Genomic DNA, 162019 nt, shown 5'->3' with positions numbered 1-162019 from the left:
GTGGAGGCGACGACGACGAAGGTGCGGAACGTGATCGCGACCTTGGAGCGGTTGTTCGAATCGGATGAGATTCCGCCCGCCGAGGATGTCGATCTCAACGAGTTGCGGATCGCGTCGACCTTGAACGGTCGAGTGGTGGTGCGTGGTGATTTCGACGCTCTCACCGGGGGAATGTTGCTGTCGGCGTTGTCGAATCTGACGATGCCGACCCCAGCACCGGATGGGACGCCGGATGCCCGGTCGGCGGCGAAACGCACCGCGGACGGGTTCACCGAACTGATCCGCCGCTATCTCGATTGCGCCAAGACCGGCACCGATGGTGGTCAGCGTCCGCATGTGAACGTGCACATCAATGCTCGGGATTTGGCTGAGCATCGGGATTGTGCCGCACAGTCTTCGGATTCGGGTGATGACGACTCTCTGGACCTGGCCAATCTTGATGTCGGGCACATGCCCTGGCTCGGACCACTGTCCGTGTCACAGACCAGACTCCTCGGCTGCGACTGCTTCCTCTCCACCGTCCTGCTCGACGATCACGGCGCACCGCTCGATGCGAAACCCGGAAAACGATTGGTCACCCCCGAACAGCGAGTGGCGTTGATCGCCCGAGACAGGGGCTGCGCGTTCCCGGGGTGTTCATGTGTGCCTGCCTGGACGGATGCGCACCATATCCGGCACTGGGCGAACGGCGGCCCGACGGTGATGAACAACCTGGTGCTGCTGTGCCGTTCACATCACCGACTGATGCACCGCAAATCCGGGTTCGTCGGCAAATGGGAAATCCGAATCGGCGCCGACAACAAACCCTGGTTCGTCCCGCCGCCCTCGATCGACCCCGGACAGCAACCCAGGCCGGCGAACACCACCTTCAAAACCTGAGGGGTCAAACCTCTTTGGCGACAACAGAACACGGCCAGGCTCCGCATCGGACATCAAAACCCGATACGGAGCCCACAGGCCGTGGCGCGTCCACAACTCACGACGATTTGGCCGGGCGCAAGACCGATCTACCCAACAACTCACAAACCTGCAGGGCCAGAGCAAGATCCAACTTGTCTCGGCCGGCAGCAACTGGATCGCCGAGCGCCTTGTTGATGCGATACTTCACCGTATTCCGGTGCAGATTCATGTGATTGGCAGTGTGCAGATGACTTTCACCATGTGCAAAGTACACACTCAACGTCGTCCGCAAGGATGCAGCAGAGGGCGTATCTTCCGCCAACGGGCCAAGCACCTCCCAGACCCATGACTTCGTCGAATCGATGTTCTCGGACAGAAGTGAAACCACAGCGACGCCGCGGTCTCCGAAGCTCACCACAGGTCGCTGCGGTGTATCCGGGACGGCGGCAACCGAATAGGCGGCGGTTGCCTGTTCGTGGGACCGTTTGAAACCGTCGACCCCTGACCCCGGCAGTCCGATTGCCACCCGCGCCCCGCCGTCCAACGGCACTGCCGCCGCGAGAACCTCCGGATCCGGCGCAGGCACCCGGCGACCGAACGGCAGCCACGCCCACACCGTGCGCCGATCGATGGCGGTGATGATCGGCGGCTTGTCCGCTCCCGCCGCTGCGCCGAGATCACGTACGAGTCGGTCCAGCGTATTGATGCCCATGACGTCGGCATCCCACGTCGACCAGACCACCAGGGCGACGTGGTTCTGACCCAGGCGGTACCCGGTCTCCGCTTCGAAAGCAGCGGTATCTGCGTTGGTGCCGGACAGGAGGGCGTGGATTGCGGCCGAATGGAGGTTTCCCTGCGCTGCCATCCATCGACTGCGTTCCCGCTCGTACGCGTCGAAGACGTAGAGCGTGATCCAGTCGATGTAGCTGTAGACCACGTCCGAAGTGTGTTTCAGGACAGCCAAAGTGAGTCGCGCCGGAATATCCAGTGTGCTGATCTCGTCGTGACAGATCCGCATCAGATCGCCTTGGCCCATGTGATAGGCCCGGACAAGGGAGTTGGACGGGACATCCCGCTGCGCCAGACGCAGCGCGTATTCCACTGCAGCAGTGGTGGGTTGGAGATGATCGATCGGAATGTCGTTGGCCAATACGTGGATGATCGTCGTGATGTTTCCCTGCACGCTGGCCTCGAGCATTTCGAGCAATTTGGCGTCTGCATCCAATTGGTCGATTTCGTGAGCCATCATGAAGGCCATCTCACGCGCGATGTCGGCGCTGCGCTCGTCGAGTCGTCGTGCCAACTCGGCAACCACCGCAAGCACTTCCGGCTCCGCGGCTGTAGGCACTCGGGCGAGGCGCCGCATCGCACCGGCGCCTCGCTCCTTGTGCGATGGACTACTCACAGAACTTCCGCACCCTTTCGTCGCAGGTACTTCAGAGCCGATTCGGCTGCGTTGTACCCGCACATTCCATGTGCTCCGGCACCCGGCGGGGTCGAGGCCGAGCACAGGTAAGTGCCCGCGATCCCCGTGCTGTACGGATCGACTGCGACGCGCGGACGCAAGACAACCTGCAGTTCGGTGTTGGCACCTCCGATGATGTCGCCGCCTACCTGATTCGGATTGTCCTCTGCCAGGTCAGCTGTACCACTGCTCGATGTCGCGACGATCCGCTCCCGGAATCCTGGCGCAAACCTCTCGATCTGACGGATGATCGCCTCCGTAGCGTCGCCGGCGTAACCGTGAGGCACGTGCGCATAGGCATACAGCGGATGAAAGTTCCCGGCAGATCGGGTGGGATCAGCCAGGTATTGCTGACCTAGGAGCACGAACGGCCGGTCCGGCATACGGCCTGAATTCGTCTCACGCTCAGCGGCCACGATTTCGTCGAAACCACCTGCCAGATGGACAGTTCCGGCCCGAGCACAGTCCGGATTGGTCCACGGCACATGACCTTCGATCGCAATATCGACCTTGAATGCTCCGGGAGCCTGCTTGAACTTTCGATAGGCCCTCGCCACTCGACCAGGGAGTCGATCGCCCAGAATTTCGAGCGCACCCCCCGGATTGACATCCAGCAGAACAACATCGGCGTCCGGAATCTCGGAGGCCGTACGAACCCGAACGCCGGTGTCGATCTTGCCGCCGTGATCGAGGAGCATCGCAGCCATCGCGTCGGTGATCGACCGCGAACCTCCCTCGGCAACCGGCCAACCGTAGCGGTGACCAGCAGCAGTGATCATCAATCCCACCGCCGAGGTGGCCGGACGGTTGAGTGGATAGAAGGCGTGTGCGGCAACCCCGCCGAACAGCGCCTTCCCCTTGTCCGTCTTCCACAGTTTGGCGGTCACCGTTGCCGGAAGCAGCGCTCGCGGACCGAAAGCTGCGAGCCGCAGCGGATGGTGCGGAACATTGACGATCGGGCGCATCAGGTCGGACGCCAGCGCATCGAACCCGGTCGACAAGTCAGCGAACATGCGTTGCCATCGAGGCCCGTCAGCGCCGAGTCCCGCAGCCGTCTGCTCCAGAGAGCGGTACAGAACCCCGGCGTCCCCGTTGTCGAGCGGATGCGCGCAGTCCACCTCTGCCCATCTCCAGATCAGCCCGTATCGCTCGAGGTCCAGCTTGGACAGGTACGGCGAGCCGATACCCATCGGGTGAAACGCCGAGCAGTGATCATGGATCAACCCCGGCACGTCGATCGGACCGGAGCGGGTGCCTCCGCCGATCTGGTCGGCAGCCTCGAGCACCTGCACGTCCACACCGCTACGTGCGAGGTGTACCGCGGCAGCGAGCCCATTGGGCCCGCTGCCGACGACTACGGCCTTTGTCACTTACTCACCTCTTGCTCGCTACCGCTGACCCTCGTACGCATCTTCGGTTCGGAGACAACCTGCGGATCCGTTGCCGCGCGGTCGGCCCGTACGTCCAGTGTCCACTGAACGTCGAACGGAATGGGCCCGTTCGGCAACCACGGCTGTTCGGCGACTGCGTCGGCGACCTTGAAAGTACCTCGTTCGATGACACCGAGAGCGGCATCGATCACCTGGTACTCCTGCGTTCCCTTGTGGATGGGCTGCGATTCGATCCAGGTCACCAGGAACTCACCGGGTGCGAAATTGCAGCGACGCTGAATGGCTGCGATCAACGTCGCGTCGTGCAGGTGCCCGTCACCGAAGTTGAAGGCGACGATGGAGTTGCACATGAACTCTGCTTCCCGCAGTGAGTACGTGTTGATGTCGTCGCCGAGGTGCCTGATCATCAGAGAGAACAGCGCACGCCCCTGGCTGTGCATGGAACGCCAGCCCAACAGCTGATGCAGAACGACATCGGACACATCTTCGGGGTACATCGTCATCAACTGATTGCGCGTATCCGGCGACGGACGCTTGATGAACTGGTCGATCTTGGCTTCAGCGCCCGGCGCGAATGCCCACGTCGCGGATGCCCAGTTGCCGGCGTACTGACGCATCGACGGCAGGAAGGACACCAGATCCGGTCGAAGGTTTCCGAGAATGGGGAAGAAGGCAAGGGCTGCAACAATTCCCGCGGTGATCCACGGTGAGGACATGGCGCCGAGTCCGTAGCCGTCCCATGCCGGGAATCCCAGGAACAGGAAGACCGAGGCATAGGCGAACAGAAGATTCCATTCGAGTGGGACGGCAAGCGGGAAGGTCGACGCGATGAACAGATGGAATCCGACCATGAGGATCACGGCGAGGATCGTGAGGGTCTTGTTCGTCGAGAACAGCAGTATCAACGGGGTGACGATTTCGACCATCGTTCCGGCCACGTGTGCGACGCCGCCGCCCAGGTGTGAAGGCCGCAGATCCTCCGGGAAATTCCGGTAGTGGGCGCGCTTGATCTTCTTCGACGGGATCCACGGGGTATTGCTGAGCATCGGAGGAACCACCAGCGAGAAATGGCGACCGAACTTCGAGACACCGGCACCGATCCACACCATGACGATCAGCAGTTTGAGCGCCAGGATCATGTCGACGAACGGCAGGAATGTGAAGAAGAAGATCGCCGGCAGGTACTGCTCACTACGGGCAGCGATGAAGGGCACCTTGTCCCGCAACCCGAGAATCACCATGAGTACCAGGAAGGAGTACAAGACCGTCGGGCGCACCAGTCCGGCATTGTCAGCGATTGCCGAATCGATTCCTGTGGTGTGAACACCGGGGAGAACAGCGGCAACAAGGAGATTGGCGACTGCGGCGGCATAGATGAAGACGTCGAACACCGTGCGGGTGTCACCCGAGGTGAGCGGCACTTTGCCCGGCCACGGTGGCAGACGAATCGTGCCGGGGCGGAGCCAGTAGAGAACTCCACCGGTCATCGGCTTGAAGTGGCCGGCGAGCGGTCCCCAGGATCCTGCCAAGCCCAGCATCTCGAGCATCATCGTCCAGATGATGAGTTTCTGGTAGACGATCGGCTGGTTCCACCACGATCCGATGTCGAACCACGAGAGGCCGGAAGTCAAAGTGGCAACGGCTGTTCCAGCTGCCAGGTAGAGGAACAACAGTTTCATGATGTAGACGGTGTGGACCATCTTCGGCGTACCGAAGCCGTAATCCACCCAGTGCGTGGACATGTCACGCAGACGCTCGAGAAACGGCTTGTCCATGAACGTTGCCGGATCGACGGGAGGGAAGTTTCCTTCTTTGAATCCCATGATGTGCTCCTGAAATACGGAATGTGGGCATGACGGATCGACTCGACGGACGTCGTCGAGCTGTGCTGGTATTGCGGGGAAGTGACTAGTAAGCGGGAGTTGCGCTCAAAGCTCGTCTCATTCCAGGTTTGTCGATCTTGCCCACCGGGTTTCGGGGAAGCGCATCGACGACGTAGATCGCCACTGGCACCTTTACTCGGGTGAGCAAGGCCGTGACATGTTCGAGCAGTTCGTCTTCGGTGACGGGTGCATCGGGGTAGGCAACGACATAGGCAACTGGCACCTCTCCGTAGACCTGGTGCGGAGCGCCGATGACGGCTGCCTCGAGCACGGAAGGATGTGTAGCGAGCGAATTTTCGATCTCCTTGGGGTAGATGTTCTCTCCCCCACGGATGATCATGTCCTTGATGCGATCGACCAGGGTCAGGTAGCCGTCCTCGTCGAGGACTCCGACGTCACCGGTATGCAACCAACCATCCTTGACGGTCTTCGCAGTCTCCTCCGGCTTCCCCAGATAGCCACGCATCACGTTGCCACCCTTGATGACCACCTCTCCGGCAGTCCCGGCGGGCGCAAAGGTTCCGTCCTCGGCAAGAATGGCAATCTGCTGGCCGGGCAACGCCGGGCCGACCGTACCGAGTTTGCGCACGCCGTCCACAGGATTGCAGGCCGACGCACAGGTCCCCTCGGTGAGTCCGTAACCTTCCACGATCACGAAACCGAAACGCTGCTCAGCGCGTTCGAGGAGTTCCTTGCTGATCGGCGCCGCACCGCACACGGCAAACCTCAAGGACGACGTGTCGATCGAGGAGTCTTCCGGCTGTGAGGTCAGCATCGCGTAGATTGCCGGCACCGCCGAGAAATACGTGGGGCGAAGCCGCGCGACGTCGTCGAAGAATCTCGAAACCGAGAACTTCCCGGTGACACTCACCTGTCCGCCGACAAGTAAGGGCGTCAAGACGCTGACGCAGATCGCGTTGACATGGAACAGCGGCAGAATCAGCAGGCAGTGATCCGCGCCGGTAACACCGATGTTCTTGCCCATCGACGAAGCCATGAACTGCAGGTTGGCATGAGTCAGCATCACTCCCTTGGGCCGTCCGGTGGAGCCGCTGGTGTAGATGAGCAACGCCAGATCGTCTGCTGCAACATCGATTCCGGGTCGGGGATCGGTCGGCGGCACTGTCGCCAGATCCTCGACGGCCAACACTGCGCGGCCGCCCGAGGGTGCGTCGGCAGTGGCGGTGATGACCAACTCGGCCCCGGAGTCCGCGATCTGGTAGTCCGCTTCGTTCGCGGTGAACATCGGATTGATGGGTGTAGCGGCAGCACCGATGCGCCAGGCAGCCATGATCGCGATCAGCAACTCGACGCGATTGGGCAGCATGATCGCCACCACGTCACCGAGGCCGATTCCGAGTCCGGCCAATTGCGCGGCAACAGCTTCCGTGCGATCTGCGAACTCTTCATACGTGAGTTCGACGTGGTCGTCCCGCAAGCACGGCTTCTGCCCGTACTTCTCTGCAAGATCCCAAGCCAGATATCCGATGTTCGCCACGAGAGTCAGCACCTTTCATTCGTGTGTGACTCAAAACACTATCGGCGTCCTGCGGCCGAAGAAACGGTCCCAGGGGATCAACTTGTCCAGGTTCTTTGTTCCCTGAGCACAACAGCGCCTGAGCACAACACCGCCCGTGCGGTGCACATCAGCTCGACGGCTGATGCAACACCTCGTGGGCGCGTCTGGTCACCACCTCGGAGATCCGGCGCAAGACAGGTGACGACAGTTTCCACTGCTGCCAGTACAGCGGAACGTCGTCCACGAAGTCCGGATCGAATCCGATCAGCACGCCGGAACGATCGTCGTCGCCGCGCTGCAGGTCCGGTATCAATCCCCAGCCGTATCCCCGCCTGACGGCGTCCGCGAAGTCTGCCGATGAAGGAACAAGATGACGGGGCGGATCGGCGGGGTGGCCGACCTTTTGATCGAGGTACCGATCCTGCAGCAGATCCTTGCGATTGAACACCACCAGCGGCGCCTCCGAAAGGGATTCGGCCGTGACACCGTCTGCGAACCAACGACGGCAGAACTCTGCACTCGCCATCGGCCGATACCGCATGATGCCCAACCGACTGGAGGTACACCCTTGAATCGGTGACGCAACAGACGTGACGGCAGCCATGACCGAACCGTCGCGCAGCAGTTCGGTGGTGTGGTCTTGATCGTCGAGATGAAAATCGAAACTGACTTCTTGCGTGAACTCCGCGAGGGCCCCGAGAACCCAGGTGGACAGCGAATCGGCATTGACCGCGATCGAGACACGCGCAAACATCCCTGAACCATTTTCAAGGCCGAGCTCTCGCACGGTGTCACGCGACAAAGCGTCTATCTGACGTGCAAGACGCAGGACTTCTCTCCCTGAATCGGTGACCTGGACGGGTTTGGTGCGCTGCACCAGGATCCGGCCAACCGAGGTCTCGAGACCTTTGATTCGTTGGCTGACCGCCGAAGGCGTGATGTGTAGTTTCCGCGCCGCCGCCTCGAAGGTTCCCTCGTCGACCGCGGCGTGCAATGCCCTCAGTTGCTCGAAATCCAACATAATCTGAAGCTACTCTGATGTGTCTTTAGAATCATTAGCTGGACTGAATGATATCTGCGCGGCAGGCTCGACAACATGCTCAGCACCAACGACCCTGCGTCGGCCCTCGTCGGTTTCGGGGTCGGACTGTCTTTGATCGTCGCAATCGGCGCCCAGAATGCGTTTGTTCTTCGTCAAGGCCTGACGCGATCGCACGTACTCCCGATCGTCGCAGTGTGCGCGTTGTCAGACGCAATTCTGATCCTCGCGGGCGTCAGCGGAATCGGGACCCTCCTCGAACACGCACCGTCGATGATCACGTTCGTTCGTATCGCCGGCGCCGTTTTCCTCCTCAGCTATTCGCTCTTCGCCGCCAAGCGGGCACTTCACCCCCAGACGTTGGCACCGGATCGACATGGCAACGGGTCGAGGCTTGCCGCCGTCACGATGGCATTGGCTCTCACCTGGCTCAATCCACACGTGTACCTCGACACCGTGGTGCTCATGGGTTCTATCGCCAACGGTCGCGGCGAGATCGGACGTTGGTGGTTTGCCGCCGGTGCCATCACGGCAAGTGTGGTCTGGTTCGGCGCCCTCGGTTACGGCGCACGTCTGCTGACGCCGCTTTTTGCGAAACCCAACGCCTGGCGGGTTCTCGATGCTCTGATCGCCGTGATGATGGCGGTTCTCGGAATCAGCCTGCTTGTCGAATTGTGACCAGGCTGCACAACCTCGATCCGACCCTGCGGGTAGCGGGATGGGTTACCGTCCAAGATGAGGAAGCTCAATTCACCTGTCGCGAGTTGTGACCATCAGGTAGGGCTGATCACGATGACCGAGGACGATGGCGGCACCGAACCGCGTGACTCCAACCGCGGACTGGGTTTGCTGTGTCTACTCGCTGCGGTCGCCGGCGTCGGGGTCGGATTTGTCGGCGGCGCGTTCCGTTGGTGTCTGATCAGGGCCGACGAACTTCGTCAGGCGATCGTGAACTGGGCGCATCACGTTCCGTACGTCGGGTGGCTCGTGCCGGTCCTCCTGGTGGCCCTGTGCACCGTACTTGCCGTACTGATCGTCAGACGAGTGCCCCTCGCAAAGGGAAGCGGCATCCAGCACGTCGAGGCGGTGTCCCGCGGTGAAGCGAAACCGCCGGGAATCAATCTCGTGCCCGCCAGATTCATCGGCGGCCTCTTGGCGATCGGCTCCGGTCTGGTTCTCGGTCGTGAAGGCCCCACCGTACACATGGGTGCGGCGATCGGAGCAGAAGCGGGACGGCGAGCCCGCCTCACCGAACCCGACGTCGCCATGCTGCAAACATCCGCGGCCGGAGCAGGACTCGCTGTCGCATTCAACGCGCCGATCGCGGGAGCACTGTTCGTCTGCGAGGAGGTGACGCACTCGTTCCGGCTGCGCACCGTGCTGCCAACGCTTTTCGGTGTTTCAGTGGCGGTGGGCTGTGCACGGATCGTCATCGGTGATCAACCCGATTTCGAGGTCGGCACCGTGCCGACACCTCAACTTGCACTCTTGCCACTGTTCGTCGTCTTCGGAATCCTCACGGGGCTACTGGGTATTGCGTACAACCGCCTGATTCTAGGACTACTCGACATCGTGGCACGACTCGACAAGATCCCGCCGACTGTCATCGGCGCAACGATCGGCGCCGTCATCGGCCTGACGCTGTTCCTCGACCCGTTGGCCAGTGGGGGCGGCGACGTTCTTGCACAGATGATCGTCGGCGGAAGGACGTTCGTACTGCCGATCCTGCTGCTGTACTTGGTGGTTCGGTTCTTCACTGGCCCGCTCTCGTATGCCGCTGGAACTCCCGGCGGACTGTTCGCTCCCTTACTCGCTCTCGGCGCGCTCTGGGGGTCGATCTTCACCGGACTGTCGAGCTTCGTGCCCGGAGTGGACGCCGGGCTCACGGTCACCATGGCCACCGTCGGTATGGCTGCCTTCTTCGGCGCCGTAGTACGCGCACCGTTCACCGGCATCGTGATCGTGGTCGAAATGACCGCGGTGACGTCGACGCTGGTCCCGATGCTCGCTGCCACTGCGGCAGCGGTATTCGTCACCACTTCGGCAGGGTCGGCACCTATCTACGACAGTCTGCGCGAACGGATGTTGGAGCCGCAACGCCCGCATACGGATTGATCCCCGCACACGGGTCATTGCAGCACGGGCGCGCTACGTGAATTTCAGAATTTGCAGATGACTTCCTCGGAGAACCTGCGTACCGCATCTTTCTTCGCTTCCAGGTCGCAGTCGAACCCGAGGTCGTACATGGCCCAAGGAATGACGATCGATTCCGTCACTCCGCTATCGGCCAGTTCCAAGGAGCCGTCGAGACCGAAGCGATCGGCGCAGACGGCCTGAATTTCGAACGGGGACTCGGCGCGCCCGTACTCGACCCGCAGGACGCCGATCCTCGCGATGAGAGCTTGCAGATCAGCGAAAGAGACTGTAGCCGAGGTCCAACCGTCACCCACTCGCGCTGCACGGCGCAATGCGGCCGCGGAATGTCCTCCGATGTAGATGGGGACGGGATCGATCGGCGCCGGGCTCATCTGCAGCCTGTCGAAGTCGAAGAACTTGCCGTGATGTTCGACCATACCGCCGCCTAGAACCAGTCGCAGTACCTCGAGCATCTCGTCGACTCGCGGGCCTCGATCCTTCGGGGAAGCGCCGCACCACTCGAATTCCTCTGGCGCCCAGCCCACACCGACCCCGAGACCGAAGCGGCCTCCTGTCAGATTCGCGACCGACCCCACCTGGCTTGCCAGCAGCAGAGGATTGCGTGAGCTGAGCTCGAGCACCTGCGGATAAAAGCGAATCTTCGACGTTCCGGGTCCCATGAAGGCCGCGGCAATCATGGGGTCTACAAATGGTGTCTTCGCGTCCCACATACGCACACCGTCAGCGGTATACGGATACCCGGTAGCGCCCCGCTCGGGAAAGAACAGTGAGTCGGGCATCGTGATCGAAGAAAAGCCGCATTCTTCGGCCACTTTCGCAAGTGCAACGAGTTGAGAGAGGGGAATCATCGCCACGGCGAGGCTGAACTTCATCGGAAGATCCCTCTGTTCAGTTGACCGGAGCGACTGAAGTGCCTCGATGAGCTCGACGACGGTTCGCACCGATCGGCCTGGGAGACAGTGGATCCTGAACAGTCACTTCTTGCGACGCTCAGTCATACGACAACTCCCCCGCAGTGCGGTCGAAGCATCAGCCACCCTCGGTTGGACAAGGACGTGTTCGAGGTTACAAAGCTCCCGCTACTTCGGCTCGGAAGCTTCCCGCCAGGCGGACACATACGAAGAACTTCGAGGTCCTGGTGACACCTGGCACCCCACTCCCCCTGATTTCGCACCGTGCAACCTGCGAATCGGCCTACTGATGCAAGGGAGTTCCGACGTAGTTCTCGGCGATCAGCGTTCGTCCCGCCACCGAACGCGTGACCATGTCCAACTCGGCCAACTGTCGGCGATGCCCGAAACCGCTGTCGTCTGGCAAGCGATGGAGCATCGACGACATCCACCACGAGAAGTGCTGCGTCCGCCACACACGCGGCAACACCGTTTCGGTGTACCCGTCCAGCATCTTTCGGTCGGACGAGGTGAAGAAACCGTCCATTGCCTTCGCCAGTGCGTAGACGTCGGCGATCGCGAGGTTCATTCCCTTCGCGCCGGTCGGCGGCACGGTGTGCGCCGCATCCCCGGCAAGAAACAGGTTGCCGTGCTGCATCGGCTCACACACGAAGCTGCGGAACTGGAGGATCGACTTCTGAAAGATCCTGCCGTCCTTGATCTCCGCCCCCTCACCGTCGACGCGCATGTGCAGCTCGTCCCAGATTCGATCGTCGGACCAGTTGTCCACGGAGTCGTCCGGATCGACCTGAAGGTAATGACGCTGTACCTCGGGCGTCCGTGTGCTGATCAGTGCAAACCCGCGCTCATGGTTGGCATAAATCAGTTCTTCGGACGACGGCGGCGCCTCGGCCAGGATGCCGAACCACGCGAAGGGATACTGGCGGAAATGATCCGTTCGGATCGACGGTTCGGGAATCAGCTTTCGCGTTCCGGTGCGTGAACCGTCGCAACCGGCCACCAGGGCGCACTCGAGCTTCTGATCATTTCCGTCCGAGTCGACAAAAGTGATACTCGGGCGATCCGATTCGTGATCGTGTACTTGCGCGCCGGACACTCCGAATCGAATGTCCCCGCCGTCAGCGAGACGCCGCGCGATCAGATCCTTGAGCACCTCGTGTTGCGGATACACCGTGACTGCTCGCCCGTCGGTCAGTTCGTCGAACGCGATTCGGTGCCCTCGTCCACCGAATCGCAACTCGATTCCGTGATGTTCGAGGCCCTCCCGCTTCAGTCGATCACCGAGTCCGGTCTCGACCATGAGATCAACCGTGTTCTGTTCGAGCACGCCGGCACGAATGGTGCCTTCTACCTCTTCGCGGGTGCGGCATTCCAGGACAACCGAATCGATTCCCTTCAGATGCAACAGATGCGAGAGCATCAACCCGGCGGGACCACCACCGACGATTCCGACCTGGGTGCGTGAAGAAGACATACAGAGAGCTCCTGAGGTGAGTGACGATTGAGACCACCCTCGACCACGATCACTCCTCTGAACAGCTGCAATTTCACTCAGTGAAAGACCGAAACGAGCTATCGAAACCCACCGCCACCAAGCCCGCGTGATATTCCACGGGCGGCCGCGACCAACGCGGGCAGTAAAGGAGCCGGATCCTGCTCCACCGGAACAACTGTCGAGACCGCTGCCACGACACTGCCCCCGGCTTCGCGGACAGGAGCGGCGACGGCAAGGGTTCCGACGTTCAGATACTCGCGACAGACCACGAATCCGGCGCGCCTGATCTCGTCGAGAGTTGCTCGCAAAATCCGCTCGGAAGTAATGGTTTTGGGAGTGAACGACTCGAGGCCGGCGCGAAGGACGTCGTCGAGAAGCTCGGTTCCGCCGTGCGCGAGGAGAATCAATCCACCGCTGGACGCGTGCAACGGCAATCTTCCGCCAGCACGGCCGACCACGGTGACGGCGCTACGCGAGGACAAGCGCTCGAGGTACAGAGCCTCGGTGCCCTCACGAACGACCAACTGCACGTTCTCTCGGGTGACCTCGTACAGGTCCTCGAGGAACGGCAACGCCACCTGCCGTAGGCCGTGAGCGCCGGGAGCAAGAGCGCCGATCTCCCACAACCGGACTCCGACCTGGTACTTGCCGTCACTCCGACGCTCGAGTGCGCCCTCAGCCACCAACTGCCCACACAGTCGGTGGACGGTGGGCAGAGGCAAACCGCTGCGACGACTGATCTCCGACTGCGTCAACCGCGGCGATTTCGCGTCGAAGGCACCGAGCACGATAAATGCCCGGCCGATCAACGAACGCTCGCCTGATGCCATTCACACAGTGTGACTGACATCAGGCGAAACGTGTTCAGGCGGTGCGAAGCTACGCGGAGTGCGCCAATTCCGGTTCGCGTTCGGTCACCGGCGGCGTGGCCTCGATCTTCATCGGCTCCTGCGCGTAGTGGAAGTGCGGACGACGGTGACCGATGAACGAACCGAACCACGACATCACAGCGACATACCGGTTGCGGAAGCCCACCAGATACATCACGTGCACGGCCAGCCACATGAACCAGGCGATCGTGCCCTTGAACTCGACCTTGCGGACGCGACACACAGCGCTGAATCGGCTGATGATCGACATGCTGCCCTTGTCGAAGTATTTGAAAGGCGTTCCGGCCTTGACCTTTCCGTTCACAGTCTTCGCTGCATGACGGCCACCCTGCATTGCAACGGGCGACTGACCCGGCAGACCGTTCAGCGAAGTCATGTCGCCGATGGCAAAGACGTTGGCGAACCCGCCGACGGTCAAGTCCGGATTGATGAGCAGACGACCTGCACGGTCACTCTCACAACCGGTCGCCTCGCCGAGCACTGCTGCGAAGTCGTTGGCGCGAACACCGGCCGACCAGATGACGGTCTCGGCGTCGATGCGCTTCTCTTCCTTGGTCTTTGCCGAAGAGACGGTGACACCGTGCTCGTCGATGGCGGTGACCATGGTGTTGAGAACAACCTCGACACCCGACTTCTCGAGCGAGGCCTGTGTGTACTCACTGAGCTTGCCGCCGAAGGCCGGAAGCGCAACGCCCGCGCCCTCGACCATGGTGACCGTGACCTCGTCGGCGCTGATGTTGTTGATGGACTTGGCGAAGTAGCGACGCGCCAGTTCCTTGATCTGTCCGGCGAGCTCGACGCCGGTCGCGCCTGCACCGACGACAACGAAGCTGAGCAGGTTGCGGCGAACCAGCGCGTCGTTGGTGGTGTGAGCCTCTTCGAAGCAACGCAGGATCTGCTTACGCAGGACCTCGGCATCCTCGACGGTCTTGAGCTTGTAGGTGACCTTTTCGAACTCGTCATGACCGAAGTACGCCTGGGTGGCACCGGTGGCTGCGATGAGCGAGCGGTATCCGAGAGTGTGGCGGGTGCCCGAAGCCTCGTAGACGACGGTGTTCTCTTCGGCGTTGACCTCGACGACGCGACCGAGACGCACGTCGGCGTTGGGGTACTTCTGCAGGATCGTGCGGATGGGCGGAGCAACTTCGCCTGCCGACAGAACGCCCGTCGCCACCTGGTAGAGCAGCGGCTGGAAGAGGTGCTCGGTGGTGGCGGAGATGAGGACGAACGGCGTCTTGGACTTCGCGAGGGTCTTGGCCGCGGCGAGGGCTCCGAATCCCGAACCGACGATGACTACCTGAGTCTGCTCGTGTCCAGTCGCGTCGATGTCAGCGCGACCCGCAGCTGTTCTATCCACAACAAATCTCCTCAACCAAATTGAAAGTATGACTATTACGGTATGGACTGATCATGGGTCGGGTCCAGCTAGCTGGAGTATTCGCAAGACTGTTATCTCGATTGCTCATAAGTAAGCTGTCCTCATGGACTTCCGCCAACTCAAGTACTTCCTCGTCGTGAGCGAGGAACTGAGCTTCAGTCGCGCTGCCGAGCGCTGCTTCATCTCGCAGTCGGCGATCAGCCATCAGGTCGCCCGACTGGAGAAGGAGCTTGGCGCGACACTCTTCGAACGCTCGACCCGAGCCGTTCGCCTTGCCCCGGCAGGATCGCGACTCGTGCCCATCGCGCAGCAAGTCCTCAGCCTCGAAACGATGGCCTACTCCGTCGCACGGGACCCACGAGCCCGGATCCGGATCACCGGAAACATGAGCTTCGCCGCTCAGACGCTGGACGCCATCGCACACGTGCGCGAACTTCATCCGGACCTGGACGTCGAGTTCGTCATCAAGAGTTTTGCCCACCGCATGGACGCCGTGGCCTCCGGTGACGCCGACATCGCGCTGATTCGCGGCGGCGTCGACCGCCCCGGACTCGAACCCTTGGACCTCGGCGTCGAAGATCTCCTGGTCGTCATGTCGAGCCGGCACCCCCTGGCCGGCCAGCAAAGCGTCGACCTCAATGATCTGGCCGCATACCCCCTGCTCCTGCCGCCGCGCCAAAGCCAGGTGCTCATTCACAAGGTGGTCGAGGACGCGTTCCGCGAGATAGATCGACGCGTCCAACTGGGCCCTGCAATTCCGAGCGATCACACAGCCACGCTGGACGTGATCACCAACCCGCGCGCCTGGACCCTGCTGTATTCGATCACCGCAGGCGAATCTCCACGCGCCGGCATCAGCTTCATGCGAGAATCGCACGGCCGCTTGCGAATTCCCGTCTCGGGAGTGACCCGCAGCGGCGCCACCCACTCGACCGAGTTCGCCGATCTGATCCAAGCGCTCAAGGACGCCATGAATCCGTCTTTCACTGAGTGAAAGTGCGATGGCGATCGACTCCCCTCACGGAGCAACGTGGTCCACAACCATGTGATGCGGCGCGCGGTTGCATCCCTTTACCGAGGAGCGGCCATGACGCGTCTACTGAGCGAACCTGTGTGGGAATCGAAGATCTTCGACGGCGAATGGGTTCTCGGTAGCGCCGACGATCGTATTGTCGTCGAGCCGGCCACCGGCAAGCAGTTGACGACGGTCGGCATGGCAACACCAGACGACGTGGCAGCCGCTGCAACAAAAGCTACTGCCGCTCAGAAGGATTGGGCAGCAAGGCCGTACACCGAACGAGCCGCCGTTCTACGCCGCGCCGGTCAACTGTTCGAGCGGTACGCCGACGAAATCGGCGAATGGGTAATCCGCGAGGCCGGCAGCATTCCCGCCAAAGCCGGACTGGAAACCCACACCGCTGCCGAAGAGTGCTACAACGCAGCAGCTTTGGCCGCACACCCCGTCGGCGAGGTGCTGCGCTCGGAGCAACCGCGGCTGAGCTTCTCTCGTCGCGTCCCCGTCGGCACCGTCGGCGTCATCGCACCGTTCAACTTCCCGATCATTCTGTCGATCCGTGCAGTCGCTCCCGCACTGGCACTGGGCAATTCGGTGATCCTCAAGCCTGATCCGCGCACGGCGATCTGTGGCGGTGTGGTTCTTGCCCGCATCTTCGAAGAAGCCGGTTTGCCTGCCGGAGTGTTCGGCATGCTGCCGGGTGGCGCTGACGCCGGTGAGGCAATCGTGGTTCATCCGAGCGTTCGCGTCATCGCATTCACCGGGTCGACCCGGGCAGGACGCGCTGTCGGTGAACTGGCGGGCCGCCATCTCAAACGAGCACACCTCGAACTCGGAGGAAACAACGCACTGATCGTCATGGACGACGTCGACCTCGAAAAGGCTGCATCTGTAGGCGCTTTCGGCTCGTTCATGCACCAGGGGCAGATCTGCATGACCACCGGCCGCCAGCTCGTCCACGAAAGCATCGCCGCCGATTACACCGCACTCCTTGCCGAACGCGCCGACAAGCTTCCGGTAGGCGACCCGTTCACCGGTCAGGTCGCACTCGGACCCATCATCGACGCCAAACAACGCGACCACATCCACTCCCTGGTCACCGGAAGCATCGCGGCCGGAGCAAAACTGGCGGCCGGCGGCACCTACGAGGATCTCTTCTACCGGCCCACCGTGCTGGCCGACACCCCACTCACCGCGCCGGCATTCGCCGACGAAGTCTTCGGGCCAGTCGCACCGGTCACCTCCTTCGCCACCGTCGAACAAGCCGTCGCCATAGCCAACGATTCCGAGTACGGGTTGTCGCTGGGCATTCTGACCTCCGACGCCATGCGCGGGCCCGAGCTCGCCCAACAAATCCCCACCGGCCTCGTACACATCAACGATCAGACGGTCGGCGACGAAGCAGTCATCCCGTTCGGCGGCATGGCGTCTTCGGGTAACGGTGGCCGCGTCGGCGGTATCGGCGCAAACCTCGACGCCTTCACCGAAACGCAGTGGGTGACTGCGCAGAGCGCGCTCCCGGTCTACCCCTTCTAGTCCGAAACACGCCGAGTTGGTCCTGAATACACCGAGCTGGCCCCAGGGGCTCACTGACCAGCATTGACGGGATCGATCTCGCGGACTTACCATCCAGAGAAAATTACTTCGCCACATTAAGCATTTTCTCTTGTAATTCCCGAGAAGGACCCACTTGACGAATTCAGTGACGACCGACAGCGCTGCGCAGCCAACGGTCCACGACACCCCGGATGTATCCGTCGTAACATCGCCGCGCCGCGAGGCCGTCATCATCGGGGCGCTCAGCCTGGCCGCGATGATCGTCTCGATGATGCAGACGCTGCCCGTCCCGATTCTGGGACGCATTCAGTCCGATCTGGGCGCATCGTCGGCCGGCATCAGTTGGGTGACGACGGCGACGTTGCTGTCGGCCGCCGTTTTCACTCCCCTGTTGGGCCGCTATGGCGATCAACACGGCAAGAAGCGCACACTGGTCGGCGTTCTGGTCGTCATGGTCATCGGTTCGATCGTCGCCGCACTGGCACACAATCTGCCACTTCTCATCCTCGGACGCGTCCTCCAGGGGACCGCCACCGCCATCTTCCCGCTGGCTCTGTCGGTCCTGCGCGAAGAGGTCCGCCCACACAAGCTTCCCGGCGCGATGGCATTGGTCAGCGGAACTCTCGCATTCGGCAGCGGGCTCGCCCTCGTAGCCACCGGACTTCTCACATCGGCTCCGGATGCCGACTACCGCAACGCCTTCTGGATGGCCACCGGGTTCGCGTTGCTTGCCCTCGTCGCCGTCATCACGCTGGTTCCGGCAACCAAGCACAAGAGCGGCGGGCGCGTCGACGTCATCGGCGCGCTGAGCCTGGGCGCTGCACTCCTTCTGCTCCTGTTGTCGATTTCGCAAGGCCACCAATGGGGTTGGCTCTCACCCTTGACCATCGGTGTTTTCCTGGGCTCGATCGTGATGTTCGCAGTCTGGGTCTGGATCGAGAAGATCGTCGACGAACCACTGGTCGACATGCGAATGTTCGTCCACCGGCCCGTGATGATGGCGAATCTGGCGGGGGTCATGCTGGGCTTCGGAATGTTCGCCAACTTCCTGGGCATCTCCTATCTCGTGCAGCTTCCCCACGCCCTCACGGGATACGGATTCGACGCCAGCATTCTGCGTGCGTCGGTGGAATTCCTGCTGCCGGGTGCGATTGCCTCGCTGATCGCAGCACCGATCGGTGGGCGGCTCATCAGAGTGCGTGGGCCACGCTTCGTCCTGGGACTCACCGCCATCTGTGGTGCGGTGCCGTTCGCCTGGCTCGCGTACGACCACACGCACACCGCGTCGGTCATCGGTGCCGGCATCGTGATCGGCGCCGCCGTGAGCCTGGGCTACGCGGCCATGCCCGCGATCATCATGTCGAGCGTTCCGCGACACCAGAGTGGAATAGCCAACGGCATCAACTCGATCTCCCGTTCCACCGGCAGCGCCATGGGCAGTGCAGTGGTGACTACGATTCTCGCCTCGATGACCATCGCGAACCTGCCAGAGGGCGTATCCGCTCTGCCCAGCGAATCCGCCTTCACCGTCACCTTCGTCACTGCCGCCGTAGCTTTCGCTCTGGTCGGCCTGGTGGGTTGGTCAGGCCTCCCCAAGAGTGCGTCGACGTCTGTCAACGGCAGCGCGTGAACAGGCCTGCTCCGAACAGCTCCGCATTCACGAGATGCCCATGCGTGTGAGCATTGTGCGAGGATCGGCGGGAGGTAGCAGGTCTCGAAGCTGAGCGGCTCGGCGGTCGGTGAACTGCCGACACGCGTCGTCGTCGGAGAACACCCAGAAGTCCCCACGCGCTATTGCTTCGGTCATGTGCTCGGCGGCATCGAGCGGGTCGAGTCCGGATTCGACGTTCGCCTGTTGCATTGCATCGAAGACAGCGTTTGCCGTGACGTTCGTAGTCGGCGCGTCACGCTGGGCCGCACGAAAGATCTCACTCCGGATCGAGTGTGGAACAACAGCACTGACCTGAATCGGAGAGTCGACCAACGACAGATCTTGGTGCAAGCTCTCGGTCATCGCCAGCACCGCGAACTTACTGACGATGTACGGTCCTTGCACCGCGGCGCTGTTGATCCCGCCGACAGAAGACAGATTGGCCACACACGCCGGCTTACCCACCTTCAACATCAATGGCACGAAAGCACGAAGGCAATAGAAGACGCCGTCGACGTTGATCTCCATCAACCGTCTCCACCGCGCACCACTGACTTCCCACAGCAACCCGGCCGTCTCCACTCCGGCATTGTTGACCAGCAACTCGACGCTGCCGTGACGATCGAACACATTGTCCGCCATCCTCTTCACGGCATCGGCATCCGCTACGTCCACTCCATGAACGTCAGCTCTCCCACCGGCCGTGCGAATGTCCTCGGCGACGAGCGACGCACGCGCCTCGTCGATGTCGGCAACGACCACCGTCATTCCCAGCCGCGCAAGGTGACGGGCGAACCCTGCACCGATACCGGCCCCCGCACCGGTCACGACGGCCGTGCCGGTACCGAACCGGCGTTCAGCGTGGGACATCTCCACTCCTCGGGTTGTGTCGCCGAAACTATTGCTCGACAAAGACTTCAGATTCCTTCGGGCAGAATGTTGGGATTGCACCACGTCGGTGGCTCACGTCTGGGCATCAGCCCTTGCCCGTCGAGCGCCTTCACGACCAGATCCTGATACCAGGGAAAATGAAGACTGAACGCTACAAGGCCGGTCCGCTCGGCCGCGGGAAGAGAACACATGGCCAGTACCGTCTCGGCAAGATACTCGACGGGCTCGGTTTCGTATCCATCCGGAATGAGTGCGTCGGCGCCGGGAGTCGAGATCGCAGTGGAAGGTCCCACCGAGTTGACCGCGATATTGTCGTCCAGCACCTCCGCGGCGAGGCCCTGTGTGAACCTGTGCAGTGCTGCCTTCATCGACGCGTAAATCACGTCACCCGACGTCTTGTTGTAGTCGCGGAAGGGCCTGATCGGATTCAGTCCCGTCGAGGAACCGATGTTCACGATCCAGCCTGCGCCGCGCTCTCGCATGTAGGGGATGGCTGCCTTCGACAGGGCGAACGGCGCGCGAATGTAGTGGTCGAGGGTCCGATCGAACGTCGCCAGCGACATCTTCTCGATCGGCGCGTAGTCGGCAAACCCGGCATTGTTCACGAGGATGTCGATACCTCCGGTCCGCGAGACGACCTTCTCGATCAATCCGTCGCGAGCCTCGGAATCCTCGAGATCGGCCGGAATGGCAAGTGCACGACCGTGTTGCGACTCGATCATCTCGACGGTCTCGGACAACGTACCGCCGATGACGACATTACTGTCGGCACGGACTGCCGCGGTAGGCCGAGTCGACCGTGCGGTGACGACCACGGTTGCCCCCTCTGCCGCCAGTCGCCTGGCGATCGCCCTGCCGATGCCTCGACTGCTCCCGGTCACCAGCGCGGTCTTCCCTACCAGCGAGTGATTCAACTGCTCCTCCAAGGCTCTTCCACTTCACGACATCGAACACATGACGTATGTGTTCGACCTGAGTTCGACTGCATTTCACGCAATCGTTGTCCGCCATGTTGCATCATCCGATTCTGTTGCACAGCAACGATTCCCGCCTGACGGGAGGTGTCGAAATGCCGGGCACATGACCAAATTCGCTATCTCCCGCTGTGTGAGATCGAAAGCATCACAACGGGTTAGGGGAAAGTAATCTTCACCAATGGCAGATGAAACGCTCTACGTGATCGATCGGATAGTCACGAAACCGGGATGCGGTCGACAGTTCGTCGACGCGCTACTCGACCAGTATTTGCCGAGTGCACAGCGTCGCGGCATGACACTCGCCGACGTACTCGTCAGCCCTCCGTTGTGGTGCGATCAAGACCCGAACACCTTGACCGTCACCTGGACGGTCGACGGCACGGCCGGCTGGTGGTCGATGACGCGCCAGGGCCGCAGAGACTCCACCCTCAGGCAGTGGTGGGATGCAATGGCTCCGCTCATAATCGAACGGAGTCGCTCCATGGCCGCCGCAGCAAAGGACATCGAAGGACTGAGCAATGTATAACGTGACAAGAGTCGTGCACGCCGCCAACGGGGCGGGCGCCGACGAGTGGACCGCTGCAGTGAAGAACATTGCCGCAGTTGCCGAATCGTCGAACGCGCTGCGTCGTCTCGTCTGTACGACACTTCCCGGCGTCATCAACGGCGGAGATCTGATCGTCCATCTTCAGTTCGAAGACGAGATGGCTTGGCAGACAGCCCGAGATGCGGTCGACGACAGCCTGCGCTGCGCCGCCGTCGACCACTTCCACGGTGCCGAGTACTCGTCCGGGACCACGGGACGTTCCGGCGCCGAAGCCGCCGGTCAGGTGTACCGAGCGCTGTTCATCCGGGTATCCCCCAGCACACCCCAGGACGTACTCGAGGAATTCGAACGGGATCTGCTCAGGATGCCTACCCATATCTCGTCGATCTGCGCCTGGCGTCTCAGCCGAGTCGACGCAGCGATCGGGCACACACCATGGACTCATGTCTGGGAGCAGGAGTTCACCGACCTCGGCTCACTGCAGACCCAGTACCTCGATCATCCGATTCACTGGGCAGTGGTGGACCGGTGGTTCGACCCCGAATGTCCCGAGGCCGTGGTCCACGACAGAATCTGTCACACGTTCGGCAATCTCACCGAGAGACTCCTGACAGTGAAGTGATCTGCCTACTCGCTACCGAGCGCCTCGCGCGTCATCGCCCAAAGCTTCTGTCGCGCAGGCTCGGTCAGCGACAAAGACGGGATAGTGAGGAAGCCGTGGAACAATCCTTCGAAGCGATGATGGCGCACCGAAACGCCAGCCGTCGCGAGCATCTGCGCATACGCGTCACCTGACGAACACGGCGGATCGAGTTCGGCTGTCACGACGACAGCAGACGGAAGACCGGCGAGCGTCTCCGCACGCGTAGGAATCACACGGGCGTCGTCGCGACCTTCAGGCGCGTACTGCTGCCAGTACCATTCCATCGCTGCGGTGGTGTTGTAGTGACCCGTGCCGTAGAGCCGATACGACTCGGTTTCGAAGTCGTCGTCGATCACGGGGTAGATGAGAACCTGAAGGGCGATTTCCGGACCACCCCGATCCCGAGCGGCAATAGCCACGGTCGCCGCGAGGTTCCCTCCCGCACTGTCGCCCACAAGTGCGATTTTACCTGCGTCGGAACCGTATTCGGCAGCATGCTCGCTGGCCCACGCCGCCGCGGCGTAGACGTCGTCGTGGGCTGCCGGTGCCGGATGCTCCGGCGCCAACCGATAGTCGACGGCAACCACTACTGCGCCGACTCCCTGCGCCATCGATCGACAGAATTCGTCGTGACTGTCCAGATCGCAGAACACGAAACCGCCCCCGTGAGCGAAGACCACGAGAGGAACGTCGTTCGAGGTTCCATGCGGACGAAAGACGCGAATTGCCAGATCTCCACCGGGACCGTCGATTACGTGATTCTCGACTGAAAGCATGTCGGGAAGACCCGTCAGCGGCGCACGTCGGTTCCGAATCAGAGTTCGTAGCTCCGACGGCGGGACACTGGTGACATCCGGGAATCCAGCGTTGAGGGTTGCGAGCATCGTGGTGACTTCCGCTTGAATCGTCATATCGTCTCCTGGTCTCTCAGCCCGGCGGGTGGCGCTACGTCTGCGCCGGCATCCGCGTTTGTCCACTTGGCGTGTGATCACGTCAACGTAGATCGCCCACCACCAAGCAAGGAACCCGCTCTCCCGATCAGTGGTCCGTTTCCGCCGACGAGCACCGGAGGCGTCCGATCCACAGGGTGGCCTTCTTCACAAAGCAGAAAAAACATGTCATCATTCCTAATCGAAATAGCCTTGTCCAGGGCAGTTGTCCAACTTGACTACGGGATAGCAGAGGGAACACATGTCGCTCCAGCTCGAGGTCGATCCCGCAACGCCGAACGCCTTCCTCGACCGAGTCTCTCTGCTACTGGATGCGTTCGGCGGTCGAGATCGTCTCACCCTCGCCGAGATTGTCCGACGAACCGGGCTTCCAAGGTCTTCAGCCCACCGCATACTCGACCATCTGGTCCAACTTCGGTGGCTGCACCGCAGCGGCCGCGATTACACGCTCGGGTTGCGGCTCGTGGAACTCGGCTCGTTGGCCGTGTACCAGGACAGACTTCACTCAGCTGCGCATCCGCACCTGTACGAATTGCACCGGCGTACCGGACTGATCGTCGAGATGACGATTCTCGACGGCTCAAATGTGGTGTGCCGCGCCCACATGGCAGGTCGTTTCGCCAGCATGATTCCGAATCGGATCGGTTTCAGCACGCGCGCAGACGGAACTCTCGTCGGCAGGGTCCTCCACACCTTCAACAACGAGCGAGGAGAGGCGGCCGACGAGGTCCGAAAAACCGGCGTGGGATACGGCCGTGACACGCCGATCGACGGATTCGGCACGATCGCCACTCCGATCGGCCCGATCGGCGTCGCGACCTCCGCGCTGTCGATCTGCGGACCGCTCCGACAAATGCCGCTCGACGAGCGAAACTCGCCTCTCACCGGGCTTCTTCGGGAAACAGCCGCTTCCCTGTGGCGAAATGCGGGCGTCCGGACCACCGAAAGCATGCGAGCTCAGTAGACACGAAGACTAGGCACGAAGACTAGGCACGAAGACTAAGCACGAAGACTGGGCACGAAAACCTCGACAGCACAATTCTATTGGCGTGGGGCAGAATCTGGGGAGTTGTACCTCCGCACGCTCAGATCAACTTCCAACTACCGGCATTGACGGGCTGCGGCAAGCCGAGAGCGTTGGCGTCGCCTTGCGCGAATCGAGCGGCGGCCTCATCGATGTCATCGAGCAACTGAGCGGCGAGGTCGATCTCCATCTGAAAATGGCGGCCTATCCATCGCAGACTCATCTCGGTAAATGCCCAGGCGGGTTCATTCTCCGAGTTATCGGCGTGTTCGATTGCCTTGAGCTTCTTTGCCTCGAGGTTGTCGATGTGATCGAGCACTATCGACTTGAGCTGATCGGGGTCGTTGAGGTGGCCGACCCACAGTCTCAACATCACTCCATGTTTGAGAACGGGGGTTTCGATCTCCGATCGGCGTGACCATGATCTGAGAGCCTCGATACCGGATTCGGTTATCGTGAACACTCGTCGACGACGCCCACCCGACTCCGAAACCTCCCGCGAACTGACGAATCCCAGCGTTTCCAGCTTTTTGAGCTCGGTATAGACCTGGCTCACCGACGGGCTCCAGTAATAGAACCCGATGCTCCAGTCGGCCCAGCTTTTCAGATCGCTGCCACTGAGTTCTTCTCCGAATGTGAGCATTCCCAGCACTGCCCAACTTGTCGCGGGCAATGCCGGGTAACACGCAGTTGCGGGATCAGGCACCGGCCCAGACTAACAAGACGTCGACCACCTGACACCGACTTGCCCACCGAGTGGTCTGTTCACGAATTCGTGCAATCAGAAAAGGTTCAATCGCAGTTCGGAGACACCGCGGATAAAGGCCGTGCCACCCCACGTCACTCCACCGTCGACGAGCTCGGTCTTCGGCGCTTTGTCGATCAACGCATTCAGGATGGTCTTGATCTCCAGCCGGGCCAACCACGCACCGAGGCAAGCGTGCGCACCGTGACCGAACGTGATGTGGTCCCGGACATTTGACCTCGACCAGTCCAATCTGTCCGCGTTCGGACCGAATCGAGTTTCATCGCGGTTTGCCGACGCCAGCCACGTCACAATGTGATTTCCGGCCGGAATCACCGCATCTCCCACCGCGTAATCCTCGGGAGCAATGCGAATCATCAACTGCGCCGTCGGCTCATAGCGCAGGACTTCTTCTACCGCGTGATCGAGCAGTGCCCTGTCGTCGACGAGTCGTTCCCACTGATCACGATGGCCCATAAGTGCATTCATGGTGAGACCGACCTGATTGACTGTGGTGTCCAGTCCGGCGATGACCAAAGTCTGCACGGTAGCGGCAACTTGATCCGGCCCGATTATCTCGCCTTCGTCGCCGGCGGAGATGAAGTCCGACAGGATGTCGTCGCCAAGATTGTTGCGCTTCCAAGCGATAACGTCCTGAAGGTGTGCCGAGAAATCACGCTGAGCGGAAATGTAGTCGCTGGTCTGCTCGGCAGTCAGAAACGGATCGAGTAGGTTGAGTCCCTTACGGGTCCACTCGAACATCGTATCGGTGTCGGCAGGTACGGGGATACCGAAAATTTCGCAGACAAGGCGAATCGGTAGCGGATGAGCAACTTCCGTCACCAGCTCGATCTCGGAGCCCCGTCCATGATCGGCAAGCAACTCGTCGACGATTTCCTTCGCCCGCGCGTCGTAACGCTTGATTGCCCTGGGCGTGAACGGGCGCGCCAGTAGCTTGCGCAATGCCAGATGGTCCGGCGGATCCAGCTTCGACAACGATGGGCGCAACAAGTAGGCGTCGCTGCCACCGGCCGCCTTGATCCGCATATTGCGCGGTGCCTCGAGTGCATACTGTTCCGACGAACTCAGCGACTTGTCCGCCAGTGCGCGTTTCACGTCGTCGTAGGCGAAAAGCATGTATACGCCATTCGAATGCTGTTGTACCGGAGCAACTTCTCGCGCAATCGCGTACCGCGCGTACGGATCGGACAGGAAGCCTGGCTCCGTTGGATCGACCAATCCCGTTCTGAGCCAATCCGTTGTGTCATGAACCGCACGCTCCGAACCCACCGGCGAAGTCATAGCCAACCTCTCGTCCTCGACAAAATCACTCACACAAGATCTGGCAGATCATTGACGCCCTCGTAAAAATCCACAGCCGAATACCACTGGTGACGAGCGTCAGCGCTGCGCTGAACTGAACTGAACTGCGCAGAGCTTCACAGTCGGACTACGAGGCAACCAACAAACCGCCCGCTGTATGGGAAATGAAGTCGCGCTCCGGACGTCGGGTTGCCACATTCTCACTGAGCGGGCGGGAAGGTGCGCTCCTTGCTGCTCGAGGACAGAATTCCCAGACGTCTTCGCCGTGAATCAGTAAGGCGGCGAGATCAATTCCGGGCAATCGTCCCGAGAAGTGATGCGAACCGGTGTCGAAGCAGATTGGAAATTGCGCATGACCGAATATGTGAACCGCGCTGTGCGAGTCGTTCGAGCTCCCCGCGGCTTGCCTGTCGTAGAAGATTTTCGGATCGACGAGGTTCCGATCCGGCCGCCCGCGGACGGCGAAGTTCTGTTCCGCGCCCACTATCTTTCGATCGATCCGGCGATACGAAGACGCCTACCGTCCACCAGCTCTGCCCCCGGGCCGTTGGGAGCTGTTGCCGGTATCGGCGACGTCGTCTTGGCTGGAGTGGTGCCTGCGCACTCCGGTTTGGACGGCATCGCAGTCGGCGAAGTGATTTCTTCGCGGCATCCTGACTTTGCGGCAGGTGATTTGGTTCGAGGCGGCACGCACTGGCAGGTTTATCACACAATCAAAGGCGCTGCCCTGGACCGCATACCGAGGGAGAATCGAGCTTCCCTAGGAGATGAACTCGGAATTCTAGGACAGCCAGGATTTGTCGCACACTGCGGAATGCGGTTGGTCGCCGACGTCCGAGAGCGAGACACAGTCGTGGTTTCGGCGGCCGGCGGAGCAGTCGGCATGGTTGCAGGCCAAATCGCGAAGCTGGCGGGCGCCCGGGTGATCGGAATCGCCGGGGGTGAGAAGACCGAATACGTTGTGGAGGAATTGGGGTTCGACGCCTGCATAGATAGGAAGACGGCGAACATCGGCGAGCAGTTGGACGAATTGTGTCCGAAGGGCGTCGACGTCTATTTCGACAACGTCGGAGGCTCGATCACGCGAGCGGTTTTCGATCGCATGGCCGATTTCGGAAGGGTCGTCGTGTGCGGAATGATCAGCGAATACAACCAGGATGAAAGCGAAGTCGGGCCTCCCCTACGCCCTGTACTACGCAAACGTCTACGCATCGAAGGGTTCATCTGCTACGACCACTACGACCGGTACCCGGAGTACCGGGCGTGGGCGTCCGCTCGAATCGCCGAAGGTGGACTGCGCTACCGCAACGATGTCACCGAGGGCATCGAAAATGCCCCAGCGGCCTTGATCGGGCAGCTTTCGGGGCACAACCGGGGGAAGCAGTTGGTGATGATTTGACAAAGGGAGACCACACGTCGTTGTGTGGTCTCCCTTTTCGATTCGTTCAGCCGATCAGGCGTCAGCCTCTGGGCCGAGCATCTACCTTGTCGTCATCGTCGTCGCGCTCGCCGGTTGCGAGCTGGACGCCGGATTTCTCGATGCTGCCGTCAGCACCTGACTTCCCGAGGTCGATCGGTGCATCACCGGTCGCAACCTCTTCGGCCTCAGGCTCTTCCGGTAGCGGCTTCTTGAGACTCAGGATGATCGAGCCTGCCAACACCACGATGATCACCGCGAGGCTGACCAGTGAGGGAATCTCGGGGATCGACGTGCTGATCACCTTGTGGCTGGCCTGCATGATCAGCTTCACGCCGATGAAGGCGAGGATGATCGACAGACCCTTGGACAGGTAGTGGAACTTCTCGAGCAGGCCCGAGAGCAGGAAGTACAGGGCACGCAGACCCAAGATCGCAAACGCGTTGCTGGAGTACACGATGAATGGATCGTCACTCACTGCCAGCACTGCCGGGACACTGTCGACTGCGAACACGAGGTCGGCAGCTTCGATGGCGACGACGACGGCGAACAGTGGTGTTGCGACGCGCTTTCCGGCTTCCTTGACGAAGAACTTGGTTCCTGCGTATTCCTCACGGACCGGCATGATCTTGCGCAGCAAGCGAACTGCCAGCGAGGTTCCCGGATCGAAGTTCTCGTCGTCGTCCTTGAGCAGCTTGTAGGCGCTGTAGAGCAGGATGGCGGCGAAGACGAACAGCACGGCCGTGAACTTGCTGACCACGGCAACGCCGGCGGCGAGGAAGATACCGCGGAAGATCAGGGCGCCGATGACACCGAAGAACAACACGCGGTGCTGGTATTCACGGGGCACCTTGAAGTAACCGAAGATCAGGGCGAACACGAACAGGTTGTCGACGGAGAGGCTCTTCTCCAACAGCCAGGCCGTGGTGAATTCGACGCCCGAGTTCACCCCCAAGGTCAGGGTGACGACCACCGCGAATACGAGAGACAAACCGACCCAGAGTGCACTCCACCAGGCCGCTTCCTTGAAGCCGATGACGTGCGCGCCGCGGTGGGCGAGCAGGTCGATGAGCAACATGACGACGATGACTGCGGCGAACGCGGCCCACGCCCACATGGGAACGTTCATCGCTGACCACCTACCCGAATGGCACTGATGACTGCGGTCACGGGGAGCTCCTTCACTGGGTTCGGACGGCCGTCTCGCCGTCTTCTCCAGTGTTCCTTGCCGACTTCTATCCATCCCGGTCGAAATATCGACGACTTTCACACCTGAAGTTGCCGAAACCATGCAATCTGAGGGTGTTGCGTCCGAAACCGCCGCTGGACGGCATCTTGTTCTAGCCTGGCAAGCATGAGCACCTCGTTGTACTACTCCGCCGTCCGCACCACACCGCTGACCGACGACGAGAAGGCCGAAGTCGACCGACTCATCGCCGTCCACAACGACGAATTTCCGTTCGACTACGAGGTCCTGGACCTCTATCCGTCGGATATCCCCGACACTCTGCTCAACGGTTCGACAAAGATCTCGAGCGACCCGACCGAGGTAATCCCTTCGCTCGTCTACTGGTTCAACGCTCTGACCGAACTCCGGCGAGCGGTGCCCGACGCAGACTGGGACGTTTCACTCGACGACACCCCCGCCGATTGGGATGACAGCTCCGGCTATTCGCTCCCCGGGCTCGACGACATGCAGTAGCGAGTCACGGGTTCGCCAGGAGGGCGGCTCCGTAGCTCTCCAGCGCGATGAGCGCCAACTCTGTTGGCAGCCGACGCTGGTCCACGCTGCGGTCTAACAGCTTTTCGGCCTGATCGAGTCGATACCGCACGGTGTTCTTGTGCAGACCGAGCGCCACGGCGGTAGCGGCTGCAGTGCAATTGTTCTCGTAATAGACCCGAACGGTGTCACGGATACGCGTCGTGACACCGTCCGCGCCGGCGAGGCCTTTCAATTCCCGGGCCACCAACGCACGCAGTTCGTCCAGATCTTCGGTGAGCAGACAGGGAACCTGAACATCTTCGTAGACGGTGACCCCCGGCGAACCCGTCGAACGGACCGCGATGCGCTGCGCGGCGAGAGCCTCGCGGTGACTGCGCGCGAATCCTTCCATTCCGTAACCGCTGGCCCCCACCGCGACACGGAGATCCGAATTCCGAGCACGATCGAGCGCCGCCCACTCATGGTCGTCGAAATGCGCGACCCACGACCACACCTCGCGCGCCCCCGAAGGCAGCGTCAGCACGCGCTCGGCATTCGACTCGTCCACAAAGGAACGCGCATACGAGTCCAATCGGGCCAATACGTCGGCGGCCGGATCGGTGTCGTCCGTCCAGAGAACAAACGCAGTGTGGTGGCGCCGCATCGGGTAGTCGAGAATCTGCGACACCTCATCGGAGTGAAGTGCTTCGCCTGCGACAATCGCGTGCACCGTCTCGGACCGACGCGCAAAAGCGCCGCGCGCCAAGCTCTCACGCTCCTTCGCATACGTTGCCACCAACAATTCGGTGGTCACTTCCAGCCATCTCATCGCCGAACCCCACACTCGGACCAGAAGTGCGCGCTTGAGTTCCGGACCGATCGGGAGTGCTTCTATCGACTCGTCGACGAAGCCCAGCATCGCGAGGCGTCCGGCACCGTAGATCTTGAGCAGGACTCGAAGATCCATACCGCGCCTGGCAACGGTGAGTGCAAGCGCAACCGACTCCGGCGGCGGCGTGACCTCCTGGGAACCGCCCGCGATCGCGGCCACGATGACTCGAAGCTGCGCCGCAGTGCTCGCATCCACATCGCGTCGTAGCTCCCGATCACCCGCCACTTCAGGATTGGCCACCGCAATGGCGTCGTCGATGCGTTGAACGAAACCGTCGATCACCTCCGGCTGGAGATAGATGGGCGCGAGATTTGCAATCCAGCCGTCCAACTCCGATGTGTCCATGGCGCCTCCCCGACTTGTCACCCTGATTGTGACTTAGTCACAAATCTATCGTCTCACTTCGGCCAAGAAGCCCTAGCAACCCGGTTTCGACTGGTCCACAATCACATCCCTGCAGATTCATCTCACTGCAACCAACCCCTATCTTTGGAGACGCTGGAGTAAATGAACAAACCTTTCGACGGTCAGGTAGTGGTCATCACCGGCGGCGCCCGGGGCATCGGATACGCCACCGCGAAGCGGCTGATCAGCCTGGGTGCGACGGTCGCGATCGGCGACATCGACGAAGCCACTCTCGCGCGAGCAGCCAAGGATTTGGGCATCCGCACGTTCGGGCGCCTCGACGTCACCGACCCCGCCTCGTTCTTCGACTTCCTCGACACCGTCGAAGGTGAACTCGGCCCGATCGACGTGCTGGTCAACAATGCGGGCATCATGCCGGTCGGACGGATCGTCGACGAGGACGACTCCGTGACCAGACGCATCATCGAGATCGACGTCCTCGGCGTGATCACGGGAACCAAGCTCGCATTGCGACGGATGCTTCCGCGCGGACGTGGACACGTCATCAACATCGCTTCGCTTGCAGGCGAACTCCCGTGCCCCGGTTTGTCGACGTACTGCGGCGCCAAGCATGCGGTGTTGGGCTTCACCGATTCTGTCCGCAAGGAAGTTCGTGGCACCGGAGTTCACATCTCGTCCGTGCTGCCGACGCTCACCAACACCCAACTCACCTCGGGCACTTCGGGAATGAAGGGATTCCGAGAGGTTCAGCCGGAGGAAATCGCCGAAGCCGTCGTCGGCTTGATCACCAAACCGCTTCCACGCGTACGTATTACGCGGGTGTCCGGGCTACTCGTGCAGGCACAGGGCTTCTTCCCCCGGCGGCCGTACGAGGCATTGAGCCGACTGTTCGGCGTCGAGACGCAGTTTCTCGGCGACGTCGACACCGCGGCACGTGCTGCCTACGAAGAACGCGCCCGCGCAAGCTGATCAGGTCAGCTCGGTGGCCGGCCAGTCGAGCAGCTTCGCACCCAGTACGGCAGCGTGGAGCGCGAAGCTGTCGTTGGGATCGTTGACGTTCTGACCGGTGAGTTCACGGATGCGGTCCAACCGGTACGTCACGGCGCGGACGGACAAATGCAGGTCTCGGGCGGTCTTAGCCGTATTGCCGCCGGCGGAAAAGTACGCGAGCAGTGTGTCGATCATCGGTCCAGCGCCACCACGCGCCTCGAGCAGCGGTGTGAGAAGGGTATGGATCAGGTCGGTGACCGCCGGTCTGTCGTTGACCAGAACCCGGTAGACCAGCAGGTCACGAGCATCGATGATCGGTGCGGTCAACGACAGGCGCTGCGCCAGGTCCAGTGCGTCCAGCGCCTCCCGGTACGACGCCACCACGCCCGAAGCGGTGGTTCGAGGGCGCCCGACAGCGATCTGCCACGTGCCGTCCAAAGGACGCCGCTGCAACTGCACTCGCCCGTCGTCATCGGTCCCCGGCCCGAGAGCCGACCGAATCCCTGCCAGCACGTGGTCGACGGCATCGCGATCCGGCGCCGCGAAAACGACCACCAGTTTGCCGCTCTTGCTGGCGACCAACGCATCGGCGTCACCCTTGCTACCCAGAACGGCACGTTCGACGGCGCGCACCAAAGGGTTGTCGTCGGTGAACTCACGGGCGGCGGTCACTACCGCCACGGCATGCGGACCACTGAGGTGGAGACCGAATCCTGAAGCGCGATCCAACAATCCGACGACGTCAGCGCCGCCGGTCAACAAGTCGTCGACGAACTCGCGGCGTGCCGATACCTGCGAGCGGACCAGAGAACGTCTGGCCAACTGAAACCCTTCGGCCAGTTCGGCGACGGCATCGTCGACGGCACGCAGCATCACTTCGCCGGCCGCGACGACGGCATTCGGATCCGATTGTGCCGCAATAACAGCAGGCAGTTCACGCCACAGACGCCAGGCCGAGGAGAGATACAGATCGAGCAGGGCTCGCAAGGCGACACCCTGCTGCGCTGCTTCTTCCCCGCGAGCGCGGAAGCGGTGCAGCTGGCGACGCTGCAGCGGTTTCCCTTCACAGACAGCGTCGCTGAGCACGTCGAGGAAATCACCCAGCAGTTCGACGGGCAGGCCACCAGCGTCATCGGCCCCCGCCGCGGCAACCCGGCGTATGGCGTCGTCAGGTACCCCGGTTCGGCTCACCCTCGCATTCTCTCACTGCCGGCAGCATTGCCTGGCGTCACGAAAGGCGCATCGAACCCGTGTCGATGTACCGCTGATGGAACGAGAATGCCTCGCCCAGGATGTGCGGCGTCTGCCCCGCACCCGGTTGAGCGTCGGCGCGAGCGATGTAATCGTGGAGCAGTGGCCGGAATTCCGGGTGAGCACACTTGTCGACGATCAGGCGCGCGCGTCGCCGCGGCGACAGACCTCGCAGATCCGCCAACCCCTGCTCGGTCACCAACACCTGAGTGTCGTGCTCGGTGTGGTCGACGTGCGGAACCATCGGCACGATCGCCGAGATCTCACCGCCGCGGGCCGTCGACGGGCTCAGGAACATGGACACGTAGCCGTTGCGGGCGAAGTCCCCCGAGCCGCCGATTCCGTTCATGATCTTCGTCCCCATGACGTGCGTCGAGTTCACGTTGCCGTAGATGTCGGCCTCGAGCATGCCGTTCATGGCGATGATTCCGAGCCTGCGCACCACCTCCGGGTGGTTGCTGATCTCCTGCGGACGGAGCGTGATGTGGTGGCGGTAGAAGTCGATGTTCGCGGTCAGTTCTTCGATGCCCTCTTCGGTGAGCGCCAAAGCCGTCGACGACGCATGCGCGACGGTTCCGTCCTTGATCAGCTTCAGCATCCCGTCCTGGATGACCTCGGAGTAGCAGGTCAGGCCGCGATACGGCCCCCGATCGAGCCCTCCGAGCACCGCGTTGGCGACATTGCCGATGCCCGCCTGCAGCGGAAGCAACGTATCGGCCGGCATCCGTCCGGCGCGCACCTCGAAGTCGAAGAATTCCAGGACGTGGCCGGCGATCGCCTCACTGACGGCATCGGGTGCAGTGAGAGGGCTCGCGCTGTCACGGCAGTTGGTCTCGACAACGGCCACAACCTTCGTGGGATCCACTCGGAACGTGGTCTGGCCGATCCGGTCCTCGACACGAATGATCTCGAGCGGCTTGCGATGCGGCGGCAGCGCGGTGCCGTAATAAACGTCGTGAATACCTTCCATCGCCTCGGGCACCCACGAGTTGACTTCGAGGATGACCCTGTCGGCGACGTCCAGCCAGGTCTTGTTGTTGCCAATCGACGCGGAGGGAATCAGTTCCCCCGATTCGGTGATACCGGCGACCTCGACCACCGCGACGTCTACGTTGCCGTAGTAGCCCTCCCACACCTGCTGAGCCACGTGGGAGAGATGGATGTCCACGTAGTCCATACGACCGTCGTTGATCCGGCGACGTGCGGTGGCCTCGGACTGATACGGCATGCGCAGCGCGATTCCGTCGACCTCCGCGAGCAGCCTTTCGGTCTCGGTGGACACAGAAGCGCCGGTCAGGAGATTGATCGTGAAGTTCGATCCGTTGCCGCGGGTCCGGTGAATGCGCTCGGCCAGGGCCGGAATGACAACCTTGGGTGTACCGGCGCTTGCGAAACCGCTGATCGCGACGGTGTCGCCCGGGTTGATGAACTTCACGGCGTCGGACGCGGACATCACCTTCGACGCAAACGCTGTGGCGCGAATGCGGTTGGAGGTGGCGTTGTGCCCGGTCTCACCGAAGGTTGAACTCACGGCACCAGGATAAACAGGGCACGTCGAAGCGATTTACGGGGATAACCCAGACAGAATCGCTCCGACGTGCTATGAGCACCGATCAGTTGACGACGCCGTACACGCCTTCGCCGACCAGGCTCGCAATTCGATATTTCTGGATCTTGCCCGACCCTGTCAGTGGGAACGCCTCCGCGCTGAACCACTCCTTGGGCGCCTTGTGGCGCGCCAGTCGCTCGGTGCAGAACTCGACCAGTTCAGCGGCGGTCGGTTGGTCGGACTCGTCCTTCCAGCGGATGACGGCGACAACTCGCTCACCCCACACCTCGTCGGGCACACCCACGACCGCCACGTCGAGAATCTTCGGATGTGTGAAGATCACGGACTCGACCTCACGCGGATAGATGTTCTCACCGCCGCGGATGATCATGTCCTTGAGGCGGCCGGTAACCCGGACGTATCCACGTTCGTCCATCGTCCCCAAATCGCCGGTATGCAACCAACCGTCCTTGTCCACGGTGTCGGCCGAAGCCTCCGGATTACGGAAGTACTCGGTCATGACGAGGTACCCGCGCGCGCAGATCTCGCCTTGTTCGCCGAGCGGCACGCTGTCCCCGGTCACGACGTCGGAGATCTTCACCTCGACCTGCGGCAACGCGAGTCCGACCGTCTCCGACTTGTCCTCGGGGGTGTCGGCCGGGCTGGTCTGTGTGATGACGGGGCTGGCCTCGGTTTGTCCGTAGACGATGCTGAACCCCGCCCCGAAGGCCGACTCCACCGTGCTGACGAGTTCGGGCGGGACCGACGACCCGCCGGATACGACTACCGAACAGGCCGAGAAGTCGCGGCTCGCGAAGCTGGCGTCGTTGATCATCGCGATCAGCATCGTCGGCACTCCACTGACCACGTCAGCGTGAAAGCGTTCCGCCGCATCGAGAACCGCAGTCGGATCGAAGTACTGGATCAGGCCGATCGACATTCTTCGCTGCGCGGCGCCGAGAACCAGGATGCCGCACCCGGCGGTGTGGAACAGCGGCATGGCCGACACAACCGAACCCCGCTCAGGGAATCGGCCTCTCCGACTCACGAAATCGGCATTGTTGACCAATCCTCGGTGATGCAACAGAGCACCTTTGGGAACCCCGGTGGTTCCCGACGTGTACTGGATCTGCGCATTGTCGTCAGGCGAGACTTCGGGCAGAGCGCCCCGCTCGCCCGCCCAACCTCGAACCTGGCGATCCCACTCCTCGAAGTTGACTGCGAGAACTTCTTCTCCCGAAATCGAAATCGCCTCGGATGCAACCGCTGCCATATCGCCACCGCGGAACTTTCCGGTGTGGAAGAGCCCCCGAGACTGGGACTGCGACAAGACGTACGCCAGCTCCTCCGCACCCAACGCCGGATTGGCGGTCACCAGAACCATCCCGGCGAGCGCGGCGCCGTATTGCAGAATCATCCATTCCGGAACGTTCGGAGCCCAGACAGTGATCCGATCTCCACAGTCGAACCGAGACAAGAGATAGTGCGCACACCCCTCTGCTTCGTCGAGAAGCTCCGCGAAGGTCCACGTGCGATCGGTTTCAGCCGCCCCGGAAAGCGAATGCGATTGCGTCGGAACCACTTCTCTGATTGCAATCAGATTCGGCGAGTCCGCGGCGCACTCTCGCAGCAGCCCACCCACCGTTTGCTCCTCTATCGGGTCAGACACGTCAGCGGGGAAGTACGACGTTTCGAGAACACTGCTCATCTCACATCCACTTTCTATCGAGGAGGGGTGTCGGACGCGGGGAGCGGCCCGCCTCCGTCTGGAATCTTGCGTCCGGAATCGCGGTACTGAACCGCGGCATGGAATCCGTCGCGCTCGGCAAAATCCTTGAACCAGCGCCCCTCCGGGGAGTGACGCGTAATTCCGTCGAACAGGGTTGCCAGTACCTGGGTGCCTTGCAATCCCATGTTGTCGTACGCCTGGTTGATCATCATCTTCTGCATGGCCAACTGATTGAGCGGAACACCGGCGATGCGATCCGCCAACGCTTCCACCGCCGAGTCCAATTCGTCGGCCGGCACCGCTTCGAGCGCCAATCCCCAGTCAGCCGCAGTGACACCGTCAATGGTGTCTCCCGTCAACAGCATTCGCTTGGCACGCTGGGCTCCGAGCCGGTACACCCACATCGCCGTCGTCGGGCAACCCCACACACGCGCAGGCGGGTATCCGATGCGAGCGTCGTCGGCCATGATCAGCATGTCGCAGGACAGCGCAATGTCACTTCCACCGGCAATCGCATATCCCTGAACCTTGCAGATCGTCGGCTTGAGCGATCGCCAGAGCGTGAAGAAGTCGTCGGTGTTCTGCTTCATCCCGCGAAAGTCCTTGATGGGGTCCCAGACCGGGCCCTGGTTCCACTTTCCGTCAAGGTCACCTTCGGCAAACTTCTTGAGGTCGTACCCGGCACAAAATGCCTTGCCCGCACCTTGCAAGACGATCACACGGACCTCGTCGTCGTCATTGGCTGCTGCCACCGCGTTTCGAATGTCAGACGGCATCCGGTCGTCGATCGCGTTGAGCCGATCGGGGCGGTTGAGCGTGATATACGCTTTTCCGCCGGACGTCTCGTACTTCAGGGTCGCAAAATCCGTCATCATCGGTCCTGTCGACAGAGCGCGCCTCGCTCGGAACGAGTTACGCTAGTTCTGGGTGAGGAGCAGGCGTACGACGCCTGCCCATTGACTGATCGAACGACGCGCAGACGCGTCGCTCTTCTGCACTGCCCGGGACAGCGCCAAACCACGGAGCATCAGCACCGTCAGATCTGCAATCTGCGAATAGTTCTCGGAAGCAACAATTTCGGGACCGAAAGCATCGTGGACAACTCGCCGCAGATCCCGCCCGGCGATTCGCTCCGATTCCCGGAGCACCTCGGCCAACACCGGATCCGTCCGCGCTGCGGACCACAGTTCGAGTTCCGCTTGAAATGGCGGCTGAGTCAACGCCGAATACAGAGCGGAGATCGAGTTCTCGATCGTGTCAACCGACGAATCCTGCCGAGACATGGCAGCTCTTACCGCCACCTCGTTCCGTACGACGATGTTCGACACCAACGCCGCAGTGAGCTCCTGCATGTTCGGAAAGTGGTGCAGCAGAGCGCCCCGACTGACTCCGGCAGCGGTTTGCACCGACTGCGCCGTCAGAGATGAATAACCGTCCGCTATCAGTAAATCCGTTGCCGCATCGAGAATCCGGTGGCGCGTCGCTTCGCGCTGCGCATCGCGCAGGGTCACGGTCTCACCTCCAACTTCTCGAGTGGCATGGATCACAGTTTCACAGTCCATTCAGACTGTCAATGGCCGAAAGCCTCCGGCGTACTCTCGATGCACCGGCCCTTCGGACTGATCGGAGCAACACGTGACGACCTCACCGCCGACCGTCTCGCTGACGCTCGACCAACTTGCTTCACGCGCTGCTTCCCTGATCACCCACGACGGTCGGAGAATCCTCGGCATCACGGGCGCACCGGGAGCCGGAAAGTCGACGGTGTCACAGGCAATTGTGCGGAAATTAGGTTCTCGTTGCTCCATCGTCGAGATGGACGGTTTTCATCTTGCCAATCGGGAACTCGACCGACTCGGCAGGCATGAACGCAAAGGCGCACCGGACACCTTCGACGTCGACGGCTACGCGGCTCTACTACGCCGACTCCGAGCCTCGAACTCGACGGTCTATGCTCCGGTCTTCGATCGCGAGTTCGACGAATCAATAGGCAGCACAACGGCTGTCGATCCATGTACACCGCTGATAGTCACCGAGGGGAACTATCTCCTCCTACCCAGTGGTGGATGGCAGGAAGTGCGAGCAGCACTCGACGAGGTCTGGTATCTCGACGTTCCGGAGGAAACTCGGACGAAGCGCTTGGTGAAACGCCACAGCCGCTTCGGAAAGAGTTCCGAAGCGGCTGCAGAGTGGGTGAAACGGGTAGATCAGCCGAACGCCGAGTTGATCAGCGCAGTCAGGCCACGCGCGGATCTGATCGTCAGAATCGAACGGTCCGAGCCTCAGTGATGTCAGCTGAAAACCTAAGAACCGCCGCCGGTTCCGAGAAAAGTGGCCAGCCCGGCAACTCCGGCGATTCCGCCGAATATCGCCGCCAATGCACCGGCGACGGTGATAACGCTGTCGAGCGCTTTGAGATCGGTGTCGGATGAACCCATGGCAGTCTCCTGGAGTCAGAATTGAAAGTGGGGTTGAATGTGCGCCGAAGTGCGCAATGTTGCACACGTCACTTTACCGGCATTCGCGACCCGAATCAACGAAAATTCTCTCTAAACATGTTGCACTGCAACATATTTAAACAGCAGCTTGCAGGTCCACCGAGGCACGACGACGGCCACCGTCCCGCAGCGCGGGCAGGTGGCCGTCGTTGGATATTGCCGAGGAGTCAGACGCTCGTCACATGCATGACGTGCTTGGCCCTCGTGTACTCCGCCAGTGCGAGCTCCGACAGATCCTTGCCGTAACCCGACCCGGCGAAGCCACCGTGAGGCATCTCAGCGGCGAGCATTCCGTGGGCTCCCACCCAGACGCAGCCGAAGTCCAGTTCGGCCGTCATCCTCATCGCGGTGCCGTGGTCGGACGTCCACACGCTCGACGCGAGAGCGTACTTGGTCCCGTTCGCAAGTTCGATCGCTTCAGCCTCGGTGGAGAACGACTGTACGGTGACAACCGGCCCGAATATCTCTTCCTGGACCAGCTCATCTTCCTGCTGCACCCCGGAAATAACAGTCGGTAGATAGAAAAACCCTGGTCCAGCTGGCTTTCCCCCGCCAATACATACGTTCGTATTTGCCGAGCGTCTCTCTACCAACTCCGCCACTCGATCACGGTGAGCGCGGCTGACCAGGGGGCCGAGACAATCGCCCGATTCCGGTCCGCCCAACCTCAAGTCCGCGGCCGCAGCCGTCAACTTCTCGGTGAACTCCTCCGCAACCTCCTCTTGAACGAGAATCCTCGTCGCAGCGGTGCAATCTTGACCGCTGTTGTAAAAGGCTCCGGCAACAATCCCCGCGACTGCGCCGTCGAGGTCCGCGTCGGCGAAAACAACGGCGGGTGCCTTGCCTCCGAGTTCGAGATGCAACAGCTTGACGTCTTCCGATGCGGCCTTTGCGACCGAAATCCCCGCTCTCGTCGATCCCGTCAGCGCAATCATCCGAGGAACCGGATGAGCGACGAGCGCGGCTCCGGTATCGCGATCGCCGCACACTACGTTCAACACCCCGGGCGGATAGATCTGCGCTGCAAGCACTCCCAGCATCACCGCGGTCTCCGGCGTCTCCTCGGCCGGCTTGAGCACGAGGGTGTTTCCCGTCGCGAGTGCCGGCGCGATCTTCCAGACCGCCATCATCAACGGGTAGTTCCAAGGAGCGATCGCACCGATCACGCCAATGGGTTCACGTCTGACATAAGACGTAGCACCCTCCGTGCACTCCATTGCGGCAACGCCCGGCAGAGAGCGGGCAATACCCGCGAAGTACCGCAGAAAGTCAACACACTGCGGGATCTCGTCGTCTCGCACCTGCCTGAGAGGCTTGCCGGTACTGCGGCATTCGACCTCGAGGAAATATTTCGCGTTTGCTTCCAGCGCGTCCGCGAGGGCCAGCAGCAACTCCTGACGGCGCGCAGGGGTGGACCGGCGCCAGGACCGCGCAGCCTTCTCGGACGAACGGCAGGCTCGGTCGACGTCATCGGCGGAACCGACGGCAGCACGGGCGTATACATTGTCGGTCACCGGATCGACCAGCACGGAAAGTCTACCTGCCGGGCTCTCGCACGTTCCGTTGATCACGTGACCAAACGCTGCGACAGTCATCGAAGTTTCCACCGTCATGAGCGCGATCCGGGGAGCGCGACGAAGAACTTCTTCGACGGCTCAACCGTCTCCCAGGTACCGCGAAACGACTGCGGCACGAAAAATGCTTCCCCAGCGGAGAATTCGCGACGGTTTCCATCGAGGTCGATCAGCGCCACCCGGCCGCTGATCATGATACAGACCTCGTCGTACGGATACGGGTCGCACAAGAGCGTGCCGGGCTCGCCTTCCCAACCACCGCCGAAGTATTCCCCGTTCGGATCTCCGAATGACCTCCATTCGGATTCCGACCAGTTCGGGCTCGCGTCGTCACCCCACTCCGGGATGAACCGCGTCCCCTGCCCTGGCCCGAACATTCGAATGCCGTTGACACTCATGTCATTTTTCCTTCGTGTTGGAGCTGGAAATTCGTGCAGCAAACAGATTCAGTACGTTTGCAGTTATTCGTTCGGTGAACGGATCGTGATGGATCAGCCCGTTCACCCATTCGGTGGAACCTGCGTTGAACACGGAGCCGAGACCTCGCTTGTGACAGGCGACCATTCCCGATCCGTATTCGAGATCACGAAGGTGATCTGGAGGCTCACTGCCATAGAAGCATTCGATGATTCCCTGCACTTCGGCGAAAGGCGCACCGATCGGAACTTTCCCGTTCCATTTGTCCCGCGAACCCGAAACTGCCGGCGCCATCGCGATGATCTCCAGATCCTCGGGAGCGCCGTCGACGCCGGTCGCATACGGCTGGCCCTTCCGGAACGTGAAATCCACGCCGTCCATCTCGAATCCGGCAACACAGATCGGGGCGATCCCGAAGTTGTCTCCGTAGTACAGGTCGGTTCCGTTCAACGCCCAATGATCCGGCCGGTATACCGTGAAACCGCCCGAAGACCTGGGAGTTGTTGCACCGTAACGATTGTAGACACCGGCCATGCCGGTCAATCCCATCGTCCACGCCCCCGGTCGGGCAACCTCGGGCGAATCCCACGCCGTCGTCACCCGGGTCGGGTCGACTTCTCGCATCGGATCGTCGAACGGATTCTTGTAACAGACTTGTGCGTCGTTTTCGAGGCGTACCTGCCACAGGAAGTTCCCGCCGAATCGCGCCAGACCACCACCCTCTTCGACGAAATCATCTATGCGGTCACGCATCTCCCAGGACCAGTACTCGTCGTGACCGACGACAACTGCGCATGAATATCCATGCAGCGCTGACGGATCGTTATGCAGATCGTGTTGTGTCACGTGGTGGACGCGGAACCCCTGCTCTTCCGCCCAGACCGTGAACGGCCTCTCGTAAGTGGCCCAGAAGGCGTCCGCATGGTGACGCGAGTAGCCGTTCACCCACGCCCATTCGTACGGCGGGTGACGGGGAATCCATCCGATTCCCGGTGTGTCGGTGTGGATGTTGCGTGCTGCACCCTCGGGTTTGCGCAACATCCCCCGCGCGACGGGACGCTGCGTCGAGGAAATCGGTGTCGGCACATCGCCGGAGCCGTCCGGAACACCTCGGTAGTGGTTTGCCCCACCCCAGTCGTTGTAGGCCAACATCGTGCTGGTGGTGTGAATGAGTACGAAGTCGGCATGCTCGGGTTCGCGCGCCTTGACGACGAAGAAGCCCTCCCGCTCAATAGTCACCCCTTCGTGGAGCATCCGGACCAGAACCAAGTACATGCCGGACGTCCATTTCGGATCTATCTCGACGGCAAGGGATTCCGCCCAGTCGCAGCCCACTGCGTACGCGCCGGCAGGCGTCTGCTGCTGCTTGCCCGGCAGACCGAAGTATTGCGCGACCTGTTGCGGCCGGGCGCCGTCTCGAACAATTTCGAGGTCGTATTCTTCTGCGGTGGTATGCACTCGGATCGAGACGGTGTCACCACCGAAGTACGAGAACCTGTCCGCATAGACCCATATCTCTGGAGCGCCCGGAACAATTCCGGGACGTTCGACCAACCCTCCGGGGACCGACCATGCGTATTCGCTCATGCCGACAACTCCTCGACCGAGTGTTCACGTACGCGCATCCCGCGGACCACGCCGAATGCGAAAGCCAACAGCAATGGCACTGCCAACAAGAAGTTTTGCGCGGTGGTCAACCCGGTCAGGTCACTCATGTTCATCAAGAGGTACCCGAGCGCGACGATCAACGCCACTGCAGCGAGCGAGGGTGCAATCAACCTCTGCCACAGACCTTCACCGCGAGAATCCTGCGAGAAGAACCTGAGCACGGCGACGGAAGTGAGAACCTGCAACACCAGCACACCGATGATCGTTGGTGTATTCGTCCACACGACTACTTGGGTGTACGGGTCTGCGGGCGTCAGCGCAAAGCCGGCGATTGCCGCGAATACCAGTGCGCCTTGTGTGATTCCGGCGACGCTCGGCGTTCCAGTGGTCGGCGAAACCCGTGCAAGCCCGGCAGGAAAGACTCTCGCGCGCCCCATGGTGAGCAGATAGCGACTGCAAGCATTGTGGAGGGCAAGGCAACCCGCGAAGAAGCTCGTGACGATCAACAGATGCATCACGTCGGTCATCATGGAGCCGGCAAATTCATTGTTGAGATCGAAGATCAGCTCGGACGGGTCACCGCCGAGTAGGTCGCCCATCCGACTCGGGCCGACGGCCTGCACGATCACCCAAGCACAGAATGCGTAGACCACAGCCAGAACAGTGACTGCTGTGTAGGTCGCACGCGACACTGTGCGTTTGGAATCGACAAACTTCCTCGCTGTAGATCGCCGTCTGCTCGAAACCGACGAAGGAGGTGAAGGTCAACACGAAGACGCTCGCCAGTCCGGCTGTCATGAAGGTCGACGGCGAAAAACTGTCGAGCGACAGTCCTTCGTGGCCGCCTTTCAACAGAACCGCCACACAGAAGACTGCGAGGACGCCGAGCTCGAGCGCCATCAAAACGGCCAGCACCTTCGCGCCGATATCGACCCTGCGATATCCCACCACCACGACCAGAACGGCGACCGCCAATGCGCAGGTGTAGACGGAAACGGTTACTCCCAGGAACAACTCGATCGTCGACGAGAGAAAGATGCCGCAAGCCACGACGAATCCGATCTGGCCACCGAGATAGCCGATGTAAGCCAGCACAGAGGCGCCTGCGCCGACTGTTTTTCCGAGCCCTTCGGTGATGTAGGCGTAGAACGCGCCCGCGCCGCGGATATGCCTGCTCATCGCCGTGAAGCCGACGGCGAACAGTAGATAGACGATCCCGGGAACGACGTACCCCACCGGAAGCGCAGAGCCGGAAACCATCAGGCCCAGTGGCGCGAATCCCACCAGGATCGTCAGTGGCGCCGCTGCGGCGATGACGAAGAAGACCAGATGACGGCTGTTGATAGTTCCGGCGCGCAGGCCCGAGGATGACGTGAGAGAACCGGATTCAGAATGCGTTCCTGCACCGGGAGGGTCGGTTTTTTCGGTCATGGGGAGGCTCCGCGAGTTAAGGCAAGTATGCGCCTGCCTGGTCAGGTTTCCCGAGGTTCGCCCGAATTTCTCTCGACGTTCGCCCGGTGTTCCTAAGAGAGTGCCGAATCGTTTCACCAGTGTCAATACCTGCGCTGAAACGATTCGACGTTTTGTTTTGAGGTGCCCCTCACCGGTGCACGCAACATGCCGAAACGATTGATCGATAGGCTGGAGACAAACCGACCAACGAGTAGAAACGATCCGCAGTGGCTACCCCTGTTTCGCCGACGCTTCGTGATGTCGCCAACGCCGCCGGCGTCGCGGTGTCCACGGTCTCCTATGCACTCAACGGCAAGGGCCGGGTCGACGCGGCCACTCGCGCTCGGGTTCAAGAGGTTGCCGACCGCCTTGGATACCGTGCCAATCGGTCGGCCCAGAATCTCAGGTCGGGTCGGACTGCCACCCTCGGACTGATGCTCCCCGCTCCCGACCAACTGTCATCGGCCGAGTACCTCAATTTCGACTGGTACGGGCGCGTGGCGACCGCCGCGACCCAGGCCGCATTCCACGCCGATCACTCACTCCTCCTACTACCGTCGATGAAAGATCCGAACGGACTGCGGCGCATCGAGATGGACGGCGTACTGGTCGTCGACCCGATGGTCGACGACCCACGCGTCGAGGTTCTGCAGAAGATCGGAATCCCCTCTGTCGCAGTGGGTCCTGGACACTCCGGGCAGTTCGGATACTCCGCTTCACCGGACCTCGCCTCCACCACGAAAACCCTTCTGAACCACCTCGCCGAACGTGGCGCAAGGGACATTTTCGTCCTCACCGCCGGAGATCATTCGGAGTGGACCCGCGCAACGACTTTCGCTTACTTCGAATGGTGCCGCGCCCGGGGAGTGGCACCACGCACCAGCGAGGATTTGACGTCGTTTGCGGGCGCCAGCACCGTCGGAGGCCTCATCGGCGCCGCGTATGCGGCCACCCGCGAGGCCCTCGACTCCCCGACTGCGCCTGACGCGATCCTGTCGTTGATTCTCGGTTGCGCCCCGGCAGCGGCGCGAGCGGCCCTCGATCTCGGGCTGTCGATTCCGGGTGACGTCTTGATTGCACAGGACAGCGACGAACCTGCCCTGCTGGTTTCCCAGCCCCCGATCACTGCCTTCGACTTCTTCCCCCAAGAACAGGCGGCAGCGGCCGTGCATGCACTGTTGGCCCTGGTCAACGGTGACGAACCCCCAGTTCAGAGCTATACGCGTAGCGAACTCCGCGTGCGCGCGAGCACGGCCCATTCGCTCACACCATAAATTCACCTGGCACCGATAGACTGATTTCCGAATTATCGTCCGTCGCCTGCCGAGAGGAATCAGGTCATCGCGCACCGCTCCCGCGACCGCTTGGCCGGGTATCTCGCCGTAGTGCTCGTCTGTGCACTCGCCCTCCTCACATCTGTCAGCAGTGCGACCGGCCTCGACCGCGATGTCGCTCCGGTCCGCATCGCCTACGCCGCGGCCGCAGACACTTTCGGCGATCTGTATCTTCCAGAAGGATCGGACGGCGACCTGCCGGTCGTCGTACTCATCCACGGCGGCGGATGGGCCCAGAAGAGCAATCTCGAGTACGCGGGCGCGTGGGCAAAAACCTTGACCCCGTACGGAATTGCGGTCTGGAACATCGAATACAGGCGCGTCGGCGGTCAGGGTGGTTGGCCGACCACGCTCTCCGATACCGTTACGGCCACCAACGCCCTGGCCGGCATCGTTCAGGAAAAGGCCTCCGGGCGACTGGATTTGAGCCGTGTACACATCGCCGGCTACTCCGCGGGTGGACAACTTGCCGCCTGGGTCGCATCGCGATCCCGACAGGGCGCAGACGCCCCGGAACCAAACCTCTCGGTGCCGGTTCGCTCGACGACGATCATGGCCGGCGTCTTCGACATGACGCTCGCCGCAACCGCGGGCAAAGATCGATTTGTTCGAAATCTTCTGGGCGGCATGCCTACCGATCATCCCGATCGCTACCGCATCGCATCACCGATCGAGCACCTCCCCACCGGCCTCCCCGTCACGGTGATCCACGGACTCGGAGACAAGGTCGTGTCGGTCGAACAGAGTCGGCGCTATGCCCGTGCCGCCCGAGCAGCAGGCGACGTGGTCGATCTGATCGAACTTCCCGGCGTCGGCCACGGCGAGTTCGGCAACCCGACGACCGACGCCTGGGCTATCACCAAGCAAGCAATAATCGGCCACATAAACGCCTCTTGAGCAGGTAATACGGACCACCGTGGTCTCAGCCGCTCGAAATAGAATTAGCTGAAACTCCAATGATGACGTACGGTGGGGTTATCAGAGGGCAGCCGTCAGTCAGGCAGCCGGTCGCTTCGCCCGGAACAACAGTTCCAGTATCCGTTCCAGGGGCAGACTTCCAGTTCGGTGCAAATCCGCGCCTTTGATCACTACGCACTTTCATCAGTCCCGCAGATTGTTGACCAGGCCGAAGGCTCCGACGAAGTCCGCCGCCAATCGCGTACCGACTGCACCAGTATCAACATGCGCTACACACCGCACGAGCCCAAAGACCCTGCGGTTCAAAGGAATACCTTGATCAACACCATGATTCACCCCGACGACACGAACAACCAGACGAACAGCAACTCGACGAACGGTCTACGGATCCCGACTTCTTCGGGCCGGATCCGCGAGCGCGGTATCGAAATCGTCTGCACCCTCTACCGTTGCAGCACCGACGAAGCCGCCGAGCTGTTGCTCCGACATTCTCAAACCAACAACCTCAAGGTCACCAGCCTGATCAAAGCGCTTGTCGCCCTGATCGACGAAGACACGTCCGGCACTGGTTACGGAAGCAGTAACACGCTGGCGTCTCACTTCTGGCTGCGTGAGATCAGAAATCTCAGCCAGGCCCACCGACGCAGCGATCATTTTCATCGCCATCTCGTCGGCGCGTAACCGGCGCTGAACGACAACTGACCTGAAACGACAGCTGGGGCAGTACACGGAAATCGTGTACTGCCCCAGCTTCGTGTGTTCAGTTGTCGGGCGGAGCCGATTCTCGGCGGTCAGGCGGTAGCCGATTCTCGGCAGTCAGGCGGAAGCCGATTCCTTGTTCAGGTCGTGCGGAGCACCGTCGGTATCGGTCGCTTCGTCCACGTGCTGCGGAGCGAAGAGCAGGCAGACGATGCTCAGGACGCACATGCCGATCAGCAGTGCGATGACCGGCCAGATGCTGCCGGTTGCCTTGTACATCAGCGTCGACACCAGCGGTGACAACCCACCGAAGATCGCGCCTGCACCCTGGTACGCCAACGAGATGCTCGTGTAGCGGGCCTGCGGCTTGAACATCTGTGACAGGACGGCGGCGATCGGGCCGTACGTGGCCGCCAGCACCAGTCGCATGACAGCGAAGGTCAGGAAGATCAGGAACACGGATCCGGACTTCAGCACCAGGAACTGCGGCGCTGCGAGAATCGCGACTGCCGCAAGGCCCCAGATGACGACGCGGACGCGTCCCACCTTGTCGCCGAGCCACGCCACGCCGAGAGTCGCGATCAACTCGACCACTGCAGCGACACTGAGCGCGTTGAGAATCAACGTCTCCGACAATCCGACATCGGGGTCGGTTGCGTATGCCGTGATGAAGGTCGTCACGAGGTAGTAGCCGCCGACTGCGACGGGCAGAATGCCGATGCCCAGGATGATCGGGCGCCAGTTGGTCACCAGCGCGTACTTGAGCGGGAGCATTTCCGGCACGTCCGCGGACTTCACCTCGGACTCGAAAACCGGGGACTCTTCGACCTTCAGGCGAACGACCAAGCCGACGAGAATCAGCAGCGCCGAGCAGAGGAACGGCAGACGCCAAGCCCACTCGCGCAGAGCGTCGTCGCCGAAGGTGGAGAGAATGCTGAAGAAACCTGTGGCCAGGAGCGCGCCGGCCGGGTTGCCCAGCTGAGCGAAACCGCCGTAGAAGGTCTTCTTGTCCTCGGGTGCATGCTCGACGGCCATCAGGACCGCGCCGCCCCATTCGCCGCCGACGGCAAAGCCCTGGACGAAGCGGAGCAGTACCAGCAGTAACGGCGCCCAGAACCCGATCGACGCGTAAGTGGGCAACATGCCGATGAGGAACGTGCCTGCACCCATCAGCGTCAAAGTCACAACCAAGGCGGTGCGTCGGCCCATCTTGTCACCGACATGGCCGAACACGATTCCGCCGAGCGGGCGAGCGAAGAAACCGACGGCATATGTCGCGAACGCCGCCGCAACGCCGGTCAGGCGGTCGGTTCCAGGTGGGAAGAAGATGTCACCGAACACCAGGGCGGCTGCCGTGGCATACACGTAGAAGTCGTACCACTCGATAGTTGTACCGACGAAGGCTGCAAATCCCGCCTTGCGGGCCTTCACGATCTGTTGCTCTCGGTTCATTACTTTTCCTCGGTGGTCGAAGTGCTCGACAATAGGTGGTTATGACCTGAATGTGCGAGTTCGCCGTCGATCCAGGTCTCTCGGACCTCGATCTGCGCAATCGCGTCGGCCGGAACCTCGAGGGGATCCGCGCCCAGAATGACGAAGTCGGCCCGCTTGCCGACCGAGATGCTGCCCAGCTCTGCTTCGCGGCCCAGCGCACGCGCACCGTTGAGGGTATGAGCCTGCAATGCCTGGTCGGCGGTGATGCGGAGTGCATCGGAGCCGAGCTGATGGCCCTGACGCGTCACACGAGTAACGGCTGCCTGAATTGCTTCGAGCGGCTTCGGCTCTGCGACGGGGGCGTCGGAGCTGATGGTCACGGGAACTTCGGCAGCGATGAACTCGCCTAGCGGGTTGAACCGCTCGCCCGGAGTGCCGATCGCAGCGGTGACGCCCTCGCCCCAGTTGTAGTAGTGCTGTGGCTGGTTCACCGGGTAGACGCCGGCCAGGTTCATCCTTGCGATCTGCTCGGCCGTCGGGAGTCCGCAATGCTCGATGCGGTGACGAGCGTCGGCGTCGGGGTGAGCCTTCTGCGCAGCTTCGATGGCATCGAGCACCATGTCGATGGCGGTCGGTGACTGAGCGTGCGTGGCGGTCTGCAGACCCACCGAATGTGCCTTGGCAATCAGCTCCGAGTAGTCCGCCGGCTCGTGGTAGAGCTGCCCGGTGCGGCACGGGTCGCCCACGTAGCCGTCGGGGAAGTATGCGGTCCAGCCTCCGAGTGTGCCGTCGGCGTAGAACTTGATGCCGCCGAACGCGAGCCGCGAATTGCCGAAGGCGCCGTGCATTCCCGTGTCGATGACGTGATCGAGGAGGTGGCTGAGCATGTACATGCTGACGCGGGTCTTGAGCTGATCCTGCTCGGCCAGACGCAGGTACATGTCGAATTCACGCCGGGTCACCTGGCAGTCACCGATGGTGGTGACGCCACCGGCCAGGAACTTGTCCTGAGCGACCGACAGCTGGCGAAGGTGCTCTTCCGGCTCGTCCTCGAGATGGAAGTTGGGGCCGTGATGGCCGACCTTCACTCCGTTGACGCCGGTGAGAATGTTGCACGCGGCGTCGGAGAGCTCACCGGTGAGTTCGCCGTCTTCATCTCGGAAGAACTCGCCACCGGCCGGATTCTCGGTGCTCGCGTCGATACCGTGCTTGTCGAAAGTGAAGGAGTTGACGACGCCGCCGTGACCGCTCGCGTTCATGAGGTAGACCTCGCGATCGGTGGCCACCTGATCGAGCTCTTCCTTGAGCGGGTGACGCCCTTCGATCAGGTTGCGGTGCTCGTAGCCGTATCCGCGAATCGGGACGCCCGCAGGTGCTGTGAGCGCCGCTTCCTGAAGTAGCGCAATGATTCCGGGGATGGAATGTGCCTTCTCCGGGCCACAGTCCACCCAGCTGAGCATCTGCCCGTACATCAACGGGTGTGCATGTGGATCGACGAAGCCGGGGACGACGGTGGCGCCGTCGAGTTCGACCACCGCGGTTGTGCGAGTGCTCAGCCGACGCGCCTCGGTGCGGCATTCCTCGAGCGTTCCCACCGCTGCAAAGCGGTTTCCGAACACCAGGAACGCTTCGGCTCCCACCGTGCTGTCGTCAACGGTGTGGATCTTGGCGCCGGTGAAGATCGTGCCGGTGGCGTCGAGAGGCGAGGCTTCGTGCGTGTGCAACTTGCGCATGGTGGTCCTTCGTCGAGATGGTGGTGCAGGTCACTGCGTGTTGAGCGAAAACTACGCCCTGACCTGGAGCTATGCAATGCATCAAAGTTTCAGACCAGGCGGTATACAACTTTTTTGTATGAGTTCTTGAGCATTTCTGCACTTATCCACATCATCCATGGCCACATGCGACTGTTCTAATAGGAAGCTCATACAGAAAAATCTCTGGAAAAGTTGGGGCAACCATGACGGTCGATCTCGATTCCAAGCTCATTGCCGCACTTCAGCGCAACGGGCGAGCGACGTACCGCGAACTGTCCGTGGCGGTCGACGCCCCACGAGCGGCGGTGTCCACCAGAGTGCAGGCGCTACTCGACTCGGGAACGGTGTCCGTAGTGGCCGTCGCGCACCCCGAACTTCTCGGGCTGAAGGCGCTTGCACACGTCTCGATCGCAGTGTCCGGACCGATGACCCCGGTGCTGGACGCGTTGATCGCATCCGAGGCCGCCGTCTACATCTCGGCAGTCAGCGGGCAGTACAACGTGATTGCGGAACTTCGGGTGCCCAGTCACGACGATCTGTACCGTGCCATCGCCGAACTCCGCTCACAACGTGGCGTTCGATCCGTGAGCACGCTGGTCTACGTCGACGTCATCAAGGGAATCTTCATGCCCGAGACCGCTTTACAAGCCGATATCCGACTCGACTCGACAGATGTCGCGTTGATCGAACTGCTCGAGCGCAACGGGCGAATGCCCTTTCTCGAGCTGGCCGAACACACCGGACTGTCGCCGAGCGCCGTGCGCAACCGGGTCAATCATCTGATCGCGAGCACGGCACTGCGCGTCGGCGCTGTCGTCAAGCGGCGAGGTGGTGGCCGAACGCTGGCGATGGGCATCGGCGTCAATCTGGGCTCACGGGACGACAACGCGGTATCGGAGATCGAGTCGCTGCCCGGAATCGAATTCCTCGCCCGGACCCTCGGACGATACGACGTGATCGCGACGGTTGCCGCCAACTCCTCGAGCGACCTGCATGCGCTGTCCGAACGAATCCGCGGGATCGACGGTGTCAGCGGCTTGGAATCTTGGGCACATCTCGAGGTATTCAAGGAGCACTACGCCCGCAGCCTGGACGTACGCGGGTAATTTCCGAGTCATTGACCCACTTGGTCGGGCACGCTAACCTCGATCAAGTCATTGACCCACTTATCCGAGGTGACATACATGGCCGATTCCGGACGCAAGGTAGACATCGTCGCCGCGGCGATCGAGGAGGCGATCTCGACCGGTCGATGGCCCGTCGGATCGAAACTCCCGCCGGAGACCGCATTGGTCGAAGAATTGGGAGTCGCCCGAAACACCATGCGCGAAGCGGTACGGGCGCTTGCCCACGCCGGAGTTCTGTCCGTACGCCACGGTGGCGGCGTGTACGTCATGGCGGCGTCGCCGGTCGAAGGATTACTCGGGCGCAGGCTCGCCAGAGGTGACGTTCTCGACGTACTGAGCCTGCGACGCGGACTCGAGGTCGAAGCCGCGCGACTTGCAGCGCAGCGCCACACCCCCGAAGATCTCGCGCGGATACATGCAGCCTGGAATGCCCACCCCGGTCACGTCGGCGGCTTCACTGTCGAAGCCGGCATGGCCTTGCACCTTTCGATCGTCGAGGCGTCCCACAATTCCGCACTGATCGACGTCTACCGGGGAGTCCTTGCTGCCGTGACGGATTCGCTGTCCGCCGTCAGTGTCGGTCCAGGTTTCCACGTCGACGAGCACCGACCCTTGATCGCTGCCATCGAGGAACGCAACCCCGGCGAAGCAGCGCGTGCGGCAGGCGCAGCGCTCGATACGGTCATCGACGCAGTCGAAAGGAGCTTGTCGTGAATCGGGGAAACTGGAACGGTGCGGCATATTCCCCTCTTGCCGAACAACTCTCACCTGCATCGACAGAGGCGCTGCGCTCGATCGGGCACGTGAGCACGGCGTACGACGTCTGCGCTGGAACGGGGAACTTTACGCTCCCGGCGGCCCAGTCCGGGATCGCGGTCCACGCACTCGACCTCTCCGCCAGCCAGCTGGAGGTCGCGCGCGAACGCTGGATTCCTCGCCCCGGAACTACCGAACCCACTTTCACGATCGGCGATGCACAGTCTCTGCCGTGGTCGGATTCGAGCGCCGACGCCTGTGTCAGCATCTTCGGGATCATCTTCTGTCCCAACCCTGCGATCGCCCTCGCAGAGATGATGCGGGTGACCCGCCCGGGTGGAAGCATTTGTGTCGCAACGTGGTCGGAGAACGGGTGGGCAGCAGCACTCCGAAGGGAGGCCGCCTCTGCGTGGAATGGCATCACACCACTACCGACGACATGGTCGAGCCCGAGCGAATTCGAGAAGGCAGCAGCTGGATTGGAGTCGGTGAGCTCGGCCTCGCACCTGCTCGAGTGGCAACTACCAGCCGGTTCGGATCCCGTCGAGGAACTGTGCGACCAGGCGCCGGCGTTGAAGAACTTTCGCGAGGCGGTTCGAGGCGCAGGGAATTGGGCTTCGATGTCAGCGCACCTCCGCTCGACGCTCGCACCCTGTCTCAGGTCGAGCGCGGCCGGCCCCGTCGCCACCAGCGAATACGTCCTCCACACGGGCACTGTCCCGAACTCTGACACCGCGCTCTTCCGAACGCGCGGGTAACCCTCTTTGCCGGATACGGTCTCTTCACCGTCCACCGAACCGAAGAGGCCCGCTTGATGTCTGAATCGAACTCCCTACCTGAATTGAAGCAAGCATCGCAGCAAGCATCGAAACAAACCTTGTCCATGTCCGTCCTCATGACGCCGGACATGTCAAACTTCTCGGGCAACGTGCACGGCGGAACGATTCTGAAGTTTCTCGACCAGGTTGCCTATGCGTGCGCGAGTCGATATGCCCAGACCTACGTCGTGACTCTGTCGGTGGATCGTGTGGTGTTCCGCGAACCGGTGCATGTCGGCGAACTCGTCACGTTCAGCGCTTCCGTCAATTACACCGGGCGCACCTCGATGGAAATCGGAATTCGAGTCGAAACCGAAGACATTCTTCTCGGAAAATCTCGACACACCAATAGTTGCTATTTCACGATGGTGGCGATGGGAAGCGACGGGAAACCGGCTGAGGTACCCCAACTCCGACCGACCGGAACAATCGCCAGGCAGCGTTTCGAGGCCGGGCGTCGGCGTCGTGAACTGCGCAGAGAGAACGAGCTTCGTGAACAGTCCATCCGGGCCGCAGTTCGGGACTTAACGCCCGAACACGATGACTGAATCCAGTCATATTTAAGTTATAACCTTATGCATTAAGCTGATCGAGTGACTTCGAAGGCACGGGAAAAGTATGACGTTGTGATTGTCGGCGCGAGCATCGCGGGATGCGCGGCCGCAATCATGTACGCCCAGCAAGGTCTGCGGATAGCGCTTCTCGACGCTCGCTCCGACATCCGGGCGCACAAAGTCCTGTGCACTCACCACCTGCAACCGTGCGGTGCCCCGATCTTGCAACGACTCGGCGCCACGGAAAAACTGCTCGCCCTGGGAATGGTGGAAACCGTTCCGACATTCTGGACCCCGTGGGGAAGAATCACCCCTGATGCCGCAGAGAACTCACCGCCACCTGGGTTCAACGTCCGAAGGGAAACTCTCGACCCCCTACTGCGCCAACTCGCGAACGACTACCCGAACGTCGACCTTCTTCTCGGGCATCGCGTTTCCGGACTACTGACCGAGAACGGCACTACTGCAGGCGTCTACGGCACCGAACAGGGTTCGGTCTTCACTGTCGAAGCACGATTGACCGTCGGAGCGGACGGCAAGGATTCGACCGTCGCACGATCCGCTCGTTGCGACTCCGTGACTGCATCCAACGGGCGTTTCAGCTATTTCGCCCAACTCTCCGGACTTGAACGACCCGGCGGAGAAACGTCATTGTCGTGGTTCATGGATCCCGACGTCGCCTATCTGCTCCCCAACGACGGCGGAATCAGCGTGCTGGTGGTCTTCCCTGCCCTCGACAAGCTCGGCTCGTTCGCTGACGGCCTGTCTACTGCTTTCCTCGAGTACGCCAACGCATTACCCGGCGCTCCGCTTGTTCGGCGAGAGCACATCGTCGGGAAGATCGTTGGTACCAAACACTTCTCCACAACCCTCACCGAACCCGTAGGTAACGGGTTCGCACTCATCGGCGACGCTGCGGCAACCAACGACCCGTTGTGGGGTATCGGATGCTCGTGGGCACTCGAGACCGCTCAGATGCTGGTCGATGCGACCGCGCACATGCTGACGGAGACGCCGGCAGACACACTCGACTCACATCGGAACGTGAACGCTGCATTGACCGAATACCGTAGCGCCAGAGCGAGTATGACGAATCACATCGACTACATGAGTGGTTACGCCGGTGGGCGAAAGTTCACCGCGATCGAACGTCTGCTCATCTCCGCGGCCACCCACGACCACGACGAAGCCCGAAGGTTCTACTTGTTCGGTTCCCGGTTGATACCGGCCGAACAGTATCTCTCGACTCGCTCGGTCGCGCGGGCAGCACAAAAACATCTCAGGCACCGTCTGCGTCGTAGATCTGTGGCCGGGACGTAATCTGACAAGCGTTTTTTCGGCGCCGGCAACGGGGAACCCTCCGATCGCAACCGAGCCGGAGGAGCGACCATGCGTGCACACATCGCCATTCCGAGTGAATCGACTTGTCACAGGTACGTAGTCGCCGTCGCCAGCTCCACCTTCGCCGAATCGGTCATCTGGTGCGACGGCCCCGCGTTCGACGCAGTACTCGTTCTGGGCAGCGAGATTCCGCAGCACAGTGGCCACCGAGCCGTACTCGCCTGGAATCACTACTTCGGGTGGGCGCTCGGCGTGGAAACCACACCGGATGCGTCGTTCGCCGTTGTCGAATGCCTCGGTATCGGGAGAATGCCGGATCCTGAACTGTGCGCCGACCGCGCTGTCGAGTTGATTGCCCAGGCGGGTAGTTAAGGAACTCGTCGCGCGGCGCACAATCCGGCGGGCATAAGATCGAGCGCGAGTTTCGCACGCCCGACGAAAGAGAGCCCGACATGGACCCGCTGAACAGGCCTGCCGGTCAGCTGGCTCTCGAGAACGAACCGGACGGCAGGGCGACTTTGCGGGCGCGTCAGACGCCGCGCAGTGAGCGTCGCAAGATCGGGAAATGCCTGCGCAAGCGAGTGGCGCGATCGTCGCTCGGCGACTGGACGCCCCCATCCGATCGACGTGACCCGGTCGATCAGGTCAACACGGCACACGAGGGAAGACTCGACTGGTTGGTTCCGATCCGTGTGGGGCGAATGGTCGCTTCGCCATACGGATTCCTGCGCGGTACCGCCGGATTGATGGCAGAGGACATGGCGCAGCTGCCGTCCACCGGCATCACTCCCGTCATCTGTGGAGATGCGCACGTCGGAAACTTCGGGTTCTACGGATCTCCGGAACGCGAACTTGTCATAGACCTCAACGATTTCGACGAAGCACATCCCGGCCCCTGGGAATGGGATCTACGAAGGCTGGCTGCGAGCATCTGGGTGGCCGGTCGACAGAACGGTCTCACCGAAGCTCAATGCGAAACAGCAACAACCTCGTGTGTGTCCGCGTATCGCCTCCACTTGGCGAAGCTCTCCGAGCGTCCGCTGTTCGATCGCTCCTTCGACCGGGTCGATCTCGACGGACTCACCGACCACGTCACCGATCCTGGGTTGCTGGCCGAGATCAGGCGCGCCGCGGAGCGCGCCCGGCGGCGTACGAGTGACCATGCGGTGCCGCGGTTCACCGTCGAGGATCACGGACGGCGCCAGTTGGTCGAGAACCCGCCGCTCACAACACGACTCACGCCGCAGGACACCGACTTCCTCCTGGAGGGTCTGGACGAGTATCTCGAAACCCTTGCACCACACTGGCGCCGAGTCGTCTCGGGATACAACGTCATCGACGTCGCGCACCGGGTTGTCGGAGTCGGGAGTGTCGCTCTGCGCGCCTATGTGGCCCTGTGCGAAGGGAGCATCCCGGACGACGTCATCTTCTTGCAGCTCAAGCAGGCTCGCCGATCCGTCGTTGCACCCTTCGTGCACGGTGACTCGGCCTGGCACGACCACCAAGGACGACGCGTCGCGGAATACCAGCAGGCTCTCCAGACAGTCAGCGATCCACTGCTCGGGTGGTGCACCGTGGACGACCGCCAGTACTACGTCCGTCAGTTCCGGAACATGAAAGGTTCTGTGGACCTGAACAATATCGATGCAGCAGCCTTGACCGACTATGTCGCGATCTGCGGTCGCCTACTGGCCAAGGGACACGCACGAACCAGTGGCGCGTCACTGATTTCCGGTTACCTGGGAACCTCGGACACGGTCGACACCGCCCTCACCCGGTTTGCTCGGCTCTACGCCGATCAGACCGAACGTGACCACGACGCTCTGTGCCGGGCGGTGTCGGCCGGCACGATCGCCGCGGAGCCGGGAATCTGATCCCTCACGCCGCGACAATCCTGCCCTGCTCGAACTTCACTCCACCCCAGATTCCGGTCTGACCAGTGGCAGAGGCGAATTCACGACACGAAGCCACAATCGGGCACCTGTTGCACACGTCGGTCGCGTAGTCGTATCCCTCGGACGGAAAGGGAAACCACCGGTCCGGCTCGGGGTCTCCTCGGCATTCCGCCTGCCACCACGTCCGGTCGTCCGAGATCGGCAAAAGCTCAGCCAAATTGGAGATTTCGTCAGCGCACATCACTGGCTCCCTTCGACTGGCACGTCCGACTCAATTCGCGCCAGATCTTCTGCTGCACTTTCTCGATGCGCCGAGGTGCCTTCGGCTCCCACAGCAGCCGCATACCGGCCTCGGCCGGAGTGCGATCCGCCTTGCGCTGATTGCAGGAACTGCAGCACGCCACCAGATTTCCCCACGTGTTGGGCCCGTTACGGCTCCGCGGCTGGACATGGTCGATGGTCGTTGCCCGGGCGGCGCAGTACGCACATTGACGACCGTCCCGGTCGAAGACACCGGCAAAAGTGGCCCGACTGGAATCGGTGACCGTCACCCGGTGAGCAACGTACACGTACTCGGCGAGCAGGATCGTCCTCGGCAGTGGGATTTCGACGTGCTTGGAGCGCACCGGAAATATCGGGGTCACGTCTTCGGTGGACTGCGCGGAGCCGGTGGCGATCAGGACGACCGCACGATCGGCGCTCACTTCACCGAGGTACTCGTACGTGGCGTTGAGTACCCGGACGGGGCGGTTCATCCAACTGTGAGCAAGTGCGCGGTTCGGGTTCCGCATGAGAGTTCTCAGTTCGTGTCGAGGAGTGAAACTCCTGGACACGAAGACGGGTCAGGAGCAAATGCAAGAAATGGGGAACGGCATATATCCAGCGCCGCTCTGTTCCCCGAATGCGGGATGGGAAATACCGCGGGGTGAGTGCCCGCGCAGGTGCAACGCTTGCTTCCAGTCGCGCATGCCTGTCCCCTTCCACTTCTTGTTCTCGTCACCGGCTATTGCCGACGCTCATCATCACACGGAAGGCATCCTCAGCGATATCGATTTATCAGGCCGGAAGAGCCGTCCTGGAAATACCGCGGTTTGACGCCGGAACACGCGGCTTGATCGAATGAGCCATGACTTCGTCGTACATCGACCTACGCTCGGACACCGTCACCAAGCCCGATGCGGAGATGCGGAAGGCGATGGCCGACGCCGAGGTCGGTGACGACGTCCTCGATCACGACCCGACCATGGCGGCGCTCGAGGAAGAGGTGGCGCACACTCTGGGTTTACCGGCGGCACTGTGGGTGCCGAGCGGATCGATGGGCAACCTAATTGCGCTGATGCTGCACCTTCACCGCGGCGATCAGTTCCTGGCACCGGAACACTCTCACGTCTTGGGCTCCGAATTGGGCACCGCTGCCTGGCTCGCCCAGGGAATGCCGATGGCGTTGCCGCACGACGGCGGACCCGGACGTCCCACCCCCGAGACTGTTGTGAAGGCGGCGGGCTCCCCCGGCCCGTACTTCGCGTTGAACACCACGCTGCTCTGTCTCGAGAACACTCATAACTTCGCCGGCGGTGCCGTCATGAATCCGACCGAATGGACGAAGCTGGTCGACGCAGCGCGATCACGCGGCTTGAAGATTCACCTCGACGGCGCCCGTCTCTGGAATGCCGCTGCTGCACTCGATGTTTCGCCCACCGAATTGACTTCCGGCGCCGATACCGTTCAGGTGTGCCTGAGTAAGGGACTCGGTGCGCCGGTCGGCTCGATACTCGCCGCATCACCCGAATTGATCACCGAAGCCCGAAGGATCCGCAAGATGCTCGGCGGCGGCGTTCGTCAGGGCGGAGTGCTGGCCGCAGCCGGCATCGTCGCGTTGCGCTCACAAGCTCGCCTCTCCGACGATCACGACAACGCGCAGCGCCTCGCGTCGGGGCTTCGTGAACGCGGTTGGGCCGTCGACGAACCTGCCACCAACATCGTTCTGGCCGCGACAGCTGATCCATCGGTCACCGTTGCTCAGCTCGCCGGTGTCGATGTCGGCGCGGTCACCGTTGCCGGGAAGGTTCGGTTCGTGACGCATCGCGACGTGAGCACTGCCGACATCGACGCGGTTCTGTCCAGAGTAACCTTCTGAACTACGCCACCAGGGGTTGAACCTCCTGCGCGACAAAGCGAATGAACTCGCGGACATCCGGCTCGTCAACAGTCGGTTGGAGTACCACGGTGGTTGCACCTGCTGCAACCCATCGCCGTGCTGCTGCCGCGACTTCGGCCGCGTTGCCCACGGCAATCGCATCCTCCGGCGACTCGCTACCGGACGCTGCGGCCTCGGCAAGGGCGCGCTCACGACCGCCGGAACCGAAAGCACAGATGACGTAGACGACGACCTCGTGATCCGACGCCCCGATGTGAGCGATCGCCCGACGCACGCCGTCCGGGGTCGTCCCACCCGAGAGCACGGTGCCCTGCGCCAACTCGCCACTGAGCGCCAAAGTCTTTGGCCCCGTGGCGCCGACGAGCAACTGCGGCACCGTCTCCGGTGGCCACGCCAGCGTGACGTCCGTGAGATTCACGTATCGACCGGACACCGTCACCGACTCACCGCCCAGTAGCCGCTCGACTGCTCCGAACTGCTCCCGCAGGAGGGTCAACGGCGATTCGGCTTTGGCCCCGATCTGCCGCATCCAACTCTGAACGCCGTGACCGAAGCCAACCCGTAGTCGATCCGGATGAACTCTGGCCAGCGCTGAAATCTCCATCGCCGTGATCGCGGTGTTGCGCATCGGGGTCGGCAGCACACCGATCGCCACACCCACGCGATCGGTCTCAGCCAATACAGTTGCAGCAGTGGCTATTCCTCCGCCGAAGAAGCAGTCTTCCCACAACCAGACCTCGTCGATACCGACTTCGTCTGCATACCTGGCATGTCGAACCAGATCTTCCGGAGATTGCTCCGGGCGCACGACGACGGCAATCCGTGCGGCGCTCATGCCGTCACCAGAAACGCGGCGATCTCGTCGGCGGTTCGACGGCCCTGTTCGCGGCCGAGTTCGGCTGCGGGGCGCCTGGTTGTCGGTGAAAGCGAGTTCGTTCCGATCGCTTCGACGACGGCGTCGTCGGCGAAGACAGGCAGCACGGGCAAGGGCGTCATCACGTCGATTTCCTCTCGTAGACTGCCGCCCAGAAGATTCGGGGCGGGGTCGGCTGCGGGTGAAAGAACCACGACCACATCGCAGTCGGCAGCCAGATGAACATTCGAGCCACTCGCCATTCCGCCGTCCATGTACCGCTCGCCCTCGATCACGACTACCGGCCACACCCCTGGTACGGCGCAACTTGCTCCGACTGCGTCGATCAGTTCTACGCCGTCAGCGTTGCCGAACACCCTCAACTCACCGGTCTGTGCGTTGATCGCCGGGATGCGCAACTCCCGGTCGGGCCACAACCGATTGGGCAGCCTCGCCTCGATGACCGCGCGACGCACGGCAGGTTCGACGGTATCGGCTCTCATCGCTGCTTCGCCGAGCAAACGGAGCTGCTCGGCCCGGTCCTGCGATCCTGCGATCGCGTCGACGAACATCTGACCGAGTACCTCGACATCGACCTTCGGGTCGAGCTCCCCGGTGGCCTCCGCTGTTTGTGCGTCGAAAAGCTCTTGCAGTGTCACGCCGCTCGCTATCTGAGCGCTCACCGTGGAACCTGCGGAAGTGCCGATCAACACGTCCGCCGTCAGCAGCGCAGCGGCAGTGTCCGGTGATTTGTCCTGAAGGCCCAACAGAAAACCTGTTTCCCAGGCGATTCCCGCAACGCCGCCACCGGCAAGTACCAACCCCAATTTCACGCCGTCCACCTCTCGTCGATCGTGATCCGTGCCCGAAGTCGACGTTAGACCTACTCTGAAGTGATGTTCATGCGCAGCGCAAAGACATTTGTTCCCGACGCACTCCGTGGGTTGATCGCATCCACCGACGACATCGCGTGGAATCCCGACCCTGGGTACCTCACACGCGCAAGGCCACTTCCCCGTGGACGGGTCGCGCTCGTCTCCGGCGGCGGTTCAGGCCACGAACCCATGCACGCCGGATTCATCGGCGAAGGAATGCTCACAGCCGTCTGCCCCGGATTGGTCTTCAGCTCACCCAATGCACTTCAGATCCACGAGGGATCCAAGGCTGCCGACGCCGGCGGCGGCGTCCTTCACATCGTGAAGAACTACACCGGCGACGTGATGAACTTCGGTATCGCCCGAGAGTTGCTACGCGAGGACAAGATCGATACGGACGTCGTCCTGGTCGACGACGACGTCGCGACCGAACGCGCAGACGGCAGCGGTCCGGGACGACGCGGTACTGCGGCAACCATCGTGGTGGAGAAGGTCTGCGGCGCATCCGCCGCCCGCGGCGACGACCTGGCCGAGGTGACCCGGATCGGACAACACGTCGCGCACTCCGCTCGGAGCATGGCCGTCGCCCTTCGCCCATGCACTTTGCCGGGGGCTGACGAGCCGTCGTTCGACTTGCCGGCGGGTCAGATGGAACTCGGTATCGGCATCCACGGCGAACGCGGCACAGAACGCGTGGACGCCCTGCCCGCACCGGAATTGGTGCGGCGGCTGACGGACCCGATCATCAAGTCCCTGAGTCTCGCCGAAGGCGACCGCGTCATCGCCGTCGTCAACGGTCTCGGCGCCACCCACCCGCTGGAGTTGCAACTTCTGTTCGCCGAACTCGGAGATTATCTGGACGAACAGGGAATTCACATCGAGCGGACACTGATCGGAACCTTCGTCACTGCATTGAACATGGCAGGCGCGTCCATCACCCTTGTTCGCACAGACAAAGAAATCCTCGAATTATGGGACGCACCAACAAAAGCGCCCGCCTGGCCGAATGCTATAGCGCGTGAGTACACCGGCATGGGCACGCGCGAATCTTTCGGTCCCACATTCACACCCGACACCTCACGCACCGCCGAAAGCAGCTTCGTCGGAAGCTGGATTGCGGACTGGGCCGAGAAGGTACTGGATCAGGAACCGGCACTGACCGATCTCGACCGACGAGCGGGCGACGGCGATTTCGGGACCAACATGGTGGCCGCACTGGATCAACTCGACATCTCGGCGATCCGTGACACGTACTCCACCGCAACGATATTCGATGCAGTCTCACAGGCGTACCTTGGCCACGCCGGTGGCACCTCCGGCGCATTGTTCGGCATCTGGTTCCGGCATTTCTTCCGCGTGGCCGCAGACTCGGCGGACTCCGAACTCGACCTCGGCGCGATCGCGGCTGCAGCGCGAGCGGGACTCGACAACATCACCTCGCTCGGCGGCGCACGCGTCGGCGACAAGACGATGGTCGACGCGATAGTTCCGGCGGTCGAGTCGTTGGAGCAATCCGTGAGCTCGGAAGCCGATCGAGATGCTGCGCTGGCGAGCGCAGCGGAAGCCGCAGCGGCCGGGGCGGAGTCGACCGAAACCATGCTCGCGAACCGCGGACGTGCAAGTTATGTGGGCGAAGCCGCTCGCGGAGTAGTCGATCCGGGAGCGCTACTCATAGCGTGGTTCTTCGCCAGTGCAGTGGGTCACTAGCGAGCACTTCGGGGCTGTGACTAATCTGGCAGCCACAGCACATCGTTTGTGACGGCCCGTGGGCAAAAGCACCGGTCTCACACACCACACAGGAGCAGCCCATGCTGAGCACCATGCAAGACGCCCCCCTCTCCATTGCTCAACTTCTCCGCCACGGTGCCTCCGTTCACGGCGCCTCCGAGGTTGTCACGTGGACCGAGTCCGGCCCGCGCCGTGTGTCCTACGCTGACGTCGGCAAGCGCTGTGCTCAGCTCGCGCACGCCCTGCGCGGGCTCGGCGTCGAGGGCGACGAGCGAGTCGCCACGTTCATGTGGAACAACTCCGAGCACCTCGAGGCGTACCTGGCGATCCCCTCGATGGGCGCTGTGCTCCACACCCTGAACATTCGTCTGTTCCCCGAGCAGTTGATCCATGTCGCCAATCACGCCGAGGACCGCGTGATCATCGTCGACCCGTCCCTGATTCCGCTTCTCTCTCCGCAGCTTCCGTCGCTGACCACCGTCAAACACATCGTCGTCACCGGCTCCTCCACTGCAGGACTCGAAGCTCCCGAGGGAGTGCAGGTTCACACCTACGAGGGCTTGATCGCCGATCAGCCCACCGAGTTCGACTGGCCCGAGGTCGACGAACTGAGCGCTGCCGCAATGTGTTACACGTCCGGCACCACGGGTGACCCCAAGGGCGTCGTCTACTCCCACCGTTCGATCTACCTGCACTCCATGCAGGTCTGCATGAGCGACGGCCCCAACCTCGCGCAGGGCGATCGTGCACTCGCCGTGGTGCCTCAGTTCCACGCCATGTCGTGGGGACTTCCCTACGCCGCATTCATGATCGGTGCTTCGCTGATCATGCCCGACCGCTTCCTCCAGCCTGCCCCGTTGGCTGCGATCATCGCCAGCGAGAAGCCGACGTTCGCCGCAGCCGTCCCCACCATCTGGCAGGGCCTGCACCTCTACCTCGAGCAGAACCCGCAGGACATCTCCTCGATGCGCGAGGTTCTGATCGGTGGGTCCGCGGTACCGCCGGCCCTCATGCACGCATTCGAAGCCGACCACAACGTCTCCGTCCTGCACGCCTGGGGCATGACCGAAACCTCCCCACTCGGATCCGTCGCCCGCCCGCCGGCCGGTGTCACCGGCGACGCGATGTGGAAGTACCGCTACTCTCAGGGCCGCTTCCCGGCATCCGTCGAGGCACGTCTCATCGACGATGACGGCAAAGTTGTTGCACACGACGGCGTTTCCGTCGGCGAGCTCGAAGTGCGCGGCCCCTGGATCACCGGGTCGTACTACGGCGTCGATGCGGAAGACAAGTTCAACGACGGCTGGCTCAAGACCGGTGACGTCGGATCCATCACGGCCGACGGCTTCCTGAGCCTGTCCGACCGCTCCAAGGACATCATCAAGTCCGGCGGCGAATGGATCTCCTCGGTCGACCTCGAGAACGCCGTCATGGGTCACCCTGACGTCACCGAAGCTGCCGTCATCGGCGTGCCGGACGAGAAGTGGGACGAGCGCCCGTTGGTTGCGGTTGTTCTTCGCGCTGGTTCCGAAACCACCATGTCCGAACTGCAACAGTACCTTTCGGACAAGGTTGCCAAGTGGCAGCTGCCCGAGAACTGGGCCGTGGTCCAGGAAGTCCCGAAGACGAGCGTCGGCAAGTTCGACAAGAAACGCCTTCGCGCCGACTACCACGAGGGCGGACTCGAAGTTACGCGACTCTGACACCGAGTGAATGCCGAAGTATGAATACTGAAGGTGGGCAACAGGTTTTCACCTGTTGCCCACCTTCGTTCACGAGCGATGCACTTTACGGCCGATAGCCGACCGTGTGAAAAGCGATATCGACGTACTTCTCCGCCAATTGCGACGGTGACATCGGACCGCCGGTCTGGAACCAACGCGGCAGTGACTGCGCCATACCGAGTATTGCCCGGACGGTCTCTTCGGTATCGGTGACCGCGAAATCTCCCGATGCCACACCGTCGTCGACGATCCTGCGCATCAGCAACTCGAGCCGCTTACGACTGGCGGCGTATCGACTTCGGCTTTCCGGTGAGACATGCCGAATCTCGGTGTCCAACGCAGCATGCCGCGACCGGTGGGTCATATAGAGAACTATCGCCTCCACCACCAAGGCGAAGCGTCGTACCGGATTTTCGCCGGCCTCCGCTTCTGCCGCTTCGGTTCTGGTATTCAGCTCACTCATCGAGACCTCGAACAAAGCGACGAGAATTGCCTCTTTGTTCGCGTGGTGATAGTAGAGCGCGGGAACGGTTACCCCGACATGATTGGCAATCTGGCGCACCGTCGTGCCGTGGTAACCATTCTCGTCGAACAGCTCGAGCGAAGCCATCAGGATGTCGGTCATCACCAGCGGCGGGAAGGACCTCCAGTCCACTGCCACCGAGCTCACCGACTCCACCTCGCCAGTCATGTGATAGCCGAAATTACCGCGGTGCCATACGGATTGCACCGTCGAGGCGGATCGTCTCACCATTGAGCATGGGGTTGGAAACGATGTGCGCAGCAAGCGCGCCGTACTCGCTGGGATCACCCAGGCGAGAGGGGTGAGGCACCTGCTGACCCAACGACGCCTGGGCTGCTTCGGGCAGTCCGGCCAGCAACGGGGTCTTGAACAAGCCTGGTGCAATGGTGTTGACGCGGATCAGCAGCGACGCGAGGTCACGGGCGATGGGAAGCGTCATACCGACGACGCCGCCCTTCGACGCGGAGTACGCAGCCTGCCCGATCTGGCCGTCATACGCTGCGACCGAAGCGGTGTTGATGATGACGCCGCGTTCACCGTCGATCGGCTCGGTCTTCGAAATACGTTCCGCAGCAAGACGAAGGACGTTGAAGGTGCCGATCAGATTGACGTCGATGACCTTCTTGAACGCGTCGAGCGGGAAAGCGCCCTTCTTGCTGACCGTCTTGACTGCGTTGCCGATTCCGGCGCAGTTGACTGCCACGCGCAGGGGTCCGAGGGACTCGGCCACGTCGAGTGCCGCGGTGACCGCAGCCTCGTCGGTGACGTCTGCAGCCGCGAAGCGGACCCGGTCGCCAAGTTCCTTGGCGATGGCTTCACCGTTGGACGACGGAAGGTCGATAATGACGACGCTGGCACCGTCGGCAAGAAGGGCTTTGGTCGTAGCCAGGCCGAGGCCGGATGCTCCACCGGTGACGACGGCGACGCTGTCGTTGACGATCATGAGAGTTCCTTTCGAAAGGTTATGTGTTTCAGATGCGTTCGATGATTGTGGCGTTGGCCATGCCGGCGCCCTCGCACATGGTCTGCAATCCGTAGCGTCCGCCGGTGGCCTCGAGGTGGTTGACCATCGTGGTCAGCAGACGAGTACCCGAGGACCCCAGGGCATGGCCGAGTGCAATCGCGCCGCCCCACGGGTTGAGCTTTGCCGGGTCGGCGCCGAACTCGTGAGCCCAGGCGAGTGGAACGGGAGCGAAGGCTTCGTTGACCTCGTAGGTGTCGATGTCGTCGATGCTCAGACCCGCGCGAGCGAGCACCTTGTGGGTGGCTGGGATGGGTGCGGTGAGCATGAAGATCGGGTCATCGCCCGCAACGGAGAAGGAATGGAAACGAGCTCGCGGCGTCAGCCCTAGCTTCGACGCCATTTCTTCGCTCATGATCAGTGCTGCGGACGCGCCGTCGGTGAGCGGCGACGAGTTACCGGGAGTGATCGACCACTGCGCCTCGGGGAAGCGCTGCGCGTACTTCTCCGAGTAGAACGACGGCTTCAAACCGGCGAGTCCCTCGGCGGTAGTAGACGCGCGAACCGTCTCGTCGACGATATGCGAGACGGTCTCACCGGCGGCGTTGGTCACCGAGATCGGCAGAATCTCCTTGTCGAAGAGCCCCTTCGCCGCTGCCTCTGCTGCCCGCTGGTGGGACTGCGCGGAGAATGCGTCGAGAGCGTCGCGGTCAAGCTTCCACTTGGCGGCGATCAATTCTGCAGAGATTCCCTGGTTGACCAGGCCTTCGGGGTAGCGAGCCGCGACGCCCGGACCGGAAGCGTCCTTCCCCATCGTCGTGGTACCCATCGGGACACGACTCATGGATTCGACGCCTGCCGCGATCACGATGTCGTAGGCCCCGGCGATCACGCCCTGCGCCGCAAAGTGCGCAGCTTGCTGACTTGATCCGCACTGGCGATCAATCGTGGTGGCGGGTACCGACTCGGGGAACCCTGCCGACAGGACCGCGCTGCGGGTGATGTTGAGCGCCTGCTCACCGGCCTGGCCGACGCAACCGCCGATCACGTCGTCCACCAGGGCGGGGTCGAGGCCGTTTCGCGAGGTGATGGAACGCAGAACGTGGGCCATCAGTTCGACAGGGTGCGTCCCGGACAGTGCTCCGCCCGGCTTTCCCTTGCCGGACGCGATCCGGACTACATCGACGATCACTGCCTTGGTCATCTTCGTTCCCTTCGAGGACGTGCATTGCTGGGGCGGTCCGGCACCCGTGTTTCGTGGCGCCGGGTACCGGACCGAGATCGAGGGAGCACCCTGACTTAGCGCTCGCTAAAGAACTACCACCGACTTGATCCTCTCGTCAAGAGGGGGCCTCCGAACTCGAAACAAATGCGGCCGACTAAAAGCTGGGCGATCAGTGACCTCGCCTGGCCCACGCCATTCATTAGTACTTTCGAATGATAGGTTTTCAATCTTCGCCCGAAATGTCCGGAATCGGATAACCTTCCGCCACAAGCAATCCAAGCCACAGGGGATTCGGGGCGTGGCACCAATCGATGACAACCGCAGGGGGACCGACTGGGAGGTTTGGCGTGGACCTGCGATACGTTGCCTTCACGCGTGCCGACTCGCATTTCTACGACCGAATCAGAACGGTCACCCAACCAGATACATCAACTGACCAGCACTTTATCCCCGCGAAGTCGGTGGATTGGTCGCTCTGGCGGCGCGGTCCCCAAAGTGGACCGTGGAACTACTTCCAACCGCCCGACGGTCTGCTGCCAGAACAAGGATGGAAGATTCACTGCTCCGCTACCCGAGCCAACGCGCAGGAGCTGCTCGATACCGTTTCCGTGTATTGCGGTCACAATCATGTGCCGTTCAAATTTCTTCGGACGGCAGCAGACCTCATGTTGTCCAACAGCAAGCAGGCCAATCGAACTTCCAGCGGAAAATTCATCACGATCTATCCGGCGGATGGTGTTGCCACACAACGTGTCATCACCGAACTGGACAAACTTGTCACCGGTGCCGACGGGCCGTACATCCTCAGCGATGTGCGATGGAACCGGGGACCGCTCTACTTACGGTACGGCGCGTATCTGCCCATGCAGACCTACGATTCATTCGGCGATCGCGTCCCGGCAATTCGGCGTCCTGACGGATCGCTCGAACCCGATGTGCGCGGCACTTCCTTCAGAACTCCGGACTGGGTACAAATCCCGGACTTCGTTCGCGCGCAGCAAGACAAGCTGAAATCACATGACGAATTCCCCTATTCGATCAATGAAGCCCTGCACTTCAGCAACAGCGGGGGGATCTACTCCGCATTCGACGACGCCGGCATCGATCTGGTCATCAAAGAAGGCCGTCCCTTTACCGCCCCGGACGCAAACGGCCGGTACGCAATCGACCGCATCCGTTACGAGTACGACAAGTTGACTCACCTTGCCGACAACCCGTACACACCTTCTGCCATCAGCTTGTTCGAGCGCGAGGGACACCACTTCCTTGTCACCGAGCGCGCTGCCGGCACTCCACTGAATCAGGAAGTTGCGCTCCGCCACCCACTGATACGCGCCGACCAGACACTCAGTTCCCGAACGGAATACAGAACCTGGGCACTCGACATTGCACAACAGTTGACTACCGCAGTCGAGAGCTTCCACAACGCCGGAATCGTTCATGCCGATCTTCACCCTGGCAACGTCATGTGCTCACCGTCCGGTATTCGGATCATCGACTTCGAGATGGCCCACAACATCGACGAGCATCCGCCCCGGTCCACCGGAGCCCCCGGATACACAGCACCTCGACAGTTGACAGGAATCGCGGCGGATCGATACTCGTTGGGATGCATCGAGCTGGGACTCTTTGTCCCACTTACTAGATTGTTCCCTCTCGATTGCAACAAGATTCCCGAACTCATCGACTATGCGGTGTCTCGCTTCGATCTTCCTCGTGCCTTCGGTGCCTCGCTCTATTCGATGCTCGACGTACAGGCGCCGGAACCGGAGAATCGCCCGCATCGTTGGGACACGTCGCCCGGGGAAAACCTGCAACGGGCGGCCGCTCTATTGCGCTGCGGCATCCTCGCCTCGCTTGATCTCTCCCGCCCTGATCGACTCTTTCCCGGCGACATCGCCCAGTTCGAGGTGAACGGCTACGGCATTGCGCACGGCTCGTGCGGAAACCTGCTCGCCGATGATCTTCCCACCGACACCTTGGAGTCAGTCCTGGAATGGACTGAACATCAGGTTGATTCGGATACGCAACCACAGTTCGGTTTCTTCGACGGGCTCGCGGGTGCGGTGCACACCTTTCGGCATCACGGGCGACATTCGACAGCCGACAGGTGGGTCGAGACTTTGCGTCGAGCCCCACTCGACGACATCGACTCCAGCCTTTTCAGCGGCCTTTCCGGAATCGGTTGCCTCCTACTCGAGGAATCGGTTTCACGACCGACTGTGTCACCCACTCTCGCTGTCGTGACCGAGACTCTGCGCGAACGAATTTCAGCTGCTCGCTTGCATGTCCGCGACGCCGGCGGAACACCTTGGGCAGTGGCCGGCCGAGGTGGGCTGATGCGGGGACCGAGCGGACAAGCACTGTTCTGGACTCGCCACTACGAACTGAGTGGTGATCCTCGATCGCTGGAACACGCACGCCAGCTCGTCGACATCGATCTGTCTGTGATGTCGATGTGCCCTGACGGGTCGATGCAGCTGAGAGAGGAGCGCCGGACGATGCCGTATCTCGGATCCGGGTCTGTCGGTGTGGGCCTGGTACTTCTACAACTTCTGCGCCATGTCGACGAACCGCGTTACGCAGCTGCGGTGCGTGCGATATCCCGCGCCGCCACAGTCGAATTCACTGCCCAAGCCGGACTACTCAACGGGCGAGCCGGGCTGATTCTGTTCCTCAGCGAACTCTCCAAGACTCCATACGCCGGCGCCGATTGTGAACAGACGCTTGCACAGCAGTTTCAGCTTCTGGGCTTGCACAGCCTCAATCACGCAGGAGGCCTGCACTTTCCAGGTGAACAGAACCTGAGACTCTCGACAGACTGGGCAACCGGATCTGCAGGAATACTGGCGTTGCTCCGATATACCGGATCGGCAACTGCCCGACAGTCGTTTCCACTGATGTGCGCGTCGAACTGCCACATCGCCTAATTGTTCGGAAGTTATCACCCACGGCAGATTGGAGCACAGAAGTACCAGGCGAAAAACCTGGAATTAAATCAACACCGCAAGCAAACTCGATCGATCAAATCCATCGGCAAGAACGCCGATCAACAAAGGAAATGACAATGGACGCTATTCTCTCCCTTCAAGATCTGTCAGTCGCCGCCGGCAACGTCGGAGATGCCGGCCAACTCGAGCAGAACGCGGCAATCAGTTCCCTCAGTTTCTTCTGCCTCTGACCTCAGGCCGATACCTCGGAGCAAGTCCGGGGTATCGGCTTTCGGAATCCGTGCGGATCATCAGACGAACAATATTGTTTCATCATGAGACGCATCCGCACTTCACCGAGCTGTATTCGCCGATGATGTGTGCGACCTGGCGGCAATGCCGAGGGTAGATCGCATGGTCACTGGCGACGATATTCCTACTGATCCTGACAGCCGCACTTTCGGGCTGGTTCGTGCAGCGTTGGGGCGAGAGTTGGGACTTCGGGGACATCTGCTCGCGCTGGTACGACGGGGGGTGGCGGTTGCCGCGCCGCCACCGCCTTGACCTTCACGACGCTTTTCGTACTCCTACTTCCCTTCGCCTCAGGAATGCTGGTCGGCGTCACCACATTCGCCCGAGACTTCGAGCGGAGGGTCTGGTGGTTTGAGTTTCAATAGCTGTCAACGACAAGATGAGGGAATCGGTACCATCCGCCCCCGATGTCTTCCAGCCGGAGCTGATTGAAGGTCTTGTCGGACACACCATCGGGTGCGTACACCCAGCCGGGATTGTCCAAGATGTCCAATCCATCTCGTGCGTCATAGAAATAGACGTGGCCTTCACTGCTGACGTTGGCATAGGAGATATCGAATCTGCCGATTCGTAGATCACGATGATACCCATCGGAATAGGGATCGTCAGGTTCTTGAAGTAGTTGCTGTGCAACGGTTTCGAAGTCTGCCCGATACTGATCGAAATGTGGCTGCCCCGCGGCCGCGATCCCGAGTGCGATCACCACGAGAACCGGAACAGCGACATCGGACCACAACCATCGGCGTCGCTGCCACCAGCACACTCCGAGCAGCACGATTGCAACACTCGCCGTGAGGACCCAGAGAACGACCGCACCGGCGATCGAGAGTGCACTATCCGCAGGTTCGGGCCAGGCGAGATGGCATTTCGCTGCGACATACATCGCCGACGCCGACGCTGCGATAAGTGCGTTTACCAAAACAACCCCACGAAGAGCACCGGACCTTCTCGTTGCCTGCGAGTTCGACACTGCCTGATCCATTCGATGAGAATAGCGAGCTGTTTGTCGCGGACTAGCAGTAACCACTTCCCCGATCTCACGATCGATTGTTTCTCGGCACGGAGAAAGTGTCCACGGTGCTATCTTTGCTGACTATGGGAGGCAGGGCTGCGAGGATGGTCGATTTGAACTACCGATGTCAGGAGAGCTCGGCGACTCCCAAAGTCGACAGGTCAATTTTGAGCACGGCTGGATTCGGTGGATCGCAGCAACCAATACCATCGTCACCCCATGATGACGTGACTGTTGCGGGCGAGTCGTGAAGATTCGATTATTACGAGCAAGCCAAGCGTCTTTAGCAATATCGCTGATCGCACTAACCTTGGTCTATTTGTTGGACGCATCTTCTTTGCGCCTCCAACATCAGCCCAGCTGGCGCATTGATCACTATGGAATCCCATCACGATTCAATTATCTCCTTCCCGGCCGGGCGGAGAGGGTAGCGGCAGGAATTACAGACTTCTGGGGATGGTTCCCTCCAGGCATAAGCTGTACATTCACTGATGCAGTGACCAAAGAGAGCGAAACGGTGGCACCGGCCGCGGACAGGTCGTACATCGTCGTCGTTCTTGTGGCGCTGATCATGATCTCGGCTGTCGGCGTATTGTTCGGCCGCCGGAAGCGCTGAAGATTGGTTTTGGCTCGGGACTGCAGATGCGCACTCGACACCAGACCGATGAGTAATAAATCGGTGTCCGTCGTGTCCGGCGCTTCCACCACTCGTCGATCTTCGCGAATCCACCAGCCTTGTTCGAGGGCATTTCTTGCGGGTCCTGGTGGTCTTCGTTCCCATCACGCTGGCGATGACACTCCTGGGCCTGGTGCTCGGCTGGACCCATGCGCTTGCCGGGGACAGGCGGCAACATGATCGACGCCGATTACACAATGTGCTGGGGCTCAGACAATTCCGACGTGATGCTGTTGCGCTCCGGGTTGATGGTGGCGCTCGCACTCGTCGGCGCACGTGGACTACGTCGGCGACCCGCCTATAACCGACTGTCCGAAATGTCGAAATCGATTTGATAGCAGCAATTTTCGATCCACATTCTCTTGTGTTCGAAACTTTGTTCGATTATACTTTCGGCATGGACAGTCGGGATGCGTGGCAGCTGGATGGCGAGGGCCTCAAGGGGGAGGTTCTGGATCTGGTGCGTGTCCGGCACGAGTTGCAGTCGCGGTTGGTGTTGCTGATCGTGGAGATGTTTTCCCGTGAGGTTCTCGGCGGGAAGGGTTTTCGGGCGATCGCGCAGTGGTTGCATGGTTCGACGAATTTGGAGATCGGTGAGTGCAGTCTGCTGGTCGGGTTGGCGCGGTTGTTGATGCTCGAACCTGTTGTCGCGGATGCGTTTCATCGCGGTGACGTGGATGCGTTGAAGGCGCGGCAGGTGGCGTCGTTTTGTCAGCATCCGCCGAAGAACATGACCCTGGCGGATGTGGACAAGGCTCGCGGGATTTTGTTGTCGTTGGCGTCGAAGAACATTGCGGATTGCGATGCGGTGCGGGCGGCGATTCGGCGGATCGAGAAGCAGTACGGAAAACGCGAGGACGGCGTCCCGGTCGGCGAGGATTCCGAACGTAACGAGTTCTACGCCTCGAAAGGCTTGTACGGGCGGGTCACTGTGAAGGGGGATCTGGATGCGATCAACGGGGCCCGGTTGATCACGTTGTTGTCGAGCCTGTCTGCGCCGACGCCGGAGAAGGACGGCGTGAAGGACACCCGTACGCCGGCATTACGACGGGCGGACGGGTTCTGCGAATTGTTGCGGCGGTACGAGCGGGCGGGGTTGGGTCCGATCGAGGGCGGGGTGAAACCGCACATCACGGTGACTGCGTCGGCGAAAGACATGACGGACCTGCAAGCGTTGAAAGACCTCTTGCCGTCGACTCAGGAACTGGGTTTCGCGTGGACGGATTGGATGGGCCCCATCAGTATCGATACCGCGCGGATGTTGGCGTGCGACTGCACCGTGACGCGAATTTTGTTGGATGAGAACGGTGTTCCGCTCGACTGCGGCAAGGAAGCGAGAACAGCGACGGTTCCACAAAGGCGAGCACTGGCCGTCCGGGATGGCGGGTGCGCGTTTCCGGGGTGCGGGACTCCGTCGGGGTGGTGCGATGCCCATCATATTGTTCACTGGAACGATGGTGGCCCAACAGATCTCGACAACCTGGTTCTGTTGTGCGGTCATCACCACCGGACGATGCACCACACCGAGTGGCGTGTCGAGATCGGCCCGGATCGGAAGACGGTGTTCTATCCACCCATGTCGATCGATCCGTATCAACAGCCGATCGGCGGGAACAGCCCACCCACAGCAGCCTGAACCGCGACAATCGAATACATCAGCACCGGGGACGAACCATGCCCCGGTGCTGGTGCACGTTTCTGGTCAGATCCCAACCCCTCAAATCCCAGCCCCTCAGATCCCGGCCCTTCGCACGAGAGCGTCAGTGGCAGAAGGGGATACAACGTCAATCGCTCGTAACAGCCCCGCGTACCGCGGATACAGCTCGACGGGACGCGTATTGATCGCCCTCAAGATCCACGATGCAGCTTGATCGGCCGTCAGCGCCGGCTGGCTCACGTAATCCGCCGTCGGCGCGATCATCGGTGTTCGTATGAGTGGGAATTGCACTGTGGTGACATCGACACCGGTGCCGTGACATTCCGCGCCGAGGCTTCGGCCGAATGCACTGAGAGCAGACTTCGACGCGTGATAGGCGCTGAACCTGGGCATCACGCCCGCAGTGACTCCCCAGGTTCCGACGTTGATGATGTGTCCGGACTTCGCCTCGAGCATTGCGGGCAGTAGCCGCAACGTCAGTCTTGTCGGCCCGAAGTAGTTGAGTGCCATGGTGCGCTCGTAGTCGTGGAATCGGTCGACCGAATCCAACGCGGTACGACGGATCGAGCGACCCGCATTGTTGACGAGAATGTCGACCGACCCGAATCGATCCGCGATCGTCTCCGCGAGTTCGTCAACGGCTTCACCGCGGGAGAGGTCCGCAGGCACGATGTGTGCCCATCCTCCCCTGCGGTGAATCTCGTCCCGTACGTGTTCGAGGTTTTCCTCACCGCGCGCGACCAGGATCATCTCGGCTCCCTGACGAGCCAAAAGATGAGCTGTCGCCTCACCGATCCCCGACGAGGCTCCCGTCAGGACGATGGTCTTGTCGGAAAGCGTGACGCCGCGAGACGGAACAAGGGAGCGCAGACGCGTCGGCGGTCTCAATGCAAGATTGCTGAGAATCGATCTGATCACGTCGGCCTCGGTTCGATCTTCGCGTGCGATTCGGTGCGAACCCGTCCCTGAACAGCCCACTTCGGACGCACCGCGGAAATTACTCAAAAGTAAGTTATGGCGCCGTTTCGGCCGTGTCAAGAATTCGTCGGGATTCAGGAGTATCTGCCACTAGCTTTTCCTGATACCTCGGGTTACATTAAATCCAGACCGAGTGCCAGCGATCACACAACCGGCCCTCGATTCCACCGAACACCGCGAGAAATACCAGCGGTGACCGAAACGAAGAGGAGACGCCATGACGCTCACATCGCCGCTCGACAAGCGCGGAGAAGCATCCGACGACTCGTACAACGAGACGCTTCGACTCCTGTCCGAGGGCTCGGTGCACAAGCACTTCGACCCGTACCTCGACATCGACTGGGACTCCCCCGAGTTTGCCGTCGTCCCGAACGATCGCCGCTGGATCCTCCCGGCCGAGACAGATCCGCTGGGTGCTCACCCGTGGTACCAGTCGCAGTCCGAGGCCAGGCAGATCGAAATCGGCATGTGGCGCCAGGCCAATGTCGCGAAGGTCGGTCTCCAGTTCGAGAACATTCTGATCCGCGGCATGATGCAGTACGTCTTCTCGCTGCCCAACGATTCGGCCGAGGCGCGTTACTGCACGCACGAGTCGGTCGAAGAGTGCAACCACACGATGATGTTCCAGGAGATGGTCAACCGCATCGGTGCCGACGCTCCCGGCATGAGCCGTCCGATGAAGATGCTTGCACCCTTCATCCCCCTCGCTGCGGGTCCGTTCCCCGAACTGTTCTTCGTCGGTGTCCTCGCAGGTGAAGAGCCCATCGACCACATTCAGAAGAGCATCCTGCGCGCCGGCGGCCAGATCCACCCGATCATGCAGTCGGTCATGGCCATCCACGTAGCCGAGGAAGCGCGTCATATCTCGTTCGCGCACAAGCTTCTGAGCCGCCGCATCCCGCTGATGTCACGCCCGAACCGGTTTGTCCTCTCGCTGCTGTTCCCGATCGTCATGCGCATTCTCTGTGACGCCATCGTCATCCCGCCGAAGTCCTTCTGGAAGCAGTTCGACATCCCGAAGTCCGTGAAGAAGGACCTGTTCTGGGATCTGCCCGAGTCGCGCCAGACCCTGCGCAACTACTTCGGTGACGTCCGCATGCTGGCCACCGACACCGGCCTGATGAACCGTGCCTCGCGCCTGGTCTGGAAGGCCTGCAAGATGGACGGCCGCGCATCACGCTTCCGTAGCGAACCTCACCGCAGCTCGCACAACGCCGCCGCGTAGCTCCCGGACAGTCGAGATCGGACTCATAGCGCCATGCCACACGTAGTCACGCAGTCCTGTTGCAGCGACGCCTCGTGCGTCTACGCCTGCCCGGTCAACTGCATCCATCCGACGCCGGACGAGCCGGACTTCCTCACCGCCGAGATGCTGCACATCGATCCGCAGGCCTGCGTCGACTGTGGCGCATGCGTCTCGGCCTGCCCGGTCGACGCCATCGTCCCCGAGTCGAAGCTGACCGACCCGCAGCGAGTCTTCCTGTCCATCAATTCGGACTTCTACAAGGAAGAGCGGCCCAGGCCGCTTCTCGCCAAGGTCATCCCGGCAGCCCACGTCGACAAGGGCCGACCGCCGTTGCGCGTTGCCATCGTCGGTTCCGGACCGTCGGCGATGTACGCCGCGGACGAGTTACTGACTCAGCCTGACGTGCAGGTCAACGTCTTCGATCGCCTTCCTGTGCCTTACGGCTTGGTTCGCGCCGGCGTTGCTCCGGACCATCAGAAGACCAAGCAGGTCACTCGCTTGTTCGACAAGATCGCCGCACAAAAGGGTTTCGAGTTCTACCTCAACGTCGAGATCGGCAAGCACATCTCGCACAGCGAACTGCTCGAAAATCACCATGCGGTGCTCTACGCAGTCGGCGCTTCGTCCGACCGTGGTCTCGGCATTCCGGGCGCTGATCTGCCTGGCACGGCCTCGGCCACCGACTTCGTAGCCTGGTACAACGGCCACCCCGATCACGCCGACGACGTCTTCGACCTCTCACATCGCCGCGCGGTCATCATCGGAAACGGAAATGTCGCGCTCGACGTCGCTCGCATTCTGACGGCCGATCCCGAGAAGTTGGCCGGTACCGACATCTCCGCTCACGCACTCGCCGCTCTGCGGAAGAGTCGCGTCGAAGAAGTTGTCATCGTGGGTCGACGCGGAATCGCGCAGTCCGCGTTCACGGTCCCCGAGTTCACCGGCCTGATGGCACTGCCGGACATCGAACTCTCTGTCGGACCCGACGACATGGTTCTCGACTCGGCCACCGAAGAACTGGCAAAACGCGGCGAACTCCCGCATGCCGTCGAGCAGAAGTTGCGTCTCCTCGAAGCCCTGAAGAACCGCGATCACGTCGACGTCGGCAACAAGCGCATCACGTTGCGCTACCTGCTCACGCCGACCTCGATCACCGGCGACGATCAGGTCAGCGGAATCGAGTTCGCTCGCAACGCTCTTGTCGACGCCAACGGAACCGTGCAGATCGAAGCAACCGGCGATACCGAGACCATCGATACCGGCTTGGTCCTCACCTCGATCGGCTACCGCGGAGTGCCCATCCCCGGCGTCCCGTTCGACGAGCGTGCGTCGGTCATTCCGAACGAGAACGGCCGAGTCCTCGAAGCTCCGAACGGTGATCCCGCCACCGGGGTCTACGCGACCGGTTGGATCAAACGCGGACCGAGTGGGTTCATCGGCACCAACAAGTCCTGCGCGCAGGAAACGATCAGGATGCTCGTCGACGACTTCAACGACGGACGCCTGACCAACCCGGTCGCGGACGACTCCGCAGTCGATCGTCTGGTCCGGGCGCGACAGTCCGACGTCGTCGACCGCGAGGGCTGGCATGCCATCGACAAGGCGGAACTGGAACGCGGCGCTGCGCACGATCGTGCCCGCGAAAAGGTTCTGGATCAGGTCGAGATCACCTCCATCCTCGACGCTGCGGCCCGGGTGAAACCGACGCGTCGATTCGGTCGACCTGTACGCGTTCGCTGATCCGCTACAGGTAAACAGCTACTTTCACGCACACGGCCCCGCCTGCAGACTCGTCTGCCCGGCGGGGCCGTCTGCGTTCCGGCAACGTCCCACTCAGCGAAAATTTTTGCCCGTCAGCAGCCGAAATCGTGTAATACTGCAACCTGTTCCAGTAAGCGGCACAGCGGGCCCACGATCCCCCGGATCAGGCTCGCCAACCAGATGAGGATTGCATGAGCGAGACTGCAACGCCGGCGCCGAACGGGAGTGTGACGCCTGCAGTAGAGGGTTGGTTCACCACCGGCGACGAACCTGCTCTGATCGGCACGAAGTGCCAATCCTGCGGCACCATTTCCTTCCCTCGTGAGGCGACGTTCTGCAAGAACCCGAGCTGCTTCAGCGAGGAGTTCGACGACGTGGAACTCTCCCGCCGCGGCACTGTCTGGTCGTACACCGACGCGCAGTACCAGCCCCCGCCGCCGTACATCCCGCGCTCGGATCCGTACGAGCCTTTTGCTCTCGCAGCAGTCGAGCTGTCCGAGGGGATCGTCATCCTCGGCCAGGTGGCCGACGGATTCGGCGTCGACGATCTCAAGGTCGGCAATACCGTCGAATTGGTTGTCGAGCCGCTGTACACCGACGAAACCGGAGTACGTACGACGTGGCGCTGGAAGCCTGTCGCCGCAGCTGATCAGGAGTCGCAGTCATGAGCAAGGACGTCGCAGTACTCGGTGTCGGTATGCACCCCTGGGGCAAGTGGGGGCAGTCGTTCGTGAAATACGGCGTTGCCGCCGCTCGCGCCGCGCTCGCCGATTCGGGTGTGAATTGGCAGGACGTCGACTTCATCGTCGGCGGCGAGACCGTCCGCAACGGTTACGGCGGATACGTCGCCGGAGCCACGTTCGCTCAGGCCCTCGGCTGGAACGGCGCTCGCGTCGCCACGTCGTATGCAGCGTGCGCGACGGGAGCCCAGGCACTCGACACCGCTCGCGCACGAATTCTGGCCGGCCTCAGCGAAGTTGCCCTGGTCGTCGGCGCCGACACCACCCCCAAGGGCTTCCTCGCTCCCGTCGCCGGTGAGCGTTGGGACGACCCGGACTGGCTGCGCTTCCGCCTCATGGGTATGACCAACCCGGCGTACTTCGCGCTCAACGCGCGTCGTCGCATCGACCTCTACGGCGCCACCGCGGAGGATTTCGCCAACGTGAAGGTCAAGAACGCCAGGCACGGGCTGAGCAATCCGAATGCGCGCTACCGCAAGGAAGTCACCGTCGAGAACGTGTTGGCCTCCCCCGTGGTGTCCAATCCCCTTCACCTGCTCGACATCTGCGCGACGTCCGACGGCGGCGCCGCAATCTTGCTGACGTCGATGGAATACGCCCGCAAGATGGGCATCGCGGAACCTGTTCGCATCAAGGCTATTTCGACGGTCACGCCGACGTTCCCCCAGACGATCATGGACATGCCGAACTTCTCCACCGATTCCAGCTCCGCCGTTCCCGCTCCGGAGCGCACGTTCAAGGAATCCATCGGCTACGCCGCATACGAGGAAGCCGGGATCTCTCCCGAGGACGTCGACGTCGCCGAAGTCTACGACCTCGCTACCTCCGTGGAACTGGACTGGATCGAAGACCTTGCCCTCTGCAAGCGGGGCGAGGCCGAGCACCTCCTGCGTGCGGGTGACACCAGTATCGGAGGCCGCATCCCGGTCAATCCGTCCGGTGGTCTCGCGTGCTTCGGCGAAGCCGTTCCCGCACAGGCACTTGCGCAGGTGTGCGAGCTCACTTGGCAGCTTCGTGGACAGGCCGAAGGCCGTCAGGTCGAAGGCGCCCGCATCGGTATCACCGCCAACCAAGGTCTGTTCGGACACGGCTCCTCGGTAATCGTTTCCGCCTGACCCTGTTCTACTTTCGTGGCGGTCGCACACTCACCCGTGAGCGGCCGCCACGATCACGTCTGCCACTGCCCCTGGCTGTGAGACCAGCGAGGCATGGGAGGTCGGGAGTTCGCTGGTGTTCGCGCCCATCCGGTTTGCCATGAACCGCTGCGCCGATGCTGGGATCACGCGATCCTCACCGGCAACCAGATACCAGCTCGGTGTGTTCGCCCACGACGGTGGCCCGCCGAGCTCGAGGTTCGCCCACAAAGCCGCAGACTTCTGATGCGCCAACATCGTTGCCGCTGTCTCGTCGGAAACATCCTGAGCGAAGACGGAATGGAAATACTCGTCCGTGACGTAGCCGTCGACGTTCTTCCCGCCGATCGCGTGAGGATCGTCGACGATCTTCAATCCCAGAGCCGGAGGAAGCAATTGGCTGCCAGGAAACCTGATGGGATCGATCGTGATCTGCACCGGCTCACCCTGAACCGGAGCAAACGCCGCGATGTACACCAACGACTGCACCTTCGGGTCGTGAACATTGGTGATCACCGCGCCGCCGTACGAGTGTCCGACGAGCACGACAGGTCCGTCGATGTCCGCAACCGTCTTCTCGATCACGGACGCGTCGTAAGCGGGCCCGCGTAGAGGATTGTCCGGCGCCACGACGCGATAGCCACGCGAGCGTAGGTCGGCGGCAACGCCGTCCCAACTGGTCGCGTCGGCAAAAGCGCCGTGGACGAGAACGACGGTTGGCTTGGGGCTCGCCACCGCAGCGCCGGAGCCGAAGATCACTCCGGCCGCGACTGTCATGAGTAACGCCAGAACTGCGGTGAATACACGTGAGATCTTCATGCGTTTCCTTCACTCTCGTCGAAAAGCGAGAAACTGCGGTAGGCCGGGACACGCCCGTTTCGATCCTAGAAATACCTGCTGCGACGGACGTGACTGTCCGTGCAGACTTTTGAGCTCACACTGCACAACTTCTGGTTGAGCGTCCGCATCGCGGGGTATCAGGGCTGCATGGCTTTGCTCCTGGATACTTCCGTGTTGGAGCCTGACCAACGCGCGGACGCCTTTGTCGACGCGATGGGTCGTGCCTCGGTCCCGTGTGCAATCCACTTGGAGAACCCGGAACGGGTGAGCGCGAGAATGAACGTGTGGAACCTCGGTGCAGCATCACTGTTCCGCTCCGAGTCGACCGGTATGCGGTTGACCCGAACACCACGTCACGTCCGGTCCGCGTCGATGCCCGTCCTTGCGATTGCCCTGCAGGAGATCGGGATCGGCCATCTAGATCAGCACGACGAACAACGCAGAGTGCCCGTCGGTGAGCTGTTGATGACGGACCTGACGTCGACCTACGATTTCTCCTGGCCGGGAACGGGCGCTTCCCAGTGCCTCTACGTTCCGATGGATCGGCTGGGACTGCCGATCGACACCGTGCGGGACGCAGCTACCCGGCCTCATCACAGCAATCTGTACCCCGTGATGATCGCGCACGTTCGTGAATTGTTCCGCAGCGCCGCTCTGTTGGAGACCGATCCTGCCGCCGAACAATTGGGCGAGGCCTCGATCGAACTCGCACGTGCTTTGGTCGCTTCGATCGCACATGCGAATCCTGACGCATCCGCTCCGAGATCGTCCCTTGCCATGACTTCGATCCGTCGATACATCCGTGAACACCTTCACGATCCGACACTGAACCCCGCACGAATTGCTCACGCCCACAACATCTCACTGCGACAGCTGTACAAGATCTGCTCGGACAACGGCTTTCGGATCGAACAGTGGATCATCACCCAGCGCCTGCAGAAGGCTCGGGACGAACTGGCTCGACCCGCTACCGTCGATCTGCCGATCGCGACCGTTGCGCACCGGGCGGGGTTTGTCGACGCCGGACACTTCAGCCGACGCTTTCGACAGGCCTACGGGCTGAGCCCGACTCGTTGGCGTCAGCTCCGCGATTGAAGCAGCGCCACAACGTCCGACTGACCACGACTTTCGGCATTGTCCAACGCGGTCTTCCCCGATGCATCGCGGATCGAGGGATCTGCCCCCGCGTCGAGAAGCTGAGTGATCACGTCGATATAGCGCGCCGAACCATCGCCGTACACAACGGCTTCGAGTAGCGCCGTCCACCCGGGATCGTTGATGTGATTGACCGGAACCCCGGCAGCGATCAGCATCCGGACGGTCTCGACATGCGCGTGTTCACTCGCCGGAATCAGCGCCGTACCGCCGTAACGGTTCACGCTGTCGACGTCCGCGCCGTGGGCGAGCGTGAGCGCCAGAATCTCGTTCAAACCTTCGGCTCCGGAATACAGGAAGGCCGAATCCTGCATGGAGTCCTTCGCGTTCACGTCAGCGCCGGCAAAAATCAACGTAGAAGCCGCAGCGACGGCGTTGTTCTTGGTGGCCTCGACGAGTGGAGTCCGTTCGCCCTCGCCGCGCGCTTCGATGTTCGCGCCGGCAGTCAGGGCAGCGGTAACAGCTGCGGGATCATTGCGGTCCACAGCATCGAAGAGCGCGCGTTCGGATTCCGGCGTCGATGGTGGATTTACACCCGTAGGCGGTACAGCTGCCGTTGTTGGTGCTGACGCCGCGGTTGTCGGCGTCAGCGGGGTGTCGGACGAACTGCAGCCAGCCAACGCTCCGGTCACCGATGCCGCGAAGATTGCGCAGGCGAGGACAGACTTGCGCGGCCGCGCCATCACAACGAATCACTTTCTTGGACAAGTGTTTCGAGCGTCATCCTGACGGCGTCCAGGTGTTCGGCCATCGCCCTGGAGGCGTGGTCGTAACTCCCGGATGCAATTCCTTCGACTATTCGTTCGTGTTCCTCGTTCGACTTTTCCTGGCGACCTGCAACAAGATTGAGTGTCTCGGATTGCCTTGTCAGCGCTTCACGGATATCGACGATTACCGACTCGAAGACCCGATTCCTACTGGCTTTTGCAATCAGTCCGTGAAATTGGGCGTCGAGTGCAACCCATACGAGCGGATCGTCCTCGTCACGCATCTGCTGTACCAGTCCGCGGAGGGCTGCCAGTTCCTCCGCTGTGTGCCGTTGGGCAGCCCACCCTGCGGCCGGAATTTCAACATGCGGCCGCGCTTCGACCAACTCGTTGGCCGCGTAGCTGCCGAAGTCGAGGTCTCGCGCTATCGAATCGCTGACGACGAAGGTGCCGAGCCCGGATTTCGTCTCGGTGAGCCCGAGGGCATGGCACGAGCGCAGGGCTTCACGGATGACCGATCGACTGACCCCGTGTCTTTCGGCCAGGGACGCCTCGGACGGGAGACGCTCTCCGACTGCCAGTTCGCCGGAGGTTATTGCGGCACGGAGGTCGGCGAGAACCGCCTCGGCAGCACTCACCCGCGAGGCGACGGGTCGCCTGGTGGCCCAGCTGTCTGACAGGTTCATGCCGTCATTGTTGCGACTGCCGAAGACCCGCGTCAAACATCGCACTTGATGAAGGGTTGACGTGCCGGAGTGAGCGAGGTAACAATTACACCTGTCAGACAGCCTGATAGCCCGATAGCTGGGCGGGACTACTACTCGACCGTCAGCGCTGCGATCCCGAAATACACCCACCGCGCAGAGTGATGCTTGCGCGAAGAGACACGAGGAATTGATCAAGTGCTCGAAACGCGAACAGAACACGATCTGCTCGGCGATCGCGAGGTTCCAGCCGATTCGTACTGGGGTATCCACACCTTGCGCGCAATGGAGAACTTCCCGATCACTGGTCGAACAATCGCCACGAACCCGCATCTGATCCGCGGCATCGCTTACGTCAAGTGGGCCGCAGCCAGCGCAAACGAAAAGCTGGGCATCCTCGACCGCCCGCGCGCGGAGGCCATCTCACAGGCATGCAAGGAGATCGTGGACGGGCGGTGGCACGAACAGTTCGTGGTGGACGTCATCCAGGGTGGCGCCGGCACGTCGACGAACATGAATGCGAACGAGGTCATCGCCAATCGCGCGTTGGAAATCCTCGGCCACCAGCGCGGCGACTACGAACGGCTTCACCCCAATGAACACGTGAACCTGAGCCAATCGACCAACGACGTCTACCCCACGGCCGTGAATATCTCGACGATCTTCGCGATCGATGACCTGCTGGATGCACTTCTTACACTCCAGAACGCATTTACGACCAAATCTCTTCAGTTCGCCGACACAGTGAAGATGGGACGCACCCAACTGCAGGACGCCGTGCCGATGACTCTGGGTCAGGAGTTCGGGACCTACGCGGTCATGATCGAGGAGGATCGGGCGCGTCTGGCTGAGGCCGCTCTTCTCGTTCACGAGATCAACCTCGGCGCGACTGCTATCGGCACTGGCCTCAACGCACCCGCCGGCTACGCCGAGGTGGCCTGTTCCGACCTGGGCGCACTGACCGGACTGCCGCTGGTGTTGGCAACGGATCTGGTCGAAGCGACCCAAGACGTGGGCCAGTTCGTCCACCTCTCCGGCGTCCTCAAGCGGGTCGCTGTGAAGTTGTCCAAGGTGTGCAACGATCTCCGACTGCTCTCTTCGGGCCCGCGAGCCGGATTGAACGAGATCAATCTTCCACCGGTGCAGGCAGGTTCGTCGATCATGCCGGGCAAGGTCAATCCTGTCATTCCCGAAGTCCTCAATCAGGTCGCGTACGAAGTCATCGGCAACGACGTGACGATCACGATGGCTGCGGAATCCGGTCAGCTCCAACTCAACGCTTTCGAGCCGATCATCGTGCACTCACTGTCCGAAGGAATGCGACACCTCGGTGCGGCTTGCCGCATTTTGGCGGACCGGTGCGTACTCGGCATCACGGCTAACACCGAACTGCTGCGCGCCCGAGTCGAAGACTCCATCGGCCTCGTCACCGCGCTCAACCCCTACATCGGATATACCGCGTCCACTCGGATCGCCCAGGAGGCGTTGATTTCCGGGCGTCGCGTCGCCGATCTCGTAATCGAAGCCGGCCTGCTCGACCGAGAGGAACTCGATCGGTTGCTCAGCCCCGAACATCTCGCCAATCTCCGCGTTTCGGGCGAGAAGCCTCATGCCACCGCTGTTGCGGAGGAGGTTTGATGACCGTCGAACGGGAAGAGACAGGCCGCGCCGAAGTTGCCACTGAGGAGGATCTTGGGTATCAGAAAGCGCTCGGCCCCAGACAAATTCAGATGATCGCGATCGGTGGTGCGATCGGAACCGGCCTTTTCATGGGTGCGGGAGGGCGACTACAACAGGCGGGCCCGGCCTTGGTTCTCGTGTACGCGCTGTGCGGATTCTTCGCGTTCCTGATCCTGAGGGCACTCGGCGAACTGGTGATGCACCGACCGACCTCCGGATCCTTCGTTTCCTACGCACGCGAATTCTTCGGCGAAAAGATGGCTTTCGCTGCGGGTTGGTTGTACTGGATGAACTGGGCAATGACTGCCGTGGTCGACGTCACGGCTGTGGCGTTGTACATGAACTTCTTCAAAAAGTACTGGGCGCCACTGGGACACATCGATCAGTGGATGTTCGCTCTGATCGCGGTGTTGCTGGTTCTCGGACTGAATCTCGTGTCCGTGAAAGTCTTCGGAGAGTTGGAGTTCTGGTTCGCGTTGATCAAGGTCGTGGCCTTGACCGCATTCCTCGGGTTCGGTGTCTATTTCGTACTCTTCGGCACGCCCATCGAAGGGCATTCCTCCGGATTCAGCCTGATCGCCGACAACGGTGGGCTGTTCCCCAACGGAATACTGCCGGCAGTCGTGGTGATTCAGGGCGTCGTGTTCGCTTACGCTTCAATTGAACTCGTGGGGACCACGGCTGGAGAGACCGAAAATCCCCGGAAGGTGATACCCAAGGCGATCAACACAGTGATCATTCGGATCCTCGTCTTCTACGTGGGGTCGGTCCTGCTGCTCTCGCTGTTGCTCCCGTACACCGAATACCACGCCGGTGAAAGTCCATTCGTCACATTCTTCGGTTCGATCAACATCCAAGGCGCAGATGCGATCATGAATCTGGTCGTTCTCACGGCGGCGTTGTCTTCCCTCAATGCCGGATTGTATTCGACCGGACGAATACTCCATTCGATGGCGACGGCCGGTTCGGCGCCTGCCTTCGCTGCCAGAATGAACAAAGCCGGAGTGCCGTACGGGGGAATCGCACTCACCGGCGTGGTCATCCTGTTCGGCGTCGGGCTCAATGCTGTTGTCCCAGCGCAAGCCTTCGAAATAGTCCTCAATCTTGCGGCACTGGGCATCATCAGTGCATGGGCGGTAATTGTGCTGTGCCAGTTGAGGCTCTGGCAACTTGCGAAACAAGGCAAAGTCACTCGCCCTGCCTTCCGCATATTCGGCGCACCGTACACCGGGATCGCGACACTGGTCTTTCTTGCGGTCGTTATCGTGTTGATGGCATTCGACAACCCTGTTGGAACGTGGACCGTCGGATCCATCGCGATCATCGCACCGCTCTTGATGATTGGTTGGTACGCCGCCAGGAATCGTATTCGCGAGTTGGCCATCCACCACCCCGCAGCTTGACGTGAAAGGACCACAGTGTCGAAAGTCGCAGTTGTCACTACCGGTGGCACCATCGCCAGCATCCGGGATGCGCATGGAATCAGCCGGCCCGCAATCACCGGTGCAGATCTGGTCGGCAACGAGCAGAACGACATCGAGCTTCGAGTCGTCGACGTGATGTCGAAGGACAGCTCGAGCATGACCTTCGCGGACATGGATCGTGTTCGCGACGCCGTAGCCGATCAATTGAAAGATCCCGGACTCGACTCGGTGGTCGTGCTTCACGGCACCGACACGATGGAGGAAACTGCGTTCTTGTTGGACCTGCACCACGACGACCAACGCCCGGTGGTCTTCACCGGCGCGCAGCGCACTTTCGACCATCCCGAATCCGACGCTCGTTCGAATCTCGCCGCGGCGATCTCAGCCGGACTGGACATCTCGTCACACGGGCGTGGTGTCCTCATCGCCTTCGGCGGTTCGGTCCATCCAGCCGCAGGTACGCGAAAGTCCGATACAACGGCACTCGATGCCTTCCGCCGCGTGCACATCGATCCGCTCCTGCTGCGCACGCCAGAACCATTGCCGTGGCATCCGATTTCGGATACCCGCGTCGACATCATCGCCGTGTATCCCGGGGCAGACCGCGTACAGATCGACGCCTGCGTGCACGCCGGGGCGCAGGGACTTGTTCTCGACGGACTCGGTTCGGGAAATGCCAATCCGACGATAGTCGAGGCCGTACGAGACTGCGTAGGCGCTCACATTCCGGTAGCCGTGACAACTCGGGTGCCCTCGGGGCCAATCTCCCCGGTTTACGGTGGCGGTGGTGGCGGGCACGACTTGATCGCCGCAGGCGCTGTATTTTCCACCGATCTTCGAGCCGGGCAGGCACGTGTACTTCTGGCAGCCTTGTTGTCAGATCCGGATCTCGTGGGCCTGGAAAAGGTATTCGACCGCTATTCGAGGTTTGCTCGCACCCCGCCGTTCGGGCGGTAGAACTGGCGACACCATTCATTGTTCGAAATTCACTCCACTAAATCAGGGACTTTGGTCCGAATTTTCGACTTGGACGCTTATTTGGTGTCCGAATTGGGTAGTTTCACATCATCTAACTCGTTCAAAATTTCGATCCAGCGGTCACGTCCAGTGCAGCCAGTCGAACAGGAGTCGGATGAGCAGCCCATTTCGTGATGCCGCTGCAGTAACGCTCGACGCGTCTCACCGCGTCGGGCAAGCGCACGTGCCAGGCGCCGCACTCAACGGTCGTTTTCACCCGCCAACTGCCGTGAAAGGACTGGTCGCGCGTCCGCGCCTGCACCGCAAACTCACCGCATCCACTGCCACCAAAGGCTCAGGCCCCGGGCCTGTCGGGTTGCTCTCGGCTCCGGCCGGTGCGGGGAAGACCCTACTTCTGGCCGATTGGGCTCGCGAATATTCTCGAGCCTCCCCTGATGTTGCGCTGGCCTGGCTGACGTTGGCCGAGCGCGACAACAACGTGTCGATACTGTGTGAATCCCTCGCCGAGGCGATCGCGACCTCCGTCGATGCGGCCGGCCAGAGGCTCCCCGTGCAGACCGGATCCAGGCCGCCCGTCGAGCAGTGGCTCGCGCACTTTGCGGAAACCCTCGAAACGCACGAGCGCCGAACAACGTTGATCCTCGACGACGTTCACACCCTCCACGATCCGATGTCGATCGGTCTCCTCGATCGGATACTCACACAGACCCCGGGCAACCTGTCGATTATCGTTGCCGCCCGCTACGAACCACCGCTCACGTGGCATCGTCTGGCTCTCGACGGCCGACTCACCCGCTTTGCATCCACCGATCTCGCTTTCGATCGCTCCGAGATCACCGCGATATTCGGCGAGTACGACATCACGCTGCGCGACGACGAACTCGCAATCGTCGAGAACTTCACCAAGGGGTGGGGCGCCGTCGTTCGCCTGACCGCCGCGTTTCTGGCCGGCCGCAGTGACATCGGCGATGCACTGGACGAGTTCACGCACACACCCCGCCCGATCGCCGACTTTCTCGTCGACGAGGTACTGACGTCCTTGCCCGAACATGTCACCTCGTTCATGTTGCGAACATCGGTAGTCGATTCTTTCTCCGCCCAACTGGCGGAAACTCTGACGGACTCGAACGCTCGATCCGAGATCGACTCGCTGATTCAGTTCAACTTCCCCGTGACCCGTACCGATTCCGCCGACCACACAACGTGGTTCAGCTATCACCCTCTCTTGCGCGAGCACCTTCGGGCAGAGTTCCGTCGCGTCGATCACATCGAGAGAAACCGCGTACACCTGCGAGCAGCAAGCTGGTTCGAAAGCAATCACTTCGAACTCGAGGCGCTCGAACTCGAGGTGTCGATCGGAGACCCACACCGCATTCTCGCGTTTCTCGAACGCTGCGGGCTGGGCCTCGTACTCGACGGGCACTGCGGGGACGTCGTGCGAGTCCTGGAATCGGTGTCGACGCAGGTTTCGGAATCCCCGATCACCCGACTGGTGCTGGCGGCGGCCGCCCTCCACTCCGGTGACGTGACCTCGGCGACCACGTGCCTCGATCTTCTCGAGGCAACTCATCCACCGATTGCAGAAGATCCATTGTTCCTGGCGATGAGCCTGGAAATCTCCTGCGTTACGGCGACTTCCGACAACGAGCCGCTGGCGGCACGTCTGGAGCGGCGTCAGAAAAGCACCCACTCCGACATCGAAGCCTACGCACACATGGAATTGGCGACGGCACACTTACTGCGACGTGAGTTCGACAGGGCGACTGTCGAATACACTCAAGCCGTCGCACTCGGGACAATACGGGGCAGGGCGCGATTCGTCTTGAAGTCGCTGACCGGACTGGGCTACGTAGCTTCTCTCAGCGGAGACATCGGGGCGATGAGGGCTCACTCCGTCTACGCACTCGACTACGCGGTCGAACATCGCATCACGACGACTGCGGAGTACGAGTTGTCCGCGTCGGTGGCCGCCTTTGCCACATATCTCTGCGCTTCGAGCGAACTGCCGTACCGCATCCCGACAATCGGAAACTACCGGAGCACAGACGTTCTCGGCGCCAGCGCGCCGGTGTTCGGGTGGCACTCCGTCGTAACCTTCGGCCTTCACAGTCTCGACGGCTCGACCGACCGACGCTCGACCGCCGCCGATGTTCGCGACGCGATGCTCAGCGCGATCGAATTACGTACCTTTGCGTTCGCGACCTTGGCTCTTCTACCACCCGTCGTCCACGCATGCCTTTCCGTCGGCGAAGTGGAATGGGCAGCGAGACTCGTGCGTGACGCAGCCGATCAATTCGGAGAAACGTCGGAGATACATCTCGCACGGGGTGCCGTCGCCTTCTCATCCAACAAGTTCGCGGAAGCACTCGTCGAAGTTTCCGAAGCTCTCGGGTCCTCCGAAATCCCGTTGCTCGCACATCACGTCTACGCCTGGACACTCGAAGCCGGGATCCACGCTGCAACAGGTCACGAGCGCAAGTCGTTTCGCTCCCTCCACAAAGCGCTGCGCGCCGCGGAAGCCGGTAGCCTGCTACGCCCCTTCCTCGACTACGGCGCATCCCTGCGACCGGTGTTCGACGAGTTCAGTGGACATTTCGGCGATCAGGAAGCATTTGCCGAACAGGTACGTAGCCGCATTCGCCCACAAGAATTGGTGAGTGCACCGATCCTCACGCCAGGCGAATACACCGTGCTCCGTGAACTGGCTTCCGGAGACACCACCGAGTCCATTGCCGACACGCTGTTCCTTTCCGTCAACACCATCAAGACGCATCTTCGCGGGATCTATCGCAAGTTGGAAGTGAGCAACCGACGCGACGCGCTCAAGGCTGCGCGACGCGGCGGACTCATCTGAGCAAGACTGCTTCCATGCCCCCGAAGCTGTATTCCGATACGCGCGATCGATTGACCGTGTGGGCGCGACGTACACCCAGTCGACGGTTGGCGACTGATGCAACCATCGGGGTCTTCGAAGTCGGGCTCGTGGACAGCGCCATGACTTTGGCGGCCCAGGCCTTTACGTCATTGCTCCCGGTCATGATTGCAGCGTCGACCTTGGAGAAGCTGAAGCCGTTGGCTGATGCCGCCAAAGACGACCTCGGCGTCCAACTCCCCGACACCGTATTGACCAGTACCTCTACCGCGGCAGCGTTCGGGATTGTCGGCTTGCTCATGCTGCTGATCAGTTCCACGTCCTACGCTCGCGCTCTCGGCCGGATGTACGGACGGATCTGGAGCGTGCCGACGGCGACACTCCGTCAGGCGTGGCGGTGGTTCGCGGTAGTGTGCGTCGTGGCCGCGTCGGTGGTCGGTGCGGCCCTGTGCCGTGAACTGAATGGTGTTCCGGGAGTGGGCAGAGTCCTGGAATTCACAGCGGTCTACGTCGTGTGGGCACTCGTGTGGACAGCCGTGCCCATGCTGCTGACGGCCAATCGCATGACCACTCGAATGTGCGTCGGGTCAGGATTGCTCACCGCGACGGGCCTGACCGGACTGCACGTGGCCGGCACTCTTTTCCTCCCCCGAATGACAAAGACGTCGCAGGACGAGTTCGGTCTTCTGGGCGTGATGTTCACCGTCATCGGCTGGCTGTTCATCTTCTCGGCCATCGTGGTTGTCGCGTCGTCGATCGTCGGATCAGTGGCCAAAGATTCCGGTCCCCTGGGAATCTGGCTACGGACATCACGCTGAGGTGTTGTCTCGACCTGCAAGCGCTTTCGAGACGGTCGGATAGACGTCGACCTTCAGCGCGCCCTGGTCGGCACCGGACAGAACGTCGCGGAACTGCCCGATGTCGCGTGCCACTCGGAAGCTCACATTTCTGCGTGCCAACGAATCTCGAAGCTGAGCCAACATCTGCGCAGCGCTGACGTCGATGAACGGTGACGTCTCGGCGTCGAGAACGACCATGGTGGTGCCGGCGGTCACCAGACCGGTGATCTGATCACGCACGTGATCGGCATTGGCGAAGAACATCCCCGCTTCGACCCTGACCACTACGACGCCGTCGAGTGTCTTCAGATCAGGATGCCCACTGATGTCGACCCAGCGCGTGCCGTCCTTGGCCAGAGCGGCCACGTGCGGTTTGGAGACCCGATACAGGAGCAGCAACATCGAGACGGCGATTCCGATGATCAGACCGGGCAACGTGTCGAAGAGGAGAACCCCGAACATCGCCGCGATCGCCGCGGCGAAATCGGCCCGGGCAGCGTGCCCGTAGATACTGCCCAACCTCTTCGTCCACACCCGGTACAGCGCTGCGAGGGAGGAGAAATCGACCAGTTCGATCACTGCTGCGATGACCACAGCCGAGAGCGTCGCCTCTGGCAACTTCTCGAACAGGCCGGTGAGAAACAGCAGTGTCACCAGCGTCAGCGCCGCGACCACCAGTCCGCTGACCTGAGATTTGGCGCCCGCTCCTCCGTTGACGGCGGTCTTCGACAGGCTGCCGTTGACCACCATTCCCGAGCAGAGACCCGATCCGAGATTGGCCGCACCCAGTCCTGCCAGTTCACGATTGGCGTCGATGGTGTAGCCGGCTTTGGCCGCGTATGTCTTTGCAGCGCCAAGACCTTCGGCGAAACCGATGAGCAGAACGCCGACCGCAGGTCCGACCAGGTCGAGGTAGTCCTCGGCTCCCACACCACTCGGCAGACCCATCGACGGCAGGCCCGAGTCGATGTGTCCGACAATGTCGATGCCACGATCGTCGAGGCCGAACAACGCTACTGCGGTAATGCCCAGCAGCACGACGAGGAGCGAACCCGGTACGAGCGGAAGCCATCGCTTGACGCCCAGGACCATTGCCAGGCTGAGCAATCCGATGATCACGGTCGGTAGGTCGACCTCACCCAGTTCCTTCACCACTGTCCACGTCTGGACGAAGAAGTTTCCCTCCCCCTTGTCCACGCCCAGGAGTTTGGGTACTTGACCGATGATGATCGTGAGCGCCAGACCGACGATGAATCCCTTGAGAACCGGCTCGGAGATGAAGGACGCGATGAATCCGAGGCGCATGAATCCTGCGAGCAGTCCGACGAGCCCGGTCACGATCGCCAATGCCGCCGATAGCGCGATGAATCGGCCGTCGTTTCCTGAAGCCAATGGCGCGATCATCGCCGCGGACAACGCTGCCGTCGCCGACATCGGCCCGACGATCAGATGGCGCGAACTGCCGGCTGCTGCATACAGAATCAATGACGGAACCGCAGCATAAAGCCCGACCACCGGCGGAACTCCGGCGATGGTGGCGTACGCGAGCGCTTCCGGAACAAGGACAGCCCACACCGTAAGGCCCGCAATGATGTCGGGGCGAAGCCAAGCGCGTTGATAGTCGGACAACGATCCGAAGACCCACCAGGTCCGCGTGTGCGGAGCACTCATAGTCCTTGCACCCCTTTACTGATCTGTATCGCCGCGATCAGGACGAGGAGCCCGACGTTCAGCAAGTGCGTGTTGGTGGCTATCCAGGTGCGGATCTTCAGCAGCGGTTCGGTTGCCTCGTCCTTCTTGATCAGCAGGAGGGCAACAGGTACCGCGACCGAGGTCACGGACACCAACGAGAAGATCACGGCCGAGACGATCTGCGACGTCGGTGCCACGGTGCTGAGACGAAGGTTCATCGCTGCTGCGATGGCACACGACATGTCGATGGGGTTGAGAACGAACAGCGCGAAACCGAGCACACCGGATCGCATTGGTTGGAAGTGCTCAACCGATTGCAGCATCTTCGGCAGCTGAGGGGCCGCAGCCACAACGTCGCCAGGGGCAACTGCAGCCGCCATCGCCTGAACCCCGCGACGACTGCGTGAGTAGACGAACCAGGCACCCGCCAGCAGAGTTGCCCCGAGAACGAGATGGATGATGGGCACCCACAGCGGAGGGTGTGTGCGCTGATGAACCTGGAGTGCGGTCAAGATGACGTACGAACCGGCCAGCGCGACAACTATTCCGAGATACCACCCGATCAGGTACGCAATGCTGTTGATACGCGCTCGTTCGGAAAACAGTACGGCCACAACGGCGACAACCGCCAGCGGGCTCATGATGATCCCGAGCGCCAGCGGGATCTGTTGCAGTAGCAGCGATCCCATAACTACCTCCAGTTGTCAGAGACCGCCGATGCCCTTGCCGATGAGAACAACACCGATAACCAGGATCAACACACTCATCACCGTGGCGTTGTTTTCCTGCAACCACACCTTCAGCTTGGCCAGCGGACCACGCAGTCGCTCCGCGGCAACGAGGTAGCCGATCACGGGCACGCACACTGTGCAGGCCGCGATGATCGTGAAAACCAGAATGGCGACAACAACTTCTCCGGAGCCCAATGACGCGGATCCGATCGAGATTCCGGCCGCGATACACATCATCAGATTCTTCGGATTGATCGCAGCCAGAGCGAAGCCCAAACCGAGGCCTTTGACAGCGGTCATGTCATCGATGGCGTGCATCCACTTCGGGGTTTCGTGCTCGCCTCCGCGTCCGCGCCATTGCTTGACTCCGAACGCAAGAAGCAATACACCCAACGCCAGCTTGATCCACGACACTGTCGCTGACGGATCACCTTCGGAGTCACCGAGCTTGCTGGATAGAAGCACGAAGATCACGGTGGCGACGACGATTCCCAGTATCCAGCCCAGCGCGAACCCGACGCTCGTGCTGCCGGCACGCTTGGACAACAACATCAAGATTGCCGCGATGATCGGGATCGGCGATACCGCAACGCCGACCGCGAGGGGTAACAGATCCCCGATGACAGATCCCATGCCGACCTCTTCTCTCTCCCGGTCGACACTAGGGGTGGCGACTCTACGGAGCCTCACACAAAAGGGATGAACGGACCCGCGACGACATTCACCCGTAGGGGATGACGCCCCGAGCGCGTACGGGAGTAAGACTGGATCCCACGGATGCGGAGTCCTGGATCGGGCAGCGACGCCGATTGCACTTGACGACATGCGATTTCGAGGCTCGGAGCGCTGCCTTCTCGAACCTCATGGCCCTACGAAATGGAGCGGATACTGATGAATGCTCCCACTCGGTATCAATTCCTCATCGACGGCGAAGTGTCGGACCGCGTCAAGGCCGCATTTCCTGAACTCAGTGTCGCCAGTGCCGCCGGCGGGTTCACCAGTTTGTACGGACCCGTCGCGGACCACACGGCTATGCGGAGCATCATGGCCCGTCTCGATTCCCTCGGCCTGACCGTCGCCGAAATGCGTCGACTCCCAGACTGATCCGAGCCACACCCTGTCGAAATGTCCCACGCACGAGCGATGGTCCCGACCGAGTCGACTCGGTCGGGACCAACTGCTCTCGGGTTGTTCGGTGCCTAGACTCTGTCCCTGTCCCAGGTCGCGACCGCCCAGATCACAACGACATCGAGCGCGATGACCAGGATCGACCACAGTGGGTAATACGGCATCCACAAGAAGTTGGCGATGATCGAGAGCGACGCAATGACGATTGCCGCCGCCCTGGCCCACACTGCACCGGTGAAGAGGCCGAGGGCCACCACGATCCCGATGATGCCCAAGATGATGTGGATCCAACCCCACGTCGTGATGTCGAACTTGTACGTGTAGTTGATACCCACGACAAACAGATTGTTGTCGGCAACGGCCGCGATGCCCTGAAGCAGAGCGACAATGCCTGCGGTGAGCAGCAGGATTGCTGCTGCAAACGTCGTACCTACCGCGAAACCCTGCCGGACAGGGTGATTCGCGGGTTCCCGCGGTGGAGCAGTCATCAGCGTTCCTTTCGACAGAATGCACTTCCCTTACTCAGTCTCGAGGGGCTGGAAGGCGAAAACATCACCCGTCGCGGATGAACCGCAGGTCACCGACCCGTACCCGTTTGCCGGGATCGCAAACCAGGCCTGACACCCTTTTCCTCGACTGAACACAGGCTGTGGCGTACTTGTGGGGGTGTTCACTCAGCTGAACCTGTGCCCACTCAGCAGTAGTCGCACTCGTCATCGCTCTCCGACACGTCTTCGACGTTCAGCCGGGTGGGTGGACGCGGATGCATGACCGCTTCACGGTTACGGCCCCCTTCGGGGCGCTCGGACACCTGGCACTGAGGTTGGCTGTCGGCCCGTATCTGCGGCGCCTTCTCGAGCAACGCGCCGCGCACATCAAGGGCCGCGCAGAAGTCGGCACGCCTTTCATCGAGTGAACACCCGCTCTGACGCACCGCAGGGGGTGCTCACTCGACAAAACCTGTGTTCACTCAGCAGCAGTCGCACTCGTCACCGCTCTCGGGCGCAGCCACAACCGGGCAGCACGGATCACCCTTCCACGCGTTGATGCCTTCCTTCACCGCGATGACGGCGATGACCAGTGCAGCAATCGGATCCGCCCACGACCAGCCGAGCAGCGAGTTGAGCAGCAAACCGACCAACAAGACAGCAGAGAGGTAAGTGCAGAGCAGCGTCTGCTTCGAATCCGCGACCGCCGACAGCGAACCCAACTCCCGACCGGCTCGGCGTTGCGCATAGGACAGGGCCGGCATGATCGCCAAACTCACCGCAGCCAAGAGTATTCCGACGCTCGTGTGCCGAGCTTCACCCAGACCGAACAGCGACCGAATCGCGTCGAACGAGACGTACGCAGCGAGCCCGAAGAACGAGAATGCGATCACTCGCAGTGCCGTCTTCTCACGGCTCGTCGGATCCGGCGCCGAGAACTGCCAGGCAACAGCTGCCGCCGAGGACACTTCGATCACCGAATCAAGGCCGAAACCGAACAGTGCTGCGGACGACACCCGTGTGCCCTCCGCCAGCGCGATGATCGCTTCGACGACGTTGTAGCTGATCGTGATCGCCACGAAGATGCGAATTCTTCTCGACAAGAGCGCACGCCGGTCAGTCGAGAGCCCGACACCGTCAACGGGCGCAACCATCAGCAGCACCCCTCTGATTCGCTGTCCGGGCAGTACGACGGATCCACCGCGAGTACGACCCCGAGCAGGTCGTCGAGGGCCCGACCGATATGTACATCGGCGAGTTCGTATCTGGTCCGGCGCCCTTCCGGGACGGCCACCACCAAGCCGCAACCGCGCAGGCACGCCAGATGGTTGGACAGCTTCTGCCTGGTCACAGCCAGCGTTTCAGCGAGGTCGGACGGATACCGCGGTGCGGTCTTCAGTTCGAGCAGTATCCGTGTCCGAGTCTCGTCGGACAGTGCATGCCCGAACCTCGCAAGCACCGCCACGTTGGTCACCACATCTACGCCCTCGATATCCATACGTGCGACAGTACATCGAAAACTGGATTCAGAAAACGATGAACTCCGATGGTTCAAGATCCCACCATCGGGTAACGCAAGCGTGAAGCCACCCAATCAGGCGAACACCGGGAGCCCACATCCGATGAACCGTACAAAAGTCGACGACCACGTAGCGATGGCCGAACTACCGACAACCGGAAGCATCTTCCAGGCCTCGTGGCCGGTGCGTACGGGTGACATCCACACCGACAAACAACTGCGCCTCGACGCGATCGCGCGCTACCTCCAAGACGCGGGCTTCGACAATCTCGTCGACCGCGGCGCCATGGATACACACCCGCTGTGGATGGTACGAAGAACGGTGATCGATGTACTCGAGCCGGTCGTCTGGCCGGATCGAGTTCACCTGCAGCGCTGGTGTTCAGGCCTGTCGAACAAGTGGTGTTCGATGCGAGTTCGCATCAGATCCGATGGCGGCGGGTTGATCGAAACCGAGGCGTTCTGGATCAACATCGACCCGAAGACGGGAATGCCGGCATCCATCAGTGAGAAGTTCACCGCCGCCCTGGCATCTACGGCCGTGGACCAGCATCTTCACTGGCGTCGGTGGATCGACCCGACCCCGGACACGACGCCGTCAGCGGATACGCCGTTCCCGTTGCGCTCGAGCGATTTCGACCCCTTCGATCACGTGAACAACGCAATCTACTGGCAGCCCGTGGAAGATGCGCTGCCCGACAGATTACGAAGCGGGCCCTTTCGCGCGATCCTCGAGTACACCCAGCCGATCAAGAGAGGTGAGCAGGTGAGCGTGCGAACCGGCACGAACACGCTGCACATCGACGCAGGCGACGAGGCACGTGCGTCGGCGCGGTGGTTCGCCTTGTCTCCGAAGAGCAACGATCAGGGGTGAAGTTTTCCGAATCCCACGACGGCAGAGTCGGATTGCCAGTCCAGATCATGAACCCGCACCTTGCCGAACTCGTTGCCGCCAACCGTGATCGCAGAGTTGCCGTCCACTGCCACAACGATGTTGGTGTGCTGACCGACCCATCTCGAACTGTCGTAGATCACCACATCACCCACATTCGGGGTGTACCCGCTGCCGTTCTCGGCGTACGCGCCGATCCCTTGGTAATACTCCTGCAAGGTGTACACACCCGGGATGCGCCAACTTCCGGAGTTCGGGTTGGACAACGGTCGACCCGCTTCCCTCATGATCCAGCTGACAAAGTCGGCGCACCACTCTTCGTCGATGCCGTCGGAATAGAAGGTGCCCGGACGGTCCTGCTCATGCTCGGATTGCAGTAGCTCGAGCACCCGACCTTGATCAGACGTGAGCGCACTCGCGTCCACCGCCGGGAACTCAGCCGTGTCCCAGGGCAGGTACCGCGATGGTGCGATCGCGACGACCACCACCCCAACCACGATCACGACGCCGAGCACCCCGGCAATCCAGAGCACGATGCGGCGTCGGCGGTTCGATTCGGCAGGACTCACCCTTACGAGTGTGCCAGCCTGCCGCGGACCGAATCGCCAACCACCCCGATGACCTGGCAATTCTCACCAAATTCACACGAATGTGCCACCAAACTATTGCGGTGGCACCAAAGTGGTGCCATAGTGATGCCATGGACTTGACACCGTACGTAGACAACCTTCGCCACGAACTCGCGGTGGCGGCCGAAGCAGGCGGAGAAGACGCAAAGGCACTCGCCGATCGTTTGACCGCACCGCTGGAATCAGCAGTGCGACTCACCCTTCTCGACGCATTGTCTGCGGCAGCCGCCGAGATCACGCGTGACCTCGCCCCGGGTTCGGTGGACCTGCGCCTGCGGGGACGCGAACCCGAATTCGTGGTGGCACCAGCCATCAGTGAACCGGTTCCAGCCCCCGTCGAAGAGGACCCGACTCCGGCACCGCGCCCCGTCACGGAGTCCGACGACGCCTCGATGACTCGAATCAACCTGCGGCTGGGGCAAGACCTCAAAGACCGGATCGAGGCGGCGGCCCGGGAAGCCGGTATCTCCGTCAACGCGTGGCTGGTTCGCTCGGCTGCAACGGCTCTGGAAGGCGGCGCGAACAGAAGCACTCCGAGACAGCGCACGTCCCAAGGTTCCGAAAGCTTCAGCGGCTGGGTGCACTGACACCGGCTTCATCTTTCGCACCACCCTCTTTCATCAACCGAGACAACCTCATCGGGAGTATCACCATGCCTACATTCAGCACACCTGACCCCATCACCTTGAACTTCGACGTGGCAGTCGCACACATCCGGATCACGGCGAGCAGCCGCAACGACACTGTCGTGGAAGTGTTGCCCAGCAACTCGTCTCGCGAGGTCGACGTTCGAGTCGCCGAACAAACACGCGTCGAATTCGCAGGTGGCCGGCTGCAGATCAAGACTCCGAAACAGCGCGGCCTCGGCATCTTCGGGAAGACAGGATCTGTGGACATCTCCGTTCAGCTTCCCTCCGGCTCGGAACTCGAAGGCACTGCTGCAGTTGCCAACCTCCGTAGCGAAGGCACTCTCGGACGAACACGGGTGAAGGTTTCCGCGGGCGATTGCACACTGGAAACCACCGGGCCGCTCAACATCAGCACCGGGGCCGGCGCGATCATCGTCGAGCACGTGGCCGGTGACATCGACACGAGCACCGGGTCCGGAAGCATCCGCATCGGCCGCGTCGACGGCAACGCGGAGGTCAAGAACTCCAACGGCGACATCAACATCGGCACGATCACCGGCGCACTGAAGGCGAAGACCGCCAACGGCAGTGTCGCCGTCGAGCACGCCGAATCCGACGCGAGCGCCGCAACCGCCAACGGCGACATCCGTTTCGAGACCATCGAGAGTGGAGTCGTATCCGCCAAGACGGCCGCCGGGCGAATCCATATCGGCGTTCGATCCGGAACCGCCGCACGATTCGACGCTCATACGTCCTTCGGCCGCGTCGACAACCAGATGAATGCCACGCACGGTCCGGCTTCCACTGAACGCCGGGTAGACGTCCGGGCACACACCAGCTACGGCGACATCGTCATTCGACGTTCGGAGCCCCGAGAAGAATCCAACAAGAAGATCTAGCGAAAGGAACGCTGATGTCCCGTAAACCAGCCATCACCGCGACGGGCCTGAAGAAGGCCTACGACGACAAGACGGTACTGGACGGAATCGACATCTCCGTCGACCGCGGAACCGTCTTTGCGCTCCTCGGCCCCAACGGCGCCGGCAAGACCACCATGGTGGAAATTCTCTCGACCCTCGTTCCGGCAGACGGCGGCAACATCCGCATCGCCGGGTACAACCCTTCCGACGATCCCGACGCGGTGCGTTCGCGCATCGGCGTCACCGGGCAGTTCTCAGCGGTCGACGACTATCTGTCCGGTGAGGAAAACCTTCTCCTCATGGCCGACCTGCACCATCTCGGCAAGGACGAACGTCGAACGCGCACTGACGAACTCCTGGAGAAGTTCGATCTGATCGACTCCGCGGACAAGCTGGCGTCGACCTACTCGGGCGGCATGCGTCGACGGCTCGACCTGGCAATGACGTTGATCGGGGGGCCGGAGATCATCTTCCTGGACGAACCCACCACCGGTCTCGACCCCCGGAGTCGACGCACCATGTGGCAGATCATCCGGGAGTTGGTCGAGGGCGGTGTCACCATCTTCCTCACGACGCAATACCTCGAGGAAGCCGATCAGCTGGCCGACCACATCGCCGTCCTCGATCAGGGACGGATCGTCGCCCAAGGTACGGCAGCGGAACTCAAACGGCACATCCCCGGCGGCCACATTCGTCTTCACTTCTTCGACCGAGATCAGCTCGATTCTGCTGCAGCTGTTTTCGACGAATCATCACGTGACGATGCCGCCTACGTCCTCCAGGTCCCCAGCGACGGGGGTGTCCGCTCGCTGCGCTCTCTTCTCGACCAACTCGACGCTCACTCGATCGACGTCAAGGAACTCTCCGTGCACACACCCGACCTGGACGACGTGTTCCTGACTCTGACCGCCACCGAAAGGACCGACGCGCGATGACCACCATGACGCTTGCCTATCAGGACTCGAAAACCATGCTGCGTCGCAGCATTCGACACATCCTTCGATATCCGTCGATGACGGTGATGCTCGTCGGAATGCCAGTCGTTTTCCTACTGCTGTTCGTCTACGTGCTCGGCGGAACGCTCGGGAACGGCCTCGGCCCCGGCGGTGGCGGCCGAGCCGAGTATGTCAATTACGTTGCACCGGCGATTATTCTGATGACCGTGGCATCAGCGGCACAAGGTACTGCCATCTCCGTCGCAACCGATATGACCGCCGGGATCATTGCACGATTCCGAACGATGGCGATCACGCGCACGTCCGTCCTGACCGGTCACGTTCTCGGCAGCCTCCTTCAGACGATCGTGAGCCTCGTTGTCGTCATCGCCGTAGCGATAGCCGTCGGCTTCCGGCCCACTGCAGGCTTCGTGGAGTGGGCCGCGACGTTTGCACTCCTCGTCCTGGTCTCCATCGCCATGATCTGGTTGTCGGTCGCCTTCGGCCTCGTCAGCAAGAGTGTCGAGACGGCCAGCAACCTTCCAATGGTGTTGATCCTCTTGCCGTTCCTGGGAAGCGGCTTTGTCCCCACCGACTCGATGCCGACCGTGTTGCGATGGTTTGCCGAGTATCAGCCGTTCACTCCGATCATCGAGACTCTTCGAGGACTTCTTCTCGGCGAAGCCATCGGAAACAACGCGATACTCGCGATCGGATGGTGCGTCGCAATCACCTTCCTCTCCTACCTCTGGGCACGGAGTTTGTTCAACCGACGCCCGGTGCGCTGACCTCGAAACACACGATCTTCGAGAACGGGTACGGTGTCGCTGTCGTCGAGTTCCGAGGCGATGGCGACGTCGTGTGGAAACCCCATGGCGATCAACTCACGTCCTGAGGCACAGTCCCGCAGGCGGTCCTCGTACGAATCCGCCACCGCCGCCCACGCATCCGCCGCCATCCGAGCCTCGGGCGATACGTGGCCGTCCCAACCAGCAGCGGTCAGCGCCGTGACAACCGCACCGGCACCCCACAGATCCTCCACCGCCGGGCGCAACTCTCCACCGGGCCACTTCTCCCCGGATGCGACTATCGCAACCCGCGATCCCGGACCATGTTCGTGCACAATCCAATCCGCGACGGCATAAGCGTTCCTCAAGGAAGCGCCGACACACACCGCAACCTCGGACGCCAACGCAAACGCGATAGTCGACCCGTTCGGAGACGGCAGCACCAGCCGACTTGGCGCCTCGGTCTCGCGAATCGTCTTGGGAGACAGACTGATCTGACCCTCTCTGGCCACACTTCGCCGTACAGCCAGAACCGCATCGGCATCACGCGCGTAGTCGACCGCACTCTCGTCATTCCAGGAAAAGGGAAGTACGTCGATTCCCGCGTCGGCGGCAACGCTCAGCGTCGTCGTGAACGAGAGAACGTCTACCACCACTGCCACATCGACGCCGGCAGCAATCGCTTCGGCGCCGCGCAACCCCCAGTCGAATCGAAGTCCGTAATCGAGTTGGCGATGCTCCGGATTCATCGCACCAGCATCTCAGAAACGAATCAGCTTGTCCGGCACGCGCAAGTCATCGTGCTCGTACAGTGCTCGCACGGCAACGGGATCGTCGGCGGCGCACACCGCGGCGACATCGTCCAACAGTAGGTCGTAGTCGGCGCCTGTCTTTCCGTCGTAGGCGTCCGTCATACGACCCCACTCGTCCCACGGCAGAGTTTCGACCTTGTTCATCGCGGCAAGATCCTTCACTGCGTTGCCGCGGATCTCGGCAGGCCCCCAGTTCTCGGTGCCGTACACCCCGAACTGGGACCCGTCGATCACGCCGCGTCGATACGCCAGCCACGCCTCACCACCACTGAGGAATTCTCCCGGCTGCAGGTTATGGGCGTGAGGAAGGACGTTTTGTCCGAGGATCTCCGAATCGATGCGGATCCACCGCTTGCCGGCGTCGTCCCAGTACTCGGTGATCCAGTGGTCCACGCCCTGTCCCGGTTGAAAGTAGGTGGCAAAACCACAGCGGACGCGAGCGGCAATTCCGCGATAGCGCAGAAACGCACAACTCAAAACAGCAAAGTGCCGACAGGTTCCGACGAGCCGCTTGTCGGGTTCTCGGGCGGAGGTCACCGGTGCCGGATCGAGCGCAAGCAGGCGTTGAAGCAGAACGCTTGCCGGCCGGATCTGGTTTTCGTCGAATCGGTCGGTGGGCAGATTCAGCGACCGTGCATCGGTGGGTTGGACCACCAGGTACGGCACTACCCGGCATATTTGCATGGGGTCGGTGGGGAGCGACTCGAGGGCGAGCATGTCCACCCCGTCGATGCGGGTGAACGGTCCTGCTGATGTGTAGTCGAGAACCGCCGTCATGGGCGGAGGTTAACAAACACTGCCGACACAGCAACTCCACTATGGTTAGGGTCCCATAACCATGAAACCCGAGGTTGCCGTGAACCCTATGTTGAGCCGCCGTGCCATGCTGTCCGTCACCTTCGCAACAGCAGCCGGTTTCGCCCTTGCTGCCTGCGGCGACAGTGCGAAAGACGAATCCACTCCCGGCACCGAAGGTGCTCACGCCGAGGTCAACGCCTTCCCGGTGACGATCGACCACAAGTTCGGCTCCACCACCATCGAGCAGGCACCCAGCCGCATCGCAGCGGTCGGTATCGGCGACGCGGACGTTTTGCTTTCCCTCGGGCTGACGCCCGTCCTGGTCCCGGTGTGGAAGGGATCGACCGACGACGGAATCGGCGTCTGGGCCGACTCCGCAGTCCAGGGCGCCGAGCCGACGCCATTGGCCAACGCCACCACCGATTTCGACATCGAAACGATCGTGGCTGCAGCGCCTGACCTGATCATCGCCGTCAACAACGCGATCGACGAGGATCTGTACAAGCAGCTCAGCGCCATCGCGCCGACGGTGCTGCACGCCGCCGATCAGACGGATTGGGTTCTGCCCTGGCAGGAAGTCACGACCCGCATCGGTACGGCTGTGGGCGTTCCCGCGCAGGCAAAGAAGGAGGTCCAGGAAGTCGAAGACCTCATCGTTCGCACCCGCGCGGAGAACCCCCAGTTCGAAGGCAAGACAGCAGCTCTCGTCATTCGCTGGAGCGACGGAAATCTGCGAGCGTTCAGCCCCGAGGCAGCGCGGGCTCAGCTGCTCACGCAATTGGGATTCACGGCGCCTGCCGCACTGAAGGATCGGTTCGCGGGCAAGCTGAACTACGAGATCTCCGCCGAGAACTACGACCTCCTCGAGTGCGACTACCTGCTCTTCGACAACTACGAGAAGGCTCGCGCCGAGATGGAGTCGCAGCCGGCGTTCACCAATCTGAACGTGGTCGAGACCGGAGGCCTGATCAGCTTGGACCCCATCGTCAGTGACGCGGTGTCCATGCCGAACCCACTCACCATTCCGTTTGTGCTGGAAGATTTCGTCGCAAAGATCAATCAGACGATCGCTGGTCGATAACTTTCGTTCGGCCTGACCACACCCACAACACCACAGCCGACACGGCCACGCAGAGCGCAACGATCACCCATGGTGACGCCGGCGCTGCGTGGCCGTTGTCGACGAGGTCGTACACGAATCCGACTCCCACGGTTCCCAGGAGCGCGAGCAGACCGCCGATCGTGTTGAGCATGCCGAAGTGCGCTCCGAGGTTGCTTTCACGACCGAGGATCGCGATGGTGTCTCGCATCGGCGGCACCATCAACATCTGTCCCAGGTGCAGCAGCCCGATCCACACCGCCAGACCGACTATCTGCGTCGACGCCGAAGCTGCGGAGTCGACGCCGGTGACCAGCGGAACCAGGAACGACACCGAAATGAGCACAAGCCCGAAGGTGATCGCGCGCCGATGCCCGATGCGGTGGGCAACCGCGACCGTCGGTCCCTGCCCGACGATCACCAACACCGCCGCGCCCACGTAGAACCATCCCAGCGCCGACTGCGAACCGATTCCGCGCTCGAGCTGTTCCGGAAGCATCAGGTACAGCTGGCTGTACGCAACCAGCTGAAAACTGCAGAGCGTCGCGAAGAGCAGAAAGTTGTTGTTGGTCAGGACACTTCGCCAGACGTCGCGCAGCGTATAGGTCGACACCGGGCCGTCGTGGGCATCGCCCGGTCGGGGGAACCAGATGAAGAACCCGACCCACATGATCGCAAAGAGCAACGCGGCGCTCGACGCCGTCCACGAGAACGGAAACATCAGGAGAGCAGCTCCCAGCGCCGGACCGATCACGGTTCCCAGGCGGCTGCACATCTGTTCCACTGCAAACAAATCGGTACGACGCATAACTCCGGCGGACTCGAGTTCGCGTCCGTACTCCGCGTTGGCCGACTCCACTGCGGGCGCGAAGAGCGCGGCAGCAAAGCCGACCAGGAGCACGCCGACGATCACGGCGCTCATGCTTTCTGCCAGACCGAGCATCAGAAAACCGACCACACGAACGGCTATGCCCAGCAGGATGATCGGACGCTTGCCGAACCTGTCGGCGAGGCTTCCACCGATGAAGAACATGCCCTGCTGACTGAACATCCGCAATCCGAGGACGAGGCCGACAATCCAGGCCGCAAATCCGAGGTCCTCCGAAAGGTGCACCGCCAGAAAGGGGACAACCAGATAGAACCCGATGTTGAACAGCACCATCGAGAGGAGGAGCAGCTTCACCACCGGCGGCAGGACACGAACCTTCGCGAAGGTCTTGTTACCGGGGAAACGCTCACTGAGTACCACGATCAGAAGACTATTGCCCGCACGGCGTTCTGTGGAAATCTGCCATTTTACAATTGGTTAACTGTCCGTTTAGGTAGCGATGGTAATCATCTTCCGGGGGTTCGAGCACACGACAACGAGAGCCGGGATTTGATGAATGGATTGACGCGCCGCCAGATGGTCAAGGCGATGGCGGTAGCCGCGGGCACAGTCACCGCGAGCGCATTTACATTGGGTGCCAATACCTCCGTCGCGGGGGCGAGCCCCGCGCAGGAGATCAAAGTGCTCTCCCTCAACACCTGGCACGGCGGAACCAAGATCAACGGTGGCCTGCAGCTGATCGCCGACATGATCATCTCGACACAGGCGTCGATAGTTCTCCTGTCGGAAGCCGGCACTGCGACAACTGCATTGGCCGACATGCTGACCAAATCAGCAACCACCTTCTACGGAGCAGCGTCCTCCGACGTGGGGATTCTCTCCAAGTTTCCGATCGAGGAAACAGCCGACCTGAACTCGATGATCAAGGCAGTCGTGACGGTCGACGGTAAACAAATCGCTGCTTACTCGGCACATCTGGCCTACACGTCCTACGCGACGTATCTACCGCGCGGATACGGCGCGGGTGTTCCCAAGCCCGGAGAGTTCTCCGAGTTCGGTTGGAACAAGATGCCGTCCGGTCCGGTCACGGACCCCGAGACGGTTCAGCGTGTGAACATCAATTCGGGACGACCCAAGGCAATTTCGACGTTCGTCGACGATGCGGCACAAGAACGGGCCAAGGGCAGATCCGTCATCCTCGGTGGCGATTTCAACGAACCGTCGGCCCTGGATTGGACCGACAGCACGCGAAATCTGTTCGACCACAACGGTGTAGTCGTTCCTTGGGAATCCACCCGCCTGCTCGACCAAGCCGGATTCGTCGACGCTTACCGCAGTAAGTACCCGAACCCGGCCACACACCCGGGCTTCACCTGGCCGTCCGACAATCCCGACGTCGACACCTCACAGCTCACCTGGGCACCCGAGGCAGACGAACGCGATCGGATCGACTACATCTTCGCCGACCGCGCTTCCGACCTGAAGCTGGGATCCGTCGGGATCATCGGCCCGCGAAAGACGATCGTGCACAACAAAAGAGTGGAGGAGAACTCCCAGGACAACTTCATCGCTTCACCGACGCCGTGGCCGACCGATCACAAGGCCGTTCTTGCGACGTATCGTTTTGCCAGCTTCGGCGGCGGATCATCGACCGGTTCGTGGAGCGGTTCCTGACAGGGCATCTCGTAGCCACTCGATCATCATCGGCGTCAACTCGGGCAGCTTGGTCACTGCGCAGTGCCCCGCATCCGGGATGACGTGTACCTGAGTGTTCGGGCGCTCCTCGAAGAGAGTGGTGTCCGAGAGCGGGATGTGAACGTCGTCGGCCCCGTTGACCACAAGCATCGGGGTCCGGCCGTCGTCGGCGGTCATCAAGACACTGCGATCGAAAGCACGCAGACCCTGTACCAGCGCCTCTTTGGTTGCCGGTGCATCGAAACCCAGTGCGTTTCCGACGATGTCACCCATGCCGTAGACCAGGCGCTCCGCGTTCGCGGTCTCGAACGCGCCCTTGACCGGGGCGCCGATGTTGATCACCGCATCGACGGCGCCGGTCAACCCCGACCGCACGGCGAAGTTGCCACCGAAGGAGACTCCCAGGTGTGCCACCTGGCCATTGCCGAGGGCGCGAGCCGTCGCCACCAGTCCGTCGATCACCTCGTCACCGAAAGCGTCGAGAGGAACCGGTGATTCACCAGTTCCCGGCTGGTCGAAGGCAACAACAGTCACTCCGGCGTTCTTCGCGAACGCACTGACCAACGGATGCATGTCCATCTTCCAGCCGTCGACGCCGCCGCTGAGCAACAGGACGGGTGCATCCTCGTACCTCCCGTCCACGGAGAGAATGTGCACCGGTAGCTCGATCTCGCCGGATCGGTAGGGCAGGGACAGGATTCGACGCTCGAACTCGAGCCCGAATCCCGGTGCTGCCTTGACGTATTCGTCCACCTGATTCTGCAGGGCCCGGCGCCGCGAATCGTTGGCCAGGACGGGGAACTTGGCGATTCCGTAGATCATCGCCGCGAGTGAATGATTGCCGGCCGCGGAGTACTTTGCTGCCAACGCCGACCACTCGTACGACCAACCACCCGGCGCGTCGGCCCAGGTCGAGTGGATGGACGCGCGCAGTTCCTCGAGATCCGAGACGGGGAGCCCGAAGCTCAGAAACTGTCCTGTGCGCTCTTCGAAGAGGCCTCGGTGATCGACAGGAAATTCGTATGACATGGGAAAACACCCCTCAATTCATCTCTAATGCAACGATCAGTTGCATTAGCTCAGTGAACCACGTGCCTCCAGCTAACACAACACCTTGTTGCGATAAGGTTGGCTCATGACTTCGACACCACAACGGCCCGGAGGGCGTAGTGCCAGGGTGCGCGAGGCCGTCCTGGCAGCCACGGCGGCCGAATTGTCCGAACGCGGATTCGCGGCGATGACTATCGAGGACATAGCCGCCCGCTCCGGAGTCCACAAGACCACGATCTACCGGCGGTGGAGCACGCTGTCCCAGTTGGTGGCCGACGCGGCGATCGAGGTATCGGCAACCACCGTCCCCATCCCGGATACCGGTTCCATCGAATCCGACCTGCGCGAGATGGCCAGATCGATAGTCGCACTGGTGACCAGCGAGTCGGGCGGCGCGTTGGTGGCTGCACTGTTCTCCGACGCGGTCCGCACGCCCGAGGTCGCGAGACTCAAGCGCGAGTTCTATTCCGCACGTTACGAACTGGCAGACATCGTCGTCCGCCGAGCAGTCGAGCGCGGGGAGATCTCCGAGAAGGTCTCGGCCGCTGATCTTCTGGCGGCCGTCGCCGCACCCATCTACTATCGCCTGCTGGTCGCCGATCTACCCGTCGACCAGTCGGTTGCCGATCGTGCTGCTGCCGGCGCGCTCGCTGCGGCCCGCGCCGGGGCATTCGATCAGGCCGAATGAGCCAGTGAATTCAGCGCTTCCACGATTGCCTCGTTGAATCCGCTGCCGCCATGCCCGGCGCCGTCGAGTACCACCAACTCACTACCCGGCCAACGCCGGTGGATCGCCCAGGCAGTGTCGAGTGGCCCGGAAATGTCATACCGTCCGTGCACGAGAATCGCGGGAATCTCAGCGAGACGGTCCATTCCGTCCAATATCTGATTCGGCGCCAGGAAGCAGTCGTTACCCCAGTAATGCGTAACCAGCCTGGTCATCACCCGGCGGAAGTCCGGATTCTGGTATCGAACACTCGGAGTCCACCCCGGCATCAGCGACACGTGCACGTCTTCCCAACGGCACCACTGCAACGCGGCATTCTCGCGCACAACAGGATCCGGATCGGCAAGCAGTCGCGCGTACGCCGCGGGGAGGTTTCCGTCACGCTCGTCCACCGGCAACGGCGCCACGAACTCTTCCCATTCACGCGGAAATACCCGGCCCATGGCACGGGTGATCCACTCGATTTCGACCCTCGTCCCGCCGGTGATCGCGCCCAGGGCCATCGCTTGCACCCGCGCGGGAAACGCCTGCGCGTACACCAGACCCAAACTCACGCCCCAGGAAAGTCCCGTCACGATCCATCGCTCGATACCGAGATGCTCACGAAGACGCTCGATGTCTTCCACAATGTGCGCCGTGGTGTTCACGGTCAGATCGACGTCCGGACTGCTCGCTAGCGGAAGACTGCGCCCACAGCCTCGCTGATCGAACAGAACTGCGCGAAAGACTTCGGGATCGAAGAAACGCCTGGCGCCGACAGTGCATCCCGAACCAGGACCGCCGTGGAGGTAGAGAACCGGAATGCCCGCCGGATTGCCGACTGTCTCCCAGTACAGACTCTGACCGTCCGCCACTTCCAACAGCCCCGACTCGTACGGCTCGACGGGCGGGTACAGGACAGCAGTCATAGGCGGTGATTCTTCCATCAAGCTACCTACTCGAGTAGGCAGCACGCGGCCGAGCAATGGCCTAGCGTGGACAGGACACCACTGCGACGGGAGTACACCAGATGCGTGATGGGTTCAGGTTGCCGGGATACGGCGGCGCCGCAGTCTTCCTTCGCAGTCATGCGGTTCCCGCCACTGTCTTCGAATCCGACGTACCCACACTCGTTTTCGACGTCGGGCTGCTCAGCCCCGACCGCTTCAATCAGTATCTCAGCCGACATACGGACGACGGATTCGTCGAACGGCTGGCGGCGTTCTTCTTTCACGCGGCCGCAGACTTCCATCCCGAGAAATCGCTTCCGGCGTTCACCGACGAACGACTCGGGCTGATGATCTCGGTCTGTTCCAGCACCGATCGAGAGGTGGAACTCGACTTCTCACTCGCCGAGGATCCCGAATCGGAGGACACCGAACGCGACGAGATGACCTTCGAGACAAGCCGAGTCGTCCTCGCGACCTCGGCGCAGACGGTTTCTCGACTGACCGGTGGAGTAACCACCCACTTCGACGGGGAGTTGTAGAGACATGGGTTTTCTCTTCGAGGTTCTCGATTTTCCCGAAGGCAGTCGGATGACCGATCTGTGGAACAACACATGGGCTGAGCCGGCAATGGGCGAGGAGATTGCCTCCGGCCACTTCATTCATCTGGGCGACGATCAACACGTCGACGTGGAGACCGATTTTCTCAGTAGCCACCTACCGTTCAACGTGGCAGGCTTCGGTGGAGTCTTTCCCGACGGCAAACCTTGGATGTTCGTCATGCAGAAGGCGCCGGCGGACCTCGCGACCAAGCTTCGCGGCGAGGACGATCCGCACTCACTTCTGCGCGGATCACTCGACCGCGCCATGTCTTTCAACCCTGATGCACTGGTGGCCGAGGAATTGTCCTGGAGGCACGCCGATCTGGTGAAGGTGTACGACGAAGAGGGAATCCCTGCGGTATCCGTCGCGGGCTGGTCGGTTGCGGATCTCCTGCGTGGCCTCTTGGCGCAGTGTTGCAACGTCGAACTTGCCGCCGTCGTCGCCGGATACCCAGAGTGCGCCTATCCCGAATCGGCGCATGCGTGCGAAGCGGACGTGTTCTCAGACGTGTTCGCCGGTTGGGTCAGCGGACTGCGGTGATGTGACGGAGGAGACTCCACCCTCCCGACATTTCGGAGTAGACTCATTTATGAGCGTGATCCGAAATGGAACGAGGTGAGCGGGATGACGAAGCCGGACCAAGAGCTGGGCCGTCGCGAACGCAACAAACTCGAGAAGCAGACACGCATCTTCGACGCCGCTGCCGAACTGTTCGCGGAAAAGGGCTACAGCGCAGTCACAACTCAAGAAATTGCCGACCGCGCCGATGTAGCCGGCGGCACTCTCTTTCGTTACGCCGCAAGCAAAGCCGAGTTGCTGCTCATGGTGTACAACGCGGAATACCGCAAGCAGATCGAATTGGGAGAAGAGCGTGAAGCCAAGTCGACCGGCACAGAAGATCGTGTGCTCGAGCTGGTTTCACCCCTGCTGATCGCAAGTCGCCGAAACGACGAGAACACCGGCATCTACCAACGCGAGGTGTTGTTCGGTGAGCCCAGCGAGTGTTTCCGGGCCGAAGGCCTGGAACTCTCGCAGCGCCTGCAAACGCGGATTGCGCAAATCTTGCACGAGGCACACCCCAACCACACCACCCGAACCACCACTGCAGCGCGAACGATTTCCAACGTGCTGCACTTCGAAATAGCCCGCGCGGCATTGGACCGGATCACGGCTGACGAACTCACGAACATCGTTGCCGCACAGGTCCGATTGACGCTTGCCGGACTACCCACCGAATAGGATTGAGGATCGAAAATGACTGAACTGAAGCAGATCACCGTTCTGGGTACCGGAGTTCTCGGCTCACAGATCGCCTATCAGACCGCCTATCACGGCTTCGACGTCGTCGCGTACGACATCAACGCCGAGGTCATCGAAAAGGCCAAGGCTCGGTTCGACTCGTTGGCCGCGGCCTACAAGGCCGAGAACGTCGAGGGTGCCAAGGAAGGCAAGGCTGACGAAGCGCTGCAACGTATTACGTACTCGTACGATCTAGGCGAAGCCGTCGCCAAGGCCGACCTGCTCATCGAGGCAATTCCCGAGGACATCGCCATCAAGCGCGACACCTACGAGAAGCTTGCCACGGTTGCTCCTGAGCACACGGTGTTCGCTACCAACTCCTCGACGCTGCTGCCGAGCGATCTCAAGGAGTTCACCGGCCGCCCCGAGAAGTTCCTCGCACTGCACTTCGCAAATCACGTGTGGGTCAACAACACTGCCGAGGTCATGGGCACCGAGTCCACCGACCCCGCCGTGTACCGCGAGGTCGTCGAGTTCGCGAAGAACATCGGCATGGTGCCGATCGAACTCAAGAAGGAGAAGGCGGGCTACGTACTCAACTCGCTCCTGGTCCCGCTCCTCAACGCGGCCTCCGACCTGCTGATCGACGGCATCGCCGATCCCGACATGGTCGACAAGACGTGGCGTATCGGCACCGGAGCCCCGTTCGGCCCCTTCCAGATCATGGACGTCGTCGGGTTGACCACCGTCTACAACATCTCCTCCCAGGGCGGCGAGAAGCAGCGCGAATTCGCCGACTACATCAAGAAGAACTACATCGATGAAGGCAAGCTCGGCGTCGCTGTCGGCGAGGGCTTCTACAACTACAAGGGCTGACCGACTTACCGGCTCACCGCGCGGTGGTTACGACGTGAATTCACGTGGTAGCCACCGCGCGGACGTCTGTTGTCAGTAAGTCCGAAACCACCCTGAGCGATTGTGACGCAAGCTTCTTCACGTGCGAACCCATCATCAGGAGAGATCCCCACATGCGTCGTTCCGCCATCTCGGCACTCACAACACTGGCACTGCTCGGCGCCGGAACATTGGTCAGCACTCCCGCTGTCGCCGCTCCCCTCGCGTGTGGCGGAATCTCCACCGGTTCGTTCTCAGGCTCCGCCGGCGGATCGGAGTACCTGTGCGCCAAGGAAGGTGATCTCCTGGACGTGCGCATCGGCGACGTTCACGCGACACAGCCGTCACTCGGCTACGACGAGGTGTACTACAAGCTCGGGCGATACACGCTCGGAAAAGACACGATCAACAAGAAGTTCGACGACTGGTGTGAGGCGAACGGCCAGATCCAGGCCGCGACCGCTACTGCGGCGTCGACGCTGAAGGACCCGTCGTCCTTCACCTGCCAGATTCCAGTGGGTCAGGAAACCGCCGAGAGCATCGCGCCCATGAAGACCGTGGTCGTCGGACCCCGCGGCGATCTCTACCTGACCGACGGTCACCACACCCTCACGTCCTTCATCGAGACGGCCGACGGAGGCCCCGACCTGCACGTGCGACTGCGGGTTCTCGGCAACCTCAGTGGCCTGAGTGAAGGCGCCTTCTGGACCGAGATGGAAAAGAACAAGTGGGTCTGGTCGCGTGACGTCGACGGAAACCAGGTACCGGTCCAGGCTCTGCCGAAGAGCGTCGGCCTGGCCAACTTCGCCGACGACAAGTACCGCAGCTTGATGTACTTCTCCCGCGACATCGGATTCGCCGCAGGCACGATTCCGTTCCAGGAGTTCTACTGGGGCGCCTGGGTCCGCGACACCGCGCCCGTCGACCTCACCAACTGGAATCGCGATGATCTCTCCAGCTACCTGGGCACCGTGAAGTCGGTGACCAAAGCACAGACAGCGTTGACGGGCGATGCCGTCGTCGACAGCGGATTCACTGCCACCGATCTTGGCGTCCTGTCGGCCTGGAACGACGGCAAAGCCGAGTCCAAGGGCGAGTTCGCAAAGCTGTCCAAGCCGTACACAGACGACAAGCCGGGCAAGATCGCCTACGCACTTGCCTACAAAGCAACCCTCTGACCTGCTCAGATCCAAGTCACACCAAGTAGACTTGACTAAGGTAAGCCTCTACTCAGTAGTCTGAACCCATTCGGGTGCCGCTTCATCGAAGCAGCGACGCCCTGCCCTGACGGAATACATGCCGTCGTATCTGCCCGGTCGAACAATCTCCGGGCAACCAGGACAGGGAGAAGGTTGCTGCAGTGAGCACGTCCATCGTCGGTTTGTACGACCCCGCAGATGACAAGAGCAGTTGCGGGGTCGGGTTCATCACGCGCAAGGACGGCGTGCAGACCCACGATGTCCTGATCAAGGGGCGAGAAGCACTCTGCTCGGTACCGCACCGCGGCGGTATGTCTTCCGAGGGCGTCGGCGACGGCGGCGGTGTCTCGGTTGACCTCTCCCTCCGGTTCTTCCGCAAGGTCACCGGGCGCTCAGATCTCCGCGCCGGCCGCTTCTGCGTCGGCAACTTCTTCCTTCCGGACAACGATGCTCAGCATGCTCGTGCAGCCGCTCTGGTGGAACGCGAACTTCTGGACCGAGGCTTCACCACCCTCGCTGTGCGCAACGTGCCGGTCGACGACTCGGCGATTCGGCCGGCAGCCATCGCGCATCAGCTTCCGATCAGGCAGTGGATTTTCGAGGTCCCCACTCCGCGTCCCGAGCCTGCGGTTGTCGATCGCCTCGTGCACGAAGCTCTGCTCGCCATCGAAGCCATCGCGTACAACACCCCTGCACTACGCGGGTTGTACCCACTCTCGCTCAGCGCGCGAACTCAGGTTCTCAAGGGTCGCTTGAACTCCGACGAAGTGATCCCGTACTTCCGCGACCTGGTCGACCCCGATCACGCCGTGCACACGATGTACTTCCATACGCGGTTCTCGACCAACACGGACCCGCATCCCACGATGGCGCAGCCGTTCCGGTTCATGGCTCACAACGGAGAACTGAACACGGACAAGAAGAATCGGCTCTCCGAAGCTGCTGTCGCCAGTGCAAAACGACGTGCGATCGTCCGTCCGCCCGGCCAGTCCGACAGTTGCCGACTCGATCAGACCCTGGAAGCACGCGTCATCGAGGACAGTGTCGACCTGGTGACGGCTGTGGTCTCGATGATGCCGCCTGCCTGGGAAAACGACACCACCCTCTCCCCCGCAGTGCGTGCGATGTTCGAGTACTTCTCGCTGTACGAGGAGAAGAACGACGGACCGGCAGCGCTGGTGTTCGGCGACGGCACCATCATCGGTGCGCGCCTGGATCGCCTCGGTCTGCGTCCACTACGCACGATCGAGACACACGACTACGTGTGCGCATTCTCCGAAGCCGGACAGATCGCGTTCGCACCCGAGACGGTGATTCACCGTGGCCGCGTCGAGGCCGGCGGAATGTTGTACTTCGATCATCGCGATCGCCATACCTACACTGCCCGCGAAGCTCTGGAAAAGATTGCCGCTCAGCGCGACTACCAGTCGTTGCTGGAGCAATCGCGAATCCTGATCGAAGACATTCCCGCCGTGCCAGCGGAGAAAGTCAGCTCCCCGACCCGTTACAACGGCACCTTCGAGGTTCATCAGCGCTACATGGCGTACTCCCTGGATCAGGAAAGTTTCAAATTCCTGATGGATCCGATGCTCACGCACGGAGCCGAAAAGGTCTCCGCCATGGGTTACGGCAACGCCATCAACGCATTCAGCGACCGCGAAGGCGGTGTGGCACGTTACTTTTCGCAGCGATTCGCCCAGGTAACCAACCCTCCCCTCGACAGCATCCGTGAAGCGGACGGTATGACCCTCCGGGTCGCATTGGGTGCGAAGATGTCCCCCGGACAGGGCAAGCAGATCGTCATCGCCTCGCCGATCCTCGGGCACCTGGACATGCTCAAGATCCGCGAACAGAACCACACTCCGCACCGCCGCTTCGAAATGCTCTACCCCGCCGAGGGTGACGCGCAGGCAATGGTCGACGCGATGACCGCGCTCGGCGACGCTGTTGTAACCTTCGCGGCCGAACAGGGCGGAATCGCAGTCCTGACCGACCGCCACGTATCTCACGAGCGCGCAACACTTCCCGCGATCATGGTCGTCGGAGCATTGAACCAACGCCTCATCGACGCGGGCCTGCGATTGCGCGTCTCTCTCATCGTGGAGAGCGGCCAGATCGAGTCCTCCCACCACGTTGCGGCCGCACTCGGTTTCGGCGCTTCCGCCGTCTACCCGCTGTCCGTTCAGTTGCGAGCCGAGGAGAAGTTCGCCGCTGACCCGGATGCCGCGTTCCGACGCTTCGCGAAGGCCGCCGAGAAGTCCCTGATGAAGACGATGGGACGCGTCGGTCTGTGCACCGTCGAAAGCTACATCGGCGGAGAATTTTTCGAGCCCAACTTCCTCGATACGTCCGACCCTGTTCTGCGCCAGTGGTTCCCCAACATGAAGTCACCGGTGGGTGGCGTCGGTTTCGAGACCGTCGCGGTGACCTCGAAGCAGTGGCACGAGCGTGCGAGCGCAGTCGGGGGCGAGAAGGATCTGCCACTGCTCGGCCTGTTCAAGGAGCGTGCAGACGGCGCAGGGCATTCGTTCGGTACCACCGCGGTCCGTAAGTACGTCGAACTCACCGAAGAGAAGATCGCGTTCGACAGTCCCTCCGGAACAGAACAATTCGAGGCTCTACGTCTACTGCCGCTCGGACGGCTCGACGACGCCTTCCGCCTCGACGCCGGGGCATACCGGGCGACGAGCTTCGACCGGTTGACCACCGAGCAGATCGACGACTACGACATCACCGCCGGGTACCGGGACTTTTCCACTGTCATGGCTGCGGAACGATCGCGTCGTCCCGCCGCGTTGCGCGATGTCATCTCCGTGCCCGGTGATGTCACATTTGCGGTGACGACAGCCGAGTTCACCGACCAGATCAGCCGATTCTCGGTGCGCGGCAATAAGACGATCGTGATTCGTGGAATCCGGTGTGAATCTGCCGCGGACGGCCAGTACACACTTAGCCTGGACGGTCCACTGGCCGACGACACCGCTCGGGTGGTAGCACTCGGCGATGCTCTTTCCGTCGCCTTTGCCGACGACGTCACCATCGAGGCCACCGACCCGGATCTGGTGCTGAATGCAACCGGTATTGCGGCAGAGTTCCTTTCCAAGCTGAGGGTCGCACCGGCAGGTGTACCTCTCTCCGAGGTACAGAGTGCAAGCGACATCACCCCGAAGTTGGCGTCGGGTGCCATGAGCCATGGCGCACTGAACGCTCCGGCGCACGAAGCCGTCGCGCACGGCACGAACATGGTCGGTGCGATGTCCAACAGCGGCGAAGGCGGCGAACACCTTTCGCGCTACAACACGATTCGTGCATCGCGCATCAAGCAGTTTGCATCCGGACGCTTCGGAATCTGGGCGGGCTACCTCGCCGATCCGATGCTCGAAGAGATCGAGATCAAACTCGGCCAAGGCGCAAAACCCGGTGAGGGCGGGCAGCTTCCGGCCGCCAAGGTCACCGTCGACATCGCTGCCGCCCGCGGCGGAACGCCCGGCGTCGAACTGGTTTCGCCGCCGCCTCACCACGACACGTACTCCATCGAGGACCTCGCTCAGCTCATCCACGACTGCAAGGCAGCTCGCATTCGGGTGATCGTGAAGTTGGTGTCCTCGGAAGGAATCGGCACCATCGCCGTCGGTGTCGCCAAGGCCGGCGCCGACGTCATCAACGTCGCCGGAAATACCGGTGGCACCGGCGCAGCTTCGGTGACCAGCCTCAAATACGCGGGTCGTGCGGCCGAGGTCGGTATCGCGGAGGTCCATCAAGCTCTGTGTGCCAACGGCCTTCGCCAGAAAGTCGTTCTGCGATGCTCGGGCGCGCATCAGACCGGCAGCGACATCATCACTTCCGCCCTACTCGGCGCAGACAGCTTCGAGTTCGGTACGTCGGCGCTGATGATGATGGGCTGCGTCATGGCCAAGAACTGCAACATCAAGTGCCCCGCCGGTCTGACCACCAACCCGGAACTGTTCGACGGCGATCCCCGCGCGATGGCGCAGTACCTTCTCAACATCGCTCACGAAACTCGGGAACTGCTCGCGAATCTGGGAATGCGGTCCCTTCAGGAAGCGCGGGGTCGAACGGATCTCCTGCATCTGCTCGATCACCCGTCTATTGTCGGCAATCTGAAGCTGGACGCGATGTTCGAGTCCGCCCCGGACATCACCATCGACAATCCTGTGTACCTCGAACGTGAGTACGCGCTCGACGAGAAGATCATGGACGAGGTTCGTACGGTGTTCTTCAACCGTGGCGAGGCCTCGGTCGCCGTGTCCGGACCTGAATTCGCCGAAGGTGCACTGCACCTGGGTAACCGGAACAAGAGCGTCGGTGGTCAGTTGGCGATCGACCTCGAACGCGAACTCAACTACGGAGCGGCCGGCCTTCTCGCTCCGGGAGTACTGACCGACGAGCGTGGGCGACGCTACCTGGCGCCGGGCAGCGTGCGCGTCCTGACGACCGGATCTGCGGGCCTGTCGTTCGGCGCATTCTGCAACGACGGCATGCACCTGGAACACACCGGGACATGTAACGACGGCGTAGGAAAGAGCATGAGCGGCGGCGTGATTGCCGTGCGCAGCCCAGGCGGCGGCTCCAGTGACGCCGGTGGAAACGTGTTGATCGGCAACTTCGCGCTCTTCGGCGCCACCGGTGGACGAGTGTTCGTCGAAGGTGAAGCAGGCGATCGCTTCGCAGTTCGCAACTCCGGCGCCAGTGCTGTCGTCGAAGGTGTCGGAGACTTCGCCGGCGAGTACATGACTAACGGTGCTGTCGTGAATCTCGGCGAGTTCGGCAAGGGTGTCGGCAACGGCATGAGTGGTGGGTTCTTCTACCAGTACGACCCTCGTGGCGAATTGGCACTGCGAGCAAGTACCGATTCCGTACTGCTGGGTTCGATCACCGCTGCGACCGATCCTCTGGCCGCCGTCCACAACCACGCGGTACAACTCCTGCTCGAACTGCATGTGGAGGCAACGGGATCCGCGCTCGGCACCCGACTGCTCGAGAACTGGGAAGTCGAACAGCACTCGTTCGTCTACGCCATGCCCAAGGCATTGATGCTTTACCAGGACAGCGATGCAATCCTGGCTGCGAAGTCGCACAAAGAGCTTCTCGAAGAATTGGCGTCCGCCATCGCAGCACGTCAGGTCCGCACGTTCAAACTCGCAGTGCGCGATGGGCGCCCCGCACTGAACGGAGCAGTCCCCGCCTATGGCGAGACCGATACCGCGACGATGTATGCGCTGCTCAGTGCGTACACCGTGCTTCACTTCGCGCAACAACTCGCCACCGCCCGCACGCCGGGTGCGTCCGGACCCGACGATCCAGCAGTGCAGAAAGCGGCCCGAAACCTGGTGCTGACCGAGGACTTCGCCCTCGTCCAGCACTTGGTCAAGTACTCGAAAGAGATTCTGGCCGACTACGACGACGAACAGTTGGCTGCGCTGATTGCAGCCAAGCGGGTCGACGACTACAAGCAGGCGCTGAGCCTACGCAACGTGTTGGCCATGGACAGCCCGGCGACGTACGGGTGGATTCTGTTTCAAGACAACAAGAATCGGGACAAGCTCGGATCACTGCCGAACTTCGACGAACTGTTCGCTTCGCGCACGATCCCCGACCTGGTGTCCTGACCTCCTCCCCGAAAGTAGGTGAGCTTCAAATCATGGAAATCCCGTACATCCCCGAATACGCACCGTTCACCGGCGACCAGCGCGCGTGGCTTTCCGGATTCCTGGCCGGTCTACACTCGCGAACTGTCATGTCCGGTCAAACCGGTACTGCAACAGCGACAGTGGAGAGAGCTGCCGGCGCAGCCGTGCACATCCTTTACGGAAGTCAGACCGGCAACGCGGAGTCCTTGGCTGAAGACGTAGCCGCAGCTGCTCGTGCCCACGGTCTCGAACCACTTGTCGCGAGTCTGGACACCGTGGATATCAATGCACTTTCCGCCATGCGCCGGGTGCTCGTCATCACCTCCACCTACGGCGAGGGCGAGATGCCCGACAACGCGCAGCTGTTCTGGGATGCAGTCGAATCCGAGAGTGCGCCCCGGCTGGAGGGTCTCTACTTCGGAGTACTCGCACTCGGTGACACCAGCTACGACGGGTACTGCCAGTCGGGAAAGAACATCGACGCCCGCTTCGAAGCGCTCGGCGGGACCCGGGTTGTCGACCGCACCGATTGCGACGTCGACTACGAGGATCCGGCGGCCGAGTGGATCGTTCGGGCCGTCGCTGCGGTGGCCGGTGTCGACGGTGATGCGGGGGCCGCTGCCTCGCCGGTTGCGCCCGCTCAGACGAAGACCAAGTCCCAGTGGACTCGCAAGAACCCCTATCCTGCAACCGTCCTCGCCAACCGGCTGTTGTCCGGCGAGGACTCAGCCAAGGAAGTCCGCCACTTCACCTTTGCGCTCGGCGAGGACGGTCTGGACTACGAGGCCGGAGATGGATTGGGCATCCGCCCGATCAACGACCCCGCCCTCGTCGAGGCGATCATCCATCAGCTCGGTGTCAGCGGCGATTACGTGGTTACCGCGAAAGACGGCTCGTCCGCACCGTTGGACCAGGTGTTGACCAGCGACTACGAGATCTCCATTCCCTCGCGCGATTTGATCGAAGACATCGCCCGACGCAGCGGCGACGCCGAACTGCAGCATATTCTCGACACGGAAGATCGGGAAGCGCTCGATGCGTGGCTGTGGGGCAAGGACGTTCTCGATCTCCTCCAGTTGGACAACAGCATTCGCCTGAATCCCGAGGATCTGCTTACACTTCTTCGCCCGCTGCAACATCGGGTCTATTCGATCTCCTCCAGCCCGCTGGCCCACGACGGCACCGTCCATCTGACGGTAGCGAGTGTGCGCTACCGCTCGGGCGAGCGGGACCGCGGCGGCGTCTGCTCGACGTACCTGGCGGACCGCGTCGGCGAGGGAGATCGGGTCGGAGTTTTTGTCTCCAAGAACAATTCGTTCCGCCTACCTGCCGATGACACTACTCCCGTCGTGATGATCGGACCCGGCACCGGTATCGCACCCTTCCGCGCTTTCCTGCACGAGCGTCGCGCGCGCAACGCGTCGGGGCAGAATTGGCTCTTCTTCGGCGATCAGCATCAGTCGAGCGACTTCATCTACGAGGACGAGTTGAACGGGCTGACCCGTGACGGTGTCCTGACTCGCCTCGATCTGGCCTTCTCGCGCGATCAGTCCGAGAAGATCTACGTCCAGACTCGTATGCGCGAGCAGGGCCGAGACTTGTTCGACTGGCTCGAAAACGGTGCGCACGTGTACGTCTGCGGCGACGCCACTCGGATGGCAAAGGACGTCGACGACGCATTGCACGAGGTCGTCGCCGAGCACGGCGGATTGGATGCGGACGCCGCCGAGGATTACGTCAACAACCTCAAACGATCGAAGCGGTATCTAAGGGATGTCTACTGAGATGTGCCCGCACCGTGGCGAATGTCGTTGCGCAGCTTTGGCACGCATGTCGGACCTGGACGCACTGCTTGCGCGTCCGGGGTTCCGTGGTGGACTGATCGACACCGCACCTGACGTAGTCGGCGAAATGTTGCCGCTCTTGGACGACACCGTAGCAATCACCGTCGCAGGCCCGGTGGCTGTCAACGACTCGGGCAAGTACTCCGTTCCGACAGTTCCCGGAGATCCGTTGGTCTGCACGCCCGGGCTCGTCTCTCTGCGTTTGAACGTTGCCTCCCTCGGCTCGGTGGTGACCACGGAAGCAGAGCAGCACATACCGCCGACGCTCCGCATTTTCGACATCCACGGATCAAGTTCACACACCACGTATTTGACCCCGGCCTCGGATCGTCTCGCCTTCGAAGCGATGCGAACTGCGCCGAGCACTGCGAGGGAAACAAGCCCTCCCATCCAGACGTCGAATACGCCCGCATTCTGGGCCGAAGCCGATCAGCTGACACAGCTCGACTTCATCCTCGCGGACGGCGGCAGCGAACGTCGTAGCGGCCTGGTCGCTCTGGGCGCCCTCGGTTACCGGCGAGTCGATCCTCACCTCGTGGCTGCCGGGATGGAGCACCTGTCCTACCACCAACTTCCCGTCACGACCGTCGTCGCCGGGAACGGATGCCTGCAGATCCACCGTGGTGACCTCGACGCCGCAGCCATGTTCGGGGGGACGCTGACTTTGGCGTCCGACACCTGCCGGACGATGATCGACCTGAATGGTGTCTCGGAGTGCTGGCTGACTCGCACCCACGGCGTTCACGGCCTGACCAGCTCTATCGAGATGTACGACTTCCGCCGCAAATGCGTGGCAGTCTTCACCCAAACGGGTCCAACCGAACCCGCAGTCATGGGCGTGTGGGAAGACGTCATGAGTTCCATCTCGGCCGCATCCTGACACCGACAGATGCTGTGCGAGTGTAAGAAATCGGCGTACGGCGATAACCACATGGAGCCATCGACCCCTAACCTTAGGTCTCGGTCATTTGTCGTGCCTGCACCCTGGCGCTGATTCAAGGAGTTATCCATGCCCCGCCCTCTCGTCGAACCGTCGCTGGTCCCGGCCTTGCGCCCGGCGCTGCCTGCATTGGCTGCCGGGGTCGTCGCGGCCGCAGCGTCGGGGGTCGCGATGCTCGGGGCGCTCTGGTGCGTCGTGCAACTCATCGGTGAACCGTCGATGAGCTGGGCCGGGTGGGCATGTGCGCTATGGCTCGTGGGCGTCGCGCTCGCTGCCACATCGTCGTGGCTCTCGCACCACGCGGAATCGCTTTTCGAGGCAAGGGTTCGCCGCCAACTCGCAGCCCACCTCGTTCGCCTACCGGCAAGCACGCTGTCCCGCTACAGCGGAGACGCGCTGAGGAGGCTCGTTTCGGACGACATCTCGGCGCTGCACCATATGACTGCGCACCTACCGGCCGAGTTCGCCACACTCATCGTGGTCCCCGCGGTCATGATCGCGGCGTTGGTTGCCTCAGCCGGCCCCGTGGCGCTTCTCGCTCTGGTCCCCGGCATCGTGGCAGCTCTGTTCTACCTGGTCGTGATCCCCCGAATGGCCGCTCGGCACAGCGCCGAAAGTGCAGATGTCATGGGCGACATCGTGACTGCCGTGGACGACTATGCCCGCGGCATCCGCGTCTGCCGGATCTACGGCGCGCAGACCGGCGCTGCCGCCGACTATGCAGAATCGACAGCACGGTTCACCCGGGGAATGCAGGAGCGCGTTCGACTCGTGGCTACCCCTGCGGCCGTCGCCGTTGCCCTCATGCAGGCGACGGCGACGTTCGCGATCGCCTATGCCGTCGGATTCCACTGGGATGCAACGACGTTGGCCGCCACCATTCTCTTCAGCCTCGCAATCGTGACACCGGCCCTGCGGCTCGGGCACGGCCTCGACTACGTCGCTGCTGGACGCTCTGCTGCGGGCCGGCTCGCCGCTGCCCTGGACGAACCCACCCTCCCTGCCGGTGAAGCGCCAACCGTTCCGGCCTCGAGTCCCTCCGATCGACTGGAGATCGTCAACCTGACTGTCACGATCGCGGACCGCAGAGTCGTCGACGACGTCACGCATGCATTCCGCCCAGCCACGATCACTGCGATCACGGGACCGAGTGGAGCAGGCAAGTCGACGCTCCTGAAAGCATTGGCCGGCTTCGAGATCCCGGAACTGGGTACCGTCCGCTACGCAGGTCGTAGCATCACCGCGATCGACGAGAACCTGCGGCCACAGTCCGTTCTGCTCACACCCCAGGGCGCAGACGTGTTACCTGCCACGGTGCGCGAGAACATCGCGCTGGCCGCCCCCGATGCAACGGACGCGGAATACACCGCCGCACTACGCCGGGCACAGATCGACGTCAGCCTCGACGCCCACGCCACTTCACTCTCCGGAGGAGAACGTCAGCGCGTCGGGATCGCTCGGGTGTTCCTCTCGCCCGCAGCAGTACTGCTACTCGACGAGCCGACCAGTGCACTCGACGATCGGACAGCGGCAGAACTGCTGAAAGAATTGCGGCACCTCGCGCACTTCGAAGGAAAGACGGTCGTGATCGTCACCCACGACCCCGCTCTTGCAGACGATGCCGACGATCGACTCGACCTCGGCGGTCGAAACGTGAATGACGCCGCCTCGCACAATGCAGCCCTGACTGGAGCCGAATAATGAACAGCGCCAATGCAGCCCGACGACGCTTGATCACCATCGGACTCGGTTGGGTGTCCGTCGCTGTCCTCGAAGCGATCGCGTACACCACCCTCGCGCTCTCGATCGCTGATCACCGGTCGCCGGTCCTCGTCCTGGCCACGGCCACCATCGCTCTCTTCGTGACCGTCCTGGTCTCACGGGGCGGTTACTTCACCGGGGCTCGACTCGTCGGCGATCTCTACGACGCTCTCGGCGACGCCTTCGCCCGTGCGAAACTGTCCTGGTTCACCGACGACAACCGGGCACTGCTCGCCACCGTCGCCGGGCGCGGAATCCCGTCGCTGATGAGTGTTCCCGCGCACCAACTTCAGACCTTCCTGGTTGCACCGCTGATCCCGCTGCTCCTGCTTCCTGGGATCGCGGTCGTCGCGGGGCCAGCCGTCATGCTGCTCGTCGGTGGACTGCTCGCCGTGTCGCTCGTCGCTCAGACGCTGGCCCAACGTGCGCTCAGCCGAGCGGACGAGCGCCGACACGAAGCCGAGCTCGCAGCAACTCAGTCGACGCTCGAGCTCACCGACCACCTCGAATTACTGCTCACAGCAGCCGGTCCCACACGTTCCGTCGAACGAATCGAGCGAAGCTGGCGGAATCAGGAAGCCGCGCTTGCACGGACAAATCTCGCCGCGGCACCAGCGACATTCATCTCGGCGATCGCCACCATTGTGCCGCTGGCAGGTGCAGTGATTTTCCTCGCCGCCACCGGATTCGACGATCCCGCAGCCGCTCTCGCCCTCGTCGTCCTCACCGCTCGCGCCGCTGCGCCGCTCGACGAACTCGCCCTGGCCGGAATCGGAGTCAACGAACTGCGCGCAACGGTTCGCGACTACCGCGCCGCGACTTCGGCTCCCGCACTGGCCGAGCCCGCACCCCGGGACGCCGCGCGCCCTGTTGGAACTGACATCGAGGTCGCCGGGGTAGACCACGCTCCGGTTCTGCGCGGCATCACCGCGAAGATCCCCGCGGGTGAGCGAGTTCTCGTCGCAGGACGCTCGGGTACGGGGAAAAGCACACTTCTCGGGCTGCTCATGCGCTTCGACGATCCTGACCAAGGCAGCGTCACTCTGGGCGGAGTTTCATTGCGCGACTTGCCCTACGACGCTCTGGCGGCACATATCGGCTACGTGCCGCAGGACCCACTCGTGTTCTCGGGCACCCTCGGGGAGAACATCGGACTGGGGAGACCGGGCGCTACCGAAACCGAGATCGAGGACGCCGCAAGGCGCGCTGCCCTCGGCGCCGTTCTCGACCGCTCGACGCTCGGCATTCATCAGGACATCGGACACCAGGGTGCCGCTCTCTCCGGCGGCGAACGTCAGCGGGTGGCGATCGCTCGCGCCTTCCTCAAAGACGCTCCCGTCCTGGTTCTCGACGAAGCCACCTCGGCCCTCGACGAGGCCACCGAGCGCCGTATCGCCGGCGCCGTGCGGGAATTGGCGGCCACCGTCTTCGTCGTCACCCACCGCGACCCCGCCATCTGGGAGCCCACCCGCACGATCACCCTCTGACATCGCTTGTCTTACACGCGGGGATACATTGCCGGTCCCGTCGCACCCAGGTGATGACCGCAGTCGGCGATTTTACCTCAGCCGCTCGATGATGGTGACGTTCGCGGTCCCGCCACCCTCACACATGGTTTGGAGTCCGTACCGTCCATCAATGCGGTCCAACTCGTGCAACATCGTGGCGAACAACTTGGTGCCAGTGGCCCCAAGAGGGTGGCCCAATGCGATTCCACCACCGTTGGGATTGACCCGGGAGGGATCTGCACCCGTCTCGATCAACCAGCTCAGAACTACCGAAGCGAATGCCTCGTTCATTTCTACGGTATCCATCTGGCCGATCGCCATGCCGGATTTCGCCAGTGCATACTTCGTCGCGGGTATCGGCGCCGAGAGTTGCAGCATCGGATCGTCGCCGCGCACGCTCATATGATGAATGCGCGCACGTGGCTTCAATCCATGAACCTCGAGCGCCTTCTCGGAGACAATCAGGGCCGCTGATGCGCCGTCACAGATCTGCGAAGCCACAGCAGCCGTCAGCAACGAGCCATCCCTCAATGCGGGCAGTGCAGCCATCTGCTCCATGGATGTCTCTCGTGGGCATTCGTCAACGACGCATTGGCCCAATGACACTGTCTCACGCTCGAATCGGCCGTCTGTGATGGCAGCACGGGCACGCTGATGCGATTGCAGTGCCCACTCCTCCATGTCTTCACGGCTGATACCCCATTTCTTGGCAATCAGGTCGGCGCCGACGAACTGTGAGATTTCGGCCTCACCGAATCGTGCTGCCCACCCCCGGGACTTACTGAAGGGTGTGTCGAATCCGTACTCGTTGCCGGCACGCATCGCCGCCGAGATAGGAATCGCGGACATGTTCTGCACACCGCCGACAAGCACCACATCTTGGGTCCCGCTCATGACCGCTTGCGCTGCGAAGTGGACGGCTTGCTGTGAAGATCCGCATTGTCTGTCGACTGTCGTTCCTGGGATGTCCAAGGGTAGGCCTGCTGAAAGCCAGGCGGTGCGGGCAATGTTGCCCGATTGCGGCCCGATAGCGTCGACACAACCGAAGATCACATCGTCGACGGCCATCGGGTCCAGTCGAGTGCGGTCGAGAATCGATGTGATCACGTGGGCCCCCATGTCCGCTGGGTGCTCTCCTGCGAGCGAGCCGTGCCGTTTACCCACCGGAGTGCGGAGCGCATCGACGACATAAGCCTGAGGTGCAACCATACGAACTCCTTCGAAATCGAGCTTTGTCGGGCTTTCGATGTCGCACACACTCTAGCGATCAAGCATTTGTTTGGTAGATGAAACGTGATTTCGAGATCCGCAGCCACCACCACAGGATTGGTCTCCGCACTTCTATCCAACGAAATCCACTGCTGTCGCAATCATTCGACAGTTAGAGGCTCGACCCCCAAACGCGGCTTGGCTGCCCACGCCGCAGACCCCTCACGCCAGCGTGAAACCGCGAAAGATGCGAGAACAGCTGCGGGAGTGCATCTTCGAGCGGAACGAGCGCATCATCCATATCCATTGCCTTCCCTGAGAAATCGTTCAGCCCGCCTTGCGAACAACACCAGCTTTGTCGAGCTACACCGCAAGCCGGCTGGCCGATGGCTGGAAAGTTAGTACTTTCGGTGGAGCCCAGCACGATTGGGCTATTCACCGCCCAATACAGGCTTCGTATACCGATACGCGTTGCAGGACAACGATTCTACAAACGGTCACGCACTCAGCGATTCATGAACCGCCGCTGGCTCGAAAACTGGATCCCCTTGCGGTAATTGCGCTCCGGGTAGAGCATGGGCACCACACCGTCTTCGATTACCGGAGGTTGCCGTGACGAATCTCGTACGCCGACTATCTGCCTGCGTATCCATAGTGGCCGTATCGGTTCTCGCGCCCGCAGCCGTTGCCTCCGCTGCGGTCACCGTTCCGTTCCAAATCAACCCGGCGCCGTTCGGGAACCCAAACGGCAGCTTCGACGCACCCCCTGTCCACTGTGTGGCGGTAGTCGGCGAACAACCTGGCACGGTGACGATCACCGGCGCCAAAGACGAGCGGTGGGGTTGCATGCTTTCGACGGAAGTGCGCTGGATGAACCTCTCGACAGGAGCCTCCGGCACCGGTCGGCTTTCTGGCGACAACCAAGGAACCCCGGGAGAGGCAACCCTGCAGACTGGAGCCGGGCAAGTTGCCGTCGCCATATTGCCTGCCGCCGGACCTGTCACCCCGGGTTTCGCAACCTTCTTCGTCCCATAGGCAACCCTCAAACCCGGGACACCTGCTGTACGAACGACCTGTCGCCACACAATCGTGTGGCGACGGGTGAGGGCTTTCCGTTCTCCAGTTGTACGCCTACAGCTTCGCGCTGATGAGCGGCACGATATGTTCAGCCGCCCACATCGTTCCGATCGGGCCACCGCTCGTGATTGCCCACAGAACGTCGCCACCGTCGGCGGTGCGAGGAGGCAGAGCGACCCAACGACCGGAGGACACCGCTCCCAGCGCTTGGAAGAGCTTCCCGCCGGTCAGCTTGTCGAAATCCTCCTCGCTGCCGGCGGCACTGCGGCCGATCAGCAGGAAGTCCGCATCGATGTTCTCGAGAAGTTCCTCGCCGACAGTGCTTTGGGTGACGAACTCCTGTGCACGCGGGTTCTCGGCAAAACCGAGCTCGCCCAAGAAAGTTGCCGGAGCCGAATCGGGCGCTGAAAGGTACTGCAGCCCATTGCCGGTTCCGTAGAAGATCGCCCAGGTTGCGGTCAGGCCAGTGAGTTCAGGGTTCTCCTGACGCACCTTCGCAAAATACCGATCATGGTCCGCCACGATCTTTTCGGCTGCCTTCGAGAGGTCGAGTGTCTCGCCGAGTACGCGGATCGATTCCTTCCACGGCACGAGCATCCGCGACTTCGTGTCGGGGCTCGTCACCACCGGTGCGATGGAGGACAAACGTTCGTAGTAATCGCCCATCGACAAACCACCCAGGCCGTCGGCCCAGCCGACGGCGACGATGAGGTCAGGTTCGCTCGCGGCGATCGCTTCGACGGGAAGTGTGCCGCCCATCGCGAACTCGAAGGTGTCGAGATCCTCTGCGCCGTAAGGCAGCAAGTACGACTGGGAAGCCGATTCCTTCACCATCGACGAGGAGAGGACGGGTTTGACGCCGAGCGCGAGGAGCATTTCCGTGTCGACGGCATTGGGCACGATTGCGGCGATCCGCTCCGGTCGCTTCTCGAGAATACTTGTACCGTATGGCGATTCCAGGGTCAGCGGGTAAGTAGTCGTTCCTTCCGCAGCGGGAAGGGCGTTCCCCTCCGAACCGGGAGTGGACGCCGTTTTCGAGTTTTCGGCCGAGGCCGAGCACCCGGACACAAGGAGCGCTGCGGCGAGCGCGGCCCCGATCAGTCCGATGATCCGTGATCGTCTGGTGCGCAGGACTGTCATTTCTGCCTTTCGGTGTTATCGAGCGCTTCGGTCTTACCGAGCGATGGAGCCGGGTCAGGAATCTGTGCGCACTGTGTCGCTGCGTTTCCAGTAGCCGGTGAAATCGATGTCGGTCTTCGCAATCCCCCGATCACGAATCAAATGACGCCGAAGCGAGCGAATCGTCGCCTGTTCGCCTGCAAGCCAAGCGAATACGCGTCCGTCAGGCCATTCGGCAGCACTGACCGCGTCGAGCAACAAAGAAGTAGTGCCGGGCTCCGCCCCTTCGCGTGGCAACCACGTGACACTCACCCCGGGCAACTCGCGCACCGATTGAATGTGAGCCGAGTCCGCAATTTCGACGAACACATGCCCCCTGGCATCGGCAGGCAGTTCCTCGAGCAGACGTGCGATCGCAGGTAGCGCCGTCTCATCACCGACGACGAGCAGATACTCGCAATCTTCCGGGAGTCCCTGCGATACAGAGGGACCCGCGATGTGCATTCGGTCGCCCGGGCCGGCGTCGCGCGCCCAGGTGGTAGCAACTCCAACGCCGTGAACGACGAAATCGACGTCGAGTTCCCTTGTTCGCGGATCGTAACGGCGCACGGTGTACGCGCGGGCAAGTGGACGGCGTCCCGCTGCGAAAGTCACAGTGCCGTCGACTATCACCGGCAAGACCGGATCGGTTTCGCCAGGATAGGCGAACAACAATCGGAGGTCGTCGTCGAAGCCGGTGCTGACGAAGGCGGGCTCGGCAAAGCCGTCGGCGTTTGTGAAGGTCTCGAGCTGCGCTCCGGTGAGCGTCACTCTCCGCATGCCCGGCGTCACGTCTGTCACCTGACGTACCCCGAGTTCACGCAAGGTGACTGAGTACGCCGTTGTCGGACGGGTGTTTCGGGGCACGGAAAGACTCCTCGGAAGCGCACAGATGGGGGGTTCGACCCACGCTCGATCACGGCGGGAGGGCCATTGAATAAAGCTAGCCTGCCCTAATCGGTTACGGTTATCCGTGCGTGCCGACTTCTTACACTCATCGGTGGCTGCGTGAGAAAGCATCTGAATCGGGAGGGCATACGTGGGACCACGGTTGGTGTTCTCCGCGGGCGAAGTCCCCGAGATCCCCGCGTCCCGACTCTCCTTGATCGCGAATGCACGTGAGCCACTGCTCTTCTGGGTACACACCGGACACGCGGAACTACAGATCGGCGACCGCACCCGCAGCGTGACCGCTGGGGCGGCAACCTGGGTGCCCGCGGGAATCGCCTACAGCATCCGAGTCGACCCGGGAGCGGTCGCGTTTCCCATTCCGATGCCCGCTGCCGACCTGCCGCCCACGTTGAACCGGATCATCGATTTCGAGATCCCGGCAGCCTGGCAGGACTGGCTCGTCCACCAGTTCGCGCACAACTTGGGATTTCTGCGCGGTGGGGCGACTGTGGGGGCCGGACTACTCGAGCTTGTCGCGGGGGCCCATTCCAACGACGCCGACGCTTCGGTGTCGTACGCCCCACCGAATTTGCCACGCTCGGCCGAGACCCTCGAGATCGCTCGCACGCTTCTACGGACGCCAGCCGACGACACGGAGCTTTCCCAGTTCGCCCGGCAACTCAAGATCGGCGTCCGCACCCTGCAGCGCCGATTCACGGAGGAGACGGGGTTGCCTTTCGCGCGTTGGCGCACCTCGGCCCGGATCGCGGCAGCAATCGCATACCTGAACTCCGGCCGCGAAATCGGATGGACGGGTGGGCAGGTCGGATTCGCGACGCCCGCGGGATTCACCCGTGCCTTCCGTGAACACACCGGTGTGACACCCAGTGACTACACACGTGCAAACCAAGGCTCAGCGCCGATCCATGAGAACGAGACCTTGGCACAGAGCGTCGCACTCTTGTCCGAGGAAGGCGCCCACTCAGGCTCGGCGCCGATACCGCCGACGATTCCCGCAAGCGGAACGTGGGTCAGGGTCAACAACTTTCACGTCATCGTCTGGATCTACCGAGGCTCCGCCCGGGTCACTTTCGGCGACCGAACCTGGAATCTGAGGCGGGGCGACGCGATGTGGCTTCCCGCGGGAGTACGCAACAGCGTCGAGATCGCGGAGGGTTCGCTTCTACTTCCGCTCGGATCCCAGCCTGGCGACTCTCCCGTCACTGCACCGCCGCCACGAGTGCTGCACTTCGCGCGCGAAGCGGAGGCGTATCTGTTGCACACGGTCGTTGCGAATTACACCCTTCTGCGCCCCGAAATCCATGACCCAGCGAGGATCTCGAGGCTGATCCGAAACAGCGCGGCGACGCGGACACCCGGCGGCCGAACCGATCCTGTCGAAACGATCCTTACCGCACTCCGCGCGGACCCCACCGATTCGCGCACGCTGCCGGAGTGGAGCGCTCGACTCGGCGTCGACGAGGGCCTGCTCCACAAACGCTTCGTAGCGGCCACCGGCCAGAGCTTCCCGCGCTGGCGCGGTCAGTTGCGGATGACCCTCGCCCGCGCTTATCTCGAGGAGGGCTTCTCGGCCGGAGAGACCGCCCGTCGACTCGGCTACGCGCACGCGTCCGGATTCACCAAGGTCTTCATCGGTGCCCACGGCATGTCGCCCCGGGACTACCAGCGCCGCGGATGGCGGGGAACGGTCGAAGGACTCATCGACTCGTGACCTTCCGACGGATGAGTCCTTCGATCCGTCGTGTCGCCCGCCGAAACGGTCTCGAACTGGCACTACTTCCTTGACTAAATTTTCAGTCAAGGTTTACGCTCCATGCAAGCAGGACGCGGACCGGGCGCGCACGCACACAGCACAAGGAGTCACCGCAATGCAAAGACGTCGGTTCATTCAGGCAGCCGCCGCTGCGCTCAGTGGCCTCTTTTTGGCAGGTTGCGGCGATTCCGACTCAGCCTCGCGCGGGAGCGATGGCAGCAACGATCTTCGCGAGTGGGTGATGCCGGAAGAGGGGGATCCGCACAAGCGCACCTGGATGGCGTTCGGTGCCAGCGAAGCGATCTGGGGAGCAGCCCTCCTGCCCGAGGTCCAGCGCAACCTCGCGACGATCGCGCAGACCATCGCGCAGTTCGAGCCCGTCTCGATGCTTGTTCGTTCCGAGGAACTGGACTTGGCTCGCTCCCTCGTCGGCCCATCGGTCGAACTGATCGCCGCGCCTCTCGACGACCTCTGGATGCGCGACACCGGCCCTGTATTCGTGAAAGGCAACGGGACCAAAGCGGGTATCGATTTCAACTTCAACGGTTGGGGCGAGAAGCAGGATTTTGATCAGGACGGCCAGGTCGCAGCTTTCGTTGCCGCCCGCGCGGGAGTCGAATCATTGCCTACCGACCTGATCCTCGAAGGCGGCGGCATCGAGGTCGACGGCGAAGGCACAGCCATCATCACCGAAAGCTGTGTACTCAACAACAACCGCAACCCGGGATGGTCGAAGTCGGACGTCGAAGCCGAACTCGGCCCCCTGCTCGGTCTCGACAAGATCATCTGGCTACCGGGAATCGCCGGCAAGGACATCACGGACGGCCACACGGACTTCTACGCCCGTTTCGCACGCCCAGGTGTCGTGGTCGCAGGCCTCGACACAGACCCGGAGTCGTTCGACCACGACGTGACCGCACGTCACCTCGAGATTCTCCAGAACGCGACCGACGCACGGGGACGGAAGCTGGAAGTGGTGGTCCTCGAGGCGCCGGTCGCGATCAGGCCCGACTTCGAATCGGACGATTTCGCAGCCGGATATATCAACTTCTACGTATGCAATGGGGCGGTCATCGCACCCGAGTTCGGTGACCCCGAGGCCGACCAGGCCGCCAGAAGTGAATTGGAGCGCCTCTTCCCCGACCGCCGTGTCGTGCAGATCAACATCGACGCCATCGCCGCGGGTGGTGGCGGCATTCACTGCACCACCCAGCAGGAACCCGCGGACTAGAAACCTGTCCCGACCACCCTCGTAGAATTCGGACTCGTGTCGAACCGCCAAACGCAAATCTTGGAAGCAGCAGTCCGCGTCATTGCCCAACACGGCGTACGCGGGCTGAGGGTGGAGACGCTCGCTGCCGAGGCCGGAGTGTCGACGGCACTCATCTACTACCACTTCCAGAACCGTGCAGGTGTGCTGCGCCGGGCCCTCGATCACATCAACGATCGCGCCGCGCTGTACACCGAAAGCGCCTTCACGGAGACAGACCCTCGTGCGCAGCTCGAGCAGATGCTCCTGCTGGAGTTTCAGAATGCCCCGAAGATTCGAGAGAACAGCATCGCCTGGGGTGAACTCCGAGCAAGCGCAGTCTTCGCCGACGAACTGCGCGAACCGCTACGCACCACGACGCAAGAGTGGGCAGACGACGTCGAATCTTTGATCCGCCAAGCGCAGGACGCCGGACTCGCTGACCCGAAGGCAAGCCCGGCCGACGCCGCCGAGCGACTCACCGCCCTGGTCGAGGGTTTGAGTGAGCGCTGGCTGAGCGGCTCGATCCCCATCGAACGAGCCAGAGAACTGCTCACCGGCGCGATCAGTGTGGAGATCGATCCGAGCTAGCCTCTACCGCTCGCCGACGCCCTTCGATTCCGGAGACAGAGCCGGGAACCAGATGTCGGTCAGAACTTCGGCGGCCTGAATCCGCGTCACATCGATTGTCCCCTGCACGGCCCAGCGTGTGAAGAATCGCTCCAACTGACTCACGAGCAGTTCGACGCGCAACCGTGCCTCGTCGTGCTGTTCCTCCGGCCAACGGCCCAGGTACTTGGGCATGGCATTCGGTAGTTGGGTCATACCGTCTCGCGCTGTCTCGCGGAACTCCGGTTCGAGTGCCACGGCCTCGTCCCAGGCCGGCAGCAGGCGTTTGTTCTCGTCGAACCAGTCGAAGGCACGCTCCAGCCAAGCCGTGAATTCCACGCGAGAGTTCGTGTCGAGAACCCGATCGAGATCGATGTAGAAAGCGAACGCACTCGCCGCCATCCCGGCCGCGCCGATCGTCTTGAGCATCTCCACCTTGCTGGCGAAATGCACGTAGAACGTGGCTCGACTGCATCCGACGACCGAGGCGATGTCGTCGACCGTGACAGCCGCGTATCCCCGTTCCTCGAACAGAGTGCGTGCGGCGTCCACGAGTTTGGCCCGCGTCGCGCGTTTCTGCTCGTCGCGAAGTGTTCCCCGCCTGTTCTTCGGGCCGTCCGTAGTCGTGCTCACGTCGCCCACCTTGCTCGCATTTCAACCTCCTGGCAAATCACCGACTCGCCGTCACCAAAAAACATTGCGTCATTCATTGACACAACGTCAGCGAATGGCGCACTATGACTCAAGTCACTTCTCGGGCTTCGATTCTTCTTCTCGCACGCCCGAGACAGAACAGAAAGCGATGGCGAATGAGCCCCTCCCCCTTGCCGAGCGTGTGCATCATCGGCGCCGGGCCTACCGGAATCACGACGGCCAAGCGAATGAAGGAATTCGGAATACCCTTCGACTGCTACGAAGCGTCCGACGAGGTCGGCGGAAACTGGTACTACAAGAATCCCAACGGGATGTCGGCCTGCTACCAGAGCCTGCACATCGACACGTCGAAGTGGCGCTTGGCATTCGAGGACTTCCCGGTCTCCGCTGACCTTCCCGACTTCCCGCACCACTCCGAACTCTTCCAGTACTTCAAGGACTACGTCGAGCACTTCGGACTGCGTGAGTCGATCATCTTCAACACCAGTGTTGTTGCAGCAGAACGTGATACAGACGGTCTGTGGACCATCACGCGCTCGGACGGCGAAGTTCGCACCTACGACGTCCTGATGGTCTGCAACGGACATCATTGGGATCCCAACATCCCGGACTACCCAGGTGAGTTCGACGGGGTCCTCATGCACAGCCACAGCTACAACGACCCGTTCGACCCGGTCGACATGCGCGGCAAAAAGGTAGTCGTGGTCGGAATGGGCAACTCCGGCTTGGATATTGCCTCCGAACTGGGCCAGAGATACCTCGCCGACAAGCTCATCGTGTCGGCTCGCCGTGGAGTCTGGGTACTGCCGAAATATCTCGGCGGTGTACCCGGCGACAAACTGATCACCCCGCCCTGGATGCCGCGTGGTCTACGACTGTTCCTGAGTCGTCGATTCCTCGGCAAGAATCTGGGAACGATGGAAGGCTACGGTCTGCCGAAGCCGGACCACCGCCCCTTCGAGGCCCACCCCTCGGCCAGCGGCGAGTTCCTCGGACGCGCCGGCTCAGGCGACATAACCTTCAAGCCTGCCATCACCAAACTCGACGGAAAGCAGGTTCACTTCGCGGACGGCACCGCCGAGGACGTCGACGTGGTCATCTGCGCCACCGGCTACAACATCAGCTTCCCCTTCTTCAGTGATCCGAATCTGCTGCCGGACAAAGACAACCGATTCCCACTGTTCAAACGAATGATGAAGCCCGGAATCGACAACCTCTTCTTCATGGGACTCGCGCAGCCCATGCCGACGCTCGTCAACTTCGCCGAGCAGCAGAGCAAGCTCGTCGCGGCCTACCTCACCGGTAAATACCAACTGCCGTCCGCGAACGAGATGCAGGAGATCACCAAAGCCGACGAGGCGTACTTCCTCGCCCCCTATTACAAGTCACCACGCCACACGATTCAGCTCGAGTTCGATCCCTACGTCCGCAACATGAACAAGGAAATCGCCAAGGGCACCAAGCGTGCTGCGGCCTCCGGAAACAAGCTACCTGTTGCCGCGCGTGCAGCAGCACATGAACTCGAGAAGGCGGATCGCGCATGAGTGTGGTGAACGGTCACTGCGACACCGAGTTCGACGCCGTCCGAGCGGCTTTCGAGGCTCAACTCGAATCCGGTGAAGAACTCGGCGGCTCCGTTGCCATCACCGTCGACGGAGAATCCGTGGTCGATCTCTGGGGCGGGTACGCCGACGAATCCCGTACCACTCCATGGGGCAGCGACACCATCGTCAACACGTTCTCCATCACCAAGACCATGACGGCCCTGTGTGCGCTCCTGCTGGTCGAACGCGGCCAATTGGACGTGTACCAGAAAGTTGCTCACTACTGGCCCGAATTTGCGGCAAACGGTAAGGAAGACATCGAAGTTCGCCACCTCCTGTCGCATACGTCTGGCGTCTCCGGTTGGGAGCGCCCGATCGAACTGACGGACATCTACGACCTCGAGGCGTCCACCGCTCGCCTCGCTACCCAGAAGCCTTGGTGGACCCCGGGTACGGCGTCGGGCTATCACGCGATCAACTACGGCCATCTCGTCGGTGAGGTCATTCGTCGCATCGACGGGCGAACTCTCGGCAGGTTCTTTGCCGAAGAGCTTTCCGGTCCACTGGGAGCCGACTTCCATATCGGCACGTCCGCAGAGCATTTCGGTCGAATCGCCACCATGGTTCCGCCGCCCGCGTTGGAGTTCGACCTGTCCACGCTCGACCAGGACAGCATCTTCATCAAGACCCTGACCTGCCCACTGCTCGACTACCCCGAGGTCAACACCGCACCCTGGCGGGAAGCCGAGATCGGCGCAGTCAACGGCCACGGCAACGCACGTTCTATCGCTCGGGTCCAATCCCTGATCTCGAACGGTGGTGTGCTCGACGGCCGGAAGCTGCTCTCGCAGAGCACCATCGACCTGATCTTCGAGATCCAAGCCGACGGTATCGATCTCGGGATCATGACACCACTCAAGTTCGGCATCGGCTACGGACTGCCACATCCGGTTACCGCGCCACTGATACCCGACGGGCGCACCTGCTGGTGGGCAGGTATCGGCGGCTCGATGCTGGTCAACGATCTGGACCGACGGATGACCTTCGCCTACGTCATGAACAAGATGGCACCGGGTCTGATCGGATCCGACCGCAGCAACGCGTACCTGAGCGCCGCATACAACTCCGAGGTCAGCGAGGTCAGCTCATGAAGGCAGCCCAGCTCATGGGGCCCGGGCTCCTGGAAATCAACGACGTGCCGGTCCCGGAGATCGGCCCGTCGGAACTACTGATTCGGGTGGGCGCAGCGGGAATCTGCCACTCCGATCTCCATCTCCTGCACTTTCCGTACAAGATGCGCGAAGAACCGCTGACGATCGGCCACGAAATTGCCGGAACGATCGAAGCCGTCGGGAGTGGCGTCGACGGCCGTTCCGTCGGAGAGCGTGGCGTCGTCTACCTCTGTTGGTCATGTGGACAGTGCCGAGAATGCATGAGCGGCAACGAGAATATGTGCCTCGCCGCTGGACGCACCGCGATGCCGCCCTGCCCCGGACTCGGCCCTGAGGGCGGGATGGCCGAGTACGTCAAGATCCCGGCTCGCTCCTTCGTACCCATCGGCGACCTCGACTTCCTGCAGGCCGCACCACTCGCCGATGCAGCGCTGACGAGCTACCACGCCATTCGCGGTGCCCGCGAACATCTCCAGCCCGGTGCCACCGCCGTCGTGATCGGCGTCGGCGGACTCGGTCACGTTGCAGTACAGATACTTCGCGCGATCAGTGCCGTGCGCATCATCGCCGTCGATGTCGGACAGGATCAACTCGATCTCGCCAAACGTTGCGGCGCCGACATCACGCTCGAATCGGGACCGGACACCGCGCAGCACATCCTCGACCTCACATCGGCCAGAGGCGCAGAAGTCATCTTCGACTTCGTCGGTATCGACGCAACTGCACAGATGTCCGTTCAAGCGGTTGCGCCGAACGGCGCGTATCGCATGGTAGGTCTCGGAGGCGGAAACCCCGGAATCACTGCCGAAGCTGCCGGCGGACCAGGCTGGCCGTGGGGCGCATCGATCCGGAAGTCGTACGGCGGCACCAGAAACGACCTCGTCGATTCCATCGCCCTGGCACAGGCCGGTCTGGTAACGGTAGAAGTAGCCCGCTTCGACCTCGCTGATGCCCGCGACGCACTCGACCGTCTCGAACACGGCAAGGTCACCGGACGCGCAGTGCTCGTACCCTAATCTTCGAAAGGCACTTCACGTGACTACTTCCGCTGATACACAAGCATTCATCGCGTCCGTCATGGCCGGGCTGACCGGCCCCGGTGGTCCTTTCGAGATGCAAGTCGAGGATGTACTGGGCAGTTCGATGCCCGTCATGAAGAACCGCGACAAGGCACTCGGCGACGTGCTCGCTGCATCCTTCGACTACGGATCACGCGACTATCTGGTGACCAAGGACCGACGCTTCAGCTACCTCGAGCACGGCGAGGCCGTAGCAGCATTGGCGACGGCGCTGCGCGAGCGGTACGGCGTCCGCAAGGGTGATCGGGTCGGCATACTTGCTGCCAATACGCCGGAATGGGTGATGACCTTCTGGGCGGCTCAGTCCCTCGGTGCCATCGCCGTCGGATTCAACTCGTGGTGGGTGGCCCGCGAGGTGGCGTACGGCATCGATCACACCACCCCTACAGTGGTGATCGCCGACGCCAAACGCGCGCAGATTCTTTCCGAACTGAACACCGATGTTCCCGTGCTCACGATGGAAGAAGATCTACCTACCTTGTTGGAGAAGTATTCGGGTTCTGCACTGCCCCGCACGTCCGTCGACGAGGACGATCCGGCCGTCATCCTGTACACGAGCGGAACCAGCGGCCGCCCCAAGGGGGCTGTTCACAGTCACCGAAACGTGTTGGCCGTCATCGACTACCACCGCTACAGCGATCGCCTCGCTGCGGCGTTCACCGGCAAACCCAGCGACGGCCGACCGAGTGACTTGCGGTATCTGCTGACCGCGCCGCTGTTTCACATTGCAAGCCTGCATAACCTGGCGATCCCACGACTCGCGACGGGCGGAGCGGTGGTCATCCATCAGGGCGCCTTCGACGTCGACGAAGTCCTTTCCCTCGTCGAACGCGAGAAGGTCACCAACTGGGCGGTCGTACCCACCATGGCAACCCGTCTCCTCGAGTACGGCAGTCTCGAGAAGTACGACCTGACCTCACTGAGGGCTTTTGCACTCGCGTCTGCACCGTCATCTCCGGCCTTGCAGGACCGCCTGCGCGCACGCCTGCCTTTTGCGCAGCACACCTTGGTCGACAGCTACGGGCTCACCGAATCCTCCACCGGCATTTCAGTTGCCACACCACCGGAACTTGCCGCGTTCCCCGGAACTCTCGGCCGGCCGATCATCGGGGTGAGCGTGGAGGTGCGCGACCCCTTCGGTGTTGCAGTCCCCGACGGCGAGGAAGGTGAGATCTGTGCGCGCAGCGCCTATGTGATGTTGGGGTACTGGAACGACGAGACCGCGACTGCAGCCGCTATCGGTCCTGATCGATGGCTCCGAACCGGCGACTTCGGAGTGTTCGAGGACGGCCGACTCCGCCTGACGGGTCGCCGATCCGACCTGATCCTGCGCGGCGGCGAGAACGTCTACCCTCTCGAAATCGAGCAGACCATCGACGAGCATCCCGCCGTACTCGAATGCGCTGTGATCGGCATTGATTCGGCAGACCTCGGCCAAGAAGTTGCAGCCGTCGTCGTTTTGCGGAGTGAGGGAGCCGCCGGCGAAGAAGAACTACGCGACTACGTCGCCGAACGACTGGCTTACTTCAAGGTGCCGGTGAAGTGGAAACTGAGCACAACTCCTCTGCCCCGCAATGCAACCGGAAAAACGATACGTGCAAAGGTGGTTCTCTCATGACCTACGACGCCGTGATCAACAACGGTCTGTGGTTCGACGGCACCGGGGCCAAACCAGCTGTCCGCAATCTGGGTATCCGCGATGGGTTGGTTACTGCCATCTCCCTCGATCCACTCGACGAAACCGACTGTCCCCGTGTCATCGACGCGAGGCGCAAGTGGGTGATCCCGGGCATCGTGGACATCCACACTCACTACGACGTCGAGATCCTCGAAGGCCCGGCGCTGAGCGAATCTCTCAGACACGGGGTCACGTCGATCTTTGTCGGATCGTGTTCCCTGTCCACCATTCACGCCAGCCCCTCCGACGCGGGTGATCTCTTCGGCAGAGTAGAGGCAATTCCGCGTAAGCACGTCGTCGACGCACTCAACCGTGCCAAGACCTGGAACTCTGCGAGCGAGTATGTTGCTGCACTAGAGGCGCTTCCGCTAGGTCCCAACGTTGCAGCCTTCATCGGACACTCCGATATGCGGGCCGCCGAGATGGGACTGGATCGTGCTACCAGGAAGGACGTCCATCCCACAGACGCCGAACTCGCGTCGATGGAAGCACAGTTGACCGAAGCTCTCGACGCAGGATTCGTCGGGATGTCCAGTCAGCAATTGTTGTTCGACAAACTCGACGGCGAGACCTGCCGCTCACGCACGCTGCCGTCGACGTATGCAACCACGAAAGAACGACGCCGACTCAATGCGATCCTGCGCCGTCGGGGACGGGTATTTCAGGCCGGACCTGACCTCTCCAACCCGATGAGTACCGGAGCGATGGCGTTCTCCAGCGCGGGTATCTGGCGTAAGCGACTCAAGACGAGCATGCTTTCGGCGGCCGACATCAAGTCCAACAAGTTGGCCGTGGTGATACTCGGCCCACTGGCACACTTGGTCAATCGACTCGGCGGCGACCTGCGCTGGCAGCACCTACCAGTTCCCTTCGAGGTATATGCCGACGGCATCGACCTGGTTGTCTTCGAGGAGTTCGGATCCGGCGCTGCAGCACTGCATCTGACCGACGAGATGGAACGCAACGTCCTCATGCAGAGCGAGGATTACCGTCGACAATTCCGCAAGGACTACGACCAGAAGTTCGGTGTCAAAGTTTGGCATCGCGATTTCTTCGACGCCGAGATCGTGTCCTGCCCCGACGAATCCCTGGTCGGCAAGAGCTTCGGGCAGGTCGGCGTCGAACGTGGCGGCCTCCACCCTGTCGATGCATTCCTGGATCTGGTCCTCGAACACGGCACGAAAGTGCGTTGGCGCACAACCATCTCGAACCACCGGCCGGAGGTTCTGGACAAGTTCGCCCAGGACAATGGCGTCCAACTCGGGTTCTCCGACGCCGGAGCGCATTTGCGCAACATGGCGTTCTACAACTTCGGCTTACGCCTACTACGACGTGTCTACGATGCCCAAAAGGTCGGCCGTCCGTTCATGACCGTCGAGGCAGCGGTGCATCGTCTCACCGGTGAACTCGCCGAGTGGTACGACGTCGATGCCGGGCACCTTCGATTAGGTGATCGCGCCGACCTGGTTGTGATCGATCCCGCTCATCTCGACGATTCGCTCGACGCGTACGCGGAAAGCCCGGTTGTGGAGTACGACAACCTCTCCCGCATGGTCAATCGCAACGACCAGACCGTCACCGCAGTGTTCGTCGGCGGCGAGTACGTCTTCGGCGACGGAGAAGCAGCACCCGTTCTCGGCAACCGCCGAACCGGAAAGTTCTTGAAAGCAGGTGCCCATTAACACGTCCAGATTTGCCGGGAAAACAGCAGTCGTCACTGGAGCAGCATCAGGTATCGGTGCAGCCATCGCACTAAGGCTTATCGACGAAGGCGCACAGGTAGCTGGAATCGACATCGCTGCAGAGGGTTTGAAAGAGATAGCCTCCCAGCACGGCGGGGCCTTCCTCGCCGTTCCCACTGACGTCACCAAGGAATCCGATGTTGCCGAGGCCCTTGCCGCGGCGGCGGCGGAATTCGGCGGTATCGATCTGGCTTTCAACGTTGCCGGTGCGTCGAGGGTGGGGCAGATCGTCGACCTCGACGAGGCCGACTGGGACTTCACCATCGACCTGGTGCAGAAGGGCGTCTTCCTCTGCACCAAACATGAAGCGCGGCATATCCGAGAGCATGGTCGCGGTGGTGCGATAGTCAACGTGTCCTCATTGAACGCGCACGTGCCGAGCCCCTACGGGAGCGCATACGCGACAGGCAAAGCCGGAGTCGAGATGTTCAGCAAGAATGCCGCGATCGAACTGGCTGCGTCGGGGATCCGGGTCAATGCCGTTCTACCCGGCCTGGTCGACACGCCACTGGTCGCGCCGGTCATGAACTACGAACCCGCCCGCGACATGTTTCTCAGCCGAATCCCCATGTCCCGAGCAGCAACTCCCGACGAGATCGCGGGCCCCTGCCTCTATCTCGCCAGCGACGACGCCTCGTACATCACCGGAACCAGTCTGGTCGTCGACGGCGGCTGGGAGGTCTCGAACTACCCGGATCTGACGACGCTGGGCAACTAGTTCAGTTGCCGGGCAACACACATTGAGTATCGAGGCCGAGGACGTGGTTGAGCCTGCCGAAGGCCAACCACGATCCGAGGCACATGCTCAACTCGACGATTTCTCGCTGGGAGTAGTGAGCTGTCATGCGTTCCCAGAACTCGTCGTCGAGCCCGTGGTGGTCGAGGGCGTATCTCTCGGCGTATTCGGCAGCGAGGCGCGTCCTGTCGTCGAAGGCATCGGTGGTGCGCCAGTCGGTGACAGACTGATCGAACGTCGACTCCACAGTCTCGCCGTCACGCTCGGTGCGCCAGTCCTGACAGAAGATGCACCCGTTGATCTGAGCGATCCGAAGCCTGGCCGCCTCGAACTCGCGGAGTCCGAGAGTGCCGTCCGTGTAGACCTTTTGGGAGAACCCGGCGGCCGCGGGTCCGATGCCGGGGACCATCTCTCCCCACACGTAGCCGATCGGATTCTTGCCTTCGGGTATGTCGATATTCATGTGAGTACCTCCGAGTTTCGGGCACCGAGCTTGCCGACGCCGGGTGTGAGCGGAACGTCCAGCGCGTCGTAGAGACCGGGTTCAGCCTGACGTAGCCAGGGAATTGCGTTGACGAGACGTCCTACGGCCGTGGCATTTCCACCGGCCGCGCGATTTCCACCTTCATCGGTGGCTTCGACGTTGATCTCGATTCGTGGTCGTCCTTCGACGATCACCTTGTGCGCGCCGTCGCCGCCGTCGGGCGGGAGCGGCCAGTCGCGGGCACAAGACGGATGAATACGCGTGACGTGTTCGATCACGATCAGGGGTTCCCCGCCGACGATTCCCTGAACCTCGAATCGCAGTGCGCCTTGGGTGCCGGCCGCGAACTCCCCCATATGTTCGGTCGACACGGTTTCCTCGAGCGGGCGGCGCAGCAAGGTCTCGCGGATCTCGTCGAGTTCCACCCCGAGTGCCCGCGCGATGAGCCGAATCTGCCCGCCCCAGACCATGGTGGGTACGGTCGGCGCGACCATGGGAGGTTCGTAGTCCATCGGCTGACCCATCCCGATCAGGTAGCGGACAGAATCCGGCTGTTCGTAGGTCGTGTAGTCGAAGATTTCCTGACACCGGATCTGGTCGATTGTCCCCGCGAGCCCGCTGACGAGAATCGGCAGGATGTCGTTGCCCCAGCCTGGGTCGATACCGGAGACGAACAGAGCGCCGCCGCCCGCCTTGGCAGCAGCTTCGACGGGATCACGAAGTTCGGGAGGCGCAGATTTCGGGTCGTACAGCGCATATACCGACGGCGTGACCACCACAGCTCCGGCGGCCAGTGCCCGCGTGATGTCGGCAACCGCGTCGTCGGGCCGAATGTCGCCGGACGCCGCGTAGACCACCGCGCCGGGAGACGCTGCGAGCACGGCATCGGCGTCGTCGGTAGCCGCGACGCCCAGGTGCACTCCCAGATCGGCGAGGTCACCGGCGTCTCGCCCGACCTTCTCGGGGTTCGCAACGATGACGCCGACAAGTTCGAGGGCCGGATTGGCTGTCACAGCGCGAATCGATGCACGCCCGACGTTGCCGGTACCCCACACGACAGTCGGAATCTTGGACTCGGCTTCATTCGAAACTGCACCCATCAATCGGACATTACCCAGCTCAGCGCGTCAGGTCAGCAGAACTGCAAGAATTCGTTTCACTTCATCCGGTCAAAAATGCCATTGCCTGCGCAGTCAGTGCGCCGTCACCCCGCCTCCGGTACGTCTCGGCGGGTCGGCCGTTACCTGGTCTGCTCATCTCGCCGGTACTTTCGAGCGCGTCGAACACCTGCCGGCGGAAGCTGTCCTTCTGGAACGGACGATCGAAGATCACCTCGTAGAGTCCCCGAAGTTCGGCGACGGTGAACGTCCCGCCCGACAATCCGTCCGGATCCACGTACGACGCATACCTCGTGCGTAGGTCCGTGACCGCGAGTCGCACCATGTCGGCGTGATCGAATGCGAGTCCGCTCACTGCCTCGTCGTCGTACACATCGACGAGAAGCGCCGAATCGGGCAGTGCCGATTCCGGTAGGCAAGCCGTGTGTGCGACCGACAAAACCCATCCACGGTCGTCGCGGTCCGGTCGGTCGAAGATCGCCAACTGGTGGAAGCTCGTCTGGGCCAACTCTGCCTTGACCGACAGGGCACGATCGGCTGCGGCCGTGAGCAATTCGCGTTCGTGCAGAAATGTTCCCGGTAGCGCCAGCGCACCGAGACGGTGCCGAACCACCAGAACTTTCAGAGATCCACCGCTGTACGTCAGCACCGCGACGTCCACTGCCACAGACGGACGCGGATAGTCCGTCAATCCCTTACCGCTCGTGCCTGTCCATTTATTCACCCTTGCATGTTATCTCAAACATGATCTATGGTTAGCGCAAAGTTGATCAAACGATCATCGCGAACCGAAGAGGTGGCCATGAAACTCACCGCACAGCAGTCCGATCGAGCGGCCGGCGTTCTGCTCGGCACCGCAGCAGGAGACGCGCTCGGCGCCGGCTACGAATTCACCTACCCGAAGGCCGAGGTCACGATCGACATGATCGGTGGCGGCCCGTTCGACTGGGCGCCGGGAGAATGGACCGACGACACCTCGATGGCAGTTGCGATCGCCGAGGTGGCCGCTACCGGAATCGACATCGGAAGCGCTGACGGTCTCGATGCCATTGCAGCACAGTTCATCCGGTGGTACGACTCGAAGCCCGCGGACATCGGCAACCAGACGCGAGCAGTGTTGTCCGTCCGCTCCGAAAGCGCAGCGGCGATGGCGGATTGTGCGCGAGCGATCAGCGGCCGCAAGGCCGGCAACGGCTCGCTCATGCGGACTGCTCCCGTCGCCCTCTCCTACTTGGACGATGCAGAAGGTGCCAGGTCGGCAGCGCACCGGATCAGTTCACTCACGCACGACGACCCGCGTGCCGGACAGGCGTGCGAGTTGTGGACCCATGCCATCCGCCATGCCGTTGCCTCCGGCAACTTCGACGGTGTTCGCGGCTTCCTCTCCGTTGCCGATCAGGACGTCGCCGAATACTGGGGCCCGCTGCTCGATCAGGCCGAAACCGGGAACCCGCAGGACTTCTCCAAGAACGGTTGGGTGGTGCATGCACTTCAGACTGCTTGGTGGGCAATCACTTCCACGGACAATGGCGATGCTCGCCACCTCCAGTACGCATTGGAAGCGGCAGTAAGAGCCGGCGGGGACACCGACACGACGGCGGCCATCGCGGGTGGCCTCCTCGGCGCCCGCTGGGGAGCGTCGGCGGTTCCCGCCCGTTGGCGCCGAATCATGCATGGCTGGCCGGGATACCGTTCCTCCGATCTGATTCGCCTGGCAATAAAGACTGCTCGCGGCGGTACCGACGACAAGAACGGATGGCCGTCGACGGCAGAACTCGACTACTCGAGGTTTCGCGGAACCCACCACCTGACGACGCACCCGCACGACGACGGCGTCATGCTCGGCGGCGTCGATGCGGTGTCCACTGCAGACTACGACGCCGTGGTCAGCCTGTGCCGCATGGGAACACGACAGGTCGCCCCTGATCACGTCGAGTTCTGGTTGGTCGACGACGGTCACGATTCCAACGCCAACCTCGAGTTCGTTCTCGACGACGCAGCGCGCACCGTCCAGGCGTTGCGGGCCGAGGGAAAGCGCGTACTCCTCCATTGCGTTCAGGCGCACAGTCGCACGCCGTCGGTTGCAGCGCGATACTCGATGTTGATCGGACGTGACCCCTACGACGTACGCTCGGCTATGCCGTGGGCTCGCCCGAAGCGTGAACTCTGGAACACGGCAGTCGGAAACGCGTCCGTCGGACACACAGCCGTCGGATACACAGGAGGATCCATGCCCGCTATTACAGTCGTCGAAGGTGACATCACGACGCTGACCGTCGACGCCATCGTCAATGCGGCCAACTCCAGGCTCCTCGGCGGCGGCGGTGTCGACGGCGCGATCCACCGTGCCGGGGGACCGGAGATCCTGAAGGCTTGCGAGGTATTGCGCAACACCAGCCTTCCCGACGGCCTGCCGGTGGGTGCGGCCGTAGCCACCACCGCCGGAAAGCTGCACGCCAAGGCCGTGATTCACACCGTCGGCCCGAGGTATTCGCGCTCCGAGGACCGTTCCGGTCTGCTTCGGTCGGCGTACACCCGCAGCCTCGCCGTGGCCGACTCGATCGGCGCCCGTACCGTCGCCTTTCCGTTGATCTCGGCAGGGGTCTACGGCTGGCCGAAGGAAGATGCCGTCCGACAGGCCGTTTCAGCGATTCGCGCGGCGAAGACCGAGGTCGAGACGGTCACACTGGTCGCATTCAACAAGGAGACGGCAGACCTGATGCGCCGCGCGATCGCCTGACCGTTTACCGGGCCCACTTCACGCTACGTTAAAGCACTGCAGAGCGGTCGGAGAAGTGGAGAAATTTCACCGGTTGGACGTTTGTCCAACAATTTGTCCGAATCGCATATTCTGCGGCTCGCTCTGTGTTCTACTCCTCTCCAGGGTTTGAGCTGGTGGTGAGCAAACGACGAGACGCATTCGATTCTCTGTCAGCTCGAGGCCGGTTACCGGACCCGGCTTCAAGCCGAGAGCTCGATCTTGTCGAGCGCTACTCAAGGAGAATGTGAATGGTGTCGACGTTGATGCGCCGAGGAGTGGGGGTGGCCGCGTCGTTGACCGGATGCGTTGCCCTCGTGATCGGCGGAGCCGGAGTCTCGTCCGCCGCTGATGTGGACCTTCCGTTCACGGCATCGTGCCACGGGTGGCAGTTCCCCGGACCGATCACGCACAACGAGACGCGTGATTCCGGCGTCACGATCAGTGCGCCGGCCGTGGTCCCGCCGAACTCCACCTTCACATACCGCCTCGCGCCCAAGCCGATGACGGTCCCCAAGGACGGTTACGACCTCAGGTCCGTCGTGAACTGGACGCGTCTCAAGTTCGATTTCGACATCCCTGCAGGCACCTCCTACGTGGGGGCGCAGATCGTGGCCGGCACCAGCTCGAATCTGGGTGGGGTCGCCCCGACGATCACGCGGGTGAACGATGCCGGTTCACCCGATCCGAATGGGACGCATCTTCGTATCTCCGGCAACAACATCACGGCGGGCAACGGACCCAACACCGACGACAACGGCGGCGGCGGAATCGAGGTCGGTGGAGGAAAGACGTTCCAGCTCCCGGCAGTCGACGTCACCGTCACGTCAGGGGCTGTCGGCACCCAGATCAAGCCCATGCTGCGCGTGTCCGACTCCAACTCGGGTTCCTACGACAGTGCCGCCAACTACCTGACCTTCCTGCAGCAGGAGACCCTGCTCGGCGGCGTCAAATACTGGCTGACCACCAATTGCTCACCACGCGACAATCGTTCGGCCGGATTGAACGCCGGCGGCCGGCCGCTCGCCGTGATCAACGTCGACTCCAGCCTCGCTCAGACACAGACGCGAATCGACGCACCCGGTAAGGCCGTCGTCGGTGACTCCGTGGAACTGACGGCAACGGTCACTCCGTGGCCGTCAGGAGGAACAGTGCAGTTCCGTGACGGAGGGGTCGACCTCGGCGCTCCGGTGGCCGTCGTCAACGGCGTCGCGAAGGCCAACCGCACGATGACAACAGCGGGCGACCACAACATCACGGCGTACTACACGGGATCGGCCGGTTTCATGGAGTCGATGTCGGGCGCCGTGACGATCAACGTCGTCGAACCGTCCGAGCCCGAGCCTGGCACCGGTAGCCTCGGCAGCCTTGGTACCCCCGGATTCGGGTCGTGAAAACTGTGAACAGAAACCAGGATTCGACGATGAACTCGAAACTCCTACGCGGCTCTGCGATTGCAACCGTCTCGGTACTGGCCGGCGGCTTGTTCTCCATCGTCGGCGGCGGGATCGCCTCGGCTGCCCCCGAGACCAAGAGCGTGGCCTTCACAACTGCATGCCATGTGCGCGAGATGGACGGTGTGGCAAGCCCGATCACGTTCAACGAGACACTCGGCTCGGGAGTCACCATCACCGCGCCGACCACCGCGGCACCAGGTGAGACCGTCACCTACCGCGTGCAGCCGAACGAGATGAAGACAAACAGCGGCGGCCATGCCAGCCGTGGAGTCGTGCATTGGGCCCGGATCAAGTACGACTTCGACATCCCGTCCGGCGTCGAATTCGTGAGTTCCCAGCTTGTGGCGGACAGTGCGTACGGCCTCGGATCCGACAGTGCCACTCCGACAGTCACACGGATCGACGACGGCGGTAATCCATCGGCATCCGGTACGCACCTGCGTATCTCCGGATCGAATCGAACCACCGGAAACGGTCCGTCCTCCGCAGTTCGATCGAGTGACGGCATCATCGTCGGTGCCAACACCAAGTTCCGACTCCCCGCAGTCGACGTCACGGTCAAAGCCGGTGCGGCCGGTACCGAGATCAAGCCTTCGCTGAGGGTTTCCGATCCCGGTTCCGCCAACTACGACGACGACCGAAATGCGCTCACATTCGTCCAGCGCGAAAAGGATGTCTTCACAGTCAACTACTGGGAGCGCTACAACTGCTCCCCGCGGGACAACAGGAACTCCGGCCTCAACGCCGGTGGGCAGGCCCTGACCACCATCTACGTCAGCCAACCGACAACCACCACAATCCAGATGCCCGGCTCGATCCAAGCCAGCACACCGACCGAGCTTGTCGCAAAGGTGGATCCGGCTCCGGTCAACGGAAACGTGCAGTTCAGGGTGGACGGCGCCGACGTCGGTACACCGGTCACTCCGGGCGCCGACGGCACTGCCCGGCTACCGCATACCTTCTTCACCGCCGGAACCGCGCGGGTCTCCGCAACGTTCCAGGGAGTCAACGGATTCCAGAGTTCCAACTCGACCGAGGCAATGGTCACGGTGACTGCCGCACCTGTCGTCAAGCAGACCGACACTGCCGTGAACGTTCCTACCGATGCGAAGACTGGCATATCGGTGTCGCTGAGGGCGCAGGTCACGCCGACACCCGCCGGTGGCACTCTCCAGTTCAAGGACGGCGCTGCAGATATCGGCGCTCCGATCCCGGTGGGCGCTGACGGCAAAGCCACTCTGGAACATGCCTTCACCTCGTCTGGATCTCATGCCGTCTCGGCCTACTACTCCGGCGCAACAGGATTCATGCCGTCGATGGCATCCGCTCAAACGGTCACCGTGTCTGATCCCGCACCGTCCGATGTCACCACCTCGACCTCACTGGCAGCTCCCGCGACGACCAAGCAGAATGTCGCGGCAGAACTGTCCGCGACGGTCACCCCCAACCCCGGCGGGGGCTCGGTTCAGTTCTACGACGGCGACCAACCCATCGGACAGCCCGTTGTCGTCGGAGTCGATGGAGTGGCGCGACTGACGCACACTTTCGCATCGACGGGCGATCATCGGATCAAGGCGTCATACGCCGGGCGAAGTGGATTCACACAGTCCGCGTCGGACGAATCCGTCGTCAAGGTTTCTGCTGCGCCTGACGACGGCGGGAACGGCGGTTCGGGCAGCCTCGGTTCACTGGGCGGTCTCTTCGGTTCCTGATCGAATTCTTCTCGACGCTGTTGCCGCTGCACCGATTCGGAGCAGCGGCAGCAGCCTGTTGCGGCCGTGGTCATAGAACTGATTGATTTATCGATGGAGCACAAGTGTCCAGGAATTCTCTTTCTCGACGGTCGTTTCTCGCCGCCGGGGTCGGTGCAACTGCAGTCGCCGCTACTTCCCTTCTCCCGCCGTCGCTTCAGCGTGTACTGGCGACACCCGTCAACTCCGGCGGGCTCGATTCGATCGAGCATGTTGTCCTCGTCATGCAGGAGAACCGATCTTTCGATCACTACTACGGCGCACTGAGGGGTGTTCGCGGATTCGGGGATCCGAATGCGCTGCGTCTGCGCGGCGGCCACAGCGTCTTCGAACAACCCGGTCCTACCGGTCCTGTGCTCCCCTTCCCCATCCGCGATTCCGCTGCGGCACAACGCATGGACACCCAGAACGTGACCGGACTCGACCACAGCTGGGCGGGCGGACATGCCGCACTCGCCGACGGCTGGCACGACGGTTGGATCGCGGCAAAAACCAGTACGACAATGGCGTACTACGACCGGCAAGACATCCCGTTCCATTACGAACTGGCGGACGCGTTCACGATCTGCGACGCCTACCACTGCTCCGTACCGACATCGACGAGCCCCAACCGGAACTATTGGGTCTCTGGATACACCGGATACGAGCCACTTTCGCCTAATCCGACCGAGTCGGTCCTGCCTTCGGATCCACCCGGTCCCGGGGGACGAGCTGTAACCAATGCGGCCTACAACCCCTGGCACGCCGGCTACGGATGGACGACGGTTCCCGAGCGGTTGCAGTCCGCCGGCATTTCCTGGAAGACCTACCAGGAGTGGGACAACTTCGGAGACAACAACCTCGAATACTTCACTGCCTTCAAGAAAGTGGCGGCAGGGCTGCTTGGTCGGCCAAGCCTGCTCCCCTACGAAATCCAGACCTTGGCCGGGTTCTATCTCGCCCTGCCGTCGATGCCGGCGCCGGTCCAGGACGCAGCGGTACTGGCCCTCGAGAATGCTGCAGACCAACTGGCGCCTGCTGATCGCCAACTCTACGATCGCGCACTGTACCGATCCCGGCCCGGCACACTGGCCGCCGAGTTCAGGAAGGACGTCGAGTCGGGCCGACTGCCGCAAGTCAGTTATCTCGTTCCGTCCGAGGTGGATTCGGAGCATCCATCGGGTTCGTCACCTGCGGCGAGCGCAACACTGCTCTATCAAGTACTCGACGCCATCGCGTCCGATCCGGATCTGTGGGCGAAGACGGCCGTGATCGTCAACTTCGACGAGAACGACGGGTACTTCGACCATGTACCGCCACCTCGACCGCCGCGCTCGGTCGAAGCCGAATGGGTCGGCAATCAGCCGCTCGGTCTCGGCCCGCGGGTGCCGATGACGATTATCTCGCCGTGGACTGTTGGCGGTTTCGTTTGTTCACAAGTATTCGACCACACGTCCGTCACGCAGTTCCTGGAGACGCGGTTCGGAATCACGCAAACGGAAATCGACCCGTGGCGACGCACGGTGAGTGGCGACCTGACGTCGGCGTTCGACTTCGCCAACCCGCGTAGCCGGCCGACGTTGGCGCGCCCGCAACCCACACCGCCGCTGGAACCGCGATGGACGCCAACACCTCCCACCGAACAGAGAATGCCCCTGCAGGAAAGCGGCACTCGACCAGCACGGGCCCTTCCCTATCAGCCCGACGCCTACACGACGGTGAACCCGGAAACCGGCTCGTTGACGGTCCATCTGGTCAATGCCGGTGCCGCATCAACTCACCTGGCCTTGTACCCGTACGCAGGTGAGTTCGACGAGCCACGGCATTACGACCTCCTGGGCGAGGTCGATGACACCGTTGCGCTCAGTGATCGCGTCTACAGCCTGACCCTGTTGGGTCCCAATGGTTTCAGGCGCGAGTTCAGTGGAGCTACAGACAGTGCGGCAGCCTCGCTCGACGTCTCGACAACCATCGACGCAGGGACGCGCGCGCTTGTACTGACCGCGAACAATTCCGGAAGTCGTGCACTCTCCGTCGACGTCGACGGAGACCGACGGAAGCTCGCTGCCGGCGCACGCGGCCGGTGGGCGGTGGCGTCGGTGGACGGCTGGTATCAGGCCATCGTGACGGTCGACGAAGATCCTGAATTCAAGCGCGTGCTCGTCGGACACATCGAAAACGGGCGGACCAGTGTAAGCCAACCGACGTGAATCGACACCGAGCGTTCAAGCCCAGGGCCGAATCCCCATTCGGACAAGTCAATCCATCCACACACCCAGAAGGAGTTTCCGTGCGTCGTATCCCGCTCTCAGCACTGATAGTCGCGGGCTCACTGATACTGGGCGGCGGAATTGCCGCGGCTCAGGGCAGCCTGCCCACGTCGGGGAGCGCCGATGGCACGTCGGTGCCACCGTCGTACCTGACCGACGACGCCGGGCGCTCCTTGATCCTGCGAGGGTTCAACACGGCGTCGAGCGCAAAAAGCGCACCCGACGGCATGCCGAAGTTCACCGAAGCCGATCTCGAGCGCGAACATGCCGACATGGGAACAAATTTCGTGCGTTTCCTGATCTCCTGGCGTTCGGTGGAGCCAGAGCCGGGACAGTACGACCAGGAATATCTGGACCGCGTCGAGGACCGAGTCAGCTGGTACGCCGAGCGCGGCTACAAGGTCATGCTCGACATGCATCAGGACGTCTACTCCGGCGCGATCACACCAGAGGGCAACAGTGGCAACGGCGCCGGCAACATCGGCAACGGCGCGCCGGCCTGGGCGACCTACATGGACGGCCTTCCGGTCAGCCCTCAAGACCGGTGGGAGCTGTACTACGTCCAACCCGGTGTGATGCGTGCATTCGACAACTTCTGGAACACCACCGGCCAACATCCCGAACTGGTCGAGCACTACGCGAACGCCTGGCAGGCGGTGGCCGAACGTTTTGCAGGCAATGACACCGTCGTGGCATACGACCTGATGAACGAGCCGTGGGGCGGTTCCCTCCAAGGCCCCGCCTTCGAAGGTGGGCCCCTCGCTGCCCTGTATCAGCGAACCACCAACGCCATCAGGGAAGTTGATCAGGACAGCTGGGTGTGTGTGGCCCCGCAGGCCGTCGGCGTCAACCAAGGTGTCCCCAGCGGGCTCACGAAGATCAACGACCCACGAGCCGGCGAACAGCGAATCGCCTACTGCCCACACCTGTACCCGCTGCCCCTCGACCTCGGTGACGGATACTCCGGCCTCTCACGCACACTCACCGACGCGACCATCGACACCTGGCGCGACAGCGTCGAACACATCGCAGGCAACGTACTCGGCGGCGTTCCGATCATTCTCGGCGAATTCGGGCTCGACACAACACTGCCCGGCGCAACCGACTACATCGACCGCGTCTACACGACCGCCCGAGAACTCGGCGCGGGTGTCTCCTACTGGTCCAGTGATCCAGGTCCTTGGGGCCCGTACCTGCCGGACGGATCGCAGACACTCCTCGTCGACACCCTGAACAAGCCGTATCCGCGTGCCGTCGCGGGCACACCCACCGAATGGTCCTCGACCGTTGACCGCCTTCAGCTGACGTTCACCCCGAACCCCGCAGTGACGGCACCGACCGAGATCTACCTACCCGAAAGCGGCTTTCCCGGCGGCGTCGACGTCGCGGGCGCCGACATCGTGAACTGGAACCCCCAAAGCCGTCTTCTCACAGTGGAAACCGCGGACGGCGCGGGTCCCGTCACGGTCACGGTAACGCCGGCAAACTGACCGCGAGCGCCGAGATTCCTGGATATTTGTCCGGTTCTTTCGTAACGTACAAGCGACGGGTGATCGGCCGACGGAAGGCGACTATGTCCACGGAGAAGATGTCTGTCCAAGATCGTGTTGCGCGGGTGGTGCTCGATGTCGTCGGCGCCTTACCGACCGGCGCGCAGCGCATTCTCGGTGGCAAGCCGAAGGAGATCGACGGGCAGACTCTGCACCCCGAGATCCAGCTTGCACTGCGGTTGCTCTCAGCGGTCGAAGGTACAAGCTTCGAGCATCTTCCGGTCGAAGAGGGACGGGCTCAGATCGCCGCCGAATCGCGACTGTTCGGCGGTACGCCCATCGACATCGAGACGGTACGTGACCTCGAGATCCCGGCCGGGGATCACGCGATTCCGGCTCGGCTGTATCGCCCGGCCGGAGTCTCAACGCCCGCTCCACTTTTGGTGTACTTCCACGGCGGCGGGTTCGTCCTCGGCAGCCTCGAGAGCGGCGACAGTGTGTGCCGCTTCCTGGCCCGCCACGGCGAGGTCAGTGTGTTGTCGGTGGACTACCGGTTAGCACCGGAGTTCCCGTTCCCCGCCGGGGTCGATGACGCCGTCGCCGCATTCCGGTACTGCGTCGAGCATGCCACAGATCTGGGTGCAGATCCGAAATCCATTGCGGTAGGCGGAGACAGCGCGGGTGGGAACTTGGCTGCCGTCGTCGCGCAGTCCACGACCGAAGACGACGTCAAGCCCGCATATCAGCTACTCTTCTTTCCCTGGGTGGACCTTTCGTCGAAGCGCCCTTCGCACAAGATGTTCGGCACCGACTTCTTTCTCACCGACGCCCAACTCGATTGGTATGCGGCCCATTACCTGTCGGGCGGCGCTTCGGCCCTCGACCCGCGAGTCTCCCCGCTGCTCACTCCGGACCTGGCCGGCCTACCACCCGCGTACGTTGCCGTCGCCGGTTTCGACCCACTACGCGACGAGGGTGAGGAATACGCGAACCGGCTGCGAGAGGCCGGAGTCCCGGTTGCACTCAGGCGTCACAGTGGATTGATCCATGCCTTCGTCAACACCACCGGTGTCGGCCATACCGGTCAAGATGCGATGTTCGAGGCCTGCGGCGCTCTGCGGGTTGGACTTTCGGGCCCGCACTGAGGGCAGGGTCACGAAACGGGGAGTGCCAGATCCGCCCACTCGACCATCGCTTCGAGCACGGAGCGCAGTTCCATCCCCGTCGCGGTGAGTTCGTACTCCACTCGCGGCGGCACCTCGGCGTAGGCAGTCCGGGTCACCAGATCGAACTCCTCGAATCGCTTGAGTCTGGCGGACAGTGTCCTGGGACTGATGCCGGGCAATGCGCGTCGTAGTTCCGTGAAGCGCATCGGGCCGTGCGTGAGCTCACGAACGATCAGCGTTGCCCACGGTCCGTCCAGAACCAGCAGAAAGCGCGCGACGCCGCACTCCGGAAGCTCGTGACCTGATTCACTCATCGATTCCCCATTAGTTCACTTGAAGTAACTGGTTCCCAATCTGAACTATAGGCGTCATGACTTACACAGTGCATGGCGCCACCGGCGCACAGGGTTCTCCCGTTCTCGCGGGATTGGTCGCGGCTCTCGCTGGATCGACAGGTGCCGAAGTCCGAGCAATCACCCGCAACCCCGACCAGACGTTCGAGGGTGCGAACACCGTCGTCGCGGACAATGCGTCAGTCGACTCTCTCGCCGACGCTTATCGCGGGGTAGACGGGGTGTTCTTCCACCTGCCACTCGCCGGTGACACCGAGACGCTAGCTGGTTACGCCCACAACGTTCTGGCAGCAGCAAGAGTGACAGGTCCTTCGCGGTTCGTGATCTCTACCAGCGGCACGGTGACCCGCGACGCTACTTCGCCGCTTGCCGGTCCCAACACACCCGTTCTCTCCGAGCTCGTCGACGGACTCCGCGCCGAAGGTATCGCGGTGACCGTCCTGACCCCGCGTTTGTTCCTCGAGAATCTTCTTCTGCCCACCGTGCTGTCGGGGGTGAAAGACGAAGGGGTCCTGCGTTACCCACTGCGTGCCGATCTCGCGGTCGCATGGAGTTCACATCTCGACGTCGCTGATGCAGCCGTTGCGGCCCTGACTCTCGACGTAGCACCGGACGCGGTCGACATCGGACAGATTCCGGCGATCACCGGCATCGAACTGGCCGAGGCATTCGCCGAACACTTCTCGCGCGCGGTAACTTTCGAAGCCGTGACGCCCGATGCCTTCGGTGCGTCGATTGCGCCGATCATCGGAGGGGGCGCAGCAGCCGGGGTTTCCCAGCTCTACACGGGACTCGAATCTGCCGACAGCGTCGCGTTCGACTCCGCGACGGGTTCTGCCGTTGCCTTGGGCATCGTCGCCCGCAGCACCCGGGCCTGGCTGGTAGATCTCGGAGTGAACTGACCGGAGCAACGCAATCGGCCGGCTCCGCGAAGTATCGCGTGGAGCCGGCCGATTTCCGGGGTTACCGGTGCGTGCGGGTCTTCAACTGGCGGTTCAGCTGCCGACTCCCGAAGTCCAGACCGGCACCGTCACTGGTGGCCAGCACGGTGAGTCCAGCGGCGACCAGCAACGAAATAAGCACAACGCTCATGGTGAGTCACCTTTCTTCCTGTCGTGAAACGGTTTTGCGCCTCCGGGAAATGTCGACATATCCGGCACCCCACTTCAGCTGACCTCAAAGTATCTGTAACTATGGGTTACGCGCAATGTGTGGTCCCTCACCTGAAAGCGCAGGGTGATGCGCAGATCACGCTGCGTTCGACGGCGGACTTACCTGGCCAGAACCATATTCACGAACTCGTCGGCGAGCGCCTGAGCGTCCGCACCGCTGCCAGGAACCACATCGGGCGCACTGTGTACCAATTGCATCTGCCCCAGGTACATCGAATAGGCAAGTACGCCACGATGTTCCGCTTTCTGCCTGTCCATCCCCAGATCGACCAACAACGTCACGATGTAGGTAACTCGACGCTCGGTGACACGTCGAACCGCCGCCGAAACCAAAGGATGGCCGATCCCGGCAAGCAGTTCCAACTCCGCACGGCGACCGGCCAATCCGGTCGTGACCGAATCCACCAGACGACGCAACCTCACCTCCGCCGGTTCACCAGAGGACTCGACGGAGGAGATCAGTCTCTCGGTTGCCAAAACTTCCCACCGGCCGAGCGCAGCTTGCAGCAATTCGTCGCGGTTGGCGAAGTGCCAATAAAAGGAACCCTTGGTCGATCCGAGCGTGCGCGCCACCTTTTCCACTGCAACCGCATCAGGCCCATGGCTTGTCAGAGCCTGGAAAGCTGCATCGATCCACTGGTCACGAGAGAGTCGGGCGCGGGCATTCGTCACCTCCGTACGGTACCGTATGGGTAAGTTCCATACGGCACCGTACGGAGGACGAAATGACACTCGCTTTCAAGGCAATGCCTGCACCGGACTGGGCAGAAGCCACCACGATCACCATCCCGGCTGTTCCGACCCATACATCCGAGGAGTGGGCGCAGGCAGTCTTCGACGTCAGGAATGTCCCCGCACCCGTCCTCGCGATGTTCTGGCTCAGGGAGCGGATAGTCGGACTGCTCGGCATCGCCAAGGGACGCCCCGACACCTTTGCCGTCGACAAGATCGCCGACGGCGAGGCCCTCATCGAAGCGGACGAGAAACACCTACGATTCGTCGCCTCGGTTCAGGCCGACAACGACGCCGGCCTCCTGCACGTCGTCACCGCCGTGGAGCTGAAGAACCGCGCGGGTCGAATCTACTTCGCCCCCGTTCAGGTACTGCACGGCGTGATCACGCGGGCAATGATGACGTCTGCTCGAAAGCGCCTGTGCACGTGATCAACCGTCCGGGCCGCCCCTGAGTTCGAGACTGATCTGATCGGCATCCAGCGCGGCAAGTGCCGATCCGAGCATCCGTGCGTCGAACACGCCATCGTCACGTGCGTCGAGCAGTGCCTGACGCTGCGCTTCGATCACGTCGAGGCGGATCCTCTTCTTCGACCGACCCTCTGGCGGAACGACACTCGCAGCAGCATCTTCGAGGAGGTCGAGCAACCTGCGATGCTCGTCTAGTTCGGATTCGGTGAGGTCCTGCGCTGCCGGACCGGTCGCCACTACGACGCGCTTCAACGTCCCACCCTGAAGGATCAACGAGCCTGCTGCCACCAGGAACGCAACCAAGATCAGGAGCGATCGACTCGGGGTGTCTTCCGGCAGAGTCTGCGCTGCAGCCAGAGTGACCGCCCCGCGCATGCCGGCCCAGATGACGATCGTGCCTTCACGCCATCCCAACGGCGCAGCGAGGTAGTAGTCGATATCGGCAACCGTCCGCCGAACCCGAACCTTGAACCTTTCCATCTGATTCGCCGAAGGTGCCCGGCGCCTGCTGCGTCGTTCGTCTGGCGGGTAATCCTCGGGATTGTCGAGGCGATTCGCGATGTCGGAGAGTCTGGGTTTCATGCGTTCACGAAAATTCGCCCGCGCTTGGAGCGCTCGCAGGAGCGGGGCCACGTACAGAGCCCGCACCAAGATCGTGAGGAACAGTGCACCCGCCGCCACGAAGACCGCCGTGGATATGCCCTCGTGGTCGACCCGGACATCGTCGACTATCGACGAGAGTTCAAGGCCCATCACCAGGAAGATCGCACCTTCGAGGACCAATTCGACTGTGCGCCAGTTCTGGGAGTCGGACAACCGGTGTCGCGGTGACAGCTTCCGAGGAGCGTCGTAGCCGGTGACGAGCCCGGCCACGACTGCAGCAACCAACCCTGACGCACCCAACTCTTCGGCGGGGATCGCCGCCAGAAACGGCACCGTGAACGAGATGACCGTGTTGACCGTCGAATCGGTGACACGGGCGCGAACCATCAGGTTGACCTTGCCGACGACAACTCCGATGACCGCGGCCACGACGACGGCAAAAGCGAACTTGCCCAACACACTCCACAGCGACACCGATGCGGCGGCCCCGGCGATGGCAGTACGCAACAGAACCAGAGCGGTGGCGTCGTTGAGCAGGCTTTCGCCTTCGAGGATCGACACCACCCGCGGCGAGACCGGGAGTTTCTTGACGATGGACGTCGCGACGGCATCCGTCGGGCTCACGATCGCACCGAGTGCAATGCCCCACCAGATACCGAGTCCTGGTATCACCCAGGAGAAGAACACACCGAGAACAAGCGCACTCACGACCACGAGCAGAACGGAAAGCCCACCGATGGCACCGAACTCACGCCGAAACTCCATCGACGGCATCGAGACCGAGGCGGAGTACAGCAGTGGCGGAAGCACGCCTGCCAGAATCCATTCCGGGTCGATGTCCACTGCTGGGACAAATGGTAAGAGGCTGACAACGATCCCGGCCATCACCAGAATCAACGGTGCTGCGACTCCGATCCGCGCTCCGAGCGTCGAGGCCGCGACGATTCCGAGCAGTCCGAGCACCACGATGATCAGAGCATCCACTGCTTCCCCCTGTACCCCCGGATTTGTGTCTGGCTCTTTCTACACCTTTGCCGGAGACGGGGGCGAGACCTGCCAGGCAACGGCGATCAGAACAACCGTGAACGCCGATGCGGGCCACAGAGCGTGAAGACCGATCCACCGATGAACGAGCGCACCGACCACCGCGCCCGCGATCAACCCCGCGCACATCCCGAAGTGCTGCAGCCACGCCCACTTCGGGCCACCCAGAAAGGCTCCGGTCAGACGCTGGCCCATCTTGACCAGCGCACCGGTCATGTACGTGACACCGATCGTCACCTCGCCGTCGCGCTGGAACACCGAGTTGACGGCTCCCATCGCCAAGGCCATCGCCGAGATCGCGCCGGGGGTGACGTCGAGGCTGCTCATCACCGAACCGATGGACAGCAGCCCGGCTACAACCGCGAGCACCGTGACCTTGCGAGCCCGGACCGAATAGCGCTCCGTGAAGTGGGTGACGACGGTTCCCAGCGCGATTCCCAGGAGGAAGAGCACGATGATTCCGCCGGCAACTCTCGCGGTCGCCCACACCCCGTCGGCAAATGCGACGCTCGCCTGCGTCATGTTGCCGCTCATGAACGAAACGAAAGGCCCACCGAGCGTGATGAATCCGAGCGCGTCGACGTAACCGGCCAACCCGGCGAGCGCTGTCGCCAGGCCGATCAGCGACCTGCTGTATCCCGTCACCCGACGAGCTCGGTTCAGCTCAGCTTGCTGGTGCGCAGCTCGTGGCCCTTGGACGTCTTGCAGCGGCCGGTCTCGAGATCCCACTGCCAGCCGTGCAGATCGCAGGTGAGGTTGGTGCCGTCGACGACACCGAACTTCGACAGGTCCGCCTTGAGGTGGGGGCAACGACGCTGAATCTCGTACCCGCCCAACTCGATAGACGCGCTGTCGTCGTGGGCCTCGGCGAACCAGCCGTCGGCGTACGCGATGCGCTCGTCGGTGAGGCACTTGAAGAACGTGTAGAGGAATTCGTTGTACCCACCGATGCGCCACGCCGTGAAGCGTGTCGACAGGAAGATGGTGTTGACCCAGTCGGGCTCGTCGTCGCGCAGAATGGTGCGAACCAGTTCGGGAGCGATGCGGAAGCCGTAGCGGTACTTACCTTCTCCGTCGATGGGCTCACGAACGATCCGCTTCGGGAAGTCGAGGACGACCGTCTCCTCTCCCATCACGAGTCCGACGGGGTAGCCGATTCCGTCGCAGATCAGATCGGACTGAGCCATGATCGGCTCGAACTTGGCCTTGAGACCGTCGAGCAGCGGCTCGCCTTCGGCCGGAGCCCACGTGGCCTTCTGCGCGGCGATGACCGGTGCCATCTTCTGCGCCATCTTCTCGATGTACTCGGCCTTGTTGGAGAAGATCTTGTCGACGTCTGCGTCCGGGATGGGATGCGTCAGCGCGACCTTCTCGCTTCCGCGAAGTTCGACGGCCGAGCCGGGGATCATCAGCAGACCACGATCGTTGCCGTTGATGCGCATCTGCTCGAGGAACGTGATCTGGTCGGGGAAGATGTTTCCCTCGTCGCCGTGATCGTCGTTGAGGTAACGCAGGTCGTCGTCGAGGAAGACCGGCGGGCCGGCCGACGGGACAACCCAGGCAGCGTCGACCTGGGAGATGTAGTTGCGGCAGCGGTCCATGCCACGCTGACGCTTCTGCTTGCCGAAGTTGCGCTTGGTGCCCTTCGGGATGTCGTAGACCATCGGGTACCAGATCGCGCCCGAGTACTGCAGCAGATGGATGTCGACCTTCCCGAAGGCGTCGGTCAGCGGGTCCAGGTCGACGGGCCTGGCGTCGTTCATGTTGAAACAGGTGGTTTCCCCGTCCGAGACGACGAGGCCCGAGTCACCGATCGGACCGTCCGCGGGAGCGCGCAGAGCGATGATCATGATGTCGAGATCGCCCTTGGGACCGCTGATGGTGTGCTTGACGGAGTCTTCCGTCTCGAAGAACTTGTGGAAGCCGAGCTTCTCGAGTTCACGCTTGAGGTCCGGCACCGGGTAATCGGGGAGCAGGACTGTGGCGTCCTTGTTGACGTGCGCGATCAGATTCTTCGGATCGAAGTGGTCCTTGTGCAGGTGCGAGACGTAGAGGTAGTCGCAGTTGCCCAGCGCGTCCCAGTCCAACTCTGTGTTGTCGGGGAACGGCACCCAGGACGCAAAATACGTCGGGGTCACCCATGGATCACACAGGATGGATCCGGCCTCGGTCTGGATGTGAAATCCTGCGTGGCCGACGCTGGTGATCTGCATTGCAACCTCCGAAATCGTACTGCTGGTCAACTCAGCATAGTCGGCGCGATCAGGGCCAAATCGCGATCGAGGAGGCGGCCGGTTGTGACGTCATGCACGTCAGAGGTCGAAAGTGGGTTGTGAATCAGACCTGCCGGTGACGCGGACAACACTCTCTGTGCTGGCGTGTTCGCCGTATTTCTTGGCGTTCGCGGGAGCTGTTTCAGCATTCCCGAAGACAGCCCCTAAGGCTAACCTAACAAGCATGACTCGACTCCTTTCTCCCTCCACGACCGATCGCGACTACTGGGCGATCGTGGACAACCTGACGCGACGCGGTTTCTTCGGCGTCGGCGCGGGCGTCGCTGCGGCCGCGTTTCTCGCCGCGTGCGGCAGCACGGAAAGTTCGACGCCCGAGAACGCGGAGACCTTCGAGTTCACGCGCGGCGACGAGAAGCTGATCATTCCGACGGACCCACAGAACGTCGTTGCCCTCGATCCGCGGGACGGCCTCGAATTGTCGATCCTCGCCGGATACCCGGTGACCGCCTACCCGACCGGCGCAGCCGAACACCTGCGCCGTGAGGTCCCGGATGCCACGGGTGTCGAGATCTTCGCCGAAGGTGCTTCCGATCCCAACTTCGAATACATCTCGACTCTCGGCGCCGACCTTCTCGTCCTCAGCGCCGGCTGGTGGGACACCGGGTCGTACGGCAACGACCGGATGCAGCAGATCGCACCGGTCCTGCCCGTCGGCAAGGACTTCACCCCGGAGTGGCGGAAGGTCATGTCGGACTTCCTCACCGGCATCGGGCGCAGCGATCGCGCCGAAGAAGTACTCGCCGAGTACGACGCCCATGTAGCTCAGGTCCGCCCGACCGTCGAACCGCTGATGGCCGGCAAGAAGGTTGCCTTCGTCGCCGCCGCGGAGGATCAGATCGCGTGGTTCCAGAACGATTTCCGCACCGCCGTCGCCGAGGACCTGGGATTCGAGGTGCTCCGTGAAGGCCCCGACCTTCGCGTGATGCTCGGATCGGAGCAGTTCAACCGTCTCGAAGAAGCCGACGTCATCTTCGCCTTGGATCGCAGCGCCTCCGGCAGCGTGTACACCTCGCCGACGTGGCAGCGTCTGCCCGCCGCGCAGGCTGGTCGAGTGATTCCCTTCGACTACTACAAGGCCGCGGGATACGCCTTGACCGCCAAGGTTCTCGTCGACGACTTGGCGGCCGGGGTCAAGCGGTAGAACCCGACCTTCGTCAACCCGACGGGGCCCCGATCATTCGGCACCGGCGGCTCGTCCTGTCACGCGGTCCCGAAACTCGCGGAACGCTTGGAAACCACCGGTGAGCGCCCGCGCCAGTTCCTCGGCGCTGTCGACCCAGACGACGTCCTCCAACTCGGAAACGTCGTCGGGCTCGTGATTGCGCTGGGGAACGAGAAACGTCGGGTCACCCTGAGGGTTGACGATCAGGAACCCAGCCGCCGCGCAGAGGTCGTAGACGAACGCGCACTCGGCAGGCGACAGCGTCGCGTGGAAGATTCCACCACTGAGTGGATCGCTCTGCTCGAGCGAGTCGAGATGAAGGTCGGAGAAGGCCCCGTCGATCGTCAATGCCCTGTCGTCACGGTCGACGATCTCGCCTCCGTACGGGCTCTCGACCACGCGCAGCCCGTGCTGATCGAGGAAAGCGGCGACCGCTGCCCGATCAACATCGAGTTGCACGTCCTTCGTCACCCGCATGAAGTGCAGCGAGAAACCCATCGATCCCCCTCGTCCATTCGCGACGCACGTGATGCGCTCGCCAGTACCTCGACAGCCGAGAAGCGTCAAAACTACCTCTCGAGTAGGGTCCGGATCGCCTCGACCACTTCGGCAGGCGCCTCTTCTGCCATGAAGTGACCTGCGGACAGCGTGCGGTGCTCGAGATCGGGCGCCCACGCTTTCCACAGGGCCTCGGCGTCGTAGCCGAGCATCGAGCCCCAGTCCTGCTGAATGACCGTGACCGGCATGTGCAGTTGGTTGCCCGCCTCCCGATCGGACTGATCGTGTTCGATGTCGATGCCTGCCGACGCCCGGTAATCGGCAACGATCGACGGCACCGCCTCCCGTGAGGCGCGCAGGTATTCCGCCCGCACGTCTACCGGAATCGCTTCGCGGTTCTGCGTCCACACGTCGAGAAAGTACTCGAAGAACGCGTCGGCGCTGGCGCTGATCATCTGCTCGGGAAGACCAGGTGGCTGAGCCATGAGATAGAGATGGAACGCCACAGCAGCATTCGATCCATGCAGGATGTCCCACATATCCAGGGTGGGGAGCACGTCCAGCGAGCCGAGTTGCGTGATCACATCCGGATGATCCAGCCCC

145 protein-coding genes (1 of these 145 only partly in view) are annotated in these 162019 nt (G+C 62.0%); 77 read left to right on the top strand and 68 right to left on the bottom strand.

The genetic code is table 11. The annotated features are described in order from the left end of the window. The coding region (locus QRN54_RS04550) for an HNH endonuclease signature motif containing protein (protein WP_285181666.1) at positions 1 to 879 on the top strand (879 nt) is incomplete at its 5' end. A gap of 97 nt (positions 880 to 976) precedes the next feature. Here QRN54_RS04550 and QRN54_RS04545 read toward each other — a convergent pair. The 5 genes from QRN54_RS04545 to QRN54_RS04525 form a co-directional block, all read right to left on the bottom strand. Next, positions 977 to 2266 carry a PucR family transcriptional regulator gene (locus QRN54_RS04545; protein WP_285181669.1) on the bottom strand — a complete coding sequence of 430 codons (1290 nt, stop codon included), beginning with the start codon at positions 2264 to 2266 and terminating at the stop codon, positions 977 to 979. Positions 2267 to 2301: 35 nt separating this feature from the next. Next, entirely contained in the window at positions 2302 to 3735 is a 1434-nt protein-coding gene (locus tag QRN54_RS04540) for a phytoene desaturase family protein (RefSeq protein ID WP_285181665.1), read from the bottom strand. Continuing rightward, the gene (locus tag QRN54_RS04535) at positions 3732 to 5579 is read right to left on the bottom strand and encodes a DUF3556 domain-containing protein (protein WP_285181664.1); all 1848 of its coding nucleotides are present in this window, start codon (positions 5577 to 5579) and stop codon (positions 3732 to 3734) included. The genes QRN54_RS04540 and QRN54_RS04535 overlap by 4 nt, the downstream gene beginning before the upstream one ends. An 85-nt stretch (positions 5580 to 5664) precedes the next feature. Further along, a complete protein-coding gene (locus tag QRN54_RS04530) occupies positions 5665 to 7137 on the bottom strand; it encodes a class I adenylate-forming enzyme family protein (RefSeq protein ID WP_285181663.1) in 1473 nt (490 codons plus the stop codon). 148 nt (positions 7138 to 7285) lie between these two features. Beyond that, the gene (locus tag QRN54_RS04525) at positions 7286 to 8179 is read right to left on the bottom strand and encodes a LysR family transcriptional regulator ArgP (protein ID WP_007730552.1); all 894 of its coding nucleotides are present in this window, start codon (positions 8177 to 8179) and stop codon (positions 7286 to 7288) included. 75 nt (positions 8180 to 8254) lie between these two features. On the opposite strand from QRN54_RS04525, the gene QRN54_RS04520 reads away from it, so the two are divergent. Then, positions 8255 to 8875 carry a LysE/ArgO family amino acid transporter gene (locus QRN54_RS04520; RefSeq protein WP_003943198.1) on the top strand — a complete coding sequence of 207 codons (621 nt, stop codon included), beginning with the start codon at positions 8255 to 8257 and terminating at the stop codon, positions 8873 to 8875. A gap of 114 nt (positions 8876 to 8989) precedes the next feature. Beyond that, entirely contained in the window at positions 8990 to 10312 is a 1323-nt protein-coding gene (locus QRN54_RS04515) for a ClC family H(+)/Cl(-) exchange transporter (RefSeq protein ID WP_285181662.1), read from the top strand. A 44-nt stretch (positions 10313 to 10356) separates the two neighbouring features. Here the strand turns inward: QRN54_RS04515 and QRN54_RS04510 are convergent, their stop codons facing one another. From QRN54_RS04510 to QRN54_RS04495, 4 genes are all read right to left on the bottom strand, one after another. After that, positions 10357 to 11226 carry a TIGR03619 family F420-dependent LLM class oxidoreductase gene (locus tag QRN54_RS04510; RefSeq protein WP_204855279.1) on the bottom strand — a complete coding sequence of 290 codons (870 nt, stop codon included), beginning with the start codon at positions 11224 to 11226 and terminating at the stop codon, positions 10357 to 10359. Positions 11227 to 11548: 322 nt separating this feature from the next. Further along, positions 11549 to 12739 (bottom strand): 4-hydroxybenzoate 3-monooxygenase, encoded by a 1191-nt coding sequence (locus QRN54_RS04505; RefSeq protein ID WP_228401438.1) that lies wholly within the window; start codon positions 12737 to 12739, stop codon positions 11549 to 11551. 98 nt (positions 12740 to 12837) lie between these two features. Then, positions 12838 to 13590, bottom strand: coding sequence for an IclR family transcriptional regulator (locus tag QRN54_RS04500; RefSeq protein WP_228401439.1), 753 nt, complete (start codon positions 13588 to 13590; stop codon positions 12838 to 12840). A 49-nt stretch (positions 13591 to 13639) separates the two neighbouring features. Further along, positions 13640 to 15007 (bottom strand): NAD(P)/FAD-dependent oxidoreductase, encoded by a 1368-nt coding sequence (locus tag QRN54_RS04495; RefSeq protein ID WP_003942969.1) that lies wholly within the window; start codon positions 15005 to 15007, stop codon positions 13640 to 13642. A 124-nt stretch (positions 15008 to 15131) separates the two neighbouring features. On the opposite strand from QRN54_RS04495, the gene QRN54_RS04490 reads away from it, so the two are divergent. The 3 genes from QRN54_RS04490 (at position 15132) to QRN54_RS04480 (ending at position 19230) form a co-directional block, all read left to right on the top strand. Next, positions 15132 to 16022 (top strand): LysR family transcriptional regulator, encoded by an 891-nt coding sequence (locus QRN54_RS04490; protein ID WP_003943104.1) that lies wholly within the window; start codon positions 15132 to 15134, stop codon positions 16020 to 16022. Positions 16023 to 16115: 93 nt separating this feature from the next. After that, a complete protein-coding gene (locus QRN54_RS04485; protein WP_285181661.1) occupies positions 16116 to 17579 on the top strand; it encodes a benzaldehyde dehydrogenase in 1464 nt (487 codons plus the stop codon). Positions 17580 to 17733: 154 nt separating this feature from the next. Beyond that, entirely contained in the window at positions 17734 to 19230 is a 1497-nt protein-coding gene (locus tag QRN54_RS04480; RefSeq protein WP_285181660.1) for an MFS transporter, read from the top strand. Between the two features lie 27 nt (positions 19231 to 19257). Here QRN54_RS04480 and QRN54_RS04475 read toward each other — a convergent pair whose 3' ends face one another. Then, positions 19258 to 20121 (bottom strand): SDR family NAD(P)-dependent oxidoreductase, encoded by an 864-nt coding sequence (locus QRN54_RS04475; RefSeq protein WP_064075097.1) that lies wholly within the window; start codon positions 20119 to 20121, stop codon positions 19258 to 19260. A 47-nt stretch (positions 20122 to 20168) separates the two neighbouring features. Further along, positions 20169 to 21056, bottom strand: coding sequence for an SDR family NAD(P)-dependent oxidoreductase (locus tag QRN54_RS04470; RefSeq protein ID WP_042921616.1), 888 nt, complete (start codon positions 21054 to 21056; stop codon positions 20169 to 20171). A 241-nt stretch (positions 21057 to 21297) separates the two neighbouring features. On the opposite strand from QRN54_RS04470, the gene QRN54_RS04465 reads away from it, so the two are divergent. Together QRN54_RS04465 and QRN54_RS04460 are read left to right on the top strand one after the other, a co-directional pair. Then, complete coding sequence (locus tag QRN54_RS04465; protein WP_007730530.1) at positions 21298 to 21645, top strand: hypothetical protein; 348 nt, start codon at positions 21298 to 21300, stop codon at positions 21643 to 21645. Next, positions 21638 to 22288 (top strand): Dabb family protein, encoded by a 651-nt coding sequence (locus QRN54_RS04460; RefSeq protein WP_030536113.1) that lies wholly within the window; start codon positions 21638 to 21640, stop codon positions 22286 to 22288. The genes QRN54_RS04465 and QRN54_RS04460 overlap by 8 nt, the downstream gene beginning before the upstream one ends. A gap of 5 nt (positions 22289 to 22293) precedes the next feature. Here the strand turns inward: QRN54_RS04460 and QRN54_RS04455 are convergent, their stop codons facing one another. After that, on the bottom strand, positions 22294 to 23220 hold the full coding sequence (locus QRN54_RS04455; RefSeq protein ID WP_030536114.1) for an alpha/beta hydrolase: 927 nt from the start codon (positions 23218 to 23220) through the stop codon (positions 22294 to 22296). A 280-nt stretch (positions 23221 to 23500) separates the two neighbouring features. Between QRN54_RS04455 and QRN54_RS04450 the strand changes: the two genes are divergently transcribed. Beyond that, positions 23501 to 24223 (top strand): IclR family transcriptional regulator, encoded by a 723-nt coding sequence (locus QRN54_RS04450; RefSeq protein WP_007730520.1) that lies wholly within the window; start codon positions 23501 to 23503, stop codon positions 24221 to 24223. 121 nt (positions 24224 to 24344) lie between these two features. Here the strand turns inward: QRN54_RS04450 and QRN54_RS04445 are convergent, their stop codons facing one another. After that, on the bottom strand, positions 24345 to 24926 hold the full coding sequence (locus QRN54_RS04445; protein ID WP_050656919.1) for a PadR family transcriptional regulator: 582 nt from the start codon (positions 24924 to 24926) through the stop codon (positions 24345 to 24347). Between the two features lie 138 nt (positions 24927 to 25064). Further along, entirely contained in the window at positions 25065 to 26330 is a 1266-nt protein-coding gene (locus tag QRN54_RS04440; protein WP_007730518.1) for a cytochrome P450, read from the bottom strand. A 373-nt stretch (positions 26331 to 26703) separates the two neighbouring features. Between QRN54_RS04440 and QRN54_RS04435 the strand changes: the two genes are divergently transcribed. Continuing rightward, complete coding sequence (locus QRN54_RS04435; RefSeq protein ID WP_042451682.1) at positions 26704 to 27750, top strand: NADP-dependent oxidoreductase; 1047 nt, start codon at positions 26704 to 26706, stop codon at positions 27748 to 27750. A 61-nt stretch (positions 27751 to 27811) separates the two neighbouring features. Here QRN54_RS04435 and QRN54_RS04430 read toward each other — a convergent pair whose 3' ends face one another. Then, positions 27812 to 28897, bottom strand: coding sequence for a TerC family protein (locus QRN54_RS04430; RefSeq protein WP_285181659.1), 1086 nt, complete (start codon positions 28895 to 28897; stop codon positions 27812 to 27814). 225 nt (positions 28898 to 29122) lie between these two features. Here QRN54_RS04430 and QRN54_RS04425 point away from each other — a divergent pair, with 225 nt between their 5' ends. Beyond that, positions 29123 to 29470 carry a hypothetical protein gene (locus QRN54_RS04425; RefSeq protein ID WP_030536118.1) on the top strand — a complete coding sequence of 116 codons (348 nt, stop codon included), beginning with the start codon at positions 29123 to 29125 and terminating at the stop codon, positions 29468 to 29470. Positions 29471 to 29474: 4 nt separating this feature from the next. On the opposite strand, the gene QRN54_RS04420 is transcribed toward QRN54_RS04425, so the two are convergent. Further along, entirely contained in the window at positions 29475 to 30707 is a 1233-nt protein-coding gene (locus QRN54_RS04420; RefSeq protein ID WP_042451555.1) for a PucR family transcriptional regulator, read from the bottom strand. A gap of 162 nt (positions 30708 to 30869) precedes the next feature. Between QRN54_RS04420 and QRN54_RS04415 the strand changes: the two genes are divergently transcribed. Then, entirely contained in the window at positions 30870 to 31697 is an 828-nt protein-coding gene (locus QRN54_RS04415) for an SDR family oxidoreductase (protein WP_228401443.1), read from the top strand. Here QRN54_RS04415 and QRN54_RS04410 read toward each other — a convergent pair whose 3' ends face one another. From QRN54_RS04410 to QRN54_RS04390, 5 genes are all read right to left on the bottom strand, one after another. Beyond that, entirely contained in the window at positions 31698 to 32909 is a 1212-nt protein-coding gene (locus QRN54_RS04410) for a PucR family transcriptional regulator (protein WP_007730515.1), read from the bottom strand. 37 nt (positions 32910 to 32946) lie between these two features. Beyond that, positions 32947 to 34500, bottom strand: coding sequence for a succinyl-CoA:acetate CoA-transferase ScpC (gene scpC, locus QRN54_RS04405; RefSeq protein WP_007730514.1), 1554 nt, complete (start codon positions 34498 to 34500; stop codon positions 32947 to 32949). An 82-nt stretch (positions 34501 to 34582) separates the two neighbouring features. Continuing rightward, positions 34583 to 36226, bottom strand: a complete 1644-nt coding sequence (locus QRN54_RS04400; protein WP_042451563.1) for an AMP-binding protein — start codon at positions 36224 to 36226, stop codon at positions 34583 to 34585. 14 nt (positions 36227 to 36240) lie between these two features. Next, positions 36241 to 37119 carry a crotonase/enoyl-CoA hydratase family protein gene (locus QRN54_RS04395; RefSeq protein WP_223304467.1) on the bottom strand — a complete coding sequence of 293 codons (879 nt, stop codon included), beginning with the start codon at positions 37117 to 37119 and terminating at the stop codon, positions 36241 to 36243. A gap of 45 nt (positions 37120 to 37164) precedes the next feature. Further along, on the bottom strand, positions 37165 to 37758 hold the full coding sequence (locus QRN54_RS04390; protein WP_007730510.1) for a TetR/AcrR family transcriptional regulator: 594 nt from the start codon (positions 37756 to 37758) through the stop codon (positions 37165 to 37167). A 124-nt stretch (positions 37759 to 37882) separates the two neighbouring features. Between QRN54_RS04390 and QRN54_RS04385 the strand changes: the two genes are divergently transcribed. Then, on the top strand, positions 37883 to 38536 hold the full coding sequence (locus QRN54_RS04385; protein WP_285181657.1) for a nucleoside/nucleotide kinase family protein: 654 nt from the start codon (positions 37883 to 37885) through the stop codon (positions 38534 to 38536). Positions 38537 to 38550: 14 nt separating this feature from the next. Here the strand turns inward: QRN54_RS04385 and QRN54_RS04380 are convergent, their stop codons facing one another. From QRN54_RS04380 to QRN54_RS04355, 6 genes are all read right to left on the bottom strand, one after another. Beyond that, positions 38551 to 38685, bottom strand: a complete 135-nt coding sequence (locus QRN54_RS04380; protein ID WP_003942853.1) for a hypothetical protein — start codon at positions 38683 to 38685, stop codon at positions 38551 to 38553. A gap of 227 nt (positions 38686 to 38912) precedes the next feature. Beyond that, entirely contained in the window at positions 38913 to 40358 is a 1446-nt protein-coding gene (locus QRN54_RS04375; RefSeq protein ID WP_285181656.1) for an aminobutyraldehyde dehydrogenase, read from the bottom strand. Further along, positions 40355 to 40717, bottom strand: coding sequence for a cupin domain-containing protein (locus QRN54_RS04370; RefSeq protein ID WP_285181655.1), 363 nt, complete (start codon positions 40715 to 40717; stop codon positions 40355 to 40357). The genes QRN54_RS04375 and QRN54_RS04370 overlap by 4 nt, the downstream gene beginning before the upstream one ends. Position 40718: 1 nt before the next feature. Then, positions 40719 to 42323, bottom strand: coding sequence for a N,N-dimethylformamidase beta subunit family domain-containing protein (locus QRN54_RS04365; RefSeq protein ID WP_285181654.1), 1605 nt, complete (start codon positions 42321 to 42323; stop codon positions 40719 to 40721). Continuing rightward, positions 42320 to 42973: an APC family permease gene (locus QRN54_RS04360; protein WP_285181653.1), complete on the bottom strand. Its 654-nt coding sequence runs from the start codon at positions 42971 to 42973 to the stop codon at positions 42320 to 42322. The genes QRN54_RS04365 and QRN54_RS04360 overlap by 4 nt, the downstream gene beginning before the upstream one ends. Continuing rightward, positions 42921 to 43775 carry an APC family permease gene (locus QRN54_RS04355; RefSeq protein ID WP_285181652.1) on the bottom strand — a complete coding sequence of 285 codons (855 nt, stop codon included), beginning with the start codon at positions 43773 to 43775 and terminating at the stop codon, positions 42921 to 42923. Before QRN54_RS04355 ends, QRN54_RS04360 begins: the two co-directional genes overlap by 53 nt. A gap of 248 nt (positions 43776 to 44023) precedes the next feature. Here QRN54_RS04355 and QRN54_RS04350 point away from each other — a divergent pair, with 248 nt between their 5' ends. The 3 genes from QRN54_RS04350 (at position 44024) to QRN54_RS04340 (ending at position 46729) form a co-directional block, all read left to right on the top strand. Then, positions 44024 to 45070 (top strand): LacI family DNA-binding transcriptional regulator, encoded by a 1047-nt coding sequence (locus QRN54_RS04350; protein ID WP_285181650.1) that lies wholly within the window; start codon positions 44024 to 44026, stop codon positions 45068 to 45070. A gap of 90 nt (positions 45071 to 45160) precedes the next feature. Next, complete coding sequence (locus tag QRN54_RS04345) at positions 45161 to 46027, top strand: alpha/beta hydrolase family protein (RefSeq protein WP_285181648.1); 867 nt, start codon at positions 45161 to 45163, stop codon at positions 46025 to 46027. A 72-nt stretch (positions 46028 to 46099) separates the two neighbouring features. Continuing rightward, positions 46100 to 46729: a hypothetical protein gene (locus QRN54_RS04340; protein WP_285181647.1), complete on the top strand. Its 630-nt coding sequence runs from the start codon at positions 46100 to 46102 to the stop codon at positions 46727 to 46729. 135 nt (positions 46730 to 46864) lie between these two features. Here the strand turns inward: QRN54_RS04340 and QRN54_RS04335 are convergent, their stop codons facing one another. After that, a complete protein-coding gene (locus QRN54_RS04335) occupies positions 46865 to 48199 on the bottom strand; it encodes an MFS transporter (protein WP_285181646.1) in 1335 nt (444 codons plus the stop codon). Further along, positions 48199 to 49914: an amidohydrolase gene (locus QRN54_RS04330; protein WP_030536127.1), complete on the bottom strand. Its 1716-nt coding sequence runs from the start codon at positions 49912 to 49914 to the stop codon at positions 48199 to 48201. The genes QRN54_RS04335 and QRN54_RS04330 overlap by 1 nt, the downstream gene beginning before the upstream one ends. 224 nt (positions 49915 to 50138) lie before the next feature. Here QRN54_RS04330 and QRN54_RS04325 point away from each other — a divergent pair, with 224 nt between their 5' ends. The 7 genes from QRN54_RS04325 (at position 50139) to QRN54_RS04295 (ending at position 56405) form a co-directional block, all read left to right on the top strand. After that, positions 50139 to 51041: an Lrp/AsnC family transcriptional regulator gene (locus QRN54_RS04325; RefSeq protein ID WP_007730473.1), complete on the top strand. Its 903-nt coding sequence runs from the start codon at positions 50139 to 50141 to the stop codon at positions 51039 to 51041. 78 nt (positions 51042 to 51119) lie between these two features. Then, entirely contained in the window at positions 51120 to 51776 is a 657-nt protein-coding gene (locus tag QRN54_RS04320; protein ID WP_125052245.1) for a FadR/GntR family transcriptional regulator, read from the top strand. Continuing rightward, complete coding sequence (locus QRN54_RS04315; RefSeq protein ID WP_030536129.1) at positions 51773 to 52576, top strand: class I SAM-dependent methyltransferase; 804 nt, start codon at positions 51773 to 51775, stop codon at positions 52574 to 52576. The genes QRN54_RS04320 and QRN54_RS04315 overlap by 4 nt, the downstream gene beginning before the upstream one ends. A 56-nt stretch (positions 52577 to 52632) precedes the next feature. Continuing rightward, positions 52633 to 53184 (top strand): acyl-CoA thioesterase, encoded by a 552-nt coding sequence (locus QRN54_RS04310; protein WP_042451572.1) that lies wholly within the window; start codon positions 52633 to 52635, stop codon positions 53182 to 53184. A 45-nt stretch (positions 53185 to 53229) separates the two neighbouring features. Further along, positions 53230 to 54510 (top strand): NAD(P)/FAD-dependent oxidoreductase, encoded by a 1281-nt coding sequence (locus QRN54_RS04305; protein WP_285181644.1) that lies wholly within the window; start codon positions 53230 to 53232, stop codon positions 54508 to 54510. A 69-nt stretch (positions 54511 to 54579) separates the two neighbouring features. Beyond that, positions 54580 to 54903 (top strand): DUF6292 family protein, encoded by a 324-nt coding sequence (locus QRN54_RS04300; RefSeq protein ID WP_003942947.1) that lies wholly within the window; start codon positions 54580 to 54582, stop codon positions 54901 to 54903. 80 nt (positions 54904 to 54983) lie between these two features. Further along, positions 54984 to 56405 carry a DUF2252 domain-containing protein gene (locus QRN54_RS04295; RefSeq protein WP_285181643.1) on the top strand — a complete coding sequence of 474 codons (1422 nt, stop codon included), beginning with the start codon at positions 54984 to 54986 and terminating at the stop codon, positions 56403 to 56405. A 4-nt stretch (positions 56406 to 56409) separates the two neighbouring features. On the opposite strand, the gene QRN54_RS04290 is transcribed toward QRN54_RS04295, so the two are convergent. Both QRN54_RS04290 and QRN54_RS04285 read right to left on the bottom strand, forming a co-directional pair. Next, the gene (locus QRN54_RS04290; protein WP_007730463.1) at positions 56410 to 56667 is read right to left on the bottom strand and encodes a WhiB family transcriptional regulator; all 258 of its coding nucleotides are present in this window, start codon (positions 56665 to 56667) and stop codon (positions 56410 to 56412) included. After that, complete coding sequence (locus QRN54_RS04285; protein ID WP_165638428.1) at positions 56657 to 57217, bottom strand: HNH endonuclease; 561 nt, start codon at positions 57215 to 57217, stop codon at positions 56657 to 56659. Before QRN54_RS04285 ends, QRN54_RS04290 begins: the two co-directional genes overlap by 11 nt. 335 nt (positions 57218 to 57552) lie before the next feature. Between QRN54_RS04285 and QRN54_RS04280 the strand changes: the two genes are divergently transcribed. Next, positions 57553 to 58563: a threonine aldolase family protein gene (locus QRN54_RS04280; protein WP_165638429.1), complete on the top strand. Its 1011-nt coding sequence runs from the start codon at positions 57553 to 57555 to the stop codon at positions 58561 to 58563. Between the two features lies 1 nt (position 58564). Here the strand turns inward: QRN54_RS04280 and QRN54_RS04275 are convergent, their stop codons facing one another. Together QRN54_RS04275 and QRN54_RS04270 are read right to left on the bottom strand one after the other, a co-directional pair. Further along, on the bottom strand, positions 58565 to 59419 hold the full coding sequence (locus tag QRN54_RS04275) for an LLM class flavin-dependent oxidoreductase (RefSeq protein WP_047269366.1): 855 nt from the start codon (positions 59417 to 59419) through the stop codon (positions 58565 to 58567). Next, positions 59416 to 60279: a patatin-like phospholipase family protein gene (locus QRN54_RS04270; protein ID WP_058038372.1), complete on the bottom strand. Its 864-nt coding sequence runs from the start codon at positions 60277 to 60279 to the stop codon at positions 59416 to 59418. Before QRN54_RS04270 ends, QRN54_RS04275 begins: the two co-directional genes overlap by 4 nt. A 54-nt stretch (positions 60280 to 60333) precedes the next feature. On the opposite strand from QRN54_RS04270, the gene QRN54_RS04265 reads away from it, so the two are divergent. Both QRN54_RS04265 and QRN54_RS04260 read left to right on the top strand, forming a co-directional pair. Continuing rightward, entirely contained in the window at positions 60334 to 62019 is a 1686-nt protein-coding gene (locus QRN54_RS04265; RefSeq protein WP_039973156.1) for a dihydroxyacetone kinase family protein, read from the top strand. Positions 62020 to 62120: 101 nt separating this feature from the next. After that, positions 62121 to 63743 carry a long-chain fatty acid--CoA ligase gene (locus QRN54_RS04260; protein WP_003943212.1) on the top strand — a complete coding sequence of 541 codons (1623 nt, stop codon included), beginning with the start codon at positions 62121 to 62123 and terminating at the stop codon, positions 63741 to 63743. A gap of 85 nt (positions 63744 to 63828) precedes the next feature. On the opposite strand, the gene QRN54_RS04255 is transcribed toward QRN54_RS04260, so the two are convergent. The 3 genes from QRN54_RS04255 to QRN54_RS04245 are packed head-to-tail and all read right to left on the bottom strand — an operon-like array spanning position 63829 to position 66452. Continuing rightward, positions 63829 to 64455, bottom strand: a complete 627-nt coding sequence (locus QRN54_RS04255; RefSeq protein ID WP_065455052.1) for a TetR/AcrR family transcriptional regulator — start codon at positions 64453 to 64455, stop codon at positions 63829 to 63831. Between the two features lie 13 nt (positions 64456 to 64468). Further along, a complete protein-coding gene (locus QRN54_RS04250; RefSeq protein ID WP_003942978.1) occupies positions 64469 to 65230 on the bottom strand; it encodes a 3-hydroxyacyl-CoA dehydrogenase in 762 nt (253 codons plus the stop codon). Positions 65231 to 65258: 28 nt separating this feature from the next. After that, positions 65259 to 66452 (bottom strand): thiolase family protein, encoded by a 1194-nt coding sequence (locus QRN54_RS04245; RefSeq protein ID WP_030536138.1) that lies wholly within the window; start codon positions 66450 to 66452, stop codon positions 65259 to 65261. A gap of 368 nt (positions 66453 to 66820) precedes the next feature. Here QRN54_RS04245 and lanKC point away from each other — a divergent pair, with 368 nt between their 5' ends. Further along, positions 66821 to 69403, top strand: a complete 2583-nt coding sequence (gene lanKC / locus QRN54_RS04240) for a class III lanthionine synthetase LanKC (RefSeq protein ID WP_285181641.1) — start codon at positions 66821 to 66823, stop codon at positions 69401 to 69403. A 670-nt stretch (positions 69404 to 70073) separates the two neighbouring features. Here the strand turns inward: lanKC and QRN54_RS04235 are convergent. Then, positions 70074 to 70697, bottom strand: a complete 624-nt coding sequence (locus QRN54_RS04235) for a hypothetical protein (RefSeq protein ID WP_285181640.1) — start codon at positions 70695 to 70697, stop codon at positions 70074 to 70076. A 1103-nt stretch (positions 70698 to 71800) separates the two neighbouring features. Here QRN54_RS04235 and QRN54_RS04230 point away from each other — a divergent pair. Continuing rightward, positions 71801 to 73039 carry an HNH endonuclease signature motif containing protein gene (locus QRN54_RS04230; protein WP_285181668.1) on the top strand — a complete coding sequence of 413 codons (1239 nt, stop codon included), beginning with the start codon at positions 71801 to 71803 and terminating at the stop codon, positions 73037 to 73039. A gap of 96 nt (positions 73040 to 73135) precedes the next feature. On the opposite strand, the gene QRN54_RS04225 is transcribed toward QRN54_RS04230, so the two are convergent. After that, a complete protein-coding gene (locus QRN54_RS04225; RefSeq protein WP_341513834.1) occupies positions 73136 to 73978 on the bottom strand; it encodes an SDR family oxidoreductase in 843 nt (280 codons plus the stop codon). Between the two features lie 277 nt (positions 73979 to 74255). On the opposite strand from QRN54_RS04225, the gene QRN54_RS04220 reads away from it, so the two are divergent. From QRN54_RS04220 to QRN54_RS04205, 4 genes are all read left to right on the top strand, one after another. Next, positions 74256 to 75263, top strand: coding sequence for an AurF N-oxygenase family protein (locus QRN54_RS04220; protein ID WP_003943163.1), 1008 nt, complete (start codon positions 74256 to 74258; stop codon positions 75261 to 75263). 33 nt (positions 75264 to 75296) lie between these two features. Beyond that, positions 75297 to 77024, top strand: coding sequence for an FAD-dependent oxidoreductase (locus QRN54_RS04215; protein WP_116057719.1), 1728 nt, complete (start codon positions 75297 to 75299; stop codon positions 77022 to 77024). Positions 77025 to 77236: 212 nt separating this feature from the next. Beyond that, a complete protein-coding gene (locus tag QRN54_RS04210) occupies positions 77237 to 77713 on the top strand; it encodes a Zn-ribbon domain-containing OB-fold protein (protein WP_285181639.1) in 477 nt (158 codons plus the stop codon). Beyond that, positions 77710 to 78900 (top strand): lipid-transfer protein, encoded by a 1191-nt coding sequence (locus QRN54_RS04205; protein ID WP_030536146.1) that lies wholly within the window; start codon positions 77710 to 77712, stop codon positions 78898 to 78900. The genes QRN54_RS04210 and QRN54_RS04205 overlap by 4 nt, the downstream gene beginning before the upstream one ends. Before the next feature lie 30 nt (positions 78901 to 78930). Here the strand turns inward: QRN54_RS04205 and QRN54_RS04200 are convergent, their stop codons facing one another. Beyond that, complete coding sequence (locus QRN54_RS04200; protein ID WP_007730412.1) at positions 78931 to 79737, bottom strand: alpha/beta fold hydrolase; 807 nt, start codon at positions 79735 to 79737, stop codon at positions 78931 to 78933. 99 nt (positions 79738 to 79836) lie between these two features. Here QRN54_RS04200 and QRN54_RS04195 point away from each other — a divergent pair, with 99 nt between their 5' ends. Continuing rightward, the gene (locus tag QRN54_RS04195) at positions 79837 to 80853 is read left to right on the top strand and encodes a helix-turn-helix domain-containing protein (protein WP_285181638.1); all 1017 of its coding nucleotides are present in this window, start codon (positions 79837 to 79839) and stop codon (positions 80851 to 80853) included. Here QRN54_RS04195 and QRN54_RS04190 read toward each other — a convergent pair. Both QRN54_RS04190 and QRN54_RS04185 read right to left on the bottom strand, forming a co-directional pair. Further along, the gene (locus tag QRN54_RS04190; RefSeq protein WP_007730406.1) at positions 80838 to 81596 is read right to left on the bottom strand and encodes an ankyrin repeat domain-containing protein; all 759 of its coding nucleotides are present in this window, start codon (positions 81594 to 81596) and stop codon (positions 80838 to 80840) included. The two genes, QRN54_RS04195 and QRN54_RS04190, sit on opposite strands and share 16 nt — an antisense overlap. Then, positions 81596 to 82306: a FadR/GntR family transcriptional regulator gene (locus tag QRN54_RS04185; protein ID WP_039973154.1), complete on the bottom strand. Its 711-nt coding sequence runs from the start codon at positions 82304 to 82306 to the stop codon at positions 81596 to 81598. Before QRN54_RS04185 ends, QRN54_RS04190 begins: the two co-directional genes overlap by 1 nt. A 216-nt stretch (positions 82307 to 82522) precedes the next feature. Between QRN54_RS04185 and QRN54_RS04180 the strand changes: the two genes are divergently transcribed. The 5 genes from QRN54_RS04180 (at position 82523) to QRN54_RS04160 (ending at position 90096) form a co-directional block, all read left to right on the top strand. Beyond that, the gene (locus tag QRN54_RS04180) at positions 82523 to 83962 is read left to right on the top strand and encodes an aspartate ammonia-lyase (RefSeq protein WP_050655022.1); all 1440 of its coding nucleotides are present in this window, start codon (positions 82523 to 82525) and stop codon (positions 83960 to 83962) included. Next, entirely contained in the window at positions 83962 to 85407 is a 1446-nt protein-coding gene (locus QRN54_RS04175) for an amino acid permease (RefSeq protein WP_030536152.1), read from the top strand. The genes QRN54_RS04180 and QRN54_RS04175 overlap by 1 nt, the downstream gene beginning before the upstream one ends. A gap of 15 nt (positions 85408 to 85422) precedes the next feature. Continuing rightward, entirely contained in the window at positions 85423 to 86385 is a 963-nt protein-coding gene (locus QRN54_RS04170) for an asparaginase (protein ID WP_285181637.1), read from the top strand. 175 nt (positions 86386 to 86560) lie between these two features. Beyond that, positions 86561 to 89260, top strand: a complete 2700-nt coding sequence (locus QRN54_RS04165) for a helix-turn-helix transcriptional regulator (protein ID WP_285181636.1) — start codon at positions 86561 to 86563, stop codon at positions 89258 to 89260. Positions 89261 to 89274: 14 nt separating this feature from the next. Then, entirely contained in the window at positions 89275 to 90096 is an 822-nt protein-coding gene (locus QRN54_RS04160) for a hypothetical protein (RefSeq protein ID WP_003942972.1), read from the top strand. On the opposite strand, the gene QRN54_RS04155 is transcribed toward QRN54_RS04160, so the two are convergent. Genes QRN54_RS04155 through QRN54_RS04145 form a run of 3 tightly spaced genes read right to left on the bottom strand, consistent with a single transcriptional unit; the run spans position 90088 to position 93173 of the window. Beyond that, the gene (locus QRN54_RS04155) at positions 90088 to 91788 is read right to left on the bottom strand and encodes a SulP family inorganic anion transporter (RefSeq protein ID WP_050655018.1); all 1701 of its coding nucleotides are present in this window, start codon (positions 91786 to 91788) and stop codon (positions 90088 to 90090) included. The genes QRN54_RS04160 and QRN54_RS04155 overlap by 9 nt on opposite strands. Further along, positions 91785 to 92498 (bottom strand): GAP family protein, encoded by a 714-nt coding sequence (locus tag QRN54_RS04150; RefSeq protein ID WP_285181635.1) that lies wholly within the window; start codon positions 92496 to 92498, stop codon positions 91785 to 91787. The genes QRN54_RS04155 and QRN54_RS04150 overlap by 4 nt, the downstream gene beginning before the upstream one ends. 15 nt (positions 92499 to 92513) lie before the next feature. Continuing rightward, on the bottom strand, positions 92514 to 93173 hold the full coding sequence (locus QRN54_RS04145) for a GAP family protein (RefSeq protein WP_007730384.1): 660 nt from the start codon (positions 93171 to 93173) through the stop codon (positions 92514 to 92516). A gap of 258 nt (positions 93174 to 93431) precedes the next feature. Between QRN54_RS04145 and QRN54_RS04140 the strand changes: the two genes are divergently transcribed. Further along, positions 93432 to 93644, top strand: coding sequence for a DUF8691 family protein (locus QRN54_RS04140; protein ID WP_003943015.1), 213 nt, complete (start codon positions 93432 to 93434; stop codon positions 93642 to 93644). A gap of 95 nt (positions 93645 to 93739) precedes the next feature. Here QRN54_RS04140 and QRN54_RS04135 read toward each other — a convergent pair whose 3' ends face one another. Continuing rightward, entirely contained in the window at positions 93740 to 94156 is a 417-nt protein-coding gene (locus QRN54_RS04135) for a DUF7144 family membrane protein (RefSeq protein ID WP_003943077.1), read from the bottom strand. Between the two features lie 275 nt (positions 94157 to 94431). On the opposite strand from QRN54_RS04135, the gene QRN54_RS04130 reads away from it, so the two are divergent. Further along, complete coding sequence (locus QRN54_RS04130) at positions 94432 to 94584, top strand: SRPBCC family protein (protein ID WP_007730382.1); 153 nt, start codon at positions 94432 to 94434, stop codon at positions 94582 to 94584. Between the two features lie 54 nt (positions 94585 to 94638). Here QRN54_RS04130 and QRN54_RS04125 read toward each other — a convergent pair whose 3' ends face one another. Further along, positions 94639 to 95310 carry a cation efflux transmembrane domain-containing protein gene (locus tag QRN54_RS04125; RefSeq protein ID WP_285181634.1) on the bottom strand — a complete coding sequence of 224 codons (672 nt, stop codon included), beginning with the start codon at positions 95308 to 95310 and terminating at the stop codon, positions 94639 to 94641. Continuing rightward, a complete protein-coding gene (locus QRN54_RS04120; RefSeq protein ID WP_007730375.1) occupies positions 95310 to 95654 on the bottom strand; it encodes an ArsR/SmtB family transcription factor in 345 nt (114 codons plus the stop codon). Before QRN54_RS04120 ends, QRN54_RS04125 begins: the two co-directional genes overlap by 1 nt. A 124-nt stretch (positions 95655 to 95778) precedes the next feature. On the opposite strand from QRN54_RS04120, the gene QRN54_RS04115 reads away from it, so the two are divergent. Beyond that, the gene (locus QRN54_RS04115) at positions 95779 to 96549 is read left to right on the top strand and encodes an acyl-[acyl-carrier-protein] thioesterase (RefSeq protein WP_003943026.1); all 771 of its coding nucleotides are present in this window, start codon (positions 95779 to 95781) and stop codon (positions 96547 to 96549) included. Here the strand turns inward: QRN54_RS04115 and QRN54_RS04110 are convergent. Beyond that, positions 96540 to 97136, bottom strand: coding sequence for a CHAP domain-containing protein (locus QRN54_RS04110; protein ID WP_030536161.1), 597 nt, complete (start codon positions 97134 to 97136; stop codon positions 96540 to 96542). The two genes, QRN54_RS04115 and QRN54_RS04110, sit on opposite strands and share 10 nt — an antisense overlap. A 131-nt stretch (positions 97137 to 97267) precedes the next feature. Here QRN54_RS04110 and QRN54_RS04105 point away from each other — a divergent pair, with 131 nt between their 5' ends. The 4 genes from QRN54_RS04105 to QRN54_RS04090 all read left to right on the top strand — a co-directional run bounded on the left by QRN54_RS04105 (position 97268) and on the right by QRN54_RS04090 (position 100468). Continuing rightward, on the top strand, positions 97268 to 97783 hold the full coding sequence (locus tag QRN54_RS04105) for a toxin-antitoxin system HicB family antitoxin (RefSeq protein ID WP_007730367.1): 516 nt from the start codon (positions 97268 to 97270) through the stop codon (positions 97781 to 97783). Between the two features lie 65 nt (positions 97784 to 97848). Beyond that, entirely contained in the window at positions 97849 to 98724 is an 876-nt protein-coding gene (locus QRN54_RS04100; RefSeq protein ID WP_165638441.1) for a DUF4097 family beta strand repeat-containing protein, read from the top strand. A 14-nt stretch (positions 98725 to 98738) separates the two neighbouring features. After that, positions 98739 to 99680 (top strand): ATP-binding cassette domain-containing protein, encoded by a 942-nt coding sequence (locus QRN54_RS04095; protein ID WP_165638442.1) that lies wholly within the window; start codon positions 98739 to 98741, stop codon positions 99678 to 99680. Then, the gene (locus QRN54_RS04090; RefSeq protein ID WP_054780764.1) at positions 99677 to 100468 is read left to right on the top strand and encodes an ABC transporter permease; all 792 of its coding nucleotides are present in this window, start codon (positions 99677 to 99679) and stop codon (positions 100466 to 100468) included. The genes QRN54_RS04095 and QRN54_RS04090 overlap by 4 nt, the downstream gene beginning before the upstream one ends. On the opposite strand, the gene QRN54_RS04085 is transcribed toward QRN54_RS04090, so the two are convergent. Next, complete coding sequence (locus QRN54_RS04085) at positions 100423 to 101217, bottom strand: 2-phosphosulfolactate phosphatase (protein ID WP_054780763.1); 795 nt, start codon at positions 101215 to 101217, stop codon at positions 100423 to 100425. The genes QRN54_RS04090 and QRN54_RS04085 overlap by 46 nt on opposite strands. A 12-nt stretch (positions 101218 to 101229) precedes the next feature. Beyond that, the gene (locus QRN54_RS04080) at positions 101230 to 102057 is read right to left on the bottom strand and encodes a transglutaminase domain-containing protein (RefSeq protein WP_030536164.1); all 828 of its coding nucleotides are present in this window, start codon (positions 102055 to 102057) and stop codon (positions 101230 to 101232) included. Positions 102058 to 102145: 88 nt separating this feature from the next. Between QRN54_RS04080 and QRN54_RS04075 the strand changes: the two genes are divergently transcribed. Beyond that, positions 102146 to 103159 (top strand): ABC transporter substrate-binding protein, encoded by a 1014-nt coding sequence (locus QRN54_RS04075; protein ID WP_231917411.1) that lies wholly within the window; start codon positions 102146 to 102148, stop codon positions 103157 to 103159. Here QRN54_RS04075 and QRN54_RS04070 read toward each other — a convergent pair. Continuing rightward, positions 103134 to 104426 (bottom strand): MFS transporter, encoded by a 1293-nt coding sequence (locus QRN54_RS04070; protein WP_007730351.1) that lies wholly within the window; start codon positions 104424 to 104426, stop codon positions 103134 to 103136. The genes QRN54_RS04075 and QRN54_RS04070 overlap by 26 nt on opposite strands. A gap of 132 nt (positions 104427 to 104558) precedes the next feature. Here QRN54_RS04070 and QRN54_RS04065 point away from each other — a divergent pair, with 132 nt between their 5' ends. Then, positions 104559 to 105680 (top strand): endonuclease/exonuclease/phosphatase family protein, encoded by a 1122-nt coding sequence (locus QRN54_RS04065; protein ID WP_285181633.1) that lies wholly within the window; start codon positions 104559 to 104561, stop codon positions 105678 to 105680. Here the strand turns inward: QRN54_RS04065 and QRN54_RS04060 are convergent. Continuing rightward, a complete protein-coding gene (locus QRN54_RS04060; protein ID WP_063315498.1) occupies positions 105651 to 106730 on the bottom strand; it encodes an alpha/beta fold hydrolase in 1080 nt (359 codons plus the stop codon). The two genes, QRN54_RS04065 and QRN54_RS04060, sit on opposite strands and share 30 nt — an antisense overlap. Positions 106731 to 106836: 106 nt before the next feature. Here QRN54_RS04060 and QRN54_RS04055 point away from each other — a divergent pair, with 106 nt between their 5' ends. Beyond that, positions 106837 to 107439, top strand: a complete 603-nt coding sequence (locus QRN54_RS04055; protein WP_285181632.1) for a TetR/AcrR family transcriptional regulator — start codon at positions 106837 to 106839, stop codon at positions 107437 to 107439. Here QRN54_RS04055 and pip read toward each other — a convergent pair. Further along, on the bottom strand, positions 107427 to 108386 hold the full coding sequence (pip, locus tag QRN54_RS04050) for a prolyl aminopeptidase (RefSeq protein WP_007730337.1): 960 nt from the start codon (positions 108384 to 108386) through the stop codon (positions 107427 to 107429). The genes QRN54_RS04055 and pip overlap by 13 nt on opposite strands. 101 nt (positions 108387 to 108487) lie before the next feature. On the opposite strand from pip, the gene QRN54_RS04045 reads away from it, so the two are divergent. From QRN54_RS04045 to QRN54_RS04000, 10 genes are all read left to right on the top strand, one after another. After that, positions 108488 to 108946 (top strand): hypothetical protein, encoded by a 459-nt coding sequence (locus QRN54_RS04045; RefSeq protein WP_003942982.1) that lies wholly within the window; start codon positions 108488 to 108490, stop codon positions 108944 to 108946. Between the two features lie 4 nt (positions 108947 to 108950). Then, positions 108951 to 109547: a hypothetical protein gene (locus tag QRN54_RS04040; protein WP_063315497.1), complete on the top strand. Its 597-nt coding sequence runs from the start codon at positions 108951 to 108953 to the stop codon at positions 109545 to 109547. A gap of 84 nt (positions 109548 to 109631) precedes the next feature. Next, the gene (locus QRN54_RS04035) at positions 109632 to 110246 is read left to right on the top strand and encodes a TetR/AcrR family transcriptional regulator (RefSeq protein WP_030536169.1); all 615 of its coding nucleotides are present in this window, start codon (positions 109632 to 109634) and stop codon (positions 110244 to 110246) included. 15 nt (positions 110247 to 110261) lie between these two features. Next, positions 110262 to 111122, top strand: a complete 861-nt coding sequence (locus tag QRN54_RS04030; protein WP_065456520.1) for a 3-hydroxyacyl-CoA dehydrogenase — start codon at positions 110262 to 110264, stop codon at positions 111120 to 111122. Positions 111123 to 111274: 152 nt separating this feature from the next. Beyond that, complete coding sequence (locus QRN54_RS04025) at positions 111275 to 112318, top strand: ParB/Srx family N-terminal domain-containing protein (protein ID WP_007730324.1); 1044 nt, start codon at positions 111275 to 111277, stop codon at positions 112316 to 112318. Between the two features lie 182 nt (positions 112319 to 112500). After that, positions 112501 to 117969 (top strand): glutamate synthase-related protein, encoded by a 5469-nt coding sequence (locus QRN54_RS04020; RefSeq protein ID WP_285181631.1) that lies wholly within the window; start codon positions 112501 to 112503, stop codon positions 117967 to 117969. A 32-nt stretch (positions 117970 to 118001) separates the two neighbouring features. Beyond that, complete coding sequence (locus tag QRN54_RS04015; protein WP_218695667.1) at positions 118002 to 119774, top strand: sulfite reductase subunit alpha; 1773 nt, start codon at positions 118002 to 118004, stop codon at positions 119772 to 119774. Between the two features lie 46 nt (positions 119775 to 119820). After that, on the top strand, positions 119821 to 120714 hold the full coding sequence (locus QRN54_RS04010; RefSeq protein WP_058038398.1) for a ChuX/HutX family heme-like substrate-binding protein: 894 nt from the start codon (positions 119821 to 119823) through the stop codon (positions 120712 to 120714). A gap of 129 nt (positions 120715 to 120843) precedes the next feature. Next, positions 120844 to 122475: an ATP-binding cassette domain-containing protein gene (locus QRN54_RS04005; protein ID WP_285181630.1), complete on the top strand. Its 1632-nt coding sequence runs from the start codon at positions 120844 to 120846 to the stop codon at positions 122473 to 122475. Further along, positions 122475 to 124022, top strand: a complete 1548-nt coding sequence (locus QRN54_RS04000; RefSeq protein WP_285181629.1) for an ATP-binding cassette domain-containing protein — start codon at positions 122475 to 122477, stop codon at positions 124020 to 124022. The genes QRN54_RS04005 and QRN54_RS04000 overlap by 1 nt, the downstream gene beginning before the upstream one ends. A gap of 72 nt (positions 124023 to 124094) precedes the next feature. Here QRN54_RS04000 and QRN54_RS03995 read toward each other — a convergent pair whose 3' ends face one another. After that, positions 124095 to 125252: an acetyl-CoA C-acetyltransferase gene (locus tag QRN54_RS03995; RefSeq protein ID WP_285181628.1), complete on the bottom strand. Its 1158-nt coding sequence runs from the start codon at positions 125250 to 125252 to the stop codon at positions 124095 to 124097. A 654-nt stretch (positions 125253 to 125906) separates the two neighbouring features. Here QRN54_RS03995 and QRN54_RS03990 point away from each other — a divergent pair. Then, a complete protein-coding gene (locus QRN54_RS03990; protein WP_003943006.1) occupies positions 125907 to 126287 on the top strand; it encodes a hypothetical protein in 381 nt (126 codons plus the stop codon). 96 nt (positions 126288 to 126383) lie between these two features. Here the strand turns inward: QRN54_RS03990 and QRN54_RS03985 are convergent, their stop codons facing one another. After that, positions 126384 to 127469, bottom strand: a complete 1086-nt coding sequence (locus QRN54_RS03985) for an ABC transporter substrate-binding protein (protein WP_285181627.1) — start codon at positions 127467 to 127469, stop codon at positions 126384 to 126386. Between the two features lie 54 nt (positions 127470 to 127523). Next, entirely contained in the window at positions 127524 to 128354 is an 831-nt protein-coding gene (locus QRN54_RS03980) for a siderophore-interacting protein (protein WP_285181626.1), read from the bottom strand. 172 nt (positions 128355 to 128526) lie between these two features. Between QRN54_RS03980 and QRN54_RS03975 the strand changes: the two genes are divergently transcribed. From QRN54_RS03975 to QRN54_RS03965, 3 genes are all read left to right on the top strand, one after another. Beyond that, on the top strand, positions 128527 to 130110 hold the full coding sequence (locus QRN54_RS03975) for a helix-turn-helix transcriptional regulator (RefSeq protein ID WP_285181625.1): 1584 nt from the start codon (positions 128527 to 128529) through the stop codon (positions 130108 to 130110). A 157-nt stretch (positions 130111 to 130267) separates the two neighbouring features. Beyond that, positions 130268 to 131383, top strand: a complete 1116-nt coding sequence (locus QRN54_RS03970; protein ID WP_285181624.1) for an agmatine deiminase family protein — start codon at positions 130268 to 130270, stop codon at positions 131381 to 131383. Positions 131384 to 131419: 36 nt separating this feature from the next. Further along, on the top strand, positions 131420 to 131992 hold the full coding sequence (locus QRN54_RS03965; RefSeq protein WP_007730294.1) for a TetR/AcrR family transcriptional regulator: 573 nt from the start codon (positions 131420 to 131422) through the stop codon (positions 131990 to 131992). Between the two features lie 3 nt (positions 131993 to 131995). Here QRN54_RS03965 and QRN54_RS03960 read toward each other — a convergent pair whose 3' ends face one another. Next, positions 131996 to 132652, bottom strand: coding sequence for a TetR/AcrR family transcriptional regulator (locus QRN54_RS03960; protein ID WP_058038401.1), 657 nt, complete (start codon positions 132650 to 132652; stop codon positions 131996 to 131998). A 167-nt stretch (positions 132653 to 132819) separates the two neighbouring features. Here QRN54_RS03960 and QRN54_RS03955 point away from each other — a divergent pair, with 167 nt between their 5' ends. From QRN54_RS03955 to QRN54_RS03930, 6 genes are read left to right on the top strand one after another with little or no spacing between them, the layout of a single operon-like run. After that, positions 132820 to 134208: a flavin-containing monooxygenase gene (locus QRN54_RS03955; protein ID WP_007730290.1), complete on the top strand. Its 1389-nt coding sequence runs from the start codon at positions 132820 to 132822 to the stop codon at positions 134206 to 134208. Further along, positions 134205 to 135359, top strand: a complete 1155-nt coding sequence (locus QRN54_RS03950) for a serine hydrolase domain-containing protein (RefSeq protein WP_064075071.1) — start codon at positions 134205 to 134207, stop codon at positions 135357 to 135359. The genes QRN54_RS03955 and QRN54_RS03950 overlap by 4 nt, the downstream gene beginning before the upstream one ends. Continuing rightward, the gene (locus QRN54_RS03945; protein WP_030536186.1) at positions 135356 to 136396 is read left to right on the top strand and encodes an NAD(P)-dependent alcohol dehydrogenase; all 1041 of its coding nucleotides are present in this window, start codon (positions 135356 to 135358) and stop codon (positions 136394 to 136396) included. The genes QRN54_RS03950 and QRN54_RS03945 overlap by 4 nt, the downstream gene beginning before the upstream one ends. 19 nt (positions 136397 to 136415) lie before the next feature. After that, positions 136416 to 138077: a steroid-24-oyl-CoA synthetase gene (casG, locus tag QRN54_RS03940; protein ID WP_058038402.1), complete on the top strand. Its 1662-nt coding sequence runs from the start codon at positions 136416 to 136418 to the stop codon at positions 138075 to 138077. Beyond that, positions 138074 to 139819, top strand: a complete 1746-nt coding sequence (locus tag QRN54_RS03935) for an N-acyl-D-amino-acid deacylase family protein (protein WP_065351588.1) — start codon at positions 138074 to 138076, stop codon at positions 139817 to 139819. Before casG ends, QRN54_RS03935 begins: the two co-directional genes overlap by 4 nt. After that, complete coding sequence (locus QRN54_RS03930) at positions 139809 to 140597, top strand: SDR family NAD(P)-dependent oxidoreductase (protein WP_030536188.1); 789 nt, start codon at positions 139809 to 139811, stop codon at positions 140595 to 140597. Before QRN54_RS03935 ends, QRN54_RS03930 begins: the two co-directional genes overlap by 11 nt. A gap of 1 nt (position 140598) precedes the next feature. Here QRN54_RS03930 and QRN54_RS03925 read toward each other — a convergent pair whose 3' ends face one another. From QRN54_RS03925 to QRN54_RS03915, 3 genes are all read right to left on the bottom strand, one after another. Further along, positions 140599 to 141078: a carboxymuconolactone decarboxylase family protein gene (locus QRN54_RS03925; protein WP_003943220.1), complete on the bottom strand. Its 480-nt coding sequence runs from the start codon at positions 141076 to 141078 to the stop codon at positions 140599 to 140601. Then, the gene (locus tag QRN54_RS03920; RefSeq protein WP_030536189.1) at positions 141075 to 142199 is read right to left on the bottom strand and encodes an NAD(P)H-dependent amine dehydrogenase family protein; all 1125 of its coding nucleotides are present in this window, start codon (positions 142197 to 142199) and stop codon (positions 141075 to 141077) included. The genes QRN54_RS03925 and QRN54_RS03920 overlap by 4 nt, the downstream gene beginning before the upstream one ends. A 61-nt stretch (positions 142200 to 142260) precedes the next feature. Further along, the gene (locus QRN54_RS03915; protein WP_058038404.1) at positions 142261 to 142941 is read right to left on the bottom strand and encodes an NUDIX hydrolase; all 681 of its coding nucleotides are present in this window, start codon (positions 142939 to 142941) and stop codon (positions 142261 to 142263) included. Between the two features lie 78 nt (positions 142942 to 143019). On the opposite strand from QRN54_RS03915, the gene QRN54_RS03910 reads away from it, so the two are divergent. The 6 genes from QRN54_RS03910 (at position 143020) to QRN54_RS03885 (ending at position 153067) form a co-directional block, all read left to right on the top strand. Further along, a complete protein-coding gene (locus QRN54_RS03910; RefSeq protein WP_083056264.1) occupies positions 143020 to 144957 on the top strand; it encodes an O-acetyl-ADP-ribose deacetylase in 1938 nt (645 codons plus the stop codon). A 269-nt stretch (positions 144958 to 145226) separates the two neighbouring features. Further along, a complete protein-coding gene (locus QRN54_RS03905; protein WP_030536192.1) occupies positions 145227 to 146369 on the top strand; it encodes an Ig-like domain-containing protein in 1143 nt (380 codons plus the stop codon). A gap of 29 nt (positions 146370 to 146398) precedes the next feature. Beyond that, positions 146399 to 148144 carry an Ig-like domain-containing protein gene (locus tag QRN54_RS03900; RefSeq protein WP_285181622.1) on the top strand — a complete coding sequence of 582 codons (1746 nt, stop codon included), beginning with the start codon at positions 146399 to 146401 and terminating at the stop codon, positions 148142 to 148144. 104 nt (positions 148145 to 148248) lie between these two features. After that, positions 148249 to 150372 carry a phosphocholine-specific phospholipase C gene (locus tag QRN54_RS03895; RefSeq protein ID WP_285181621.1) on the top strand — a complete coding sequence of 708 codons (2124 nt, stop codon included), beginning with the start codon at positions 148249 to 148251 and terminating at the stop codon, positions 150370 to 150372. Between the two features lie 80 nt (positions 150373 to 150452). Further along, positions 150453 to 151922 (top strand): cellulase family glycosylhydrolase, encoded by a 1470-nt coding sequence (locus QRN54_RS03890; protein ID WP_285181620.1) that lies wholly within the window; start codon positions 150453 to 150455, stop codon positions 151920 to 151922. Between the two features lie 83 nt (positions 151923 to 152005). Beyond that, the gene (locus tag QRN54_RS03885) at positions 152006 to 153067 is read left to right on the top strand and encodes an alpha/beta hydrolase (protein ID WP_285181619.1); all 1062 of its coding nucleotides are present in this window, start codon (positions 152006 to 152008) and stop codon (positions 153065 to 153067) included. 8 nt (positions 153068 to 153075) lie between these two features. Here the strand turns inward: QRN54_RS03885 and QRN54_RS03880 are convergent, their stop codons facing one another. Continuing rightward, positions 153076 to 153402, bottom strand: coding sequence for a winged helix-turn-helix transcriptional regulator (locus QRN54_RS03880; RefSeq protein ID WP_007730275.1), 327 nt, complete (start codon positions 153400 to 153402; stop codon positions 153076 to 153078). A 56-nt stretch (positions 153403 to 153458) separates the two neighbouring features. Between QRN54_RS03880 and QRN54_RS03875 the strand changes: the two genes are divergently transcribed. Then, positions 153459 to 154343, top strand: a complete 885-nt coding sequence (locus QRN54_RS03875; RefSeq protein WP_058038408.1) for an SDR family oxidoreductase — start codon at positions 153459 to 153461, stop codon at positions 154341 to 154343. A gap of 61 nt (positions 154344 to 154404) precedes the next feature. Here QRN54_RS03875 and QRN54_RS03870 read toward each other — a convergent pair whose 3' ends face one another. Both QRN54_RS03870 and QRN54_RS03865 read right to left on the bottom strand, forming a co-directional pair. After that, positions 154405 to 154533 (bottom strand): hypothetical protein, encoded by a 129-nt coding sequence (locus QRN54_RS03870; RefSeq protein WP_003943237.1) that lies wholly within the window; start codon positions 154531 to 154533, stop codon positions 154405 to 154407. A 179-nt stretch (positions 154534 to 154712) separates the two neighbouring features. Then, complete coding sequence (locus tag QRN54_RS03865) at positions 154713 to 155285, bottom strand: TetR/AcrR family transcriptional regulator (protein ID WP_050654987.1); 573 nt, start codon at positions 155283 to 155285, stop codon at positions 154713 to 154715. Between the two features lie 53 nt (positions 155286 to 155338). Between QRN54_RS03865 and QRN54_RS03860 the strand changes: the two genes are divergently transcribed. Beyond that, a complete protein-coding gene (locus QRN54_RS03860) occupies positions 155339 to 155776 on the top strand; it encodes a DUF2867 domain-containing protein (RefSeq protein ID WP_050654986.1) in 438 nt (145 codons plus the stop codon). Here the strand turns inward: QRN54_RS03860 and QRN54_RS03855 are convergent, their stop codons facing one another. The 3 genes from QRN54_RS03855 to QRN54_RS03845 are packed head-to-tail and all read right to left on the bottom strand — an operon-like array spanning position 155777 to position 159675. Further along, a complete protein-coding gene (locus QRN54_RS03855) occupies positions 155777 to 157402 on the bottom strand; it encodes a cation:proton antiporter (RefSeq protein WP_050654985.1) in 1626 nt (541 codons plus the stop codon). 39 nt (positions 157403 to 157441) lie between these two features. After that, positions 157442 to 158107, bottom strand: coding sequence for a YoaK family protein (locus tag QRN54_RS03850; protein ID WP_285181618.1), 666 nt, complete (start codon positions 158105 to 158107; stop codon positions 157442 to 157444). Positions 158108 to 158121: 14 nt separating this feature from the next. Next, the gene (locus QRN54_RS03845) at positions 158122 to 159675 is read right to left on the bottom strand and encodes an MBL fold metallo-hydrolase (RefSeq protein ID WP_285181617.1); all 1554 of its coding nucleotides are present in this window, start codon (positions 159673 to 159675) and stop codon (positions 158122 to 158124) included. Positions 159676 to 159919: 244 nt separating this feature from the next. Here QRN54_RS03845 and QRN54_RS03840 point away from each other — a divergent pair, with 244 nt between their 5' ends. Then, entirely contained in the window at positions 159920 to 160897 is a 978-nt protein-coding gene (locus tag QRN54_RS03840; RefSeq protein ID WP_003942949.1) for an ABC transporter substrate-binding protein, read from the top strand. 33 nt (positions 160898 to 160930) lie between these two features. Here QRN54_RS03840 and QRN54_RS03835 read toward each other — a convergent pair whose 3' ends face one another. Further along, the gene (locus QRN54_RS03835; RefSeq protein ID WP_042922885.1) at positions 160931 to 161416 is read right to left on the bottom strand and encodes a hypothetical protein; all 486 of its coding nucleotides are present in this window, start codon (positions 161414 to 161416) and stop codon (positions 160931 to 160933) included. A 71-nt stretch (positions 161417 to 161487) separates the two neighbouring features. Further along, positions 161488 to 162019: the 3' portion of an alpha/beta fold hydrolase gene (locus QRN54_RS03830; protein ID WP_285181616.1), read on the bottom strand. It continues 347 nt past the right edge of the window; 532 of the gene's 879 nt are visible here — the last part of the coding sequence; the start codon falls outside the window, past its right edge — the gene reads right to left on this strand; the stop codon is at positions 161488 to 161490.

Source organism: Rhodococcus sp. MEB032 (assembly GCF_030208925.1).
Lineage (GTDB): Bacteria > Actinomycetota > Actinomycetes > Mycobacteriales > Mycobacteriaceae > Rhodococcus_F > Rhodococcus_F qingshengii.
This window is presented reverse-complemented; position numbering and strand designations above follow the sequence as displayed.

Coding starts and splice junctions, on each gene's coding strand:
- QRN54_RS04545 (WP_285181669.1), bottom strand. CDS start 2,266: ATGCGGCGCCTCGCCCGAGTGCCTACAGCCGCGGAGCCGGAAGTGCTT.
- QRN54_RS04535 (WP_285181664.1), bottom strand. CDS start 5,579: ATGGGATTCAAAGAAGGAAACTTCCCTCCCGTCGATCCGGCAACGTTC.
- QRN54_RS04525 (WP_007730552.1), bottom strand. CDS start 8,179: ATGTTGGATTTCGAGCAACTGAGGGCATTGCACGCCGCGGTCGACGAG.
- QRN54_RS04520 (WP_003943198.1), top strand. CDS start 8,255: ATGCTCAGCACCAACGACCCTGCGTCGGCCCTCGTCGGTTTCGGGGTC.
- QRN54_RS04515 (WP_285181662.1), top strand. CDS start 8,990: ATGACCGAGGACGATGGCGGCACCGAACCGCGTGACTCCAACCGCGGA.
- QRN54_RS04510 (WP_204855279.1), bottom strand. CDS start 11,226: ATGAAGTTCAGCCTCGCCGTGGCGATGATTCCCCTCTCTCAACTCGTT.
- QRN54_RS04505 (WP_228401438.1), bottom strand. CDS start 12,739: ATGTCTTCTTCACGCACCCAGGTCGGAATCGTCGGTGGTGGTCCCGCC.
- QRN54_RS04500 (WP_228401439.1), bottom strand. CDS start 13,590: ATGGCATCAGGCGAGCGTTCGTTGATCGGCCGGGCATTTATCGTGCTC.
- QRN54_RS04490 (WP_003943104.1), top strand. CDS start 15,132: ATGGACTTCCGCCAACTCAAGTACTTCCTCGTCGTGAGCGAGGAACTG.
- QRN54_RS04485 (WP_285181661.1), top strand. CDS start 16,116: ATGACGCGTCTACTGAGCGAACCTGTGTGGGAATCGAAGATCTTCGAC.
- QRN54_RS04475 (WP_064075097.1), bottom strand. CDS start 20,121: ATGTCCCACGCTGAACGCCGGTTCGGTACCGGCACGGCCGTCGTGACC.
- QRN54_RS04465 (WP_007730530.1), top strand. CDS start 21,298: ATGGCAGATGAAACGCTCTACGTGATCGATCGGATAGTCACGAAACCG.
- QRN54_RS04460 (WP_030536113.1), top strand. CDS start 21,638: ATGTATAACGTGACAAGAGTCGTGCACGCCGCCAACGGGGCGGGCGCC.
- QRN54_RS04455 (WP_030536114.1), bottom strand. CDS start 23,220: ATGACGATTCAAGCGGAAGTCACCACGATGCTCGCAACCCTCAACGCT.
- QRN54_RS04450 (WP_007730520.1), top strand. CDS start 23,501: ATGTCGCTCCAGCTCGAGGTCGATCCCGCAACGCCGAACGCCTTCCTC.
- QRN54_RS04445 (WP_050656919.1), bottom strand. CDS start 24,926: ATGCTCACATTCGGAGAAGAACTCAGTGGCAGCGATCTGAAAAGCTGG.
- QRN54_RS04440 (WP_007730518.1), bottom strand. CDS start 26,330: ATGACTTCGCCGGTGGGTTCGGAGCGTGCGGTTCATGACACAACGGAT.
- QRN54_RS04435 (WP_042451682.1), top strand. CDS start 26,704: ATGACCGAATATGTGAACCGCGCTGTGCGAGTCGTTCGAGCTCCCCGC.
- QRN54_RS04430 (WP_285181659.1), bottom strand. CDS start 28,897: ATGAACGTTCCCATGTGGGCGTGGGCCGCGTTCGCCGCAGTCATCGTC.
- QRN54_RS04425 (WP_030536118.1), top strand. CDS start 29,123: ATGAGCACCTCGTTGTACTACTCCGCCGTCCGCACCACACCGCTGACC.
- QRN54_RS04420 (WP_042451555.1), bottom strand. CDS start 30,707: ATGGACACATCGGAGTTGGACGGCTGGATTGCAAATCTCGCGCCCATC.
- QRN54_RS04415 (WP_228401443.1), top strand. CDS start 30,870: ATGAACAAACCTTTCGACGGTCAGGTAGTGGTCATCACCGGCGGCGCC.
- QRN54_RS04400 (WP_042451563.1), bottom strand. CDS start 36,226: ATGAGCAGTGTTCTCGAAACGTCGTACTTCCCCGCTGACGTGTCTGAC.
- QRN54_RS04395 (WP_223304467.1), bottom strand. CDS start 37,119: ATGACGGATTTTGCGACCCTGAAGTACGAGACGTCCGGCGGAAAAGCG.
- QRN54_RS04380 (WP_003942853.1), bottom strand. CDS start 38,685: ATGGGTTCATCCGACACCGATCTCAAAGCGCTCGACAGCGTTATCACC.
- QRN54_RS04375 (WP_285181656.1), bottom strand. CDS start 40,358: ATGACGGTGGAAACTTCGATGACTGTCGCAGCGTTTGGTCACGTGATC.
- QRN54_RS04370 (WP_285181655.1), bottom strand. CDS start 40,717: ATGAGTGTCAACGGCATTCGAATGTTCGGGCCAGGGCAGGGGACGCGG.
- QRN54_RS04365 (WP_285181654.1), bottom strand. CDS start 42,323: ATGAGCGAATACGCATGGTCGGTCCCCGGAGGGTTGGTCGAACGTCCC.
- QRN54_RS04355 (WP_285181652.1), bottom strand. CDS start 43,775: ATGACCGAAAAAACCGACCCTCCCGGTGCAGGAACGCATTCTGAATCC.
- QRN54_RS04335 (WP_285181646.1), bottom strand. CDS start 48,199: ATGAACCGAGAGCAACAGATCGTGAAGGCCCGCAAGGCGGGATTTGCA.
- QRN54_RS04330 (WP_030536127.1), bottom strand. CDS start 49,914: ATGCGCAAGTTGCACACGCACGAAGCCTCGCCTCTCGACGCCACCGGC.
- QRN54_RS04325 (WP_007730473.1), top strand. CDS start 50,139: ATGACGGTCGATCTCGATTCCAAGCTCATTGCCGCACTTCAGCGCAAC.
- QRN54_RS04320 (WP_125052245.1), top strand. CDS start 51,120: ATGGCCGATTCCGGACGCAAGGTAGACATCGTCGCCGCGGCGATCGAG.
- QRN54_RS04310 (WP_042451572.1), top strand. CDS start 52,633: ATGTCTGAATCGAACTCCCTACCTGAATTGAAGCAAGCATCGCAGCAA.
- QRN54_RS04300 (WP_003942947.1), top strand. CDS start 54,580: ATGCGTGCACACATCGCCATTCCGAGTGAATCGACTTGTCACAGGTAC.
- QRN54_RS04295 (WP_285181643.1), top strand. CDS start 54,984: ATGGACCCGCTGAACAGGCCTGCCGGTCAGCTGGCTCTCGAGAACGAA.
- QRN54_RS04290 (WP_007730463.1), bottom strand. CDS start 56,667: ATGTGCGCTGACGAAATCTCCAATTTGGCTGAGCTTTTGCCGATCTCG.
- QRN54_RS04285 (WP_165638428.1), bottom strand. CDS start 57,217: ATGCGGAACCCGAACCGCGCACTTGCTCACAGTTGGATGAACCGCCCC.
- QRN54_RS04280 (WP_165638429.1), top strand. CDS start 57,553: ATGACTTCGTCGTACATCGACCTACGCTCGGACACCGTCACCAAGCCC.
- QRN54_RS04275 (WP_047269366.1), bottom strand. CDS start 59,419: ATGAGCGCCGCACGGATTGCCGTCGTCGTGCGCCCGGAGCAATCTCCG.
- QRN54_RS04265 (WP_039973156.1), top strand. CDS start 60,334: ATGTTCATGCGCAGCGCAAAGACATTTGTTCCCGACGCACTCCGTGGG.
- QRN54_RS04260 (WP_003943212.1), top strand. CDS start 62,121: ATGCTGAGCACCATGCAAGACGCCCCCCTCTCCATTGCTCAACTTCTC.
- QRN54_RS04255 (WP_065455052.1), bottom strand. CDS start 64,455: ATGACTGGCGAGGTGGAGTCGGTGAGCTCGGTGGCAGTGGACTGGAGG.
- QRN54_RS04250 (WP_003942978.1), bottom strand. CDS start 65,230: ATGATCGTCAACGACAGCGTCGCCGTCGTCACCGGTGGAGCATCCGGC.
- QRN54_RS04245 (WP_030536138.1), bottom strand. CDS start 66,452: ATGACCAAGGCAGTGATCGTCGATGTAGTCCGGATCGCGTCCGGCAAG.
- QRN54_RS04235 (WP_285181640.1), bottom strand. CDS start 70,697: ATGGATCAGGCAGTGTCGAACTCGCAGGCAACGAGAAGGTCCGGTGCT.
- QRN54_RS04230 (WP_285181668.1), top strand. CDS start 71,801: ATGGACAGTCGGGATGCGTGGCAGCTGGATGGCGAGGGCCTCAAGGGG.
- QRN54_RS04220 (WP_003943163.1), top strand. CDS start 74,256: ATGACGCTCACATCGCCGCTCGACAAGCGCGGAGAAGCATCCGACGAC.
- QRN54_RS04215 (WP_116057719.1), top strand. CDS start 75,297: ATGCCACACGTAGTCACGCAGTCCTGTTGCAGCGACGCCTCGTGCGTC.
- QRN54_RS04210 (WP_285181639.1), top strand. CDS start 77,237: ATGAGCGAGACTGCAACGCCGGCGCCGAACGGGAGTGTGACGCCTGCA.
- QRN54_RS04205 (WP_030536146.1), top strand. CDS start 77,710: ATGAGCAAGGACGTCGCAGTACTCGGTGTCGGTATGCACCCCTGGGGC.
- QRN54_RS04200 (WP_007730412.1), bottom strand. CDS start 79,737: ATGAAGATCTCACGTGTATTCACCGCAGTTCTGGCGTTACTCATGACA.
- QRN54_RS04190 (WP_007730406.1), bottom strand. CDS start 81,596: ATGGCGCGGCCGCGCAAGTCTGTCCTCGCCTGCGCAATCTTCGCGGCA.
- QRN54_RS04185 (WP_039973154.1), bottom strand. CDS start 82,306: ATGAACCTGTCAGACAGCTGGGCCACCAGGCGACCCGTCGCCTCGCGG.
- QRN54_RS04175 (WP_030536152.1), top strand. CDS start 83,962: ATGACCGTCGAACGGGAAGAGACAGGCCGCGCCGAAGTTGCCACTGAG.
- QRN54_RS04165 (WP_285181636.1), top strand. CDS start 86,561: ATGAGCAGCCCATTTCGTGATGCCGCTGCAGTAACGCTCGACGCGTCT.
- QRN54_RS04160 (WP_003942972.1), top strand. CDS start 89,275: ATGCCCCCGAAGCTGTATTCCGATACGCGCGATCGATTGACCGTGTGG.
- QRN54_RS04155 (WP_050655018.1), bottom strand. CDS start 91,788: ATGAGTGCTCCGCACACGCGGACCTGGTGGGTCTTCGGATCGTTGTCC.
- QRN54_RS04150 (WP_285181635.1), bottom strand. CDS start 92,498: ATGGGATCGCTGCTACTGCAACAGATCCCGCTGGCGCTCGGGATCATC.
- QRN54_RS04145 (WP_007730384.1), bottom strand. CDS start 93,173: ATGGGATCTGTCATCGGGGATCTGTTACCCCTCGCGGTCGGCGTTGCG.
- QRN54_RS04140 (WP_003943015.1), top strand. CDS start 93,432: ATGAATGCTCCCACTCGGTATCAATTCCTCATCGACGGCGAAGTGTCG.
- QRN54_RS04135 (WP_003943077.1), bottom strand. CDS start 94,156: ATGACTGCTCCACCGCGGGAACCCGCGAATCACCCTGTCCGGCAGGGT.
- QRN54_RS04130 (WP_007730382.1), top strand. CDS start 94,432: ATGCATGACCGCTTCACGGTTACGGCCCCCTTCGGGGCGCTCGGACAC.
- QRN54_RS04125 (WP_285181634.1), bottom strand. CDS start 95,310: ATGGTTGCGCCCGTTGACGGTGTCGGGCTCTCGACTGACCGGCGTGCG.
- QRN54_RS04120 (WP_007730375.1), bottom strand. CDS start 95,654: ATGGATATCGAGGGCGTAGATGTGGTGACCAACGTGGCGGTGCTTGCG.
- QRN54_RS04115 (WP_003943026.1), top strand. CDS start 95,779: ATGAACCGTACAAAAGTCGACGACCACGTAGCGATGGCCGAACTACCG.
- QRN54_RS04105 (WP_007730367.1), top strand. CDS start 97,268: ATGGACTTGACACCGTACGTAGACAACCTTCGCCACGAACTCGCGGTG.
- QRN54_RS04100 (WP_165638441.1), top strand. CDS start 97,849: ATGCCTACATTCAGCACACCTGACCCCATCACCTTGAACTTCGACGTG.
- QRN54_RS04095 (WP_165638442.1), top strand. CDS start 98,739: ATGTCCCGTAAACCAGCCATCACCGCGACGGGCCTGAAGAAGGCCTAC.
- QRN54_RS04090 (WP_054780764.1), top strand. CDS start 99,677: ATGACCACCATGACGCTTGCCTATCAGGACTCGAAAACCATGCTGCGT.
- QRN54_RS04085 (WP_054780763.1), bottom strand. CDS start 101,217: ATGAATCCGGAGCATCGCCAACTCGATTACGGACTTCGATTCGACTGG.
- QRN54_RS04080 (WP_030536164.1), bottom strand. CDS start 102,057: ATGACGGCGGTTCTCGACTACACATCAGCAGGACCGTTCACCCGCATC.
- QRN54_RS04075 (WP_231917411.1), top strand. CDS start 102,146: ATGTTGAGCCGCCGTGCCATGCTGTCCGTCACCTTCGCAACAGCAGCC.
- QRN54_RS04065 (WP_285181633.1), top strand. CDS start 104,559: ATGAATGGATTGACGCGCCGCCAGATGGTCAAGGCGATGGCGGTAGCC.
- QRN54_RS04060 (WP_063315498.1), bottom strand. CDS start 106,730: ATGTCATACGAATTTCCTGTCGATCACCGAGGCCTCTTCGAAGAGCGC.
- QRN54_RS04055 (WP_285181632.1), top strand. CDS start 106,837: ATGACTTCGACACCACAACGGCCCGGAGGGCGTAGTGCCAGGGTGCGC.
- pip (WP_007730337.1), bottom strand. CDS start 108,386: ATGACTGCTGTCCTGTACCCGCCCGTCGAGCCGTACGAGTCGGGGCTG.
- QRN54_RS04045 (WP_003942982.1), top strand. CDS start 108,488: ATGCGTGATGGGTTCAGGTTGCCGGGATACGGCGGCGCCGCAGTCTTC.
- QRN54_RS04040 (WP_063315497.1), top strand. CDS start 108,951: ATGGGTTTTCTCTTCGAGGTTCTCGATTTTCCCGAAGGCAGTCGGATG.
- QRN54_RS04035 (WP_030536169.1), top strand. CDS start 109,632: ATGACGAAGCCGGACCAAGAGCTGGGCCGTCGCGAACGCAACAAACTC.
- QRN54_RS04030 (WP_065456520.1), top strand. CDS start 110,262: ATGACTGAACTGAAGCAGATCACCGTTCTGGGTACCGGAGTTCTCGGC.
- QRN54_RS04025 (WP_007730324.1), top strand. CDS start 111,275: ATGCGTCGTTCCGCCATCTCGGCACTCACAACACTGGCACTGCTCGGC.
- QRN54_RS04015 (WP_218695667.1), top strand. CDS start 118,002: ATGGAAATCCCGTACATCCCCGAATACGCACCGTTCACCGGCGACCAG.
- QRN54_RS04010 (WP_058038398.1), top strand. CDS start 119,821: ATGTCGGACCTGGACGCACTGCTTGCGCGTCCGGGGTTCCGTGGTGGA.
- QRN54_RS04005 (WP_285181630.1), top strand. CDS start 120,844: ATGCCCCGCCCTCTCGTCGAACCGTCGCTGGTCCCGGCCTTGCGCCCG.
- QRN54_RS04000 (WP_285181629.1), top strand. CDS start 122,475: ATGAACAGCGCCAATGCAGCCCGACGACGCTTGATCACCATCGGACTC.
- QRN54_RS03995 (WP_285181628.1), bottom strand. CDS start 125,252: ATGGTTGCACCTCAGGCTTATGTCGTCGATGCGCTCCGCACTCCGGTG.
- QRN54_RS03985 (WP_285181627.1), bottom strand. CDS start 127,469: ATGACAGTCCTGCGCACCAGACGATCACGGATCATCGGACTGATCGGG.
- QRN54_RS03970 (WP_285181624.1), top strand. CDS start 130,268: ATGCAAAGACGTCGGTTCATTCAGGCAGCCGCCGCTGCGCTCAGTGGC.
- QRN54_RS03955 (WP_007730290.1), top strand. CDS start 132,820: ATGAGCCCCTCCCCCTTGCCGAGCGTGTGCATCATCGGCGCCGGGCCT.
- QRN54_RS03950 (WP_064075071.1), top strand. CDS start 134,205: ATGAGTGTGGTGAACGGTCACTGCGACACCGAGTTCGACGCCGTCCGA.
- QRN54_RS03945 (WP_030536186.1), top strand. CDS start 135,356: ATGAAGGCAGCCCAGCTCATGGGGCCCGGGCTCCTGGAAATCAACGAC.
- QRN54_RS03935 (WP_065351588.1), top strand. CDS start 138,074: ATGACCTACGACGCCGTGATCAACAACGGTCTGTGGTTCGACGGCACC.
- QRN54_RS03925 (WP_003943220.1), bottom strand. CDS start 141,078: ATGAATATCGACATACCCGAAGGCAAGAATCCGATCGGCTACGTGTGG.
- QRN54_RS03920 (WP_030536189.1), bottom strand. CDS start 142,199: ATGGGTGCAGTTTCGAATGAAGCCGAGTCCAAGATTCCGACTGTCGTG.
- QRN54_RS03910 (WP_083056264.1), top strand. CDS start 143,020: ATGAAACTCACCGCACAGCAGTCCGATCGAGCGGCCGGCGTTCTGCTC.
- QRN54_RS03905 (WP_030536192.1), top strand. CDS start 145,227: ATGGTGTCGACGTTGATGCGCCGAGGAGTGGGGGTGGCCGCGTCGTTG.
- QRN54_RS03900 (WP_285181622.1), top strand. CDS start 146,399: ATGAACTCGAAACTCCTACGCGGCTCTGCGATTGCAACCGTCTCGGTA.
- QRN54_RS03885 (WP_285181619.1), top strand. CDS start 152,006: ATGTCCACGGAGAAGATGTCTGTCCAAGATCGTGTTGCGCGGGTGGTG.
- QRN54_RS03880 (WP_007730275.1), bottom strand. CDS start 153,402: ATGAGTGAATCAGGTCACGAGCTTCCGGAGTGCGGCGTCGCGCGCTTT.
- QRN54_RS03875 (WP_058038408.1), top strand. CDS start 153,459: ATGACTTACACAGTGCATGGCGCCACCGGCGCACAGGGTTCTCCCGTT.
- QRN54_RS03870 (WP_003943237.1), bottom strand. CDS start 154,533: ATGAGCGTTGTGCTTATTTCGTTGCTGGTCGCCGCTGGACTCACCGTG.
- QRN54_RS03860 (WP_050654986.1), top strand. CDS start 155,339: ATGACACTCGCTTTCAAGGCAATGCCTGCACCGGACTGGGCAGAAGCC.
- QRN54_RS03845 (WP_285181617.1), bottom strand. CDS start 159,675: ATGCAGATCACCAGCGTCGGCCACGCAGGATTTCACATCCAGACCGAG.
- QRN54_RS03840 (WP_003942949.1), top strand. CDS start 159,920: ATGACTCGACTCCTTTCTCCCTCCACGACCGATCGCGACTACTGGGCG.
- QRN54_RS03835 (WP_042922885.1), bottom strand. CDS start 161,416: ATGGGTTTCTCGCTGCACTTCATGCGGGTGACGAAGGACGTGCAACTC.